This is a genomic window from Lacticaseibacillus sp. YLM2-1 (genome assembly GCF_056583465.1).
Map to the genome: position 1 here is coordinate 1,614,155 of NZ_CM152617.1, position 230,686 is coordinate 1,844,840.

The 230,686-nt window shown below is 46.7% G+C and carries 227 protein-coding genes, 3 tRNA genes, 3 pseudogenes, 1 riboswitch and 1 other annotated feature (2 of these 235 cut by a window edge); of the genes and pseudogenes, 47 read left to right on the plus strand and 186 right to left on the minus strand.

From position 1 onward, the window contains the following. The 13 genes from nusA to AC07KQ_RS07885 all read right to left on the minus strand — a co-directional run. Positions 1–524, minus strand: partial view of a transcription termination factor NusA gene (nusA, locus tag AC07KQ_RS07825; protein WP_003565788.1) — the 5' portion only. It extends 730 nt beyond the left edge of the window; the window shows 524 of its 1,254 coding nt (coding positions 1–524); its start codon is at positions 522–524; the stop codon falls past the left edge of the window. A gap of 16 nt (positions 525–540) precedes the next feature. Beyond that, positions 541–1,020: a ribosome maturation factor RimP gene (gene rimP / locus AC07KQ_RS07830; RefSeq protein WP_003565790.1), complete on the minus strand. Its 480-nt coding sequence runs from the start codon at positions 1,018–1,020 to the stop codon at positions 541–543. A gap of 254 nt (positions 1,021–1,274) precedes the next feature. After that, on the minus strand, positions 1,275–5,609 hold the full coding sequence (locus AC07KQ_RS07835; protein ID WP_016388466.1) for a PolC-type DNA polymerase III: 4,335 nt from the start codon (positions 5,607–5,609) through the stop codon (positions 1,275–1,277). Between the two features lie 66 nt (positions 5,610–5,675). Beyond that, positions 5,676–7,403, minus strand: coding sequence for a proline--tRNA ligase (locus AC07KQ_RS07840; protein ID WP_016384518.1), 1,728 nt, complete (start codon positions 7,401–7,403; stop codon positions 5,676–5,678). Positions 7,404–7,427: 24 nt separating this feature from the next. Beyond that, on the minus strand, positions 7,428–8,669 hold the full coding sequence (gene rseP, locus AC07KQ_RS07845; protein WP_016388467.1) for an RIP metalloprotease RseP: 1,242 nt from the start codon (positions 8,667–8,669) through the stop codon (positions 7,428–7,430). Positions 8,670–8,685: 16 nt separating this feature from the next. Continuing rightward, on the minus strand, positions 8,686–9,474 hold the full coding sequence (locus AC07KQ_RS07850) for a phosphatidate cytidylyltransferase (RefSeq protein ID WP_003565800.1): 789 nt from the start codon (positions 9,472–9,474) through the stop codon (positions 8,686–8,688). Between the two features lie 35 nt (positions 9,475–9,509). Then, positions 9,510–10,262 (minus strand): isoprenyl transferase, encoded by a 753-nt coding sequence (locus tag AC07KQ_RS07855; RefSeq protein WP_016388468.1) that lies wholly within the window; start codon positions 10,260–10,262, stop codon positions 9,510–9,512. A gap of 552 nt (positions 10,263–10,814) precedes the next feature. Then, complete coding sequence (gene frr, locus AC07KQ_RS07860) at positions 10,815–11,372, minus strand: ribosome recycling factor (protein ID WP_003565804.1); 558 nt, start codon at positions 11,370–11,372, stop codon at positions 10,815–10,817. Further along, positions 11,372–12,091, minus strand: a complete 720-nt coding sequence (gene pyrH, locus AC07KQ_RS07865) for a UMP kinase (protein ID WP_003565806.1) — start codon at positions 12,089–12,091, stop codon at positions 11,372–11,374. Before pyrH ends, frr begins: the two co-directional genes overlap by 1 nt. 236 nt (positions 12,092–12,327) lie before the next feature. After that, complete coding sequence (tsf, locus tag AC07KQ_RS07870) at positions 12,328–13,209, minus strand: translation elongation factor Ts (protein WP_003565808.1); 882 nt, start codon at positions 13,207–13,209, stop codon at positions 12,328–12,330. An 84-nt stretch (positions 13,210–13,293) separates the two neighbouring features. Then, a complete protein-coding gene (rpsB, locus tag AC07KQ_RS07875) occupies positions 13,294–14,082 on the minus strand; it encodes a 30S ribosomal protein S2 (protein ID WP_003565810.1) in 789 nt (262 codons plus the stop codon). A 395-nt stretch (positions 14,083–14,477) separates the two neighbouring features. Then, positions 14,478–14,747, minus strand: a complete 270-nt coding sequence (locus tag AC07KQ_RS07880; protein WP_003565812.1) for a GIY-YIG nuclease family protein — start codon at positions 14,745–14,747, stop codon at positions 14,478–14,480. Beyond that, complete coding sequence (locus tag AC07KQ_RS07885; protein ID WP_011674542.1) at positions 14,737–15,471, minus strand: tRNA1(Val) (adenine(37)-N6)-methyltransferase; 735 nt, start codon at positions 15,469–15,471, stop codon at positions 14,737–14,739. The genes AC07KQ_RS07880 and AC07KQ_RS07885 overlap by 11 nt, the downstream gene beginning before the upstream one ends. Positions 15,472–15,552: 81 nt before the next feature. Here AC07KQ_RS07885 and AC07KQ_RS07890 point away from each other — a divergent pair, with 81 nt between their 5' ends. The 3 genes from AC07KQ_RS07890 to AC07KQ_RS07900 are packed head-to-tail and all read left to right on the plus strand — an operon-like array spanning position 15,553 to position 18,476. Then, positions 15,553–16,203: a lysophospholipid acyltransferase family protein gene (locus AC07KQ_RS07890; protein ID WP_016388322.1), complete on the plus strand. Its 651-nt coding sequence runs from the start codon at positions 15,553–15,555 to the stop codon at positions 16,201–16,203. 56 nt (positions 16,204–16,259) lie between these two features. Continuing rightward, on the plus strand, positions 16,260–17,654 hold the full coding sequence (locus AC07KQ_RS07895) for an amino acid permease (RefSeq protein WP_003570435.1): 1,395 nt from the start codon (positions 16,260–16,262) through the stop codon (positions 17,652–17,654). Between the two features lie 30 nt (positions 17,655–17,684). After that, positions 17,685–18,476 carry a DUF1003 domain-containing protein gene (locus tag AC07KQ_RS07900; protein WP_480156535.1) on the plus strand — a complete coding sequence of 264 codons (792 nt, stop codon included), beginning with the start codon at positions 17,685–17,687 and terminating at the stop codon, positions 18,474–18,476. Positions 18,477–18,573: 97 nt separating this feature from the next. Here AC07KQ_RS07900 and AC07KQ_RS07905 read toward each other — a convergent pair whose 3' ends face one another. From AC07KQ_RS07905 to AC07KQ_RS07960, 12 genes are all read right to left on the minus strand, one after another. After that, positions 18,574–20,367, minus strand: coding sequence for an ABC transporter ATP-binding protein (locus AC07KQ_RS07905; protein ID WP_003590981.1), 1,794 nt, complete (start codon positions 20,365–20,367; stop codon positions 18,574–18,576). Further along, positions 20,357–22,114, minus strand: coding sequence for an ABC transporter ATP-binding protein (locus tag AC07KQ_RS07910; RefSeq protein WP_016388323.1), 1,758 nt, complete (start codon positions 22,112–22,114; stop codon positions 20,357–20,359). Before AC07KQ_RS07910 ends, AC07KQ_RS07905 begins: the two co-directional genes overlap by 11 nt. Positions 22,115–22,255: 141 nt before the next feature. Further along, a complete protein-coding gene (locus tag AC07KQ_RS07915; RefSeq protein ID WP_003564771.1) occupies positions 22,256–22,477 on the minus strand; it encodes a YneF family protein in 222 nt (73 codons plus the stop codon). A 60-nt stretch (positions 22,478–22,537) separates the two neighbouring features. Next, positions 22,538–22,783 carry a DUF896 domain-containing protein gene (locus tag AC07KQ_RS07920; RefSeq protein WP_003658561.1) on the minus strand — a complete coding sequence of 82 codons (246 nt, stop codon included), beginning with the start codon at positions 22,781–22,783 and terminating at the stop codon, positions 22,538–22,540. A 32-nt stretch (positions 22,784–22,815) separates the two neighbouring features. Then, a complete protein-coding gene (locus AC07KQ_RS07925) occupies positions 22,816–22,992 on the minus strand; it encodes a hypothetical protein (protein ID WP_003564766.1) in 177 nt (58 codons plus the stop codon). A 226-nt stretch (positions 22,993–23,218) separates the two neighbouring features. Further along, complete coding sequence (rplS, locus tag AC07KQ_RS07930; RefSeq protein WP_003564764.1) at positions 23,219–23,566, minus strand: 50S ribosomal protein L19; 348 nt, start codon at positions 23,564–23,566, stop codon at positions 23,219–23,221. 136 nt (positions 23,567–23,702) lie between these two features. Then, complete coding sequence (gene trmD, locus AC07KQ_RS07935; RefSeq protein ID WP_016388324.1) at positions 23,703–24,470, minus strand: tRNA (guanosine(37)-N1)-methyltransferase TrmD; 768 nt, start codon at positions 24,468–24,470, stop codon at positions 23,703–23,705. Further along, a complete protein-coding gene (gene rimM, locus AC07KQ_RS07940; RefSeq protein ID WP_003575298.1) occupies positions 24,460–24,978 on the minus strand; it encodes a ribosome maturation factor RimM in 519 nt (172 codons plus the stop codon). Before rimM ends, trmD begins: the two co-directional genes overlap by 11 nt. Positions 24,979–25,276: 298 nt before the next feature. Continuing rightward, positions 25,277–25,531, minus strand: a complete 255-nt coding sequence (locus AC07KQ_RS07945; RefSeq protein ID WP_003570439.1) for a KH domain-containing protein — start codon at positions 25,529–25,531, stop codon at positions 25,277–25,279. Positions 25,532–25,543: 12 nt separating this feature from the next. Then, positions 25,544–25,819, minus strand: coding sequence for a 30S ribosomal protein S16 (gene rpsP, locus AC07KQ_RS07950; RefSeq protein ID WP_003564756.1), 276 nt, complete (start codon positions 25,817–25,819; stop codon positions 25,544–25,546). A 144-nt stretch (positions 25,820–25,963) separates the two neighbouring features. After that, positions 25,964–27,400, minus strand: a complete 1,437-nt coding sequence (gene ffh, locus AC07KQ_RS07955) for a signal recognition particle protein (protein WP_003564751.1) — start codon at positions 27,398–27,400, stop codon at positions 25,964–25,966. Positions 27,401–27,412: 12 nt separating this feature from the next. Continuing rightward, the gene (locus AC07KQ_RS07960) at positions 27,413–27,754 is read right to left on the minus strand and encodes a putative DNA-binding protein (protein WP_003564749.1); all 342 of its coding nucleotides are present in this window, start codon (positions 27,752–27,754) and stop codon (positions 27,413–27,415) included. A gap of 406 nt (positions 27,755–28,160) precedes the next feature. Between AC07KQ_RS07960 and AC07KQ_RS07965 the strand changes: the two genes are divergently transcribed. Continuing rightward, complete coding sequence (locus AC07KQ_RS07965) at positions 28,161–28,475, plus strand: hypothetical protein (RefSeq protein ID WP_003564747.1); 315 nt, start codon at positions 28,161–28,163, stop codon at positions 28,473–28,475. Positions 28,476–28,542: 67 nt separating this feature from the next. Here AC07KQ_RS07965 and ftsY read toward each other — a convergent pair whose 3' ends face one another. From ftsY to AC07KQ_RS08030, 13 genes are all read right to left on the minus strand, one after another. Next, on the minus strand, positions 28,543–29,538 hold the full coding sequence (ftsY, locus tag AC07KQ_RS07970) for a signal recognition particle-docking protein FtsY (protein ID WP_003590985.1): 996 nt from the start codon (positions 29,536–29,538) through the stop codon (positions 28,543–28,545). Next, positions 29,538–33,092, minus strand: coding sequence for a chromosome segregation protein SMC (gene smc, locus AC07KQ_RS07975; protein WP_016388326.1), 3,555 nt, complete (start codon positions 33,090–33,092; stop codon positions 29,538–29,540). Before smc ends, ftsY begins: the two co-directional genes overlap by 1 nt. 17 nt (positions 33,093–33,109) lie before the next feature. Beyond that, complete coding sequence (gene rnc, locus AC07KQ_RS07980) at positions 33,110–33,805, minus strand: ribonuclease III (protein WP_003575305.1); 696 nt, start codon at positions 33,803–33,805, stop codon at positions 33,110–33,112. A 218-nt stretch (positions 33,806–34,023) separates the two neighbouring features. Beyond that, a complete protein-coding gene (locus AC07KQ_RS07985) occupies positions 34,024–35,814 on the minus strand; it encodes an oligopeptide ABC transporter substrate-binding protein (RefSeq protein WP_480156536.1) in 1,791 nt (596 codons plus the stop codon). Between the two features lie 193 nt (positions 35,815–36,007). Next, complete coding sequence (locus tag AC07KQ_RS07990; protein ID WP_003564735.1) at positions 36,008–36,916, minus strand: ABC transporter permease; 909 nt, start codon at positions 36,914–36,916, stop codon at positions 36,008–36,010. Between the two features lie 16 nt (positions 36,917–36,932). After that, positions 36,933–37,895 carry an oligopeptide ABC transporter permease gene (opp4B, locus tag AC07KQ_RS07995; protein ID WP_003564732.1) on the minus strand — a complete coding sequence of 321 codons (963 nt, stop codon included), beginning with the start codon at positions 37,893–37,895 and terminating at the stop codon, positions 36,933–36,935. Then, entirely contained in the window at positions 37,895–38,848 is a 954-nt protein-coding gene (locus AC07KQ_RS08000; RefSeq protein ID WP_003564730.1) for an ABC transporter ATP-binding protein, read from the minus strand. Before AC07KQ_RS08000 ends, opp4B begins: the two co-directional genes overlap by 1 nt. A 3-nt stretch (positions 38,849–38,851) precedes the next feature. Continuing rightward, on the minus strand, positions 38,852–39,874 hold the full coding sequence (locus tag AC07KQ_RS08005; RefSeq protein WP_003564728.1) for an ABC transporter ATP-binding protein: 1,023 nt from the start codon (positions 39,872–39,874) through the stop codon (positions 38,852–38,854). Positions 39,875–40,309: 435 nt separating this feature from the next. Then, positions 40,310–40,552: an acyl carrier protein gene (acpP, locus tag AC07KQ_RS08010; RefSeq protein ID WP_003564726.1), complete on the minus strand. Its 243-nt coding sequence runs from the start codon at positions 40,550–40,552 to the stop codon at positions 40,310–40,312. A 53-nt stretch (positions 40,553–40,605) separates the two neighbouring features. After that, positions 40,606–41,631, minus strand: a complete 1,026-nt coding sequence (plsX, locus tag AC07KQ_RS08015) for a phosphate acyltransferase PlsX (RefSeq protein WP_016388327.1) — start codon at positions 41,629–41,631, stop codon at positions 40,606–40,608. A 21-nt stretch (positions 41,632–41,652) separates the two neighbouring features. Next, the gene (gene recG, locus AC07KQ_RS08020; protein WP_003575308.1) at positions 41,653–43,692 is read right to left on the minus strand and encodes an ATP-dependent DNA helicase RecG; all 2,040 of its coding nucleotides are present in this window, start codon (positions 43,690–43,692) and stop codon (positions 41,653–41,655) included. Between the two features lie 149 nt (positions 43,693–43,841). Continuing rightward, positions 43,842–45,518 (minus strand): DAK2 domain-containing protein, encoded by a 1,677-nt coding sequence (locus AC07KQ_RS08025; protein ID WP_003564720.1) that lies wholly within the window; start codon positions 45,516–45,518, stop codon positions 43,842–43,844. 59 nt (positions 45,519–45,577) lie between these two features. Continuing rightward, positions 45,578–45,940: an Asp23/Gls24 family envelope stress response protein gene (locus tag AC07KQ_RS08030; RefSeq protein WP_003564719.1), complete on the minus strand. Its 363-nt coding sequence runs from the start codon at positions 45,938–45,940 to the stop codon at positions 45,578–45,580. A 541-nt stretch (positions 45,941–46,481) separates the two neighbouring features. Between AC07KQ_RS08030 and rpmB the strand changes: the two genes are divergently transcribed. After that, positions 46,482–46,667 carry a 50S ribosomal protein L28 gene (gene rpmB / locus AC07KQ_RS08035; protein WP_003564715.1) on the plus strand — a complete coding sequence of 62 codons (186 nt, stop codon included), beginning with the start codon at positions 46,482–46,484 and terminating at the stop codon, positions 46,665–46,667. 319 nt (positions 46,668–46,986) lie between these two features. Here rpmB and AC07KQ_RS08040 read toward each other — a convergent pair whose 3' ends face one another. From AC07KQ_RS08040 to AC07KQ_RS08095, 12 genes are all read right to left on the minus strand, one after another. Beyond that, the gene (locus AC07KQ_RS08040; RefSeq protein ID WP_016374645.1) at positions 46,987–47,655 is read right to left on the minus strand and encodes a thiamine diphosphokinase; all 669 of its coding nucleotides are present in this window, start codon (positions 47,653–47,655) and stop codon (positions 46,987–46,989) included. Next, positions 47,652–48,302: a ribulose-phosphate 3-epimerase gene (rpe, locus tag AC07KQ_RS08045; RefSeq protein ID WP_003564711.1), complete on the minus strand. Its 651-nt coding sequence runs from the start codon at positions 48,300–48,302 to the stop codon at positions 47,652–47,654. The genes AC07KQ_RS08040 and rpe overlap by 4 nt, the downstream gene beginning before the upstream one ends. A 72-nt stretch (positions 48,303–48,374) precedes the next feature. Next, positions 48,375–49,280 (minus strand): ribosome small subunit-dependent GTPase A, encoded by a 906-nt coding sequence (rsgA, locus tag AC07KQ_RS08050; protein ID WP_003575313.1) that lies wholly within the window; start codon positions 49,278–49,280, stop codon positions 48,375–48,377. After that, positions 49,277–51,277 (minus strand): Stk1 family PASTA domain-containing Ser/Thr kinase, encoded by a 2,001-nt coding sequence (gene pknB, locus AC07KQ_RS08055; RefSeq protein ID WP_003579470.1) that lies wholly within the window; start codon positions 51,275–51,277, stop codon positions 49,277–49,279. Before pknB ends, rsgA begins: the two co-directional genes overlap by 4 nt. After that, the gene (locus AC07KQ_RS08060) at positions 51,274–52,017 is read right to left on the minus strand and encodes a Stp1/IreP family PP2C-type Ser/Thr phosphatase (protein WP_003575319.1); all 744 of its coding nucleotides are present in this window, start codon (positions 52,015–52,017) and stop codon (positions 51,274–51,276) included. The genes pknB and AC07KQ_RS08060 overlap by 4 nt, the downstream gene beginning before the upstream one ends. Positions 52,018–52,026: 9 nt before the next feature. Further along, entirely contained in the window at positions 52,027–53,367 is a 1,341-nt protein-coding gene (rsmB, locus tag AC07KQ_RS08065; protein WP_016388332.1) for a 16S rRNA (cytosine(967)-C(5))-methyltransferase RsmB, read from the minus strand. Then, entirely contained in the window at positions 53,354–54,310 is a 957-nt protein-coding gene (gene fmt / locus AC07KQ_RS08070; protein WP_016388333.1) for a methionyl-tRNA formyltransferase, read from the minus strand. The genes rsmB and fmt overlap by 14 nt, the downstream gene beginning before the upstream one ends. A 67-nt stretch (positions 54,311–54,377) precedes the next feature. Then, positions 54,378–56,795, minus strand: a complete 2,418-nt coding sequence (gene priA / locus AC07KQ_RS08075) for a primosomal protein N' (protein ID WP_003598902.1) — start codon at positions 56,793–56,795, stop codon at positions 54,378–54,380. A 4-nt stretch (positions 56,796–56,799) separates the two neighbouring features. Then, positions 56,800–57,999 carry a bifunctional phosphopantothenoylcysteine decarboxylase/phosphopantothenate--cysteine ligase CoaBC gene (coaBC, locus tag AC07KQ_RS08080; protein ID WP_003564695.1) on the minus strand — a complete coding sequence of 400 codons (1,200 nt, stop codon included), beginning with the start codon at positions 57,997–57,999 and terminating at the stop codon, positions 56,800–56,802. Positions 58,000–58,145: 146 nt separating this feature from the next. Then, on the minus strand, positions 58,146–58,394 hold the full coding sequence (rpoZ, locus tag AC07KQ_RS08085; protein WP_003564692.1) for a DNA-directed RNA polymerase subunit omega: 249 nt from the start codon (positions 58,392–58,394) through the stop codon (positions 58,146–58,148). 66 nt (positions 58,395–58,460) lie between these two features. Beyond that, a complete protein-coding gene (gene gmk / locus AC07KQ_RS08090) occupies positions 58,461–59,087 on the minus strand; it encodes a guanylate kinase (RefSeq protein WP_003564691.1) in 627 nt (208 codons plus the stop codon). Positions 59,088–59,153: 66 nt separating this feature from the next. Further along, positions 59,154–59,840, minus strand: coding sequence for a patatin-like phospholipase family protein (locus AC07KQ_RS08095; RefSeq protein ID WP_016388334.1), 687 nt, complete (start codon positions 59,838–59,840; stop codon positions 59,154–59,156). Positions 59,841–59,948: 108 nt separating this feature from the next. Here AC07KQ_RS08095 and AC07KQ_RS08100 point away from each other — a divergent pair, with 108 nt between their 5' ends. Beyond that, positions 59,949–60,251: a hypothetical protein gene (locus AC07KQ_RS08100; RefSeq protein WP_003575333.1), complete on the plus strand. Its 303-nt coding sequence runs from the start codon at positions 59,949–59,951 to the stop codon at positions 60,249–60,251. 304 nt (positions 60,252–60,555) lie between these two features. Here the strand turns inward: AC07KQ_RS08100 and recN are convergent, their stop codons facing one another. From recN to AC07KQ_RS08190, 18 genes are all read right to left on the minus strand, one after another. Beyond that, positions 60,556–62,256 (minus strand): DNA repair protein RecN, encoded by a 1,701-nt coding sequence (gene recN, locus AC07KQ_RS08105; protein WP_003564683.1) that lies wholly within the window; start codon positions 62,254–62,256, stop codon positions 60,556–60,558. A 4-nt stretch (positions 62,257–62,260) separates the two neighbouring features. After that, on the minus strand, positions 62,261–62,713 hold the full coding sequence (locus AC07KQ_RS08110) for an arginine repressor (RefSeq protein ID WP_003570467.1): 453 nt from the start codon (positions 62,711–62,713) through the stop codon (positions 62,261–62,263). Between the two features lie 113 nt (positions 62,714–62,826). Then, positions 62,827–63,657, minus strand: coding sequence for a TlyA family RNA methyltransferase (locus AC07KQ_RS08115; protein ID WP_016388335.1), 831 nt, complete (start codon positions 63,655–63,657; stop codon positions 62,827–62,829). Beyond that, a complete protein-coding gene (locus AC07KQ_RS08120) occupies positions 63,654–64,505 on the minus strand; it encodes a polyprenyl synthetase family protein (RefSeq protein WP_032799997.1) in 852 nt (283 codons plus the stop codon). The genes AC07KQ_RS08115 and AC07KQ_RS08120 overlap by 4 nt, the downstream gene beginning before the upstream one ends. Continuing rightward, positions 64,502–64,729, minus strand: coding sequence for an exodeoxyribonuclease VII small subunit (locus tag AC07KQ_RS08125; protein WP_003564675.1), 228 nt, complete (start codon positions 64,727–64,729; stop codon positions 64,502–64,504). Before AC07KQ_RS08125 ends, AC07KQ_RS08120 begins: the two co-directional genes overlap by 4 nt. Further along, positions 64,722–66,071 (minus strand): exodeoxyribonuclease VII large subunit, encoded by a 1,350-nt coding sequence (xseA, locus tag AC07KQ_RS08130; RefSeq protein WP_016388337.1) that lies wholly within the window; start codon positions 66,069–66,071, stop codon positions 64,722–64,724. Before xseA ends, AC07KQ_RS08125 begins: the two co-directional genes overlap by 8 nt. Continuing rightward, complete coding sequence (gene folD / locus AC07KQ_RS08135; protein ID WP_016383058.1) at positions 66,064–66,915, minus strand: bifunctional methylenetetrahydrofolate dehydrogenase/methenyltetrahydrofolate cyclohydrolase FolD; 852 nt, start codon at positions 66,913–66,915, stop codon at positions 66,064–66,066. The genes xseA and folD overlap by 8 nt, the downstream gene beginning before the upstream one ends. A gap of 125 nt (positions 66,916–67,040) precedes the next feature. Then, positions 67,041–67,448 (minus strand): transcription antitermination factor NusB, encoded by a 408-nt coding sequence (nusB, locus tag AC07KQ_RS08140; protein WP_003579493.1) that lies wholly within the window; start codon positions 67,446–67,448, stop codon positions 67,041–67,043. A 1-nt stretch (position 67,449) separates the two neighbouring features. Beyond that, positions 67,450–67,911 (minus strand): Asp23/Gls24 family envelope stress response protein, encoded by a 462-nt coding sequence (locus AC07KQ_RS08145; RefSeq protein WP_003564665.1) that lies wholly within the window; start codon positions 67,909–67,911, stop codon positions 67,450–67,452. Positions 67,912–67,930: 19 nt separating this feature from the next. After that, entirely contained in the window at positions 67,931–68,494 is a 564-nt protein-coding gene (efp, locus tag AC07KQ_RS08150; protein ID WP_003564662.1) for an elongation factor P, read from the minus strand. A gap of 248 nt (positions 68,495–68,742) precedes the next feature. Next, positions 68,743–69,810 carry a M24 family metallopeptidase gene (locus AC07KQ_RS08155; RefSeq protein ID WP_016388338.1) on the minus strand — a complete coding sequence of 356 codons (1,068 nt, stop codon included), beginning with the start codon at positions 69,808–69,810 and terminating at the stop codon, positions 68,743–68,745. Positions 69,811–69,885: 75 nt separating this feature from the next. Further along, positions 69,886–70,176 (minus strand): 50S ribosomal protein L27, encoded by a 291-nt coding sequence (gene rpmA, locus AC07KQ_RS08160; RefSeq protein WP_003564659.1) that lies wholly within the window; start codon positions 70,174–70,176, stop codon positions 69,886–69,888. A gap of 18 nt (positions 70,177–70,194) precedes the next feature. Further along, positions 70,195–70,545: a ribosomal-processing cysteine protease Prp gene (locus tag AC07KQ_RS08165; RefSeq protein WP_003564644.1), complete on the minus strand. Its 351-nt coding sequence runs from the start codon at positions 70,543–70,545 to the stop codon at positions 70,195–70,197. A gap of 15 nt (positions 70,546–70,560) precedes the next feature. Continuing rightward, positions 70,561–70,872, minus strand: coding sequence for a 50S ribosomal protein L21 (gene rplU, locus AC07KQ_RS08170; protein WP_003564642.1), 312 nt, complete (start codon positions 70,870–70,872; stop codon positions 70,561–70,563). A 30-nt stretch (positions 70,873–70,902) separates the two neighbouring features. Beyond that, positions 70,903–70,972 (minus strand) — a sequence feature (ribosomal protein L21 leader region). Positions 70,973–71,204: 232 nt separating this feature from the next. Next, the gene (locus AC07KQ_RS08175; protein ID WP_003564640.1) at positions 71,205–71,405 is read right to left on the minus strand and encodes a hypothetical protein; all 201 of its coding nucleotides are present in this window, start codon (positions 71,403–71,405) and stop codon (positions 71,205–71,207) included. Positions 71,406–71,777: 372 nt separating this feature from the next. Continuing rightward, on the minus strand, positions 71,778–71,900 hold the full coding sequence (locus AC07KQ_RS08180) for a hypothetical protein (protein WP_003564638.1): 123 nt from the start codon (positions 71,898–71,900) through the stop codon (positions 71,778–71,780). 163 nt (positions 71,901–72,063) lie between these two features. Further along, the gene (locus AC07KQ_RS08185) at positions 72,064–72,423 is read right to left on the minus strand and encodes a hypothetical protein (protein WP_019913722.1); all 360 of its coding nucleotides are present in this window, start codon (positions 72,421–72,423) and stop codon (positions 72,064–72,066) included. 145 nt (positions 72,424–72,568) lie between these two features. Beyond that, positions 72,569–72,642, minus strand: a tRNA-Arg gene (locus tag AC07KQ_RS08190). 157 nt (positions 72,643–72,799) lie between these two features. On the opposite strand from AC07KQ_RS08190, the gene AC07KQ_RS08195 reads away from it, so the two are divergent. Further along, positions 72,800–75,193 (plus strand): Xaa-Pro dipeptidyl-peptidase, encoded by a 2,394-nt coding sequence (locus AC07KQ_RS08195; RefSeq protein ID WP_480156537.1) that lies wholly within the window; start codon positions 72,800–72,802, stop codon positions 75,191–75,193. Positions 75,194–75,344: 151 nt separating this feature from the next. On the opposite strand, the gene glnA is transcribed toward AC07KQ_RS08195, so the two are convergent. Next, positions 75,345–76,685 (minus strand): type I glutamate--ammonia ligase, encoded by a 1,341-nt coding sequence (gene glnA / locus AC07KQ_RS08200; protein ID WP_003564632.1) that lies wholly within the window; start codon positions 76,683–76,685, stop codon positions 75,345–75,347. A gap of 18 nt (positions 76,686–76,703) precedes the next feature. Continuing rightward, complete coding sequence (locus AC07KQ_RS08205; RefSeq protein ID WP_003564630.1) at positions 76,704–77,066, minus strand: MerR family transcriptional regulator; 363 nt, start codon at positions 77,064–77,066, stop codon at positions 76,704–76,706. Positions 77,067–77,416: 350 nt separating this feature from the next. On the opposite strand from AC07KQ_RS08205, the gene AC07KQ_RS08210 reads away from it, so the two are divergent. Then, positions 77,417–79,507, plus strand: coding sequence for an Orn/Lys/Arg family decarboxylase (locus AC07KQ_RS08210; RefSeq protein WP_016387937.1), 2,091 nt, complete (start codon positions 77,417–77,419; stop codon positions 79,505–79,507). Positions 79,508–79,560: 53 nt separating this feature from the next. Here AC07KQ_RS08210 and AC07KQ_RS08215 read toward each other — a convergent pair whose 3' ends face one another. Then, entirely contained in the window at positions 79,561–80,817 is a 1,257-nt protein-coding gene (locus AC07KQ_RS08215) for a methionine gamma-lyase family protein (protein ID WP_016387938.1), read from the minus strand. A gap of 143 nt (positions 80,818–80,960) precedes the next feature. Further along, complete coding sequence (gene miaA, locus AC07KQ_RS08220) at positions 80,961–81,890, minus strand: tRNA (adenosine(37)-N6)-dimethylallyltransferase MiaA (protein WP_016387939.1); 930 nt, start codon at positions 81,888–81,890, stop codon at positions 80,961–80,963. Positions 81,891–81,958: 68 nt separating this feature from the next. Here miaA and AC07KQ_RS08225 point away from each other — a divergent pair, with 68 nt between their 5' ends. Then, a complete protein-coding gene (locus AC07KQ_RS08225; protein ID WP_003564621.1) occupies positions 81,959–82,138 on the plus strand; it encodes a DUF3042 family protein in 180 nt (59 codons plus the stop codon). 102 nt (positions 82,139–82,240) lie between these two features. On the opposite strand, the gene AC07KQ_RS08230 is transcribed toward AC07KQ_RS08225, so the two are convergent. The 5 genes from AC07KQ_RS08230 to AC07KQ_RS08250 all read right to left on the minus strand — a co-directional run bounded on the left by AC07KQ_RS08230 (position 82,241) and on the right by AC07KQ_RS08250 (position 86,880). Then, positions 82,241–82,648 (minus strand): rhodanese-like domain-containing protein, encoded by a 408-nt coding sequence (locus AC07KQ_RS08230; RefSeq protein ID WP_003579508.1) that lies wholly within the window; start codon positions 82,646–82,648, stop codon positions 82,241–82,243. 21 nt (positions 82,649–82,669) lie between these two features. After that, positions 82,670–83,632: an ROK family glucokinase gene (locus tag AC07KQ_RS08235; protein ID WP_003564617.1), complete on the minus strand. Its 963-nt coding sequence runs from the start codon at positions 83,630–83,632 to the stop codon at positions 82,670–82,672. Next, complete coding sequence (locus AC07KQ_RS08240; RefSeq protein ID WP_003579510.1) at positions 83,625–83,879, minus strand: YqgQ family protein; 255 nt, start codon at positions 83,877–83,879, stop codon at positions 83,625–83,627. Before AC07KQ_RS08240 ends, AC07KQ_RS08235 begins: the two co-directional genes overlap by 8 nt. A 1-nt stretch (position 83,880) precedes the next feature. After that, a complete protein-coding gene (locus AC07KQ_RS08245; protein ID WP_003564613.1) occupies positions 83,881–84,564 on the minus strand; it encodes a rhomboid family intramembrane serine protease in 684 nt (227 codons plus the stop codon). Positions 84,565–84,753: 189 nt separating this feature from the next. Then, on the minus strand, positions 84,754–86,880 hold the full coding sequence (locus AC07KQ_RS08250) for a peptidoglycan D,D-transpeptidase FtsI family protein (protein WP_003564611.1): 2,127 nt from the start codon (positions 86,878–86,880) through the stop codon (positions 84,754–84,756). Positions 86,881–87,031: 151 nt separating this feature from the next. Between AC07KQ_RS08250 and AC07KQ_RS08255 the strand changes: the two genes are divergently transcribed. Next, positions 87,032–89,638 (plus strand): YfhO family protein, encoded by a 2,607-nt coding sequence (locus AC07KQ_RS08255; RefSeq protein ID WP_016387940.1) that lies wholly within the window; start codon positions 87,032–87,034, stop codon positions 89,636–89,638. 222 nt (positions 89,639–89,860) lie between these two features. Here AC07KQ_RS08255 and AC07KQ_RS08260 read toward each other — a convergent pair whose 3' ends face one another. From AC07KQ_RS08260 to AC07KQ_RS08315, 12 genes are all read right to left on the minus strand, one after another. After that, the gene (locus AC07KQ_RS08260; protein ID WP_003564606.1) at positions 89,861–90,160 is read right to left on the minus strand and encodes a HesB/YadR/YfhF family protein; all 300 of its coding nucleotides are present in this window, start codon (positions 90,158–90,160) and stop codon (positions 89,861–89,863) included. After that, on the minus strand, positions 90,141–90,806 hold the full coding sequence (locus AC07KQ_RS08265; protein WP_003564604.1) for a response regulator: 666 nt from the start codon (positions 90,804–90,806) through the stop codon (positions 90,141–90,143). The genes AC07KQ_RS08260 and AC07KQ_RS08265 overlap by 20 nt, the downstream gene beginning before the upstream one ends. Beyond that, positions 90,799–91,863 (minus strand): sensor histidine kinase, encoded by a 1,065-nt coding sequence (locus AC07KQ_RS08270; protein WP_003564602.1) that lies wholly within the window; start codon positions 91,861–91,863, stop codon positions 90,799–90,801. The genes AC07KQ_RS08265 and AC07KQ_RS08270 overlap by 8 nt, the downstream gene beginning before the upstream one ends. Next, the gene (liaF, locus tag AC07KQ_RS08275) at positions 91,860–92,564 is read right to left on the minus strand and encodes a cell wall-active antibiotics response protein LiaF (RefSeq protein ID WP_003602556.1); all 705 of its coding nucleotides are present in this window, start codon (positions 92,562–92,564) and stop codon (positions 91,860–91,862) included. Before liaF ends, AC07KQ_RS08270 begins: the two co-directional genes overlap by 4 nt. Before the next feature lie 249 nt (positions 92,565–92,813). Beyond that, positions 92,814–93,284 (minus strand): transcription elongation factor GreA, encoded by a 471-nt coding sequence (gene greA / locus AC07KQ_RS08280; protein WP_003564597.1) that lies wholly within the window; start codon positions 93,282–93,284, stop codon positions 92,814–92,816. A 66-nt stretch (positions 93,285–93,350) separates the two neighbouring features. Next, a complete protein-coding gene (udk, locus tag AC07KQ_RS08285; protein ID WP_003575382.1) occupies positions 93,351–93,989 on the minus strand; it encodes a uridine kinase in 639 nt (212 codons plus the stop codon). A gap of 101 nt (positions 93,990–94,090) precedes the next feature. Continuing rightward, positions 94,091–95,242: an endolytic transglycosylase MltG gene (mltG, locus tag AC07KQ_RS08290; RefSeq protein WP_003564593.1), complete on the minus strand. Its 1,152-nt coding sequence runs from the start codon at positions 95,240–95,242 to the stop codon at positions 94,091–94,093. A gap of 214 nt (positions 95,243–95,456) precedes the next feature. Continuing rightward, entirely contained in the window at positions 95,457–97,868 is a 2,412-nt protein-coding gene (gene pheT, locus AC07KQ_RS08295) for a phenylalanine--tRNA ligase subunit beta (protein ID WP_016387941.1), read from the minus strand. Between the two features lies 1 nt (position 97,869). Continuing rightward, positions 97,870–98,916 (minus strand): phenylalanine--tRNA ligase subunit alpha, encoded by a 1,047-nt coding sequence (gene pheS / locus AC07KQ_RS08300; RefSeq protein WP_003564587.1) that lies wholly within the window; start codon positions 98,914–98,916, stop codon positions 97,870–97,872. A gap of 746 nt (positions 98,917–99,662) precedes the next feature. Then, positions 99,663–100,037 carry a winged helix-turn-helix transcriptional regulator gene (locus AC07KQ_RS08305; RefSeq protein ID WP_003564585.1) on the minus strand — a complete coding sequence of 125 codons (375 nt, stop codon included), beginning with the start codon at positions 100,035–100,037 and terminating at the stop codon, positions 99,663–99,665. A gap of 190 nt (positions 100,038–100,227) precedes the next feature. Continuing rightward, positions 100,228–100,731 (minus strand): HD domain-containing protein, encoded by a 504-nt coding sequence (locus AC07KQ_RS08310; protein ID WP_003564583.1) that lies wholly within the window; start codon positions 100,729–100,731, stop codon positions 100,228–100,230. An 83-nt stretch (positions 100,732–100,814) separates the two neighbouring features. Next, a complete protein-coding gene (locus AC07KQ_RS08315; RefSeq protein ID WP_480156538.1) occupies positions 100,815–101,576 on the minus strand; it encodes a TrmH family RNA methyltransferase in 762 nt (253 codons plus the stop codon). Between the two features lie 199 nt (positions 101,577–101,775). On the opposite strand from AC07KQ_RS08315, the gene AC07KQ_RS08320 reads away from it, so the two are divergent. Both AC07KQ_RS08320 and yidC read left to right on the plus strand, forming a co-directional pair. Beyond that, positions 101,776–102,057: an acylphosphatase gene (locus AC07KQ_RS08320; RefSeq protein WP_003564577.1), complete on the plus strand. Its 282-nt coding sequence runs from the start codon at positions 101,776–101,778 to the stop codon at positions 102,055–102,057. Between the two features lie 58 nt (positions 102,058–102,115). Next, positions 102,116–103,114 carry a membrane protein insertase YidC gene (yidC, locus tag AC07KQ_RS08325; protein ID WP_003588061.1) on the plus strand — a complete coding sequence of 333 codons (999 nt, stop codon included), beginning with the start codon at positions 102,116–102,118 and terminating at the stop codon, positions 103,112–103,114. Positions 103,115–103,321: 207 nt separating this feature from the next. Here the strand turns inward: yidC and AC07KQ_RS08330 are convergent, their stop codons facing one another. The 15 genes from AC07KQ_RS08330 to AC07KQ_RS08400 all read right to left on the minus strand — a co-directional run bounded on the left by AC07KQ_RS08330 (position 103,322) and on the right by AC07KQ_RS08400 (position 115,705). After that, a complete protein-coding gene (locus tag AC07KQ_RS08330; RefSeq protein WP_003575392.1) occupies positions 103,322–104,908 on the minus strand; it encodes a HAMP domain-containing sensor histidine kinase in 1,587 nt (528 codons plus the stop codon). After that, positions 104,908–105,594, minus strand: coding sequence for a response regulator transcription factor (locus AC07KQ_RS08335; protein ID WP_003565833.1), 687 nt, complete (start codon positions 105,592–105,594; stop codon positions 104,908–104,910). The genes AC07KQ_RS08330 and AC07KQ_RS08335 overlap by 1 nt, the downstream gene beginning before the upstream one ends. Before the next feature lie 365 nt (positions 105,595–105,959). Then, on the minus strand, positions 105,960–106,589 hold the full coding sequence (locus AC07KQ_RS08340; RefSeq protein WP_019911775.1) for a hypothetical protein: 630 nt from the start codon (positions 106,587–106,589) through the stop codon (positions 105,960–105,962). After that, the gene (locus tag AC07KQ_RS08345) at positions 106,590–107,096 is read right to left on the minus strand and encodes a Panacea domain-containing protein (RefSeq protein ID WP_019911774.1); all 507 of its coding nucleotides are present in this window, start codon (positions 107,094–107,096) and stop codon (positions 106,590–106,592) included. Between the two features lie 258 nt (positions 107,097–107,354). Then, positions 107,355–108,773 carry an NADP-dependent phosphogluconate dehydrogenase gene (gene gndA / locus AC07KQ_RS08350; RefSeq protein WP_011674572.1) on the minus strand — a complete coding sequence of 473 codons (1,419 nt, stop codon included), beginning with the start codon at positions 108,771–108,773 and terminating at the stop codon, positions 107,355–107,357. Positions 108,774–108,956: 183 nt separating this feature from the next. Beyond that, complete coding sequence (locus tag AC07KQ_RS08355) at positions 108,957–109,205, minus strand: DUF3781 domain-containing protein (RefSeq protein WP_016387944.1); 249 nt, start codon at positions 109,203–109,205, stop codon at positions 108,957–108,959. A 201-nt stretch (positions 109,206–109,406) separates the two neighbouring features. Continuing rightward, positions 109,407–109,955: a YceD family protein gene (locus tag AC07KQ_RS08360; protein ID WP_003575399.1), complete on the minus strand. Its 549-nt coding sequence runs from the start codon at positions 109,953–109,955 to the stop codon at positions 109,407–109,409. Positions 109,956–110,090: 135 nt separating this feature from the next. Beyond that, on the minus strand, positions 110,091–111,227 hold the full coding sequence (locus AC07KQ_RS08365) for a nucleotidyltransferase (RefSeq protein ID WP_016387945.1): 1,137 nt from the start codon (positions 111,225–111,227) through the stop codon (positions 110,091–110,093). A 35-nt stretch (positions 111,228–111,262) separates the two neighbouring features. After that, positions 111,263–112,000 (minus strand): class I SAM-dependent DNA methyltransferase, encoded by a 738-nt coding sequence (locus tag AC07KQ_RS08370; protein ID WP_003575403.1) that lies wholly within the window; start codon positions 111,998–112,000, stop codon positions 111,263–111,265. Beyond that, the gene (rsfS, locus tag AC07KQ_RS08375) at positions 111,997–112,356 is read right to left on the minus strand and encodes a ribosome silencing factor (protein WP_003565844.1); all 360 of its coding nucleotides are present in this window, start codon (positions 112,354–112,356) and stop codon (positions 111,997–111,999) included. Before rsfS ends, AC07KQ_RS08370 begins: the two co-directional genes overlap by 4 nt. Positions 112,357–112,359: 3 nt before the next feature. Then, positions 112,360–112,959, minus strand: a complete 600-nt coding sequence (yqeK, locus tag AC07KQ_RS08380) for a bis(5'-nucleosyl)-tetraphosphatase (symmetrical) YqeK (protein WP_003565845.1) — start codon at positions 112,957–112,959, stop codon at positions 112,360–112,362. Then, a complete protein-coding gene (locus AC07KQ_RS08385; protein WP_003565847.1) occupies positions 112,952–113,602 on the minus strand; it encodes a nicotinate-nucleotide adenylyltransferase in 651 nt (216 codons plus the stop codon). Before AC07KQ_RS08385 ends, yqeK begins: the two co-directional genes overlap by 8 nt. A 10-nt stretch (positions 113,603–113,612) precedes the next feature. Then, positions 113,613–113,924 (minus strand): ribosome assembly RNA-binding protein YhbY, encoded by a 312-nt coding sequence (gene yhbY, locus AC07KQ_RS08390; RefSeq protein ID WP_003565850.1) that lies wholly within the window; start codon positions 113,922–113,924, stop codon positions 113,613–113,615. Positions 113,925–114,063: 139 nt separating this feature from the next. Continuing rightward, entirely contained in the window at positions 114,064–115,188 is a 1,125-nt protein-coding gene (yqeH, locus tag AC07KQ_RS08395) for a ribosome biogenesis GTPase YqeH (RefSeq protein ID WP_003575406.1), read from the minus strand. Next, positions 115,169–115,705, minus strand: a complete 537-nt coding sequence (locus AC07KQ_RS08400; RefSeq protein WP_003565854.1) for a YqeG family HAD IIIA-type phosphatase — start codon at positions 115,703–115,705, stop codon at positions 115,169–115,171. The genes yqeH and AC07KQ_RS08400 overlap by 20 nt, the downstream gene beginning before the upstream one ends. Before the next feature lie 406 nt (positions 115,706–116,111). Between AC07KQ_RS08400 and AC07KQ_RS08405 the strand changes: the two genes are divergently transcribed. The 5 genes from AC07KQ_RS08405 to AC07KQ_RS08425 all read left to right on the plus strand — a co-directional run bounded on the left by AC07KQ_RS08405 (position 116,112) and on the right by AC07KQ_RS08425 (position 120,244). Then, positions 116,112–117,011, plus strand: coding sequence for a VOC family protein (locus tag AC07KQ_RS08405; RefSeq protein ID WP_016386611.1), 900 nt, complete (start codon positions 116,112–116,114; stop codon positions 117,009–117,011). After that, a complete protein-coding gene (locus AC07KQ_RS08410) occupies positions 117,004–117,972 on the plus strand; it encodes a ring-cleaving dioxygenase (RefSeq protein WP_480156539.1) in 969 nt (322 codons plus the stop codon). Before AC07KQ_RS08405 ends, AC07KQ_RS08410 begins: the two co-directional genes overlap by 8 nt. Positions 117,973–117,987: 15 nt before the next feature. Next, positions 117,988–118,629: an alpha/beta hydrolase gene (locus AC07KQ_RS08415; protein ID WP_003565860.1), complete on the plus strand. Its 642-nt coding sequence runs from the start codon at positions 117,988–117,990 to the stop codon at positions 118,627–118,629. Between the two features lie 6 nt (positions 118,630–118,635). Further along, entirely contained in the window at positions 118,636–119,604 is a 969-nt protein-coding gene (locus tag AC07KQ_RS08420; RefSeq protein ID WP_016387947.1) for an NADP-dependent oxidoreductase, read from the plus strand. 76 nt (positions 119,605–119,680) lie between these two features. Continuing rightward, the gene (locus tag AC07KQ_RS08425; RefSeq protein WP_003579557.1) at positions 119,681–120,244 is read left to right on the plus strand and encodes an LOG family protein; all 564 of its coding nucleotides are present in this window, start codon (positions 119,681–119,683) and stop codon (positions 120,242–120,244) included. Between the two features lie 117 nt (positions 120,245–120,361). Here AC07KQ_RS08425 and rplT read toward each other — a convergent pair whose 3' ends face one another. The 5 genes from rplT to AC07KQ_RS08450 all read right to left on the minus strand — a co-directional run bounded on the left by rplT (position 120,362) and on the right by AC07KQ_RS08450 (position 122,824). Then, entirely contained in the window at positions 120,362–120,718 is a 357-nt protein-coding gene (gene rplT, locus AC07KQ_RS08430; RefSeq protein WP_003565866.1) for a 50S ribosomal protein L20, read from the minus strand. A 34-nt stretch (positions 120,719–120,752) separates the two neighbouring features. After that, complete coding sequence (rpmI, locus tag AC07KQ_RS08435) at positions 120,753–120,953, minus strand: 50S ribosomal protein L35 (RefSeq protein WP_003565872.1); 201 nt, start codon at positions 120,951–120,953, stop codon at positions 120,753–120,755. A gap of 79 nt (positions 120,954–121,032) precedes the next feature. Then, a complete protein-coding gene (gene infC / locus AC07KQ_RS08440; RefSeq protein ID WP_014952023.1) occupies positions 121,033–121,548 on the minus strand; it encodes a translation initiation factor IF-3 in 516 nt (171 codons plus the stop codon). Positions 121,549–121,746: 198 nt separating this feature from the next. Continuing rightward, entirely contained in the window at positions 121,747–122,442 is a 696-nt protein-coding gene (locus AC07KQ_RS08445; RefSeq protein ID WP_003570512.1) for an enhanced serine sensitivity protein SseB C-terminal domain-containing protein, read from the minus strand. Next, positions 122,435–122,824, minus strand: coding sequence for a hypothetical protein (locus AC07KQ_RS08450; RefSeq protein WP_003588070.1), 390 nt, complete (start codon positions 122,822–122,824; stop codon positions 122,435–122,437). The genes AC07KQ_RS08445 and AC07KQ_RS08450 overlap by 8 nt, the downstream gene beginning before the upstream one ends. 149 nt (positions 122,825–122,973) lie before the next feature. Here AC07KQ_RS08450 and AC07KQ_RS08455 point away from each other — a divergent pair, with 149 nt between their 5' ends. After that, a complete protein-coding gene (locus AC07KQ_RS08455; protein ID WP_016387948.1) occupies positions 122,974–123,543 on the plus strand; it encodes a histidine phosphatase family protein in 570 nt (189 codons plus the stop codon). Between the two features lie 120 nt (positions 123,544–123,663). On the opposite strand, the gene thrS is transcribed toward AC07KQ_RS08455, so the two are convergent. From thrS to AC07KQ_RS08520, 13 genes are all read right to left on the minus strand, one after another. Then, positions 123,664–125,637: a threonine--tRNA ligase gene (gene thrS / locus AC07KQ_RS08460; protein ID WP_003584690.1), complete on the minus strand. Its 1,974-nt coding sequence runs from the start codon at positions 125,635–125,637 to the stop codon at positions 123,664–123,666. A 54-nt stretch (positions 125,638–125,691) separates the two neighbouring features. Then, positions 125,692–126,072, minus strand: coding sequence for a hypothetical protein (locus AC07KQ_RS08465; protein WP_014566559.1), 381 nt, complete (start codon positions 126,070–126,072; stop codon positions 125,692–125,694). A 93-nt stretch (positions 126,073–126,165) separates the two neighbouring features. Then, positions 126,166–127,101 carry a primosomal protein DnaI gene (gene dnaI, locus AC07KQ_RS08470; protein ID WP_003570519.1) on the minus strand — a complete coding sequence of 312 codons (936 nt, stop codon included), beginning with the start codon at positions 127,099–127,101 and terminating at the stop codon, positions 126,166–126,168. Beyond that, positions 127,101–128,447, minus strand: a complete 1,347-nt coding sequence (locus AC07KQ_RS08475; protein ID WP_016387949.1) for a replication initiation and membrane attachment family protein — start codon at positions 128,445–128,447, stop codon at positions 127,101–127,103. The genes dnaI and AC07KQ_RS08475 overlap by 1 nt, the downstream gene beginning before the upstream one ends. A gap of 79 nt (positions 128,448–128,526) precedes the next feature. Next, a complete protein-coding gene (gene nrdR, locus AC07KQ_RS08480; protein ID WP_003565887.1) occupies positions 128,527–128,994 on the minus strand; it encodes a transcriptional regulator NrdR in 468 nt (155 codons plus the stop codon). A 54-nt stretch (positions 128,995–129,048) separates the two neighbouring features. Further along, a complete protein-coding gene (gene coaE, locus AC07KQ_RS08485; RefSeq protein WP_016372836.1) occupies positions 129,049–129,651 on the minus strand; it encodes a dephospho-CoA kinase in 603 nt (200 codons plus the stop codon). Beyond that, complete coding sequence (gene mutM, locus AC07KQ_RS08490) at positions 129,648–130,496, minus strand: bifunctional DNA-formamidopyrimidine glycosylase/DNA-(apurinic or apyrimidinic site) lyase (protein ID WP_019913638.1); 849 nt, start codon at positions 130,494–130,496, stop codon at positions 129,648–129,650. The genes coaE and mutM overlap by 4 nt, the downstream gene beginning before the upstream one ends. 10 nt (positions 130,497–130,506) lie before the next feature. Next, the gene (gene polA, locus AC07KQ_RS08495) at positions 130,507–133,152 is read right to left on the minus strand and encodes a DNA polymerase I (RefSeq protein WP_016387951.1); all 2,646 of its coding nucleotides are present in this window, start codon (positions 133,150–133,152) and stop codon (positions 130,507–130,509) included. Positions 133,153–133,314: 162 nt separating this feature from the next. Beyond that, positions 133,315–134,025 (minus strand): Bax inhibitor-1/YccA family protein, encoded by a 711-nt coding sequence (locus AC07KQ_RS08500; protein ID WP_003570523.1) that lies wholly within the window; start codon positions 134,023–134,025, stop codon positions 133,315–133,317. 160 nt (positions 134,026–134,185) lie between these two features. Next, positions 134,186–135,496, minus strand: coding sequence for a UDP-N-acetylmuramate--L-alanine ligase (gene murC / locus AC07KQ_RS08505; RefSeq protein ID WP_003575428.1), 1,311 nt, complete (start codon positions 135,494–135,496; stop codon positions 134,186–134,188). Beyond that, positions 135,493–138,003 carry a DNA translocase FtsK gene (locus AC07KQ_RS08510; protein ID WP_016387952.1) on the minus strand — a complete coding sequence of 837 codons (2,511 nt, stop codon included), beginning with the start codon at positions 138,001–138,003 and terminating at the stop codon, positions 135,493–135,495. The genes murC and AC07KQ_RS08510 overlap by 4 nt, the downstream gene beginning before the upstream one ends. 234 nt (positions 138,004–138,237) lie before the next feature. Further along, positions 138,238–138,879 (minus strand): YtpR family tRNA-binding protein, encoded by a 642-nt coding sequence (gene ytpR / locus AC07KQ_RS08515; protein WP_003565901.1) that lies wholly within the window; start codon positions 138,877–138,879, stop codon positions 138,238–138,240. A 15-nt stretch (positions 138,880–138,894) separates the two neighbouring features. Continuing rightward, positions 138,895–139,212: a thioredoxin family protein gene (locus tag AC07KQ_RS08520; RefSeq protein WP_003565903.1), complete on the minus strand. Its 318-nt coding sequence runs from the start codon at positions 139,210–139,212 to the stop codon at positions 138,895–138,897. A gap of 257 nt (positions 139,213–139,469) precedes the next feature. Here AC07KQ_RS08520 and AC07KQ_RS08525 point away from each other — a divergent pair, with 257 nt between their 5' ends. Further along, entirely contained in the window at positions 139,470–139,811 is a 342-nt protein-coding gene (locus tag AC07KQ_RS08525; protein ID WP_016387953.1) for a hypothetical protein, read from the plus strand. Here AC07KQ_RS08525 and trmB read toward each other — a convergent pair. The 4 genes from trmB to AC07KQ_RS08545 form a co-directional block, all read right to left on the minus strand. After that, positions 139,801–140,445 (minus strand): tRNA (guanosine(46)-N7)-methyltransferase TrmB, encoded by a 645-nt coding sequence (trmB, locus tag AC07KQ_RS08530; RefSeq protein WP_003602613.1) that lies wholly within the window; start codon positions 140,443–140,445, stop codon positions 139,801–139,803. The two genes, AC07KQ_RS08525 and trmB, sit on opposite strands and share 11 nt — an antisense overlap. A gap of 128 nt (positions 140,446–140,573) precedes the next feature. Next, positions 140,574–141,347 carry a phosphotransferase family protein gene (locus AC07KQ_RS08535; protein WP_003575439.1) on the minus strand — a complete coding sequence of 258 codons (774 nt, stop codon included), beginning with the start codon at positions 141,345–141,347 and terminating at the stop codon, positions 140,574–140,576. A gap of 265 nt (positions 141,348–141,612) precedes the next feature. After that, entirely contained in the window at positions 141,613–142,827 is a 1,215-nt protein-coding gene (locus tag AC07KQ_RS08540) for an ABC transporter permease (RefSeq protein ID WP_016387954.1), read from the minus strand. Further along, positions 142,827–143,555, minus strand: coding sequence for an ABC transporter ATP-binding protein (locus AC07KQ_RS08545; protein ID WP_003565914.1), 729 nt, complete (start codon positions 143,553–143,555; stop codon positions 142,827–142,829). Before AC07KQ_RS08545 ends, AC07KQ_RS08540 begins: the two co-directional genes overlap by 1 nt. A gap of 96 nt (positions 143,556–143,651) precedes the next feature. Between AC07KQ_RS08545 and AC07KQ_RS08550 the strand changes: the two genes are divergently transcribed. The 3 genes from AC07KQ_RS08550 (at position 143,652) to AC07KQ_RS08560 (ending at position 145,493) form a co-directional block, all read left to right on the plus strand. Further along, positions 143,652–144,086, plus strand: coding sequence for an HIT family protein (locus AC07KQ_RS08550; RefSeq protein WP_003575448.1), 435 nt, complete (start codon positions 143,652–143,654; stop codon positions 144,084–144,086). Beyond that, positions 144,083–144,454, plus strand: a complete 372-nt coding sequence (locus AC07KQ_RS08555) for a YtxH domain-containing protein (protein WP_003565918.1) — start codon at positions 144,083–144,085, stop codon at positions 144,452–144,454. Before AC07KQ_RS08550 ends, AC07KQ_RS08555 begins: the two co-directional genes overlap by 4 nt. A 136-nt stretch (positions 144,455–144,590) precedes the next feature. Beyond that, positions 144,591–145,493 carry a peptidylprolyl isomerase gene (locus AC07KQ_RS08560; RefSeq protein WP_003565921.1) on the plus strand — a complete coding sequence of 301 codons (903 nt, stop codon included), beginning with the start codon at positions 144,591–144,593 and terminating at the stop codon, positions 145,491–145,493. Between the two features lie 195 nt (positions 145,494–145,688). Here AC07KQ_RS08560 and AC07KQ_RS08565 read toward each other — a convergent pair whose 3' ends face one another. From AC07KQ_RS08565 to AC07KQ_RS08575, 3 genes are all read right to left on the minus strand, one after another. Beyond that, positions 145,689–146,657 carry a 3'-5' exoribonuclease YhaM family protein gene (locus AC07KQ_RS08565; RefSeq protein ID WP_019910587.1) on the minus strand — a complete coding sequence of 323 codons (969 nt, stop codon included), beginning with the start codon at positions 146,655–146,657 and terminating at the stop codon, positions 145,689–145,691. A 345-nt stretch (positions 146,658–147,002) separates the two neighbouring features. After that, a complete protein-coding gene (locus AC07KQ_RS08570) occupies positions 147,003–147,347 on the minus strand; it encodes a YlbF family regulator (protein WP_003565926.1) in 345 nt (114 codons plus the stop codon). A gap of 21 nt (positions 147,348–147,368) precedes the next feature. Beyond that, a complete protein-coding gene (locus AC07KQ_RS08575) occupies positions 147,369–149,411 on the minus strand; it encodes a PBP1A family penicillin-binding protein (RefSeq protein WP_003565928.1) in 2,043 nt (680 codons plus the stop codon). A gap of 111 nt (positions 149,412–149,522) precedes the next feature. Between AC07KQ_RS08575 and AC07KQ_RS08580 the strand changes: the two genes are divergently transcribed. Next, complete coding sequence (locus AC07KQ_RS08580) at positions 149,523–150,356, plus strand: RluA family pseudouridine synthase (RefSeq protein WP_003570539.1); 834 nt, start codon at positions 149,523–149,525, stop codon at positions 150,354–150,356. A 133-nt stretch (positions 150,357–150,489) separates the two neighbouring features. Here the strand turns inward: AC07KQ_RS08580 and AC07KQ_RS08585 are convergent, their stop codons facing one another. From AC07KQ_RS08585 to AC07KQ_RS08595, 3 genes are all read right to left on the minus strand, one after another. Beyond that, on the minus strand, positions 150,490–150,945 hold the full coding sequence (locus AC07KQ_RS08585; protein WP_003565933.1) for an arginine repressor: 456 nt from the start codon (positions 150,943–150,945) through the stop codon (positions 150,490–150,492). A 170-nt stretch (positions 150,946–151,115) separates the two neighbouring features. Beyond that, a complete protein-coding gene (gene argS / locus AC07KQ_RS08590) occupies positions 151,116–152,798 on the minus strand; it encodes an arginine--tRNA ligase (protein ID WP_016379566.1) in 1,683 nt (560 codons plus the stop codon). A 220-nt stretch (positions 152,799–153,018) separates the two neighbouring features. Continuing rightward, a tRNA-Gly gene (locus tag AC07KQ_RS08595) sits at positions 153,019–153,089 on the minus strand. Between the two features lie 166 nt (positions 153,090–153,255). On the opposite strand from AC07KQ_RS08595, the gene AC07KQ_RS08600 reads away from it, so the two are divergent. The 4 genes from AC07KQ_RS08600 to AC07KQ_RS08615 all read left to right on the plus strand — a co-directional run bounded on the left by AC07KQ_RS08600 (position 153,256) and on the right by AC07KQ_RS08615 (position 156,917). Continuing rightward, on the plus strand, positions 153,256–153,642 hold the full coding sequence (locus AC07KQ_RS08600) for a hypothetical protein (protein ID WP_003565937.1): 387 nt from the start codon (positions 153,256–153,258) through the stop codon (positions 153,640–153,642). 13 nt (positions 153,643–153,655) lie between these two features. Then, positions 153,656–153,838, plus strand: coding sequence for a hypothetical protein (locus tag AC07KQ_RS08605; RefSeq protein WP_003565939.1), 183 nt, complete (start codon positions 153,656–153,658; stop codon positions 153,836–153,838). 329 nt (positions 153,839–154,167) lie between these two features. Then, the gene (locus AC07KQ_RS08610; protein ID WP_003579616.1) at positions 154,168–155,106 is read left to right on the plus strand and encodes a dihydroorotate oxidase; all 939 of its coding nucleotides are present in this window, start codon (positions 154,168–154,170) and stop codon (positions 155,104–155,106) included. Then, on the plus strand, positions 155,103–156,917 hold the full coding sequence (locus tag AC07KQ_RS08615; RefSeq protein WP_016379563.1) for a glycerophosphoryl diester phosphodiesterase membrane domain-containing protein: 1,815 nt from the start codon (positions 155,103–155,105) through the stop codon (positions 156,915–156,917). Before AC07KQ_RS08610 ends, AC07KQ_RS08615 begins: the two co-directional genes overlap by 4 nt. A gap of 66 nt (positions 156,918–156,983) precedes the next feature. Here AC07KQ_RS08615 and AC07KQ_RS08620 read toward each other — a convergent pair whose 3' ends face one another. The 4 genes from AC07KQ_RS08620 to AC07KQ_RS08635 all read right to left on the minus strand — a co-directional run bounded on the left by AC07KQ_RS08620 (position 156,984) and on the right by AC07KQ_RS08635 (position 159,337). After that, complete coding sequence (locus tag AC07KQ_RS08620) at positions 156,984–157,670, minus strand: adaptor protein MecA (protein WP_003579619.1); 687 nt, start codon at positions 157,668–157,670, stop codon at positions 156,984–156,986. Between the two features lie 118 nt (positions 157,671–157,788). Then, entirely contained in the window at positions 157,789–157,935 is a 147-nt protein-coding gene (locus AC07KQ_RS08625) for a hypothetical protein (RefSeq protein ID WP_016387956.1), read from the minus strand. A 14-nt stretch (positions 157,936–157,949) separates the two neighbouring features. After that, complete coding sequence (gene spxA, locus AC07KQ_RS08630) at positions 157,950–158,348, minus strand: transcriptional regulator SpxA (protein WP_003565949.1); 399 nt, start codon at positions 158,346–158,348, stop codon at positions 157,950–157,952. 251 nt (positions 158,349–158,599) lie between these two features. Further along, positions 158,600–159,337 carry an MBL fold metallo-hydrolase gene (locus AC07KQ_RS08635; RefSeq protein ID WP_003575467.1) on the minus strand — a complete coding sequence of 246 codons (738 nt, stop codon included), beginning with the start codon at positions 159,335–159,337 and terminating at the stop codon, positions 158,600–158,602. Positions 159,338–159,404: 67 nt separating this feature from the next. Here AC07KQ_RS08635 and AC07KQ_RS08640 point away from each other — a divergent pair, with 67 nt between their 5' ends. Beyond that, positions 159,405–159,911 carry a monooxygenase gene (locus AC07KQ_RS08640; protein ID WP_003575469.1) on the plus strand — a complete coding sequence of 169 codons (507 nt, stop codon included), beginning with the start codon at positions 159,405–159,407 and terminating at the stop codon, positions 159,909–159,911. Between the two features lie 140 nt (positions 159,912–160,051). Here the strand turns inward: AC07KQ_RS08640 and AC07KQ_RS08645 are convergent, their stop codons facing one another. Then, on the minus strand, positions 160,052–162,127 hold the full coding sequence (locus AC07KQ_RS08645) for an ABC transporter permease (RefSeq protein ID WP_016387957.1): 2,076 nt from the start codon (positions 162,125–162,127) through the stop codon (positions 160,052–160,054). Then, the gene (locus AC07KQ_RS08650) at positions 162,111–162,881 is read right to left on the minus strand and encodes an ABC transporter ATP-binding protein (protein ID WP_016387958.1); all 771 of its coding nucleotides are present in this window, start codon (positions 162,879–162,881) and stop codon (positions 162,111–162,113) included. Before AC07KQ_RS08650 ends, AC07KQ_RS08645 begins: the two co-directional genes overlap by 17 nt. Before the next feature lie 253 nt (positions 162,882–163,134). Between AC07KQ_RS08650 and AC07KQ_RS08655 the strand changes: the two genes are divergently transcribed. Together AC07KQ_RS08655 and AC07KQ_RS08660 are read left to right on the plus strand one after the other, a co-directional pair. After that, positions 163,135–163,809, plus strand: a complete 675-nt coding sequence (locus AC07KQ_RS08655; protein ID WP_003565958.1) for a response regulator transcription factor — start codon at positions 163,135–163,137, stop codon at positions 163,807–163,809. Positions 163,810–163,820: 11 nt separating this feature from the next. Further along, the gene (locus tag AC07KQ_RS08660; protein ID WP_003579686.1) at positions 163,821–164,921 is read left to right on the plus strand and encodes a sensor histidine kinase; all 1,101 of its coding nucleotides are present in this window, start codon (positions 163,821–163,823) and stop codon (positions 164,919–164,921) included. Positions 164,922–165,069: 148 nt separating this feature from the next. On the opposite strand, the gene nrdG is transcribed toward AC07KQ_RS08660, so the two are convergent. The 3 genes from nrdG to AC07KQ_RS08675 form a co-directional block, all read right to left on the minus strand. Next, entirely contained in the window at positions 165,070–165,648 is a 579-nt protein-coding gene (gene nrdG / locus AC07KQ_RS08665) for an anaerobic ribonucleoside-triphosphate reductase activating protein (RefSeq protein WP_003576044.1), read from the minus strand. A gap of 199 nt (positions 165,649–165,847) precedes the next feature. Continuing rightward, positions 165,848–168,094 (minus strand): heavy metal translocating P-type ATPase, encoded by a 2,247-nt coding sequence (locus AC07KQ_RS08670; RefSeq protein ID WP_016387959.1) that lies wholly within the window; start codon positions 168,092–168,094, stop codon positions 165,848–165,850. After that, a complete protein-coding gene (locus AC07KQ_RS08675) occupies positions 168,087–168,527 on the minus strand; it encodes a CopY/TcrY family copper transport repressor (protein ID WP_003565966.1) in 441 nt (146 codons plus the stop codon). Before AC07KQ_RS08675 ends, AC07KQ_RS08670 begins: the two co-directional genes overlap by 8 nt. Positions 168,528–168,763: 236 nt before the next feature. Between AC07KQ_RS08675 and AC07KQ_RS08680 the strand changes: the two genes are divergently transcribed. After that, positions 168,764–170,008 (plus strand): ISL3 family transposase, encoded by a 1,245-nt coding sequence (locus AC07KQ_RS08680; protein ID WP_003577841.1) that lies wholly within the window; start codon positions 168,764–168,766, stop codon positions 170,006–170,008. A gap of 126 nt (positions 170,009–170,134) precedes the next feature. Here the strand turns inward: AC07KQ_RS08680 and purD are convergent, their stop codons facing one another. The 16 genes from purD to AC07KQ_RS08760 all read right to left on the minus strand — a co-directional run bounded on the left by purD (position 170,135) and on the right by AC07KQ_RS08760 (position 186,719). Then, positions 170,135–171,373, minus strand: a complete 1,239-nt coding sequence (gene purD / locus AC07KQ_RS08685) for a phosphoribosylamine--glycine ligase (RefSeq protein WP_016387960.1) — start codon at positions 171,371–171,373, stop codon at positions 170,135–170,137. Between the two features lie 208 nt (positions 171,374–171,581). Next, positions 171,582–173,105, minus strand: a complete 1,524-nt coding sequence (gene purH, locus AC07KQ_RS08690; protein WP_016387961.1) for a bifunctional phosphoribosylaminoimidazolecarboxamide formyltransferase/IMP cyclohydrolase — start codon at positions 173,103–173,105, stop codon at positions 171,582–171,584. Next, complete coding sequence (purN, locus tag AC07KQ_RS08695) at positions 173,106–173,675, minus strand: phosphoribosylglycinamide formyltransferase (RefSeq protein ID WP_013245826.1); 570 nt, start codon at positions 173,673–173,675, stop codon at positions 173,106–173,108. Next, positions 173,672–174,682, minus strand: a complete 1,011-nt coding sequence (gene purM, locus AC07KQ_RS08700; protein ID WP_480156540.1) for a phosphoribosylformylglycinamidine cyclo-ligase — start codon at positions 174,680–174,682, stop codon at positions 173,672–173,674. Before purM ends, purN begins: the two co-directional genes overlap by 4 nt. After that, positions 174,679–176,133 (minus strand): amidophosphoribosyltransferase, encoded by a 1,455-nt coding sequence (gene purF, locus AC07KQ_RS08705; protein ID WP_003602651.1) that lies wholly within the window; start codon positions 176,131–176,133, stop codon positions 174,679–174,681. Before purF ends, purM begins: the two co-directional genes overlap by 4 nt. Further along, on the minus strand, positions 176,109–178,325 hold the full coding sequence (gene purL, locus AC07KQ_RS08710) for a phosphoribosylformylglycinamidine synthase subunit PurL (RefSeq protein ID WP_480156541.1): 2,217 nt from the start codon (positions 178,323–178,325) through the stop codon (positions 176,109–176,111). Before purL ends, purF begins: the two co-directional genes overlap by 25 nt. Continuing rightward, positions 178,312–178,998 (minus strand): phosphoribosylformylglycinamidine synthase subunit PurQ, encoded by a 687-nt coding sequence (purQ, locus tag AC07KQ_RS08715; RefSeq protein WP_480156542.1) that lies wholly within the window; start codon positions 178,996–178,998, stop codon positions 178,312–178,314. Before purQ ends, purL begins: the two co-directional genes overlap by 14 nt. Continuing rightward, on the minus strand, positions 178,995–179,255 hold the full coding sequence (purS, locus tag AC07KQ_RS08720; RefSeq protein WP_016374077.1) for a phosphoribosylformylglycinamidine synthase subunit PurS: 261 nt from the start codon (positions 179,253–179,255) through the stop codon (positions 178,995–178,997). The genes purQ and purS overlap by 4 nt, the downstream gene beginning before the upstream one ends. Then, positions 179,248–179,976, minus strand: a complete 729-nt coding sequence (gene purC / locus AC07KQ_RS08725; protein WP_016384390.1) for a phosphoribosylaminoimidazolesuccinocarboxamide synthase — start codon at positions 179,974–179,976, stop codon at positions 179,248–179,250. Before purC ends, purS begins: the two co-directional genes overlap by 8 nt. Then, entirely contained in the window at positions 179,970–181,085 is a 1,116-nt protein-coding gene (gene purK / locus AC07KQ_RS08730) for a 5-(carboxyamino)imidazole ribonucleotide synthase (RefSeq protein WP_045624580.1), read from the minus strand. The genes purC and purK overlap by 7 nt, the downstream gene beginning before the upstream one ends. Then, complete coding sequence (gene purE / locus AC07KQ_RS08735; protein ID WP_003565990.1) at positions 181,082–181,567, minus strand: 5-(carboxyamino)imidazole ribonucleotide mutase; 486 nt, start codon at positions 181,565–181,567, stop codon at positions 181,082–181,084. The genes purK and purE overlap by 4 nt, the downstream gene beginning before the upstream one ends. Before the next feature lie 285 nt (positions 181,568–181,852). Further along, on the minus strand, positions 181,853–182,458 hold the full coding sequence (thiT, locus tag AC07KQ_RS08740; RefSeq protein ID WP_003576020.1) for an energy-coupled thiamine transporter ThiT: 606 nt from the start codon (positions 182,456–182,458) through the stop codon (positions 181,853–181,855). Positions 182,459–182,500: 42 nt separating this feature from the next. Next, positions 182,501–182,598: riboswitch (TPP riboswitch) on the minus strand. An 81-nt stretch (positions 182,599–182,679) separates the two neighbouring features. After that, positions 182,680–184,092 carry a sugar porter family MFS transporter gene (locus AC07KQ_RS08745; RefSeq protein WP_003565997.1) on the minus strand — a complete coding sequence of 471 codons (1,413 nt, stop codon included), beginning with the start codon at positions 184,090–184,092 and terminating at the stop codon, positions 182,680–182,682. Positions 184,093–184,390: 298 nt separating this feature from the next. Further along, positions 184,391–186,118 carry a phosphoenolpyruvate--protein phosphotransferase gene (ptsP, locus tag AC07KQ_RS08750; RefSeq protein WP_003565999.1) on the minus strand — a complete coding sequence of 576 codons (1,728 nt, stop codon included), beginning with the start codon at positions 186,116–186,118 and terminating at the stop codon, positions 184,391–184,393. After that, complete coding sequence (locus tag AC07KQ_RS08755; RefSeq protein WP_003566007.1) at positions 186,118–186,384, minus strand: phosphocarrier protein HPr; 267 nt, start codon at positions 186,382–186,384, stop codon at positions 186,118–186,120. The genes ptsP and AC07KQ_RS08755 overlap by 1 nt, the downstream gene beginning before the upstream one ends. A 143-nt stretch (positions 186,385–186,527) precedes the next feature. Beyond that, positions 186,528–186,719 (minus strand): hypothetical protein, encoded by a 192-nt coding sequence (locus tag AC07KQ_RS08760; protein WP_003566008.1) that lies wholly within the window; start codon positions 186,717–186,719, stop codon positions 186,528–186,530. Between the two features lie 219 nt (positions 186,720–186,938). Here AC07KQ_RS08760 and AC07KQ_RS08765 point away from each other — a divergent pair, with 219 nt between their 5' ends. Then, entirely contained in the window at positions 186,939–189,164 is a 2,226-nt protein-coding gene (locus AC07KQ_RS08765; RefSeq protein WP_003566010.1) for an ATP-dependent Clp protease ATP-binding subunit, read from the plus strand. A gap of 120 nt (positions 189,165–189,284) precedes the next feature. Next, entirely contained in the window at positions 189,285–189,578 is a 294-nt protein-coding gene (locus AC07KQ_RS08770) for a DUF1827 family protein (RefSeq protein ID WP_003570563.1), read from the plus strand. 138 nt (positions 189,579–189,716) lie between these two features. Here AC07KQ_RS08770 and AC07KQ_RS08775 read toward each other — a convergent pair whose 3' ends face one another. The 3 genes from AC07KQ_RS08775 to AC07KQ_RS08785 all read right to left on the minus strand — a co-directional run bounded on the left by AC07KQ_RS08775 (position 189,717) and on the right by AC07KQ_RS08785 (position 193,957). Then, entirely contained in the window at positions 189,717–191,291 is a 1,575-nt protein-coding gene (locus tag AC07KQ_RS08775; RefSeq protein WP_480156543.1) for a peptide chain release factor 3, read from the minus strand. 65 nt (positions 191,292–191,356) lie between these two features. Beyond that, positions 191,357–192,703 carry a hemolysin family protein gene (locus AC07KQ_RS08780; RefSeq protein ID WP_480156544.1) on the minus strand — a complete coding sequence of 449 codons (1,347 nt, stop codon included), beginning with the start codon at positions 192,701–192,703 and terminating at the stop codon, positions 191,357–191,359. A gap of 75 nt (positions 192,704–192,778) precedes the next feature. Then, the gene (locus AC07KQ_RS08785) at positions 192,779–193,957 is read right to left on the minus strand and encodes an AI-2E family transporter (protein WP_142500322.1); all 1,179 of its coding nucleotides are present in this window, start codon (positions 193,955–193,957) and stop codon (positions 192,779–192,781) included. A gap of 76 nt (positions 193,958–194,033) precedes the next feature. On the opposite strand from AC07KQ_RS08785, the gene AC07KQ_RS08790 reads away from it, so the two are divergent. After that, entirely contained in the window at positions 194,034–194,468 is a 435-nt protein-coding gene (locus AC07KQ_RS08790; RefSeq protein ID WP_003566021.1) for a GNAT family N-acetyltransferase, read from the plus strand. Positions 194,469–194,606: 138 nt separating this feature from the next. Here the strand turns inward: AC07KQ_RS08790 and AC07KQ_RS08795 are convergent, their stop codons facing one another. The 3 genes from AC07KQ_RS08795 to recX form a co-directional block, all read right to left on the minus strand. Further along, on the minus strand, positions 194,607–195,125 hold the full coding sequence (locus AC07KQ_RS08795; RefSeq protein ID WP_003566023.1) for a hypothetical protein: 519 nt from the start codon (positions 195,123–195,125) through the stop codon (positions 194,607–194,609). Between the two features lie 27 nt (positions 195,126–195,152). Then, complete coding sequence (gene ntdP, locus AC07KQ_RS08800; RefSeq protein ID WP_003566025.1) at positions 195,153–195,689, minus strand: nucleoside tri-diphosphate phosphatase; 537 nt, start codon at positions 195,687–195,689, stop codon at positions 195,153–195,155. A gap of 249 nt (positions 195,690–195,938) precedes the next feature. After that, on the minus strand, positions 195,939–196,733 hold the full coding sequence (recX, locus tag AC07KQ_RS08805) for a recombination regulator RecX (protein WP_173959205.1): 795 nt from the start codon (positions 196,731–196,733) through the stop codon (positions 195,939–195,941). Between the two features lie 73 nt (positions 196,734–196,806). Between recX and AC07KQ_RS08810 the strand changes: the two are divergent. After that, positions 196,807–198,341 (plus strand): annotated as a pseudogene (locus tag AC07KQ_RS08810) (helix-turn-helix domain-containing protein). Here AC07KQ_RS08810 and AC07KQ_RS08815 read toward each other — a convergent pair. Further along, entirely contained in the window at positions 198,335–198,709 is a 375-nt protein-coding gene (locus AC07KQ_RS08815; RefSeq protein WP_003566031.1) for a hypothetical protein, read from the minus strand. The pseudogene AC07KQ_RS08810 and the gene AC07KQ_RS08815 sit on opposite strands and share 7 nt — an antisense overlap. Before the next feature lie 77 nt (positions 198,710–198,786). On the opposite strand from AC07KQ_RS08815, the gene rlmD reads away from it, so the two are divergent. Then, complete coding sequence (rlmD, locus tag AC07KQ_RS08820) at positions 198,787–200,154, plus strand: 23S rRNA (uracil(1939)-C(5))-methyltransferase RlmD (protein ID WP_173959206.1); 1,368 nt, start codon at positions 198,787–198,789, stop codon at positions 200,152–200,154. 284 nt (positions 200,155–200,438) lie between these two features. Then, the gene (locus AC07KQ_RS08825) at positions 200,439–200,912 is read left to right on the plus strand and encodes a nucleoside 2-deoxyribosyltransferase (RefSeq protein ID WP_003566035.1); all 474 of its coding nucleotides are present in this window, start codon (positions 200,439–200,441) and stop codon (positions 200,910–200,912) included. Between the two features lie 83 nt (positions 200,913–200,995). Here AC07KQ_RS08825 and AC07KQ_RS08830 read toward each other — a convergent pair whose 3' ends face one another. Then, positions 200,996–201,733: a GntR family transcriptional regulator gene (locus AC07KQ_RS08830; protein ID WP_003566037.1), complete on the minus strand. Its 738-nt coding sequence runs from the start codon at positions 201,731–201,733 to the stop codon at positions 200,996–200,998. 205 nt (positions 201,734–201,938) lie between these two features. Between AC07KQ_RS08830 and AC07KQ_RS08835 the strand changes: the two genes are divergently transcribed. Further along, positions 201,939–202,955, plus strand: a complete 1,017-nt coding sequence (locus tag AC07KQ_RS08835; protein ID WP_003596308.1) for an IS30 family transposase — start codon at positions 201,939–201,941, stop codon at positions 202,953–202,955. A gap of 113 nt (positions 202,956–203,068) precedes the next feature. Here AC07KQ_RS08835 and AC07KQ_RS08840 read toward each other — a convergent pair whose 3' ends face one another. Together AC07KQ_RS08840 and AC07KQ_RS08845 are read right to left on the minus strand one after the other, a co-directional pair. Beyond that, positions 203,069–204,505 (minus strand): 6-phospho-beta-glucosidase, encoded by a 1,437-nt coding sequence (locus AC07KQ_RS08840; protein ID WP_003566039.1) that lies wholly within the window; start codon positions 204,503–204,505, stop codon positions 203,069–203,071. 52 nt (positions 204,506–204,557) lie between these two features. After that, positions 204,558–205,049, minus strand: a pseudogene (locus tag AC07KQ_RS08845) (PTS transporter subunit EIIC); the annotation flags it as partial. A gap of 60 nt (positions 205,050–205,109) precedes the next feature. Here AC07KQ_RS08845 and AC07KQ_RS08850 point away from each other — a divergent pair. Both AC07KQ_RS08850 and AC07KQ_RS08855 read left to right on the plus strand, forming a co-directional pair. Further along, positions 205,110–205,385, plus strand: coding sequence for a transposase (locus AC07KQ_RS08850; protein ID WP_003566536.1), 276 nt, complete (start codon positions 205,110–205,112; stop codon positions 205,383–205,385). Next, entirely contained in the window at positions 205,382–206,245 is an 864-nt protein-coding gene (locus AC07KQ_RS08855; protein WP_003663214.1) for an IS3 family transposase, read from the plus strand. Before AC07KQ_RS08850 ends, AC07KQ_RS08855 begins: the two co-directional genes overlap by 4 nt. Before the next feature lie 168 nt (positions 206,246–206,413). On the opposite strand, the pseudogene celB reads toward AC07KQ_RS08855, so the two are convergent. The 8 genes and pseudogenes from celB to AC07KQ_RS08895 all read right to left on the minus strand — a co-directional run. Further along, positions 206,414–206,875, minus strand: a pseudogene (gene celB, locus AC07KQ_RS08860) (PTS cellobiose transporter subunit IIC); the annotation flags it as partial. 22 nt (positions 206,876–206,897) lie between these two features. Then, positions 206,898–207,392 carry a hypothetical protein gene (locus AC07KQ_RS08865; RefSeq protein WP_003566043.1) on the minus strand — a complete coding sequence of 165 codons (495 nt, stop codon included), beginning with the start codon at positions 207,390–207,392 and terminating at the stop codon, positions 206,898–206,900. 26 nt (positions 207,393–207,418) lie between these two features. Next, entirely contained in the window at positions 207,419–207,736 is a 318-nt protein-coding gene (locus AC07KQ_RS08870) for a PTS lactose/cellobiose transporter subunit IIA (RefSeq protein ID WP_003566045.1), read from the minus strand. Between the two features lie 9 nt (positions 207,737–207,745). Next, positions 207,746–208,060 (minus strand): PTS sugar transporter subunit IIB, encoded by a 315-nt coding sequence (locus tag AC07KQ_RS08875; protein ID WP_003566047.1) that lies wholly within the window; start codon positions 208,058–208,060, stop codon positions 207,746–207,748. A 319-nt stretch (positions 208,061–208,379) separates the two neighbouring features. After that, the gene (spxB, locus tag AC07KQ_RS08880; RefSeq protein ID WP_480156545.1) at positions 208,380–210,134 is read right to left on the minus strand and encodes a pyruvate oxidase; all 1,755 of its coding nucleotides are present in this window, start codon (positions 210,132–210,134) and stop codon (positions 208,380–208,382) included. Positions 210,135–210,457: 323 nt separating this feature from the next. Further along, positions 210,458–211,624 (minus strand): hydroxymethylglutaryl-CoA synthase, encoded by a 1,167-nt coding sequence (locus AC07KQ_RS08885; RefSeq protein WP_003575996.1) that lies wholly within the window; start codon positions 211,622–211,624, stop codon positions 210,458–210,460. Then, positions 211,608–212,888: a hydroxymethylglutaryl-CoA reductase, degradative gene (locus AC07KQ_RS08890; protein ID WP_016372891.1), complete on the minus strand. Its 1,281-nt coding sequence runs from the start codon at positions 212,886–212,888 to the stop codon at positions 211,608–211,610. The genes AC07KQ_RS08885 and AC07KQ_RS08890 overlap by 17 nt, the downstream gene beginning before the upstream one ends. 11 nt (positions 212,889–212,899) lie before the next feature. Then, positions 212,900–214,081 (minus strand): thiolase family protein, encoded by a 1,182-nt coding sequence (locus AC07KQ_RS08895; protein ID WP_173959207.1) that lies wholly within the window; start codon positions 214,079–214,081, stop codon positions 212,900–212,902. A 344-nt stretch (positions 214,082–214,425) separates the two neighbouring features. Between AC07KQ_RS08895 and AC07KQ_RS08900 the strand changes: the two genes are divergently transcribed. Beyond that, positions 214,426–214,725 carry a hypothetical protein gene (locus tag AC07KQ_RS08900; RefSeq protein ID WP_016384301.1) on the plus strand — a complete coding sequence of 100 codons (300 nt, stop codon included), beginning with the start codon at positions 214,426–214,428 and terminating at the stop codon, positions 214,723–214,725. Here the strand turns inward: AC07KQ_RS08900 and AC07KQ_RS08905 are convergent, their stop codons facing one another. Further along, complete coding sequence (locus AC07KQ_RS08905; RefSeq protein WP_016384300.1) at positions 214,726–215,556, minus strand: TIM barrel protein; 831 nt, start codon at positions 215,554–215,556, stop codon at positions 214,726–214,728. It abuts the gene before it with no gap. Between the two features lie 146 nt (positions 215,557–215,702). Beyond that, on the minus strand, positions 215,703–216,266 hold the full coding sequence (locus tag AC07KQ_RS08910) for a restriction endonuclease (protein WP_016384299.1): 564 nt from the start codon (positions 216,264–216,266) through the stop codon (positions 215,703–215,705). A 112-nt stretch (positions 216,267–216,378) separates the two neighbouring features. Between AC07KQ_RS08910 and AC07KQ_RS08915 the strand changes: the two genes are divergently transcribed. Next, the gene (locus AC07KQ_RS08915) at positions 216,379–217,197 is read left to right on the plus strand and encodes an aldose epimerase family protein (protein WP_003584874.1); all 819 of its coding nucleotides are present in this window, start codon (positions 216,379–216,381) and stop codon (positions 217,195–217,197) included. A gap of 59 nt (positions 217,198–217,256) precedes the next feature. On the opposite strand, the gene AC07KQ_RS08920 is transcribed toward AC07KQ_RS08915, so the two are convergent. Beyond that, on the minus strand, positions 217,257–218,396 hold the full coding sequence (locus AC07KQ_RS08920) for a M20 family metallopeptidase (protein ID WP_173959208.1): 1,140 nt from the start codon (positions 218,394–218,396) through the stop codon (positions 217,257–217,259). A gap of 78 nt (positions 218,397–218,474) precedes the next feature. After that, positions 218,475–219,080: an ECF transporter S component gene (locus AC07KQ_RS08925; protein WP_003566067.1), complete on the minus strand. Its 606-nt coding sequence runs from the start codon at positions 219,078–219,080 to the stop codon at positions 218,475–218,477. Positions 219,081–219,416: 336 nt separating this feature from the next. On the opposite strand from AC07KQ_RS08925, the gene AC07KQ_RS08930 reads away from it, so the two are divergent. The 5 genes from AC07KQ_RS08930 (at position 219,417) to AC07KQ_RS08950 (ending at position 222,872) form a co-directional block, all read left to right on the plus strand. Next, positions 219,417–219,502: transfer RNA gene (locus AC07KQ_RS08930), tRNA-Leu, on the plus strand. 140 nt (positions 219,503–219,642) lie between these two features. Continuing rightward, positions 219,643–220,137, plus strand: a complete 495-nt coding sequence (locus AC07KQ_RS08935) for an N-acetyltransferase family protein (protein ID WP_480156546.1) — start codon at positions 219,643–219,645, stop codon at positions 220,135–220,137. 279 nt (positions 220,138–220,416) lie between these two features. Next, complete coding sequence (locus AC07KQ_RS08940; RefSeq protein ID WP_003566536.1) at positions 220,417–220,692, plus strand: transposase; 276 nt, start codon at positions 220,417–220,419, stop codon at positions 220,690–220,692. Continuing rightward, on the plus strand, positions 220,689–221,552 hold the full coding sequence (locus AC07KQ_RS08945; RefSeq protein ID WP_003663214.1) for an IS3 family transposase: 864 nt from the start codon (positions 220,689–220,691) through the stop codon (positions 221,550–221,552). Before AC07KQ_RS08940 ends, AC07KQ_RS08945 begins: the two co-directional genes overlap by 4 nt. 132 nt (positions 221,553–221,684) lie before the next feature. Beyond that, on the plus strand, positions 221,685–222,872 hold the full coding sequence (locus AC07KQ_RS08950; RefSeq protein WP_480156639.1) for an ISL3 family transposase: 1,188 nt from the start codon (positions 221,685–221,687) through the stop codon (positions 222,870–222,872). Positions 222,873–222,960: 88 nt separating this feature from the next. Here the strand turns inward: AC07KQ_RS08950 and AC07KQ_RS08955 are convergent, their stop codons facing one another. From AC07KQ_RS08955 to AC07KQ_RS08985, 7 genes are all read right to left on the minus strand, one after another. Continuing rightward, positions 222,961–223,413 carry a SprT family protein gene (locus tag AC07KQ_RS08955; protein ID WP_173959209.1) on the minus strand — a complete coding sequence of 151 codons (453 nt, stop codon included), beginning with the start codon at positions 223,411–223,413 and terminating at the stop codon, positions 222,961–222,963. Between the two features lie 141 nt (positions 223,414–223,554). After that, entirely contained in the window at positions 223,555–224,307 is a 753-nt protein-coding gene (locus AC07KQ_RS08960) for an ABC transporter ATP-binding protein (protein WP_173959210.1), read from the minus strand. Continuing rightward, on the minus strand, positions 224,300–225,199 hold the full coding sequence (locus AC07KQ_RS08965) for an ABC transporter permease (RefSeq protein WP_003575502.1): 900 nt from the start codon (positions 225,197–225,199) through the stop codon (positions 224,300–224,302). The genes AC07KQ_RS08960 and AC07KQ_RS08965 overlap by 8 nt, the downstream gene beginning before the upstream one ends. Beyond that, positions 225,196–226,191 carry a tryptophan ABC transporter substrate-binding protein gene (gene trpX / locus AC07KQ_RS08970; protein ID WP_003566076.1) on the minus strand — a complete coding sequence of 332 codons (996 nt, stop codon included), beginning with the start codon at positions 226,189–226,191 and terminating at the stop codon, positions 225,196–225,198. Before trpX ends, AC07KQ_RS08965 begins: the two co-directional genes overlap by 4 nt. A 485-nt stretch (positions 226,192–226,676) precedes the next feature. Then, positions 226,677–227,114 carry a hypothetical protein gene (locus tag AC07KQ_RS08975; RefSeq protein ID WP_071252836.1) on the minus strand — a complete coding sequence of 146 codons (438 nt, stop codon included), beginning with the start codon at positions 227,112–227,114 and terminating at the stop codon, positions 226,677–226,679. Positions 227,115–227,250: 136 nt separating this feature from the next. Further along, a complete protein-coding gene (locus AC07KQ_RS08980) occupies positions 227,251–229,911 on the minus strand; it encodes a cation-translocating P-type ATPase (RefSeq protein WP_173959212.1) in 2,661 nt (886 codons plus the stop codon). Between the two features lie 308 nt (positions 229,912–230,219). After that, positions 230,220–230,686, minus strand: the 3' portion of a protein-coding gene (locus AC07KQ_RS08985; RefSeq protein ID WP_011674604.1) for a serine hydrolase domain-containing protein. Its footprint extends 691 nt past the window's final position; 467 of the gene's 1,158 nt are visible here — the last part of the coding sequence; its start codon lies beyond the right edge, outside the window; its stop codon occupies positions 230,220–230,222.

The window sequence follows — 230,686 nt, forward strand, 5'->3', positions numbered from 1 at the left end:
TGGGCTTCATACTTCTCGTTAGGCATCTGATCTTGACGGCCTAAGACCGCTTCGATTTTACCCAAGTTGACGTAGATGAACCGATTATCTCGGCGCTCAACGACCCCTTGAAGAATCTCATCTTCATACTGTGAATATTCGTCATAAACAATACTGCGCTCAGCTTCACGAACCCGCTGCATAATAACCTGCTTAGCAGTTTGTGCAGCGATACGCCCGAAGTCTTTTGGTGTGACCTCAAATTTGATTTGGTCACCGATTTCATAAGCCTTGTTAATCGCCAGCGCTTCTTTTAAGCTGACTTCCAGCCGTGAATCGAAAACTTCGTCAGTAACTTCCTTCACCGCATAAATGTGAATGTCGCCTTGCTTAGGATCAAATTCGACGTCCACATTTTGCGCTTGGTTGTAATTGCGCTTGTAAGCAGAAACCAAAGCGGCTTCCAAAGCTTCAATCACGACCTCTTTTTTGACACCCTTTTCTTGCTCAAGAGCGTCAAGTGCTTGGATCATTTCCTTTGACATGCTTTTCTTACCTCCACTAGAACTCGATCGCCAACCGCGCTGAAGCGATCAACTGCCGGTCAATGACCTGATCGAACTTGCGGCTCTTATCTTTGACCGTCAATGTCAACTGGTCAGGCAATAGCTCCTTTAAAGTCCCTTCAAAAACCTTCTTGCCGTCCAGTTTCTTGAATAAAGAGACATGGATATAGTCGCCAACTGCTTGTTCATAATCAGTTTCATGTTTCAAGGGCCGTTCTGCACCAGGACTTGAAACCTCAAGGAAATATTGCTGCGGGATTGGATCGGGATCCATGGCATCTAGCTTTTCTGACAAGGCTTCACTAACCATCACACATTCGTCCAGTGTAATGCCGCCTGTCTTGTCAATATACACACGCAGGTACCACCCGCCGCCTTCCTTCACAAACTCGACATCCGTGAGGTAAAAATGATGGTCGTCCAAAATCGGTTTGACCAAAGCGGTCACGGTTTCAACAACCGATTGCGTACTCAAGCCACCGCCTCCTTTACTTTCTCATTCAAGACTAACACTTCTGACGTCTCCAGATGCGAACATGGTGACGTTCGCCAATAAAAAGAGTGAGCATCGCTGCTCACTCACCGCCAGAACCTTACATTACTATTGATACAATACCATAGATTGTTACTACTTGCAAACTAGCAGACCTTTGTGCTAGTAAGCCTGTAAGCCAATTCATCGCATTTTTTCTAAACATTCATGACAGTTTGCATGAAATCGCATTAAGCCTAGAATAAACCGTCAAATAGCGATAATTGGTTTTCGTCTGGCAAGTCATCCAAGACATGGTTTGTTGTCATATAATCAATCAACGTTTTCGAAACCTTACCACGATTAGCCAGATCTTCCTTGGACAGGAATGGTTTTTCTTCACGAGCGGCCACGATTTGCTTGGCAACGTTATCGCCCAGGCCCGGAACAGCACGGAATGGTGCCAGAATCGTGTGATCATCCTGAATCAAGAAATTGTGCGAATCCGACTTCGTGACATCAATCATTTTAATCTTAAAACCGCGTTCGAGACATTCATTGGCGATTTCCAAAACCGTCAACAACTGCTTTTCCTTGGTAGAGGCATCCATGCCTTTATCGGTAATCTCCTTCATGGCCGCTTTGACTGCTTCCTTGCCATGACTCATGGCAGCAAGATCAAAGTCTTCAGCTCGAACCGAGAAATATGCCGTGTAATAGATCAACGGGTAATGGACCTTAAACCAAGCAATTCGTAACGCCATTAAGATATAGGCGGTCGCATGTGCTTTCGGAAACATGTACTTGATCTTTAAGCAGGACTCGATATACCAATCAGGCACGTTCTCGTTTTCACGCATTGCCTTTTGCCAATCATCTGGAATACCGCGACCTTTACGCACATGTTCCATGATGTTAAATGCCATTGAATCTTCCATGCCCCAGTGAATCAAGTCCATCATAATGTTGTCACGACAACCAATGACTTCTTTAAGCGTGACAATGCCTTGCTTAATCAGTTCTTCAGCGTTACCTAACCAAACATCGGTCCCGTGAGACAAACCGGAAATCTGTAACAGTTCGCTGAAAGTGGTTGGCTTGGTTTCCTCAAGCATTCCGCGAACAAAACGCGTCCCAAATTCCGGAATGCCTAGCGTCCCCATTTTCGAGTTAATCTGTTCCGGCGTGACACCCAGACTCTTGGTGCCGGAAAAAAGCGCCATGACGCCAGGATCGTCCGTTGGAATTGATTTTGGCTCAACCCCGGACAAATCTTGCAGCATCCGGATCATCGTCGGGTCATCATGCCCCAGCACGTCCATTTTCAAAATATTGTCATGGATGGAATGGAAATCAAAGTGCGTGGTCATCCAGGCAGCATTTTGATCATCAGCTGGGTACTGAATCGGTGTGAAATCATAAATATCCATGTCAGCGGGCACGATCAAAATACCTGCCGGGTGTTGCCCAGTGGTACGTTTAACCCCCGTGTCACCTTGCGCCAGCCGATCAATCTCGGCACCGCGCAGTTGCTGTCCCGTGTCACGTTCATACGCTTTAACATAACCATACGCCGTTTTGTCTGCAACCGTGCCAATGGTCCCAGCACGGAAACTATGATCCTCACCGAACATGACTTTGATATAGTTATGTGCAATTGGCTGATAGTCACCCGAGAAATTCAGATCAATATCCGGCACTTTATCACCGTGGAAGCCTAAGAAAGTTTCAAACGGAATATCGTGGCCATCTTTATGCAAATCAGCGCCGCATTTAGGGCATTGTTTATCTGGCAAATCAAAACCGGACCCAATTTCGCCATGAGTGAAGAATTCGCTGTATTGACAGTTAGGACAACGATAATGCGGCGGTAGAGGATTAACCTCAGTAATGCCAGCCATCGTTGCGGCTAAACTGGACCCAACTGATCCTCGAGAGCCAACCAAGTATCCGTCTTTATTGGACTTCAAAACCAGCCGTTGCGCGATGTTGTAAATAACAGAGAACCCGTTACCGATGATACTTTTTAGTTCTTTATCGAGTCGCTGCGCCACAATGTCTGGTAAAGGATCGCCATACAATTCATGCGCCGTGGTCATCACGTCATGTTTCAGATTTTCTTCCACCCCAGGTACTTCAGGTGTGTAAAGCTTATCCTTCACCGGCGTAATATCATCGTCAACCCAGTTGGCAATCAAGTTAGAATTATCAACTACCAGCTCGTGGGCCTTCTCTTCCCCAAGCCAACTAAAATCGGTCAGCATCTCACTTGTCGAACGAAAATGCACATCTGGCAAACTGTGGCGATTGAGCGGATTGGCTCCGCCTTGACTATGAATCAGAATCTGTCGATAAATCGCGTCATGTTGATCCAAATAATGGGCGTCGCCTGTCGCTACGACTGGTTTTTCCAGTTCCGATCCAATTTTGATGATTTTTTGAATAATATCTTTTAGATGTGCCTCGCCTTTGATCAAACCAGCCTCGATCAAAGGTTGATAGACAGGTAATGGTTGCACTTCTAGATAATCATAAAATGACGCTTTGGCGCGGGCCTCCGCTTCGCCTTTTTGCATCATTGCTGTGAAAACTTCGCCGCTGGAACAAGCCGAACCGACTAACAAGCCTTCACGCAGTTTTTGCAGCTGACTGCGTGGCACCCGTGGCACCCGATAGAAGTACTTAACATTAGACAACGATACTAATTTGAAAAGGTTTTTCAATCCCGCTTGTGTTTTCGCAAAAACAATCGCGTGACTTGGCCGTGCAGCTTTATAGGCATCCCCCGCCCCAACCCGATCATTCAACTGATTGAGGGTCGTCATGCCATACATCTTGGCCGCTTCTTTTTCCAAAGCATAAAGCAGATAACCAGTTGCCTCGGCATCGGCATTAGCGCGATGATGATGTTCTAGGCTGACTTTGTACTGCTTCGCCAAGGTATCGAGCTTGTGATTCTTCCGTTCTGGATGCAGCATCCGCGACAATTCCAAGGTATCGATGACCGGATTGTCAATATCCGCCAATCCATGCCGCTCGTAACCATTATCCAAAAAGCCAACATCGAAAGTCACATTATGACCCACCATAATGGCACCATCGCAAAACTGCTGAAACAATTTGAAAACGTCGACTTCAGACTTCGATCCATGCACCATGTCATCAGTGATATGTGTCAAATTAATTGTCAGTTCAGAAAGTGGGAAACCCGGATCGATCATTTCTTCGAATTGATCAATCACTTTGCCGTCTTTCATTTTGACGGCAGCCAATTCAATCACTTTGTCGTAAACCGCTGATAAGCCAGTGGTTTCAACGTCAAAAACCACATATTCAGCGCTGGCTAAATCACGCGGCTCATCTGCTCGGTAAGCAACCGGCGTGCCATCATCAACTAAGTTTATCTCGACACCATAAAGCATTTTTAAACCGGCTTTGACAGCGGCTGAATGCGCCTCTGGATAAGCCTGCAAACCTGCATGGTCAGTGACAGCAATCGCCTTATGCCCCCACTCTTTAGCCCGCTTCACATAGTCGCTAATTGGATTCATAGCGTCCATTTGACTCATATTGGTGTGCAGATGTAACTCAACGCGTTTCTCACCTTCAGCATCATCGGTTGGGTCCGGATGGGAGACAGTTTGAATATCCTGTGCATTAATCGTCAGCTCACGGGAATAGTTGTCCTCTTGAACACTGCCTCGCACGCGTAGCCACTGACCTTTTTGAATCCGCGCAAACATGGCTTCATCTTCTGGACCATTGCTGAATTTTTTTGCAATGAAGCTGGAGCTATAATCAGTCACTTTGAAAATTAGTAACTGCCGCTTAGACCGCAGTTCCCGAACCTCAACATCAAAAACATAGCCTTCAACCGTCACTGAACGTTCCTCTTGCGTGATGGTCACCATTTGTTGCGGGGCATCGGTCATTTTCATCTGACGCCCCATTTGAACTGGGCCGTCAGTTTGAACTTGTTTTTGTTTAGCCGCTTGCTGCTTCACTACTTCTGCAGCAGCCTTGGCCATTTTAGCGGTTTCTTCAGCTCTTTGAGCCTGAAAAGCCGCCATCGATTGGGCTGCTTGTTCCTCATCAACTTCGGCTTGCATCCGTAAGCCAGAGAAGCCAACCTGACGATAAGTTTCTTCGAGCTTACCGAGCCCTTGCTGAATCAAGTATTGCCGAATTTGCTCATTTTCGGTTTTGATCACAGCACGATCATTCTCAAGTGTTGGCACTTGTTTTTCACATAACTCGCGAACAATTCCTGTCCCAATTTCGGCATGGGTCACGACGTACTGCCAATATTGAGCTAATAACTCGTCAGTAATGGTTGGCTGGGTTACCACCACCGATAAATCAGTCGCAGCAATCTGTTGAAACACTAACGGCAACTTGGTCGCAATTGCATTGAAAGTCTGAAATGGCAGGATCGCGTCAAACCCCAAAGTGAAATCATAACGCCGAGATTGTTCATGAATGGTCACGTTTTGTACCGTGCCGCTGGTCAACGAAGGATCTTGTCGGACATCTGCCGCCAAGTCGAGTTGATCCAATAATTTTTCAAACATCTCATGTTGGGATAAAGCCAAATTGTGCACCCCTCTTAGATGGCAGGAAACGACCAAAGCAGCTGCTTCAGTCGTCTCCTCAGTCTATCAATTATCTTGTTCTTGCTTATTCAGCTGACCCATCAGAATCTTGATCGAGCTGATCAATTCTTCTTTTTTAACTTCGATTGTCTCGCCGGTTTTACGCAGTTTCAGTTCAACAATCTCGTCAACCGCTTTTTTACCGACCGTGACACGTAATGGTACACCAATCAAATCAGAATCTGCGAACTTAACCCCTGGGCGTTCGTTACGATCATCAACCAAAACGCTGTAACCTGCATCTTCTAGCATTGTTTCAATCGAAGCCGTCAGTGACTTTTGTTCTTCGCGCTTCAGATTAACTGGAATGAGATGAATATCAAACGGGGCAATCGTGGTTGGCCAAACTAGCCCATGTTCATCGGCTTGCTGTTCTGCAATCGCAGAAAGCAAACGGGAAACACCAATCCCATATGAACCCATGATGATCGGTTGACTGCGGCCATTCTCGTCAAGAAAATTAGCTCCCATAGTTTCCGTGTATCGGGTTCCTAATTTGAAGATGTGGCCAATTTCAATCCCACGTGTAAACTTCAGGACACCTTGGCCATCCGGAGAAACTTCACCTTCAGTCACAAATCGAATATCGGCATAGGTTTCCGGGGTAACATCACGATCAAAATTGACGTTAAGCAAATGCGTGTGCGCTTTATTAGCGCCTGCGACAAGATTAGTCAGGTCGCTTAGACTATTGTCTGCAATGATCCGCACGTCTTTATCGACATTTACCGGCCCAATATTACCGACTTCTGCGTGCATCACGGTCTTCACTTGTTCAGGTGTCGCCATATCAAGAAAGTCAGCATTCAACAAATTCTTTAACTTAGTCGGGTTGACTTCATAGTCACCACGAACCAAGGCCAATACCGGTGCGCCATCAGCCATGAAAAGGACAGCCTTGATCAATTTCTTTTCTGGTACCTTCAAGAATTCAGCGACTTCAGCGATCGTTTTGGCATCCTTAGTATCAACAGGTTCGAGCGCTGCCTGTTCTTCGACCCCTTGTTTTGGCAACGCCATGCTGGTTGCCATTTCAAGGTTCGCTGCATAGTCAGAACTATCTGAATAAACAATCGTATCTTCACCAATATCAGCAATCGCGGAAAATTCTTTTGAATCCTTACCACCCATGGCACCGCCGTCACCGATGATCGACCGATAGCGCAAGCCTAACCGATCAAAGATATTGGTATAAGCATGTTCCATCTGCCGATAAATGGTATCCAAATCCTGGTCATTACTAGTAAAGGAATAAGCATCTTGCATGATGAATTCCCGACCACGTAAAACACCATAACGCGGACGATCTTCATCACGAAACTTATCCTGAATTTGATACAACACCAATGGCATCCGCTTGTAGGATTTTAATTCATTACGGACCAAATCGGTGAAGGTTTCTTCGTGCGTCGGGCCTAAGATCATTTTCCGGTCCTGACGATTCTTCAATTTAAATAAATTAGGACCGTAAGTTTCATAACGTCCGGATTCTTCCCATAATTCAGCTGGCAAGAGGACAGGCATTTTCATTTTAACAGCATCGATTTTGGTCATTTCATCGTCAATAATGGCTTCAATCCGTGCTAAAACGCGTTCCGCAAGTGGTAAATAAGCATAAACGCCTGCTTGAATCTGACGCACAAAGCCAGACCGCAACATCATCTTATGCGACTTGGCCTCCGCTGAGCTCGGTACTTCTTTTTCTGTGGGAATAAACATCCGTGATTGTTTCATGTCAGCCTCCAAAGCTAGAATATTTTAAAAGTAGCGCATGATATCGTTGATTGTGACCGCTAGCATTAATAGAACCATCAGGCCCAAGCCAATCATGGTCACAACGCCTTCCGTTTCCGGTTTTAATGGCTTACGGCGAATAATTTCGATCAGGTTCAAAAGAATTTTACCACCATCAAGCACTGGAATCGGCATCAAATTGGTAATCCCTAAGCCGAGACTCAAGTAACCCATAAAGAAGAGTAATCCTTGAATACCGCCTTTGGCACTTTGACTCGTCATGGTATAAATACCAACCGGGCCAGCCAGTTTATTGAGTGAAAAGCCGCCGGTCACCATGGATTTGAGCACGTCCCAAGTGCGGACAGCCAAATTCCAAGTTTGAGAAAAGCCAAAAGGAATGGCATTTGCTGGGGACTTATCGACGTGTGCTTCAACCCCGATCTTGCCTTCTTTATTCGGCTTGATCACGATGTTCTTGCTTTTACCGTTTTCCTTCACGGTAAATGTCACTGATTTACCGGCATTTTTACTGACAATCTTTGAAAGATCCGTGAATGATGACATTTTTTGACCGTCAATTGTTTGCACCGTCGCATTGGACTTAAGACCAGCTTCTGCGGCTGGATAACCTGGCACAACTGTTCCGATTTGGTTGGTATTGAGCACCTGAACACCAAAAAACAGACCGTAAATAATAAAAGCTAGAATCGCGAGTAAGAAGTTATTCATCGGACCGGCGAAGTTGACCAATAACCGGCGCCAAACCGGGGCGTTTTGAAACTGAACGTCTTCTGGCGCGATCTGAACCTCGGTTCCGTCTTCTTCAATGATCGTCGCATCGTGGTCAACCTGCCAAGTTTGCAAGGCTGTTTCATCCCCGTTTGGATAACCTTCAATCACCAGATCCTTAACTAAATCGACGCGACTCACTTGAACCGGCATTCCGCCGGCCAAAGTCGTTTTGTCACTGGCATTGATCCGGACAACCTTGCCTTGATCGTTAAGAATCAGGCTCAGCATCGTCCCGGGCTTAATCTCGTCCTCCTCATCTTGCCAGCCAGCCATGCGGACGTATCCGCCAAGTGGTAGCAACCGCAGCGTGTAGGTCGTATTGTTCTTGTGCGACGCCCACAGCTTCGGGCCCATACCGATCGAAAATTCCCGGACTAGAATGCCGCTGCGTTTTGCAAAGTAAAAATGGCCAAACTCGTGAACTACCACAAGAATGCAGAAGATAACGATAAAGGCGATGATAGTGGTCATAAAATCTCCTTAATGGTTAGACAATGCCAAACAGATGCAGCATCGGCAAAACCAGCAACAAACTGTCAAAACGGTCGAGAATCCCACCGTGGCCTGGAAGAATCTTGCCGGAATCTTTGACGCCGTAGAAGCGTTTCAAAGCAGATTCGATTAGATCCCCAATCTGACCGATAACGGACAAAAATAGGGCGATCCCCATCATCGGCCAGAAGGTATAGTACTGCGGGAAGAACATCAGATAGATGGCGGCGGTGATCAACGCCAGTGCAATCCCGCCAAGACTGCCTTCGATGGTTTTATTAGGACTGATAGCCGGCCACAACTTATGACGGCCCAACTTACGGCCAATCATATAAGCCCCAGTGTCCGTCAGCCACACAATCAGCAACGCAAACATCAAGGTGTCCAAGCCAGCATCATTACGAACACTAATCAGATAATGAAACCCAGTGCCAATATAAAAGAAGGACAATACTGACACACCAATGTCGTCAAAGGTAGTTTTATTCTTGGTCGTGACGGTCAGGAATAGCAACAGCGCTACCGCAATATATATTAAATCGATTCGTCCAAGAAAAGCAGGCAGCCAGCGGAAAAAACTGTTAGGCAGAACAACCACCAGCACACCAAGAGCAGCGATTAGATAATCAGCCGAAACCAGAATTCGTTTCCGCATGATAAACACTTCTGACAAAGCGATCACTGCTAAAACTGCACCGGCAATATCAATCCAACCGCCACCAGCAATCAAAATCGGTATAAAGATAGCCAAGGCAACGACTGCCGTAATGACCCGTTGTTTCATCGTAATAAATCCTCCATTACCAAAAAATAGCTGTTTTATTTTTTTAACCCGCCAAATCGGCGATCCCGTGCCTGATATTCAGCAATCGCTGCTTCTAGAGCTGCAGGCGAAAAGTCTGGCCAATAATCATCCACGAATACCAACTCACTGTAAGCAATCTGCCAAAGCAAGAAATTTGAAATTCGCAGTTCCCCGCTGGTGCGAATCAATAAGTCCGGATCAGCTAGGTCGCCAAGAAATCCGGTCATCAACGCATTGGCAAAGTGACGGTCATCAATATCATCCGGAGATAACTCGCCTTCCTGTACTTGTTTAGCGAGCTTTTGTGCTGCATGGACAAGCTCGTCACGTCCGCCATAATTCAATGCAAAGTTAAGAATCATGCCGGTATTATTGGCGGTGTCAGCCATGGCTTCTTCGCTTGCTTGACGCGTTTGCGGTGGCAAGTCATCCAGTTCGCCCATCACCTCAACTTTAACATTTTCCTTGATCAAGTCAGGCATGAAGTCATTGAAAAAATCAACCGGCAGGCGCATGAGGTAATTGACCTCTGAACCCGGCCGCTTCCAGTTTTCCGTTGAAAAAGCATACAAGGTCAAAACTTTAACCCCTAAGCGACTGGCAGCTTTGGTGATCGTTTTGACATTTTGCATGCCTTGTTTATGACCGGCAACACGCGGTAAAAAGCGGCGTTTCGCCCACCGGCCATTGCCGTCCATGATGATCGCAATATGAGCGGGAATTCGCGCGGGATCAAGTTTAACTTTAGAAGCCTTGGATGTGGCCAAAATCGGTGCCTCCTCATAACGTCGATGGTGTCCTTGCACCAAATGTCTTTAACGATTGTAGCAGAAAAAGAGGCAGAGCGCGAACTAGCGCGGGTATAAGTGGGGATATTTTATTAGTAACACGGATCTGGACAACGGGTGCCATTAGGGTATAGGAAAAGGGTGAGCCATAATTTCCTCGCAAGACTTGTGACCATTAAATGCTGATTAATCGTCGGAAGGTTCTAGGCATAAAATATGCTTGCCGTGCCAAACTCCGCAATCTCCGGCCAGCTGGGGTGGCGACGCGGAGCTAGAGCGGAGACGGCGCTTCGAGCCCAAAAACCGGTCTCGAAGTCGCCTAACAACATCAGCTCCACAGCCCGTCGCTGTGTTGTTTGCACGGCTGAGCCCCATCTGGCCTACGATTGCTCCGCCTTGGCACTACGGTCTTTAAAATCGCAGTAAATATTTCATGAGAAACCAAAAAGGAACAATTTTTCAAATCGAAAATTGTTCCTTTTTATTGTTTGGCTGAGAATTATGTCCCAGCCTTTTTGTTGGTCGCTGAAATTAAACTTCAGTAATTTCTTTTTCTTTAGCTGCAGCGATTTCATCGATGCGCTTGGTGGCGTCATCAGTAGCCTTTTGCATGTCTTTTTCTAAGCGATGCAAGTCGTCTTCGGTGATGTCGCCGTCTTTTTCTTGGCGCTTGAGTTTGTCGAGACCTTCACGGCGAATGTTGCGGACCGCGATTTTGGCGCTTTCAGAGTATTTGCCGACTTCTTTGGCAATTTCTTTACGCCGTTCGCCGGTTAATTGTGGAATGACCAAACGAATGACATCGCCATCGTTTGCTGGGTTGATGCCTAGATCACTGGCATTAAGCGCGGTTTCGATGTTCTTTAATGAGGACTTGTCATATGGGCTCACTTGCAGAACACGCGGCTCTGGAATCGTAATGGCCGCCATTTGGTTGAGCGGTGTCGGTGCACCATAATATTCCACCGTAATCTGATTCAACAGACTGGCGTTTGCTCGGCCTGCTCGAATATTGCCGAGTTCGCGTTGCAACGATTCTTCAGTTTTACCCATATTTACTTTTGCTTGATCAATGATTTGATTTGCCATTAGCTTCTCCCTTCGATTGTTGTGCCAATCTTCTGGCCTTCAACCACGCGTTTGATGTTGCCTGGCTCATTGAGGTTAAAGACGACCAAATCGATGTCGTTGTCCATGGACAAGGTGCTGGCTGTTGAGTCCATGACTTTGAGATCCTTATTGATAATGTCCATGTGGGTCAGACTTTCGTACTTCACTGCATGCGTATCCTTATTCGGATCAGCAGAGTAAACCCCATCAACATTGTTTTTCGCCATCAGAATGACATCAGCGCCAATTTCTGCGGCGCGTAAGGCAGCGGTTGTGTCCGTGCTAAAGTACGGATTCCCGGTACCACCAGCAAAAATAACCACGCGACCTTTTTCTAGGTGACGGATTGCCTTGCGCCGAATATATGGTTCAGCAATTTGCCGCATTTCAATGGATGTTTGAACGCGAGTCGGAACGCCTTGACTTTCCAAGTTGTCCTGCAATGCTAATGCATTCATGACCGTTGCCAACATGCCCATGTAATCGGCCTGCGCACGTTCCATTCCCATTTCGGCGCCTGTTTCGCCGCGCCAGATGTTGCCGCCGCCACAAACAATGGCAATTTGAACCCCAAGTTCGTGCACTTCTTTAATTTGCTTTGCGATCGTCGCAATGACCGGTGGCTTGATGCCGAAGCCAGCCTCACCTGCCAGCGCTTCACCGCTGATTTTTAATACGATCCGGTTATATTTGACCATGTATCCTATACCTCCGTTGGTTGCTGGCACTATTTTACCATAGTCGCAGGGTTTCTGCGGAAAGAAGCTGATTTGAAATTAAGAATTGCGGACCGTTATTTTCCCTCACCACGGATCAGGGTACCCCAAAAACACGCAGTCACACGGTGTATAGCGCGGAAAAGGAACGGACGTTTTTAATTTTTCAAGATAAGTAAAAAGGGACGCTGCCGAGTTGACAGTGTCCCTTCAAGCAATTAACCCTTAATCTGATCCATCACTTCATCAGCAAAGTTTTCTTGTTTCTTTTCAATACCTTCGCCGACTTCATAACGAACGAAGCCCTTCACCTTGCCGCCTTTTGCAGCAACATACTTAGCAACGGTTTGGTCAGGATCCTTGACGAATTCTTGGTCCACAAGGGAAATTTCGCCGAGCCATTTGTTAACACGGCCTTCAACGATACGTGGCACGATCTTTTCTGGCTTGCCTTCGTTTTTGGTTTCTTCTGTAAAGATATCGGTTTGATGCTTCAATTCTTCTGCCGGTACCTTGGTCCGATCCAAATATTCAGGATTGATGGCAGCAACATGCATCGCGACATCTTTGGCAGTGTCGTCATCTGCGCCTTCGATAACGGTCAAGGCTGCGATTTGGCCACCATTGTGCAGATACTTGCCAAAGTGTTCGTTGTCTGTCTTTTCAACAACTTGGAAACGACGCAGGCTGATCTTTTCGCCGATAACTGTGGTTAAGGCAATTGCACCTTCGTCAACTGTCTGGCCATCACTCATCTTGGTTGCCTTAGCAGCTTCAAGGTCGGCTGGCTTATTAGCCGCAATCGCTGCAGCAACATTATTAACATAGTCCTTGAACTGATCATTTGAAGCAACAAAGTCTGTTTCGGAGTTAACTTCGATAATTGCAGCGGTATTACCGTTAACCGCAATTTCGGCTAAACCTTCAGCGGCAATATTGCCGCTCTTTTTAGCAGCCTTGGCCAAGCCCTTTTCACGCAAAACATCAATAGCTTTGTCCATATCGCCATCAGCCGCAACCAATGCCTTTTTAGCATCCATCATGCCGACTTGTGTCCGATCGCGTAATTCCTTAACTTGTGCAGCAGTAATTTGAGCCATGGATCTGATCCTCCTTGATTTAAAAAAGGCTGCCTGCAGATCTTGCAGTATGCGAAACCCTCAGACAGCCTATTGTTTAATTAATTATTTTGCACTTTTGTTGTCGCCTTCAACGGCTTCCACAATATCTTCCATGGAATCAGCCTTTTTGTCGGCAGCTACTTGTTGTTCCTGAGCGTCGTCTTGATCTTCACCCTGATTGCCTTCAATGATAGCATCTGCCATCTTAGAAGTAATCAGACGAACGGCACGGATAGCATCGTCGTTAGAAGGAATGATCACGTCAATGTCGTCAGGGTCGGTGTTAGTATCAACCATCGCAACGATCGGAATGTTCAGTTTTTGTGCTTCCTGAACAGCAATCTTTTCCTTGCGTGGGTCAACGATGAACAACACGTCTGGAATGCGAGGCATGTCTTCGATACCGCCCAAGAACTTCTCAAGCTTATCTTGTTGCTTCTTAAGAAGAGAAACTTCCTTCTTAGGAAGAACATCAAAGGTGCCATCTGTGGCCATCTTCTTGATATCCTTGAGACGCTTGATCCGAGTCTGGATCGTGTTCCAGTTAGTCAAAGTACCACCCAACCAACGATGGTTGACATAGTATTGACCGGCACGAGTTGCTTCTTCAGCAATTGCGTCCTGTGCCTGTTTCTTGGTCCCAACGAACAAGAAGACACCACCGTTTTGAGCTTCTTCTTTAACAAAATTGTAAGCGTCGTCGATCATCTTAACGGTCTTTTGCAGATCGATGATGTAGATGCCATTACGTTCCGTAAAGATATACGGCTTCATCTTAGGGTTCCAACGACGGGTCTGATGACCAAAATGTACACCAGCTTCAAGAAGCTGTTTCATGCTTAATACTGCCATGCGTTTGTTCCTCCATTATGGTTTTATTCCTCTTGACGACGTCTCCTCGCAGGTGGACTTCAATCGAAGCACCCCACTCACGATCAATCGTCAATGTGGTTTGTGCATATCGCACTTAGAAGATTATACAGACTTTTCTTTACTTTGACAAGAGCGTGAACCACCCCGGTTTCTGGGGTGGTGATCGCGTTTCGGAGCGTGATCAGGTTTCTGCGCCTGAGAACGCGTTTTTGAAGCAACCGCAAGAAGGTAGTCTTTGCTTCAGTTCTATTCTTGGTGGGTAGTCTCCGGTAGTCCGAGCTGGCTCCGCAAACTCTCTGCTTTCTATTCTAGAACCTGAGCACCAGTTGACCATTGCATCATTCGTTAAATCATTTAATTGACATCAATCCTGTTTACCGCCAATCAACCTGATGATCTTCCAAAAAGACTTCCTTACGATGCCGGCTCTGATGTTTGAAATGCCATTCTGCTGATAAAGCATCGTGCTTGTCAGCGAAGGCTTCGTGGTACAACAAGCGAACCGGAAGTCGTTGGGCGGTGTATTTAGCGCCTTTACCGGCATTATGCGTGGCCACACGCGCTTTGACATCATCGGTGAAGCCGCCATAAAAACTGCCATCTGCGCATAACAGCACGTAAAAGTAATACGTTTTAGTCGCCATTCAGCAACCTCCTCACCGATGACGAGTATGTGCCATCCGCTTCGTGAACAATCAATGGTGGCATAATTCGAATCCCGTTTGGTCGCCCGGCTTTGATGGCTTCGATTAATACCATATTCGCCTCGCGATCTTCCCGGGGATGAATAAACTGCAACCGTTTCGGCGCCAAGCCGACCACTGTCAAAGTCGTCAGCAGTTCGGCCAGTCGTTCAGGTCGATGAACATAAAAAGCTTTGCCTTGATATTTCAGTAAATCGGCACTGACGCGCGCAACCGTTGCGAAGTCAGTCGTTAATTCGTGCCGAGCCAAGGCTAAATGATCATTTGGATTAGTGATACTTTGCGAACTCACTTTAAAATAAGGTGGATTGCAGGTGACGATGTCGACTGAATCTTTGGCAACCATTTGGGTGGCATCAGCTAAATCACCGACTTGAACAGTCACATTTTGAAGTTGATTCAGCGCCACACTTCGCTTCGCCATATCAGCTAGTCGCGGCTGTAACTCAACCATGGTCACCTGCTGGTCCGTGTCCCTTGCCAAAAAAAGTCCGACAGCACCGTTCCCGGCGGCCAGATCGACCACCCGGCTGTGCCGCTTGACCTGGGCGAAGTTGGCCAAAAGAACCGCATCCAGTGAGAATGAAAAAACGGCTGAACTCTGAATGATTTTAATGTTGCGACTGGCCAGAACATCAACCCGTTCACCTGGTAATAATGACATCACGAACACCTTTTTCCTCCGAAGTGCGCTATACAATGGTATAATTTACCACAAAGTTTATCCATGAAGGAAGAATAAGCCATGTTTTATAGTTTTCTGCGTTATATCATTGCCGGTTTAATCTGGCTCATCAATGGCCACGCCCAAACTCAGAACAAACAGCAGCTACCTGAAGGGCCGTTTGTTTTGGTTGCGCCGCACCGTACGTGGCTCGATCCCGTTTTTCTAGCACTGGCTTCGTGGCCGCATCATTTTTCATTTATGGCCAAAAGTGTATTGTTCAAGAATCCTTTAATGCGTTGGCTGTTAGTCAAAGTGGGCGCCTTTCCAGTTGATCGGGCCCATCCCGGTCCTAGCGCGATTAAAGTACCGGTTCGTGCGTTAAAAGACGAACACAAAGCGCTCATGATTTTCCCAACTGGCTCTCGCTATTCAGCTGATATGAAGGGCGGCGCGATTCTCATTGCAAAACTAGCCAAAGCCCCCATCGTCCCAGCTGTTTATCAAGGACCTGGTTCTTTTTGGTCATTATTTAAACGTAAGCCTGCGATTGTGCGCTTCGGTGCACCTGTTGAACCGCCTAAAGGTAAGCTGACCGACGAAGCCCTTGCCGCTTTTAGTGACAAGCTGCAGGAAAACTTTAACGCGCTCGATTACGCGATCAATCCAGAGTACAAGTATGTGCCTGACAAGAAGAAATATCTGGAAGAAAAAGAACACGGAGAAGTTTAAGGTTCGCTAGTCGAACCTTTTTCCTTTTTATTCAATACAGAAAGTGAGCTTGATTCATGAATCTTTGGAAACAGATGACCCGAAAACCTGATGTTCAGGCCGCACTCAATGCTGATCATTTACTGACACGCAGTTTAACAACGCGTGACCTGATCGCGTTAGGTATTGGTGCCGTCATAGGTACGGGAATCTTTATTCTTCCCGGAACAGTAGCGGCGACTACCAGCGGACCAGCGATCACGATTGCTTTTATTTTGGCTGCCATCGTCTGCTCGCTAGCGGCTATGTGTTATGCCGAATTCGCATCGGCTCTGCCAGTTGCCGGCTCGGCTTATGCTTACGGCAATCTCGTGTTTGGTCAAGTCTTTGGATGGATTATTGGCTGGGCACTTATTTTGGAATATATGCTGGCAGTTGCCGCGGTTTCAACCAGTTTTTCTGCGTATTTCGCTAGTCTTCTACAAGGCTTTCACATCACCTTGCCAGCAGCTATTGCCGGTCCGTTTTCGCCGAGTCACGGTACTTATGTGAATCTAATTGCGGTCATTGTTGTTCTTATCATTGGTGTTATGTTGTCACGCGGTATGCAATCCTCCATGGCGATTAATCGTTTAATGGTATTAGTTAAGTTACTCATTATTGCCATTTTTATTGTCGTTGGCTTTTTTTACGTTCAGCCAGCTAACTGGCATCCATATTTGCCATTTGGTGCAAAAGGTGTACTTGCCGGTGCTGCGATGGTTTTCTTTGCCTATCTTGGCTTTGACGCCGTGTCTGCTTCAGCACCAGAGGTCAAAAATCCGCAACATACGCTACCACGCGGCATCATCGGCACTTTAGTCATTGCCACCATTTTGTATGTGTTAGTCGCGATTGTTTTGACTGGCATGGTACCATTCACCAAATTAGATGTGGCCGATCCAGTTGCTTTTGCCTTGAGCGCCGTGCATCTGCGTAGCGTTGGCGGTATCATTTCGGTAGGCGCCTTGGCTGGCATGTTCACCATGATGGTCACCATGATCTACAGCTCATCAAGGTTGATTTATGCGATCGGCCGTGACGGACTGTTACCCCGTTGGTTTGGTCACGTTAAAGGCCATCTGCCTGAAAATGCGTTGTGGACTGTTGTTTTGATCATTGCGATCATGGGCGGCCTTGTGCCACTCACGCAACTAGTCAACCTCGTCAATATCGGCACCTTAATTGCTTTTGCCTTCGTCTCAATTGGCATCATCCCCTTGCGCCGACATCAAGCCTTTAACAACGAAGGTTTCAAAGTTCCTGGGTATCCAGTGACGCCGATTATTTCTTTTCTGTTTTGTCTGCTATTGATGACTCAGTTAAGTGTCGAAACTTGGATTATGAGTCTGATCTGGTTTGCCTTCGGACTTGTCATCTACTTCAGCTATGGCATCCGCCATGGTCATGTTGCCGAGAAAAGAATTGAATGAATCTGCTGAATTAAGAAAGGAAAATAAGTCTTGATCAATCCTCAAACTGCAACCTGCTTGGTGGACGGTAAAGTCTATGCGATTAGCGATGGCCTTTTCTTAAGCGACTTGGAGCCTAAGTTGGCCAATATCATCAGAAACGACTATCCGAAGGCGACTAAGAACAGTTTCATCTGCAATCCTCACCTTCTGACTTATCGGCTAGAACGCATGCGGCGCCAACAACGGCAAGATGCGCGTGCGCATGATAAAATCAATCGAAAAATGTCGCAGGCTTTGGTCAAAGACAACTTTCAGCTGACCAATGTTTACGACAACATGGAAGCGACGATTACTTTTGGCGAGCGAATTGCCGATGCCGTTGCTAAATATGCCGGATCTTGGCCATTCATTATCATTTTTTCTGGTTTTATGATTGTGTGGATGATCCTGAATACGGTTGGCATTTTCGGGGCGAAATTCGATCCATTTCCTTTCATTTTGCTTAACTTATTTCTGAGCATGATCGCTGCTTTGCAAGCACCACTCATTATGATGAGCCAAAATCGAGCGGCGGAATATGATCGCTTAGAAGCGAAAAATGATTATCATGTCAATCTAAAATCAGAAGAAGAAATCCGACTGTTACACTCAAAGTTGAATCACATTATTTCAGATGACAACCCCAACTTATTTGAGAGCCAACGACTCACCGTTGAGGTTCTGGGTGAAATGGTTAATCAACTCACTGAAACCCGCCAGCAACTTGAATTGTTAAAGGCAACGCAGGATCAGGCCAATAAGGATATAGCCATTGATCAAAAAAACAAAACCAATGAGTAATCATGTCAATTCGATTTATATTGAAAAAGATCCCCGGTACCGTATGCAAGCGTAATTGCCTGTACATGGTACTGGGGATCTTTTTAATGATTTGCATTTATTCGGCATGATCGCCAATTTGCAGATGATACATTTCATAGTATCGGCCACGCTTGGCTAACAATTCGTCATGCGTGCCGCGTTCAACAATTCGACCTGCATTCAAAACTAAAATCAGGTTGGCATCTTGAATCGTTGATAGCCGATGGGCAATTGCAATTGTCGTTCGCCCTTGCCGAATCCGACGCAAGCCTTCTTGAATAACGGACTCTGTTTCCGTATCAATGTTGGCCGTCGCTTCGTCCAGTACGAGAATTTTCGGGTCAGTCACCACTGTGCGGGCAAAGGAAATCAGTTGTCGTTCGCCGCTGGAAAACTCAGTGCCACCTTCAATAACCTTGGCATGATAGGTGCCTGGTAGTTTATCGATAAAGCGATCAGCTTGCACAAACTCAGCCGCCTGTTTCACTTGCTCATCGGTAATACTGTCATTGAACAAGCGAATATTGCTACTGATATCGCCATAGAACATGAATGAATCCTGCAATACTAATCCTAATTTTTTCCGCAATTCTGGCATGGGATAGTCGCGAATGTCCACGTCATCAATTAAAATCTGGCCTTCACCAAACTCGTAGAACCGCATCATAACGTTGATAATCGAGCTTTTTCCGGAACCGGTGTGCCCGACCAAGGCCACGGTTTCCCCCGGATTGGCAACGAAGCTGATATCATGCAAAATATCGTGCTTGCCATCATAAGCAAAACTGACGTGCCGGAATTCGATTTTGCCTTGTTGGATCAGCGCATGAGCATCAGGATGCTGCGCTGGCGCATACTCTTGACTGTCGAGAATCCGGAAAATCCGGCTACCCGCAACAACGCCATCCTGCAAAAACGAAAGGTTATCCATCATATTAACCATCGGATTAAAGAAGTTTGCCGTGTAAGTCGTGAACGCATAGATCAGTCCAGCTTCCACGTAACTATGCATCGAAATCAATCCAAAGGCCCATAAAACCGCAATCAACGCAAAGGAATATAACAAGTTAATCACTGATGACAGCAACAAAGAATTGACGCGAATCATCGCCTTACGTGAGTCCAGATATTCCTCATTCGTCGCTTCGAATTCTTGACTAATGCGATTTTCCTGGCGAAACTGCTGAATGATGCCGATGCCTTCAATAGATTCGTTCAGTTGGGTATTCAACTCTGACAGTTTTTCACGCATGTGCCGATAAACCTTGGAACTGTAAGTGCTGTAATACCAGACCACTATGAGCAAAATGGGCAGAAAGGCAGCGACCATCAAGGCTATCTTTGGATTGGCCGCAAACATGATGGCAAAGCTGCTAATAACTGAGAATAACCCGACGATAACAGCTAAAATGACGTTCCAGAAATCGGAAAATGTCATTGTGTCATTGGTGACACGCGAAACAATCGAACCAGCTGGCGTTTGATCAAAATACCGCATACCTAACGTGTGCAGTTTGGCAAACAGCTGACGGCGAGCATCTTCTAAGCCGCGTTCTGCGCCCATGTTGAATAAAAATGTTTGAAAAAATTGGAAAACAGCTTTAACGAGCGTGCCAAATGCATAGAGTGCTGCAAACAGCAGCAGAATCTGAACCGTTGCACTTTGATTGGCCAAATAACGATCCATGAACTGTTGGAGAATGAATGGTAGCAAAACGTTCATGCCTGCAAGCAACGCAGCCGCCACAATGGCGCCAACGAACTGTCGCTTATACGGCTTAGTGTACCCCATCAGCCGCTTCATAATTTTGAGTTGTTGTCGAATCGGAATACTTTTCGACCAGGCACTCTCATACCCCTTACTTGCCAAGTGATTCACCTTCTTCCGCTGCTTCCATTTCTTGTTTTGCCCACATTTCGGCATACCAGCCATGCTTGGTAATTAATTGTTCATGAGTCCCGCGCTCAATCACCTGACCATTTTCAAGGACGAGAATCTCATCCGCATGCATCACTGAGCTGAGACGATGAGCAGCAATGATTGTCGTCTTATGGGCACGATCCTGCTTCATGTTGGCTAAAATTTCTTCTTCGGTTTTAGCATCCACTGCAGACAAGGCATCATCGAGAATCAAGAGTTCAGGCGCGTTGATCACTGCTCGTGCGATAGACAGCCGTTGCTTTTGACCGCCTGACAGACTGACTCCTTTTTCACCCACCAGCGTGTCATAGCCAGCCGCAAACTTTTTAATGTCCTCGTGAACAGCACTTTCTTTAGCCGCTTGCTCAACATCCTGTTGTCCCTTTTCGAACGCTGAAAAGCGAATGTTATCGGCAACTGTTGTCGAGAATAAGAAGTTGTCCTGTGGCACATAACCGATCGAATCTAACAAGGCGTCCAGTGAATAATCTTTGATATTATGGCCGCCAAAATCAATCACGCCATCGTAGTTATCAAACTCGCGTAAAAGCAACTTAAAAATAGTGCTTTTCCCGGCGCCGACCTTGCCGACAATCCCTAGCGTGTGACCTTCAGGCAGCGTAAAATGGACACGGCTTAAAGCGACCTGTTGATCATCCGGATAACTAAATTTATTGATTTGATAACGAATATCGCCATGCGCTGGTGTCGTAATCGCGTCTTTGGCTTCAAGGATCGTCGACTTTTCCTGCAACAGTTCATCGACCCGATCATAACTGGCATTCCCACGTTCTAGAATGTTAAACAATCGGCCAATCGCAAACATCGGCCACACTAATGCTGACACATACGTCACAAAGGAAACCAGTTGGCCAATCGTGATTTGTCCATGAACGACCTGCCAGCCGCCATAGATGATCGTGATGACATAGGTTAAGCCCATGATCAGACTTGTTGTTGGATCAAATAAGGCATCGATCATATTCACGCGCCGATTAATTTGCACGGTATGGTCGACAATTTGATTAAAATCTGCCGTATCTTCGGCTTCCTGGCCAAATGTTTTAATGACTTTAATGCCGCTGACACTTTCCTGCGTTTTATCATTCAAACGTGAAAAAGCCGCCTGCGATTCAGAAAAAGCCGCATGCAAGCGGGTGCCTAGTTTTCGTGCCATCACCGCCAACAATGGCATTGGCAAAATGGCAACAATCGTCAACCGCCAGTCAACGACCAACACCATCGCAATGATGGTGGTGCCGCCAGTAATCATGGAGTCGAACAAGGTTAAAATACCGGCCCCGGCAACGTTTTGCACCGCGTTCAGGTCATTGGTCGCATGTGCCATCAAATCCCCAGTACGGTGTTTTTGATAAAACGTGGCGTCCATTTTCATAAAGTGCCAAAATAGCCGCGTACGTAACGTTCGTTCAAGCTTCGCAGCGCCACCCCAGATCGCATTACGCCAGCCAAACCGGAATAAATACTGGGCAACCCCAGAAAACAGCAATAACCCCAGCATCCACGCCAAGTGACTGCTAGTTAACCGAGATTTGCTCATCGCATCAACGAGATCCCCAATAACTTTTGGCGGAATCAAATTCACCAAGGCCACAAGCAGCAAAAAAGTAACGCCGAGCAAATACCGGCGCCATTCTTGTTTAAAATACCAACCTAATTTTCTAAAGATTCCCACGACACTGCTCCTTAACCCTTTTGCTCATGGTTTCCCCATCAGCATCTCAAAATAATTAACGTTCTCTCATCATAGCACAAACGCACTGGGACACGAAAGCGCGATGACAAAGTGATTCCTGTCATCGCGCTTTCTTAGCAATTACTTAGCGTTACGTTGGGCTTGTTTCATTTGCGCCATCATCTGGTTCAGTTTCTTAGCAGATGGTTTTTGACCCATCTGCATCATCATCGTGCGCAGCATTTCTTCGTTCACAGGCGGATTATCCTGAAAATACTTCTTCATGTAAGCCCGTGCCCCGAAGAAACCGCCTGCCAAGCCGACCAGTAAGGCAATGATCCCCACAAGTACTGTGATTAACAATGTGCGGCCTCCTTCAAGTTTCATTCTTCATTGTACTAAAGCAGGTTGACGTTGAAAAGACTAATCTTTTCGCCAACCGTGTTCACGTTGAATCTTCTGAACTTTTTTGCTAGTGAGCTCCTTGCCTTTTTTATCAAAGACCTGCGTATGCTCGATTTGATCTCGCAATCCGGCACGAAAGTCCTTTAAATAAGCCTCGCGCAATTGTTGACGCTCGATTTTCTCTTCGGGTGTCAAACCAACACTGCGATCTTTTTTAGCTAATTCATTGATACGATCCAGTCGTTCTTTTGGTTGTTCTGCCATCATGCTACCTCCTACAATTTCAGTGGCGTGCATCAGTTGAGTTGCACTGCGGCGTAACGATAATTCGCCGCCTCATGCTTAGGATAAGGCGCATTCTTTAACATCGCAACATATTCTGCGGCTCGTCGTTCTGACGAGAAGGCTTTCAACAACTCAGTCGGTGCCGACTGATCCGCATAGTAGACGATGTAGACAAGCTGATCATCCATCAGCCTTCACCTCGAGTCTGTGGGTGCTTCTTTTTTGCGTGTACGAGTTTTCCATCCTACTCATGCTTCGCTATAACGCGCTTGCCAGCCCAGAAACCTGCATGTAAGGACATCAGTTGCAATGACTAAAAGCCGGCCATCACGACCGAGACCACTTACACACCGTTTTCTAAGCGGGCTGGCTCACGCTCAAAAAAAAAGACCGTTTGCCGGCCTTTTTCCAGTATTAACGACGCTTTTCGCGGATACGAGCTGCTTTCCCACGTAATGCGCGCAGGTAGTAGAGCTTTGCCCGACGAACTTGGCCGTGACGGGTAACTTCGATCTTTTCAACACGTGGTGAATGTAACGGGAATGTCCGTTCCACACCAACGCCGTTTGAGATCTTACGTACTGTATAAGTAGCGGAAATGCCAACACCGTGACGCTTGATAACAACGCCTTCGAAGAGCTGGATACGTTCGCGTTCGCCTTCAACAATCTTGGCATGGACACGGACGTTATCACCAGGACGGAAGTCTGGAATGTCATCGCGTAACTGTTTCTTGGTAATTTCTTGAATCAATGGGTTCATGGGTATTTCTCCTTTGCCGACATTCATAATCATCCCGACCAGCGGAATGTCGTTGATGTGTGACGTATCACAGTTAATAAGTTTACCATGACTGGTTGGACGTGTAAAGGTGAAAATCTTTACGGTATGCTAACGTTCAGGATTGATTCTTCAATCTTGCTTCTGCCGCCTTAGTAGCTTCTTCTGTTTTAACTTCTCGCAAGAGTTTTTGAGCAGTTTGATCGAGGGTAATGGTTTTCAAAAGATCTGGACGGCGAAGATAGGTGCGGCGAAGGCTTTCCTTTTGGCGCCAGCGAGCGATGAGTTGGTGATTGCCATTTTGGAGGACTTCAGGCACTTTCATCCCCCGGTATTCTGGAGGCCGGGTGTATTGCGGATACTCGAGGAGACCGTTCTCGAAGCTATCGGTGTGGGCACTTTCATCATTGCCGAGAACGCCTGGCAGGAGACGGACAATAGCGTCAATCATGACCATAGCAGGGAGTTCACCACCAGTGAGAACGTAATCGCCTAATGAATATTCATCGGTGACAAGCGTGCGGATGCGTTCATCATAGCCTTCGTAGTGGCCACAGATGAAGACGAGATGATCTTCTTGCGATAACTCTCGAGCGGCTTGATGGTTGAACTTCTTACCAGCCGGGTCCATTAAAATGACTCGCTTTGGACTGGGGTGACGTTCGTTGATGCCATCCATCGCCTCAAATAGCGGTTCTGGTTTCAACAACATGCCTGCACCGCCACCATATGGCGTGTCATCAACATGATGATGCTTGTCATGACTATAGCTGCGATAATCCACCACATCAAAATTAAGTAGCTCGCGTTCAATCGCCTTGCCGATCATGCTTTCGCGCAACGGCTCAAACATATTCGGAAAAAGACTTAAAACATCAATCTGCATCGTCAATCAACCCTTCCGGCACGATCACATGCGCCACTTTCTGATCTAAGTCGATGGACTGGACAACGGATTTTAGGAAAGGCAGTAAAATATCGCTTTTACCGCTACGAGGAATAACCCACACGTCATTGGGACCCGGGCTTAAGATTTCATTGACTTTGCCGAGCGTCTGACCTTGTTCATCAATAACCGTTAAGCCGATAATGTCTTTGTAATAGTAACTTCCCTCGTCCAGCGGTTGTAACGCTGTCTCGGTAACTTGTAGTTTCTTGCCTTTAAATGGCAGGACTTGATTAATATCGGTGTAATCCTTAAAGGTCAGCAAGGTGAGCCCCTTGTGTTCTCGCACGGATTGAATCGTTAAGGCAGTTTTTGGTGATGTTGCCACATAAACAGTGTTACCAACCTTAAAACGATCGGCCGGGAAATCGGTCGTGACAAGGACGCGTACTTCGCCACGAATACCGTGCGTGTTCACAATGGTGCCGATGTCATAATAATCAGGCATGTTCTTCCTCCTCTAAACGCGCTCACAGTCGCAGAAACCTCCACATAAGGACCTTGAACCTAAATAGCTAAAGCCCAGCCATTTAGGCTTGAGGCCACTTATGTTCCGGTTTCTAATCGCTCCTGTTCGCGCTCTTCTCAAACGCGTTCGCTGGCCCAGAAACCTCCGCATAAGGACCTTGAACTTAAATGCCAAAACCCAGCCATTTAGGTTCAAGGCCACTTATGCTCCGCTTTCTAACCGGGCCAGCGAACGCTCTTTCAAAATAAAAAGACCGACGCGGTATGCGTCAGTCTTTTTATTCTGCATGCGATGCATCCAAAATATTGAGCCGCACCCGCTTGTTGTACGGGCTTTTGACACTATATACAATGGTTCGGATCGCTTGCGCAACCCGACCTTGTTTGCCGATCACGCGGCCGACATCTTCAGGTGCCACAGCCAAATCAAAGGCCATGTAATCACCTGTTTCATGCGCAGTCACCTTGACGGCTTCTGGTTGTGTAACCAACGGGGTGACGATTGCTTGAATCAAGCTGCCGATATCCACCATTGATAACCGCCTTTATTTCTTGGCAAAGCGCGCTTCGTGATACTTCTGCATGATGCCCTTGCTACCAAGCAAGTTACGTACAGTATCTGAAGGTTGTGCGCCTTTTTGAAGCCAGTTCAAAATATCTTCTTCATTTAATTTCAAATCGACTGGATTAGTCAACGGGTTGTAATAGCCCACGGCTTCGATGAAACGACCGTCACGCGGGGAGCGTGAGTCTGCTACAACGATCCGGTAGAAAGGCTTACGCTTTGAACCCATCCGCTTTAAACGAATTTTAACTGCCACTAAGTCCACCTCCTGCTCATTTATCAACCTTGATAGCATAGCAAAAATATTTTAAGCTGTAAAGCCTTTTTTCTTTACACAGGTAAAATGTGTCGTTTGGCAACGGTCTTGTTCCTAATTGGCTGGTCAGGAAAAAATTGATTTTTAGGAATGGAAACGCTTGGCATTTTTCAGCCGACGTTTCTTGTTCTTCTTTTGTTTACGGACCATTGAGTTCATCGCCATTTTGCCAAGTTTGCCAGAAACGCCGCCGCCCATGAGACCGTCGAGGCCCTTCATGTTACCTTTGCTCATCTGGTTCATCATTTGCTTGCTTTGATTAAACTGCTTAATCATCCGATTGACTTCAACCACTGGCCGGCCAGAACCTGCAGCCAACCGCCGCCGTCGACTTGGATTGAGGAGATCTGGATCTTCGCGTTCTTGCGGTGTCATCGAGTAAACTATCGCCTTCATGTGGGCAATGTCTTTCGGATCCATTTTGACATTGGCCAAGGCTTTGTTGTTCGCCATTCCTGGGATCATTTTCATGATATCTTCCAGCGGACCCATTTTGCTAATCTGATCCATTTGATCCAGAAAATCATTGAAGTCAAAAGAATTCTCGCGAATTTTTTCAGCCATTTCCATGGCTTGTTTTTCATCGTAATTCTTCTGTGCCTTGTCAATCAAGGTGAGCATGTCACCCATGCCCAGAATTCGGTTGGCCATGCGATCAGGATAGAAGACATCCAGCGCATCCATCTTTTCACCTTGACCAATGAACTTGATCGGCTTGCCAGTGACGGCACGAATGGACAGTGCGGCACCGCCACGGGTGTCGCCGTCTAGCTTGGTTAAGACAACGCCAGTGATGTCCAGCTGCTCATTGAAGCCTTTAGCAACATCAACCGCGGCTTGCCCAGTCATGGCATCAACGACAAGCAAAATGTCGTTAGGATGGGCTAGTTCCTTGATGTTTTTCAGCTCGTTCATGAGCTTTTCGTCAATCTGCAGTCGGCCGGCAGTATCGATCAGTACATAATCATTCTTATTTTCTTTGGCAGTCGCCAACCCTTGGCGAACAATTTCGACCGGATCAACGTCGGTTCCCATTTCGAAAACTGGCACGTTGAGCTGTTTGCCGATAGTCTGCAACTGATCAATCGCTGCTGGCCGGTAAACGTCAGCAGCGATCAATAATGGCCGCGCACTGTCATTGTCCATCAGATACTTGGACAACTTACCGACAGTTGTGGTTTTCCCGGCCCCTTGCAAACCAGCCATCATGATGACAGTCGGAATATGTGGTGCCTTGTTCAGTGGCACTGCCGCCTCGCCCATCGTCTTGACCAACTCGTCATTGACGATTTTAATGATCTGCTGTGATGGGGTTAAACTTTCAAGCACTTCAGCGCCAAGCGCCTTGGTGCGGACGTTTTTAATAAATGTTTTGACAACATCAAAATTGACGTCGGCTTCCAACAAAGCCAAGCGAATTTCGCGCATTGCATCGCGAATATCGCTTTCACTGACCTTACCCTTACGCCGCAGTCCGCTGAAAGCCTTCTGCAGTCGTTCTGATAATCCTTCAAATGCCATAATTTCCCCCTGCTATTTCGCGGTTTGATCCGCGACTCGTTCTAATAAGGTACTTAATGCCTTGTCGTCTGGATAATGTGTACGCGCATAACTCACTAACGTATCAACAGCTTCATTTTGCGCTTGATAGTTGGCGAAAAGATGCAACTTCTTTTCATACTCTTCCAAGCTAGCCTCGGTACGTCGAATGTTGTCATACACGGCCTGACGCGAGACGTTAAACTCGGTTGCAATCTCGCCGAGTGAGTAATCATCACCGTAATATAATGCCAGATAGGCATGCTGTTTGTCCGTCAATAACGGCCCGTAAAACTCAAACAGCGAGTTCATGCGATAATTTTTTTCGATTTCCATCATGTCATTCCTTTAATCCCATGATTGCCGGCAACTCAGTTTCCCCGGCCGCTTGAACATGGTCCTTGTATAAGGATACCGGTATCGCTGAAAATGGTCAATTACTTAAAAAATTAGGTTGATGGCCACGGAGCTAAATACTAGCGTAGAAAACCAGCTTCGACTATCGGTGGATAACAGCCAAGAAATAGGGTCGAAGAAAAGATTGCTTTCTTGCAATTGCTTCAAAAACACATTTGCATCCGTAGAAACCTGTACATAAGGACCTTGAAGCTAAATGGCCAAAATCCAGCCATTTAGCTTCAAGGCCACTTATGCTCCGGTTTCTAACCGCGCCTGTTCGCGCTCTTCCAGTTTCCCCTAGTTTCGTGGTACACTGAACATGTGAAAAATTGGAGGGAAGAATATGGTCTCAACCTTTATTTACTGGGCCGTGTTTGCCGCTCTCGCTGCTTGGGGACTGTGGAGTTTGGTCTTCTCATGTGTTTACCTGAGCAACCATGAAAACGGCAATTTGTGGTTCTTTGCTATCATTAACGCGATTCTTGGCCTTCTAGGCTGGTTATTCGCTTGGATCATGAGTAATACGGCATGGCAACAATACTGGTTTGCAAGTAAGGTGCAGCCATCTGCATGGTTCACCTACCTGCTCATCGGTTACCTTGTCTTGATTGTCCTACAGGTCATCCTTGGCCGGGAGAAGAAAGTACAAGCGGCTTAATGTCATAAAAAAAGCGTCGTACTGGTTTTTCGCCAGCACGGCGCTTTTTCGTTATTCCTCATTTTAATTAAGCTTCGACCTTAATCAAACCCTTAAATAGTCCGGCCACAAATTTAGTTGGATCAAAAGCTTGTAAGTCGTCCATCTTTTCACCAAGGCCGACAAGTTTGACCGGTACATGCAGTTCATTGCGGATTGCCAACACAATTCCGCCTTTCCCTGAACCGTCAAGTTTTGTCAAAACAATTCCAGTGATTTTAGTTGTTTGATTAAACTCCTTAGCCTGATTAAGTGCATTTTGACCGGTTGTCGCATCCAGAACCAGCAAGACTTCCTGTGGTGCATCCGGCAATTCGCGAACAATGACCCGCTTGATTTTGTTAAGCTCATTCATCAAGTTGACCTTATTTTGCAATCGGCCAGCTGTATCAACAAGCACAACATCAAATTGCTCATCCTTGGCGCGTTTGACGCCATCAAAAACCACCGCGGCCGGATCGCCGCCTTCTTTCGTGGCAACGACAGGTACATCAACCCGGCGACCCCATTCCTGCAATTGCTGGATGGCGCCAGCACGAAATGTATCGGCAGCAACTAGCAGAACCCGCTTGCCTTCTTCCTTTAGCTGGTGGGCAAGCTTGCCGACCGTTGTTGTCTTACCAGCACCGTTGACGCCGACAAACAGGAACACACTTGGCCCTGATTCAGCAAAATGTAGGGCATTGTCTTCATCCTTACCAGCATCGCCATACATATCCACCAGCTTCTCCACAATCACACGGGAAACGGCCTTAGGGTCTTTGGCATTTTTAAGCTTAACTTCTTCACGCAGGTCGTCACTAAGCTTAACTGCCGTTTCAAAGCCGACATCAGACTCAATCAGCATCTCTTCAAGATTGTCAAAAAAGTCTTCGTCGACACTACGAAAATTAGCAAACAGTGCATTGAGTTTTTCACCAAAACTACTGCGGCTTTTTTCTAGGCCCTCATCATATTTATTTTCTTCAGGCGTTTCCGGTTCATCACCGGTAAACGCCTTTTTGATCGCATCAAAAAGTCCCATTAATTGATCGCTTCTTTCTGTGATTGATCCAGACTAACAGCCATAATTCGGCTAACACCTGATTCTTGCATCGTGACACCATACAATACATTCGCTGCAACCATCGTGCCATGCCGGTGAGTGATGACAATAAATTGTGTGGCGCTAGCATAATGCCGTAAGAATTCACCAAATCGATTGACATTAACATCATCTAACGAAGCTTCAACTTCATCGAGGATGGAGAATGGTACCGGACGCACTTTTAAAATTGCAAATAACAGAACAATCGCCGTTAGCGCCCGTTCGCCACCGGATAGAAGGGAAAGCCGAGTCAGTTTTTTGCCAGGCGGCTGAGCGGAAATCTCGATCCCTGTTGCGAGCAAATCATCCGGATTCGTAAGGCTCAAATGTGCATGACCGCCACCAAACATTTGCGGGAAAATTGCTTCAAAAGCACTATTGGTCTGATCAAACATATCCTTAAATCTTGTTTTGACCGTTTCATCCAATTCGTGCATCGTTTCTTCTAACTGCTGCTTAGCCTCTAGAAGATCATCTTGCTGCTTGGTGAGAAATTCGTAGCGTTCATTGACTTCCTTAAACTGATCAATTGCGTTGAGGTTCACCGGTCCCAACTCATCAATGCCACGCTTTAAAAGCTTGAGTTTACTTTTCAATTCAGGAATTGGCGCGTGATCGGCTGTCACTGCTTCCTTAGCGGCCTCGTAAGTCAACTGATAATCCTCAGCTAAAGTATTCAACCGAGCATCCAAACCTAGTTTAACTCGATTCAAAGCAACCGCTTGCTGCTCAGAAGTTGCCATAGCTTGGTGTTGTTGCTCATAAGTGGTCGTAATACGCGCCGATATTTGACTCAGCTTACCACGATTTTCCGCCTTTTGTTGTGTTAATTTGGTTTGATCCGCTTTGAGCTGCTTTAATTCAGTTTGCAAATTCGCGATCGTAGCGGTACGACTGGCCTTTTCTGCAGCAGTTTCTTCGGCCGTCGCAGTAATGTGCTCAATTCGTTGTTGCAAATCGGTCGCTTGGACTTGCGCATCGCGTGCTTGCGTCTGCCATTGCCGTTGCTGGTCATTCAAGGTCTGCAAATCATTGGTTGTGACTGCTAGCTTGGTCTTCAACGCATTAACCGTTGCTGCATGCTGGGTGCTGGATGCCGTTGCCGCCGCAACAGCCGCCTTAGCATTTTCAATAGTTGCTTGTGCTTCAGCAATATCTTGAACCAATTTTTTACCTTGGTGCTGCAACTCAGTTAATTTGGCACTAAGATCTGCCTGCGCCGTATCTGCTTGTTGCGCCGCTGCCAGCTGACGTTGCGCCTGACGCAAGGTTTCCGCTTGGGCTGTGTGCTGACTCGTAATTGTTGTCAACTTTGCGGTTAATGACTGTGCCTGTTGGGAAGCCGTTTGCCAAGCTGCCTGGGCCACGTTTTCTTTTTTCGTCAAAGCAGTCAAATCAGCTTGCTTTGCCTTTAATGTTTCGACAAGCGTTTGCAGTTGGACCTTTAAATGCCGGGCCTCTTGACTGCGAGCAAGCGGCGATGCTTGGCGTCCCTGCTTGACTTGGCCCCCAGTCAACGAACCCCCCGGATTTAAAATGTCGCCAGCTGTTGTGACAATTCGATAACGATGGTGGGTGGTATTGGCAATCACGATGGCATGTGGCAAGGTATCCACCATCAAAACGCTGCCGAGTAAGTTCGCCATGACGTGTGCCAAATCTGCAGGATATTGGGCTAATTGCAACCCAGTGCCTAAAAAGCCTTCAGCACCTTCAACCAACTGTAGAACCGCACTGGGCAGCTCTCTCGGCCGCATAACGGCAGCCGGCAGGAAAGTCGCCCTACCTGCTCGTTGTTGCTTGAGCAGGCTAATGGCACGTTGTGCAGCCGCTTCGTCACGGGTCACAATGGCCTGTAAGTTGCTACCCAAGGCTAAGTCAAACGCCTGTTGATAGGTAGTTGGAACCTCAAGTAATTCTGCGACCGCACCAATCACTCCGGGAAGTTGATCCTTATGCTTTAAAACCACCCGAACCCCATTGTAAAAGCCAGCATAATCATCATTCAGTTCGGATAACGTTTCATATCGCGCCCGACTGCGCTGATAGGTGGCCAGCTCGTCTTGATAAGCTTGCTGTTGGGCCGCCCGTTGTTGCTGCAATTGATCACGATCAGTTTTGGCCTGCTCAACGGCTGTTTGCTGTTCATCAACCTCTGCTTGCAACTGTTGCTGCTGCGTCAATAATGCAGTGACCTTGGCTTCCTGATCCTGTGCATGTTTACTCAGTTCGTAAATCCGACGATCATGCGCAGCATTTTGGCTGGCGGCTAACTGTTGATCTTTTTGTAAAGCAGCCTGAGCATTTTTGTTATCGGCCTGTGATTTTAACAGATCAATATAATGATTCTGGGCTACTTCCACTTGTTGATTCAGTTTGGCTGGATCCTGGTTTGCCTGTTTCTGCTGGGCTAATTCTTGCTTAATTGCTTGCTCTTTTTCGGCGGCAGCAGTTGTTTTTGTCTTAAGTTCCTTCAGTCGCTGATTTGCTTCTGTTAACGCTTGTTGAGCACGCGCCAGTCGTTCCTTTAAATCAGCCAACGTGGTTTCAGCATTAGCAGAACGTTCACTAGATAGGTTGGCTTCTCCGCTAAGATTCTCAAGCTTCATCGACCGGCTCAAGACCTGGTCATTCAACTGATTAAGTTGGTTCTCAAACTGTCGATCTACGGCACTTAACCGCTCCGACTGATCTTCCAAATCTTTAACCTTCGCCGTCAAAGCGGCGATGGTTTCCTTGGTGACCTTAGCCTCACCTTGGGTTTTCTCCTGTTCAGTCGCTAGTTGTTCGATCTCTAAGGCTAATAAAGTTTGATGAATCTGATGATACTCGCCGGATTGTTGTTGATAGTCCTTCGCCAACGAAGCCTGCTCACGTAATGGTTCCACCTGATGCTTCAATTCCACGATAATATCGTTGATCCGCGCCAGATTATCATCGTTATTGGCGAGTTCTCGTTCTGCCTTGGTTTTCTGTTGTTTATATTTATAAACGCCAGCGGCTTCTTCAATAATGCCCCGGCGTTCTTCTGGTTTACTATTAAATATGGCTTCAACCCGCCCTTGGGAAATGAACGAAAAGCTTTCACGCCCTAAGCCGGAATCCATGAACAAATCCACGATATCTTTCAGCCGAACATCTTGACCATTTAATAAAAATTCAGATGTCCCATCTCGATAAAGTCGCCGAGTGACAGAAACTTCATCAGGTTGATTTTTCAGATAACCATCATGATTATCAAAAGTCATCGTGACAGATGCACGATTAAGCGCTGGTCGCGTATCAGTGCCTGCAAAAATCACATCGCCCATCCGTTCGCCGCGCAGGCTTTTAGCACTTTGTTCGCCTAAGGCCCAGCGGATGGCCTCAGTGATATTACTTTTGCCACTGCCATTAGGTCCGACAATCCCAGTTAAACCCGACACAAAATCAATCTCAGTTTTGTCTGCAAATGATTTGAAGCCATTAATGATTAAACGCTTTAATTGCATGATGACCCCAATTCTACTTACCGTTTCAAGCTTGCTAATGCAGCTTTTGCAGCAGCTTGCTCAGCCGCTTTCTTATTCTTGCCAAAACCGGTACCCAAAACCCGGCCATCGACTTCGACATCAACGTGGAACTGCCGCTCATGGGCTGGTCCCTGCTCATCTAATAAGTGATAAACAATCGCCACATCACCATTTTGCTGCAAAACTTCCTGTAAAGCCGTTTTGTGGTCTTGATCGGCTGAAAACTCTCCCGCATCAATTTTCGGGAAAATAATCTGCTGAGCAAACCGAATGTTGGCATCGCGTCCTTGATCAAGGTATAAGGCGCCATTGAAGGCCTCAAATAAATCTTCTAACAACGTTAAGCGTTTCCGCGCCCCAGCCTTTTCCTCACCTTTACCAAGTTTAATATACCGGTCGAAATGCGCTTCTTTTGAAAAAGCCGAGAAGGCCGCTGTCTGAACAGCCGCTGCCCGAATTCGGGTGAGATCGCCTTCGGGTTTGTCGGGAAACTTGCGATACAAATAATCTGAAACTGTCAATTCCAAGACAGCATCGCCTAAAAATTCCAATCGTTCATTGTCTTTTAAACCTAATTCTTTATGTTCATTCACATATGAGGAATGCGTAAACGCCTCATCCAAAAGACTGAGATCATGAAACTCGATCCCATAACGTTGACGCAATTCACTCACAAACTCTGAGGCAACCATTAAAAATCCTCCTCGAAAATGCATGCATGAGCTCGTGAACGGCCTGGGTCATAAGTTTAGAAGTACCTATCAGGCGCTGGCTATCACTTCTAAGCAGCTGACACGCCGTTGCTAAACCGGACGCATTCACGCGCTCTTTTTTTATTACCTTCTAATTATACAAGAGCGCACAAAAAAAGACACCTGCGATTGCAGGTGTCTCTTCGAATCAGACGTGATTAATCTTTAGCTGTCGTATTACTTGTAACAGCGATCTTAGCCCAATTCAAGTTCTGTGATGATGCATAGTCGACACTCGCGTTCTTCACACGCTTGTTAACTGGGAAAATCTGTTGACGATACAGCATTGGGATGACAAAGGCCTCATCATTAGCATATTCTTGCCACTTCTTGAAGGCATTGTCACGATAGCTTTGACTCATCGCCTTTTGACCATCAATATCGTTTAACAGTTGCGTGTTTTTAGCTGAAGCAAAACGCGTGTAGTTAAACGGTGCCTTCTGAGAATAAAGATCCATTGGTGACGGATCGGATGACAGCTGCCATGCAGCTTGATAAACATCAATACTCTTATCATCCTTTTGAACCTTATCATAGAAGGAATTGAATTCCATCAGTCGACCTGTGGTTAACTTGACACGCAAGCCAATCTTCTTCCATTGCTGGATGTAATCTTGCGCAATTGGTTGAGCAGTTGAGCCGCCAGCCATGGTAGCAAAATTAATGGTTAGCTTCTTGCCATCTGGATCTGTCCGGTAACCATCTTTGCCCTTCTTGTAGCCTGCCTTGTCCAGTAAGCTATTAGCCTTCTTAATATTAAGGTTATAACCATCAATATTAGCATGAGCTTTACCAAATACAGGAGGAATTAATGTTGTTGCACGTGAACGAGTGCCGTTGTAGAACTTGGAAGCAACTTCATCGTTGTTAAGTGCATAACCCATTGCCTGACGCAAACTCTTGTTAGCCATCTTGGCTTTCGGATTATAAACGTTTTCGCTCTTACTGTCGTCCCACTTGCCAAGTTTGAAGCCAATGTAAGTATAAATCAAACCTTGGCGGCCGAGATTTTCATACCCCTTGACACTCTTCCAATCGTTCCAAGTATCAGTGCCCATTTCATAAACAAGGTCGTATTTATGATTCTTCAAGGCTGAAGTACTGGATGCTGAAGATACATTTTCAAAGGTAATCTTATCCAGCTTTGGCGTACCGTTCCAGTAATACTTGTTTGGCGTATATTGAACGCTTTGGCCAGCAACAATCTTGCTCATCTGATAAGGTCCAAAGAAGAGTGGCTTCTTGCGAATCTTATCGCTAGATTCCAGCTTATCAAAAGCAACATCATGCAGATAATGATATGGTGCAGCACTTTCCAAGAAGTAACCATTACCTGACGTATTGAAGGAAGGCTTCATTTCTTTAAAATGAATAACCAAAGTATTACCATTATCGCCCTTAGGCATTGTCAACCCAGAAATCGAGTCAGCCTTGCCTTCGTGATATTCGGTCAACCCTTCAATATTTTGCAAAGATTCAGTATAACGCTGACTCTTTGAAGCCTTATTCGCAATGATCTCGTATGCATAAACTAAGTCACGTGCAACAACCGGCTGGCCATCAGACCACTTAACATTTGGCTTAACCGTCACCGTGATTGTTTTGGCATTGTTATCCTGCTTCAATGTGGCCGCACCTGAGTTATTGAACTTGAAGGTGCTGTTAAAGCCAAAAAGACTTTCAGCAGCCGGGTACATATAGTCATTATCGTAGGCATCTGTATACAACTCTTCGTTGAAAACCCCCTTAAATGGTGAGTCGTCAACGACACCGACGTTAAGATTACCACCCTTAATCGCCTTCTTGGTGTTGTTATAAGAGATCGGTAACTTCACAGCCTTATTGGACGTGCTTGAGCTGGAGTTTGAACTCTTGCTACCACAGGCTACCAAGGTGATTGATAAGGCGGTAGCGAGTGTGATCATTCCGAGCACAGAACGCTTTTTCATACTTCTTCCCCCTTCCGCGTCGTCATCGCAATATGTAAACGAAGCAACGCTTCATGTGAGTTAAATGATAGCATAATTAGAACAAAAAAACCAATATTTGGGCACAATTTTTACTTTTTTTCTTCAAAAAAGGAGAGACACTTCGATTTCTCTAAGTGTCTCTCCAGTAATTTTCAGAAAATAAGCGTCAAACTCACCCGCGACGTTGTCGTGAATCAGCCGCACGCCGTAATGCCTGACCAACAAAGTTGATCGACAGGGACAGCGTCAATAAGACCAACACGGCTGGGAACCAAACCCACCAACGATCAAAGATTAAATCTGGGTTTGAAGCAAAACCGATAAGCGTCCCTAGACTAGGTGTTTCCATCGGTAAGCCAAAGCCCAAAAATGACAGTGCTGTTTCAATCCCAATAGAACTTGCGATAGTCAAGGTCAAATCAGTGATGATTAATGAACTGATATTTGGCAAGACGCCGGCGAACATGATCTTGAAGTTAGACGTCCCTGATGTTTTCGATGCCATCACATACTCGCTGCGTGCTTCAGAAAGGACGAGCGAGCGCATCAGTCGAGTAGTCGTCATCCAGTAAAAGGCAGCCATAATCAAAATGATTGTGATGACATTGTACTGTGGAATAACTGTTACCAACACGATGATGACCAGCAATGATGGAATGATCATCCAGAAATCAACCAGTCGCATGATCACGGCATCAATCCAACCACCAAAGTAACCAGAAACCGTACCTAGCACGACTCCCACAAATTCAATGATCAACGCAACAGAAATCCCAATTGTAATTGAATTTCGAGCTGCGAAAAACAGATATTTGAACATGTCGCGGCCGCCTTCGTCAGTACCAAGAATATAGCCACCTGTACCTGGTGCCATGTAACGATCCATGATATTAACCTCTGTTGCACCACCGACATTGAACATCATTGAGCCAATGAATGCAGCGAGGATGATGAACACTGCTAGGATTAACGAGACGACAGCAACTTTATCTTTGCGAAATTCATTCAAAATCACCTTGAAGTTAGAAGGTGATTGTTCAACTTTGGTGGTTGCTGCCACCTCATTTGCATTATTTTGCATAAGTTTTCCCCACCTTCTACTCGATCCGGATCCGCGGATCCACGATACTCATGATGATATCTGACAGCAAATTCCCTAACAACGTCAGGAAACCAAATAGCAACACCAGAGAGATGACAACTGGATAGTCACGACTGGTCATAGAAGAAACAAACAGTTGGCCCATTCCGGGATAACTGAACACTGTTTCCAGAATAACCGATCCACCCAGTAACATGGTAATTTGGTTCCCCATAAACGCTGCAATCGGCAATAAGGAGTTACGCAAAATATGTTTGTTGAAGATGACGCGATCCGGAACCCCTTTTGAACGGGCAGTCCGGACAAAATCTTGTCTCGTATTATCAATAACACCAGTTCGCAAATACTGAATCGTGCTTGGTGTGGTGATAATCCCAGCAACCAAAGCTGGCAGAATCATGTGATAAATACGGTCCCAGACATACCCTAACGTGCCCGGATTATAAGTGGATGACACACTACCACCGGTTGGGAACCACTGCAGGAAGAACCCGAAGAAAATTAAACCCAATAGATAAAAGACGAATGGCGGTACCGCCATCAAAATGAAAGAGCCAACCGAGATAGCTGAATCCCGCTTGGTGCCTTCGTAACGGCCGGCAATAACTCCGGCTGGAATAGCGATAACGTACAGAATAACCGTTGACATTAAGGCCAACCAGAAAGTGTTCACGGCGCGTTCGCCAATCAGACCGGTAACAGAACGTTTATAAACAAAGCTCTGGCCCAAATCACCGTGGAACATATTGCCAACCCATTTGAAGTACTGAATATACCAAGGATCATTCAAACCATATTGCTGGCGTAATGCTGCCATCTGCGCAGCACTTTGACCTTGCGAGAAATTACCAGTCAATGGATCCCCGGGCATCATCTTTGATAGCATGAAAACCAGGACGCTTAACAAGATCAATTGCGGGATCATGATTAAGACCCGTCGCAGAATTGTTTTCCACATTAATCATGCACTCCCTTCATCGTTGAATCTGGCAGCGCAACAAAATGTGTGTCGGAAATCTTCTGGAGATCCAAAACGCGGCCTTCTTTAGAATAATATTTTGATTCTTCTTCTTTAAAAACACGTTCGACTTCACGACGATGCTCTTTATTCTTCTTCCGATCATCAGGGTTGATGTCAGGAATCGCAGAAAGCAGTCGCTGTGTGTAGATGTGCTGTGGATGGTTATAGATATCTTCACGTGAGCCGATTTCAACAAAGCGGCCGCGATGCATGATCGCCATGTTCTTACACATGTGCTTCACAACACCTAAGTCATGGGAAATAAACAGATAAGAAATATTGTATTCCTCTTGAATCCGCTTCATGAAGTTCAGCACCTGCGCCTGAACCGACAAGTCCAACGCAGAGACTGGTTCATCAGCGATAATGAGCTTCGGGTTTGTTGCCATAGCACGAGCAACCCCGATTCGCTGACGTTGGCCGCCGGAAAACTCATGCGGATACTTGTACAAAGCATCGCTTGGCATGCCAACAATATCGAGTAGTTCTTGGACGCGCCGACGTTCTTCATCCCCAGTAAGATTCTGAAAATTGCGAATTGGTTCAGCAATAATATCCTCAATTCGCTTTCGTGGATTCAAACTAGATAAAGAGTCCTGAAAAATCATTTGAACGTCTTTGTTGTACTGCATATGTTTCCGCACACTGCGTTTGGTAATATCCTGCCCTTGATACATAATCGAGCCGGACGTGACCGGTTCCAAACCCACGATTGCTTTGCCTGTGGTGGATTTCCCTGAACCGGATTCGCCAATTAACCCATATGTTTCACCTTGTTCAATATCAAAGTCGATCCCATCGACTGCCAAAACATGGTCCGTCACTCGATTAAAAAACCCCGAGCGAATCGGATAATGAATTTTTAGATTTCTAACCTCAATCATTGCCATAATTTACTCACCTTTTTCAGCTGCTTGTTCGTCATCCGGGAAATAGAAGTCCTTGTAGCAGGTACACTGAACAAAGTGATCAGGGCCAACTTCGTGCATGATCGGATGCTCTTCATGGGCTGATGCAGGAATCCAAGGAATCCGAGCCGCAAACCGACAACCTTCTATCTGCATATTCTTCAATGATGGCACAACGCCTTGAATGACATGTAATTCGTCGTCATCTGAATCTGTCTGTGGCATGGAGCGAAGTAAACTGCGCGTGTATGGGTGCGTTGGATGCTTGAAAACATCCATTACCGAACCACTTTCAACAATTTGGCCCGCATACATAACTGCCACACGATCGGCCGTTTCAGCAACAACACCAAGATCATGCGTAATTAAAATAATGCCAGAATGCATTTCCCGTTGGATATCTTCCAACAGATCCAGGATTTGGGCCTGAATCGTCACATCCAAAGCAGTTGTTGGTTCGTCAGCGATGATAATCGGTGGTTTGCAGGCAATCGCAATGGCAATCACAATCCGCTGCCGCATACCGCCTGACAATTCGTGCGGATATGAACGTGCCGTTCGCTCAGGATTGGGAATACCAACTTGGTTCAGTAATTCCAAGACGCGACTTTCACGCTCTTCTTTGTTCATCTTAGTGTGATAGACCAGTGTTTCTTCAATCTGCTCACCAATCCGCATCAATGGGTTCAAAGCAGCCAATGGATCTTGAAAGATCATGCCAATGTCTTTACCACGAATTCGGTCAAAAAGGGCCTCATTCAAGCCAACAAGATTAAGATTGTTGTACAAAATATCGCCAGTGACCTTCGTATTGCGCGGATCATGAAGGCCGATAATACTGGTTGCCAAAGTACTTTTACCAGAACCCGATTCGCCAACAATAGCTAAGATCTCATCTTTTCGTAACGTGATGCTGACATCATCGACCGCATCATAATAGTCGTCTCCGAGTCTGAATCCCGTGTGCAGATGTTGCACATCCAGCAGCAAATCTTCAGGTTTATCCAAGCGAACTCCTCCTTTGCGTCCTCGACGCAAGATTAAAACAAGATGAGATTTTTGAAATAATTGTCTCTAAGTATAAAGAAATTATAGCGGTTATGCAAGCGAAAAATGCGTTCTAAAGCTGTTTTGCCATGTCAAAAGCGAAAATTTGATGGCATCATTTTGGGCCCTGGTCGCCGAAATTTAGCGAACTGTGGGCGCTCAATGAGTTCGTAGCGGCGAATATTTCGAAAAGAATAATCTTTTGATGTGTCGACCGTTGCAACTTCTTATCTGTGGCCAACATCTTCGGTTCGCTGAAAGACAAACGCTATCCCCAAGGCCTTACCCGTCAGCGTCTCAGGGACAGTGTCCAAGTGCGTTTCAAGGTCTACTACACAATGGTTTCTAACCAAGCAAACTCTTAAAAAAAGCCGTCCATCTCTGGTCGGCTTTTTGTCACTTCTGATGGGCGTTGATGTAATCAACGGCATCTTGAACTGTTTTGATGTTTTCGGCGTCGTCATCGGGGATTTCTGCTCCGAAGGCATCTTCTAACTCTAAAACAAATTCAACGATGTCAATTGAATCCGCATCAAGATCCTTTTGAAAGTTAAGTGTCGGGCTGATTTTATCGGGACTTAGTTGAAAATGGTCCTGAATTAGGCCGGCAATTTTTTGATAAATTTCGTCTTCACTCATGTTGCTCCTCCATTCATCTGCCAATTTAGTGTACTTGTTTGCCACTGGAATGTCTACGCTTTCTCAGCGGTTTTCGCTTCGCCAACTTCTGGATGGGCATCAAAATAATCGGCAACTTTCGCAACGGTGCCATTTTGAACCATTTTGGCGGTTTGCAGCAAAGTATAATAAACGGTCTCTGCATCTGCTGCACCATGAGCCTTGATTAAAGGTGCCTTGAGGCCCAGCAAGACCGCGCCGCCGTATGACGAAATATCAAAGGTTGAGGCCATCGCCTTGAGATTACCCTTCAGGAACAAACCGCCTAATTTGCCGGAAAGGCCACCTTCATAGATGGCCCCCTTCAGCATGTGCATGACCGTCCGCACAGTGCCTTCAATTGCCTTGAGCGTTGCATTACCGGTGAAACCGTCCGTCACCACAACATCGGCAGGACCGTTTAGGATATCACTAGACTCAACGTTACCAACAAAATTAATCCCCGGAGCCGCAGCTAATAAATCATGAGCCTCTTGATGCATTTTGTCGCCTTTGTTGGCTTCAGTGCCATTGTTCAGTAAACCAACTCGGGGGTTTTCAACGCCGCGAACATCTTTAGCATAGTAACTGCCCATGATGGCATATTGTAACAGATGATACGGTCGATTTTCAGCGTTGGCACCGACGTCCAGCATCACAAAGCCTTTGCCGTCAACTGTCGGCAAGGTTGGTAACAAACCAGGGCGTTCAATGGCACGAATGCGGCCGATAATAAACAAGCCTGCCGCCAACAAAGCTCCAGTTGAGCCGAGTGAAACCATCGCGTCTGCCTCGCCTTGTTTAACGGCTTGAGCGGCTAAGACCATGGAAGCCTGTTTTTTGCGGCGGATAGCACGAACGGGTTCATCGTCGCTGTTAATTTTTTCCGGAGTATGAATGATTGTTAACCGTTCATCATGATGAATAAGCGGTTTAATTTTTGCTTCATCCCCGTACAAAAGAAATGTCAATTCTTTGTTGGCATCTCTAGCTTTTTCGACCCCGGCAATGACAACTTCTGGGGCGTTGTCGCCACCCATGGCATCAATCGCAATTTTCATTCAATTCGTTCCTTTCAAGTTTTAATCCAAACTACCGAGCATCTGCCGGCTTTCCGCCAAGTAAGCGGCAAGCGGCTGATGGTCAGACTGCAGCAAATGTGGATCGGTTTTAAAAATCTGGGCCACAATCTTTTGCGCAGCTTCTAGGGTTGGAAAATCGCCCACTGGATCAGCGACTTTGAACTCTGGTAAACCAGATTGCTTATCTCCAAAAATATCACCTGAACCGCGCATTTCCAAATCTTTTTGGGCAAGTAAGAACCCGTCGTTGGTCTTGGTCATAATTTCCATGCGGGCAATTCCTTGCTCATTTTTGGGATCAGCGATAAGCAGACACTGTGCTGCTTTTTGCCCACGTCCGACACGCCCGCGCAACTGATGCAGTTGAGAAAGTCCAAAGCGATCAGCATCAAAAATTGCCATGACAGTGGCATTAGGCACGTCCACACCAACTTCAACGACGGTGGTCGAAACCAGAACCGCGATCTTCCCATCGCTAAAAGCACGCATAATCTGATCCTTCTCATCCGGCTTCATCTGTCCATGCAATAACGCAACAGGGCCAAGATTGCCGACCGCTTTTTGCATATCAACAAAAAGCTGCTCGGCATTTTGCAAATCAATTTTTTCGGATTCGGCAATCAAAGGGGTGATCGCAAACACCTGACTGCCTGACTGCACCTGTTCACGAATGATTCGATAAACTTGGTCAATCTGATTTTTGCGCAGCCACGTGGTCGCGATCGGCTTGCGACCCGCAGGTAATTCATCAATCGTGGAGACATCCATTTCCCCATAGGCTGTAATGGCCAGTGTTCGGGGAATAGGCGTCGCTGTCATTGACAACAAATCCGGCTTTTGTCCTTTTTCTTGAAGGATCTTGCGCTGATTAACCCCAAATCGATGCTGTTCATCAATAACAACCAGACCGAGCGCATGAAAGTCGACCCCTTTTTGAATCAACGCGTGCGTGCCGATGATGAGATTCAGGCGGCCATCACGCAACTCACTTAGGAGCTCGCGCCGCTTTTTGGTTGACGTCGAGCCAGTCAACAAACCTAATTTGACTGGAAAATCTTTGAATAACTTTGTCAATTTGGCAAAATGCTGCTCAGCTAACACTTCAGTCGGCACCATTAAAGCCGCCTGAAAACCAGCGGTCACCGCCGCATACAGAACAATGGCGGCAACAACCGTTTTACCGCTCCCAACATCGCCTTGTAGCAGTCGATTCATATGATTTGGCCGCCGCATATCGGCACAAATTTCGTTTACCACGCGTTTTTGAGCATTCGTGAGCGCAAACGGCAATGTCGCTATTAGCGCGCGCAAGGCCTGATTGTCATAAGGAATCGCCAACCCGTTGCTGCTGTTGGCATTCAGTTGTTTTAACGCCTGAATTTGCAATTGGAAAAGGAAAAACTCCCGGAAAACCCCAGTACGGCGAGCCGCCTTTGCTTCTGCCGGCGTATCAGGAAAATGCATGCCATGAACCAACTGAGCATCACTCATTAAGCGATAATGCTCGCGAATGCTGGCAGGTACCAAATCGTTGATATTTTGCTGATCGCGTTCCCAGGCAGCTTTGATCAAGTCGAGTAACGTCCCCATGCGGACATTTTTGTTGACGGTGTAAATCGCCGCCATCGACGGTTGATCCTGCGACTGTGTCGCGAGAATTTTCATGCCGGTCAGACTACGACGCTTGGCATCCCATTTTCCAAAGATTGCTGCTTCATCACCCATCTGAAAACGATCTTTTAACCATGGTTGATTAAAAAACGTCACCAGAATCACGCTACGTTCAATTTGGAGCTTCACGTTAACGCGACTACGATGCGGCCCAAATCGACTAATAACCGGATCCGTCACAACGATCCCCTTGACCGTCAATTTTTCCTGATCGGCTGCCTCGGCAAGATCCTTCACTTTCAAATCATCGTAGCGGTAAGGAAAATAAAATAGGAGATCTCTAATGGTGTGAATACCAAGGCTTGCCAGCCCAGCTTCACGTTTCGGACCAACACCAGGTAGAACAGTCACGGGATCAGTCAAAGCCATCAAGGCACCTCCTTTTTCAGAATATAGCAAACCACTAATGAGTGTGTTACTGACCATCTGGCCTAATGACGCCAATCGCACGCTTTTATATAAATTTCGCAAAAAGGTGCCCCGCATGCGGGACACCTGTACGCAATAGCTGTTTAAGCCTACTCAACTGAGACGAAATAAGGATAAACCGGTTGATCACCTTGATGGATTTCAAATTCCAAATCCGGATATTGCTTACCGACAGCATCGGCAATCGCCTTTGCTTCCGTTTGATTAGCATCCGCACCCACGATGATGGTCACAATTTCACTATCGTCATTGATCATTTTATCAATCATCGCAATCCCTGCTGCTTCGCGATCCTTATCAGTCACTGTGATCGTACCGTCGATAATCCCCATCCAGTCGTGATCTTTGATCGCCAAACCGTTGATCGTCGTATCACGGATGGCTCGGGTGATTGACCCGCTGATCACATTCGGTAGTTGGGCAGTCATTTCACTTTGATTAGTGGCTAGATCTGCATCAGGACTGTACCCTAGCATCGCGGTCATTCCTTGGTTGATCGTCTTACTTTTGACCACTGCAACTTCAACGTCAGTCGCCGCTTTTGCCGCTGCTTCCGCGGCCATGAAGATATTGCCATTGTTAGGCAAGACGATCACGTGCTTGGCATGCGCTGCTTTAACCGCATCCAAAATATCGTTTGTGCTTGGATTCATGGTCTGACCGCCATTGAGCACATGCGTCACGCCAAGACTCTTGAAGAGTTCTCCGAGTCCTTGACCAGCCGCAATCGCAACGACACCCATTTCAGCTAACGGCTTTTGGGCCACTTGTTGATCCAATGCGCCTTCACGTTCAATAATGCTTTCCTGTTGCAAGCGCATGTTATCAACTTTGATTTTCATCAATGAACCAAATTGCTGACCATAACGGAAAACAGTCCCCGGATGCTCAGTATGAACGTGCACCTTGACCACCTCTTCATCAGAAATAACCAAGGTCGAGTCACCGAGTGTATTCAAATAGTTACGGAACGGTTCGTAGTCAAAATGTTTGAGGTTTTGGCCATCACCAAGTTCGACCATCATTTCGGTACAGTAACCGTATACGATATCGGCTGGATCAAGCTGTACTTGAGCGCTTTGATGATGCACAGCATTAATCATTTCGTTCATTTCTTCGTCAGTGACGTCATGAACATCTGAACTAATTTTCCCAGACAAGCCTTCTTGGAAACCCTCGTAAATAAAAACAAGTCCTTGTCCACCAGAATCAACCACGCCGACTTCTTTCAAGACGGCCAAAAGATCAGGCGTTTTGGCTAAGGCACGTTTAGCACCTTTCACAACTGCCTGCATAACAACTAAAGCATCATCAGAGCCATTAGCCGCTTTTAAGCCAGCTTTAGCCGCTTCACGGGCGACTGTCAGGATCGTGCCTTCAACCGGCTTCATGACGGCTTTATAGGCCGTCTCGACGCCATGTGCAAACGCATCGGCTAGGTCCTGAGCCGTCAGACTTTTCTTATGCGCCACGCTTTTTGCAAAGCCACGGAAAAGTTGCGAGCTAATGACGCCAGAATTGCCTCGTGCGCCCATCAGCAAACCTTTGCCAAGATGCTTGGCTAAGTCACCAACTGACTCATCATTAGACTCCAACACCGCTTTTGCGCCAGTTTGAAAAGTCAGGTTCATATTAGTGCCAGTATCACCATCCGGAACTGGAAAAACGTTTAATGAATTCACAAAATCAGCATTTTTATTGATGCGATGTGCGGCTACCCGGATCATATCCTGGAATTTAGTCGCGGTAATTTCGGTTACTGCCACGGAACATCCTCCTCGAAGAACTTCAATATGTCACACCGTTAACAACCGGTGCGTGTACGTCAGTCGCCTAATACCTTGACGCCTTGGACGATGACGGTCACTTCATCAGTCGTGACCCCCAACATCGTTTCGAGGTTGTATTTTACTTTGTCTTGGACATTTCGGCAAACTTCTGAAATTTTAGTGCCATAACTGACGATAATGTTGACTTCGATTTTCACGCCATTATCTGTCTGACGAACGACAACACCGCGCGAATAATTTTCGCGTTTCAAAATGTCATTGAGATTATCGCGAATCTGATTACGGCTAGCCATGCCGACGATACCATAGATGGACGTCGCCGCACCGCCAACCACCGTCGCAATGACACTGTTGGAAATGTCGATGATTCCGTATTTGGTTTTGATTTTGACCGCCATGCTGTTTCCTCCTAAGCCATTCGCGATGATTTTCACATCGCGTACAATTCTACCAGCTAGTTTAGCATAGCTAAGCGATGACTGCGAGCAGAGCGTGAATCAGCCCGCTTAGAAACCGAAGTGTAAGCGCCCTTGGTTGTGATGGCCGGTTTTTGGCCATTGCATCCAAGGTCCTTACACGTAGGTTTCTGGGCTGATGAACGCGTTTAAATCAAGAGCGTGAATCAGCCCGCTTAGAAACCGAAGTGTAAGCGGCCTTGGTTGTGATGGCCGGTTTTTGGCCATTGCGCCCAAGACCGCTTACACGTCAGTTTCTGGTCTTGTCGCTACCTTTATGAGACAATTGTTAACAGTAACATTTTTCAAAGAATATCGGACTAGTTGTACTTACCCACCCAATTTTCTTAGACTCTGATCACGCGTTTATTTTGACCTGTCAAGTAATTTTACTTTGCAAAAATTCTTGCATTAACCGCGGGCCTATGATAAGTTAGTTGAGTGAAAAATTCGAGGGTGACCTTGAAAAAAAGGAGGTCATATTGTGGCTAAAGATATTATTACTGGTCGTCATACCACGTTTGGCAACAAGCGTTCTCACGCTTTGAATTCAAGCCGGCGCCAATGGAAAGCCAACCTGCACAAGGTTCGTATCCTTGTCGATGGTAAACCAAAGCGGGTATGGGTTTCTGCACGTGCCCTTAAATCAGGTAAACTGACCCGGGTTTGATCCCATAACATTTAAAAAGGTCCTGACAATGAATGTGATGCATCCTTCATTGTCAGGACCTTTTTTTGTTGAGCGCGAGCAGGAGCGATTAGAAACCGGAGCGTACGCGGATTTTAAGCGGTTGACCTAATATCACTCATACAATCTGTGATTCGTTGGACGCCAACTAATTTGGGAAAGCCTTGGGCTAAAATTTCCTTGCCATGCCAAACGCCGCAATCTCCGGCCAGTTGGGACTGGTACGCACTGTTTCAGGATCTTGAGATGCTGACTTCTCAGATCGGTAGTTCATTAAAGCAAATCAGGAAGAAAACAATGCCTAATTATCCAATTTTTGCCCGCGCCGATCACGACTATAAATAATTGCCACCTGACCAGTCGTCCAACTCACGGTGAAGGGCTGCTTGCCAAGAAACTCATTGGAAGCCCACGCATAAGGATAGCCCGCTTGCCATGGTTTTAATGGATATTTCGCTCCGACAATGGTCAAATCGGCAACTGGGGTGAGATTGACAACTGCAACGTACCGATAACCTGGCAGCGGCTTAATTTCATGCTCACCAGGGCTGTAATAATCAACCCAATTTTGCACATCAAACAAATGAAGGCGCTCAATATCTGCTAAAAAGCGCGGTTGAAGCGGTAAGAAAAGATTAGACAAAAAATGATCTAGTCGTCCGCCAGTCCCGCCAACCAAGGTGACGTCGCCGGATGAAGATGCCTGAAGTGCCGCTTTAACAGCCAACTCTGTATCCGTGTCATCTTTTTCAGAAGGCACCTGTTGCAGCTTCTGGACATGTCCACGAACTAGCCGCAATTCTTCAAGCGTTAAGGAATCAAAGTCGCCCACTGCCAGTTCAGGATGAATCCCTGCACGTACGAGTCGCAATGTGCCGCGATCAACGCCGATCCATACACCGGGCAATTGTTCCCAAGCGGCTGGCAAGCATGCCTGTGGACCGCCTGCCATGATGTTGACGTGCGTCATTTAACAGCCTCACGCAAGCTATTCATCGCGTCACCGACATTTTTGGACCCAAAAACATACGAACCTGCAACAAAAATATCTGTCCCGGCATCAGCTGCCGCCTTCACGGTTTGATTGTTGATACCGCCATCGACTTCAATGTCAAAATGCAGTTTCCGAGCTTTACGCAGCTGATATAATCGATCAACCTTGTCCACCATCGGCGTCAAAAATTTTTGACCACCAAAACCGGGATTAACCGTCATAACCAGCACTTGATCAACCAACGGGAGAACTTCTTCAAGACTGCTCAATGGTGTGCCCGGATTGATCACAACCCCAGCGCGAACACCTTTCTCGATCACATGCTGCAAAACGCCATAAAGATGATCCGTGGCTTCTTCGTGAACCAAAATCGTATCCGCCCCAGCTTCAGCAAAATCTGCCACCCAAGCCGCTGGGTCACTGACCATCAAGTGAACCTCCAATGGCAGACTGGTAACCGGACGTAACGCTTGGACGACCAGCGGACCGAAAGTCAGATTTGATACAAAATGACCGTCCATAACATCAACATGCAGTAAATCAGCACCGGCTTTTTCAACTTTTTCGACATCCCGCGCAAGATGAGCAAAATCAGCACTTAAAATCGATGGGGCAATTTTCATAACGATCTCCTCCATATATTGCGTTCATCCGGCCATTAATCAGCTTGACGTCCGCATTTTGTCTAATCTAAGTTACTTCTTCTTGTAAACTGGGCGCTTGCCGCTTAACTCTTCACGAAACTGTAAGTAGTTATCATAACGGCTTTGCATGATATCGCCAGCCGCCAGTGCCGCCTTAACGGCACAATGTGGCTCGCTAACGTGCTGACAGCCGCGGAATTTGCAATTGGGTGCTAACGCCACAAACTCAGGAAAACGGTCACGCAAATCATCTAAGGTGACGTCCAGTAAACCAAGCGATGAAAAACCAGGTGTATCAGCAACTAAGCCACCGTGAATCGGATAAAGATCAGTGGTGCGGGTCGTGTGCCGGCCACGATTTAACGCATGACTAATGGCCGCTGTTGCCAAGTCCAATCCTGGCACAAGATGATTCAACAAAGTAGACTTACCAGCACCGGTTTGTCCAGTGAAAATGGTCAATTTATCGGCAAAGCTCGCTTGTACTTGCGCGAGGATTGTCGGATCAAAGGGCTTGTCAGGTGCAAAAACCGGATAGCCTATTTTTGTATAGCCGGCTAAGTCTTGACGAATCTTCGTTAATCGCTGAGGCTTTGTTAAATCGGTCTTGGTCAGATAAATCTCCGCGTGAATATCGTGACCCTCAAGATAAACCAGAAAACGATCCAATAGGTTCTTAGAAAAGTCCGGCTCCACGGCGGAAGTGATCAAAACGGCTTGATCAACGTTGGCAACCGGTGGGCGCACCAACGCATTATGACGCGGTAATACCTTCAGCAAATAGCCTTCATCATCCCCTTCTCCCGGTTGAAAAGCAGCAAAGTCGCCCACCAGCGGCGTAATTTTGTCGTTGCGCAAACTGCCGCGCCCGCGAGTTCGGTAAGTTGTCCCATTCACAGCGATGTCGTAATACCCGCTGATCTGTTTAATAATTCTTCCAGTTAAGTTTTCACTCATTGAGTAATATTATCTCCCTGTGAAATAACAGTGCCGTCCCGAACAATCCGGTAGCTACCTGGGTATTTCGCGCTAACTTGCAATGTGATGGTGACTTGATCGTCTGCCGTGATATTAAAGGAACTATACACAGTATTAATGTTATGTGTCTTATCTGCGATGAAGACTTGAATACCGTTGGGTGCGGGCGCAGCACTACTACTGCTACTAGTGCTGCCACTGCTATTGCTGGCACTTGCGGTACTCGAACTGGCCGGTGCTTGATAGGGAATTGAAATTGTTTTCGACCAGGTTTTGGTCTCTTCAGGATCTGGGCCTTGAGAGACCGAAACATTGACTGTGTCGCCTGGTTTAACCTGTGTCCCAGCAGCTGGCGTTTGACTGATTACCATGCCTGTATCGACGGTATCAGAGTGCGCTTGAGAAATCACAATCTTAAGTCCGACTTCATTGGCGTAATCTCGCAAACTTTTTTCGGTATAACCCGTCAAATCACGAAGCGCAAAAGTATTTGGCTTGATCGCAACGGAAACACCAAATGTGATCGTCGTTTTGTCCGCAATGACCTTTTTGCCTGCTTTAATGCTTTGTGACACGATCTTGCCTGACGGTTCGTCATTGGTGCTGACCTGTTTTTCTTTGACGGTTACGCCGCGTTTTTGCAAGTCTGACTTCACGTCTGTGTAATCTTGCCCAACATAATTCTCTAGCGTAAATTGCGGCTGACCGCGGCTTAAAATCAGCTTGACCGTCGAGCCTTCCTTAACACTCACCTGCCGTTTTGGATCTGAATCGATCACCAAATCCTTGCTAACTTTCGTGGAATAAGTGTACTTGTATGACCCAACTTTTAAGCCTGCGCTGGTCAAGGCAGTTTTTGCCTGGGTTGTGGTCATGCCCCGTAGATCGGGGACGTCCACATCCCTTTTCTGATTGGCAAAAACTGCGCCGATACCAATCATCAGCAGCATGGCGACAAGTATCCCGATGCCAATAATCCACCAACGGCGACTTTTTTTCTTAGGTCGTGCTTTCGGACTTGGCTGACTCGCTGGACTGTCAGCATCTCCTCCTTCGTCATGCGGCGGTTTGGGACCGTTGGGGATGACTGGCATGATTCGTGTCTCATCCAGATCATCTTTAGGAACCACATACTTTGCTTCATGTGCTCGTGCCGGACTCAACGCTGTCTTGAGGTCGCTAGCCATGGCATCCGCACTGGTATAGCGATTAGCCGGATTTTTGGCTGTAGCCTTAAAAACAACATTCTCCAGTGCCTGCGGGATATGCGGATCAAACGCGCGCACCGACGGAATTTCTTCTTGAAAATGCTTTAACGCAATCGTAACTGCCGAATCACCTTCGAAAGGTACAGAACCAGTCAGCATTTCAAAAAGAATAATGCCTAACGCATAAATATCACTTTGACGGGTTGGCATACTGCCGCGCGCCTGTTCCGGTGATAGATAGTGCACCGACCCCAATAATGAGTTGGTCATCGTCATCGAATTCTCCGATAACGCGACTGCAATCCCAAAATCGGTGATCTTAGCATTGCCATCCGGATCAATCAAAATATTCTGCGGTTTCAAATCACGGTGAATGATATTGTGATCATGCGCCGTCTGAACGGCAGAAAGGATCTGTTCCATCATGTCGACCACGCGCTGATATGGAATGGGGAAATGCTCGACAATGTAGTGCTTTAAATCAGAGCCTTTGACATACTCCATGACCAGAAATTGCTGACCTTGACTTTCACCAACGTCATAAATCGACACAATATTTGGATGAACCAGCTCACTGGTCGCCATGGCTTCTCGTTGAAAGCGGCGAACTGTATCGGGGTCATTTTGCAAATCAAGCCGGAGAACCTTAACCGCCACATCGCGATCAAGAATCAGGTCGCGTGCCAAATAGACGTTGGCCATACCGCCTTCGCCTAATGTTTTGATAAGCTTGTAGCGCTCATTTAAAATCGTCCCCGGCTCAATCATTGCGGCTCCCTCCGATCCTGATGAATGATCAAGGCACTGATGTTGTCAGGTCCGCCAGCAGCATTTGCTTTGAGGATCAATTCTTGAGCCTTGCTGCCAATCGGCATGTCCTGACGCAACACTGCCGCGATATCTTCATTGTCAACCATGTTGGTGAGGCCATCAGAACACAACAACAAATAGTCGTCATATTCCATATCGTAAATCGTCACATCAGCATCAACATCACTGCTGACACCAAGCGAGCGCGTGATCACGTTACGCTGCGGAAAGCGTTTGGCTTCATCAGGGGTTAGTTCCCCATGTTTGACCAACTCATTGACCAAACTATGATCCTCAGTAATTTGAACTAAATGGCCATTGCGATAGAGGTAGCCACGTGAATCACCAATATTTGCCACCACGAATCGTGTACCGCTGATAATCACAGCCACAACCGTTGTGCCCATCCCAGAAAGATCTGTATATTGTTTCGCTTTTTGCAAAATCACATCATTTTCCTGCTGCAACTCAAAAATGAGCCAACGGACGATGGACTCAATCTCGGCAGTATCTGTTTTCTCAAAAGCATAACCTAAATGCGATACTGCCATTTCACTAGCAACATCACCACCACGATGGCCGCCCATGCCATCCGCCACCAAGGCCAACGTCGCTTCGGATTGATTTTTAAAAATACCGACATAGTCTTGATTATTTGGTCGCCGACGACCAATATCAGTGCGATAAGCGAACTCCATACATACCCCTCATTTGCGACGAATCAAACTGGCAATGAAAAATCCGTCCGTATCATAATCATCTGGAAACAGTTGCAACGCTGGTGCGTTATGCGCCTTGTGCAATGGCTTCAACGTTGGTACTGAAACTTGCTCGAACTCAGGATGAGCCGCCAAAAATTGTGCAACCACATCTTGATTCTCTTCTTTCACCATTGTACATGTACTATACGTCAGGCGGCCACCGATTTTTAAGGTTGGTGCCACACTATTTAAGATTGCTAGCTGAATTTGTTGCAAATGCGCCGGATCTTCAGGCGTTTTTGTGTACTTGATTTCCGGTTTACGTCGAATTAAACCTAATCCGGAACAAGGGGCATCCACCAAAATTTTGTCAAAAGAATTGGCAGGAAATGTTGTCGCAACCTTACGTGCATCCAGCACCTGTGCATGAATGCGGTCCGTCAAGCCCAAGCGTTTAGCGTTTCTATTGATCAAACGCACTTTGTTGGCGTGCAAATCAAGTGCCGTCACCTGTCCGCCTTGCTTCGGATCAAGATACTGGGCAATGTGGGTGGTCTTACCACCAGGAGCGGCACAAGCATCCAAAACAGCATCCCCAGGCTGGATATCTAAACTTGGGGCCACCAGCATCGAACTTTCATCTTGCATCGTATACTCACCTTTGACAAATGCGGATGTCCCTGCTAAGTGGCCACCAGGTGCAATAAGACCAACTGGTGTTAAAGGACTTTCCTTCAAATCCGGGAATTCCGGCTGTAGCGAGGCAAGTAAGGCAGCGGCAGTGATTTTCGTCGTGTTGACGCGCAGTGAAGCATGCGCCGGGGCATTGATGACATTCAAAATGGCACGGGTTTTCGGTTCACCCAGTTGTGCCGTCAATTTTTCAACAAGCCACACCGGCGTACTGCTTTCGATGGACAATCGCTTCACAGGATCAGCGATTGCGGCTGGGTCAGGAAAACCTGTTCGCTGAGCATTTCGCAAAACCCCAGTCACAAATTTGGCGATTCCTTGATGTCCAAGCTTCTTGGCAATTTCTGTACTATCAAAAAAAACCGCGCGTGCTGGTACTTTATCAAGATACTGCAGTTGATAAACGGCTGTATCAAGCAAACACCGAATCCAATTGTCGAGTTTCCGGCCTTTGATGAAAGGTGCCAGATAAAAATCCAACGTCAGCTGATGCTGGATCACACCATAGACGATGTTTGTCAGCAAGCCAGCATCACGCGGCGTCAACTTGTGACTATTAATCACGTGATCCAATGTCAGATTTGAATAGCCACCTTGCCCAGTGACTCGCGACAGGGTTTCAACAGCTAATAAACGCGGATTATTCGGGGTCATCAGTAATCACCTGCTGTCCTGAGACCAATTGTTGGCCCGGTCCATTCAAAAAGTCGGCAATTGATTGTTTAGCCTTGCCAGCCGGCTGTAGTTCATCCACTTGGAAAGTGGTTTGTTGGCCGGCAACCATCACCAAACGATGCTTATCCCGTTCAACAATACTGCCAGCAGGAAGCGTTGATCCTGCTGATAGCGGCGTAATCGCCCACAACTTCGTCCGTTGACCATTTAAATAAACATACCCGCCGACATCGGGACGCAACGCCCGAATCCATTGATCAAGGGCCTTGGCTGGCAGATGAATATTAAGATGCTCTTGCTCTTTGGTAATGGTCGGCGAAAAGGTCACTTTATCTGGATCTTGAGGGGTCCGGGTGGCCGTGCCAGCAATGATCCTCGGCAACGTTTCTAGTAACAAATCGCGACCGAGCAATGACAATTTGGCAAAAACGGTTCCCGTATCATCAGCACGCGTCAATGGCAGTTTTGCCTGCGCAAACATATCACCAGCATCCATTTTCTTCACCATTTCGATAATCGTGACGCCAGTTTCTGAATCGCCATTCATAATGCTGTACTGAATCGGCGCGCCACCGCGATATTTTGGCAGCAGCGAACCGTGCACATTCACAGCGATAATTTTGGCTGCTTCTAAAAATTTTGTTGGTAAAAATTGGCCATATGCCGCCGTGACAATCAAGTCTGGTGCCATGGCGATGGCTTGCGCCAGCTCTGGGCTGCCACTCAATTTTTCCGGTTGCAAAACCGGGATATCATGTTTCTGCGCCGCCTGTTTAACTGGGCTAGCCGCCAGCCGCTGCTTGCGGCCAACTTTACGATCGGGTTGCGTCATCACGGCAAGAATGTCGTAATGCTGGGCAATCAGTCCTTCAAGAATCGGGACAGCAAATTCGGGTGTACCTAAAAAAATTACTGAAGTCATTTTTTCCTCCAAACGATGAGTTGCTGGTAGGTTGGTGCCTATTTTGCCATGGAACAGGTTAAGACGTTTAAACAAATGCCAACGGTTCTGGATCAATCGCGACTAAAAAGCCGTGACGACTGCTTTGCTGGGTCTCTTCCAAAATATGCTGCAGGGTTGCCGCTAACGCCGGCTCGTGTTTATATTTTAGAACGATTTGGTAAATATAGCGATTTTTCAAACGAGCAATCGGTCCTGGTGTCGGACCAAGCATGATGACCTGATCGGATAGATGCTCACGTAATTCTTTTGCCAAAGAAAAGATAGCCTTAGCCGCCTGTGTTTCATCAACATGGCTCACAGCGATTTTCGTTGAATAAAAATATGGCGGATAATTGCCGCGATGCCGAATGGCCATCTCTTGCCGGAAAAAGCCTTCGTAGTCCTGCCGTTTGGCGTATTGAATGGCATAATGATCTGGATTGAAGGTCTGAACGAAGACTTCACCGGGTTTGTCCGCCCGACCAGCCCGGCCACTCACCTGTGTGAGCAACTGAAAGGTCTTCTCACTCGCCCGAAAATCCGGCAAGCCGAGCGCTGTGTCCGCATTAATGACACCAACTAAAGTCACATCGGGAAAATCCAGTCCCTTTGCGATCATTTGCGTACCCAGTAAGATATCGGCCTGATGGTCACCAAACGCATCTAAGATCCGCGCATGGCCACCTTTGCGCCGAGTGGTATCAACATCCATTCGCAAGATTCGGGCATCTGGCAGCAGCTGCTGCAACTGCGCCTCGACCTTTTGGGTGCCAGTACCGTAATAGCGAATTTTATCAGAGCCGCAGTTTGGGCAACGATGTGGAATCGGTTCCTCATGGCCGCAATAATGACATTTCAAGGTGTGTGTGTCCATGTGCAGCGTCAGACTAATGTCACAGTTCGGACATTTTGCCACATAGCCGCAATCGCGACACATCACAAAACTTGAATAACCGCGCCGATTCAAGAGCAACACACTTTGTTCCTGTCGCTGTAGTCGAATTCTCAAGGCGTCAAGCAGCGGGCCCGAAAAGTCCTCTTGCGCGCCGTGCGCAAAGGCTTCCCGCATATCAACAATATGCACTGGCGGTAATGGTTGATCGTTAATCCGATGCGGCAGCCGCAGCAGTGTATAAACGCCCTTTTCCGCTCGAGCGCGCGACTCCAATGAAGGTGTTGCTGAGCCCAACACAACCGGTGCATGGTGAATCTGTGCCCGTTTTAACAAAACGTCACGGGCGTGATAGCGTGGCGCCGAATCTTGTTTGTAGCTGGTCTCGTGCTCTTCATCCATGATGAAAACGCCGATGTTTTTTAACGGCGCAAATGCTGCCGATCGTGCGCCGACAACGACCTGAGCCTCGCCGCGCGCAATTCGGCGCCATTCATCATACTTTTCGCCATCAGACAAGCCAGAGTGCATCACGGCAACATGCGTCCCAAAACGGCCTTTTACGCGATTGACCATTTGCGGCGTCAACGCAATTTCCGGCACAAGCATCAAGGCTGTCTGTCCCGCGGCTAAAACCCGTGCAATCACCTGCAAATAGACTTCTGTTTTGCCAGAGCCGGTGACCCCTTCTAACAAAAATGTTTTAGGATCCCTTTCGGCAACGGCAGCGTTAATTTGCGTCACAATCGTCTGTTGTTCTGGCGTGAGCGGCAACGGCTTCGTCAACGGTTGATGCTGCAGTTCCGGATAAGGATCGCGGTATGTCTCGTGGCCTTCAAGCTTCAGCCAGCCTTTTTCGACTGCCTGATTAATCACCGGCTTTGTCAGGCCATATTGATGTTCAACGGTCATCAAAGCAGGATGCTGATTGTTAGCAGCCCATTCACCAATTAAAGTTAACAGTTTAAGTTGCTTGGCGGCGTTTTTACGCACGTGTTCACGCTCGGCAGCCGCTTGCTCCGGTGATAATTGCGGGATCAAGTAAAAGATTTTTTTAACCCGAGCACGATCCTTTTTTAAATATGAAATAGCAACTTTACCTGCTTGCGCCAATTTCATCACTGCAACTTGCTGTTCAGCGTTCAGGCTACCGATCGCCAGACTGTCAGCCGTCCCAAAGTATTTTTGTTGCTCATCAGCCGACAGCTTAACCGGTTCAGCAACTTTTACCGCATCGATTTTCAACATAGTTGGCAACATCGTCTGCATGCACGCAATCCAAAAAGAATACGTTGTTTGCGCCAACCACTTCGATAGCTTTAATAATTCGTGGTCCAAAACGGGGGCCGGATCAAGGACATCTAGCAAGGGTTTCAATTGACCGTCATAGTCGCTTTGGTCGGAGACTGACACGACCATGCCGCTTACTTTTCGCGCGCCTTTGCCAAACTGGACCCAGACCCGCATTCCCGCCTGCAAAGCGCCTTCTAAGCGCGCAGGTACAAGATAATCAAACGGTCGATCTGTTTGCATCGTGGGCACATCCACGATCACCTTGGCAACAATTGCCAAGCGCTCACCCCTTTTGTTTTGCTAACATCGTTGCAAGTTGCTCAATCAAAGCAGCGGCGACTTTTGGCTTGGGCATTTCCGGCAAGGTCACGGGTGCCTGCTCGGGCCGCAATAACGTCACAGCATTCGTATCAGTGTTGAATCCGTGAGTCGCATCAACGTGATTGGCCACAATCATATCAGCATTTTTCTTAGTTAATTTAAGTTGCGCATTTTTCAAAAGATCATTGGTCTCAGCCGCAAACCCAATCAATATCTGATGCGTTTTTTTACGGCCAAGTGATGCCAAAATGTCCGGATTTTGAACCAAATTCAGCGTCAGTCCAGAAGTCGCATCAGTCTTCTTTAACTTGTGATCACTGACGGTTGGCAACCGATAATCAGCAACTGCCGCTGCCATGATAACCGCGTCTGCCTCGGTAAATTCGGCATCAATTGTGTCTGCCATGGATTGGGCACTTTCGACTTGTTTGACTGTCACACCGGGAACAACTGGTAACTGTCGCGTTGTGACCAGCGTCACTTCGGCACCAGCTCCGGCCGCGGCATTGGCAATCGCCGTGCCCATCTTACCTGAAGAGTCGTTTGTAAGGTAGCGGACAGGATCAAGTCGTTCTTTGGTTCCGCCAGCAGAAACGATGATACGGCGACCACGTAACCGTGGGTCATCTAAGCTTTCGATGAATAAGGCAATCCGTTCCGGCTCAGGCATTCTCCCGATACCGGCATAGCCTTCCGCTAACAAGCCAGTTTCAGGTGGAAGCACGAGATAGTCTTGTTCAGTCATCAAACTAGCAATATTCTTTTGCGTCTGCGGATTTTGCCACATCTGGTCGTTCATGGCCGGGACCAACAACTTTGGTGCCTGCATTGCCAGCAGTGTCGTCGTCACAACATTATCAGCAAGGCCGTTCGCCAGTTTAGCCAACGTATTGGCCGTTGCCGGTACCACAACACCAAGATCCGCCCAATGTGCCAATGCCACATGGGCAACATGTTCAGGATGATCAAATTCATGCCCGTCTGTCAATACAGCCGCCTTGCTGACGATAGCCAACGTCTCCGGCGTGACAAATCGTTCCGCACTTTTGGTCATCGCAACCCGTACATCATGGCCTGCTTTGATTAAGGCTCGGACCAGTAATGGCACTTTATAAGCGGCAATCCCGCCAGTGACAAACAAGGCAATATGTTGCTTCTTCATGTCGACTCCTTTCGCACTTCAAGCTAGGACCATTATACCAAACGCACACTAAAAAGAGGCAGGAGCACTTTTAAGCGCCACTGCCTCCTGTATTGCCAGCCGTCTTTAAACGCCATTGTCATCAGACAGCCAGAACGATCAATCGCTTATTCCTGATCCTTGCGATCCAATTTTTCTGCATCACGCTCAAGCATTTTAGACTTAGGATCAATGATGACATCGCCAGCCGCAATTTCTTCAAGCGCTTTGCCAACACTTTTATCAGACTTATAATCTGACAACATCTTCAAATCACCAGATTCTAATTCATGGGCACGTTTTGCCGCCAATACGGCTAGCGAATAACGGGACGGCACCTTTTCCAATAGTTTATCAATCGAAGGATAAATAATCATGAGATGAAACTCCTTTTTCTAATAGATGGGCATGAGCCCCGCGCTATGCGAGCCAGCCACAGACAACTATCTTGCCAAATCTGCACTTGCTAACATGCCCTTGTAACGATCAATGACGCGTGGCACCCGCAAGTGCTCGCTTTCAATAATGCGTTCGATGCGCTTAACTGCTAAGTCAACTTTATCATTCACCACGGCATAATCATAATTTTCCATCATGGTGATCTCCGAAGCTGCTTTGCGAATCCGTTTATCAATGGTCACATCATCATCCGTGCCGCGTCCTTTCAACCGGTGGCGCAACTCGCTAAGATCTGGTGGTGTCAAGAAGATGAAGACACCGTTTGGACATTTTTTGCGAACCTGCATGGCACCGTTAACCTCGATCTCCAGTAGAACATCGCGGCCGGCATCCAAAGTTTCGTTCACATATTTTAACGGTGTGCCGTAGTAATTCTCAACATATTTCGCATACTCCAGCATACCACCTGTCGCAATTTCGTGCTCAAACTGGGCTTTCGTCCTAAAGTAATAATCGACACCATCAACCTCACCAGGCCGCATTTGCCGTGTCGTCATTGAAATTGAATATTGAAAATCTCGATAATTACCATCCAGCATTGCTTGCCGAACCGTTCCCTTACCGACACCACTGGGTCCGGACAAAACAATTAGCATTCCCCGCTCGTGCATGTGTGAACCTCTTTCGTTAAGTATTACTGAACATTTTGCACTTTTTCGAGGCTGATTTCAACTGCATCACCGGTGAAATGGTGAAAAGTGCGCCCGTTTGAGGGCAATCTGAGCATCACGGCGCCCCAAAGCAATCATATTAGCGATGGCTTCAGGCCGAAAATTAAACAATCCAGGCAGCCGCTCACTGGGTTGAAGATAGAGATCGCCATGATCAGAGCCAATGCGGCCAATTCCTTCGCCGCTAATCGCGATGACATAATCAGCACCAATTTGCCGCGCAATGTCAACAGGCAAGTCATTAACAACCCCGCCATCAACATAACTCACCCCGGCCCGCTCAACTGGCGAAAAAACGCCTGGCATGGCGCTTGAAGCAAGCAACCACTCCCGCGCCTCAGGTGCAGTCAACACATCCAGTCGGGTCACATGTGCTTGAAAATCCGGGACACTGGTTGTCACTGCTAACACCGCCCGCGAATCGAGTTTGGGGGCTTGCAGCATTCGATCTAATACTGGCACAAAATGACGCCGCAAAAAGATCGGTCCATTCACTTTTGCTTCGGAAAAATGCTGCCACCATTGTGGTACTTGCTCGGGCAGCATACGGGCGGTTCCGGCAGCATTGATGGCGCCAATTGACGACCCAATCACAAATGTCGGACGTAATCGCGGCCCCAATACGGCCCACACGCCGGCTTGGTATGCGCCGTGAGCAGCACCGCCGCCAAAAACAACTGCTATTGTTGCCATCGCTTGTTCCCCCCAAACGGCTTGATCCACTGATTTAAAAAAACTAGTTGCAACTTTGAACACTTGTTCGTATAATGAAATTACAAACAAATGTTCGGAGGCTTGATCATGGAAAACAAATCATCTGCACTGCAAACCGTTACCCGTCATCTCGTCGCATCTTATCGTGAATTCTTCGATTTGGCGGCACCAACTGCAAAAATGCCTTCCCATCAGCTTGATCTTTTCCTTGATCAGGCCATGCATCGCCAGTATCAAGTGGCGCTGTTCTTTGATCAAGATCGGCCGCCATTTATCGGTCGCATTACTCGGCCATTGGGTGAGAAACGGTATCTGGTCAAAGCATACCATAGTAACGTCTATCGGATCATCACCGAAGCGGAGGTATCCTACATTAAACGATTTAAATGATCGGTGTTGGCCGGTTGCGCAGTGTCGCGCGCTACCATCATGCCATTCATCGCAGGCTGTTGATCATCGAATCCGAATTTTTGGGCTTGCATGAATGGCATTTAATTCAGATGGGATTCATCACCACCAACTAAAACGACGTTAAGGTTTCTTTCTAGCTGCTATATAAAGACGCCTGATTTTCCTAAATATGGAAAATCAGGCGTCTTTCGTTTGGCATAGATCACTTATTGGAAACTAAAACTGATACCGTCAAAGCAAAGAAACCATTGACCAAATGTACTGTCGTAGACAATTCAGTCACTTAACCCATGCGTCCGTGTTTGAATTCGTCTGCCATTTTCAACAATTCTTCCGCATGTTCAACTGTTAGCTTGGTGATTTTCTCCCCAGCTAGCATTCGCGCAATCTCATCAACGCGGGCCTGATCGGTTAATTTCAGAACTTGCGTCGTAGTGCGGCCATTATGAACCGCCTTACTGATGACATATTCATGATCAGCCATCGCCGCCACCTGAGGCAAATGGGTGATGCACAACACCTGCGAAGACTTAGCAATCAAGCTAATCTTATTGGCAATCGCCTGCGCGACTCGACCGGAAACGCCGGTATCGACCTCATCAAAAATGATAGCCGTCACACCTTCTGTTTTCGCAAAAATCGTCTTCATCGCTAACATCAACCGCGACAATTCACCGCCAGAGGCAATTTTAGCTAACGGTTTAGCTGACTCACCAGGATTTGTTTGAATATAAAATTCAACCTCATCCAGTCCATCAGCCCGAAAATCCTTTGCCTTAGCAAAATGCACCGAAAAAACTGTTTTTTCCATATACAATGATGCTAACTGCTCGTGAATCGCTTTCGTCAATTGCTTAGCGGCGGCATGGCGGCGTTTTGACAAAGCCGTTCCCAGCTTCTGCAACTGATTCTGGGATGCCTTCAATGTCGTATCAAGATCTTCAACAGAAGTTTCTGCTTGTTCCATTTGGTTCAATTCAGTCGCGGCCCGCTTGCCATAGGCAATCACTTCATCAAGTGATTCCCCATATTTGCGCTTTAACTGATTAAATAAATCAAGCCGCTTTTCGACTTCATCCAGCCGACCTTCGTCAAATTCCTGATCATCCAATTCCTTCGACAAGTCATTTTGGACATCTTGCAAGCTGTAATAGGCGCTTTGCAAATTGTCAGCAATGGCAGCAAAATTCGGATCAAGATCAGCAATACTTTGCATACTCGACATGGCCTGACCGATTTGATCAAGCGCATTCACTTCTTCATCACTCAATAAAGCATAGCTCTCCTGCAATGCTGAATTAATCTTTTGAAAATTAGCAAGCCTTTCACGTTCTGCAGTAAGATCCGTATCTTCATGCGGCTGCAGATTGGCACTTTGAATCTCACCCACCTGAAATTTCAACATATCCAAGCGTTGTGCCCATTCCTGCTCGTTCGCCTGTTTTTGCTTCACGGCGCGCAAAGTCCGCTGGTAATCGTGATAAACATCGGCGTATTGTTGCCGCAATTTCAGCAAGTCATCGCCGGCAAACGAATCCAGTAACCCTAGATGCGTTTCTGGATGCATGAGCTGTTGGTGTTCATTTTGCCCGTGAATATCAACCAGCGTTTCGCCGATCGCCTTCAAGGTCGTTGTATTGACCAGATGCCCGTTCACACGACAAACATTACGGCCAGTGCGAAAAATCTCGCGCTGCAACAGTACGGTGTCATTTTGATCTGGATCCATGACCCCATATGCTTGCAGCTTAGCCTCTGTTGCCGGATTTTCTTGCGCATCAAAGAGACCTTCTAAACTGGCCTTAGTGGTGCCGGTACGAATAAAATCGACTGAGCCGCGGCCACCTGCCAACAAGCCAACTGCATCGATAATGATCGACTTACCGGCACCTGTTTCACCTGTCAAAGCGGTCATACCGGGCTGAAAACTCAGCGCCAGATGATCAATGATGGCGAAATCATGAATCGCTAACTCTTGTAACATCGCTTCACCCCACCATTGCTTCAAGTTCAGCCAACACTGCCGTTGCATATTTTGCAGACCGGCAGATGATCAAAATAGACGCATCCCCGCTGATGGTCGCAAAAATACGCTGATCATCCAGTTGTTCAATTAAAGTCTCAACTGCTGCCGCTGTCCCAGGCAATAAGGCCAAATGAATAAAATTATCCATGGCCTCACCCCACTTCATCGCGGTGATGAGCGTTCGCCGCAATTTATCAGTGGCTGGCAATTGTTTTTCTGCCGGCATACTGTAACGATAATGGCCTTCACCAGCAGGCACTTTGATCAACTGCATGTCCTTAATATCACGCGAAATGGTTGCTTGCGTGACCGGAATATGCAGCTCATTCAATCGCGCAACCAAGTCTTCCTGACGTTCGATTGGTTCATCTTGAATCAATCGTTGAATGGTTGCCTGTCGTTCGCGCTTGCGCATGTGCTCACCTCTGTCATAGATGGCTTTGTTCGATCAAAACTAGTCAAACAAAAGCTTTACCACTAGCATAGCGCACGAACTAGACAGATACCAAGTTTTTGCATAAATATTCATTATGGCCGATGTAAATCACCATAAGCGGCAGTCAAAGTTTCTTCAATATCGACATCAGGCGCCATTTTCCCAGGCGTTTGCGCACTATTTTGCAGATGAATTAAAAATTCAATATTACCTTCGCCGCCTTTGATCGGACTGTAATCCAATCCCAAGACATCGTATCCAGCCTCAAGTGCGAAATCAACGATCATTTTCAGCACGTCTCGGTGGACCTGCGGATCGCGAACAATCCCGTGTTTGCCAACATTAGCAGGCCCCGCCTCAAATTGCGGCTTAATGAGGGCAACCGCATGACCACCGGGAATCAGAATTGCTTTTAACGGCGGCAAAATAAGCTTTAATGAAATAAAGCTGACATCCGTCATGGCAAACTCAACTGGACCATCAGTGAAGTCTTCCGGCTTACTATACCGAAAGTTAACCCGCTCCATTACTTTGACCCGAGGATCTTCACGCAGTTTCCACGCCAATTGATTATAGCCAACGTCTAACGCATAACTCATCTTGGCGCCGTTTTGTAAGGCAACGTCTGTGAAGCCGCCGGTCGAGGCCCCGATATCCAAAACGGTTTTGTCCTTCAAGTCAATATTGAAGACTTTCAAGGCTTTCGCTAACTTCAACCCACCGCGACTGACATAAGGCATTTTTTTGCCTTTCACATGCAAAATAGCATCGCCATCAATTTTTACGCCTGGTTTGTCGAGTCGCTGATTGTTCTGATCATAGACTTCGCCAGCCATCACTGATCGCTTTGCTTGCTCACGAGATTCAAATAAACCTTGTTCAACTAGCAAAACATCAACGCGTTCTTTTTTGATTTTTGTCATGCTTTCAACACCGCCAAAATCTCAGCCAATGGCGCCGCGTCAACTGTCAATTCGTTTAACGCCGTCTCTGCTTTTGCAATTTCTACCTGCAAAGCTTGGATAGCACCGTCCAACCCCAATAACTCGGGAAAAGTGTTCTTATGCTCAATGACATCTTTGTCAGCCGTTTTTCCGAGTTCAGCCGTTGTTTTGGTCACATCGTTAATATCATCTTTAATTTGAAATCCTAAGCCAAAAGCGGCCGAAAAATCAGCCAGTGCTGTTTGGTCAGTCTCCGGAATGGTCACAAACAGCCCGCCCATCGCGATTGCAGCTTGGATCAAGGCCCCAGTCTTAGCTTCATGCATGCGTTTCAAAGTTTCGAGATGGTATTGCTCGTTTTCACCGTCCATATCGAGCACTTGGCCACCAACCATACCGTTGCTGCCAGCGGCTTCGGCTAGAATCTGCACACATGCGGCGCCGTTTTCAGGATACTCGCGGCTCAAGATGGCAAACGCATCGGTCAATAAGGCGTCCCCAGCCAAAATCGCTAAGGCTTCGCCAAACTGCTTATGATTGGTCGGCTTCCCGCGGCGCAGATCATCGTCGTCCATTGCCGGCAGATCATCGTGAATCAATGAATAAGTATGCACATATTCCAAAGCAGCAGCAGCCGGCAGTGCATCAGCAATCACACCGTCATACATCGCCACGACACTCAACAACAACAATGGTCGCAGGCGCTTGCCACCTGCCTCTACGGAATAAACCATTGCCGCTCGCAAATGCGGGTTAGCAACAGCAGCTAATTGCTCGTCCAACGTCTGTTCAACGGCTGTGCGCCATCCTGCTAACATAGGGCTCATTGCTGATCATCCTTTGGCGAAAATGGTTGCGTCGTCCCATCGTCACTGACCATTTCGGTAACGGTTTTTTCTGCAGTTTTTAATGTTTTCTCAAGGTCCTGACTCAATTTAACACCGGCTTTAAATTGATCTAATGCCTTTTCCAGCGGTACATCGCCTTGCTCAAGCTGATTCACGATGTTTTCCAATTGTGCAAGTTTCTCTTCAAAAGTAGGTTCAGCCATGTGTTTTCTCCTTTGTGGTGACGTGTGCGCCGACTTGTCCATCAGCCACGTGAATATGAATATCTTGATCTAGTTCGTAGTCACTTAGACTTTTCAGCATCTGACCTTGTTCATCGGTCACGTAAGCAAATCCGCGGCCCAAGATTTTTAACGGACTTAGGTGATCAAGGCCACTCACGGCACTAGCAAATGCCTGACGCTTAGTTTTCACCAAACCGCGCATCGCTTGATCCAAGCGATGACGATCCCCAGTCACTTGCCGCTGCAAATTGACCAATCGGATAAACAGTTGCCGGCCATCCAATTGGGAAGTTGCCATTGCCAAACGATGATCAGCCTCGCGCAGGCGATTATGCATACTCTGTTGTAGCCGTTGTTGAAATTGATCGACTCGCTGAACGTATTGATCATAAAGTCGATCCGGTTGCGTCAACACAACACTTTGTGCAGAACGCTGCACTCGAATCGCGGCATTTTTGAGCCGATTATGCATGGCATTGACCAGTCGCACCCGATCTTCAGAAATTCGATTAAGCGCATCAATCAATGTCACGGGCGTTACAATTTCCGCCGCAGCAGTTGGCGTTGCCGCCCGTCGATCGGCAATAAAATCGGTAATGGTTGTATCGGTTTCATGCCCCACTGAGCTGACAACCGGCATCGGCATGTCGACCAATGCGCGCGCAACTTTTTCCTCGTTAAAAGGCCAAAGATCTTCAATTGAACCACCACCGCGGCCAATGATCACAGCATCGAATCTACCTATTGTTTTAATCTGGTTTAATCGTTTCACCAGTGAATCGGCGGCTTGATCGCCTTGGACAACTGCCGGGAACAGCGTTAATTGCAAAATCGGATAGCGGCGTGCGACCGTCGTCATGATATCTTGAATGACGGCACCACTTGGGCTGGTCACAACTGCCACCCGTTTGGGAAAGAGTGGCAGTGGTCGTTGGTTGCGGTCAAATAGCCCTTCAGCCGCCAACTTTTTCTTCAGTTGCTCAAAAGCTTGATAAAGCGCACCCACACCATCTGGTTCGAGATGTTCGACAATTAAACGATATTCGCCGCTGGGTTCATATAAACTGACTCGCCCAACAACTAGGACTTTCATACCTTCCTCAAGGTCAAATTGAACCTTGCTGAAGGCATTACGAAACATCAGCGCACCGATTTTAGCGTGATCGTCTTTGAGTGAGAAATACTGATTACCTACACGTTTGCGATAATTGGAAATTTCACCCGTCAGATAGACTTTGGCAAGGTAAGGGTCCGCATCAAATTTGCGTTTGAGATATTGAGTGAGTGCCGTGACGCTTAAATATTGACTGGCATCAACCATTTGCTCGCCTCTTAGCCAAGGTCACTGTCTGGGCCATGAGCGAAGCAATTGTCATTGGCCCCACACCACCTGGTACTGGCGTGATGGCGCTGGCAATCGGCGCCACCGCGGCTTCGTCAACATCCCCAAGCAGCTTACCGTCAGCTCCACGCGAAATACCAACGTCAATGACCACTGCACCTGGTTTCACCGCATCGGCACCAATAAAATGCGGCACCCCAACAGCAACCACCAAAATATCAGCTTCTTTTGCCAGCTGTTTAAGATCACGGGTTTTACTATGCGCAATTGTGACGGTGGCATCGTGATTGACCATTAAACCAGCCAGCGGCCGACCGACAATGTTTGAACGGCCAATGATCACAACCCGTTTGCCCGCAACATCAATATCATAAGCATCCAACAATGCCATGATGCCATAAGGCGTGGACGCCACAACAGTTGGTTCATTGGCCCATAACCGCCCTACACTAACCGGACTAAACCCGTCAACATCTTTATCAGGATCAATAGCATCAATAACCGCCTGTTCATCAAGTCCTGCTGGTAACGGCAACTGAACCAAAATAGCATCAATATCCGGATCATGATTCAACTCGGCAACCTTCGCCAGCAAGTCAGCCTGCGTTGTCGCTTCAGGCATCCGAAACATTAAAGAACGCACGCCAATATCTTCTGCACGGCGCTGTTTATTACGTACATAAACCTCACTGGCCGGATTTGATCCCACCAAAACAACTGCCAATGTCGGCGTCACATCCTGTTGTGCCAATTCAGCAATGGTTTGCTTAAGGTCTGCCAGTATTTTCTTTGAAACTGCTCTGCCATCTAGTCGGGTTGCCAAGAGCTTCACTCCTCATTTTATCGGCGCTTGTTGCGCGCAATCGTCACTTATCAATATGCGAACATAGTACGACCAAAGCAAGATAAATCAAAACCGGTCAAAGCAAATACCTTTGACCGGTTGACTTATGCTTGCGGCGTTGCTTGGATGAAGTTCGCCAAAATGCCATTCACAAACTTGGCTGATTGATCATCGCTGTAACGCTTTGCCAAATTGATGGCCTCATTAATCGCCGCAGCTTCCGGCATCGCTTCTTCATAACGAATTTCGTATAGACCTAATCGCAGGATGATTAAATCCGGCTTCGTCAAGCGACTAAGGGTCCAGCCTTTTTTTAATTGCGGCGTCAAGGCAGCATCCAAATCAGCCTGTTTACTCAAAACGCCCTCAACCAGCGTGGTTAAATAAGCCGGTACCTCGGTATCTTGAGGTAAAACTTCGGCATACACCGCATCTTTATCAGCTTCCGGATTGGTTGCCAAGGCAAACAGCGCCTGAAAAGCAGCCTCACGGATCGCATGTCGTGATTCCATCTTATTCGTCATCCTTGCCGCTAGCGCTTTCTGCATCGTCAGTGTCGGTATCATCGTCGTTGAACAGATTATCAGGGTCAACTTTTTCAGCTTTTTCTGGAATGATGCCAACAACGTGGACATTAACCTCGCTGAGCGTCAAATCTGTCATGAACAAAAGCTGTTCCCGTAACCGTTCCTGCATCGTCAGTGCCACTTTAGGAACCGAGACGCCATAGTCTAGATACACATAAACGTCAGCGGCAATCTGATCATCCGTCACCGTCACACTGACGCCTTTGCCATGATTAGCCCGGCCGAACCAGGCGTTAATTGAAGCACCCAGTGAGCCGCGCATTTGATAAACACCATCTACTTGACTAGCCGCGATGCCCAAGATGACTTCCAAAACTTCAGGAACAATCTCAATAGTCCCCTGTGCATCGGTGCGATTCGCTAATATGATATTTGTTTCTTCAGCCATCGTGAGAACCTCCTAAGCCCTAGTTGTTGGCGCGTGAAATGTAGGTGCCATCATCAGTATTGATCGTTAAAACATCGTCAACATTGATGAAAAACGGTACCTGCACGACCAACCCTGTTTCCATCGTTGCTGGTTTAGAACCACCGCTACTTGTGTTGCCACGAATGCCAGGTTCGGTTTCTTTAACCACTAAATCAACAGTCTTTGGCAACTCAATTCCAAGCGTTTCATTACCATGCATGATAATTTTGACATTCATATTTTCTTTCAAATAATTCAATTGATCGCGGATCTCGTCGCCGGGAAGCGTCAATTGGTCATAAGTATCGGTATCCATGAAGACATAATTGTCCCCATCGGCATACAAGTATTGCATATTCTTGCTGTCAATTTGCGCCTTTTCAACTTTTTCAGTTGAGCGGAACGTTTTTTCTTGAACGGCACCTGTACGCAGGTTCTTAAGGGTTGAACGCACGAAAGCAGAACCCTTACCTGGCTTAACATGCTGAAACTCGACAATTCGCCAAAGGTCACCGTCGACCTCAATCGTCAAACCATTTTTAAAATCATTAACAGATATCATGAACTTCCTCCATACATTCAGTCGTAAACTAAACCTATTCTAGCAAGCACTGCGAATGCTTGCAACAGCAGAGCGTGAGCAGGCGCGTTTAGAAACCGGAGCATAAGCGGCCTCAAGCCTAAATGGTCGGGTTTTGGCCATTTAGGCTTGAGGTTCTTATGTGTAGGTTTCTGCACCTGCGAACGCGTTTTAGCCAAAAATCAATAAGCTAACCGATTTGACTCACAAGTCAGCTTCTGGCACGTAACTTACAGCACCAACAACTCACTAGGTGCTGGTTGACTCAAGCTTTGACTACCCGCAGCAGTCACTAATAAATCGTCCTCAATCCGAACGCCGCCAAGATCCGGTACATAAATACCAGGCTCATCCGTGACAACATTGCCCTTAGCAGCCGGCACGTCTAGATACGGTCCCCAAGCGCCGGGTCCTTCATGAATTGACAAACCGATGCCATGGCCTGTTCCGTGGCCAAAGTACTTCCCATAACCAGCATCATTGATTGTGTTGTGAGCTAAGTCATTGATGACTCGGCCAAGAACACCTGGTTTTAAAGCTTTTTGCACTTTTTGATTCGTTTGATAGACAATTTGATAAATGGTCTTCAACCTAGGATCTGGTTCGCCCACCGCAAACGTGCGGGTTAAATCAGACATGTATCCGTGGTAGATACACCCCCAGTCAAGCGTGACAATATCGCCTTTTTCAATTTTCTTCTCTGTTGCCGCACCATGGGGCATCGCTGAGCGCGTCCCGGAAGCGACAATCGTTTCAAAAGAAACATTGCTGGCGCCAAGTCCGCGCATGAAGAAATCTAAGTCATTGGCGACATCAATTTCACGCATGCCTGGTTTGATCGTAGCAATGACATGTTGATAGCCCTTTTCGGCAATAGCGATAGCTTGTGTGATTAACGCCAATTCATTGGCATCCTTGATCTCGCGTTGCGTTTCGACAAAGTCACGGGTTGGTACTAAAGTTCCTTGTGTGAGCAAATCAAATGCTTCATAATCGGCATAATTTAAGTGAACTGCTTCAAAACCGATTCTAGTCAGTTGCAAGCGATTGGCCAGCTTGCCAACGGCCTTAAACATGCTGTCCTGATGCAAAATCATTTCGGCATTATGTACTTGCTGCTTAAACTGTTCGGTAAATCGCGAATCAGTCACAAAATAAGCCTTTTGCGGGGTTACAAGCAAGGTGCTTTCTTCACCTGTAAAGCCGGTCAAATAAGTCACGTTCTTCGCATCGGTAACAAAAAAGCCATCCAGTTTTTTATCCTGAATTCGCGCCTGCAATGCTGTCATTCGATCCATCCAAATCGCTCCTTTACTGACTCATGCTTTGTTTTCTCTGAAAAAAAGACGCCCCGTTACCGGGACGTCTAGTCTTTATTCAGCAGCTGCTGCCGGATAAACTGAAACCTTCTTCTTGTCACGGCCGAAGCGTTCAAATTTTACAACGCCGTCAGCAGTCGCGAACAAGGTATCATCGCCGCCGCGACCAACGTTTTCGCCAGGGTGAATCTTGGTACCGCGCTGACGATACAAGATATTGCCTGCCTTAACGAATTGGCCATCGGCACGCTTGCTGCCCAAACGCCGGCCAGCAGAATTACGACCGTTGGATGTTGAGCCGCCACCTTTATGGTGAGAGAAGAATTGCAGATTCATCTTTAACATAACGTACACCTCCGAGGATTAATTTTGTTCAAGTTGTTTAGTAGTAATCGTCAAACGATCAGGATATTGGTCTTGGATGCTCTGTAATTCGAGCAATAAATTTTCCAACAGAATCTGACTGATGTGTAGCTGTTCGCCGGTAATGGCGGTTTTAATTGCCATCTGGAGATGCCCACCATGGACTTCATCCGCAATGACATCAGGTTCAAACCCTGCTAAGCCTTCAATGCCGTTAACGGCACCAATGCTCACCGCAGAAACAGCGGCACATACAATATCCTTACCGGTTTTACCGGCATCGGCATGACCCGTCAACGAGAAGCTGACGATATCACCATGTTCATCTCGATGAAAAATTGCCTTGATCATAACTATGCTGACCTCTTAAGCGTTGATCGCGTCAATAACGACCTTCGTGTATGGTTGACGGTGACCCTTCTTTTGATGAGAGTGCTTCTTAGGCTTGTACTTGTAAGTAACAACCTTTTTCTCGCGCCCTTGTTTTTCGACCTTGCCAGTTACGGTCGCGCCTTTGACGGTTGGTGTGCCAATCTTGGCGTCACCTTCGCCTGCAACCATGATGACTTCATCAAAAGTAACTTGTTTGCCTTCGTCAGCGTCGAGTTTTTCGACATAGATGGCTTCGCCAACCTCTGCCTTGTATTGCTTGCCGCCGGTTTTGATAATTGCGTACACTGTGTGCACCTCCTGTTTTGCCTTTCGGCTTTTCCCCTGAAGACTCGCCAAGTTGGGTGCTTACGCTTAAAAACCCAACATTGTGCGGTTGCATAGGAGGGGTGCCAAATACAACGGACTAATATTACCAGAGACGACGTCAAGTTGCAAGACAAACAACAAGCGCGTAGATTGGTGCGTTTAGAAACCGGTATGTCACAAGCCGTGCTGCTTTTTAAACATGCCACCTTCAAGACTCTCATATGGATGTTTCTGGGCTAGCGAACGCGTTTCAACCAAAAGTTGAAAGCCACGGCACCGCCTTCAGTAATCACGTTTTAATCTAGAAACCATCAACTGTGCCTTTTTCGAAAAAGCCAGACACCAGCAATGACTGCCAGCATGTAAAGGATGTATATCATCGTAAAGATGGTCATCCAACCACCAAGTGCGGCATTAATTAACAGTAAACTAATGACTAGAATAGCATCCACAATCCAATTGACCGGTTGAGCCAATTGTGTGGTCACAACGATCAGCAAAGCACCGGTCACGAGAAGAATTAAAAGGTTAAGTAATATAATGATAAGCTGTCACCTCCTTGAAGAATTATATACGAGCCATCTTCTTTCAACAAGAAATCGTTTAATTGAGCAAAACGGCAAAAGAAAAAGGCTCAGAAAAGATCTCCGAGCCTGCCCCTGCCAAGGACCTTTAATATACCATAGATGCGCGCAATTATTTTACTGAACTTTTGAATTTTGGAGGCCGCATTGTTGCCAAAAGCCCCTTTAGCTATCACTTAAAACACCATTGCTGAAAAGAAATGGTTTGTTCTCGGAAAAGCTTCCAAGTATTTTGACTCGTAAGCCTTTGAAACGACGGCACAAAAAAAGCCGCTGATTGTTCAGTTCAGCAGCCTTCAGTTACTTCTTCAATTGTTGTAACGCTTTTTCGATCGTGTTGCCTTTTCCAATGTGTTTAGCATTGCTTGAGTCAATAGCGATAAATTCTTGCGTCTTCATGTTGAGTTGGATTCGATATGACATCGTAATCCCTCCATTCTTTAAAAAATAGTTTGAATGGTCTCAGGTAGCGATGAAGGTTATACTACTCACTTTTTGTTAGTATGTCAAGCATTAAAAAACACAACGATTGCTAACTGACTTGCTTTTGACGGGATAAATCAAGCTAGCAACGCTCAAACCGGCTTTAACTAATCTGATTTAAAAGCAATTTAGCCTTGGTCATGGCCTCGTCGTACGTGCCATCGGTCTTGGCCGGTAACTTTTTGACTTGATCAAGCAATTCGCGACCTTGAATGACTAATGCTTCAATATCAGCATTTGTATCACTCAAAAAAGAAACAATTAAGTAGATGTTTAAGGCTTTGATGGCATCCTGATCGCCTACCATTGCCTCTGCACCTAACTTTTTAATGGCCGTTTTCAAATTTCGGACTTTTCTTTGTTCCTCTTTACGCTTGTGATAATAAGGTAAAAACAAGGCAACACAAACGGCAAGAAATTCAGATATACCCGCAACCCACTCTGAAATTGGACCCATTTCCATCAATAAACACCTTCATTGTCGTGACTCATGTCAACATTTCGAACTAACAACTCGTAGGAATAAAAAAAGCCTGATGCATTGTTCTCCTGCTTAGTCACGGATAGCCCGTTGTCGCAGCAATGCTTCATGGCAGTTGTAAGTTTTATGTACCAGCCGGGATTCGAACCCGGGACAAACGGTTTAGAAGACCGTTGCTCTATCCAACTGAGCTACTGGTACAAATCGTTATTAAGTATACGAGAAGCGCGACAGGCCGTCAACGGGTTCTATGAGGAAGATCATCCGATACGCAAGTTAGACGGATATAGTTGAAAGCAGTCAATGAGACCGCTACACTGAATTTATCACAATTTTCTCATAAAGGAAGACAATGCTGATGAAATTAAATCAATTTGCCCGTTTGACACCTGACTTCAAGGTGCAAGTAGCGGAGCTTAAGCAGATTGGCCTGCAAGCCGATCCTGATGACACTTTTAGTCAAAGTGCGACCGACCTTTTCAATGCTTTTTTTCCAGAGGCTTATACTTTAGCCGCAAAGGAAGATAAGCTCGCCCAAGTAGCAGTCAACATGGACCAAACACTAGCAGCATGGTTGGCGAAAAAGCCATCCAAAATGACGCGCCGTGACTTTTATAATGTGGCGCTACAACTACTTGGCTTCGAAGCTTTCACTGACTTTGACCTGAATGATCCATTTAAAATGATGACTGCAACCAAGTTACCAAGCCTCGATCACGATCTAACGAGCACCGCTGATTTGCTCAAGGCTGTTTATCTATTGTTAAATACGCGAACCAAGCATTTGGTTAGTTATTTGGATGATCTAGCTAATCGCGGTTTTTTAAAAGACTTCCAGAAAAAACAGAAAAAACCGATCCACCTTCTTTTTAACGGCAAAGTCCAACAAGTTTTTGATGCGCGGCAGGCGGTTCGTGAAGTTGTTTGGATCGAATCGGATATGGATACCGATCACGATGGCCAACGCGACTTGCTCGAAGCGACTATTTACCGCCCGAAAGCCACAGATCAAGGGCTTAAAGTGCCCGTGTTATTTACTGCAAATCCGTATTTTCATGGAACCAACGATGTGACTGCAGTGACGCACGTGCCGGAAACGACCTTAGCTGTTAAAACACACGGAGCCTCGAAAGCTGAAGTTACGGCAAATCCTGAAGAGCCTGCCAACTTGCCTCATCATCCAGTTAATGGCGAGGCGACACAGGCCGAAGCTTATGCCGAAGAAAACAGTATGTATGCCTTTAACGATTATTTTCTCGCCCGTGGCTTTGCTGTGGTTTATTCGGCAGGTGTTGGCACTCGCTATTCCGACGGCTTCCGGACAACCGGTGGCCCAGAAGAAACCGATGGTGCTGTTGCTGTCATCGAGTGGTTAACCGGTAAACGCCGCGCTTTTACGAACCGAACAGATGGTATTACCATAAAAGCTTGGTGGTCAACCGGTCTTGTCGCTATGACCGGCAAATCCTACCTGGCTACCTTAGCCATGGCGGCGGCCACAACTGGGGTTGACGGTCTCAAGACAATTGTTGCCGACGCTGGCATTTCCAGCTGGTATGACTACTACCGTGAAAATGGTCTCGTAGTGGCCCCTGGTGGTTTCCAAGGTGAAGATGCGGATGTTCTGGCTGTGGATACCTTCTCCCGGCAAAAGTCTGGCGGCGACCTGATTAACATCAAACAAGCTTGGGAAAAGCATCTTGCTACGATCACTCACGATCAGGATCGAACAACTGGCGCTTACAACACATGGTGGGATGCGCGCAACTACCGGAAAAACGCTAACAAGGTCAAGGCAGATGTGGTGTTGATCCATGGTCTTAATGATTGGAACGTAAAACCTACAAACGCCATCAAGTTTTGGGAGGCCATCGCAGACCTGCCAATTCAAAAGAAACTGGTTTTGCATCAAGGCCAGCACGTTTACGTCCACAATGTTCGCTCATTAGATTTTCTAGATATGATGAATTTGTGGCTCACACATGAATTGCTTGGTGAGGCGAATGGCGCCGAAGATGTTTTACCAAATGTTGTTGTGCAAGATAATGTTGCTGTTCAGACTTGGTCGGCCTATCAGAATTTTGCCAGCCCAGCAGCAGAGCATGTGACCAACACTCGCAATCTAAAAACGGATTTCGAGGCGGCCACTGATCAATTTACCGATCACGCAACAGCAACTTTTAATGCCCAGCATGATACCAGTGCCAGTTTCGAGACTGCCATCATCACCCCTAACAGTGCTTATGCCAATAGCCGCTTGTGGCTCACGCAGCCGCCACTTGAGCGCGACCAAACACTGGAAGGCATTCCGCACTTAGAGCTAACGCTGGCCATTGATGCCCCAACAGGTATTCTCAGTGTTCGCCTCATTGATTTAGGAATGGCCAAGCGATTCGGTGAAACCGCGGCAACGGTAGCCTTAAACGGTCTTCAACTTGGTTTTGATTATAAAACAACAGACGTTCTCGAATTCAAACCAACGGCTAAACCGACACCAAGCAAGTTGATCTCGCTTGGCCATATCAACCTGCAAAACCCAAAAAATGCTTACGAAGTGCAAAGGATTACGCCCGGCCAACCGTTCCATATCAGTTTGGATCTCCAACCCACCCATTATCATCTGCCAGCTGGTCGTCAACTCGCTTTGGTCATTCATGGGGCAGATATGGCCCAAACTATTCGCCCGATCAAAACAACTCATTATCAAATTGATTTGGCTAATAGCAGCATCACCCTCCCTTACCGCATTTAACTTAATAAGATGCTCACCAGTTTTTTCATGCATAATGCATCAAAAAAGGAGATATCAAGCGCCGAGTCGGCCTGACATCTCCTTTTTTCTTACTTAACTGTTCAATCAACTTGCTTCAACGGTGACAGCAACAGCTTTTGGGTTGTCTGGTTTAGTAAAGCTCCAGATATTGTTGCCGTTCCCATTCAGAAACCTGCTGACGATAAGCGGACCATTCGAGGTTCTTTGAGTCCATGAAACTTTGATACAAATGTTTACCCAGGGCAGCCTTGACCACATCATCAGCCGCTAATGCCTTCAAAGCATTGTGCAAAGTTGATGGGAGGTCTTGAATATGATTTGCTTTCCGTTCATCGTCTTGCATCCGATAAATGTTGCGATCAACGGCTTCTTCCGGCTTCAATTTCTTAGTCACACCATCTAAACCGGCTTGGAGAATCCCGGCGATGGCTAAGTATGGATTAGCGGTTGGATCAACTGACCGCAGTTCCAGTCGCGTGGACAATCCACGAGATTGTGGCACACGAATCAACGGTGACCGGTTCTTGCCTGACCAAGCAACATAAACTGGCGCTTCAAAACCAGGAACCAAACGCTTGTAGGAGTTCACAGTTGGGTTATTAATAGCGGTTAAAGCATAAGCGTGACGCAGAACCCCGGCGAGAAAATGCATGGCAGTTTCGCTCAACTGGTCATCCGTATTGGCATCGAAGAAAGCATTGCCCTTGTCATGGAAAAGACTCATGTTGATATGCATCCCACTACCGTTAATACCGTGGAGTGGTTTTGGCATGAAGGTTGCATAAAGCCCATGCTTGCGGGCAATCGTTTTAACCACAAGTTTAAAGGTTTGAATGTTGTCAGCAGCCTCTAAGGCATCAGCATACTTGAAGTCAATTTCATGCTGGCCTGGCGCAACTTCATGGTGAGAAGCTTCGACTTCAAAGCCCATTTTTTCGAGTTCAAGGACGATATCACGCCGACAGTTTTCGCCTAAATCTAATGGTGCAAAATCAAAGTAGGAGCCCTTGTCGTTCAACTGAGTCGTCGGATTGCCATTTTCATCCATCTTAAACAGGAAGAATTCTGGTTCTGGTCCAATATTAAATGAAGTAAAACCAGCCTCCTTCATTTCGTTCACGACCCGAATCAAGTTATTCCGTGGATCACCAGCAAAGGGACTGCCATCAGGACGATGAACGGAGCAGATCAAACGCGCAATCTTACCGTGATCGTTTTCCCAAGGGAACAATAACCATGTGTCGAGATCCGGAAACAGTAGCATATCGCTTTCTTCGATCCGGACAAAGCCATCAATCGAGGAGCCATCAAAGGTGATCTTGTTATTGAGAACCTTCTCCAATTGAGAAATTGGGACCTCAACGTTCTTAACGATTCCGTTAATGTCAGTGAACATCAGGCGCAGGAACAAAACATTTTCATCCTTAACAGTCTGACGAATCTCATCAGCGGTAATTGTTTTTCTTGCCATATACGTGAACTCCTATCTTTAGTGTGATTGGCGGAAGCCTATGGCTGGACCGGGATCGGGACTCTGGTTCAGTCGACTCTGGTTTAACAACTCGTCTCGCAGTACTTGCCGCACTTCGGCATCGCTGTCTTCATGATGTCGGGGATGCTTGAGTCGCTTTACGTCGGCAAGCGTGAAACCGTCTGCCATTTGACTGCGAATCTCAAGCAATTCATTAACATTATTCAGCGAGTATGTCCGATGATTACCAGCGTTTCGTGCAGGTTGAACCAACCCTTGCGCTTCATAATAACGAATCTGGCGCGCGGTTAAATCAGTCAATAACATGACTGTACCAATCGGCAGAACCGATCGCGTTCTCAGATCAGCGATCTCAGCCATAGGCATCCTCCTTTACAACAATGTCAGGTTATCAAACCATATAAGGCGTGTCAACGGCAGATGTAAGCTTTTCTGACATTCAAATAAAAAGATACCCTTTTTTTGTTTTCAAAATGAAGATGCCATAGACCAATAAATAAAAAGACGGTCATCATCTCTGGTAAGGCGCAACCGTTTCCAACCGCTATGTCGCTATCATCCCACCACCAATCACATCATCACACTGCCGGCTCAGACTGTTGGCACGAATAGAAGGCATCGAAGACACAGTCTTTGAAGTCACTCTAAAAATTTTCCGTTTAACATTATGTTAAAATCAACTGAATCTATTTTGAAAGGAACTCGCAGGCATGCACTTATATATCGGCTACTCAGAAAAAGTAGCAGCAAGGATACTGCCCACCAATTGGCGTTGTTTAACTGCGGCACCATTAGCTGCCTTTGGCGCAGCAATCATCGATGCTTCTGACACTGCAACGCTCACTCAGCTTGTGGCCAGCCAATTACCCTTACCAACTTTTATCATCGGCCAGATACCAATCAGTCACACTGGTCAGCTGACAGTCACCAACATCGATACACTTAATACCGCAACGATGGCTCAGATTACTGCTGCTGCACAAGCTTATGAGCAAACCATGGTACCAGCATTCATTCGCGACTTACTGGACTATGCGAAGGCGGACCCAACCAGCTTTGCGACTCCTGGCCACCACAGCGGTCACTACGACGACTTAGCACCAGCAGGTTACTTACTTCATCAGGCTTACGGCCCATCTTTCTTCGCTAGCGATACCAGCGATGTCGTCACTTCTTTGGGCGATATGTTAACACATGGGGGCACCCCGCTAGCTGCCGAAGAAGCGACCGCGCAGTTATATCATGCCGATGAAACTTATTTTGTGACCAACGGCACGACTGGATCGAATAACATTGTGGCCAGTGCATTGCTCACGCCAGGCGATTTGGTTTTATTCGATCGGAATAACCACAAATCTTTTTATAACGCGGCACTCGTTCAAAATGATGCCCGCCCGGTTTATTTGGATACACTTCGAACGAAACGTGGTTTGATTGGTCCGATCGATTTACAGAATCTAACCCATGAAAGTCTGCGACAAATGGCGGTAGCGGTGGCTCCCGAAAAGGCACATCAATCGCGGCCATTTCGACTGACAATTCTTGAACTAGAAACCTTTGATGGCATTGTGCCAAATGTCCGTCAGTTAATCGATCTTTTTGGGCCTTTAACCGACTACATTGTTTTCGATGCTGCCTGGGGTGGTTATGAGCCGTTTATTCCAGCAATGACGCCCATGGATCCCCTGCAGGTACCGCTTGGGCCGACTGACCCTGGTATCATCGTCACCCAAAGTGTCCACAAACAGCAATCCGGGTTTGGCCAGGCATCACAGATTCATAAAAAAGATGCCCATATTAAGGGACAAGCGCGATATGTCGGTCACGAACAGTTCAACCACGCGTACTTAAAACATGTTACGACCAGCTACAATTATCCGCTTTACGCGTCATTAGTCGCCAACACTGCCATTAATCAAGGCGCTCGCGGACAAAAAATCTGGCAAGATGCCATTCGAGCAGCACTCGGCTTTCGCCGCTCGCTCAACGATTCGCGACTCTTTTCTGCTTACGAACCGCCTGAGTTGACAACTTTGCCTGCTGATCAGGCCATTCAGACTGCTGAGGCTTGGTCCATGACGCCACAAGCTGCATGGCATCAACTCGCAGGCCTTCAACCTGATCAAGCATTTCTTGATCCAGGTAAAGTGACCGTGCTATTACCCGACACAGCCGCATTTGGCATCAGCGGTTGGTTAGTAGATCGTTATTTACTTGACCACGGCATTATTCCGGAAAAGGCCGACCTAAATAGCCTGCTTTTTTTAGTGACGCCGGGAACCGCTCGAACAGACTGGCAACGATTGCGCCAAGTGTTAGCGCAGTTTGAAGCCGATTATTTTGCAAATAAAACCGTTGCTGAAAGTTTGCCAAAATTAGTCGCTGAAACTGGCGAGGCGTATGCACATCAAACATTACGCGAACTAAGTCAGACCATGTCGGACTTTTTCCGAGAAGCGCACCTAACTGAGCAACAACGTGACTTGTTTACCAACACCAACGCCATCCCCACTGCCATGACCCCGCAAGCCGCCGATCGTTATTTTGTTCGCGGTCAAATTGACACCATCCCTCTGGAGCAAGCCACGGGCCGTATCGCAGTCGACGGCGCGCTGCCCTATCCGCCCGGAATCTTTGTGGTTGTCCCTGGCGAACGCTGGCGACCGGAAGCGATCAGTTACTTTCAAACACTTTTTGAAGGTATACGGCACTTCCCCGGCTTTACCCCAGAAATCCAAGGCGTTATCGCTCGTGCAGGTGGTCAGCCATATGTTCATGTTGTTCATGAACAACTTTCATAGCCGTCAAAAAAAGCGATCAATTAGCTTGATCGCGTTTTTTTGCTTATCCTATTCTAGTTATCAAAGAAAGTGGACTGCGCAGCTCCCATGGTCGCCAATTTAATATGCGCATAGGTTAACCCGCCTTGCAGGTATAACGTATACGGCGGGCGCAACGGGCCATCACCGGAAAATTCAATCGTAGAGCCAGCGACAAATGTGCCGCCTGCCATAATGACTTGATCCTCATAACCGGCCATTTTTTCCGGAATCGGCGTCACAAAGCTGTCAACTGGCGAGTTTGCTTGAACAGCCTTAGCAAATTTCACCATGTCATCGGCATTGCCGAAGTTGACTGTTTGAATCAAATCGGTTCGCGGTGCATCCCAAGCTGGTGAGACGTCCAGCCCCAGTTTAGCAAACAAGGCTGCTTCGAAAATGGCGCCTTTAATAGCATTCCCTGTGGTTTGCGGCGAAATGAAGAAGCCTTGATACATGTCAGCCAACGCATCGACTGTGGCCCCTTCAGCCCCGCCAAGACCCGGTACCGTGAACCGATAACTGATGCGGTCAATCAGATCCTTTTTACCGACAATATAACCGCCAGTTTTGGCCATGCCACCGCCTGCGTTTTTAAACAACGAGCCGGCCATGACATCAGCACCGACTTCCAGTGGTTCCTTGGTTTCCGAGAACTCGCCATAGGCATTATCGACAAAAATCCAGACGTTCGGCAAAACACTGCGAACAACTTTGATCATCGCAGCGATCTGATCAACGGTGAAAGAATCGCGGGTTGCATAACCGCGAGATCGCTGAATGGCAACCACTTTGGTCTTATCGTTCAACCGCGCTTTGACAGCATCATCGTCAACCGCCCCGTTTGGCAGCAGGTCAACATAATCAACACCAATGCCATATTCTTGCGGCGCGCCAATCCCGTTGCCAGCTAAGCCTAGTACTTCCTGCAGGGTATCGTACGGCTTACCGGTGATGTACACAATATCGTCACCTGGCCGAACCAACCCTAATAAGGCAACGCCAATTGCATGCGTACCAGAAACAAATTGCGGCCGCACCAGTGCATCTTCGCCGCCCAAAACATCGGCGTAGATGGCCTCCAAGACATCGCGGCCTTCATCATTATGACCATAACCGGTTGATCCGGTTAGATAACTTTCTGCCACATGATGGTTTTGAAAACTTGTTAAAACCTTATTCTGATTCTCCAAGATACGCGCATCAATTTTTGCCAGTTGTGGCGCGATCTGTGCGTCAACTTCTTTAACCATTGTCTGTAATTTTGGATCAAACTTATCCATCCAACTCATGATACTTTTCTCCTTTAAATGAGCGCGAACAGGCGCGTTTAGAAATCGGCGCATAGATGAGCGTTAACCAGATTTGCTCGAAGCTGAACCTAGCCAATCTGGTTGACGGCCCTCATATCCAAATTGATACGACTGTATTCGCGTTAACGTTGTTTAAGCCAATGTTGCACCAACGTAACAATGGCATTTTTGTCTTCCGGATGCGCGACCAGATCAAACCAATGGGTCGGCATCTGATTGCGAAAATAGGTCAGCTGCCGTTTAGCAAAATGCCGGGAATGTTGCTTAATCAGTGCAACACAATTCGCCAATTCAGCCTGACTGTGAAGATATGGCACTAGCTCTTTGTAGCCGATAGCCTGCATGGCCTGTGCATCTGCTGGCACGGTTTTTAATAGCTGCTCAACTTCAGCGAGTAACCCGGCCTGCATCATCGCATCCACCCGTGCATTAATTCGATCATACAAAACGGCTCGGTCCGTGGTTAAGCCAATGACCAAGGTCGAGAACAACGGCTCTGGTTGTGGCTGGTCAGAAAAGCGCCGTCCGGTTAATTCACCGACTTCTAAGGCACGAATCACCCGCCGCGTATTGGCCGGCGCAATTTGTTGCGCAGCATCTGGGTCGCGCTGTGCCAATTGCTGCCACAACCATGATTGACCGTTTGTTGCTAGCGCCACCTGCCAGCGCTGCCGAATAGCTGTCGGCGGCGCCTTCCCGCCTAAAGGCAGATTTAAGCGCAAACTATTAAGATAAAAACCGGTACCGCCTACCAAAATCGGTAATTGTTGCCGATCAGCCACCGTATCAATCATGGCCGTCGCTGCCTTTTTAAACTTGGCGACCGAGTATGCGACGGTAGGGTCAGCGATATCCAATAAATGGTGTGGCACCCCTTGCATCTCTTCTGGCGTGATTTTCGCCGTTCCAATGTCCATGTGGCGATAAATCTGATAGGCGTCGCCGTTAATCACTTCACCGTGTAGCTGCTGGGCTAAATAAACGCCGAGGTCACTTTTTCCGACAGCTGTCGGTCCGACAATCATGACAATCCGTTTGGCTGGTTTATCCATTTCATTAAGCTCCGATAGTATAGTATAATAAAAACAGTATCATAGATCATTAATCAGGGGGGATTTTCATGAAACATAAATTTGCTCGTGGCTTTTTTGTTGGCACGCTGATGACCCTTGGCGCAATTGCCGGTAGCGTTTTTGCCTTTAAGAAAAACTATATCGAACCTGTGGAAACTAAGGTCGATGAAATTAACGATAACCGGCGTAAAGCTAACCGTAAACGTTTCTCAGCTCATCAAGGTTAAGCAACACCAGCTGTTAATAGCGGTATGTTCATAATGAGCGCCGCTATCAGCAAAAAAGCAATCGACAAGTTCGATTGCTTTTTTCTTGCGCTTATGTAGCGGCTAATAGTTAGTCGGGCTCTTTTTTGTTTTGCCTGACCAGTTATCATAGCCGCCTTTTAGCCAACTGATTTTTTCGAAACCATTCTTGCGTAAACGCCGAGCAGCACGCAAGGAGAGCACGCCAGTTTTGTCATAGAGATAAACAGGCAGATCTTGACGCATTTCACCCATCCGTTCACGCAACTGCGTATAAGGAATATCGCGGGCACCGAGAATATGGCCCGCTTTGAATTCGTTACGCTCGCGTAAGTCAATAATCTGTGCTTTACGCATGGTGTGTTCAAAGTCATCCGGCGTGATCTCGCCGCCGATAGCCTTAAACCGTGATTTTTGATAGTAACTCCACAACCAGTTGAAACCCCAATAAATCAGAAATAATCCAACAAAAATTAACAGATAAGTTAACACGTGTATGACTCCTTCTTCCGCTTACTTAAGTGCAAGGCTGGCAGCTCCGATAACGCCAGCAGTGTTACCTAGCGTTGCCAGACGCAGACTTGTTGTTTCCCGAACATTCGGGAACGTATTTTCCTTGAAATACTTATCAACTCGCTTCAGCAAAAAGTCACCTGCTGCTGAAACGCCGCCACCAATGACGATGAATTTCGGATTCAGCAGATTGCCGACATTTGCCAATGCCAAGCCAAGAAAGTAGCTAACCCGGTCAACAATCATCAACGCAAGTTTGTCGCCGGTTTTGGCAAGATCAAAAACAATTTTGCTAGAAATCTCATCGCCATCATCTAACGTCTGCTTCAGTTTGGAGTCGCCAGCGAATTCTTCAGCCATATCCCGGGCCACCCGGACAACGCCAGTCGCACTGGCTACAGTTTCGAGACAACCGCGTTTGCCGCAAGTACAGAGATAACCATTGACCGGATCAACAGTTACGTGTCCGAGTTCGCCTGCTGAGCCTGCAACACCATGCAATAAGTTACCATCGGCAATAATGCCGCCGCCAACGCCTGTGCCAAGCGTTACGAAAGTTACATTGGCGTCATTTTCGCCAGCGCCTTTCCAACGTTCGCCCAAGGCAGCAACATTGGCGTCGTTATCAATACTAAAGGGAATCCCAGTACCAGCCTCAATATCCTTCTTAGCCTGCTGCAATGTTTTCCAATTCAAGTTGTAAGCGCCAATTACCGTGCCTGCTTCAATATCAACTGAACCAGGTGAGCCCATACCGATACCGACAAAATCATTCGGTGTCATGTTGTAGAGTTTGAGATGTTCGTTGATCGAATCAATGATATCCGGCAAGATGTGACTGCCTTCATCCAAAATATTAGTATCGATACTCCAGCGCTGTTGAATCTCACCATCAGTGGTTAAGATCGCGAATTTAACCGTTGTGCCGCCCAAATCGACACCAATTAATTTTTTGTCATTCATCTTTGTCATTCCTCCGTTTTTCGGCGGGCAGTGGCAGCTCATGATTTAAAGGATGTGCCTCTTCTTGCGCGTGTGCATGCCGCAGCACGACTTTTGCATTCAGGTAAACCTTGTCATCAATGAGCTGCGCTTTGTGCAGCCGATCTAATTCAAGTGCAGCCAGTTCGATATCCCACTCACGCTTTCCAACATGAATGAACGTACCAAACCCCTTTAATAATTGCAGAACATCATAGTAAGTTTTCATACTAGCCTGCGTTAAATCCTAAGAAAAGCAACGCGCCCAGTCCGAAGAGCAAGGTGACAGCTGAAGCAATCCGCCGCGGTGTCCCCATGCGACCAAGTGCCGGAGCACCCAACATGCCTGCTGCAAGAAAGCCACCAAGCAAACCGCCAATGTGACCAAAAATGTCAATGCCGCTGGAAAACAGATTAAACAGTAAGTTCAAGCCAACCAACAGTAAGAATTGGCGCGCCAACTGACGAATCACTGGATTTTCTTTGAAGCTGTCGCCGAGCATCAAGCAGGCACCGAGCAAACCGAAAATTGCTGTACTGGCACCTGCTGCAAGTGTGTTAGGACTAAAGGCAAAACTCGCGACATTACCGGCAAAACCCGAAATAAAGTACAACAGAAAGAATCGCCAATGGCCAAATAGTTGTTCCGTCATTTGTCCCAAATAATACAATGAGAAACCGTTAACCAGAATGTGCATTAAGCCGATGTGGACAAATACTGGTGTCATCAATCGCCACCACTGACCATACAAAATCAAAGGATTCAGCCGCGCGCCGTAGAAAACCAACACGCTATTATTGGTACTGCCACCAGAGAAAGTCTCCAAAAGGAAGACCAAAATGGTAACCGCTAAAATAGCATTGGTCACATAAGCTGAATTTTGCAACCGAGAGCGCCAGTTTGAATAATTCATAGTTTCCTTTCTAACCCATCTGCCAAGCAGACAGGAACTGCTTGCCGTATGCCGAGCCTGCCGCACCAATCCGCTAAAAAAACAACAGGTCCGCCTGTTGTTTTTCGCACCGTCAGAAGCGTTGGCCAAACACTTGGCGGCCATGTTCTTGTAGTAGTTTAGCATTTTTTGCACACGCTGCCAACACGATCAGCCGTTAACTGTCTTCTGATGAATCGAATAATCCTTATCTTCTTTGATGTTGTTCATCTGATAGAAGTCAGTAAACATTTCTTTGGCAATCTGCAGTTGATAAGGCGTGGTGGTTTCAGCCTTCAGATTCGGAATAATCACTGCAATCGCAATCTTTGGATCCTTCGCTGGTGCATACCCAACGAAACTTTCCGTGATGGTTTCAGTGAGCGCTGAATCTTTGGACTCACGGGCAAACCCTTGAGCAGTCCCGGTTTTCCCGGCAACGCCCGGATTCAAGGTATTCAGCGAAGTCGCTGTAGTCCAACCGTTTGTGCCATGCACAACCTGCCACATTCCTTGCTTAACTAGGTTAATCTGATCTTGCGTATTGTCGATTTTTGAAGTAACGGAAGGCTGAGTTGAGGTTAACACCGGACCGCTACTGCCATCGCTCAGTGTTTGGCTAATACTGTTCACTAAGAATGGTTTCATCCGATAACCGTTGTTGGCAATGGCGCTGATATACTGCAGCATCTGAATAAGGGTGTAGTTATCATAGTTCCCGTAAGACAAATCCAACGCCGAACCGACAAGCAAATTGCCTGATGAATCATGCGTATTGCCTTCTAACCCTGCAATCTCACCGGGCAAGTCAATCCCAGTTTTGAGACCTAATCCGAATTGGTTAAAGTAGCCGCGCATTTTGCTAAAAATATCCGAATTCAATTTCAGATAATTATTTGGCGAGTACGCATAGTGGCCTTCTTTCATGGCCAGCCACATCATGTAAATGTTACTGGAAACTTCCAGCGCAGAGGCTGCATCCAATGAACTGAAGGTACCGACCGGGTAAACAGATTTCTTGACTGGTGTACCAGGCAAGTAAATCGGTGTATCAGCTTGAGTATTAGAATTGACGGTAATCACGCCATCTTGCAAGGCGCCTAGCACCGTGGCACCCTTAACCGCTGACCCAACAACAAATGCGCGGTTGATAACGCCAAGTGCATCATCTTCAACCTTATGTGTCTGAACATCCTGATGCTGACCCGCCATGGCAAGGATACGACCCGTATTTGGATCCATCGCAACCGCGTAAGCACCGTCTGACAAGCTGCCCGCACCAGCAGATCGAATTGAACTGAAGGTGTCACTCAAAGACTTTTCGACTTTCTTCTGATAATCCGAATCGATCGTCAGATTCAAATTGGCGCCTTGTTGCCCCTTGAACTTGGAAACAGATTGAATAATCTGGTTGTTATTCCCGATTTCAACCTGCGTTTGACTCTTGGAACCCTTCAGAACATTTTCATATGCCTTTTCAAGGTAACTGGTGCCGACCCGGTCATTCCGAGCATAGCCATTTGCCAAATATGCCTGTAGTTGGTCAGCTGGCAACCCTGACTTTTCGTTGGAAACTTGTCCAATGATTGACGTCATAGAGTCACCGTTCGGATAAGATCGCTCCCAGTCAGTCCCAAGGTTCACCCCAGGCATTTGCGTCAAGCGCTCACCGACAACCGCGACTTCATGTGCCGTCACGTCTTGATTCTTAAGGTAGACAGTCGATAGCTGAGTGGCGCCATTCATAATTTTGTAAAGGCCGGCTGCTTCTTTTTGAGTCGCCGTAAAGGTTGGCATGTGTTGACGCACGTAAGCGACCTCATACTTGTACAATTCGTCAGCTTTGTCTGTCGGCAGATCTTGAATTTTCTTTGGCAGTTTGGAAACAATCTGTTTTGAAACTTTCGTTGGTGCCAAATAGTAGTCAATATAATCGCGCTTGGTAAGATTGTCTTCAGGCTTGTCAATAAGCTTGGCAAGCTGATTAGCAATGTCATACATCTGCTGCGATTTAGCCCCAACACTCTTAGTGTAAGTGATGGCATTATTCGCCTTATTCGTCACTAGAGCACGGCCCTTGCTATCAAAAATAAGCCCACGAGGCACATTGCCGGTGACCACTGTTTTGTTGGTGCGATCGACTTCAGCAGCCAACCGCGGGCCATTTAAAATCTGCAAATAAGCCAGCTGTGCAACTAAGGCTGCCAGCAGGAGAAACGCAATGAAAAATAATAAATTTAAGCGAAACGGAATTTGACTCTTGTTCCGTTTGGGTTGCGGTGTACGAATGTACTTCACCTAAAATTGCTCCTTCAGAATTTCTATCTTATAAAGTGTAGCAAAGAACCAGTCAAAACGCCATGACACGTGTCTTATGATATGCTTGAAATACGGAAGACGACACCTAAAATGCCGGAATTAATCTTATTTTAGAAGTTGGTGGACACTTGTGCGACAACGTTGGTTGAAAAATTATCCGCTGATCCTCAGTTTTCTTTTACCGGGACTGCTCGTCGGCCTTTATTTTGCAATCCGTGGCACCTTTCCATTTGGATCAAGCAGTGTGTTGACAGTGGATCTGGGACAGCAATATATCGATTTCTTCGCTTACTTGCGGCAAACCTTGCTCGGCCATCCTGGCCAACTTTTTTACGCCTTCAATAAAGCACTTGGCGGTGACATGTACGGGGTCTTTGCCTACTATTTGCTTAGCCCATTCAACTGGCTAGTTGTGTTGTTTCCAGCAGATATGCTGGATGTCGCTGCCTTCTTAATCACGGTGTTAAAAATCAGCACCATCGGCTTCACCATGGGTTGGTACGCTAAACGTCACGCCATCCACGGCATGATGATTCCGGCGTTTGGGTTAGCCTATGCTTTGAGTGGCTGGCTGTTGGCCAATAGCTTTAATCTGATGTGGCTGGATGCTGCAATGCTACTGCCGCTCATTATTGACAGTGTTGAAATACTATTCAAAGACGGCCGCGTTATGGCCTATATTGGCTGGCTCGCCGCGGCTCTCATCATTAATTTTTATACCGGCTATATGATTGCCTTGTTTTTAATCTTGTATGCCATTTACTGGCTCATTGCCCATACCTCAACATGGCAGCATTTTTGGCGATCTGGACTGCGGTTTATCGGCGCCAGCGGGTTAGCTGGGATGATCAGTGCGGTTGTGCTATTGCCCACCTGGTTTCAACTGTCCCAGTCAAAAGGCACTTACACCGTGGCGACGATACGTTGGCGCTTTGAATATGCGCCAACAAGGTTTTTGAGTAAAATGCTGCCAGGCAGTTTTAACTTTGACCAAATGCCATCCGGTTATCCCAACTATTACATTGGTGCTTTAGGATTTGTACTGGTTGTCCTCTTTTTCCTATCCAAAAGTCATCCTTGGCGCCAAAAATTGGCAGCGGCTGGCGTGACAATTGTGTTAATCCTATCGTGCATGCTAGAACCGCTTGACTTACTGTGGCACGGCTTTCAGTTTCCGGTTTGGTATCCATACCGGTTTACATTTGTATTGTGCTTCTGGTTTTTGAGTCTGGGTATCGCTGTCCTGCCGCATTTACAAATTGGCATTCCTTTGCAATGGTTAGGCGTTCTGCTGCTTGTGTTCGGCGCTATTTACATTGATGTCGCTGCCAACCTCAAACACTTCAGCTTTCTGACCGTGGGCCACTTGCTTTTTGGCGCAGGCTGTCTACTGCTGGCATTTGTCTGGTTTAGTTTGGACAATCGCCGGCCAGTCTGGTTCGGTTTTGCGATCGTGTTAATTGACTTAAGTGGCAGTTTAATCCTGACGCTTAATCAACTAGCCTATTTGAATCACAGTGATTACCACGATTATACCGCCGCCTTGATTCGCGGGACACAGACCATCCAGCAGCATGATCCCGGTTTGTTTCGAGTTGGAAAAACCACCATTCGAACCCGTAATGACCCCATGACGGCCAATTATCTCGGCGCAGACCAATTTAACTCCATGTTAGAGCCGGCTGTCCCCAAATTCTTTGGTCAGTTAGGGCAACCTGAAGACGATGGTTCGGTGGCCTACACAAATGGCACTTTAATTACGGACAGTCTACTAGGCATGAAATATTATCTGACGCCAACCAAACGGGCGGCAAAAAAACTACCAGATGCCGGTCAACGACCAGATCTAAAGTGGTATCGGCCGATCAAAACGACGCCTACTTGGCAAATCCTGCGATCACCTTTTGCCCAAAGTCTGGGCTTTGTAGCCGATACTGATTTGCTCAAACAACCACTCTATAGTGAAACCCCGCTTGCCAATCAGTCCTTAATCCTGCAATCAGCCCTCGGCAAGTCGGGCAATCCTTATTTTACGCCAACAGCATTAGAGGCACCGCAACTCACCGGTGTGCGCCGAGTCTCAACTGGCAACGCACCCACTTATGCTAAGGTTGGTCAGGGTCCCCACGATGTCACTTATCGATTTAAGCCAATACCAGGTAAAATCTATGTGTTAACCCTCGGCAGCCAGTTTGCTGACCATTTAGTGACACTCAATCAAAATGGGCAAACTGTCACCTTGCCAGATAGTTTTAACGATACCATTACGGTCAATGTCACCCCCCGTAGTCCTAAAGCTGAACAAGTTTTGCGGTTTCGCCTGAATAAAAAAGACGCCTGGTTTGAAAATTTTAGCTTATATCAAGCTGACGCCAAGCAAGTTATCCACGATCTTAAAAAACTGCAAACAGGATCTTGGCATGTGATACAACACACGGCTACCACCGTTGAAGCGACGATCAACATTTTGCACGACCACCAAATGCTGCAAACCACGATCCCAACCGCCCCTGGTTGGCACGTGAAAGTTGACAATCGACCTGTCACCGTCAAAAAAAGTTTAGGCATTTTCATGGCCATGCCGCTAAAACCTGGGCAGCACGTGATTACCATGCGTTACGTCCCGCCATTATTAGGGTGGGGTGCTGTGATAACGGTGACTGGCCTATGCTTAACGGCTTGTTGGTATGTCGTTGATAAGCGGCGCTTCTCGCGACACCTTGTTTCGCGACGGTGAGATATCCGAAGTTTTTTGACCAACCATTGCAACTCAAAAGCCAGTATCCGAACGTCTTTGATCGTAGCCAATTGATTGGCCGTTACAATCAAAAGCGCAGGTATACTGGCTTTTTAAACGCGCTAATTCAGACCTGCCCACAAACTTTTTCAAGCATGCCTAATGCCACTATAGCCGAGCCATAAAAGACGCGCTGGGCATTAAAGCTTGCCGAAAGCACGCTTATTCTTCTTTAAATTCATACTTCGGTTCATCCAAGTGCGCATCATAGTCCACTGTCATGGCAAGATTTTCAAAGAACCATGCATCGGTTGGATCAACAAAATAAGTGACGCCGTCTTTTTCTACTGCCATGATTGGCTGGTCAGGATGATCATCACGTGTCATGCCAACACTAAAGCCATCATGAACCTGAGTCTTACCATATGCCTTCCCAAAAAAACGGATACCAGCACCCTTGTCTGGCAAACTTAATTCACGGTGAAACCAACGACTTGCTTCATCAGTGATCGCGAGTTGCAACCCCATCATCTCCTTGATCGTTTTTTACGAGTCCATGTTTAAGTGCATAAATAGCTGCCTGCGTTCGGTCCTCCACATCCAGTTTCGCCAAAATGTTGGACACATGCGTCTTAACGGTTTTTAGCGTGATAAAAAGTTCTGTCGCAATTTCTTGATTCGACTTACCTTGCGCGATCAGTTGCAATACCTCACGTTCACGATTGGTTAACTCATCATACTGTGGTTGCGGATGATTCATGCGATTCATCATTTTAGTCGTGACTTGCGGCTCCAAAACTCGCTCACCTTTAGCTGTTTGCCGAATCGCCTTGGCAATTTCCTCGGCTGTGGCTGTCTTGAGAATGTAACTGGCCGCCCCCGCCTCCATGGCTGGATACACCTTGGCATCATCAATAAAACTCGTCAAAATAATAATTCGTGCTTGCGGCCATGCCTTCAGAATCTCCTTGGTTGCCGTGATCCCGTCTTTCACCGGCATCACGAGATCCATCAAAATAATATCAGGCCGATCTTTAAGTGCCATATCGACACCCTCTTGACCGTTTTCGGCCTGATCAACCACTTCCAAATCAGGTTGGACCCCTATGTAAGTTGCCAACCCCAACCGAACCATTTCGTGATCATCAACAATCAATACTTTAATCATGCGCAACATCCTTTGATAATGGCACCCTGACTTCAACACTGGTTCCCTGTCCGACCACGCTCACCACTTTCGCAGTTCCGCCCATGGCCGCGGCACGTTCCTTGATATTTGCAAGCCCATAATTACCATTACTGCTGGCTTGTTTCGCATCAAATCCGACACCGTCATCGACCATCCGCAACACCACCATATCCTGCAGCTGTTTCAGATAAACTTCAAGGCTCGTTGCCTTGGCGTGTCGTAACGTGTTACTTAAAAGTTCTTGAACAATTCTAAAAAGATTATCTTCGGCCGCTGGATTCAATTTAATATCATCCAACTGCCACGTGATCTCGATTGTAATCTTGGTTTGCAATTCTTTCAACAATTGAATAATCCCTTGTTTCAAAGATTTGCCTTCAAGATTAGTCGGCCGCAAATGCAGCAGCAATGCGCGCATTTCCGCCTGTGCCTCATTGATCACCTTTTGGATCGTATCCAGTTGTTTGCTCAGTTCAGCCTGCGCAGGGTCACGATCAGCCACACTACGCAGCGCAGATAACATCATCATCGCAGCAAATAACTGTTGTGAGACAGAGTCGTGCAGTTCACGAGCAAGCCGATGCCGTTCACCGGTTAAAATGGCTTCTTTTGTTTCACCGGAAAATCGAACCGGCGTGTTGCTATACCGTTCAATCTCACGTTGTAAGCGTATCATTTTTTGCCGCAACTCTTCAAGCAAGGCTGCCGGTTGCTTACCCAAAGCGCCGACTGCCTGCTGCGAGCGACTAAAAATAGGTGCCTGATATTGTCCAGCATTTAATTGTGCCAATCGGCTGTCCAACTGACTGTGCATGACTCGCTGCCGCCACATGACAATAACCGTCGCACCGGTACTGATCAACAAAGCGCCGATTACCAGATAAACCAAAACCGGCGCGGACAGGACGGTGGTCAATAACACCTGCAAAAAATCATGTTCGGTTACTTTAGCTAGCATGAAAACCAAACAGGCCTCGACCAAAAGCGCCCAGACCAGTAATGCCATAAAAAAGCCAACCAGCATCCGTCTTCTCATACAGCCAGCACCTCCAAATCGCCGACACCCACACTCGTAATGATGTGAATGCGGCGCGGTGCATCATCATAGTCCTTTGAATATGCCGTGACACTTTGGCTATGCAGCATCGAATCTTTATTTTCAAAATGCAAGGTACCATAAAAGGCAGCGTGTTCAACCGCAACACCAACGCCAATCGGCACCAGAATTCGCGTTTTGCCAAAACCTTTGCGAATCATGATCACACTATCGCCTTTAGGTAGAAAGGTGTCACCTAAATCAATAATGGTATCGCCAGCTGGCACAACCATATTAATGTCATCCCAATCATAGGTTGGCGAAATCGTATGCCGATCAGTCCACGAGTTAATCGTGCGCTTACCGGCCTTTTCACTGGGCTCCTTGGTCACTGGCGCTACATACTGTTTGCGATCCCAAGCCGAAAACCCCATACCTGGTTTCGTAACGACCATGATTATGAACACACCCGCGATCATTAGAATGAGCCAAATGGCCGGATTGATAAAAATTCCCAAGACTAACAAAATCCCGCCAAAAGCCACATTGAACGAGCGCAACCGATGCCATCGCGCACCGAGGAAAAGAAAAAACACGCCCACTAGGATCGTTGTCAGTGCCATAGGATTCGTGATGATCTGGAAAAACAGCCACAGGGTTAAAGCTAACTCGATGCCTAAAAATAATTGCCAGCGGCGCACGACGATCCCCCCTTGTCTACTTTTTAGCGTATACATTGACTCGATGTCGATTCATTTCAATTAATTATAACGAATTTCGTTGCCTTTGACTTAGGGCGTAAGGCTGAATTTGCAACCCAACATGTGGCTCAGTCGCCGTTTCACTTTTTTAAAGCCACAAAAAACGACAAACGTCTTCTCCTTGATAACCGGAAAAGACATTTGCCGTTGATTGCTTTTGGCGCAAGTTGACAAAGCGTTATGTGCTGATCAGCCTTCAACTTTGGTGATCTTGATCTTCATCTCACCACCAGGGGTACTGATCGTGACCTTATCGCCCACTTTACGGCCAATCAGACCTTGAGCGATCGGGCTTTCGTTGCTAATTTTACCGTTGAAGGCGTCTGCTTCAGCAGCGCCGACGATTTCATATGTTTCTTCATCACCGTCTTCTTCAAACGTGACTTTCTTACCAAGTGATACTTCGTTCTTAGCAACCGCTTTTGAATCAATAATTTCAGCGTAACGAAGCATTGTTTGAATGGTCACGATCCGATTTTCCAAGGTGGATTGTTCATCCTTAGCTGCTTCATATTCAGAGTTCTCTGAAAGATCACCAAAACCGCGAGCAACCTTGATCCGGTCGATAACTTCTGGACGCTTCTTGGTCTTCAATTCCTCCAACTCGTCTTCGAGTTTCTTTTTGCCTTCCGCTGTCATTGGATAGCTTTTGTCTGCCATAAAATTCTTACCTCACTTCTTATTTTCCTTAGTCACTGTATTAAGACCAGCCGCATTTGTCAATGATTACTCTTGCAAACCGCGTTCGGCCAGAATGGCTTTGATCTTAGTAACCAGTAAATCAATGGCGACTTGATTTTGGCCACCTTCAGGCACAATCAAGTCAGCGTAACGCTTCGATGGTTCGACAAACTGATGATACATCGGTTTTACCGTTTTTAAATATTGATTAATAATCGAATCCAGTGAACGCCCACGCGATACCATGTCCCGCTTGATGCGGCGGATGACCCGAATATCATCATCAGTATCGACAAACACCTTAATATCCATCATGTCGCGTAATTCTGCGTCATCAAGAATTAGAATACCTTCAAGAATAATCACATCTTTTGGGGCCAGATGAACGGTTCGGTCAGAGCGATTATGAATCGTGTAATCATACACCGGTTGATCGACAGCTTGCCGATGGATCAACCGATTTAAGTGATCCTTTAACAATGGTGTGTCAAATGCCAAAGGATGGTCATAGTTAATCTTTTTTCGTTCTGAAAACGGCATGTCACTTTTCTTGTAATAAGCATCTTGCGCTAATAAAAGCAATGAGTGCCCCGAAAAATGATCAAAAATCGCTCGACTCACACTTGTCTTGCCGCTGGCAGAACCACCTGTCACGCCAATCACAATCGGTTTTTTCTGCTGCACCTTGAAGCCCTCCTCAAAACTCATCCTTCAGCCCAGAAACAACCGCATAAGGACCCTGGTCACAATGACCAAGGTCCTTATGCGGCCAAAGTCCAATTAGGTTACTTATCTGCCGCTGCATTATCGCTGGCAAACTTAGCCGTATTGGCATCATGTTGTTCCCGTGTTGTCGCGTAAAGTACTTCACCAGTTTTAAGGTTAGCAACAAAGTACAAGTAGTCCTTGTCACGTGCATCAGGGCTGAGAACCGCTGTGATACTTTGCTCACTTGGCGAGTCAAACGGTCCCGGTCCATAGCCGGTGTGGACGTATAAGTTGTACGGTGAATCAACGCTAGTATCCTTGTTAGTCAGATGTGTTTTATGCGTGTTCAATGCATACATAACAGAGATATCCGATTGTAGTGGCATCCCCGCATCAATTCGGTTCAAGAAGACACCAGCTATTTTGCGACGATCATCTTGGGTGACCCCTTCACGCTCAACTAACGATGCAAGCGTCATGACTTCTTGAACGGTGTATTGCTGCTTCTTAATGCTCTTGTAGTAACTCTGCATCACACTGTCTGTCTTGGCAACCATCGCATCCACAAGGTCCTTGACTGTTTCACCAGCGCCAACGTTATAAGTCGCAGGGAAAAGATAGCCTTCCAATCGATAGCGAACTCCTTTTGCATTGGCCGCTGAACTCAGCAATTGCGGATATTTCTTAGCCAATTGATTAAAGAAGGTTTGATCTTTCATCAATGCCAGAAATTTCTTTCCGGTCAGATTTTTGTTACTTTTCGTTAACTTATCCATCGACGTCGCGATTTGTTCGATCGTTGTGCCTTCTTTAACTAGCAATTGGCCCGCAGCAGTGGTGGCACTGCCACCCGCACGCAAGGCTTGAATCACCGTGCTCATATTGGCGCGTTGTGTCAACTTGTACTGGCCCGCCTGAAAGTCGGCGATATTGTGGAATTTCACATAGTAACTAAAAACAGTGGCGCTCTTAATGACATGTTTGGCTTCCAGCTGCGCGGCAATCTGTTTCGTTGACGAACCCGCTGGCACCGTCACACTAATCGACGTCTTGCCATTTGGATCAACCGGCTCAAGCGCTGAACGGACATAGCGGTAGCCCATCAAACCAACGATCACTAGGACCGCCAATACAATCCCAATAACCCAAGCAACGATCTTGTTGGCTACTTTCTTTTCACTAGAACGCTGGCGCCGCTTGTCTTGTCGATCTGATGACCGTCTATCCAAAAATGTTGCCTCCTCTAAGATTAACACGGTCACTGGCACAGAAATCTGCACTTAAGAAGCTCGTCCACAATGGCCAAAGTACCGGCCATCGTGCCCAAGGCTGCCTATGTGACGGTTTCCAAACGTACCTAGTCCCGCTCTACTTAACTATTCTGAACAATAAATCTGAATCAGCAAATATTATACCCAACCAGCGACAAAAATGCGACTGCATCTAGCGAATAGCAGCCCCGATTCCTGTCTGTAACGCCGCCTTCACTTTGTCAAACGCCTGCGTCACTTCGTCTTCAGTCAACGTCTGATCGTCTCGACGATAAGTTAGCGTATACGCCAAACTCTTCTGACCCGCGGCAATGTGATCGCCTGCATAAACATCAAACAACGTCACATCCTGCAAGAAGGCACCGCCGTGTTCATGGAAAATAGCCATGACTTGATCGTTCGTTACTTGCTCGTCAACTTGCAAAGCAATATCACGGGTTACTGCCGGGAACTTCGGTGCGGATTGCGCGATTTTTTCCTGTCGCGGTGCGGCAAATAGCGCATCCAAATCTAATTCAAAAACAAAGGTGGCTGGCAGGTGCTCTGCATGTTCAAAGGCAGGATGCAAGCGCCCCAAAATGCCAACAAGTTGATCGCCGACAAAAATGTTTGCGGCTTGACCAGGATGGAGTTCAGCAACAGCTTGCGTTGCTTCAAAGCGAATCGGATCGGCCAGCGAATAATCACCCAGCAAATGTGTCACAATGCCCTTAGCGTAAAAGAAATCAACGGCTTTCGCAGATTGATGCCAATCTTTTGCGACAACATTGCCAGTGATGGCACCACCCAAATATTCAATTTCGGTTGGCCGCACCTGATCGCCTGTTTTGGTAAAGATCCGGCCTTGTTCATAAATCGCAACATTGGTTTCCTTCCGCGCTTGATTATACTTGATGACATTTAGCAAACCACTAATCATGTTCATCCGCAAAACAGCATGATCGGTCGTCATCGGTGAATCGACTTTGGTTGGGAGCCCAGGTTGCAGCTTGAATTGCTCGGCAGCCTCGGCAGTTGTCAACGCATAGGTGATGACTTGGGTCAGACCCAATCCTTCTAATAGATGACGTGTACGTCGGATCCGTTTTTGTTGCGAGGTGTACTCGCCAATAGTCATGGTTGTCGTTGGTAACGTACTTGGCAAATTGTCAAACCCATAGATTCGCGCAACTTCTTCCACCAAGTCCGCTTTGATATGAATATCCCACCGGCGTGGCGGTACAGCGACGGCAAACAAGCCATCAGATTCGGTCACATCAAAACCGAGTTGTTCAAAAATCTGCGTCACTTGTTGCTGCGTCAAATCGGTACCTAAAACATGGTTGATATGATCAAGCGAAATATCGACGACAACATCTTCTGCAGAAACTGAAGTCGGGCTAACCGTTCCCTTTGCAACCTGGCCCTCGCTTAATTCAGCCATCCAAGCAACTGCAGCATCTAAAGCACGATTGATATCAGCCAAGTTCGTCCCTTTTTCAAATCGGGAAGAGGCTTCAGACCGTAAATTGTACTTAAGGGCTGTTTTACGGACATTGACTGGATTAAAACTAGCAGACTCAATCACAACGGTGGTCGTTTCTGGCGTAATTTCAGAATTCAAGCCGCCCATGACGCCAGCCAAAGCAACTGGTACCTGCCCATTCGTAATCACAATATCTTGATCATCTAATTCATGTTCATTGCCATCCAGCGTGGTCAAAGGTTCGCCATTTTTAGCGCGCCGCACCACAATCTGCTGGCTGCCTAACTTGGCATAGTCAAAAGCGTGCAGCGGTTGCCCATAAGCCAGCATAATAAGATTGGTCACATCAACAATATTATTAATTGGACGGATACCTGCTAACCACAGGCGTTTTTGCAACCACAAAGGACTTTCTTGAACCTTCACATGATCAATGACCCGCAGTTGATAACTCGGAGCGTCTTTGGCATCCTTGACCTCGGCACTCAAAAAATCGCCGACCGGACGATCACCTTCAGTTAATGGCTTTTCTTCAAAATGGGGCTTTTCTGCATAAGTAGCGCCAACTTCCCAGGCTACGCCCCGCATGCCAAGTGCATCAGCGCGATTAGGCGTGATCTCAAAGTCCAAAATGGCGTCATGCATGCCTAACGCAGCTAAGGCATCACTGCCAGGCTCTAATGGCTCGTTAAAGACATAGATACCATTCAAATATGGTTTCGGCACGACGTTTTCACTAAAACCAATTTCCTGTAAGGCACAAATCATGCCAAGGCTTTCTTCACCGCGCATTTTGCCTTTTTTAATTTTAACGTTATCCGCAATGCGCGCGCCTGGCAGCGCCACAATAACAGTTTGACCGGCGGCAACATTTGGCGCGCCGCAGACAATTTGGCGCGGCGTTTCTTCACCGACGTCAACTTGACAAAGATGTAAATGATCAGAGTTCGGATGTGGCGTAGCACTTACCACTTTACCGACGACAATCTTTTTCAAGCCGGCGTCTGGATGCTTCACGCCATCAACTTCAATCCCTGTTCGTGACACTTTATCGGCCAGTTCTTCTGGTGAAACCGGCACGTCAACTAATTCTTTTAACCATTCATATGAGACGTCCATCTTAACCCTCCTGGCTGAATTGCGTTAAGAAGCGCAAGTCGTCTGTGTAGAAACTGCGAATGTCGTCAATCCCGTATTTCAGCATCGCAAACCGATCTGGACCAAGGCCAAAGGCAAAGCCGCCGTATACGTCAGCATCAATGTTCGCTGCCCGTAGCACATTGGGATGCACCATGCCGGCACCTAACACTTCAATCCAACCGGTATATTTGCAAACCGGGCAACCTTTACCGCCGCAACGAAAACAGGAAACATCAACTTCAACGGATGGCTCCGTAAATGGAAAATAACTTGGCCGCAAGCGAATTGTCCGATCTTTACCAAACACGTGTTGGCACATGGCCAACAAGGTTCCCTTTAGATCAGCCATGGTTATATGCTTGTCAATGACGAGTCCTTCCATCTGGTGAAACTGATGGCTATGAGTAGCATCGTCGTCATCACGTCGATAAACCACCCCAGGGCTAATCATTTTCAGCGGTCCTTTGGTAAAGTCGTGCTTTTCCATTGTCCGCGCCTGCATTGGACTTGTCTGCGAGCGCATGAGTAACTCATTGGTAATATAAAAAGTCTCTTGCATATCACGAGCAGGATGATCCTTAGGGATGTTCATCATCTCAAAGTTATAGTGATCTTCTTCAACTTCTGGACCGGTCAAAACTTGGTAACCCATGCCCATAAAAAAGCCTTCAAGATCGTCCATAATCTGCGTGATAATATGTGGTGTGCCAGCCTCAACCGGATCACCAGGCAAGGTCACATCAACGGTCTCTGATGCTAATTTCGCATTGATCACCGCCTGTTCGAGCTGGGCTTTGCGGGCTTCGATCACTGCACTGAGATCGTCGCGAATTTTGTTGGCGAACGCGCCGACTTTTGGCCGTTCTTCAGCGGACAAATCTTTCATGCCGCGCAAAACACCGGTAATCGGGCCCTTCTTGCCCAATAATTGGACGCGAATCTGATTTAATTCATCTAACGACTTAACCTTTTTAATGGTGTCGTTGTTTTGTTGGAACAATTGTTCAAGTTTGGTTTGAAGATCCATGTTCTTCCTCCTTGGTTGCTGACGTGAGGGTTGATACAACTTTCTGATGCATTTGAAGGCATAAAAAAAGTCCCTCTCGAAAAAGGGACGAAGCATCGCGGTACCACCCTTGTTCATGGTCACGAAATAACCATGCACTCAACAAGGTAACGGCTAGGCCGGAGCTTTCTAAGTGTTGCCACTTCAAAAGTCAACTCAGAAAGTGAAGACAAACATTTTGGCGATAGACGTCTTGCAGTCGTATGAACGTCATTCCCTATCTCGTCAGCCTGTTTGGGCTTTCGTCATCGTTTTTACGTCTTTTTAGATAAACTAAGCTTAGCAAATTCAGCGCCAACGTCAAGTGGTGATTCGCGCTAGTTAATAAAAAATGTGGTGTCATCACGCTCCCTATGACTTGTCGTTTGCTAGACTCCGAGTAACCTTTGAAAGGAACTAGACGATGCAGTCCCTAACCTCGGCCGTGCCAAACTCCGCAATCTCCGGCCAGACGGGGCTGGAACGCTGTGACGGCGCTTCGAGCCCGCAAAGCCCGCGGTCTCGAAGTCGCCTAACAACATCAGCGACAAGACCGGTCGCTGTGTTGTTTGCACGGCTGAGCCCCATCTGGCCTACGATTGCTCCGCCTTAGCACTGGAATTTTGAAATCCTGTATCAAATTGTCTATGAGAAACGAAAGACGAATAATTTTCCGCATTTGGAAAACCATTCGTCTGCATTTAATACGTTTGGATTATGCTGAATCCCTACTTCTCGTTAGCGTGGCATTCAGCATCTGTGACCCATGCATCGCCCCATGCGTGTGCGGCGGCCATAACTGAATTGAGGCCGCGGCCTTTGTCAGTTAACGCGTATTCAATCAAAGCTGAGTCTTTGTGGGTCAAGCGATCCACAAGGCCTTCGCCTTCGAGTTCCTTTAAGCGTTCGACCAAGACCCGATCGGAACACCGCGGGATTAATTGCGCAATGTCCTTAAAACGGGAATTGCCATTGTTTAATAAAACTTCCAAAATCAGTCCGTTCCATTTCTTTCCTAAGATCTCAAAAGTATGTTGAAATTTTGGACAAAGAGCGACCTGCTGGCTTTGACAATCGGCTGTACTGGTTACTGTTGCATCCACTCTACTCACCTCATAATTCCCATTCACTTACATTTATATAGTGCTAGAATACCACAATGTAAAAATATTACAAGCCAGTCCTCGAGAAACGTTGAAAAATATGGCAAAACTTTCCAGAAAAAGAACCACGGCATTCATCCGTGGTTCCAATCGTCCTTCACAGCCAAATAGCTGCTAAAACTTTGCGATCCTAATTTAAAGCCTTTAAGTGAGTGTGGATCGGATGCCGGAGCTTGTGCATCCATGGTACAACGACTTCATCCATGGCGGCATAATCATCGACAAGTGAAACAACGAAACTTTCCTTATACTTCGGTAAGCCAACCGTTGCGCCCCACATGTGTTTGACGATAATGTCTTTTTCCATCGGTGACAATTCAGTCAGCTTTTCAGCATTCCGCAAAGCAATCCGTGGATGGATGAAGGCATGAGTCCCCAAGTCAAACTTGGTTTTACGCCAATCGTAGTAAAACAGGTCGTGCAACAAGCCTGCCCGGGCGATCGCACGAACATTCAAGTGCAGCCGTTTCCCAATCAGATAACTCTGGTAAGAAACACTGATCGAGTGTTCCAATCGGTTAGAATAATGATGTTGCGGGTGTTCTGCCAGTCGCTGGACTTCGGGTTTGGCTAAAAGATCCGCCACATACCCAACGTACTCAGCATCCGATTGCCAATCGCGTTTTTTGCTCAAGACATCTGCTCCTTTTGTGGTTTGATGAACACACTTATAGTATAACAGGTTCTAACCAGAAAGGTCACGTTTGTAAGGGATTCTTAATCCCCGACTAAATGAAACATCATGACTGCTGCAGCAACCGCCACATTCAATGATTCAGCTTTGCCCCGGATCGGAATGTAAAGGTTCGTATCGGTATTTTGTAACAAAACTGGATCCATGCCATTGCCTTCATTGCCCACAATTAAGGCAAATCGTTCGCTCGGTTGAATGCTATGATAACTTTTAGCTTTTTCATTTAATTCTGAGCCATAAACCGGGATGCCGCCACGGTGTAAGGCTTTGATAATTGGCATTAATTTAGCGGAGACAATGCGCACATGGAATTGACTGCCTTGCATCGCACGTAATACTTTTGGACCGAACGCATCCGCTGTCCCATTACCGAAGACCACTGTTTGAATCCCAGCTGCATCTGCAGTTCGCACCAAGGTCCCAACGTTACCCGGGTCCTGAATCGCATCCAACAATAAGAACTGACCACTCAATGGCTCTGGCAATTGTTCTGCGCGGCGCGGCATCACAGCAAAAATGCCTTGCGGGGTCTGAGTGTCGCTTAAATGCTCAGAAACGGATTCAGAAATCTGTGTGATTTTGTCATAAAATGGCTTGAGCGCACGATCTTCAACATACTTTTCGGTCGCATAAATATCATAAGGGGTCTGGCCACTGGCAAGTGCCTCTTGGACCAAGTGACGGCCTTCTAATAAGTAGCGGCCAGCATCCTTTTGATGTTTTTTAACCGTGAGTTTATTGGCTGTTTTGATTCTGTCATTCTTAGGTGATGAAATATATTCCATGAAGTTCTCCTTATTTTTAAATGGTACTTTGTTTGCTTGATGCCGTTTGGCGGGTTTTCTTCTTGCAAGACAAAATCCAACTTAAGTCTGTTGTCGTTTCTACTATAAGCCTTATGCTACACTAGTATGGACTGTGGAGAAAGCTAAGATGAGCAAATGCTGCTTGACAGCATCTCCAATTAAGAAAGGAAGTGTCTTTTTGGTCAAACTTGCTAAACAAATCGTCGTCCGCGGACGGGTGCAAGGCGTCGGTTTCCGCTGGGCCACGAAGATGATCGCCGACAATCTTGATATTAGCGGCACGATTGAGAATCGGTCTGATGGCTCTGTCTTTATTCAGGCTGCAGGTGAACCGTTAAACCTTGCCAAATTTGTGGCGAAGGTTAAGGCCGGTCCAAACCCATATGCAAACGTGTCGACCTACGAAGAACAGCCGCTTGAAGACGTGCCAAACTTCCGCGGTTTTCAAGTTACCGGTTGAATCCAACCAGTCCATACAGTATAGTTAAACCCGATTACATTTTGAAGGGAAAACATTCATGCACAAGTCGAAAAAATTTGTCACACTTGGGTTGGTGAGCTTGCTGCCGTTGATTTTAGCAGCATGCGCGCAAACCACTAAAAAAGGCACAACCATGAAGCCGCCGACGGATCCGTTTTTTGGCACTTTTTATAAAGTGATCGGACTGCCACTGCAACATTTGATGGAGTGGATCGCCAGTCTGGTTGGCACTGCCAGCAGTTATGGAATCGCCATCATCGTGATCACCCTACTAGTTCGTCTGATTGTCCTGCCACTGATGCTGCGGCAACAACGAACGATGACGGCTTATCAAGAGAAGCAGAAGATCATCCAGCCACAACTAAAGATCGTTCAAGAGGCTACTAAGCGCGCCAAGACACCTGAACAGCAGATGGCAATGAACGGTTACATGCGGAAAATATACTCAGCCAATGGCACAAGCATGATTCCTTCCATGGGCTGCCTACCAATGCTGATTCAACTGCCAATTTTCTCTGGTTTGTATCAAGCCATCGCTTACTCCCCAGAAATTTCTGAAGCCACTTTTTTTGGCATTCAGTTGGGGCATTCCAATTTTATTGTCACGATTTTAGCAACTCTGCCATACATTGTCGTCAGCTTGATCATGCTGCAAGGCGTACCGCCAGAACAGCGTAAAGCCATGCAGACAACTGCCTTTCTGAATCCGATCATGACATTTGTCTTTTGTATGATGTACAACGCCGGATTAGGCCTCTACTTCGGTGCTGGCGGGATCATTCTGATTATTCAACAAGCGATCGTAACCTATGTTGTTACGCCGAACATCCGGAAGCGAATGGATGCTGAAATGGAAGAAAATCCACCGGTTATCGTTGTTGACGAACATACTTTTGATAACTGGGATACGGCAACTGCTGGTGCCACTGGTGCAGCTGGTACAACAGGTAGCAGCAAACCTGCTGATCCAGACGCCATTGATCATAGCAAATTACGTCGGCGTAACGCTGGTAAGCAACAACGTCCCCGGAAATAATCATCAAGTCATGAAATAGCCCTGATCGCAAAATTAGCGATCAGGGCTATTTCTGTGCGCGACAGATCTGAAGCCAAAAGTATTTGATGTCCCCCTGTTTGTTCGCCTCATACAGTGTGGGTTGCTTGATGACACGCTCATATGAACTCACCCTGCGCTTGAAATCAAAAAACCTCAGACAAATAGCTCGTCTGAGGTATAAAACGATTAAAGATTACTCTTGATATGTGTATCAGTTTTGCCTGCTTCTGCGCGCTTAGTGGTTTCCTGTGCAGCCAGTGCTTGGGCTTTAGCTTCCGTGATGGTTGGTAAATCAATTCGGAAAATGGATCCATGACCTAAAGCGGAGTCAACTTCAATTTGACCGTGATAACTCTCAACTAACTGTTGCGCGATTGATAAACCTAGTCCGTTGCCGCCTTTTTCACGACTACGAGCCTTATCAACTCGATAAAAACGATTAAAGACGCGTCGACGATCCGCTTCGGCAATACCTTCACCAAAGTCTTGCACCGCAACGGCGACACCGGAAACGCTGTTTTCAGCCATTGATACGTGAATCTCCTTGCGATCAGTGGAATATTTGACCGCATTGTCCAATAAAATAATCATGACCTGTTCCAAATGATTGCGATACATGCGCACAAACGTTTTCTGTTCCAAGTCGTCATCTAATGTAAACGTGAATTCCGGATGAATCATCCGAAAATCACCAACGACTTGTTGCACAGTCTGGTGCACATCAACAACCGCATTTGGAAATTGGATATCCACTTGATCAGCGCGAGTAAGATCTAGCATTTCTTGAATCAGACTCTTCATGCGAGTCACTTCCTGCAATGAGGCCGTTAAAGATTCCGCCAAAACTTCCGGATCATCTTTTCCCCAGCGATTTAAAAGCTGCAAATGCCCTTCGAGAATCGCCACAGGGGTGCGCAATTCGTGGGAAACATCCTGAACAAACTCACCTTGCTGATCAATGTAGCGTTGAATCCGATCCAACATACCATTAAATTCCAGCACTAAATCGCCAAGCTCGTCGTTGCGCTTCAAGGCTGGTATTCGAACCGTACTCTGTGGTTCCTCATTGACAACATCAATAGCATTCGTAATAAGCTTAATCGGCTTGAGAAAGCGCGTCGCCAAAGCATAGCCAATGAGAATAGAAATAAGAATAGCCGCAAATGACAGTCCCATAATGAGTAACGTAATCTCATGCATGGTCGCATGAAATGCCGTCAGTTTATCCGTTACCTGCACATAGCCGATCAAATCCGAACTAGTTGCAGAATAAATCGGTGCCGTACCGACCAAGCCATGAAAATCATCAATGTTGGCTTCTTGAACTTCCACGCCATGAACCTTGCCTAATGTAATCGGCGTATCGCGCGATTGAAAAATATTTGTCCGATCAGGTGAAAAAACAGAGACGCTCACATCCGCTTGCGCTAGTTTTTGAATCACGGAATCGGAGAAAATACGATTTTGCGATTCACTTGGCGCTGGAATAGAGGCTTGCCCACTCGGCATTGCACCTTCCAATCGCGGCACGACCTGCGCCATCGTTAAGTCACCACTGACTGGGGAAAGTCGTTGGACGACGGTGTTAAGGGTGTCCGTCACGGTTCGGCGTTCCTGATTCACTAAAATCTGCCGCATCGCGCCATAAAGGATCATTGAAAAGGTCACAAAGGTCACAAAAATCCCGACACCTACTGTTAAGGCCCATTTAACCTTTAACGAGATGCGGGGACTTTTTCTAGTTTGCTCAAGCGTTTGTTTCTTCGGAATCATTACGAACGCATAACATAGCCGGTTCCCCGAACCGTTTGAATATAACTCGGTTCACCCGGTCGATCGATTTTATTACGAATATAACGGACATAGACGTCAACAACATTCGTTTCAACGTCAGAGTTGTAACCCCAAACCTTTGAGAGCAAAACGTCACGAGCCAAAACAACATTGACATTTTCCATAAGCGTCAGCAATAATTCGTACTCACGTTTGGTTAATTCAATAATGTCGTCGCCGCGCCGAACAACGCGATTTTCTTTTTCAATCACTAAATCACGATATTTGATGGTTGTCTGCTTAGCAGTGTTGTTTTCGCCTTCAATGCTGATTCGGCGCAACAAAGCACGCAAGCGCGCGAGTAATTCTTCAATGGCAAATGGCTTCACAATGTAGTCATCAGCGCCATGATCCAAGCCACTGACGCGATCAATGACAGAATCCCGCGCGGTCATCATAATGATCGGTGTATTCTTCACCTGACGAACGCGCCGGCAGACTTCAAGGCCGTTTAATTCTGGCAACATCAAGTCAAGTAAGATGGCATCCCAGTCCTCAGCCAAAGCCGCTTCCAACCCGGTTCGACCGTTAAAATGCACTTCGGTCTCATAGCCCTCATGTTTTAATTCCAGTTCGACAAACCGCGCTAAATTTTTTTCATCTTCAATAATTAATATTTTACTCATCAATGGTCTCCTTATACTTATTCGTCTCTGACGCACTCACAGACTGAACCCATTTGTTTTTTCTCATAAAAACATATGCTACGACAGTTTAGCACAGTTTTCTCATTTTGACTATCAGCCGCGCAACGATGGGGCTCGACGATGATCAAAAAAACTACAAATGGTTTTTCTCATTTTGCAAGTCAAAAAATTCTCATAAAAAAAGAACCAATCTACTTAGCCGTCTGCATGCGTAATAGTTTGGTCCTTTTTTATATTAAGCTTATGCTGACTCATACCGTAAACGGGATGGAAACTTTGAATCTGGACTTTACCACTCTTCACACAGTTTTGGAATCAAGCTTGTACTTAATCAAGTTGATATACTAATCAATAAAGAGTGACTTCTCAATACGGTCATAAAAGTGATCATTGAGTGAGGCTGTGTACGATTTTGAAAATAAAGCTTTGAACATCTGTTGTCCATCATTTCCCGGAAATAAAAGATGGTATGGATCTATGAAATCAACAACTAAAACCGGATGTCCGGCCTCATTAGCTGGCATATAATTTGCTAAGACCCGGAACGACCCTCGATCACGAATACTTTTTTGAAAATCTGAAAGAATAGCGAATTCCTTCAGGGTGTCCTCTCCTGAAGGAATTCGTTCGATGCCAATTGCTTTATCGATAATGCTTCTTGCTCTTCTCCAGTTATCCCTAGACTGATCAATAGTGTAGGACGTCTCGTAGTGACGAGAATCCCCGATCATTTCCATACACGATCGAATTGAAGCATCAATTTTGTCAAAACTTTGAGGCACCGAATTAATAAAAAGTAAGTCTTTGTCAACCACTTTGTTCAAAGCTGAATGAACAATCTTTACATCTGGGTAAACCGATTGTCCAATATCTTTCTTAGGGGAGCTAATTTTCACGGATTTCTTGATTTCAAGCATTTCGGACGGTCTAATAGTACCTCTTAATTTAGGTCGAAACCTCTTTCGCTTAGACATTCAAATCTTACTCTCCTCATCAAAACGAAAAGTATATTCTGCTTTGATCTGAGCTGCATTCATTTTGATACCTGTCTTGCCTTCTTCGTAAACATCTTTCCAAGCGTGGTCTTGATGCGTCCGCTCCACCAGTCCAAAGTCATTTATACCATCGATATCTTCGAGCAAATCATCTACAAACAGCAAGATATCCTTTTCAACCTCATTTGTTGGGTGGAAAGGTTCTCCTTTATCCGAAAACTTTTCTTGTTTTTGTTCCGCATAAATCTGTCTATCAACCGGTCCATATCGCCAAGCTTCAAAATCAGGTTTAAACAACTCTGCCGGATATTCCATCATATCTGAGTCCTCATTTTCGTGACGAGTTAAAGAGCCATATGTGGCACTATAATACGCCCACAATAAATAAAGGCTTTTCTGAACTTTCAGGAGAGTCGGGTTGTCTAGCTTATTGTAAATATGGTTTACTAAAACATCTTTATCAGGAAAAGCAACATCCGTAGCCATTTCATCACCCCAAAGACATCATATCTGATTGTGACTTTTAAGTCACGCGAGAAATTCCAAATCCAGAAAATTCAAACTATTTTTCATATTCTGGTCTGACAACAATCCTACCGCAATCCGGCGGTACCAAAAATGATGTACCGTCAAATGTACCGCATACTGGTAACGAATAATTAGTTCCTAGACCAAAAAAAGCCAACCACATGACGGAAATACCGTCTTTCTGCGGATTGGCTCATATTGAATCTAATAAAAAGCTTAAGCTTCGGTATACCACGAATAATGATAGCTACCGTCGCGATCGGTTCGTTCGTAAGTGTGCGCACCGAAGTAATCACGTTGTGCCTGCGTGAGATTAGCAGGCAAGACGGCTGAACGGTAGGAATCGTAATAACTGATAGCGGCTGAGAAGCCTGGAACTGGTACACCAGCCTTGACAGCAACACCAACTAAGTCGCGGACACTTTCCTGATAATTCTTGGCGATATTCAAGAAGTAGTCATCCAGCAATAAGTTCTGCAAATCGGGCTTCTTGTTATATGCGTCAGTGATGTTTTGCAAGAAACGAGCGCGGATGATGCAGCCAGCGCGCCAGATCTTGGCCAAGTCCCCATATTGCAGCTTCCAATCGTACTTCTCTGAAGCAAAGCGCAATTGTTCGAACCCTTGGGCATACGACATGAGCTTACTGAAGTACAAAGCCTTGCGGATCATTTCAATGGCTTCTTTTTTGTCAACAGAAACATTGGCAACCGGCTTCGGCAATACCTTGCTGGCCTCAACCCGTTCTTGTTTCATGGCACTGATATAACGAGCGTAGACTGATTCAGTAATGACACTCTGCGGTACCCCTAATTCAAGTGCTGACTGGGAGGACCACTTGCCTGTGCCTTTATTGCCGGCACGATCAAGGATCATGTCAACAATCGGTTTGTCACTGCCGAGATCATCCTTGCGAGTCAAAATGTCAGCAGTGATGTCAATCAGGTAAGAATCCAGTTCGCCTTTGTTCCATTCACTGAAAATATCAGCCATTTCTTTGACATCAAGGCCAAGAAGATTGCGCATTAAGTTGTAGCTTTCAGCGATCAGTTCCATATCGCCGTATTCAATGCCATTATGCACCATCTTGACATAGTGGCCTGCGCCGTTTGGTCCGATATACGTGACACAAGGTGCGCCGTCTTCAGCCTTAGCGGAGATGGCTTCCAGAATTGGTGCGACCAGGTCATAGGCTTCTTTTTGGCCGCCTGGCATCAATGAAGGGCCATGCAAAGCGCCTAACTCGCCACCGGAAACACCCATGCCGATAAAGTTAATGCCTGACTTGTCGAGCTCAGCACTGCGGCGCATGGTATCTTCAAAGAAAGTATTACCGCCATCAATCAGCACATCGCCTTTATCCAATAACGGGAGTAGTTCCTTAATAACAGCATCTGTACCAGCGCCAGCCTTAACCATCATGATAATTCGGCGTGGTTTCTCAAGTGATGCGACAAAATCTTCAATTTTGTAACTTGGTACCAACTTTTTATCCGGATGCTCTTCAACAACCGCCTTTGTTTTGCTGCCAGTGCGATTGAAGATAGCAACGGTATTGCCGCGGCTTTCAATATTCAGGGCAAGATTCTTGCCCATAACTGCCATGCCGACAACACCAATTTGTGGTTTATCCATTAACATGGACCTCCTCATTCATTTCGTCATTTACTCCTTTTATGTTAGCAGAAACAGCTTGGGTTTAACAGTCAACAGCTAGGTTAGAAGCGGTCAATTTTTCTTCGCTTATTTTCTTTGAAAAAGAAGACGCCGCCTCAGGCAAACAGACAGAATCTGCTTTGTTTCAACTATTTTAAAATGTTATCCCTCTGTGTGACCTGTTATCACGGTGAAACTGTTAGCATTAATTGTCACGATGATGTGATCAATCTTGACGTACCAATTTTTACCCTTTCGATTCATGATTGCTTCAGGATTCAGAATTTTCTCTTTGCAAAATGCAATGACGTCCCGATCAGTAAGTGAAAGATTGTGTTCAATCCGGATGCGCCCTAGTTTTGTAGTGTGCAATTTGTCTAAGTTTCTCAGTAACTGATTATCAGAAATCATTTTTTATATTCACCGCAGCGAGCTTTACTTTTTGAGCCCGCTCCCTCATCAACTGTTTTTGAGTCATGAACCCAACAAGGCTTTCTCATAAAAATCGTTTTCGCTACTACAAAAGAAAATGGCATCCTCGCAATACAATTACGAAGGTGCCATTTTTCAATGGATCAAATTACATTACCGTGAGCCTGAAGACCTTATTGATCACGCTTGATCGTCATCAGGGAACATTCCCTTTAATTTCGTAAAGGGATTGTCCGCCTGTTTTTCTTTTTTAACAGCTTTATCAAAATCCTCTTCTGCTAAAACTTCCCAATCATCGCCTGAGGGCATATCACCGCTTGCGACTTCTTCTGGTGTCAGGACCTGCATTGGAATGCTCAACAACAGATGGTCCTCAATCGCTGGCAACAGATCCAGTTCAGCATCTTCGAGCGGCATAAGAATTTCGCCGTCCTCATATTGGTCAGCATGACCAGCGTCCGTTAAATAAATTTCGCTGAACGTAAAATCTTGCGGCAGTGTGACCGGCGTCAAACTGCGCGTTGACGGCACAACCAAATCACCCTTTAGGTTGACACTGACCAAAAAGTCACCACGATCATAGACAATATCGCCGCTTACCTGAATGGGACTCACGTCAAGAACCTCGGGATCGCGATCCTGTAAATCCGTTTTAACATCTAACGTGGTGCTAAAATGCAACGGCTCCTGATCGTGTTTTATTAACTCCTGAACGGTCCATTTCAACATGTGGTTTACCTCCTTTAAACGCGTTCTTAGGTGCAGAAACCTGCGTGTAAGGACCTCAGGCGCAATGACCCAAGTTCGGTCATCACACCTGAGGCCGCTTATGCTCCGGTTACTAAGCGCGCCAGTTCGCGCTCTTCACATCAGTGGTCGTCGGCCATAGTTCTGCTCAACGCCACCAATCGTTGTGATTAATCGATCCGCGCGATGGGTCATCGCGAGGACGCCATCCGGTGCAAGCATATCAGCACTGACCTTTGTGAGCAAGGGCCAGTCAAGATCATGCTTGACAATATTGAGATACTGCCGCCCAGTTGGCGTGAACCCTAAAACATGCAACTGCGGGTGTTGCCGTGCCTGATTAACCGCCGTAGCCGTCATATTCAAAGTAATGGCCAACGCTAGCCGTCGCAACCGCGCATAGGTATAGCGTTTCGATTTCACCTGCTTCAAAAAAGCAGTCATGTCTTGCGCGTCATCAATTTTTTGGGTGAAGCGGTACTCTAACCCTTCTGCCATGGTTGCGACCAGCCGCAGTTCATTGAGCTCGGCTGTTTGCAGGCGATATTTCAACCACGGGAAAAATTGTGCCCAACTATACTGTTGTTGCTTAGCATAAAAATCAACAAGCTCAGTAGGCACGATGGCTGCAACCGATTGATCAGCACGTAAATACTCACGCACTGTCGAGGCGCTGGCGATGTTGGCTTGAATGCCTACTTCATCATGACCAATCCCACGACGCGCAAATGGTAACAATGTCATCGGCCTCTTCAACGCTAAATTAGCCTTGGCATAACTCAAGCCCAGCATAAAATTAGGATCAGTTTGGGTGATCCCAGCCGCTTTTGCATAAACAGCGTTGAGTTGCGTGGCGTATGTCTGCGTATAATCGCGAAATCCATCCCCAGTTAACGCTGCTGTCGCCAGTTTTTCAGCTAAATCCGCATAAGCAACTTCAGGATGCTCAGTACCAAAGGCTAGAGTGTTGACACCCATGGCGGCCAACGCGGTCACACCGGCTTCAGCAAACTGGTCAGCGGCCTGAACGGCTCCGGTCACCGGCAACTCAACGACAATGTCTGCACCATGCTGCAAAGCCGCCTGCGCCCGAACCCATTTATCAAAAATAGCCGGCTCCCCGCGTTGTACATAGTTACCAGACATCACGACAACGACAACATCTGCTTGCGCCAGCTTTCGCGCTTGTGCCAAGGCATATGCATGACCCGTATGAAATGGATTAAATTCAGCAATCATCCCAACTGTCTGCATGGCCGCCTCCTAAACTGCAAGATCATCATGGTCATTCATTTTTTCTTCGCATGGAAAAACCAGCGTGTGCTGTCCGCCTGAATTGGCTGACGGCCAAAATCAGCTGTCACTTCAATTTTTTCAAACCCACTTGCGGTTAAGGCATCGAGATAGTCGTTAATCGGATAAGTTCGTTCTTTATGGGTTTCCGTAAGCGGTTTATAGGCATCTAGGCCCTCATCATAAAGAAAGAACGTTAAATCATGCTCAACACTATGCGGCACCTCACCGACGAAACTGTGCCATAAAAAGGCAAAATCATCGGTCTGATAATTGTACATATAACCGGGAAAAATCTGGTCCATTTGATATAGCGAGTGCGCATCGAAAAGAAAGTCTCCGCCCGGCGGCAGCAGAGACGCTACCTGAGTGAAGACTTGCTGAACTTCTTCAAGATTCGCCATATAACAAATGGAGTCGTCAAAACATGTCACGACCGGAACCGGTGGTAAATCACTCAAATCACGCATGTCGCCTTGAATAAGAGTCAGTTGGGCATCGGCTTCCTCAGCCTTTTCTGCCGCCAGCGACAACATTTCGTCCGATAAATCAAAGTCGGTCACCTGATAGCCGGCTTGCGCCAAAAGAACAGCCAAGAAACCCGAACCGCCTGCCAACTCCAAGATAGGCTGACCAGCTGGTGCAACCCGCTTCGTGACATAATCCCGCCACTGCGAATAGAGTGATTGATCCATCAGTTTGTCGTAAACTTCGGCAAACGTTTGATAAATCATGCTTCAACCCACTGATCTACTTCAACCAGCGGCGCTTCCTGCCATAACTTTTCAAGGTTGTAGAATTGGCGTTCTTCTGGCATGAAGACGTGCACGACAACATCGTTCATGTCAATCAGCATCCATTTCGATCCCTTTTGGCCTTCAATGCGACGAATCGTAACGCCGGCTTCTTCTTCTTTATCCTCAATTTCATCGACAATCGCTTGCACTTGTCGATCTGAAGTACCGCTCATAATGACAAAGTAGTCAGCTAATAAACTGACACCGCGCATATCTAGCGCCACAATGTCTTCAGCACGCTTAGAATCACCTGCTTTGACAGCAACTTCCAACATCGTCTTTGAATCAATCATAAATTACTCCTTTGTTAAAAATGCGTTATAAGTTAATAGTGTCTTTGGAAAAACGAGTTTGCGCGCACCAATGAGATAAGTCAAGGTATTCTCCAATTCAATTCGACTAGCTTCTTCCAAGTTCGTTTCCGCTGCCTTACGCGCCTTTGCTTCAACCGGCAAAGATCGCGCCGGTTCGATAAAATCACCAACAAAAATGATTTCATCAAGCTTGGTCATTTCCGGATCACCTGTCGTGTGCCGCGCAATGGCAGTCAATACTTGCTTATCAGTAATGCCGACCTCTGTTTGAATGAAATGAACGCCGACAACACCATGCCAAACCCCGCGGCCATATTGCAACAAGTCCGGATCGAAACCATCTTCAATAATCACGCGTTTATAGGTTTCAACTGGAATCTCTTTACCATAATCGTGCAGTAAACCTGCTAAGCCTGCGCGATCAACGTCTTGATCAAAACGCTTGGCCAATTCAATGGCAGTCGCTTCGACCCGCAAACAATGCTCATAACGCGGTTCATCGAGCCGATTGTGCAGCCGATTTAAAATTTCCTCACGACTTAAGCCATGTGTCAGACTTGCCGGATATTGATGTTCACTCACGATATAATCCCTCTTTTTGAATATAATCAATTACTGAATCAGGTACCAGATACTTCAAACTTCGGCCATTTTCGACCCGATCACGCACATCAGTTGAGCTGATATCAATCAAAGGCGCATCCACCCACAGAATTGGATAACGACTAGCTGGCGTATACCCACGCCGTTTAACACCGACAAATGTCACCAATTTGACAAGTTCGTCAATGTGCGACCACTTTGGCAGATAATCCACCATATCGGCTCCAATAATGAAATAATAATCGGTGTCTGGATGTAACCGGTGCAGCTCCAACATCGTCTCATAAGTGTAGCTGACACCGCCTCGTCGGATTTCAATCCCTTCCAATCCAAAAAGCGGATTGTCCGCGATAGCTAGTTGCACCATATTCACACGATGCCGCGCTGAAATGGCAGTTTTAGTGTCGACATGCGGTGGTTGATTATCGGGCATAAAATAAACTTTTTCTAATCCCAGCTCCGTGCCAGCTGCTTCGGCCATGATTAAATGACCGTTGTGAATCGGATTAAAAGTCCCACCAAATAGGCCAATCTGTTTTCGCCGATGCTGGCCAAGAATCTGCTCGCGCATTTCAACGGAGATCACGGGCTGGGTCAATGTGACACTCTGCGTCTTCTCCATAGTGATCCTCTTAGCGTGCGTTAACTTCCAGGCTAATTTTTCGATGATCTTTCTTTTCAGCCTGCTTATAGACAACAACCGTGTGACCAATGATTTGGGCGATCTCCACACCTTGAATGGCCGCCTGTAAGGTATCGGCTACCTCTTGCGGTGTATCATCGGCAGCCGGCAGTAAACTGATTTTAACTAGTTCCCGCGCTTCGAGGGCATCTTTCACCCCAGCCACAAACGTGTCACCTAAACCGTTCTTACCAACATTGATTAACGGCTTCGTGGTCATCGCCAAACTGCGTAAATACCGTTTCTGTTTCCCTGTTAACATCAATAACGCTCCTCTAACCGTGTCGGCAGGCATAGCTCTTTAAACACAACTGGCTGAGTGCCTCGTTGTGGTCATGGATACTTACCGCCGTATACGTTTTACTTCGACATGATTAATTTTGATACCAAAGATAGTTTTTCTAAATGAACGCACGCCGTAACAAAACATCCACACCTTTTGGCGCATAGCCGGCAACCGTAACACCAGCAGGCACAGTGATCCAGCCTAACCCGGCGAAAACTAAGTCGGCTTTTTCCTTTGGGGTGAATTCAAACCGAACCAATGGCGGAAAGTCTGGCACTTCATCCGGCTGTGGTGGTGACAGTAAACCGCCCACATGCTTCTGATAGAAATCATCCGCATTTTCTAACTTGGTGCGATGCAACGTCAACTGATTATCAGTGTAAATAACGAAACTGTTGCGACCTCCGCGAAGGTAATCAAATCGCGCTAAACCGCCAAGAAAAATAGTTTGGCCTTCATTCAATTGATAGGTTGCTGGCTTGATGACGGAAGTCGGTGAGACTAATTTTAAGTCTTTAGGGCCGACAAAGTGTGCCATCTGATGCCGATGAATGATCCCTGGTGTATCAATCAATGATTGGCCATCATCCAGCGGGATCATAATGCGATCCAACGTTGTTCCCGGAAAACGCGACGTGGTAATCAAATCCTCAACGCCAGTCAATTCTTTTATAATTCGATTGATCAAAGTAGATTTACCAGTATTCGTCACGCCTACCACATAAACGTCTCGATGATCACGATATTTTTCAATGGCATCCAACAGCTCATCAACGCCAAAACCTTTTTTAGCGCTGGCCAGCATCGTGGCTACCGGACGCAACCCTTGTGCCTTTGCCTGCTGCTGTAACCAATTCTTCAATCGATTCGGGTTAAGCGACTTCGGCAACACATCGGCTTTGTTCCCGACAAGAATGACTGGGTTGTCACCCACAAAACGATGCAGTCCAGGGATGACACTGCCATTGAAATCAAAAATATCGATGACGTTGACAATCAACGCATTACTTTCACCGATGGCATTCAATAAGCGTAAAAAATCATCGTCCGTCAACGTCACCGGCGCAATTTCGTTGTAGTGCCGCAACCGAAAACAGCGCTGGCAATAAATCTCGTCATCAGGATCGGCCTTGCTTAAAGTGGCTTTTGGCAAGTATCCCGGCTTTTTGGGATCAGTTGTTTGCAAAATAGCGCCGCAGCCTATGCAACGGCGCTCTGTTTCAGTGTTCGTGGTATCCATGAATATCCTCCTGATAATCCAAATGCCGTTTCTTGGCGAGTGCTTTAAAAACGTAACCTTCAAAGTAACGATTAATTCTGGTGTTCCACGCATCACTTTGAACAAGTGGCTGGGTTAAAACGGTTCGCACACCAGCAAGATTGCCTGCCCAAATATCGGTCAGCAATTGGTCGCCAACCATCACCACTTCAGATCGCTTAAGCCCTAATTGTTTGCGGGCTTTCGTGATACCCACAGGAAGCGGCTTCAAAGCACGAGCAACATATGCCACACCCAGCTTGGCCATTGCCTTGTGGATTCGATTTGCATTGTTATTCGAGACGACCACCACTTTAATCCCGCTATTGCGCAAGTCCGTCAGCCAGCGAGTCAGTGTTTCAGTGCCTTCGGGATGATCCCACGCCATCAACGTATTATCTAGATCCGTCAAGACCGCCTTAATCCCTTGTTGTTTCAAGCTGGCAGGTGTCAAACTGAAAATATTCGTTACCAGCCAAGTCGGCTCAAAAACTGCCACAAATCTTGTCCCCTCTCCGGTTTTCATATCCTTATATTATAGCCGAAAAGCGTGCCGAGCGCGAGTCAGCTTCATTGACAGGCGTGGCGAGCTCCAATCCTATTGATCCAAAGGTGTACGCCTTTGTCCGGGATGGTTCCGCGAGCTCTCTGCTTGCCATTAAAATTAAAGAAGCTAGTTAAGCTACTCTGTTTTCTTCCAACAGCAAAATCCTTCAGCAATTATAAAAATTGCTATTTTTCCAAACAAGCGTCAAGCTTGAATGAAACCGTTATCTTTTTAAAGACGAAATCATCGCCTTATATGTCAAAACAAGGTACGATTAGGTTGATAGCAGCGACTCGCATTCAGCGAATAAGACTGTTATACTTATTTTTAGTAAGTGCATCAAGGAGGAGGCAATGTCATGACCCGTTTGCATCATGTGTCGCTGTTGACCGGTGATGCACCAGCGACAATTCAGTTTTATACAAAGGTTTTAGGTTTACGTCTGGTCAAAAATACCGTCAATCAGGAGAATGTTCATGTTCGACATCTGTTTTTCGGTGATTACCAAGGAACTCCTGGCAGTGTGGTTACCTTTTTTGCGATTGATCGATTGGGGCATCGCTACGATGGGCAAAATCAATTGGGTGGGATTGATCTTGCCATTCCAACTGGGTCATTGGCATTTTGGGAACAGCGTCTGCGGATGGCAGGTTGTGTGGTGACAGCCACGCTGACCAGTTTAACTTTGGTTGATCCGGCTGATACGCCGGTCAGACTGTTGGTGACCGATCAAACGTTACCAACGCAACTTGTCGTGCCAAACGATGTTCCGGGCGAAAACCAGATTACCGGATTAATTAATGTCGATCTCCCAGTGGCCGATCATGAAGCTGAAAAGACCTTCTTTCAAACCATGCTGGGTGTGACCCCCGAAAATAATCAATTCAAGCTTGAGGCCGGTAACACCTTGACCCTTAAGCCTAGCCTCACTGATAGCATCAAACGATTTGGCCGCGGAAGCATGGATCATTTTGCGTTAACCGTTGACCATGAAGAAGCACTGCCGCGACTGGGGACAATTGCCGCACAACATGGCTATGAAGTTGAGGAGTTTGCTGATCGCGGCTGGTTTAAGAGCCTATATGTTCGCGATCCTGCCGATAACCGGATTGAATTTGCCACTACGGAACCCGGCTTTGCGTTAGATGAGCCGCTTGCCCACCTCGGCGAAGGTCTCGGACTGCCGCCGAAGTTCGAGGCACAACGTCAAGCCATTGAAACGTATTTTAAAACCAAAGGAGTGGATTTCCATGATTGAACACACATTATTAGGTATGAACCACGTCACAGCCATGGCCAGCGATCCTCAAGCGATTTTTGACTTCATGAGCAAAACGTTGGGATTGCATCTCATTAAGAAGACAGTTAACCAAGAAGCGTTGGATACGTACCATTTTTATTTCACTGATGATCAAGGTACTGCCGGAACTGACATGACATTCTTCACCTTCCCTAACCAGCCTAAAGGTAAAAAAGGCACGAACATGATCTCCCGCGCAAGTTTTCGTGTGCCTAGTGATGCAGCGTTAGATTATTGGCTCAAGCGGTTTGCTGAAAAAGGAGTTGCTAATGAAGGTATTAGCAATCAATTCGGTACCAAGATTATTAACTTCCATGATCAAGATGATCAACAGTATCAGCTTGTATCCGATGAAAACGATCATGGGGTTGCCGGTGGGACGCCATGGAAACACAATGACGTACCTGAGGAATTCGCGATTACTGGCCTTGGACCAGTGACCGTTACCATTTTCAACTTAGGTCATATGCAATATGTACTGACCGAGATTATGGGTTATAAGCAAATTTCTGAAGATGGCAACTGGTCACTTTACGAGGTTGGCGAAGGCGGTCATGGCGCCCAAGTGATTCTTGAGCATCGAGAAGATCTGCCGATTGCCGAGGAGGGCTTTGGCAACATTCACCACGCGGCTTTCTCGACTGAGAATCGAGAAACCTTAGGTACATGGATTGATCGCATCAAGCAGTATCGTTTCCCGCAATCAGGTTACGTTGACCGCTTCTACTTCAAATCCGAGTATTTCCGCGCGGCACCGCAAATTTTGTTTGAACTTGCAACAACCGGCCCAGGCTTCTTACAGGATGAAACTTATGATGAAGCCGGCATTCACTTAGAGTTGCCACCATTCTTGGAAAGCAAACGCGAAGAAATTGAAAAGCAATTAACCCCAGTCAAAACCGACTGGCGCGGACGTTAATGATTGGAGGTTGCGATGGCAGAAGATAAAGTAAACTACGCATTTGTTAAAGGTGATCCAACTGTCTCACCATTACTATTACTGCATGGCCAAGGCGGCGATGAAAATGACTTACTGCCAATTGGCAAGTACCTCTCGCCAAATAGTCCCATGTTGTCGATTCGCGGTCGCGTGCAAGAACAAGGCATGAACCGCTACTTCAAGCACACGGAAAATGGCGGCTTTGATTTAAACGATCTTGAACAGGAGACCACTTGGCTATTTTCAGTGTTAAATGACCTTTGCCGGAAATTCGACATCGACTATGAGCGATTTATCGTGATCGGCTATTCTAACGGCGCTAACGTTGCTGCACGGGCGCTATTGACGCGAAGTGATACATTCCACACAGGCATTTTCTTCCACCCGATGGCACTTTCGACAGTCGATTCAAAACAAGATCTTAGCGATGTCAAAGTCTGGATGTCACATGGCGATCAAGATCCGATTGTGCCAGCACAAAACTTCAAAGTGCTTGATACGTACCTTGAAGAGCAAGGTGCCGATGTCACGATTTTCCGTCATGGGCAAAGTCACAATTTGAATGAAGAAGAATTGACAAACGCCAAAAGCTGGCTGGCAAAAAGTGGTCGATTAGCTGATTGGCGACGGAGGTGAAAGACTATGCAACGTTTTGGTTTTGAACAGTATGGTGATCCGAGCGTTTTTGAAACCATTGAGGCGCCGATTCCCGAACCAAAAACTGGCCAAGTACAATTGCAGGTTCTTGGCTTTGGCTTGAATCCCTACGATGCTTCACTGCGTCGTGGTGAACAAGCGGCTTTTCGAAAAGTTAAGTTCCCAGTTGTCCCTGGCACAGATGTTCTTGGGCGAATTACCAAACTCGGTGAAGGGGTGACTGACTTTGCTATTGGTGATCTTGTCTTGAATTATCGACCAATTGGCGGTTACAGCGAGTATGTCACCGCCTCAACTTCAAAAATTTACAAAAAACCGACTGCCTTAAGCTTTTTGGACGCTGCTGCACTACCGCAAGTTGGCTTAGCTGCTTTTAACATTTTGCACTATATGCTGTCACTTAAGCCTGGCCAAACTTTGGCAGTCATTGGCGCAAGCGGCGGTGTTGGTGCTATCTTGGTGCAGCTCGCCAAGTTTGAAAAATTAAATGTCACTGCCGTTGCAGGTGCCCAACACCACGACTATTTGCAGCAACTCGGGGCTGATCAGATTTACAGCTATACAGATGATTTACCTGACAGCCGTGCTGATGCTGTGGTCAACGCCGTTTTGGGCGCTGCAGACCACGGTGCCTCGCTAAAGCTTGTCAAAGCTGGCGGTCAATATGTGACGACCGCTTATGCTGACGTTGATGTTAGCAGCAAGCCCGGCACAACCCACCTGCAATTGAACCCATCGAAGGCCTATTCTGTTCATGATGGCTTTGCCTATTTAGTTGATGTCGCCCAAAAATGGGGTCTGCAAGTTCGTGTAGCGCAATCATTTGCTTTTAACGTGGATGGCGTCATTGCTGCGCATGAAATGTTGGAAACACACCACGCCCCGGGCAAGTTGATTGTGATGCAAGATCGTCATGTCACCCATCCGGTTCGTAAAGACATCAATCAACTTTAAACAAAAATTGGGTTAACGCCTTGTCCCGCTTGTTTTCACGCCGTATGATAAACGGGTGAACGAAAGGCGGGACAACATGAAAATTGCAGTTTATTGTGGCGCCAATAGTGGCGCGGATCCAGCATTTCTACAGGCAGCAAGCAAAGTTGGCGCATGGATTGCGGCACGTGGCGATACGCTGATTTATGGCGGCGGTAAACTCGGACTAATGGGCGCAGTTGCGCAAAGTGCCCTTGACCATGGCGGTGACGTCATCGGCATCATGCCGCAAGTGCTCGCTGATCGCGGCTTAGCCATGCCAGCCTTGACGCATTTAGAAGTCGTTGCTGACATGGGAACGCGAAAAGCCAAAATGATCGAGATGGCAGATGCCGACCTTGCCCTTCCCGGCGGTCCTGGCACTTTGGAAGAAATCACCGAAGCAATTTCCTTCTCCCGAATTGGCCTTAACGCAAGCCCAACGATCCTGTTTGATCAAAATGGGTATTACCAACCTTTGAAACAGATGTATCAAACCGCAGTTGACCAAGGTTTCTTTGATCAGGATGCGTTCGATAACGTGTTATTCTCGGATGATCTAACCGCCATCAGTACGTTCATTGCCAACTATCAGCCGTTGGGGGTTCGGCAATATCATTAAAAAACCAGCTCACGTGAGCTGGTTTTCTTAATGTGAACCCATGTTTTTCACTTATATACGCAAAAAGAGCATGTCCGCTCGCCAAAGCGAGTTGTGACATGCTCTTTTAAATTGGCATTAAGCCAAAGCTTTTTTAGCTGTATCAGCCACAGCCTTGAAGCCATCTGGATCGCTAACAGCAAGGTCAGCGAGCATTTTACGGTTCATGTCGACATTTGCAACCTTCAAGCCATGCATTAGCTTGCTGTAGGAAATATCGTTCATGCGTGCCGCGGCGTTGATCCGTGCAATCCAAAGACGACGGAAATCACGCTTCTTAGCGCGACGATCGCGGAAAGCATAACGGTATGACACCATGACTTGGGCATTAGCTGCCTTAAACAGCAAATGCTTGGCACCACGATAGCCCTTAGCGAGCTTCAGTACCTTCTTACGACGCTTACGAGTAACTGTTCCACCTTTAACACGTGGCATTAGAATTCCTCCTCAAATCAAATCCGATAGATTATTATTTCATCTGGCTGAGCATCTGGCGGATCCGCTTCATATCTGAGTGGGATACCAATGCTGACTTACGCAATTGACGGCGTTGTTTCTTGGTCTTGCCGTGGAAACGGTGAGACGTATAAGCATGACCGCGCTTCAGTGCACCTGATGCGGTTTTCTTAAAACGCTTTGCGGAAGCACGGTGGGTCTTGAATTTTGGCATGACTTTTTCCTCCTGTAAACATCAGCGTGTTGCTGGTGAAGTTCACCAGTTTGCGCTTTTTATACGATCTTGCCGAAAACTACTTCTCGGCACGCGGTGCAAGCATCAAGAACATGCTGCGGCCGTCCATCTTAGGATGCGTTTCAACAGCAGCAATTTCCTTAACGGCATCCGCCATCTGCTCAAGGACTTTGCGACCAAGGTCCTTATGCGTGATTGCCCGACCACGGAACCGAACGCTGACTTTAACCTTGTCACCTTTTTCAAGGAACTTGGTGGCGTTCTTGAGTCGAGTATTGAAATCTGCTTCACCGATGGTTGGGCTTAGGCGGATCTCCTTGATGGTGACAGTCTTTTGTTTCTTCCGAGCATCGCGCTCTTTCTTTTGAAGCTCAAACCGGAATTTCCCGTAATCCATAATACGGGCAACCGGTGGCTTGGCATTAGGCGATACTAGGACAACATCTAAATTTGCATCCTCGGCAATGGCCAAGGCGTCACGCGTACTCTTAACGCCGAGCTGTTCACCGGTCTGGGAGATCAATCGAACTTCACGTGCGCGAATACTGTCATTGACTATCAGATCTCTTGCTATGGTTGTTCACCTCCGTGTGAATTTCAGAGAAAAAACAAAAACAGCGTGGCCACAAAGACCCCGCTGTTCATTAAATACCGAACTAATGAGCCTAGCGGTCCAAGGACTTAGGCGAGAAGCGGGAACTTCTGCTTTTTCTCAACGGATATAACTATACAGGAACATTCAGGCGACGTCAAGTTTCAGCTTTTAGCGATTTTACCGCTGATAAAATGGCGCAAACTCACCGCTCACATAGCGTCCTAATTCATTGTCATTAGGACTTACGTGGAATTGGGTCGTTTCTGGTAAATAAGCTTCTGCAAAAGCAACAACGGCGTGTAGGTCTGTTCCTTTATCTGCATCTACGACCAGCAACAGGCTTTGGGTATCATCAGCGCGGATCATGGTGGTCAAATAGGCTGCATGAACAGTTCTCAGCTTCGCCAAGTAGTCGCGCAAGTGCTTAACTAGTGTGGCGGTTTCACGCGACGGTTCACCGATCCGCACAGCCTCACCATTTTTAGCACTATCAGGTTTAGCCACGTAAAACAAGTTGGCGCGTGATAGTAGCATATTTTCGCCGTATGGATTGATGGCGACACCTTGTATATCATGATCTTCGTATAAAAAGTTGGCACAGTCATTGATGGTGGCAACAGCGTATTGATCATGATCTGGGCTTTTACCGAAATTAGCCTGGTCGGTAAAAATTGGTAAGAAGTCCTGTCCTTGATCATCCGTAATCATGACGATTGTCGGATCACCATCTCTCGTTGTCCCAACAGGCAACATGAATTTAGCAGTCTTTAAAGCAGCGTAAAAAGCGGCTTGGGTCTCCTCATTCTGATCAGCCCGTAATAACTGAATCAAATGAATAAGTTGTGGATTTTGAACAATTGGTTCATCAGTCATCATCGTTTTCCCCTTTATCTCGTTTCTGATCGGCACTCACTTTGCCACGAAACCTGCGTAATTTTTTTGGTAGGCCAACCAGCCATGAGAGTAACACAATGCCAACACTGCCGAAAACAGCCACACCTTGAGGTTGAAATTCAATTTTAGCAAACCACCAAGTTGCGATGCCATAAGCACCAACAACAGTTAGCAACATCACAATGCCCATGATCACTAACAGGCCACGGCCGCGATGGGCAATTAACCAGTAACCGCGCTGATTCGGGGTCCGCCATGGCAGCTTCATGTAAGCGAACAAAACCACCAAATACAAAACGGCAGCGAGGATCTTTGTGACCACGAATAAGACGAGCCATGAAGCCCATAATGCGATAAACACCGAGTCACCCTTTCTTTTGACGTGTGTCGTAAATGTGTCCAGTTTATCATACATGCTGAAAACAAATGGCGGATGTGCTAAATTTGGCGAGAACAAACCTGTTCCTAAAGATACTAACAACAAAATTATGAATGAATGGAGAAATCACCATGGCAACAATTGACTTAGTGAGGCATGCTGAACCAGACATCACGATTCATGATGATTTTTTGCGGCCACTGACCAGCGCTGGTCGGCGGCAAACTCAGCAGTTGGTTGACAGTTTGCATCAATATCCGTACACGGCCTTTTTTTCAAGCCCACTCAAACGTGCTGTTGATACGATCACACCGATTGCAGATGATCACGGCTTACCCGTTCAAAAAAACGAACTATTGGTGGAGCGAAAAATGCCTGCATGGCTGCCAAATTTTTCTGACTATGTTAATCAGCAGTGGCAAGATTTAACATTCTTTGAAAAACCTGGTGAATCTATTCATCAAGTTCAAGAACGTTACCTTTCATTTTTATATGGACTGCCAAGTTCGGCATTCGTCGCTGTCGGTAGTCATGGCACGGCGATAAGCAGTCTTGTCGAAGCGGCCATCCCCGGTATCGGCTATCATTTTTTCTCGAAACTTGGTTACGCCGCTGTCACCCGTATCGAAATGCATGCAGGCAATGTGGTTCACCTAGCTGTCTGGGAACCAAAATCAAAGACATTTAAAGTTCTAAAATAGTGTTTCCAAACCTCAAAATAATCCAAAACTGATGGCGCGTTTCGGGATTTTGATCAAAAGAAAAAGGAGCTTTGAGAACAATGTCTCAAAAGTTCCTTCCCCATTTGATTGAAAATGACACTAATCACCTAAAACCTTGGTCGCTTCGCCTGGCTTGGTTTTGCCGTCACGGCTGTAATTCTTCACTTCAGCAACTAAAGCATCGATGAACATGTTGCCTGCTTCTTCTTCGGTGTGTTCATCCCCATAGCGGCGAACCGAAACCGCAGCATCATTCAATTCCTTATCGCCGACAACAACGGTGTATGGAATCTTCTTGGTTTGCGCTTCACGAATCTTGTAGCCCATCTTTTCGTTCCGATCGTCAACTTTAACGCGGAGACCGGCGGCTAACATTTGTTTCTTAATGCGATTGACGTAATCCAGATGCAGATCATTGTTGACTGGAATCAAAACAGCTTGTGTCGGTGCTAGCCAAGTTGGGAAGGCACCCTTGTAGATTTCGGTCAGATAGGCAATGAACCGTTCCATCGTGCCGACAATCCCGCGGTGAATCATGACTGGCCGATGCTCTTCACCGTCTTTACCGACGTAGGTTAGATTAAACCGTTCCGGAAGCATAAAGTCCAGTTGAATGGTTGACATGGTTTCGTCATTGCCAAGTGCGGTCTTCGTTTGGATATCCAACTTTGGACCATAGAAGGCAGCTTCACCTTCGGCTTCGTAATAATCCAGTTTCAAGTCGTCCATGGCACCTTTTAACATGCTTTGGCTACGTGTCCACATTTCGTCATCATCGAAGTATTTTTCGGTGTTCTTAGGGTCACGATATGAAAGCCGGAAACTGTAATCGGTGATATTGAAGTCTTCGTAAACATCCATGATCAAGCGCAGAATCTTTTTGAATTCTTCTTGAACTTGGTCTAAAGCAACAAAAGTATGACCATCGTTCAGCGTCATTTCACGGACACGTTGCAGGCCGGACAGGGCACCTGACTTTTCATAACGGTGCATCATGCCGAGTTCTGCGATCCGCAACGGTAATTCACGATAAGAGCGAATGTGATGGTTATAAATCTGAATATGGCTTGGGCAGTTCATTGGCCGCAATTCCAACATTTCGCCGTCACCCATGTCCATTGGCGGAAACATGTCTTCGCGATAGTGATCCCAATGACCAGACGTCTTATAGAGATCCAAGTTAGCTAAAACAGGTGTGTAGACGTGTTCATACCCATCGGCAATTTCCTTGTCGATGATATAGCGTTCGATAACACGACGAATCGTGGCACCATTTGGCATCCAGTACGGCAAGCCTGCACCAACCTTAGGATCAACGAAGAATAGATCCAAATCACGGCCAATCACCCGATGGTCATGTTCAGCAGCTTCTTGGCGTCGTTTGGCATCATCTTCCAGACCCTTTTCGCTCCAATATGCCGTGCCGTAGATCCGTTGCAGCATCGGGTTGCTGCTCTTGCCTTGCCAGTATGCACCAGCCACTGACAGCAGCTTCAGATGCTTCAAGTCCTTGAGACTTGGTAGCAACACTTTTTCTTCAAAATCAACGAAGTCGCCTAACTTATAGCCTTTGATCGGATCGCCAGCAGCTTCAACCAACTGCTTCTTGAATGGATCATTTTTGAAGGCTTGGAAAGCTTCGGCGCGACTCAACACAACTGGTTCAAGTGCCGCGTTTTCCTTGATAATCGCTTCCATTTTCTTTTGAACGGTTGGCAAATCATCAACACTCACCTGACCGTCAGCACGATCGGTATCGTAGTAAAAGCCGTCTTCCGTTGCTTGACCCTGACCAAAATGAATATCCGGGTATAAGTCTTTCAAAGCAGCGGCCAGTACGAACGCTGCTGTTTGCCGCAAAACGGTCAAACCTTCTGCATCATCCTTGGTCATAATTTGCAATTTACCAGAATGCGCAATCGGTTCGTCATAAGCGATCAAATCGCCATCTAACTTGCCGGCGACAGCCTTCTTTGCCAAGCTATTACTAATACCCTCGGTGATTGCCTTAACTGTGGTGCCATCAGGAAACTGTTTGACGTTACCATCAGGAAATGTAATATCTAATGCCATGAGTAAGACTCCTTTATTGTTTTTTCGAAGAAACCAAAAAATCCCTGACATCTCTTAAGAGACATCAGGGACGATCAGTGATCGCGGTTCCACCCAGTTTGCCAACAGCACCGGCTGTTGGCCACTTAATTGACGCGTAACCTGCGTAACAGGGCCTTGCGGCAATCTCGAGAAGTGGTTCGGATCAGATCTTGCAAGACTTTCAGCCATGGTCTCGCTCTCTATTGAATGATCCTTTGTTGCTTCCGTCTTCGATAGCTTCATTGAAACACATTGCGCAGTCAGGTGCAAGAGGTTTTCTGAAAAAGAGCGCTCTCTGGCGCGTTTAGAAACCGGAACATAAGTGGCCTCAAGCCTAAATGGCCGGGCCTTGGTCATTTTAGGCTTGAGGTCCTTATGTGCAGGTTTCTGCACCAGAGAGCGCGTTTCAGCCACAGCGTGAACTAGCTCCGTCCGCACGGCTACAAGTAATTCTGGAAATAACATCATCCGCCAACGGTTTACAACTGAATAGCGATACTTTGAGCGTCAATCTGCCAATGGATTGCGCCGATTTTCACCGCCGACCTGCACTTCTTTAGCTAAAAAATGAATCCGTTCCATGATGCGCTTGGCTTTGAGCATCTCTGAATTTCCGCGATCTGTGCCGGCAAGTGAGGCAGTTAAATCTTCCATGCTTTTATTCGAGCTAAACAAGGTCGGCATTTTTTCCTGCATGCGATACTGCAAAATGATGCCAAGAACATCGTCGCGAACCCATGGGCTAATGCTTTCAGCACCGATATCATCAAGAATCAGAACTTGCGCGCGTTTGATGCGATCAATCTTCGGCAAGACGGTGTTGTTCCCGATGGCATTTTTCATTTCAACCACAAATGTTGGGACATGAATCAAGGTACTGGCAATCCCGCCTTTTTCGGCAAGATCATTGGCGATGGCGCCAAGCAAATATGTTTTGCCGACTCCAAATGGCCCACTCAAATATAGTCCTTGATGAAAAGCCTTAGGATCGGCAACAACGGCGAGAACGAATTGATTAGCCGCCAACAAAGCATCCATCCGCTCATCAGTCGGATCGTAATTGGTTAAGCTTGCCCCACGAATGTCCTTGGGCATGTTAACCGAGGTGACTAAGGAAGCCTGTTTAGCCTCCTCATCGGCCGCAATTTTGGCATCTGTTGGTTCATACGCGACGTCAATCAAACCGTTAGCTGCCACCAGGGTCGGCTTATACCCCGGTGCCAATGGTAATTCGCCGCGAGCAATTTTGTTTCGTTCGCTGACAAATTCGTAGATCTTCGCGGTTCCGCGATCAATCGCATCATCGGCGAGTTCGCCGGTATGTTGTTTTAGAAAAGCCTGAACTTCAGGGTCCTGCAAGGCTTCTTTGACCATCTTGAAATAACGATCCCGCCACTGTCGAGAATCCATCAACATGGCAATTCGTTTCCGCATATCTTCCATCAGTTCGCGCCTCCTTTATCACCGAGTTCACGCAGTTTCGCCAATTGGGCTGCTAGTTTCTCGCGGTCAGCATCGCTCACCTTTTTCTTTTCAGGCTGGTAACCTTCTTGTGCCCAATCTGGCAACTTCTCCTGCCGCGGACCTTTGGCGCTGCCTTGACGCCGTTTTTGGCCACTGGCCTTCTGCTTTTCAAAGTCACTTATCTGTTTCAAAGCAGCCTCTGGACTGGTCACATTAGCTTTCAGCCAACTATTAGCAATTGCATCAAGCAATGCCTGATTGATACTGTCATTGGTTCGTAAAATATAATCAATCAAAATATTGATCGTCGGCGCATCGAACACATTCCGCTCACTCAGCTGCTGAACGGCACGTAACTCGTTGTTAGCCGGGTACATTCGGACATTTTTTGCCTGCTTGGCCGCGGTTAAGAATTGGCGCGGCGGCATACTTTTGGCTTTTTGCAACAAAGCTTCGTCGGCTGATGCCACTTTTGGCGGCGCCGTCGTGGTCGTCGGCTGCGCATGTGGTTGTGCTCGGGTGTAGCCTTGTTCAGCTAAGCGCCGCAATTGACTCAAATTAATTTTGCCAGTCATGACATCTGTGGCGCGACTAATCAAGCGAGCAAAATCCGGCGGTTGAATCCCGTAAAAACCGGCGATTTGATACAACGCTTCCTGATGCGTGGCGAGTTGCCCCGCTTGAATATTACTATTCGCCAGCATCGCTTTGACTAATGCCCAATCATAGCCGCCGCCTGTGCCAAGCCGTGGCCGCGTAGCTTCTTTTTGCGTCATATCTGATTTAGCTGCCACCACTGCTGGTGGTTCCTTGCTCAAATCATGATCAAACCGAAACACATCGAGAAAACTGGCTGTAATCTCCTGCCATTCAGGTCTGCGCACTGGTTTGAGGCTAAATTGGCCAACCAGCTCATCGTATCTTTTTTCCCCGACTTTGTCGTATAGGAGCAACCCGAGAAGATCGTCCTTGAAAAAGGCATCAGGTGCCACCGGTGCATACAACTCATAAGCGTAGTACCGCCCTAATGAGTCGACTTGCGTATAAGTGCGCAGTAACCCGACCGCCTCCAGTTTGACACGCGCATTGAATAATTGATCAATATCAATATCTAATAAATCCAGCAGCCATAATTGCAGACGTCGATCAGTCACTAGTGCGCGATCTTTAACTTCCTGCCACAGGCTCAGATACAATGCCATCGCAATCGGCCCGATGAGCGGCTGATAGAGTGAAATTGCCACTTTTTCGTCAAAATCACTCAAATGACCGGCTTTTGTTAACACAAACCCTGCCTGTGGACTAAATGTATCAGGACGTTGCATGCACTTTCACCTCTTTTCAGACAACGGACCTGAGACATTTGCCTCAGGTCCGGTTTACCATTTTCAGCTGCGATGATCTTTACTTCTTGGTCTTTTCTTTCTTCATCATGTCCTGCAGTTCCTGCATGAAGACGGACATATCTTTAAACTGTCGATAAACGCTGGCAAAACGGATATAGGCAACGTCATCGACATCGGCTAGTTTAGACATGACAAACTCACCGATCGCCTGACTGGAGACTTCGTTTTCACCAATCGCACGCAACTGATTTTCGACCGAATCGACAATACTTTGCATTTGTTCCATGGTAACAGGCCGTTTTTCAGCGGCCCGAATAAGTCCTTTTAGGATCTTCTCACGATTAAATTCTTCACGTGTACCATTCTTTTTGATCACTAACAGCGGGGTTTGTTCAACCCGTTCAAAGGTTGTAAACCGAAACCCGCAATTTTCGCATTCGCGACGGCGGCGAATCGCACGGCCACCGTCTGTTGGTCGGGAATCGACAACTCGCGAACTATTATGATGGCAATGGGGACATTGCACGACTCCACCCTCTTAATCAAAGTTTGATAGCTTATTATAGCACGCGTAAGCCGCTTATGATAGCCGTTGCAGCCGGTGGATCAAGGCATTGGCTTGGGCAATGGTTGCCTCTTGAGTCCCATTATTATCAATCACAAAATCTGCCAATGCTGCCTTTTGCGCTAACGGCATTTGCGATTGAATTCGAGCCTCCGCATCAGCCTCTGAGAGTCCGTCTCGTGCCATTAAACGCGATAGTTGGATATTGGGATCAACGCTCACAACCGCAACACCGTCAAAGTCATCGGCATAATCGGCCTCATACAACAAAGGAATGTCGCCGACAACGATGGCGGCCCCACCGGCTTTTGCCTGTGCAAGTGCCTGACTGATGGCCTCGCGCAAATAAGGCCGATTGATCTGATTCAAGGCTGCCATTCTGCCTGGCTGGGAAAAAACAATCTCGGCCAGCTTGGCGCGATCTAGGCTGCCATCCGCGCGCAGCACTTCAGGACCGAAAGCTTGAGCAATGCGCGCAAGAACAGGCTGCCCAGGCTCGACGATCTGGCGGGCAATGACATCAGCATCCACCACCGGAAACCCAGCGGCTTTGAAAGTGCGGCTTACCGTCGATTTCCCCGATGCAATGCCACCGGTTAACCCCAAGAGATAAGTCACGCTGGCCGCCTCCTTTGATGTAATGGCTGACAGTGTGGGCAGTAATGGGTTCCGCGCTGACCAACCTTAATTTTGACAATCGTCGTGCCGCAGCGATCGCACGGGGTACCTTCCCGATCATAGACGTGCAAGGCATTTTGAAAAGAACCGCGATTGCCTTCTGCATCAACATACGTATGCGCGCTGGTGCCGCCTGCCGCAATGGCTGCGTTTAATTCTTGGATAATCGCGTCATGCAGTGTTTTGATTTCTTTAGATTTCAAGGTATCAGCTGGCTGCAGCGGATTCAGTTGGCTTAACCACAATACCTCGTCAGCATAAATATTACCCACGCCCGCTACCACGGTTTGATCGAGCAAAACCGACTTGATCGGTTTATGATGGCGTTTCAGGCGCCGGGCAAACTCAGTCTCGTCAAACGTGCTTGGCGTTGGTTCCGGCCCAAGTTTAGCAAGTGCTGTGACCTGATCCTCCTGCCCGGTTTTGATCAGCCGCATCCGCCCAAACTTTCGCAGATCCCGATACCGCAACTGACTACCATCCTGAAATGTGAACGTGACGTGATCATGCTTATCAAAAGGTGTGTTTGCATCTTTGACAACATAGTAACGCCCTTCCATACGCAGATGGCTGATGATCGTTTCACCATTGCTGAGGCGCATCAAAAGATACTTGCCGCGCCGATCAATGGTCGTGATCTCACTGCCGACAATTTCCTTTTGAAAAGTCGCCAACCCATTGATCAGGATTTTCTCCCAGTTAGTGTTGATGGCAGTAATGACTTTATTTTTGACTAACGGCAGAAGCGAGCGGCGAACTGTTTCCACTTCAGGTAATTCAGGCATTGAAATCTCCTTATTTAGCGTCGAACCAAGTTGGTCCATAATGACTTTCAACCTTTAATGGCACATCAAGGTGAACTGCTGAGTCCATGACTTTGGGCACGAGCTCGCTAAGCTGGACAATTTCTTCTTCAGGTGCCTCGAAGATGAGTTCATCGTGAACCTGTAGAAGCATTTTAGCTTGCAAACCGGCCTCATCCAAGGCCTTTTGCATGCGAATCATGGCTACCTTGATAATATCCGCAGCGCTACCCTGAATCGGCGTATTCATAGCGGTCCGCTCGGCAAACTTACGCAGATTGAAGTTGCGTGAGTGAATTTGTGGCAGATAGCGCCGCCGATGGAACAGGGTTTCGACATAGCCGTCTTCACGCGCCTTCTTGACCATCGCATCCATATAATCATGAACCTTAGGATATTGATCAAAATAACCATCAATGAACGCTTTTGCCTGTTTACGGGAAATGCCAATGTTTTGGGATAGACCATAGTCACTAATGCCATACACAATACCGAAGTTAGTTGCCTTGGCTTGCCGCCGCATATCAGGTGTGACTTGATCTGGCGAACTCAGGCCAAAAATCTTCATCGCAGTGTTGGCGTGAATGTCGACGCCATGTTTAAACGCCTCCTGCATATTCTCATCCCCGGAAATATGCGACAACACCCGCAACTCAATTTGGGAATAGTCAGAACTAAAAATTTGCCAACCTTCATGTGACGGTACAAAGGCCTTGCGAATAATCTTACCTTCATCACGAGCAGGAATATTCTGCATGTTAGGATCAACTGAGCTCAATCGGCCAGTTTGCGTCAAAGTCTGCAAATAGCGGGTATGAATCTTATGATCAGGCAATTGCGCCTTCAACAAGCCGACAACATAAGTCGAATTCAATTTTGCCCAGCCGCGATAATCCAAAATGTCCTGCACAATCGGACTTGCCGATTTCAATTCGTTCAACACGTCAACGCTTGTCGAGTAACCGGTCTTCGTTTTCTTGATCACAGGCAGATTCAATTTTTCAAAAAGAATTTCGCCGAGCTGCTTTGGTGAGTTCAAATTGAACTTCACGCCAGCTTCTGCATAGATTTTTTCTTCCAAAATCTTGATGCTTTGTGAGAATTCAGTGCCCATAGCCTTCAGTGTTTTAGCATTTAAGGTAATCCCTTGAATTTCCATTTCTGCCAAAACCCGAGAAAGCGGCATTTCCATATCAGTGAATAAGTCCGTTTGTTCCTGTTTTTCCAAATCACCGGTCAAATCAGGCCGCAATGCGAACAAAGCATCAGACTTGCGAGCAAACTGGCCAAACAGCTTATCGTCTTCTGGCACTTGCCGTTTGGCGCCTTTGCCATAAATATCCTCATCACGCGGCAAGTCATGATAATCGTGATCTTCAGCGATTTTACCCAAATCATTGCTGTTTTCGTCAGGATTAATCAAATAGGACGCCAATAACACGTCAAAAGCGATATCCGGTAATTTAACGCCGAGTCGATTAGCGGCAACGATGTTTCGTTTGCCATCAAAAACTGTCAGATCGCGTTTGGCATCTTCCAGCCACCGTTTAACCGCTGGCAGCGTCAGCAAGGTGACATCGGTACTCACGTAAGTTTCTTCCTTAGTGCCAATAAAGAAACCGATTTGTTCGGCCACGTGATAATTATCCTCGAGCATTTCAATCTCAAAAGTCAGAGGTTCGGTCAGCTTGGTGAGTGCAAGAATCGATTGCTCATCCAGTACGGAAAAATGAACCGCCTGAACAGGTTTAGCGACACTGCCACCGATTTTTTTGAGCAACGAATTCATATTCATTTTTGTATAGAAGTCCCGGAGTTTGTCTAAATCCGGTCCAGCATATGTCACATCCGCTAAGTCCACAGTAAGCGGTGCATCGCGATCGATCGTTGCCAACTGTTTGCTTAAGAAAGCGTTATCTTTATCGTTGATCAAATTCTCTTTAAGCTTGCTCTTTTTCATGTCATCCACATTAGCATAGAGGTTTTCCATGCTTCCGTATTGATTGAGCAATTTCAGAGCTGTTTTTTCACCGACCTTGGTCACCCCAGGATAGTTGTCCGAGGTATCACCCATCAAACCTTTGAGATCAATAATTTGAGCCGGTGTGATGCCAAGCTTTTCTTTGACATGTGCTGGGGTGTAGGCTTCAAGCTCATTGACACCCTTCACTGTCACTTGAACTGTGGTCCGATCGGTCGTCAGCTGCGTCAAATCGCGATCACCAGTGACAATCGTCGTTTCCCAGCCGGCCTCATCCGCACGCTTAGCCATTGTGCCGATAATGTCATCGGCTTCGTAATCCTTTAATTCATAATGCGCGATGCCCATGTCATCCAACAATTCCTTGATATAAGGCAATTGTTCCAGCAATTCGCTCGGTGTCTTGGCGCGACCACTTTTGTAATCAGCATATTTGGCTGTGCGAAAAGTCGTCTTGCCTGCATCAAATGCTACTAAAGCGGCATCTGGTTGGACTGCCTTTAAAACAATCTCGAGCATGTTGTTAAACGCATAAATGGCGTTGGTGTGCAAGCCATCTTGGTTCGTAAAACGGTCTAATTGATTATATAAAGCAAAAAATGCACGAAATGCGACTGAGTTACCATCGACTAATAATAATTTTGTTTTGCTCGCCATAAGTGGGCTTCCTTTTCTACGGCCGCTACTGTCACCGCGACCTGAGTTAGTTGTCATAGTCATTGTACCAAATTCTGCTAACCGGTGACTTGCTGGTCAGGGGAAAACTGGCAGAAAACAAAAAGAGAACTGGCAAATACCAGTTCTCTTGAACATTTTTAGTTAATTATTGTTATTCCCAACACCGAGAATCTGTAGGATTGCGGTGAACAGGTTCAAGAAGTCGAGATAGAGCATTAACGCACCGAGAACCGCTAGCGAGCCTTCCGAAACGGCAGCTTGTCCATCATTGCCAGTGGTGAGATACAGGTTCTTCAGCCGCTGCGTATCCCACGCCGTTAATACAATGAAGATAATCAGGACGCCGTATGAAATCAGCAGTTGCATCCCATTTGAGCCAAGGAACATATTCACAAATGACATGATGATGATCCCAAACAAGGCAACCATCGCGATACTGCCGGCTTTGCTCAAGTCACGCTTGCCAAAATGGCCAACCATCGACATGACCAGAAAGACAACCGCTGTCGTAGCTAAAGCAACGGCAAGGTTAGTACCGTCCGCAACCATGGCAACTGAAGCGAACGTGAAGCCAAAACTAGCGGACATGAGGTAAAACATCACTGTTGCATACCCCGGACTTGCCTGTGCGCGACGCCCTGTCACAAAAAATGACAAAATGATCGGCATAAAAGCCATGATCCAAAAAACAATCGGATGCCCACTCACAAAACTGGTGTACTCAGCTCTGAATGGAAATCCTAACAAATAACTGACGAGCGCCGTCACGACCAGCCCGCTCCCCATCAAGGTATAGATGCGGGAGAAGAACTGTGTCAAGCCGGCCTCGTTTACAACACGGCGTTCTTGCATAGCGTTCATTCCTTTCAAGTAACTCTTTCGAGTATCTGAAGACCATTATAACCGGAATGATGATATTTGTCAGTCAGGCGAAAGACCGATCTTTATTATGAGCAGTTTTCGATCATTTTAGACACAGTTTTCGATGTCCAACAAATCATGATCACACGGTCTATTCTTCAGCCAATAAGGTTTCGTAAGCTTTTTCATACTTTTGAATATCACCGGCCCCCATAAAGACAACCACTGCATTATGATACTGCAGCAAAGGCTTCATGTCTTCCTGATGAATCACTGCAGCGCCTTTGATCTGCGCGGTGATATCTTCGGATCGGATTTTACCAGTTTTCTCACGAGCAGAACTGAAAATCGGGGTTAAGAATGTTTGATCAGCTTGGCTTAGGACCTGAACATATTGTGGTTCGTAGGCCTGCGTGCGGCTGAAGGTATGCGGCTGAAAGACAGCAATAATCGCCTTGTCAGGATACTTTTGACGAGCAGCATCTAAGGTTGCTTTGATTTCATTCGGATGATGAGCATAGTCGTCGACGATGATCATGTCCTTGAGATCCTTTTCGGCAAACCGACGCTTAACGCCACTGAAGTTGCCGAGCTCACGGGCAATCAACTTTGCATCCAGCTTTTCCATGTGAGCGACCGCGACCACAGCCAGTGCATTTAGGACGCTGTGTTCACCAAACAGCGGCACAAAGAAATGACCGATCAGTTGATCGTGGAAGTAAGCATCAAAGCTGCTGCCTTTCGTATCGCGATCAACGTTGCGAGCCTGAAAATCATCACGGTCACTAATCCCATAATAATAAACCGGCACCTTTGCCTTTAGCTTCCGCAGCCAAGGATCATCCCCCCAAGCTACAATTGCTTTTTTAACTTGATTGGCCTCAGTTTCGAAAGCATCGTATACATCTTCAAAACCAGTGTAGTAATCAGGGTGATCAAAATCGATATTGGTCATAATCATGTAGTCAGGATGATAGGCCAGAAAATGCCGGCGATATTCATCAGCTTCAAATACAAAGAATTTGGAGTCGGGAATGCCCTTGCCTGTGCCATCACCGATCAAATAGCTGGTTTTAGCAACGCCGCTTAAGGTATGGGCCAGCAAACCGGTTGTACTGGTCTTTCCGTGCGCACCAGCAACCCCAATACTGGTATAACCTTCAATCAGCTTGCCCAAAAATTCGTGATAACGATAAATCGTGAGTCCCAATTCCTTGGCCCGTTTGATTTCAGGATGATCGTCCGTAAAACTATTGCCAGCAATGACAGTGTAACCCGGTTTCAGGTTAGCCGGATCAAACGGCAGCATCTTAATGCCGGCAGCAGCAAGTCCTTTTTGGGTAAACGTATATTGGGTAATATCACTGCCCAAAACCTGATGCCCTAAATCATGGAGCACCAATGCCAATGCGCTCATACCTGATCCTTTGATACCAATAAAATAATAGGTTGCCTCTGTCATGACGTTTGTTCCTCTTTCTTTGCTTGACTGTAATAAACTTCCCGCGGCTTTGCGCCTTTAGCTGGCGAAACGAGATGCTTCGCTTCAAGCGCATCAATCAAATTAGCCGCGCGGTTGTAACCGATAGAAAAAACCCGTTGAAGCTTTGAAGTCGAGATATGCCGTTCACCAGATAGATAGTCTAGAACTTCAGGCATCAACTCGTCTTCATGTGACACGCTGGCTTCAGCCGATTTGACCAAGCCAGCCGGATCAAAAAGATAACGTGGTCCGCGCCGAGCCTTGACATAATCAACAATCGCATCAATTTCGCGATCCACGAAGGTTCCTTGCAGGCGGATCGGCTGACTAGCGCCATTGCCCAGATACAGCATATCACCACGACCAAGCAGCCGTTCTGCGCCTGCCGTGTCAATAATCGTTCGTGAATCAATTTGGCTGGCGGTCATGAAGGCGATGCGCGTCGGAATATTATTCTTGATGGTACCAGTAATCACATCCACACTTGGCCGTTGAGTGGCGACCAACAAATGAATCCCAGCCGCCCGGGCCTTCGCCGTGATTCGCGCAATGTCATCTTGAATCTCACTGCCCGCAGCTAGCATCAGATCGGCCAACTCGTCAATAATAATCACTAAGTATGGCAGGACTTGTGCGTATTCGTGAAAACGCTCGGCCTTTGCATTAAACTGTTCCAAATTACGGACACCAGCCGCCGCCAACTTCTTATAGCGATCATTCATTGTTGACACGACCCACTTCAAAGCGGCACTGGCAGCTTTGGGATCGGAAATAACTGGCGATACCAGATGTGGCAAGCCATTATAACCGGCAAGCTCCACTGCTTTTGGATCAATCAATAATAACCTCACTTGTTCCGGTGTAGCCTTATAGAGCAAGGATACTAACAGACTGTTGATGAAGACAGACTTCCCCGAACCAGTTGCTCCGGCGATCAAGCCATGTGGCATCCTAGCCAAATTGGTGACCACAGGCTGGCCAAAAAAATCCACACCTAAAGCAATCGTCAATGGCGATTTAGCCTGCTGAAAAGCCGGGGTATCTAGGACTTCGCGTAGCATCACTGGTCGCGGTTTCAGATTTGGTATTTCAATGCCAACCGTATTTTTGCCAGGAATCGGTGCCTCAATCCGAATGTCTTTTGCTGCTAACGCCAATTTCAAGTCATCATTGAGGTTCGTGATTTTATTGACTTTAACACCACTGGCCAGGCGGACTTGAAATTGGGTGACAGTCGGGCCAACAGTGTGAGCGACCACGTGTGCATCCACGTTAAAGGCTTGCAACGTTTTATCCAACCGATCGCTTTGTGCCACAACCCAATCTTCTTGGGCAGCCTGATCAACTTTGACCGGCGAAGCAAGTAGCTTGAGCGGTGGCAGTGTGCTAACGCCCGGTGTTGGCCCTGTAGGTGCGGAACCTGTGTCCTCAGCCGCAGCCATTGATGAAGGTAAAATACCAGTTGACGGTGATTGCGTTAGTGCTGACGTTGAATGGTCGGCATCATTGGCTAATGGTGTTTCAGCCGTCGTTGAAGGTGGCCTTGATGTTTTTGGTGATGTTTGCACCTCTGCCTGAGCTTGCTTTGCCTTTGCCTTCTGGGCAGCTAATTCACGCCGTAACTTTTTGGCCGCATGTTTGCGCCGCAACGCCTCAATTCTCGCTGCCTTGCGACTGTTAGGCGCATGTGGCTTATTGATGACAGACTGTGAGGACGAATCAACAAACGGCTTGTTAACCGATGCTGGAGCCTCCTCTGCCTCATCAGCGGTCACAGCGGTCAGTAATGTCTTTTTTTCGGTCTCCGCTGACTTAGCCTGTGGTTCAACAGCAGATGTTGCCGGTGTCGAAGACGATAATTGGTGCGTGTCGGTTGGTGTTACCGGTTTGGCGGCAACTGACGGTGCGGTTGCTTCTGGCAAAGTCTCATCAAGCGGCTTTTGGTTCTGCGTCCCGGCTTCATCCGATTTTTCTGCTAATAAGGTATCTTCCTGCGGTGCTTTAGAAGCGTTCGCTCGTCTGTTAGCCTCATTTTCATCTTGTTTTTCTATAAATGACGTCGTCGATTTGGCTGTATTCGTATCAGACGGTGTCAGCGAAATATCATGATTGACGGCCATCTTATTTTCGATGCCATGGCCCGCAAAAAGATAAACCGTTTGCGAATCTGGTCGCAAAATCTCAGCAATTTGTGCGTAATCGGTACGATCAATAGGACGCCGATGAGCTGTGCTGTTTGGCGTTGATAGGCGCGATAACTCATCGCGGCCCCGCGGTCGTTGCGGATAATCAAAGGCACGCAAATCGGCCTGAGCCTCCGCGACCTTGCGCGGATCCACATCAGGCTTTGGTTTGTGCGCCAATTGCGGTGGCAACTGATATTGTTCCTCGTGTTGCGCCTGTGTCCAGTCCGAAGTATTCAACTCAGATTGGGGTTCCGGCACTTTATTTTGATGTAGAAATGCCGGGCCATCATAATGCGCCATGATTGAATCCCCTTCTATTCATGTTTCTAGCAGTGCCTCTATTTTAGCATAAGCACCGCAACCAATAATCCTTGATCCCTAAAAATATCACCAGCAATTGGAAAAAGATTCATGTTAAGACCAGTGATTTTGCAATTGGAGGCAAAAGAAAAGACGTAAGCACGAGGCTTACGTCAAATTTTTTCGTTATTCGCGATCAAAACAATTACAACCGGCTGTTCAGATGGGCACAAATTATGATGCTTGAACAGCAACAACGGCCTCGGCTTTTTTAGCATCAAATGGTGTGCCTGCAGGTAAACTATCAGGCATCACCAAGATACCGCGACGTTGTGGCGCGCCAGGAATGCCTAACTCACGGGCACTGCTGATCATGCCGTAAGAGTCAACACCGCGCAACGAGCCCGGCCAGATAATTTTGCCATCTGGCATCATGGCACCTGGCAAAGCAACAACAACCGTTTGGCCGAGTGCTGCATTCGGTGCACCGCAAACGATTTGAACCTGTTCATTACCAATATCAACTTGCGTCACATGAAGATGATCAGCATCAGGATGATCCTTAAAATCAACAATTTTGCCAATCACAAACTTAGGGGTTTCATCAACCGCTAGTTTACCCGGCAGCCCTGCCGTCTGAATAGCCTGATTAAGCTCGGCAATTTGTGTTGCGGTCAACACAAGGCGACCTTGGCCAGTTAACTGACCCAGCCACTGTGTCACGTTGAAAAAGTTGTAGCCAATCACGTTGCCTTTATCATTGAGAATCGCAACAATGTCACCACGTCGCTGAATTGTTTGTGTTGCCGTATCCTGACCTGTGATGGCAAGCAAGGTGTCGCCAAACGCTGGTTGATTATAACTGGTAATGAGCATATAAACCTCCAAAAATTAATGCAAGCCGTTAATGAAATCTTCGACTTGTTGTTTCGTCTTACGATCTTTATTCACAAAACGACCGGTTTCCTTACCATCGTTAAAGGCAATAAAGCTCGGAATGCCAAACACACCCATATCTTGAGCAACTTCTAAATTCTTATCGCGATCAACCGCGATGAATTCATAGTCTGAAAAGTCCTTCTCAATTTCAGGCATAGCTGGTTTGATAAAACGGCAATCCGAGCACCAATCTGCAGAAAAGAACAACATTTTTTTACCTGGTTGCTTGACCTCATTTAAAATTGCTGCATTAGAGCCTAATTCTTTCATAGCCAACATCCTTTCGCTTACTATTTATAAGTAACTATAACAGGAAATCGTCTTAAGATCAATGATGCTCGTGCTGTGTTACATTATACTCAAGGTGATAAAGCTTGAACAGGTCAACAAAAGCCAAGTCACACATCGTCAGATCAGTTAGAGATTAGCAGAAGACGTCAGCAATGTCTCGCCTTTATATCAGTTTTAAAAGAACGTCCGGAATAGGTTGGACAGGTCCGTCTTCATCACTAAAGGGGGTCACAAATTTGGCAATTTTCAAAAAGAAGTCGAATTGGCGTGTCTGGATAGCCGCTGCTGCGGTGACGGCCGGCATGGCCTCGATTGTTTATCGGCGCCTGTATTATCGAACCATTCCTAATCGCATTTTGTCCATCGTCAAGGCCAACTTTACAAATCGCGGAACCATCGAAAATAGCTGGATCAACATGCAGCCAACCGAATGCGGGACTGGCCGTGATCGCTATCGCGTGTATACTGGCGGGTTGACCGTGCGTGAAGGCGACCGCCTCAATCAGTTTGCCTTTGCTGTTGAACCCGATGGTACCTTAAGACAATTAAAACAACTTCACGAACCGATTAATGCTTAAAATGCGCGACAAGTTCGTAGATTCGACCGCCATCAGCGCTGAACTTCTCTTCGTATTCAGTAGGCACGTTATCCGTAACGCGTTTGTCGTGATGTAGGTTCAAGGAAACCAAATCGAACGTCATCCCAAAATGATTCATGCTGACCAAGGAATATTCAAACAACCCTTGATTATCCGTTTTAAACTGCAGCAAAGCATCTGGCTTCATAATGGCTTGATACTGTCGCAAAAAGTCACGATAAGTGAGCCGCCTTTTTTCGTGACGGGTTTTTGGCCACGGATCGGAAAAGTTTAAAAACAAGCCATCAATCTCACCTTCACTAAAATAATCGGTTAAGTCCGCACCATCGCCCAGCACAAGCTGCAAGTTTGGCAATTTTAAGGCAACCTGTTTTTTCAGAATCATTGCTACAGCGGCTTCCTGTAACTCTAAAGCAATAAAGTTTCGATCTGGATGGGTCTTGGCCATTTCGACAATAAATTGACCTTTCCCAGAGCCGACCTCAAGATACAATGGCCGTGATTGGTCAAATCGCGATTGCCAATGACCTTGCATCTTTTCTGGGCGAACCAGAATCATTTCAGGATGAGCCAAGATTAGCGGTTTCGCCCACTGTTTGTTACGTAATCGCATAAAATTTCTCCTTAACTTGAACATTGGCTAGGTCAAAGTACACCGTGACCGCTCAAAAGGCCTGGGACAAAATCACTTTTTGCCTCAGGCCTTTTTTGATGAATGACCTTGCTTGTTTGCAGCACAGCTTACCGACTCGCTTGTAAACATTCGAATTGATGCAAAACTTGCGCAACTTCTTCGAATCGTTGATGCGTGGCTGCTACCTTAATATCATGAAGCAAATGCAGATCACCGTACCAGTACAGTCGACGTTTCAAATCCTCATCAAGTCGTGCGCCGTAAGCATCCAAAAACTGGTGACTTGTGGCTGGACTGCCATAGTGGGCAAGTACATCCGCGAGATCATAAGCCGGATCGCCCAGCGCCACCTGCTCCCAGTCTACTAAATACAACCGACCGCCTGCCTGTAACCAATTCTTGTGGTTCAAATCGCCATGACAAACCGTTTGCACATCCGTGTGCGGTAACCACTGCTTTAAATCGTGCAGAGCCGTTTTGATCTTAGGCTGCGCAGCCACATCGACTGGGAAATCCTGAAGTAGTGCGATTCGTAATTGCTCAGGATCAAGGACTTGACCGCCTACTTGACGTAATAACCGTTTTAACAGACTTGAGTGGTGCACCTGTGCCAACATTTTGGCCACGACTGGCAACATCATTTGTTGCCGCGTTAACGTTTCACCGTCCAGCCACTCTTGAGCGGTTAGCACGTCTCCCGTACTCACCCGCCGCGTCCACAACAGCCGCGGGGTAATGTGTTCAACTGATAGTGCCGCAAGAAACGGCGAGGCATTGCGCTTAAGGAAATATTTTTGATTGGCATAAACCCCAAGAAACGCACTTCCGGTGGATCCACCTGCAGGCTGCAGGGACCACCCGGAATCTAATTCAAACTCCATAGGCACTACTCCTTACTTCTGGCCGCAGGAATGATTCACAACATCAAAAAGACACTCCCAGGCGCTCGTGCGTCCACGCTCAATATTACTAACTTGCGAAATTCACGTCAAGAGCAGAGCGCAAACTGGCCCGCTTAGAAACCGGAACATAAGCGGCCACAAGTGCGATGGCCGCCACTTTGGCCATTGTGCTTGAGGTCCTTATGTGTAGGTTTCTGCGCCTGTGAACACGTTTAGGCAGAGTGCGAACAGGCGCGTCTGTCATTCAACGCATCGCATCATGTACCTTCAACCGAACACGTGCATACCATCGCGTGAAGCCCCAAACAAATGCAGTCCCGCCAACAAATATCGTCAACCCGGCGAGCCACTGCAGTCGGATCAACGCAACCAGTGTGAAAACAACCACTTCAAGCAGCAACAACGTCATCAAAAGCCGTTCAAAGGCCGCCAGTTTTTGATTTGGTGCTACTGGATACAAGTGCGTGAAGACAATTTCATCATATTGGAAGAAGAATGGCAACAGCTGAAAGCCAACCATATACAAGAATAGAATCGCAAAACCAAGCAACAGCCACCACTGAGACAAAACCGCCACGATAATCGCGCCGATCACCAGTAGCCGCAAGTACAACCCAAGATACTCACCGCCACGCAAAAAGCCGCGCAGATACAAGTATGCCCACGTCTCTGTCTTGCTTGGCTTAACCACCTTCAAAAGTGGATCGAGGTACCGGCGACGATGGACGCTATTTGCCAAACCTGGCACATCCGTGAATAGATTATAAAATCGATACAGTCGACCCATGCGATCTGCTTCGAGGTCAATTAAAGCTTCGAAATTCAATAACCCCTCTGCCAACAAGGAACTTCGCAGCCATCTGAAGACCAAATTCAGCGTCAGCGCCACTAACAAGGCCACAGCCGGATGCAAGTAAAAACCTAAAAAAAGAGCTGCGAATGTGATGACAAGCAGTACAAGTCGTGGATGTCGCCAATTGATCGGCAGATGATAGCGCTGAAGCAATTGCAGCCACAAGTCGAGATCTTTGAATAACCACACAGCTAGTAGCAGCGTCACCGTCGCACTGATTGGATCTTGACCCAATTGTGCAAATAATGGCCACATCGCCAAAGCCGCAAAACCTAATAAAGTTGCCGGTAAAATCATGCTGTATCGCCGTGCCTTCAACAAATAGTCACTGAAGGCCTCTGCTTTTGGCAGTAAGAAGACTTGATCGGGCGCCTGCGCCAACGTGGCTAACTGGCCAAGCGCGATTAAAGCCGTAAAAATGACAGCCAGACACAAAGCTAACCACCAAGATGGCTGCAATGTTTTCACTAACAGACTGTAGGCATATAAGGCACCGCCAAAAAGTATTAGCAAGACCAGTACAAAATGGTCATTGAACACCAATCGCAAATATTTTTGCTGTTCTTGAACATGTTGTCGAAGTCGAGTTCGCCATAACGCGACCATTACTGTTCCTCCGTCATTTTCATATAGATGTCATCCAAGCTGCCATCCTGAAGATCAAATTGCTGCTTCAAAGAAGGTAAATCACCAGTTGCTCTGACTTTACCTGCTTTGATCAAAACGAATTCGTCAGCATATTGTTGAGCGGTTGCCAAAATATGGGTTGACATCAAAATAGACGCTCCTTGCTCCTTTTTTGCTGTCACCAAGTCCAACAGATCATGGACGGCCAGTGGATCAAGTCCAGTAAAAGGTTCGTCGATGATAAAAAGCTGTGCATGCGTCATAAACGCCGCCACAATCATGACCTTTTGCTGCATCCCTTTTGAGAATTTTGCTGGAAACCAGTCCAACTTATTGTCGAGTCGGAACATTTTCAGCATATTATCGGCATCTTGCCATGCAACCGTCGCATCAAGATCGTAAGCCATGATGGTCATTTCAAGATGTTCCCGCAACGTCAATTCCGGATAAAGCACCGGTGTCTCAGGCACATACGCGAGGTCAGCTCGAAAACCAGTGGGATCATCGTGCAATGTTTTGCCATCAAGTGAAATCGTCCCGCTTTGTGGGGTCAACAATCCTATAATATGTTTGATGGTCGTTGACTTGCCCGCACCATTCAAACCAATTAACCCGACAATTTTGCCTGCCGGTACGGTAAAGTTGATATCTTTCAAGACCGTTAAATTGCCGTAACCACCGGTCAATCCTTCAATTGTTAAAGTCATCTTACCAGTCCCAATCTGTATAATTTCAGTTAGTGATATGATAGCATGAAATCAAGGTTTCTATTAAAAAAGCGCAAGCAGAAATGAGGCAGCAACATGAATGATTGCATTTTTTGCAAAATTGTCCGTAACGAAATCCCCAATGTTACCGTATATGAAGATGACGTTGTCAAAGCCTTTCTGGATATCACGCAGGTTACACCGGGACATACTTTATTAGTCCCCAAAGTTCACATTCCAGATATTTTCGCTTATGACACTGAACTTGCCGCAGCTGTTTTTGAACGTCTGCCAAAAATTGCCCGCGCCATCAAGGCCAGTGACCCGGCAATTAAAGGTATGAATATTTTGAATAACAACGGCAAGGTCGCCTATCAAAGCGTTTTTCACTCACATATCCATTTGATTCCTCGCTATAGCGATCAAGATGATTTTGGCATGCACTTTGGCGATCACAGTGCACAGTATGACACAGAGAAACTTGAAGCGGTCGCTGACAAAATTCGTACCCAGCTGGAGGCCCAAGCATGAAATTTAAACACGGCTTTTTACTCGGAGCACTGACCGGAACAGTTTATGCGCTGTTGACTGCAAAAAAAACCGGTCCACAACTTCAACAAGAGATCGCGGCCTACTTTGAAGGTTTATCAGACGGGGTTGGTCAGGTGCGTGAGAGTGTTGCTCAGTTCAGTCAATCCCTCACCCATTTATCTGACGAACTCAACAATACTTTGAAACCTGCCATGAAAGATATCACAGATCGGGTCGAGACTTTTGAATTTGAAACGGCCCCGCGCGTTGATGCGATCCAAAAGCATGTTGAAAATATCAATGATGCTGTCAGCAATCTTGATGCTATGCCGACTGCCGATCAGCGTGAACCTTTACCAAAACATTGAAAATTGCTGGCGATGCCCATCAATTAAGTCGTGACGGTTTCGTGAAACTTATGTGAAGATCCGCGTGCGGCAGTAAGTTATGGTATAGTAGACGGCAGTGTTAACCGAAACTTTTAAGATTAGGATGTGTGATTGCATGAAAAAATGGATTCTCGGCGTTGTTGGTTTGTTTGTAGCAGTGACGTTAGCTGGTTGTTCAAGCAGCACGGTTGCAAACATGAAAGGTGCCAAGGTCACCAAAGACGAGTACTATGACGCCATGAAGAAGACCACCACTGGCCAAGCAACATTGCGTAACATGATTGTTTTGAAGGCATTGGAACAACAATACCCGAATAAGGTGTCTGATAAGAAGGTCAACAGTCAGTTCAATACACTGAAGAAACAATATGGTTCTTCATTCGATACAACCCTTGAACAAAATGGGTATACCGAATCAAGTTTTAAGGATCAAATTCGGACAACCTTGTACTCAGAAGTTGCCTTGAAGGCCCTCAAAAAGCCAACAGAAAAACAAATTGCTGCTCAGTGGAAGAAGTATCAACCGAAGATCACCGTGCAACATATCTTGGTCAAGACCGAAGATGAAGCTAAACAAATCATTTCCGACTACCAAAAAGACCCAACCGAAAAGAACTTTGAGGCCCTTGCCAAGAAGAACTCAATCGATACTGGAACAAAAGATAAGGGCGGTAAGTTGACGGCGTTTGACAACACCGATACTAGCTTGGATTCAACCTTCAAGAAAGCAGCCTTTAAGTTAACCAAGGCCGGCGATATCACCACAACACCGGTTAAGACGCAGTATGGCTATCATGTTATCCGCGTTATCTCCGTTGGTAAAAAAGGCACGATGAAGGAACACAAGAAAGATTTGGAAAACCAGCTCTATACAACATGGCAGAGCGACCAAACGGTGATGAACGGTATCATCACCAAAGTGCTTAAGAAGGAAAATGTTTCCATTAAGGATAACGACTTGAAGGATGTTCTTTCAAGCTATCTGAGCACCAGCTCAAGTACCAGTACTTCAAACTAAAAATTAAATCAGTGTTAGCACTTGAAAGCCTCGCAATTAATTTTGCGAGGCTTTTATTTGTGTTGCAAACATGACGCAATGAATGGCAAGTGATTGTTTGTAGGACTCAAAAAAAGGCTGATAAAGATAGGCGCTATCCCATCTTTATCAGCCTTTTGACAACCACATGACTACAACTAAACTGACTGAATTCGCCTAGTGCGGATCCGGAAAAGTTTGACCATTTTTAGGTCGATAGAAGCGACGATTGTCCATACCGAAAAGTCGTTCTGTGAAGGTACCAGGATCAACATGTTGGTAGGCGGTTGTCATCATATTGATTGATGCGTCCAATTCGTCTAAATCATGCAACACTTGCGCTTCAAGCAGCTCTGGCCGCACCGGCGAGCCGTATTCAAGCAATCCGTGATGTGCAAGCACGACATGACGTAGTAAGAGCATATCTTCAGCGTTGATATCAATTTTAAGTTGTTGTGCTGCTAAGACAATCTGCTCGTCAATGAGAACGATGTGACCAATCAAGTTGCCTTCAACCGTGTAATCAGTTGAGATTGGCCCGCTTAACTCAATGGTCTTACCGAGATCATGTAAAATTGCGCCTGCATATAGCAAACTTTTGTTCAAGCTCGAATACTGTTGAACGACACTTTTAGCAAGTCGCAAGATGCTTAGCGTATGAAAAGCGAGACCACCAGCAAAAGCATGGTGATTTGACTTGGCCGCCGGATAACTGAAAAATGCCTTCTTGTGATCATTGATCAGTTTACGGACAATTCGATTCCAGTTAGCATTGGTGATTTCGAAGATGTAACTGTTCAGTTCCTCTTCCATATCACTGGGTGCTTCTGGCGCCCGCTCAACAAAGGATTTAGGATCATTGCCTTCCTCTTGGGTTGCCAACCGCAATGAAAAAATCTTAATTTGCGGATTGCCTTGATATAATTCACGCTTACCCGACAATTGGACGACTTCGCCAGCCTTAAACTGAGCAATGTCATTGTCGCTAGCATCCCAGAACTTACCTGAAATATGTCCTGAATTGTCTTGAAAAATCATCGCAATAAATTTTTTGCCATTCTTTGCGACACGCACTTCAGCTGATTTAATCAGCACAGGAAGCCGAACATCTTCTTCATTATGATAATCGAAAAGCCGTTTTACCAAGGTCGTCACCTTTTCCTTGAATTTTCACACTACTTAAATCATACAGATATCAATGATAAAGTACAAGGAAGGTTGGTGCTTGAGTGTATGAGAAACCATGCTTCATTGTCATACAAATGTTAAGCACATCCAAGGACGAGTCAGCGCTCGAGTAAGAGCTGGCACCTAACCCTTTTTAAAAATAATGGTTGGATACTGCAAAAGAAAATGCACCACCTATGAATTGCCTTTTGCCAGCAAGTTTAGTTCAAACATTGTCGCGACACGCTCAGCCTTCTCTATGCGCATGAATTTCCAAAGAAAAAGGATCTCCGCAATCAACGGAAATCCTTCAATCACCAGTCATTACTTGCCTTGATAGACATCAATAATTGGTTGGGAAATAATTTTGTTCAATTCGTCCATCATCTGAGATAGGCCTTGTTCTTTTGCCATCAAATTTTGGATCGGCTGGATGTCGCGCATCTTGTCGCCAAGTTCTTGCAATGACTTCACTTCATCATCCGTGAAATCTTGTCCCTGCATTGACTTTTGCTGCATCTCATATTGCTTTTGTTGGAATTGTTGGAACAAACCGTAAGCAACGGTGTCCAGCTTCAAGAGATCAAACGCCTTCTTGAGATCCTGAAATTCCTGTGTTGTCTTGATATCTGCCGCCATCTGATTAGCGGTGTCGTAAACATTTGCCATACTTTACCTCACTTTTTGAGCCTATTTAAACCAGCCCTTGATATTATCATACCATTGTCCCACAGTTTGCTTGGCACTGTCTATGCCTTTCTCGATACTATCCTGAATTCCTTGCCATGTTTTGTCGCCACTGGATGGTGTTTGGATGCTAGCCATTTGTGCGGCATCTTTCGTGTCAAACGCGGTTTGTGGCGTATTCGGCATTAGGTTCGTCATTTCGAGTTTAAATAACGGTGCTACCCCAGACGTGCTGGTGCCTTGAAGGAAATGCTGACTGTCGGTTGTCGGGTAACCAATCCAGGTCGCATTTACAATGTCTGGCGTATAACCAATGACCCACTGATCCTTAGTGCCGTAGCCCCAACTACTTGGGACCTCAGTACTGCCAGTTTTCCCGGCGATTGTGTAGCCAGCTGGTTTAGCAGTTTGACCGGTCCCTTCGTTAAACGTTCCGATCATCATGCTCGTCATTTCCTGAGCCACTTTTTTTGATATGATTTGACGCATCGTTGGATGTGAGTTGTCGACCACCGTTTGACCTGACGCATCGACAATTTTGCGAATGAAGTGAGTCGTTGGCAATTTACCGCCATTCGCAAACACCGCATAGGCCCGTGCCATCATCAGCGGTGAAACCCCATTTTTAAGGCCACCAAGTGCAGCAGCAAGATTCTGATCGCTTTCTTTTAGTTGGATGCCAAACCGATCTAAGCTAGTGACCCCTTTTTGTACACCAATCTTATTAAGCAGCCAAACAGCCGGCGCATTGATCGAATCGGCCAACGCTTTATACATCGGGACAGTACCTAAATAGGTGCCGGTTGCATTGGTCGGCGTATAATTATTTTTACCGTAACTAAGTTTCTCGTCCTTCAAGACAGAATCATAATGATAACCATTTTCAAGTGCTGGTGTATAAACCATCAACGGCTTGATCGTGGAACCCGGCGAATTGCGAAGTTGTGTTGCGTAGTTAAACCCTAAGAAGGTATGCTCACCGCGATTACCAACGACCGCCCTGACACCGCCTGTTTTCGGATCAAGCACGATGGAAGCCCCTTGAACCTGCTTACCATCTGCGGCATTTGCCGGAAACGCCCAGTCTTGAGCAAAGCTGTTTTGAAGGTTGCGTTGATAAGTTTGATCCAAATTGGTATAAATTTTATAACCTTTGTTCAAAATATCATCGACACTAATACCTTCACTGCGCGCCTCTTCAATGACGGAGTCAAAATAAGACGGATATTTTTGACTGTTGGCCGTTGAAAAAGTATCGACAACCTGCACTGACTGCGCTTTTGCCGCATTGGCCTGCGCCTGCGTGAGCTTCTTATTGTCCACCATCAATTGCAAAACGACATTGCGGCGCGACAAAGCATTGTCCATGTGATCAGCGGGGTTATAGTAGCTAGGATTCCGTAACATCCCCGCCAGAATTGCCCCTTCACTCGCATCAAGCTGGCTGGCATCTTTGCCAAAATACCGCTTAGCAGCATCTTGAACCCCCCAGACCCCATTGCCAAAATAAGCATTATTGAGGTACATCGCAAGAATGTCTTGTTTGGAGTAAACTTTATTCAACTGGATGGCCATAAATAGTTCTTGGGCCTTGCGCATCACCGTCTGCTTTTGCGTCAGCAAGGTATTCTTCGCCAATTGTTGGGTAATCGTACTACCACCACCCATGATTTGGCCATGGTGGATGACATAATTCAAAGCAGAGCGAAGAATCCCTTTGATTGAAAAACCGCCATTGGTATAAAACGTACGGTCTTCCGTCGAGATAACGGCATTTTGTACTTGCGGACTAATCGCCTTTAACTCGACGTAGGTCCCTTTTTGGCCGTACAGTGTGCCGGCTTCTTCGTTGTTAGCGTCATAAATGACGGTTTTTGTTTGTAAGGTACTCTTGATGTTTTCAACATCGGCGGTTTTGGCTTTATAAGTAAACCAAGCAGAGAACCCGAGCATGACTGTCAGACCAATTAAAATCAGCCAACGAATCACCTGAAACCGGCGGAAAAACCACCGTGTTCCCTGCCAAATTCGTGATAAGAACTGCATTTCCGTCCTCCTAATGTGAATCTTGTTTATTGTAGCATAGGCGACAACCGCCAAAATTTCATCGACATCTTTTTAAGCAAACTTTATGGTCAAATGAATTGAGGAAATCACTTGTTGTTTCAAACTTCTGCACGTGCCACGCTGCCCGCCAGCCTTCGCGATCAACTTCAAGCATGGTTGATACCACGTAAACGGCAACACCAATTGCGCGTTGCCAAAACAATTTTAGTTAATGGTCATTATCGTAATTTTAATGAAAAAGTACAGCCTAGTGATGTTATCACGATGACTTATGATGAACCCACGCCACTTGCCTACGTTCCGGAAACGCCGGCCCTCACAATTCATTATGAAGATGATGATCTACTCATTGTCGATAAGCCGGCTGGTATGAAAACTCACCCAAACTTACCAGGCGAAACCGGTACCTTAATGAACCAGGCAGCCGCTTATCTGGCCCCTTTCCCGGCGTTAATTACCCATCGGCTAGATATGGCGACCAGTGGTTTATTGGTCATCGCGAAGAACCCTTTAACGCAAGCCATCATTAACCGACAGTTGGCTCTTAAAACCATGCATCGGGATTATATAGCGTTAGTACCGCAGGGAATTGCGGCCAGTGGCACCATAACGGCTCCGATTGGGCATGATCCTGATGATCAGCGTAAACGCATGATTAGACCGGACGGGGCATCGGCCATTACTCATTTTCGCCGGATCGCAGAAACGTCAACAACTGCGACGGTTGCGCTCAGACTCGAAACCGGCCGCACCCATCAAATTCGGGTACATTTAGCTAGCATTGGCTATCCAATCCTAGGTGATCCGCTTTATGCCCCTGATCAGACAACCTATCAGCGCATGTATCTGCACGCCTTTCAGGTTCGCTTCACAAAGCCGCTATCAGACACAACGTTGACGGTGACCAGTCCCCTGCCTTTTTGAACAATTTTGAGCCAAAGTAATGGCACATACCATGGCAAGCAGCGGGCCACTAATTTTGTGACAACGAAAAGAGCTGGGTTTGACAAGGTTGACCTTGTTGCCCAGCTCTTTTGCTTGTGATGTTGCCAGATGCTTACGAATTGAAGGCTTGCCGATAAGCCGCTTCAAACCATTTTGCCTGCTTCTCATCCGGGCTAATCACGACAATCGTGTCATGACCAGCGATAGTGCCGACAACTTGCTCAAAACCGATGTCATCAATAATCGCTGCCAATAAATTACCGTTGCTCGGTAACGTTTTGATCACGTTCATGAAATGTACCCGGGTAATCGACAGCCCGACTTCACGAATTGAGCGGCCTAACCGTTCTAACTGGGACTCTGAAGAGCCGCGAAAAATGGTATAACGTAACGTCCCGGTTGCGTCTTGCGATTTGACGATCTTCATCTCGCGAATGTCGCGCGAAATCGTGGCTTGCGTCGCATCAATACCAGCCGCTTTTAATGCTGCCAATAACTCTTCCTGCGTGGCGATTGGCTTTTGATTAATGATTCGTGTTAAGGCCGCTTGGCGTTCACTTTTATTCATCACATGACCTCCACCATTATTGTTGCGCGGGAGTCAGTCCAAGAGACATCGGCGTGTAAGCGGCCTTAGACGTGATGGCCGTACTTTGACCATTGTGACCAAAGTCCTTATGCGTAGGTGTCTGGACTGACGAGCGCGTTATCGTCACTGCCGGTTGCTGACGCGCAAGGTTACATTTCTTCTGGCGCACCGACACCCAACAGTTGCAGCGCATTTGTTAGCACTTGTGTCGTCGCCTTAACCATCGCCAATCGAGCTGGCAGCTCACTGTCCTCAACCAGCACTTTGACATTGGCATAATACTTATTGAAAGCTTTTGCCAAGCGTAGTGCATACTTAGCAATCACAGAAGGTTCATATTCCTTGGCTGCACGCAAGACTATGCTTGGGTAATCGCCAAGGGCGCGCAAAACGTCCCAAGCCGCTGGATCACTTAAAGCCACTTCAGGCGCCGGGTCAATCGCAGCCTTCCGCAAAATGCTATTAGCCCGCGCGTTCGTGTACTGTACATATGGACCGGTTTCACCTTCAAAACGCACGACTTCTTCTAAGTTGAAGTCGAAGTTGTCTAAGCGTTCGTTCTTCAAGTCATGGAAAATGACGGCGCCGACACCGACTTCATGCGCAACTTTATCCGCATTTGGTAAATCGGGATGCTTTTCAGCAATTTGTTGTTTCGCCAGACCGACAGCATCGCGCAAAACATTTTCCAGTAAGATAATGTTGCCTTTACGCGTTGACAACTTCTTGCCATTCGCCGTAATCAGCCCAAATGGAATGTGGTGAATATCATTCGCCCAGTCGTAACCCATTTCTAACAAGACGGCTTTTAACTGCTGGAAGTGTTCGCGTTGTTCATTACCAACAACGTACAGGCTTTGAACAAAATGATAATGTTCTTTCCGGAAAATCGCAGCAGCGAGATCACGCGTCATATACAGCGTTGCGCCATCTGACTTCTTGATCAGCGCTGGATTCAAGTTATACGCACTCAAATCCACAATTTCGGCACCTTGACTAGTTTTCAGCAAATGCTTGTCTTCAAGCCGCTTCACCACATCAGCCATTTTGTCATTATAAAAGGCTTCGCCATTGTAAGAATCAAAGTCAACACCGAGAATTTTGTAAATTCGATTGAACTCAGCCAGTGAAACTGTACGGAACCAGCGCCAAAGCGCAATGGCTTCTTCATCGCCATCTTCCAGCCGCTTAAACCAAGCACGGGCCTCATCGTCCAACTCGGGATTTGCCTCGGCCTTCTCATGAAATTCCACATAGTAATGCAATAGATTTTTGATCGGATCGGCTTTGACAGCGTCCTCGGATCCCCACTTCTTGTACGCCACAATCAGTTTACCAAATTGTGTGCCCCAGTCGCCAAGGTGATTAATTTTAATCGGTGTATACCCGATTTTGCTGAGAATGTTGGCTAAGGCATTGCCAATCACGGTTGAGCGTAAGTGCCCCATGGACATTGGTTTAGCAATGTTCGGGCTGCTCATGTCGATCGGTACATTCCCGCTGCCGATATTAGCATCACCATAATGCTCGCCAGCTTGCGCGATCACTTTCAACACATCGTGGGCAAAACTGATTTTATCCAGATAAAAGTTAACATAGCCACCAACAGCCTTCACTTGTTCAAACGGGGTCACATCAATTTGACCGACCAAATCGCTCGCAATCATCTTTGGTGCGCGATGCATGATCTTCGCCAAGGAAAAGGTTGGAAAAGCATAATCTCCTAAGTCTGATGACTTGGGTGTTTCAATCAAGGACTTGATCGCAGCCGCGTCTAATTGACCGGCAAGTGCTGGTTCAAGTGCCTTAACAACAAGTTCTTTAAAATCCATAACTTCCTCCTAAAATGATGATGCCACGAAAAAAGGACCCATCTCTCCTGTTCGAAGAGACGAGCCCTAGCCCGCGGTACCACTCTGCTTGACAATATGTCCACTCAAAGCACTGATTCTCAAAAGCGCGCCATCAGGTCCGACGTGATCGTTTGCACTATCCGATCTCACTAAGAACCGCCAACTGACCTTATTTCCTCTTTCTCACAGAACCTTATACAGCGGTCGACGAGAATCGAACTCGCGACACCAGCTTGGGAAGCTGGAGTTTTACCACTAAACTACGACCGCAAATCAACGGATATAAGTATATCACGAGGGCTACATTTTGCAAAGGTCATCAAAGGCGACTTTTTCTATGAATTTGATGAGAAAAAATCTTAAAAATGAGTACCGGCAATTTTCTTGTTAATGTTTCTCACCGTGCTATAATATTAGTAAAGAAGGAGTGGTCGAGATGGCAAAAACGGGACGTCACTATTATTTCGTGGCGCGCAACGAGAAAACCAAAACAGGTTATCACATTAGTTTTCCAAATATTCCTAACGCTGAGGCAGTCGGGACAACATACGAAGAGACCGTTTATTATTCATATCGGGTCTTGGCTGACTTCCTGAGCCATCTGCCAAAACAAGAAGCGGAAATTCGTGCGTACACGCTTTCCGATATTCCGGATACGGTTTCCAGCAATGTTTTCTATTCATTGGTGAGCGTCACGCCTGACTTTGATCCGCACAAAATGGAAACACATTTTACCTTGCCACAAACACCGCCTGCCGATATTCGACAAAAAGCAGCTAAACTAGCTGGATTAGTGACGCCAAATGATAACTTGGCTTTGTAACTAGGTATTCAACATGCAAACTTTTCGAATGTTGTTGTTAGTTATTTTTCTTGTTGGCGTTGGGTTAGCTTTGATCGGCCTAGTAAGTTGGTTGATTGCTCTATTGCGACACCGCGAAACAAAACCGATGCGGCGACTGACTTGGCTGAGCGGCGGAGTGGCGCTTGCGGCGCTGATTGTCAACGCGTTTACGTAAACAACTTTGATTTAAGCGATAATTCTTAAGTCATCATTTCAAGAAGAGCACTGCCAGTGATGGGAGTGTTTTTTGTTTGGGATTGCACGGAATGGTCGTGCAATCGAATCGAGAATGACAATTGAACGCTGTTGCTTCAAAAACGCGTTCGCTGACGCAGAAACTGGTGTGTAAGGACCTTGGAAGCAATGACCAAAGCCCGGTCATCACGTCCAAGGCCGCTTACACGCCGGTTTCTAAACGCGTCAGCTCACGCTCTGAGGCGTTGACTGGTTTCTATTGTGTTTCTATGCTTAAATAGGAACAGCAAATAATGAAGGAGTGGGCTTATGACTGACCTGCAAACAAGTATTGGCGACTTTCAATTTGATAATGTGTTCATGAACGCAAGCGGTGTACGCTGCTACACCGAGGAAGACTTAGATGCGTTGGCACAAAGTGATGCTGGAACCTTTGTCACTAAAAGTGCTACCCAAGCAAAACGCCTCGGCAATCCCAGCCCGCGCTATGCTCGACTAGAACTCGGCTCTATCAATTCGATGGGCTTACCTAATGAGGGCCTCGATTACTATCTCAACTACGCCTTGAAGTTTCAGGAAAAGCATCCAGGTCAATGGATTTTTCTGTCAGTTGCCGGCTTGACAATGGAAGAAAATCTCGCCATGGCTCACACTATCGAAGACTCCGATTTTAATGGCTTGGTCGAGTTTAACCTGAGCTGCCCAAATGTTCCGGGTAAACCCCAAACCGGTTACGATTTTGACCGAACCAAGGAAGTGCTTACCAACCTCTTCACGTTCTTTACCAAACCAGCAGGCGTTAAATTGCCACCTTATTTTGACCTCGCGCAATTCGACCAAATGGCTGCCATCTTAAATCAGTTCCCGTTGCAATTTGTGAATTCTATTAACAGTCTCGGCAACGGCCTCATGATCGATCCCGAAACTGACACAGCGTTAATTAAGCCAAAAGGCGGCTTTGGCGGTATTGGCGGCGCCTATGCGAAACCAATCGCACTAGCCAATGTCCGTGCCTTTTCACAACGGCTGGACCCGAAGATTCAGCTTATCGGCACTGGTGGTGTGACCAATGGCCGTGATGCCTATGATCTCATCCTCGCCGGTGCGAGTTTGGTTCAAGTTGGCACCTTGCTTCAAGAAGAAGGACCGGCCGTATTCACCCGCCTGAGCCGTGAACTTCAGGCTGTCATGCAGACCAAGGGATATACCAACCTTAGCGACTTTAAAGGACAATTGAAAACCCAATGACGAACGAAAAAATGAAGGTTTGGGCATACTTTAAACACAACGCTGGCGACTTTAGCCGACATTGGGGCGCGTATATCATGCTCATCAGCGTCACCAATCTATTTATTGGGTTAGCTGTGATCCCGTTTTTTAATTTTGCTGCTCAGCAAACGTTGCGAATTGGTCACGTGCCTTACATTACCTTGACGAACCTCGGGCAAATCCTGACTCATGATCCCGGGGTCGCTGCAGTTCTCACCTTGTTGGGGCTGCTACTACTGTTATTCGTGTACTGGCAGTTCACCTTCTTGATTCTGGGCATTCAAAACATTCATCGGCAAACTCGCTTAAGCTTCTTTCAATTAGCAATCGCGACTTTGAAAAAAACCCGCCGCCTAACACCGACAACCATCGCTGTCTTAATCGCTTACTTTGTTTTAATCTTTCCATTTTCAAGCGTTGTTTTCAAAACAAGCTTGCTGGCCAAATTAACCATTCCCGATTTCATCGTCGATTTTATTTTTGCCCGATGGTATCTCGGCCTACTGGTCATAGCGCTTTACATGATGGGTACCTGGCTCGCCGTCCGCTTGTTGCCATTATTACCTGCTTTAATTTTGAGCGAAACCCCTCCTCGAAAAGCGGTTGCCAAAACTTGGCGGATGACGCGCGGCCAAACTTGGCGCACATTGTTAGCAGTCTTGTTAATCTTCATACCGGTAGCTGTTCTGACCACTTTGCTGACCATTGGCCTATATTTACTTCAGTCATACTTGGACAGTCACTGGGAACATTGGGCCTTACTTGGAGCCACCATCAACCTTGGTGTGTTGCAAGTGGTTATGTTGCTATTAACAGTGTTCTTTACCGTTATGCTTTATCAATTGGGAACCTCGCAGGCAGAGACATTTCAGCTCATTCCCAACCAAGACTTGATTGCCCGAGTCCCAAAACGTCGGCGCAATCTTCTTTTCCGAATTGGCGCCGTTGGCTTAATTGCGTTAGTCATCGGTGGCAGCAGTCTTTTCTACTACGCTTATCTGACTGGTGCACTGGCAAGTCAGCCGTTAACTATCTCACACCGCGGGGTTGATGATGGTAACGGAGTCCAAAATACAATCCCAGCGTTACAAGCCACCGCTAAAGAAAAACCGGATTATGTTGAGATGGATTTGCACGAAACCAAAGACCATCAATTTGTCGTCATGCATGACGAGAACCTGAAAGATCTAACCGGTATCGATGCCAAACCACATCAGCTGACTTTATCAGAGATGACCAAACTGACAGCTCGCGAGAATGGGCACACCGCCAAAGTCGCTAGTTTTGACCAGTATTTGGCGGCTGCGGAACGACTGCATCAAAAGTTATTGATCGAAATTAAGACCACACCTGAAGACAGCCCGCAAATGATGAATCATTTTATTCAACTATACGGGCAACGACTTCTAGCCGATCATGATCAGTTGCATTCGCTCGATTATCAAGTTGTCACAACCATGCGCAAACAAGTGCCAAAGTTGAAAACTTTTTTCATTTTGCCGTATACGCTCGTCTTTCCTGAAACACCAGCTAGTGGTTACACACTTGAAACAACCACGTTAGCCATGCGGGTGATTGACGAAGCGCATAATCGTGATCAAAAAGTCTATGCTTGGACTGTCAATGACAGCGATGATATGGAAAAAGTAGCTTTCATGGATGCGGATGGGATTATCACAGATCAATTGGGTGAATTAAAAACAACACTATATCAAATGAACCACCATCCAAGTTATGCTGATCAGATTTTGCAATATCTGACGAGCTTTTCTGATGATGCTGAAAACTAGCTATCTACAAATAAGGGCATCAAAAAAGGCCATCAACTTTTATTCGTTGATGGTCTTTTTAGTCATTTACTTGAAGTAATACCTAGCTGTTTCTAATGCGCTGGTTTCCATCAAGCGTTTGCCATACTCAGACAGCACCGCTGATGACAACGGTGACCGATCGCCAAATTCCATCGCGACGGCCATTTGATCGTGCGCCTCGTCAGACGAAATCTCATTTGGATAAAAGGTCAGTACCAGATAATAAGCGTTCTTATAACGATAAAGATCACTCTTTCCGCCTTCGAGCCGCAATGTATCTGCTAAACTGATAAAATCTTCAAAGTCCTTTAATTTCAAAACAAGCTCAGTCTGTGGTGCTTTGTCGGCATCAATATAGCCGCCTTCATCAACTGCCTGATGATCTTGTTGATCACTGGCATCAAGTCCTTGCAGTTGCTGACGAATATAATCAGGCACCTGGGTATCCGTACCTTCGTCATCAGTCTGATCGGCTGCGCTATCATCGTTTTTTTGACCACTTTTACTGATCAGCAATTCGAGTCCGGACTGACTCGGCATGACCTGAAACGTCACGGCCTCATTTGTAGCAAACGTATGATCTTTATCGACCTCATCGAGGATACTATAGAAGAAGCTCTCAATCTGTTTATGATTGCCTAACAGATCCAAAACCGTGATCCCACGCTGCGCTAGATCATCGTTGCCTAACATGACCCGGATCGTATTTGCGTTAATCCGTTCCATTTCCATGATTGCTGCACCTCACTTTAGTCACGGAACCCTGGCTTCTGTGAATATCACATTACCACTTACTACATTATAGCAGATTTCGTACGTCAAGGCATTCTACCGCACGTTAGCGTGAGTATCAAGTAAAGCGCGCGGTCTTCAAACTTGGTTCAATCTTCACTCTAGTAACACTTGTTTTATCAACCTGCAGTAACATCGCGTTTGCGCCTTTCATACGCAAAAACCGCACCAAATTAGGCACGGTTTTTGCAAATGATTGGCTCATTAATAATTAGTTTTTTAAAAACCTGCAAGTAGTTGTGCTTGTTGTAGCTCCATTGTTCGGACAGAACGCGGCAAGAAGCGCCGAATTTCATCCTCGTTATAACCAACCTGCAGACGTTTATCGTCCATCATAATCGGGCGACGTAGCAAGCCAGGATACTTGGCAACCAGCTTAATTAACGTACCAGTTGACAAGTCATCAATATTAATACCCAGCTCCTGGAAGATTTTCGAACGTGTTGAAATAATTTCTTCAGTGCCATCTTCGGTCATTCTCAGTAACCGTTTGATTTCATCTACGTTCAATGGATCAGAAAAAATATTACGTTCCTCGAATGGAATTTTATTTTCCTTCAACCAGGCGCGCGCCTTCCGACAAGATGTACAACTTGGGGATGTATATAAAATAACCATTAGCGCTCGCTCCTTTTTCGTGACGAGGTACTTTTCATCTCTACAGGTATAGTATAAGAGATTGGACCGGCGCTAAGCAATCACATTTAGAAAAATAATTTTTTAAAAGCTGAAATTCCATATTAACGAATATTGACTATTGTCCATTTTATCAACAATTATGCTTATTCGTTTGCAATAAATAATACACGTTATAATAACCTCGATTTACACATCTTGTTATCATTTTAAAGTAAGGCTTATCAAGAGTATCAGATTGAGATTGTCAAGTCATCCTCTGCCAATTGAATTGGTATACCCCCAGCAGCAGTCTGTGCTTGCTGTTTCAAGGTGACAAGATCAAGCTGTTGTGGCAAATGTGTCAATAATAAGCGCTTTACTTGAGCGTCTTTGGCTAGTTTTCCCGCTTCTGGTGCTGTGAGATGCCAACGCGGTTGTGGCTGATCTGCTAGAAAATTGGTATCTGCCATCAAAAGATCCGCATCTTTAGAAAACGGTGCCAGTGCCGGGAAATAACGCGTATCACTTGTATTGACAAGTGTTTTACCAGTGACGTCTTCAACGATTCGAACAGCAAACGCTGGCACCGGATGTTGGGTTTCAAGGAAAGTTAACGTTAAAGGGCCGAGATGCAAAGTGCTGTCTGCCGTATAGCCTTTAGCGGTTGTATAAGGGCCAAACGTTAAACTGGCAAAGTTCAACGGGTCTTTTGTATGCCCATATATCGGCAACGGTGACACCTTTTTGTCCCCTTTTCGCAATTGATAATAGTACTGCAAAACACCGACATCCGCGATGTGATCATGATGGTAGTGAGTCAATAAAACTGCATCTAATTTTAATGGATCAAACTGCTGCTCTAGTGAAAGCAAGCCGCCGCTACCTAAATCCATCAATAAATGATAGTCACCACTTTCAATAAGGTAAGTGCTGGTCGCGTGACCCGCATCTGGGTAGCCGCCAAGATAACCTAAAACTGTCAATTTCATCTTGTTTTTCCTTCCTTTCAATGTGAAACCATTCAAAAAGCTTATAATGGATTTGGAGGTGGTCAGAATGTCCACAATACAAACAGTCTTCGGCAGCAAGTCGTTCCTTGTCAAACTGCTAGACGAACGTCATGACCCGCAATTGAAACTGTTGAAACCAGCTGAAGAGGGTTTGGATTACATGATCTATGACCCCAGCGGAAAAGCACACTTTTCCGCGCCCTTGCAATATGAAACCCTTGCGGATTTAGGTACGCCCGCCGACAATGGTTATATTCACTTCATGTACTTTAATTTGAGTAGCGATGACGTGAAAGTTTTCCTTGCCAAAATTAAGGATCTCATTGATAAGCATGATATTTTTCTTGGTCAGACTCAAGTCTTAGTCGCCCAGAAAGTCAAACACCCAGACGACTTTGTGGTCGTATCAGGTTGGCAATCCAGTAACGACTACTACGAGTTTAAGAATACGCCGGCCTTGTCAGCAGTCAAGGAGTTCATTCGTCGCGCGGCCTCCGCAAACGGCTTCCATCAGGCTGGCTATGCGGTGATTGATCCGCATCAGAAAAACTAAATAAGTTACATAGACGGCTTGTTAACGCCTATGAAAAATCCGAAGTCAATCACTTCGGATTTTTTATTGGCGCCTAATGCGCTTTTTAAGAATGCACTCGCTTGTGTAATTATTCAGATAGCCCACGGATAGCGCAGCAGCTAATCAATCGCCCAACGGGAAACAGGTTCATCTACCATGCGGGCAGTAATGTGCACAGTTGCCTCATAAAAAAGCCAATCGATAATTGCATAGATCAAAATCATCAAACCCAAATAACGCGAAGGCGGATTATCAAGATAAGTTGTCAAAACACTAATCATACAAAGCCCAATTGTTGTCCCGAAAAGAAACGGTACCGCAAAGACAACCGCAGCTTGCCGATAAATCGTTAAACGGAGTTGCCTCGGATCCATACCAAGATGTTTTAAAATTTGAAAATGTCGGGCCTCTTGGCGAGCTGCAATCACCTGTTTTAAAAGTAAAATGCTACCCGTAGCCACAACAAAAACGCCGCCGAGCAATAAAATCAGAAAGAACAAAAAGCCATACAAAGTGTTCACAATTCCCTGCTGGAAGGACTGAATTCCCAACGGATTGCGCCAAAAGTTCAAGGTAGTGCTGGCTCGATCTGTCACTCTCAAATCATTGCCATCCCGCTCAGAACTGCCAATATTGACATACTCTTGAAGATTTTGACTATTCTCCAAGTGCTGTAATTGTCGCAACGCAGCGGCGGTTGCTTTGGACTTAGGTAAGCGAGCCATATACAATCGATCAGTCGTTCCTTCAAGCATGTCAAACGTCCGATCACTGACAAGCAACCCCCGGTCAAAAAAATTGTTTCTGCCGGTCGGGAAAAGATTGGTTGTTCGTGTTAACAATAATGACGCATCGCTACCCGGCAATATGATGGCTCGATCAGGATTGCGGCGGGCACCGACTGGTCGGAAACTGGTTCGCGTTGGCAGCATTAGAAGTGCTTCGTTCCCACGAAGTCTAACAGGAGCTAAATAGTGCTGTAAGTGGGCAGCGCGTTGATAATCCCGCATCGCAATCACATTATAAACACCAGGTTGTTTTCGGACCTGATCGGCCTGATCTCTTAGTCGAATTTCGGCATACACAAGTTTCGAAGATAGGATAATTGCTTGAGTTGGTTTGACCTTAGCTTTTGCTAAAATTTTCGTGACATTATCCACGCCTGCCCCTGCTGCAACCACAGTCGTCGGAATCTCGCGCTGAACCAGATCCTGATTATATTGAAACAACATAGCAGAACTGCCAAGCATCGTAATCGTAATCGCACACAGCAATGTTGTTAGCCACAATGAATGCGCGTTCCCTTGAAGTCGTTTAATGATCAAATGTCTTGAGATGGCATGCGCATTGCGCGTCTTCATTTGACTTCGTTGCTGGAACCAAGCCACTATGCCAGGCAGAAACTCCTCAAAAACGAGGAAAAGTCCCAGCAACAAAGCCACTAGCATGAATCCCATTAACAATGGTGGAATCAAACGCCCCTGAGTTCGCGGCAGTATATGCATCAACACGCCACTAACTGGTAACAAATGGACCATCGTAAACAGACTGCCAGCCAACAAAACGACGCCAGCAATGCCAAGGGAAAACCGCCACCATGTTTGCGGTTTGGGAGCGGCCGAGACATCCTGCTGGCGAATAAAATTACGCAATGGGTTTTGAACATAAATGGCATTGATGCTGCCCACTAATAGGTAGACAACGCCCATTAAAATCACGACATCAACCATAGCTGGGAAAGAGAGCATCAAACTAATCGGTGTGTGCAAGGCCATCAATCGAATCAGCACCATGCCCAATAAAGGTGAGATAATCAATCCGAGTATGAGACCCAGAGCCATTCCGAATATACCGATCATTAAACTCTCAATACAGACTAACAATCCTAATTTGGCCCCAGACAAACCAAGCAAACGATATAGCCCAATCTCTCGATCACGACGAGCAATGAGTAAAGTGTTGAAATAAAGCAAAAAACTGATCGCAAAAAGTGCTAAGACCATCATCACAATCATCAATAGAATCGGAACAATATCCAGATCCCCAAGCCGCTTGCTGGCATCGCTCAAAATCGGTTCATTATTCGCAACCGCCCCAATGGCATACATAACGGCACTGATCAATGCTGCCACCAGTACCTGCAAGCCATCCTCGTGACGATGGCGCCGTAAATTTGTCTTAATCAGATGCCACACGGGTATGGCCTCCTCCACTGACAGTTGCTTCCATATCAATAATTCGGTCAAAAAACTGCTGGCGGGACTTACCACGCGTTACTTCAGCAAAAAATGCCCCATCTTTGATGAAGATGATGCGACTTGCGAAGCTCGCGGTGAAGGGATCATGCGTCACCATCAATATCGTGGTTTTTTCTTTTTCGTTTAATTGACGCAGATAGTTTAAAAAATCAGTTGCTGCTAATGAATCGAGGCTGCCAGTCGGTTCATCTGCCAACAAAAGATCGGGTTGGGTGATCACAGCGCGAGCAGCCGCGACGCGTTGTCGTTGTCCCATACTTAACTCCCCCGGAAAAGCCTCCAGAATGGGAGTTAAGTTAAGGTGATTCGCGACTGTCTGTAATCGTTCAGCACGATCAGGCTGAAGATCTTGCTGCAAGGTTAGCGGCAACAAAACATTTTGCGTCACTGTCATATCATCTAATAAGTTGAAGTCTTGAAACACAAAGCCAAGATGATCTCGACGAAAAGCCGCTTGTTGTCGTTCATTAAGGGCCTCAAGATCGTTCCCTGCAATATTGACTTTTCCGGTACTTGGCGTCTCAATCGTTGCTAAAATATTGAGCAATGTTGACTTTCCGGCGCCACTTGGTCCCATAATGCCGACGAACTCACCCGCGTTGACCTGAAAGCTAAGGTCGTTCAAAGCACGAACTCGATCATGCCGTTGTCCAAAAATCTTGCTCAAGTTAGATACTTCAAGAATTGCCATCGCGCACCTCCGCCATTATCATACCAAAAACGTGTTATGCATGTGCTGCCAACTCCCGTTAGACAAAGAATCTCGGGTTTGTTGCTCTTAGTTTACATTTTAAAGTAAATCCTGAAAACTTATTTATTAGAAGATTGCGGATTCCTAAAAGCCGGACAAACCCAGCTCATAAAAACTGGTCTTATTGACCTTGTTCGCGCTTGTGCTTCCTTCCCAAAACTTATACCATTAGAGCAGAAATGGAGTTGGTCACGTGTTTAAAATCATGATCGTAGAGGACGATCAGACGATTAGTGGGCTGATCGCTGATAACTTAAAAAAATGGCAATTTGATCCAGTTGTGGTAACCGATTTTAATGCTGTATTTGATGACTTTTTGCAAGAAAAACCCCATTTAGTCTTATTGGATATTAATCTACCAGTTTTTGACGGCTATTATTGGGTTCAAAAAATCCGTGAAGTATCAAAGGTCCCTGTGATTTTCATTTCCAGTCGTAACACGAATATGGATATGGTCATGGCAATGAATATGGGCGCTGACGACTTTTTGAATAAGCCGTTTGCCATGGAAGTGTTGATCGCCAAAATCAACGCCTTGCTTCGACGAACCTACAATTATGCTGATCAAGGAACCGATGTTTTGGAACACAACGGCTTGATGTTGAACCTCAAAAACGGTATGGCACAAATTGGCGAAAACGAAATTAACCTGTCAAAAAATGAATATAAACTGTTACAAATCTTGATCCGGCAACACGGTCAAATCGTCAGCCGTTCCCGGTTATTAAAGGACTTATGGCAAGACGAGCGATTTGTTGATGACAATACACTTACCGTCAACATTAATCGCCTGCGCAAAAAAATCGAAGAAGCCGGGTTGAAAGATTATATTCAAACCAAGGTTGGACAAGGTTACATCGTTCCTTAGGAGGCTGGCAGATGCGGTTTCGTGATTATTTAAAGGATCATTTAAGCCCGATTGGAGGCTATATTCTTTGTGTTGGTCTGGCGGCCTTGATCATCTGGCTTGACCCGCAGCATCGCGTTAAGGCCATGACGCTTTGGTACGCTGTGTTGTTAGTGACACTATTGGCCAGCGCTTTTTTGATCGCACGGTATTGGCGAGTACGGCGGTTCGCAGCTCGGCTTCAGGAACGGATCGATGCTCAGGAGGCTGCGTTAGATTGGCCCTTGCCTGGCGGTGAATCCGCAACCGAACAACTTGTGACGAAAACGTACAATCAAATTTTGACCCAGCATCGCCAACAAGTAACTGCCCTGCTAGCACAACAGCAAGATCAAAAAGACTTCATTGATTCTTGGGTGCACGAAATCAAAGTACCGCTCGCGGCAGTGACGTTGCTGGCCGAAAGTTTTGAGGGGCAAGTACCTGATGACAAACTGGATAATTTGAATCTGCAATTGGATCAAATCGAATTTTATGTCGAGCAAGTCTTGTATTACTCGCGTCTCGACAGCTTTTCAAAGGATTATTTGCTGCATGAGACATCATTGCGCCCGCTCATCAATGACGTAGTCGCCAACCAGCGGAACGGCTTTATCAATAAACGACTATCTTTCAGACTGAATGGCACCGATCAAATCGTATTGACAGACAACAAGTGGCTTCGCTTTATTCTTGCTCAGCTCATCTCCAATGCGGTCAAATATACGCCAGAAGGAGGCCGTATCACGGCTCTCATTCGTAACACTGGGAAGGAAACGCAACTACAGATTACTGATACCGGTATCGGCATCCCCAAAGATGAGCAACATCGTGTTTTTGAGAAGGGATTCACGGGTAGTAATGGGCGCCTTTCGAATCATAAGTCAACGGGATTAGGATTGTTCTTGGCTGAAAAGTTAGCTGAAAAACTTGGCCATCACTTGTCGTTAACCTCGGTAATCAATCAAGGTACCACGGTCACAATCCATTTTCCTTACGTGAGCTATTATGGTGAGGCCGATCAAACTGTGCACCATCCTGAATCCCACGCGATTGCTTTGCAAACCCAGACTAGGTCACATCCAGACAGCTGACGAATAAGATAGCATCAAGTAGTTGAATCAACCCTAGATCTCAAAATTGAGAGCCACCTATTCAACCAAATCGGCACCAGAGGCAAGCAGCCTCTGGTGCCGATTTTTTAATAGATTATCTTAATGTCTTTCGAATTGCCTGAACGAACTAACGAATCAGATTTTTCCACAACTTGACTTCGCCAGCCGCCATTGTTGCTGGTACGTCAATGATGCGCTGGTTAGCACTGCCACGAAACTGTAAGGTCAGATCCTTTTGCGCCAACAAAAAGCGACCGTCAACCAAAATATCGATCAATTTTAGCAACTCAAGTTTATCGTCTGAATCCTGAATCAATTCATCATACGTATAGCCGCTCCAGCTCCAAATGTCTTTCTCATGCCCGAATTCTTGACGAATTCGTTTGCACAAGCGAATGCAGACTTGCGTGTTGAGGAAAGGCTCGCCGCCTAGCAGCGTCAGACCCTGTACGTAACTTTGACTAAGATCGGTCATGATTTGATCCTCAAGTTCTTGCGTATAAGGTTTACCATAACGAAAATTTTGTGCAACCCGATTGTAGCAACCAGGGCAAGCGAAACGGCAACCGGAGACATATAAACTACACCGAACCCCTTCGCCGTCAACAAAGTTAAACGGTTTGTAATCGGCGATACGTTGCTGTGAAAGCTCACTGGCAAGCCATTCTTTAGGTTTGGGATTTTGGGGTAATTTATTTTCGATCATATGTCTGCCTTCCTTGAGGGTGCGCCAACCCACGTGGTGTCACGCACCCAGCTGTTTAGTCTTGTGAATCCACTTTTTTCATCGTATCACGTTTCACCCCCAAGATGTAGTATCAGTTGTACACAAAATGCCGGCCTGTCATCTATATCTTGACGACAGGCCGGCATTCTCTGATGCTATACTTCATACACGTGACTTATTAAGCGCGCTTTAAGTGCAATGTCATTGCATTCAAAGCCACAACAATCGTTGACAACGACATGATCGCAGCACCGACCGCAGGACTGAGAATGAAGCCAACGGGGGCAAGAATCCCTGCAGCAAGCGGAATCGCCAGAATATTGTAACCAGCACCCCACCAAAGGTTTTGAACCATTTTCCGGTTAGTTGCTTTTGCCAATGACAAGAAGTTGAGAATATCAGCCGGGTCACTATGAACTAAGACAACATCAGCGGTATCAATCGCGACATCCGTCCCAGCTCCAATTGCAACACCGATGTCTGCTTGAGCCAAACTAGGCGCATCGTTGACCCCGTCACCAACCATCATGACAACGCCCTGCTGTTGATAAGCCTTCACTTGCGCAACTTTGTCTTCAGGTTTTAACTCTGCTTGAAATTCTGTCAGACCAAGCTGACTGGCCACTTTCTTAGCAGTTTCATGGTTATCGCCAGTCAGCATCACAGGCGTAATCCCCTGCTGTTTCAACTCGGCAACAAATGCCTTACTGGAAGACTTCAACTGATCGCCTTCAGCCACCATGCCCAAAACGTGCTGACCTTTCAGCAAAAAGGCTAACGAATTTCCGGCAGCAGCCCACTGATCAGCCTGGGTTTTATCGTAGGTCAACTGATGATCCTGTAAATATCGGGCATTCACAATCTCATAATGAATGCCGTCGACTGTGCCTGACAGCCCGACACCCTTCATGACCTGAACATTTTCAGCAGCTGGCACTGTTAGCTTTTGCTCAATTGCTGCCGCTTTAATCCCAGTTGCAAGCGGATGCTCGGAATGACTTTCCAAGGCGGCCATGGTTGCTAGAATTTCTTCCTGACTCTGATCAGCAAAATGCAACGTTGTGGCAACCGTAAACTTGCCTTCAGTCAGCGTCCCTGTCTTATCCATTAGCATGTACTTGGCTCGCTTGGCTGTTTCAAGCGCTTGGCGATTGCGAATCAACAACCCATTCGTGGCGCCAATACTGGTACTTCGAGCAATGACAAGCGGAATCGCCAACCCTAATGCATGTGGACAAGCAATAATGAAGACGGTGACCATCCGTTCAAAAGCGGTGGCCAGGCCGCTTGGCATCCAGAGAATAAACGCCAGAATACCAACAGCTAACGCGGCATAGAACAACCAGCCGGCAACTTTGTCGGCCATGCCCTCGGCCTTACTTTTATTTGCTTGCGCACTTTGTACAAGCTTCATTACTTGGGCTAAATAGCCGCTTTCACCAGTACCTGTCACTTGGATTTCAATGACCCCATCTCCGTTGATGGAACCACCAATAACTTTATCACCGCCTGCCTTACGAACAGCCTTGGCTTCGCCTGTGACAAGCGATTCATTGACACTACTGCTGCCGCTTACGATTTCGCCATCAGCTGGCATTTGTTCACCGGCCAAAACCCGTAATCGCGTGCCAACCTGAACCTCTGACAATGGCATATCCATCACACTGTCGCCATGAACCACATGCGCCTGATTTGGCAATAATGCAGCCAATTTTTCAACCGCATTACCAGCCGCCATCACAGCATTCATTTCAATCCAGTGACCCAGCAACATGATCACAATTAAAGTGGCCAGTTCCCAGAAGAAGTCCATCACCATACCATGTGGCGCGATAAAGTGATTCATGACGAAAGCATAAAGCGAGTAACCGTACGCAACGGTGATCCCCATTGCGATCAAAGTCATCATTGCGGGCTGGCGACTTTGCAACTCTGATTTAGCGCCAGTCAAAAATGGCCAACCGCCATAGAAGAAAAGAAATGACGAAAGAATCAGGACAAGCCAATCAGACCCAGGAAAAACAATTGGCAATTGCAAAACGCCGAGGTGGATATCCATCCCCATGAACTGCGAAAGCAACAACACGGGTATCATGACGATCAAACTCACCCAAAACTTTTGCTTGAGATTTCCCATATGCATCATGTGACCCCCGCCATGATCCATCGAGCCGTGATCCATATGCATGTGATCCATCGCGCCGTGATTCATGTGCATCTGATCCATTGCTGCATGATCCATTGAACCCGGTTCCATCTGCATCTTCGCCATGCCAGCATGCTCTTCTTCAGAGTCGTGATCCATGTGCATGTGGTCCATATCGCCATGGTGACCCATCGCCATATGATCGTGATTCATTTGATCTTTTTTGTCAGTCTGTGATCTTTTCGTATCGTTCATCGCTTTCATTTCATCGTCATTCATGTGCAGCCTCCTTACAACCTTCTGGTAAACAATTACAACTAACTGTTTCCGGCGCATCGTGCTGCTTCGCTAAAAGCGTTTGTTGCAACATCTCAATATCATGTTTCGAAAGAGTGACGTTCGTCATCAAGTGATTGATGGCCGTGCCGATTTTCATTTGACAAAGATGGCTAAATAATTCCGCCACGGCGGCATCCATAGACTCTTGTTCACCCACTGCAGTGTGATAAAGAAATTCACGTCCATTTTTTTCAGTGGTTAAGGCGCCTTTTTTGACTAACCGTCCTAAAAAGGTTTTGGTCGTTGCCACTTTCCAGCCCATTTTTTCAGCAAGAATTGTTGCAAGCGTGCTACTTGTCAGTGGACCAAGTGTCCAAATAATTCGCATAACCTCCCATTCAGACTGGGAAATTTCAACTTTCGGTGTTTCCATCGCTTGCCTCCATTTACATCTGTAATCTATCAACATCTTTAATTTACAACTGTAAACCATAAAAGTCAACCGCAGTTTCTTGAGCGCACAAAAATACGGGTCTACACTTTCTGGTGTTGAGAAATAATCAACACTGAACGTGTAGGCCCTTTTTGGATAACGCAAAAAGACACCTACTCAGTGTCCATGCTATGCTTGTTAGCGTCGAAACCAAAAGCAAGCGAGGTTATGAGTAAATGTCCCAATACGATCCTACACTGTCCGTCCTTGGAATACCAGACCATAATATCAAAGTTGCCTTTGTTCGTCATGAATATCGCGGCAACGGGGTACGTCGCCGCCAGTATCATGTGATTGATGCCGAGCTGACTTACCGGTTAACCCGGTGCCCACTGTGTGGCTTTGAGGCCTTGCACCCTAACGGGTTTTATACGGCCCACGTGCGCGTCCTCAATGGGGTTGAAATGCCGACAGTCATTGACTTGCACAAGCAACGATGGCGCTGTCATAACTGTTACCACACAGTCAGTGCCAAGACGCCACTCGTGCAACCCAACCACACGATCGCCACTCACATGACAGAGCGAATCATGAAGTTAGCGCATGAACGGTTGCCAGTCAAAACCATCGCCCGTATTATCGGAATCTCAGCTTCCTCGGTTCAACGGATCATTGACCAAAATCTCAAACTCCGACCGGCTCGCCGGCTGCCCACGCGACTCTGCTTTGATGAGTTCCGTTCTACTCATGGCATGATGTCGTTTATCTGTCTTGATGCCGATTCACATCGTCTGATTGCCTTGCTTGGTGATCGATTCAACCGCACGATTAAAAACTTCTTCATCGCTCATTATTCACTCGCTGAACGCACTCGGGTCCAGACGGTCACCATGGACATGAATGCAGCTTATCAGACGATTATTCATGAGGTTTTCCCCAAGGCCCAAGTCGTCATTGATCGGTTCCATATCATTCAACTTGCGGCTCGTGCCCTTGATCAGGTACGCGTCCAAGCGCTCAAACAGCTTGATGACAAACACAGCCGTCCTTATAAGATCATGAAGACAAACTGGCGGCTTTTTCATCAAACTGCGCCTGACGCTAAACACAAACAGTTCCTGTTTGGTTTGAATGAATACGTCACGCAACAGGAGGCCATCGATATCGCACTTGATACTGAGCCCAAGCTCAAGCAAACCTACGAGACCTACTTAGCGCTTCATGATGCCTTGATGGTGAAGAAACATCCCACGGAACTGGCAAACCTGTTAGCTACTTACGAGCCAAACGGTACGGCAATGGACATGACGATCGCGACGCTTAAGCGACACAAAGTCGCTGTTCTCGCCGCTGTCACCAGCCCTTATTCCAACGGTCCGATCGAAGGGGTTAACCGCCTCATCAAGTCACTCAAACGATCCTGTTTTGGCTTCAAGAATCAGCTGAACTTCTTCAAACGAATCTACCAAATCACGGCATAACATGACAAAGACGGCTCCCCAAATGGAGAACCGCCTCAAATGATAAATTTATTCTTCAACACCAGTTGACGTAGAGCCAAAAATACCCCGGCTAGCCAGCCGAGGCGCGATTGTATTCATTCACTTTTACAGTGTGTGGAACCCAATATCAGTGCGATAATCCAAAACGCCTTGAATTTTCTCCATGGCTGTTTTTGCCGCTTTAACGGCATCTGGCAAAGACTCCGCCCCAGCTACTACGGAGAAGATTCTACCAGCATGACTTTCCCAGCCGTGGTCACTTTTCGCCACTCCTGCTGGCAGCCAAGTTCCCTCTGGCCAATCTGTCGGCACAATGACGGGAACTGTCTTGAGCTCGCTGCTCGGGTACGCAGGATTAACGGCAACAAAGCAAGCATAGGCCTTATCGCTCAACGTCAAACTAGGTTGGCGGTTTGCTAATAAGTCGCTAATCAGTTGATAAAAATCATTTGTGATTTGCGGCAGCAGGACTTGCGTTTCTGGATCGCCAAAACGCATGTTATATTCCAAAATCTTCGGTCCGTCAGGTGTGAAGATCAGTCCAATGTACATGACCCCTTGACCATCTAAGCCATCAGCCTGCATGCCCTTTAACGTTGCATCCACAAGTTGATGGGCAGCGGTTACTTGATCATCGTTAAATTGCGGTAACGGACTAATCGCCCCCATTCCGCCTGTATTAGGACCACGATCATTGGCAAAACGCCGCTTGTGATCCTGCGAAAGCGGTAGAACGACACGCTTTTCACCATTAAACAAGGCCATGACAGAGGCCTCTTCACCCGCAAGATATTGCTCAAGTAACACGGTTGCGTCTGGATGATCGGCATACATTTTTTCAATCGTTTCATCCAGCGTTTCAGCGTCTTGAGCAATAACGACGCCTTTCCCAGCAGCCAAACCGTCCTTTTTCAAGACCAAAGGCAAGCCCATTGTCGCGGCTTCGGCATGGGCATCAATAGCATTGTGAACTGTCTTGCTGGCGGCAGTCGGCAACTGATGGCGCGCCATAAAATCCTTGGCAAACGTTTTGCTGGCCTCTAACTGGGCAACTTTCTTGGTGACGCCAAAAATCGGTTGATCAGCTGCCTGAAAAGCATCGACAATCCCAGCGGCTAACGGCACTTCGGGACCCACAAAAGTCAGATCAATTTGGTGGGTCTCAGCAAAGTCAATCAACTTGGTAAAGTCATTGTCATCAATGTTGATCGGATCAACTCCCAGCAAGGTCATTGCCGGATTACCTGGCGCCACATAGACATGATCAACTTGCGGAGACTGTTTGAATTTTAAAGCAAGGGCACTTTCCCGGGCGCCGCCGCCAATGATCAAAACCTGTTTCATCGTATCCTCCTAGTGTATTTGCTGGTGGAGAAGCTTTTTAAACGCGTCTGTCTTTTTTCTTAAACACGCCTGTTTTTCTCTTAAACGCGTTCTCAGGCGCAGAAACCTGCACATAAGGGCCTTGAGGTGAACTGGCCAAAACCCAGCCAGTTCACCTCAAGGCCACTTATGCTCCGGTTTCTAAACGCGCCTGTTCACGCTCTTCTTTTTAATGTCTAAAATGACGGACACCAGTTGTCACCATCGCAATACCGTACTGGTTAGCCTTTTCTATAGAATCTTTGTCCCGAATACTGCCGCCTGGTTGGATGATGGCTTTGATATCATGCTTAGCCGCGTAATCAACGCAGTCGTCCATTGGGAAGAAGGCATCACTGGCCATGACGGCGCCAGCAAAGTTGTCGTTTTGTTGGGCCTGGGTGAGGGCTAACTCAACCGAACCAATCCGATTCATTTGTCCTGCCCCAATGCCTAACGTCTGATCAGCTTGGGCGACAACGATCGCATTACTCTTCACGTGTTTGACGACGGTTTGCGCAAAAGCAAGTGCCTTGAGCTGCTCGTCTGTGGGTTTCACCGTTGTCACAACAGTCATATCGGCCGGTGTTTCTGTCTGATTGTCCCGCGTTTGAATCAGTAACCCGCCATAAATTACTGTCGTCTCTGTTCCTAATTCAGCCGGCGTATCAGCTGTATTGATTGTAAGCAGCCGGACGTTTTTCTTTTTGGCCAACACAGCATAAGCATCATCATCAAATGCCGGTGCCATAATGATTTCAAGAAAAAGTTTGTGCATTTTTTCGGCAGTTGCTAGATCTACAGGCCGATTCAAGGCGATGATGCCACCAAAAATCGACATCGGATCAGCAGCATAGGCTTTGTCCCAAGCGCCTTCAATGGTTTTTCCAAGACCAATGCCACAAGGATTCATATGTTTGACAGCCACAACCGCTGGCTCGGAAAATTCACGAAGCATCGCTAACGCAGCATCAGCATCTTTGATGTTGTTATAGGACAGTTCTTTACCGTGCAACTGCTTGGCAGCGGCAAGGCTAGTTGGATTCGGATCAGGTTCAACGTAAAACGCTGCTTGCTGATGGCTATTTTCACCATAGCGCAAATCTTGGCGCTTTGTGTAAGTCGGTGTGAAGTGCTCGGGAAATGGCTCAGGATCAAGATAATGCACAATTTGAGCATCATAAGCCGCTGTAATGGCAAAGACCTTAGCAGCCAGCTTTTGACGCAGATGAGCATCGTCTTGGTCAAGGCCGGTTAAAACAGCCTCGTAATCGGCCGGATCAACGACTGCCCAGACACTGTCGCTATTTTTAGCTGCTGCACGTAAGGCAGAAGGTCCACCGATATCGATTTGTTCGATAGCTTCTGCCCTTGTAACATCTGGGCGTTTGATTGTGGCGGCAAACGGATAGAGATTGACACAAACCAAATCGACCGGTTGAATATCGTGGTTAGCTAATGCCTCCATATGGTCTGGATCATCGCGACGTGCAAGAATGCCAGCATGAATCTTTGGATGCAGTGTCTTCACCCGACCATCGAGCATCTCGGGAAAACCAGTCACCTCTTCAACGCTGGTCACCGCAATACCGGCCGCAGCCAGTTCGCGATGCGTGCCGCCGGTTGAGACTAATTCAAATCCTCGATCAATCAAACCTTTGGCAAAAGAGATCAAACCTGTTTTATCCGAAACACTTAACAATGCACGCTTCACTTAAATCGCTCCTTCTTGAATGAGGTTCTTCACAGTTGCAGGGAAAATTTGATGTTCTTGGCGATGGATCGCCTGCTCAAGCTCGGCTAAGCTCATACCATCAGTGATATTGACTGGCACTTGGGCGATAATCTCGCCGGTGTCAATGCCAGCATCCACAAAATGCACCGTGACGCCGGTGACTTTCACCCCGTAGTCGAAAGCATCCTGAATACCTTGGCGCCCTGGAAAACTAGGTAGTAAAGCTGGATGCAAGTTGATGATTTTTTTAGGGAATGCCCTTAAAAGGGTTGGCCCGATGATACGCATGTAACCGGCCAAAATCAAGGCAGATACTGGCGGTAACTGTTCTAAGATGGCCGTCTCTGCCGCCGTTTTATTAGGATAGCTTTTAAAATCAACTACGATCGTCAAAATGTTGCGCGCGGCAGCCTTTTGAATCACCGGCGCCTGTGATTGATCACAAACCAGTGCGGCGATGCGATAGCCGCTATCTGGTTGATCAGCGGCATTTGCCAACGCCTCAAAGTTGGTGCCATAACCAGATGCAAAAACAGCTAGATCTTTCATCGACGACTCACCTGCCAGTGCAGCTTTTCGACAGGATCTTCGCCAACCGTGCCAATCACTTTACTACTAGGAATCGCGTCTTGAACAAGACTAACCGCTTGTTCTGGCACGACAAGGATCATGCCAATTCCAAGATTGAAGGTACTACGCATCGTTGTTTCACTTAAATGTCCGGCATGTTGCAAACGATCGAACAACTCTGGCCGTTGCCATGCTAGCGGATCAATGTTTGCTACCAAACCGTCAGGGATCACCCGCGGCAAGTTTTCAGTGATGCCGCCGCCGGTAATGTGGGCAGCCGCGTGAATCAATCCTTGCTGCATGAGCGGCAACACCTGCTTCACATAAATCCGAGTTGGCCGCATCAGCGCATTCAGCATTTCCGATCCGTCATCAAGCGATTGACTGCCTAAGTCGGTTTCTGCCAGCAGCTTACGCACCAGTGAATAACCATTGCTATGCACACCTGAACTTGGCAGACCAATCAAAACATCGCCAGCCGCCACTTTTTGCGGCAGGCGTTTTGAAGCGGAAACCAAACCAACTGCGAAACCGGCCAAGTCGTAATGATGTTGTGGGTACATGTCGGGCATTTCCGCTGTTTCGCCACCAATTAATGCCATCTGAGCCTGCTGACACCCATAAGCAATTCCGCGAACAACGGCTTCAGTGCGGTCAACATCCAAATGATCCACCGCCATATAATCAAGGAAAAAAAGTGGCTGGGCGCCTGACGCCAATAAATCGTTCGCAACCATGGCGACTAAATCAATTCCAACAGTTTCATGCGCATCGCATTGCAATGCCAACAGCAACTTGGTGCCAACGCCATCCGTGGCGCTGATCAAGGTTGGCTCCGAAATCTCCGGCAACCGATAAGCCGCGGCAAACCCGCCAACACTAGCTAAAACATTGGCATTCGTTGTTTCTTTTGCCAACGCCGCGATTCGTTTAACAGCTGCTTCGCCAGCTTCAATGTCCACGCCGGCGTCTTTATAATCAGTCATGCACTAACCTCCGCAACATTGACTTTGAGGGATGCCACTTCCTTATCCAAGGCAAAGGCATAATCATCTAACGGTGCTGGATACTGGCCGGTGAAATAAGCGACACACAAACCGCCATTAGGTGCCGTGGCCGATAAGCCGACACTCTCTTCCAGCCCTTGGGTTGAAAGGAATCCAAGCGACTCGACTGCTAAAAGATCCCGCATTTCAGCAACGCTATGATTCGCAGCAAAAAGTTCGCTGGTCGTCTGAAAATCAATCCCGTAAAAACAAGGAAAACGCAACGGTGGGCTGGCAATACGTAAATGAACCTCCGCTGCACCAGCCTCTTTCAACAACTTCACGATTTGTTTGGAAGTCGTTCCACGAACAATCGAATCATCGACTAAAACAATTCGCTTGCCGGCAACAACTGGTTTGATCACACTGAGCTTCATTTTGACGCTTTTTTCCCGCAATGCTTGTGTCGGTTGGATAAAGGTTCGCGCCACATACTGACTTTTCATTAAACCCATCTCATAAGGGATTCCACTGGCCTTCGCGTAACCAATGGCAGCAGACAGCGATGAATTCGGCACGCCGACGACAATATCCGCTTCCGCCGGTTGTTCTTTTGCTAACCGTTCACCCATCCGTACACGGGCCTGATGGACATTAATGCCGTGAATATCCGAATCTGGGCGGGCAAAGTAGATGTATTCCATCGAACAAACGGCTAATTGGGTATTCGTGGTGAAATGATCAATGTGCAAACCAGCATCATCAATTGTGATTAATTCCCCTGGCTGGACATCACGGACGAATTCAGCGCCAACCGCGTCCAAAGCCGCTGTTTCGCTGCACACAATATAGCCGCCATCTGACAACACCCCGACAACCATCGGCCGAAAGCCATGCGGATCAACTGCGGCATATAAACCATGTTCCGTCAGTAAGACAAACGCAAAACCACCATGAACTTCATTTAAAGCGGTCTTCAACTGTGTCAGCCAAGGCTGGCCAACTTGCCGTCGGATTAAATGCATCAAAACTTCCGTATCGGAGGTGGACTGAAAAATTGCGCCTTGATCTTCCAACTGCCGCCGCAAACTGATCGCATTGGTCAGATTGCCATTATGCGCCAAGGCAATGGCTTCATCCGAAAACCGGAAAAGCAACGGCTGAATATTTTCCAGCACGCGTCCCCCTGCTGTCGAGTAGCGCACGTGGCCCAAGGCGGCGCGTCCGATTAATGGCGTCAATTGATCGGTATTCGTGAAAACTTCGCTCAGTAACCCCAACCCATAATGCCGCCGCATCCCGTCTTTGGTCAGCCCAACAATACCGGCGCCTTCTTGACCGCGGTGCTGTAGTGTGTGTAACCCAAGATGCGTGATGCTGGCGGCATTAGGATTACCCCAAACACCGAAAACCCCGCATTCTTCATTTAAGCCTTTTGGTTCATGTGGCATGGGAGCGCCTCCTCGAATGCTGTCTGTAGCTGTTGCAACGATGCAGAAAAATGTTGATTAACGGTTGTGACTTCAAATTCTGGTGCGGCCTGAACTCGACCAATCAATTGGGCCGGACCATGCAATGCTTCAAATGCCGCCTGATTTTCAGGGGCCACGGTGAGCAAGAAGCGGCCTTGCGTCTCGGAAAATCCCCAAGCAGTTGGCAATGTGACGTTAATCTGGGCGCCAAGTTGGGCATCAAACCCCATCTCTGCCAAGGCGACCAACAACCCACCATCGCTTAAATCGTGCGCTGCAGTAATTAGATGCTCGCGAATGGCCTTCAAAACAAAGTGCTGATGCTGCTTTTCAGCCTCTAAATCAAAATCGAACAGCTTGCCAGTGACTTCTCCTGTTTGCAGCTTCTGCAGTTCGCTGCCGTTAAAATCACCATGAGTCTCCCCCACCAGATAAATCAGATCATCTGCTTGCTTGAAAGCCGCCGTGGTGATCGTGCTCAAATCCTCAATCAAACCAACCATGCCAATCATTGGGGTTGGATAGATCGCCTCACCATTCGTTTCGTTATACAGCGACACATTTCCTGAAATAACTGGGGCGTTAAAGGCTTTGGTAGCCGCAATGATTCCCTTCGCCGCCTCAGCCAGTTCGTAGAAGGCCTCAGGCTTAGTCGGGTCGCCAAAATTGAGACAATCGGTGATTCCAAGCGGTTCCGCCCCGCTAGCAACCAAATTGCGCGCAGCTTCAGCCACACTCATTGCCGCACCCACCTGCGGATCAAGATACAAGTAGCGGCCCTTACTATCGGTGGTCATCGCCAGTGCTCGGTGAGTACCGCGAATCCGAATCACGGCTGCATCACTGCCTGGCAAGACGACGGTATTAGTTTGCACCTGCGCATCGTAACGCTTGTACAAAGATGACTTGTCAGCAATCGTCGGCATCGCCATCATGTCCGTCCATATTTGCACCGGATCAGTGATGATAGGGTCAAAATCCGCAGCCGGTTGGACCAGTCGTTTTGGCATTTTCCCTTGTTGATGATAAATCGGCGCATCATCGGTCAACGAACTCACAGGCACATCGCAAACCAATTTGCCATGGTGATAAAGCTGATACTGATGACCAGCAATCACATGACCAACAATCGCCGCATCCAAATCATAATCAGCGAAAACAGCCAAAACTTCTTGCTCAAAGCCGGCCCGAACGCACAGCAGCATCCGTTCCTGAGACTCAGACAACATAATTTCAAACGGCGTCATTTCGGTCTCACGCTGCGGAATCAGGTCGAGATCTAACACCATCCCGCTGTTAGCCTTACCAGCCATCTCCACGCTTGACGATACCAATCCAGCTGCACCCATATCTTGAATACCAACAAGCGCCTCCTGATGATGCCCGGTAATTTCGAGACAAGCATCCATCAACAGCTTTTCCATGAAGGGATCGCCAACTTGAACCGCCGAGCGATCGGCTGCTTCTTCGTCAGAAAAATCCCCAGAAGCAAAGCTCGCACCGTTAATACCATCACGCCCTGTTTTGGCCCCGACATAAATCAAAGCATTGCCAACACCAGCAGCTTTACCTTTTTGAATTTGATCTTTGTCCATGATGCCAACGCACATGGCATTGACCAGCGGATTTCGGGTATAGCTCCCGTCAAAGTTTGTTTCGCCGCCAACTGTCGGAATGCCAATTGCATTGCCATAACCGCCAATCCCCGCGACAATCCGATCAACCAAATGTTGGGTATGTGGCTGTTCAATGTCGCCAAAAGCTAGCGAGTCCAACATCGCAACCGGCTTGGCACCAATTGAGAAAATGTCGCGGATAATGCCGCCCACACCTGTTGCTGCGCCTTCATAAGGTTCAACTGCCGAGGGATGATTATGACTTTCGGCTTTGAAGACCACTGCTTTGCCTTCGCCGATATCAATCACGCCAGCACCTTCACCTGGCCCCATTAACACGCGCTCATTTTTGGTCCAAAATTGGCGTAACACCGGCTTGCTATATTTGTAAGCGCAGTGTTCGCTCCACATACCGCTAGCTAACCCGATCTCGGTATCGTTTGGCTGATGGCCGATTAGTTCTGCAAAACGATCATATTCAGCCTCTGTCAGCCCAAGGTCTAAATAAGGTTTCTGGGTTGCAATAGCCTCGGGGCTCATCTCAACGTGCACCACGTACATCGGCTCCTTCCGTTTGGTTAATCAGCGATTGGAATACGCCCAAGCCATCCGTACCGCCCAGCAGTGCTTCAACAGCCCGTTCCGGATGGGGCATCATGCCTAACACATTACCAGTCTCATTGGTCACACCGGCAATATCGTGCATGCTGCCATTAGGGTTATTTGCATAACGGAAAACCACTTGGCCATTAGTTTCTAGAGCCGCCAACGTTTCCGGATCTGCGTAATAATTGCCTTCACCATGAGCAATCGGTAATGTCAAATGGTCCCCAACTTGGTATTGATTTGAAAACGCCGTCCCAGCATTTTCTACCGTCAATGCAACCGGTTCACAGATGAAGTTCAAGTCGCGATTCCATTGCAAGGCGCCGGGAAGCAAACCGGCTTCGGTCAAAATCTGGAAACCGTTGCAAATGCCAATGACATAGCCGCCAGCCGCAGCAAACTGCTTTAGGGCAGCCATCACTGGTGAAAAGCGTGCAATCGCACCACTGCGTAAGTAATCACCATAGGAAAAACCGCCTGGCACCATCACAACATCATAAGCAGTCAATTCGGTTTGAGTTGGCTTGATCAAGTCACACTCGGCTCCGGCAATGTCACGCACCGCCCATTGCAAATCAAGATCACAGTTCGAGCCCGGAAAAGAAATCACAGCCGCTTTCATGCGTTAACCTCCGCCATCGGTTCTAGCTCAAAGCGATAAGTTTCCATGTTGACGTTAGCCAGTAATTGGTCGCAGATCGTATTGACTTGCTTGCGAACGTCCGCTTCGCTGCCTGCTAACGTTAATTCAAAGTACTTGCCATACAATACATCTTCAACATTGTGATAAGCCATTCGTCCCAAAGCAGTTTTAATGACCTCGGCTTTGGGATCCAGCACGGAAGGTTTGTAGGTTACGTAAATTTTAGCTTTAAACATGAGCAGCTCCTTTTTCTTGCAGGCGTGAAAGGACTTCTTCATAAACCGGGGTCAATGGTCCACGGTTTTGTCGGAAAACATCTTTATCGAGCGATGCCCCGGTTTGTTGATCAACTAAGCGAAAATTATCCGGAGACAATTCATCAGCGAGTACCAAAGTGCCATCCTTGAGCGTGCCGTATTCGAGTTTGAAATCAACTAAGGTGATCCCAATCGCCGCAAACCGTTGCGTCAAATAAGTATTGATGCGATCAGTTAAAGCGCGCACTTGCTTGAGTTGTTCAGGCGTAGCTTCGTGCAAGGCGAAAATTTGGGCTTCATTCATGAACGGGTCGCCAAGTTCATCAGACTTGTAATAGTATTCGTGGATTGGCGGGTCGAGCTTCATCATCGGCTTAACATTGAACTTGGTGACAAAATGACCGGATGCATAATTACGCACAACTACTTCAAGCGGCAACATCGCGGCTTTTTTGACGATCATCGTCGTGCTGTCCGGCGAATCAAGATAATGCGTTGGTATACCGGCAGCTGTCAATTCCTTAAATAGCAACGTCGAAATCGCTCGATTTAATTCGCCTTTGTGCGCGATCTGGGCTTTTTTCTCGCCATTTAATGCTGTGGCTTGATTGGTGTATGCCATCCACAACACATCAGGATCATCGGTTGCATAAACCTGCTTTGCCTTGCCGGTATACAGTAATGTTGTTTTGTTCACCATGCTGCCTCCATTTGTTTAAGTATGTCCAACACATTACGATCATCAGTTACCGTAAGATGACCCATTTTGCGACCGGGGCGAATCTCGGCTTTACCATAATCATGCATGTGCCATTCAGGATGCTGAGGCCATTTCTGCTTGGCAATGGTTAAATCGTCGCCGAGCAGGTTGCGCATAACCGCTGGCTGCTTCAATGTAATCGGCGGTATCGGTAAGCCACAAATACTCAAAATATGTGCATCGAATTGTGAAAAGTTGCATGCCTCAATCGAGTAGTGTCCGGAATTGTGCGGACGCGGAGCCAACTCATTGGCCACCACATTGTCCCCTTCGATAAAGAGCTCAACGCCCAACACACCACGAAGATCCAGGCCAAGCGAAATTTTAGTCGCGAGATCATCAATCTTTTTGGCTAACACCGGCGAAATGTTCGGTGCAGGCGCAAGCGTGAGATGCAAAACATGGTGCTGATGGCGATTCTCAACGATCGGAAAAACCCGCACTTGATCGCGGCCATCACGTGTCATCATAACGGAGACTTCACGATCAAATTGCTGCCGTTTTTCGAGAATGCAAGGACCATGCGTCAAAAGTTCGCGGGCGGCGGGAAAATCATCTGGTGTATTGATATCTTGCTGACCATGGCCATCATAACCGCCAGTGGTCGTCTTCAGGATGCTTGGCAAGCCGATGGTCGCGACTGCTTGTGCCAACTCAGCGGCACGGTTGACAGCGGCAAAAGGCGTCACCGGTACCCCATGTGTCTTTAAAAAAGTCTTTTCCTTGATCCGATCGCGGGTTGTCGCCAAAATGGCGGTGCCTTGAGGAATCCGCGTCTCGCTGCGAACCGCCTCCAACGCGGCTAAGTCAACGTTTTCAAACTCATACGTCAGCACATCTGACGCATCAGCCAGTTGCTTTAAGGCGGCTTGATCGTTATAAGGCGCAGTGATTTGAAAATCCGCTACCTGACCGGCTGGCGAATTGGGTGTCGGCTCTAAAATACCGACGCGATAACCCATCGACTTGGCGCTTTGTGTCAGCATGCGTCCCAACTGACCGCCGCCAATGATGCCAATTGTTGCTGGGGACGTCACTACATCAATCATTGAAGCGCGGCCTCGCTTTCTTTGGCACGCTTAGTTTGAGCATCGCGAAAAGCTTGCAGTCGGTCAGCCAGTTCTGAATCGTTCAGCGCTAAAATAGCGGCAGCGAACAACGCCGCATTGACAGCTCCGGCATCACCGATGGCCATCGTGCCAACCGGGACCCCGCCAGGCATTTGCACGATTGACAGGAGACTATCAACCCCATTTAATGTTCGTGTTTTGATGGGAACCCCGATAACTGGCAGCAATGTATTAGCGGCGAGCATTCCAGGTAAATGAGCAGCGCCGCCTGCACCCGCGATAATTGCACCAAACCCCAGTGCCACTGCCTGTTTACCAAAATCCGCCAGCTCGTCTGGCATCCGATGAGCCGAAATAACCCGCTTCTCATAAGGAATAGCCAATGACGTTAACTGAGCCGTCACTTGCTGCATGGTCGGCCAATCAGAGGTTGACCCCATGACCACTGCTACTTTTTGCATCTCGTTCCCCGCTTTCTTTAAGATGTTTTGAGAATAGCACGTCAGCGCGACAGATTCAATAAAAATGAGAACAATTCTCAATGTTATATTAATAATCGTTCGTGTTTCTCTTTTAAAATCTTAACCAGTCAGCTTTTCAATGTCTGAAATCACATCTGTGTTGCTAATATTCCTTTTGACAACTTATTGCAGTCGCCATCGCCAAAGGCTGCTACTCGCGCACAAAAAAACGCACATCACAGAGCGATGTGCGTTCATCAGATATGCGTTGTTGAAGTCTTAAACTTAGGCAGCCTTAGTTGAAAATGATTTGCCGTCCTTAGCAACAAAGAGTTGCGGGGCAACGGTTAGCAATACACCAACAACAACAATTGTTAAGACGGTGCTGAATAACGCTGATCCGCCATTGACGATCAACGAGTATACCCAGACATTCGTTCCTTTAGGCGCATACGCACCCCAGAAAACAACGCCAGCGATGAAATGGATAAAGTATTTAGCAAATGTGCCGATAATAATACCAGCAAAGGCATAGCCGCTCGCCTTCACTTTTTCACTACCGCGCACTGCCTTTTGGAAAGATGCAAACGTCAACCCCATTAAACCGACCAAGGTAAACGCAATCGGATATTCAAGAATACCTTGTAAAGGATTCAAGACACTGCCACCGCCAATACCACGCAAAATCAGATCCAAAATCCCCCAGACAAAGCCTGCCCATGCTGCAGGAACTAACCCACGCCGCATAGCCAAAACAGCAATTGGAATCAGACCATAATTCAGTTCAATTGCCGAAACACCCGTGGTATGTGGAATATAAGTCAATGCCATCGCAAAAGCTGCAATGATCGCAGTTTCCAAAATGACAACAAGTTGCTTGTGCTGTTGCATAAAAAAAGCCTCCTAGTGAGTCCCCGTTCACAAAGAAGGTCGCTTCCGACCATTCACAAATCCCTACGCTCGCATTAACGAACAGGTTCGAAGGGTCCGGGTTTCCCCGTTCTCAGCCAATGGCTCCCCTTTGTGAAGGTTCATCGAATTGTTGATACACCTTTATGGTATCAAACTTTTTGTAAAGCGCAACTTTTTGGTCTTGAACAAATGGCTTGTCATTAATGATTTAAGCGGGCTTTCTCCTCTCGGTGCAAAGTTTCGAGGGAGCGTCCAGCCGTTTCCGGCACAAAAATCAGAACGAAAAGCAATGAAATCAAATTTGTCCCGATGAAGCAAACGAATGTCCAGAACATGCCTATTTGGGCCAGACCAATCGGGAACAGAACGCCAACACCAAAGTTAGCTAACCACAAGCAGAAGGTTGCAGCGCCCATCCCTATGCCCCGAACCTGTTCAGGGAAGATTTCAGACATCAGCAGCCAAGTCATTGGACTGATAGCGCCTTGGAAGAACGCCAAGAACAGCATCATCATCCCGATTGTTGCAAATGCCCGGAATGGCGAACCCGCTGGTAGTCGACTAGCGAAAGTGACACCAGTAATCGCCACGGTTGAGCCAATCAATCCCACAATCAGCATTGGCCGCCGCGGAACATGCTTCAACAATTGCAACGTCACAATCGTTGCAGCAACGGCAGTAACCCCATTGGCAATGTTGGCGATCAAGGCGCTATCTCGCCCAAAACCCGTCATTTGTAAAATTGAGGTGCCATAATACATCATGACATTGATACCAGCAATTTGCTGAATGACGCCTAGGCCGATGCCAATCAGAACCAGTCGGCGAATCCATTTGGTTTTCAATGCTCGAACACTCGCCTGCTTATGTTTAGCATCTTCGGCAAGATTCTGTTTCAAATGGTCAATCTCTGCTGGCACTTCAGCAGCAGATCGCAACACTTCCAAACTTGAACGTGCTGCTGCCGGCCGTCCTTTCATCATTAACCAACGAGGAGATTCCGGAACAAAATAAGTCCCGATACCTAAGATAATTGCCGGAATGACTGCCAATACAATCATCCAGCGCCAGATACCCGGAACGTTACCAAAAGTGGTTCCTAAAAAGGCATTGAGAACAAAAGCAAGTAACTGGCCAGTCACGACCATCAGCTCATTTTGTGTGACTAACCGTCCACGATGACTCGTTGGGGCAATCTCTGCTAAAAAGCTCGGAACCAGCACAGAGACGCCACCAACGGCTAATCCAAGGATCAGCCGTGCGCCAATCAGCCAGCCAGCACTCGGGGAAAGTGACGAGGCTACCGTTGCCAGAAAAAATAAGCCCGCTAACATGGTGATGAGCCGCCTGCGCCCATAGCGATCACTTAAACGACCGACTAAGATGGCACCAAAAGCAGCACCCAGCGTCAAACTACTGGTGACCCAACCCTGTGATCCAGGGGCAAGTTTCAGTTCCGAAGAAATAAAAGGCAATGCGCCATTGATCACCCCAGTGTCATAGCCAAAAAGCAGGCCACCCATCGTTGAAATCAAAGCTACTAGCCGCAACCGTGTCTTCGCACTCGCAAGGTGACCGGTAAATCGATGATTGTGTGTTTTTGATTGATACATGCAATTCCCCCTACAAGTCCAAATGAACCACCGCTCACAGTGCCATACCATGAATCAGTAACTCAATTTTTAGTTTACATAATAACCTTAACACTTTTCTGAAAAGTCTGCAGTCAGTCACTGTTCAGATGCCGACAAATAGTCGCGCAATTACCTTTTTGCATGGCAAAGTTAAAGTCCCGTTTTCGAGCGGGTTTCAGAAAAATCAATGCTAGCGAGCCCGATCAAAATCAAATTTTGGTCAAAAAAAGAAGCCGTCAACTTATTCAGTCAATAGCCTCTTTCTGATAATGAAAGTTTATTTCTGACCAGTTGTTTTCTTAACCAGATCAGCGTTTTCATCATTAGTGATATTTTGGTTCAAAGCAATTTCGTCCATCTTAGCCATATCAGCTGTCGAAAGCTTCTTCATCAAGCTGCGGACTTTAAGGACAGAAGTTGCGGACATTGAGTATTCGTCAAGACCCATACCAAGCAACAGTGGTACCATGATTGGATCACCAGCAGCTTCGCCACACATACCGGCCCACTTGCCTTCCTTATGTGCCGAATCAATCACATGCTTGATTAGGCGAAGGATGGATGGGTTGTATGGCTGATACAGGTAGGAAACATGCTCGTTCCCACGATCAGCGGCCATAGAGTACTGGATCAAGTCATTTGTACCAATGGAGAAGAAGTCAACATACTTAGCAAACTGATCAGCCAAAACTGCAGCTGCAGGAATTTCGATCATAATGCCAAGTTGGATATCATCAGATACTTTGACGCCATCCTTGACTAACTTATCTTTTTCTTCAGTGAAAATCTGCTTTGCTTGCTTGAATTCAGCAATGGTAGCAATCATAGGGAACATGATCCGCAGATTGCCAAAGGCAGATGCACGCAACAAAGCGCGCAACTGTGTCCGGAAGATATCTTGGCGATCAAGACTGATCCGAATCGCACGATAACCTAAGAATGGGTTCTGTTCTTCAGGAAGCGGCAAATATGGCAGATGTTTATCCCCACCAATATCCATCGTCCGAACAACAACAGGCTTCGGACTCATCGTTTCGACAACCTTCTTGTAGGCCTCGAATTGATCGTCTTCAGTCGGTAATTCAGCAGAATCCATGTACAAGAACTCTGTCCGATACAAACCGATACCTTCAGCACCGTTTGCCAGCACACCATCAAGATCCTTTGGCGTGCCAATGTTGGCAGCAACATCAAAGTGTTTACCATCAGCTGTGATTGATTTGGCCGTCTTCAAAAGAGCCCATTCAGCTTTTTGCTTAGCAAATGCTTCAGCATCCTGCTTGAACTTAGCTACTTCATCATCGGTCGGATCAACAACAACTTCACCAGTTAAGCCATCAACGGAAATAAGATCACCGTTATTAGCCTTCTTGGTAATGTCATCTGTCCCAACAACAGCCGGGATTTCCAACGAACGTGCCATAATCGCACTGTGCGCAGTCCGACCGCCAATATCCGTGACAAATGCTTTGACATACTTCTTATTCAATTGTGCGGTATCCGAAGGGGTCAGGTCATGCGCAACCACAACGACTTCTTCATCAATTAATGCTGGATTTGGCAAATTGCGACCGAGCAAGTGTGCCATGATCCGCTTTGTCACGTCGCGGACATCAGCCGCACGTTCCTGCATATATGGATTGTCGGTCATACCTTCGAATGTCTTAATAAAGAATTCGGAGACTTCTTTCAAAGCCTGCTCAGCATTGACTTTTTCATCCTTGATCTTAGTCTCTACCTGACCAGTAAAGTCAGGATCAGCCAAAATCATCATGTGCGCATCAAAAACCTGAGCCTCTTCTTCGCCAAGCGATTCAGCGGCCTTTGCTCGAATAACCTTTAACTCATCATTACTTTGATCAAGTGACTGCTTCAGGCGATCGATTTCCTTTGAAGGATCATCAACCGTCTTTTTTTGGAATGACAAATCAGGTTGAACCAGTAAATAGGCCTTCGCTGTGGCGATCCCATCACTAGCAGCGATTCCCTTCAAATGTTCAGCCATTATTCAGCCAAGCCTTCCTTTTTCATTGTGTCTGTAATAGCAGCGATAGCATCAGCCTCGTCTGCACCTTCAGCAGAAATGGTAACATCGGCACCTTGGCCAACACCCAAACTCATGACGCCCATGATAGACTTCAAGTTAACGCTCTTACCCTTGTATTCCAAGTTGATATCTGAGTTGAACTTGCTTGCTGCCTGTACCAACAAGGTTGCCGGACGTGCGTGGATCCCGGTTTCTGCAATAATATTAAATTCGCGTTTTTCCATGACTGATCTGCTCCTTCGTATTAACTAGATTTCTAGTTTTTTTCCGAATAGTTTGTGTGCGCATTCGTACCCAAAACAATTCATGTAAACCTTACCATTTTTTGAAGCTTGTCACAAGCGCCACATCAGATTTGGCGCCTATATTAACGAGAATCAACTGATCGATAATGGTATTCAATGACACCATCACGTTTAGCCATTCCCACGATCTCTTCACGATCAGGATAATTCGTCCATGCCGCGCGAAACGCCATGAACGTTTCTGGCGTCACCGTGATTTTGTCCCGCTGACCAGTCTTTAACTCATCTATTAAAGCGACGTAATCCTGAGTCATCTATTTGCCTCACCTCACCTAATAAGAGTAGCATAAAAGCTGGTAAGGAAAAAGCGCAAGTGCTTGCTGTCACTGAAATTTTTGCAACTTTTTAGCACTCTTGGTGGCAGAGTGCTTGCATTCCAGAAATGTGGGTGTATACTATTGCCATAGGTCAAGAAAGGTCAAACCTTTTTTGACTGCACGTGGCACCTAAACAGATAGGAAGGTTGTGACAAAATGCTGTGTGAAAACTGTCATAAGAATCCAGCCACTATTCATCTTTCAACCGTTGTTAATGGCACTCGACAGGAAATTAATCTCTGCCAAAACTGTTATCAATTACTCAAGAACCAAGCAGGAGGAAATATGAGACCAACTGATGCAACCGATCCATTTGGTTTCGGCAGCTTAGATGATATTTTCCGTGCGATGAATCAGGGAATGGATCAACCGCAACAACCAAATGCTCAGACCCCGCCAACTCAGGCAGGCCGTGGCGGCAATGGTAATAACGGCCGCAATGGCAACCGTGGCAAGGGACTGCTGGGACAATTCGGCGTTGATCTGACTGAACAAGCACGGAATGGTCAAATTGATCCGGTCATTGGTCGTGACAAAGAAATTTCACGGGTGATCGAGATCTTAAACCGCCGAACAAAAAATAATCCAGTCCTGATTGGTGAAGCCGGTGTCGGCAAGACTGCTGTTGTTGAGGGCTTGGCATTGAAGATCGCTAATGGCGATGTTCCGTCAAAACTTCAAGATCGGCATGTCATCCGACTCGATGTCGTTTCACTAGTTCAAGGAACTGGCATTCGCGGTCAATTCGAACAACGTATGCAACAATTGATTGACGAACTTAAAAAGAATAAGAACATTATCTTATTTATTGATGAAATCCATGAAATCGTCGGCGCTGGCAATGCTGAAGGCGGTATGGATGCCGGCAATGTTCTGAAACCAGCATTAGCACGTGGCGAGTTGCAGCTCGTTGGTGCCACTACTAGCAATGAATATCGTCAAATTGAAAAAGATTCAGCCCTTGCTCGTCGTCTGCAACCAGTCCTCGTTGAGGAGCCTACTGTAGAAGAGACGATTAAGATTCTAAAAGGCCTGCAGCCGCGGTATCAAGATTTTCATCATGTTAAATATACGGATGCCGCTATTGAAGCAGCTGCAACTTTGAGCAATCGTTACATTCAAGATCGTTTCTTGCCTGACAAAGCGATTGACCTTCTGGATGAATCAGGTTCCCGGAAGAATCTGACCATTGCCACTGTCGATCCAGAAACGATCAAGACCAAGATTGACGACGCCGAGAAGCAAAAGCAAGCTGCTCTTAAGCAGGAGGATTACGAAAAAGCTGCCTTCTATCGTGACCAAGTTACTAAGTTAGAAGATATGGCTAAGAAACAGTCTAATCTGCCTGAAAATGAAATTCCGACTGTCACCGAAAAAGATATGGAACAGATTGTTGAAGAAAAAACCAACATTCCAGTTGGTGAACTGAAGGCGCAGGAGCAAGCACAGCTGAAGAATCTGGCTGGCGACCTTGAAAAGCATGTCATTGGTCAGAATGAAGCAGTTGATAAAGTTGCTCGCGCTATCCGTCGTAACCGGATCGGCTTTAACAAGTCCGGTCGGCCGATTGGGTCCTTCCTATTCGTCGGCCCAACAGGTGTCGGCAAAACTGAACTGGCTAAACAGCTTGCCAAAGAGCTGTTTGGTTCTGAAGACGCCATGATCCGGTTTGATATGTCGGAGTACATGGAGAAATTCAGTGTCTCTAAGCTTATCGGGTCACCGCCAGGCTATGTCGGCTATGAGGAAGCCGGTCAATTAACTGAAAAAGTTCGCCGAAATCCTTATAGCCTCATCTTGTTAGATGAAATTGAAAAAGCCCATCCAGATGTGATGAATATGTTCTTGCAGATCTTGGATGACGGCCGATTGACTGATTCTCAAGGCCGTACCGTTTCCTTCAAGGACACGATCATTATCATGACATCCAATGCTGGCTCAACCGATGCCGAAGCAAACGTTGGTTTTGGCGCAGCTTTAAGCGGTAAGACGCACAGTGTGCTGGATCAGCTTGGTAATTACTTCAAGCCTGAATTCCTGAACCGTTTTGATGACATCGTTGAATTCAAGTCATTGTCTAAAGACGACTTGTTGAAGATTGTGTCACTGATGATTCAAGATACCAACAATAACATCAAGGATCAGGGCTTGACGATTCATGTTACCGATCCGGTTAAGGAAAAGCTGGTTAATCTCGGTTACAATCCTGCCATGGGAGCTCGGCCGCTGCGTCGAGTCATTCAGGAACAGATTGAAGACCGCGTTGCTGACTTCTACCTTGACCATCCAAAGGCTAAGGAACTTGAAGCCCGCATCAGTAATGGTGAGATTACGGTTGGTGAACCTGCCAAGGCTGAAACCACTCAAAAATCTAAAAAGTAATTTGTTTTAAGAAAGCCCTCGAACTTCATTGCGTTCGAGGGCTTTCAATTCACATATTATTATTTTCCGTTAAACTGTTTTATAATAAAAACAGTAGGGAGAGAAATGGAGGGCATGAGCATGCGACTGATTAACGTGACCAACAGTTTCAGAAATCTAGTAAGCCAACAATTGAGTGGTACCGATGCCCGGCTGGTCAAGGTCTTCTCACTTGGCCAAACGACAGTTGTTTATACGGAGGCACCTTCCCATATCGAACTTCTTTTCACCAATGAGCGCCGCAATATTCAGCGTGCGGAAATTGCTTTCACACTCGAACGGCTTTTGCAAAAGGACATTGGCGATGTTTCGCCGATTATGGGTCATCATCTGGCAGAAGTGACTGTTCCCAAGCTTGAGCGGCAAGCAGAGTAACCCGAAGAAGGATAGCGCCATGCTTGCCAATACCAATGAGATTTTTGCACATTGCTAGATTAATAAGCGCACACAAAAAGCGGCTGAGCGATGTCAGCCGCTTTTTGTGTGCCACAATACTCATACCCAAACACCCTATTACATTTTGGCAGTTAATTTAACGTCAGGATACTTGTCTGCAAACCAGCGTTCAGCGTATTGATTCTCAAATAGGAACAACGGGTCGCCGTGGATATCCTGAACCAATAAGTTCCGGGAACTGCTCATCTTTTCATCCAATTGATCTGGATTGATCCAGCGAGCCGTTCGCGAGCCAATCGGGGTCATAATCACTTCTGAATGATATTCATGCAGCATCCGGAATTGGAAAACTTCAAATTGAAGTTGCCCGACTGCTCCTAGAATATAATCATTCGTGTTATAGGTCTTGTAAAGCTGGACTGCCCCTTCCTGGACAAGCTGCTGCATCCCCTTATGAAATGATTTTTGCTTCATCACATTCTTCGGCGTAACGCGAACAAATAATTCAGGGGTGAACTGCGGTAATTTTTCAAATTGAATCGGTTCCTTGCCTTGATAAATGGTATCGCCAATTTGAAAATTACCGGTATCATACAACCCAACAATATCACCGGCAACCGCAGTTGAAACCGTTTCACGGGTGTCAGCCATAAATTCGGTTGAGTTATTCAGTCGCATCGTTTTGCCGGTTCGATGAAGGATGACATCCATCCCCCGTTCAAATTCACCTGAAACAATTCGGACAAAAGCGATGCGATCGCGATGAGCAGGGTTCATGTTTGCCTGAATCTTAAAGACAAATGCGGAAAACTCTGGGTTAGTCGGATTCACTTCCCCGCCTTGTTCTGTTTTCTTCGGTCCCGGTTCGGGTGCATATTGAACGAAGCTATTCAAAAATGTCTCAACGCCAAAGTTAGTCAACGCCGACCCGAAGAACACTGGTGTTTGCTCACCAGCCATGATCTTTTTCAAATTAAACTGGTTGCCCGCGTCATTCAATAATTCGATATCATCTAATGCTTGCGTATAAATCGAATCCTGCGTCAATGGTTGACTTGGATCAAGCTGACCTTGGTCATTCAACGGCAAAAATCGATCATTACCTTCACGCCGATAAAGCTCGATTCGCTGATTCACTCGATCGTAGAGACCCTTGAGTCCCTTACCCATACCAATCGGCCAGTTCATCGCATAGCCTTCGATACCCAGCAAGTCTTCAAGTTCAGCAATCAAATCCAATGGTTCGCGACCATCACGATCCAACTTATTCATGAATGTAAAAATCGGGATACCACGTTGTTTGACAACTTTGAACAGTTTCTTGGTCTGAGCTTCAATCCCCTTTGCCGAGTCGATGACCATGACTGCGGCATCAACCGCCATCAAGGTCCGATAGGTATCTTCAGAAAAATCTTCATGCCCAGGGGTGTCCAGAATATTAATGCGTTTGCCCTGATAATTGAATTGCATCACAGAGCTGGTAACCGAAATACCACGTTTCTTTTCGATTTCCATCCAGTCCGATTTCGCAAAATGTCCGGATTTTCGGCCTTTAACTGTTCCAGCCTCGCGGATCACGCCGCCAAACAATAAAAGCTGTTCCGTAATCGTTGTTTTCCCAGCATCTGGATGTGAAATAATCGCAAATGTGCGGCGTTTTGCGACTTCTTTTGCTAGTTCCTGTGGTTTCATCGTGCTTTCCTTCCAAAATTGACAAAATTTGCTAACAACGTTGCCTATTTACACAGACTGCATCGCTAGCTATCGGCCTCGTGGGAGGCTTCTTCTGGTTCTGGTTCTGATGATAGATGAACATGAACATTGACGAGTCGTGACCCTTCAACTTTGCCGGTCGCCAATAACACACCTGGTGCCAGCTGCATTTTTTCGCTGTGATGCGATGAAGGAATGGCACCGAGTTGCGTCAGAACATAACCCGCAATCGTGTCAACATCCGGTGCATCCAAATCAGTTTTAAACAAATCATTGAAGTCCGAAATCGGCATCCGCCCTGAGACAACGAAATCATGGTCCCCTTGTTTCGTGAACAATTTTTCAACCTGATCCGATTCGTCATCAATTTCACCGACGATTTCCTCAAGCAAGTCTTCAATGGTCACGATGCCGACAACGCCACCATATTCATCCAATAAGATCGCCATTTGTTGTTGCTTCACTTGCATTTCAGTCAACAAATCATCGACTGTAATGGTTTCGGGAACAAAAACCGGCGCGGTCATGACCGATTCGATTTTAACATGATCAAAGCCGACGCGGCGTGCTTCCTTTAGCAGATTCTTGATGTGAACAATGCCAACCACGTGATCTTTGTCTTCTTCATAAACCGGAATTCGTGAATAGATATTGTTCAAAATCGCGTCAATCGCCGTGTGATCAGGTTCTTGCGCATCAACCATAAAAGCATCCGTTCGCGACACCATGACCTCGCGCGCCATCGTATCGGACAACGATATAATTCCCTCAAACATTTGATACTCATCGGGATCAATCGCCCCAGAATTTCGACCGCTTTCGATCATGGAAACCATTTCGTCACGGGTCACGGTTTCCCCTTCATGATTGAATTCCATCGGCGTCAGTTTCATTAACAACTTGGTTGAAGCAGAAAGCAGCCAAACAAACGGACGCATCACTTTGGCTAGCCAACTGATCGGGGTCACACTCATTTTAGCAACCCGCTCTGTCATTTGTAACGCTACCTGTTTGGGATATAATTCGCCAAAAACCAACGAAAAATAAGACAAGATCAGCGTGACTAAGATGACCGCTGCCTCATGCGCAAATGACCAGCCGCCAAAAATTGGTGCAACCCGATCTGCCAGCGTTGTTGCGGCCGAAGCAGACGCAAAGAAACCGGCAAAAGTGATCCCGACTTGGATTGTTGCCAGAAAATTACTCGAATCCTTCATGATGGTCACAAGCTTGGCGGCCTTTCGATCGCCTTTATCCGCCTGCGCCTTCATACGAGTACGGGAACTTGAAACCACGGCAATCTCCGCCGCGGCAAATCCTGCATTGATTAAGGTCAAAATCACAATGAGGATCAATTGTCCCCATATCTGACCGTCTGGGTCACTGCCCATGCAAAAACACAACCTTTCGTAAAAAAAACGGGGAATCATCCCCGCTTCGTTCGATTATTTCAGTATACCAAGTCTTTATTTATTTTTCAATTGTGGATCGGCTTGATCCCTGATCTGATGAGCTTCTCCAGCATTTTCCTCATCACGGTCAGCATCCTCGTCATGCTTATGTTCCTGATGGAAACGATAAAGCTCGTATAAGTATGTCACAACTGTTTTGATGACAGCATATGTCGGTACAGCTAGAATGGTGCCTAACAATCCCCATAGATTGCCTGCAACCATCAGCAAAATAATGATGGTTAAAGGATGGATGTCCAGTGAGCGGCCGATCACATTCGGATAAATAAAATTACCATCTGTCATCTGGATAATGACGACAACGACGACAACGAGTAGCATCTTTGTCCATCCCTCAGTGGCAGCAATTGCCAAAGCTGGTGCAATACCAATATAGGGTCCCAAATACGGAATAATGGTAACGATCCCCGCAATAAAGCCTAAGAGATACGCATACGGCATGCCAATAATCAGATAACCAATAAAAGTAAAAGTGCCAACGAATAAACATTCAATGGCCTGCCCGCCAATATAGTGAGACAGTGTCGAGTTTAAACGCGTAAAAACAGTTGCAACCTCTTCGTGATACCGATGAGGCAACATCTTTTGAATACTTGGCACAAAGTTTTCACCGTCTTTGAGAAAGTAAAATAGCATCACCGGGATTGTAATGATACTGATCATCATGCTGGCTACTGATCCGATAACCGTTGGCAAGCCGGTGGAAAAGCCGCCCAGAACTTTGCTCAACACCTTGCTTGGCGAAATTTGAAGACTGGCAACATATTTGCCAATATTTAGCCGCTGATACCAAGTATAGTGTGACGCCTTACTAATGAATGACCGGACGCCTTTTAAGAAATCCGGAATATTCGTAACAAACTGAGTGACCTGATAGATCAAGTTTGGCAGTACGGCCATGAATACCAGAACCAAGGCACCGATGACCACCAAGAAAATCAATAAAATCGAAATATTGCGACTGATGTGGAACTTCTGCAATAATTTAACAATCGGATTGAAGAGATAGAACAAAAAACCAGCAGATAAAATCGGAATGAGTAGCGTTGAGAAAAAAGTCGCCACAGGTGCAAACAAGAACGAAACCTGCGTCAACCCGATGACCACAAAAATCAAAATCAGAATCTCAACGGACCAAAACATTAATTTTGAATGCCGTAACCTATCAAACATATTCGACCTCCCCAGCAGCATTTTACTAGTGCTATAATAGCAAACAATTTATTAAAACGGAAAGAAGGTTCAACTTTTGGAAGTCAAAACGACAACAACCCTCGATTCACAGATTCATCAAGACAGTGTCCAGATTCGCACCCACGTTTTCGTGGAAGAGCAACATGTGCCACCAGAGCTCGAAGTCGACGCCGATGAAGCAAAGGCGACCTATTTTGTCATTTACGATGCAGGTGTGCCTGTTGCTACGGCGCGCATTCTGCCTGAGGGCGACGCCTACCACGTTCAGCGTGTTGCAGTCGAAAAAGCCTATCGCAAGCATGGCCTTGGTAAGATGGTGTTTGAAGCAATCATGACTTATGCCCGCGCCCAGCAAATTCAAGCGCTACGCTTAGGTGCGCAAGTTCAGGCGATTGGCTTTTACAAAGCCCTCGGTTTTCAATTGACCGATCGCCCTGAATTTCTTGATGCCGGCATCCGCCACCGTGAAATGATACTCAAGCTGGCTTGACAATCATTCAAATTTATCAGCTTCACTTGATTAAACCATGAGTATGTGAGAAAAATGCGATCCCAACACGAAGATATTGGGATCGCATCAATTCAACAAGCAGGTTAATCCCCTGCTTGTTTTTGTTTTTCATGCATCTTACTCATACTCATCCACACCTTTTAACTGATGAGGATCAATATATAGACGATAAGCCACTTGATGAACCGCACCATTTTGAATCAGATAGCTTTCAAGATAATAAGGATGATCTGTTTGCCCGAGTCTTTCTGGCAAAGGATACCCTGCCTTTTCAATGAGTTGCAGACCCTTATTAAAGCTTGTTGCAAGTGGTAATTGTTTCAACAGCACACTTGTAGCTGGCTGCCTGACCTGACCAGCCGTTGCTTCAGGTAGGCGAAACGCTTCATAAGGTTTGGGAACCGCTGCATCAGCCGGTAACAAGCTGCCGATCCAATATAAAAAGGTGTCATATGGCGAAAAGACAACCATCGCCGATCGATTGGGTATCTCGGCTAAATCATCGAGCGTTTTAAACCCAAGTTGCGCCTCAAAGTCTTGCCACGCTGGTTGAAATGTACCAAGCTGATCACTGCTTTCGACGGTATAGGCATGACCCGCAAAAAGTTGAGCAGGTTGTTTTGGAATTTGTTTCATTTTTGCCTCCAAGTTTGACCGGTTGGGCTAGATCCGGTGCGCTAACTGAATGTAACGACGGTACCATAAATCGACATAGGCTTGTGAAAAGGGTCCTTTACCGTGGTTGATCCAATCGACAAGCACCTTCACATTAGCTTTTAAAATCCGATCAGTGGTTGCAGGATACTGCCAAAGTTTGCGATGGGCCTCGTATTCATCCACATCCAGCAGCCGTTTTTCACCATCGGCAAACACCTTGACGTCTAAGTCATAGTCAATATATTTTAAAGCTTCTTGATCCATTGTGTACGGAGTGGCCAGATTGCAGTAATACGACACGCCGCCTTCACGGATCATCGCAATCACATTGAACCAGTAATGCTTATGAAAGAAAATGATCGCCGGTTCCCGCGTCAGCCAACGGCGTCCGTCCGACTCCGTCACCAAGGTGTGATCATTGCACCCGATCAGGGCATCTTCACTGGTTTTCAAGACCATCGTGTCACGCCAGGTGCGATGCAGACTACCGTCATGTTTATAACTTTGAATAGCAAACGAGTCGCCTTCTTTAGGGATCCGCATACAAAACCCGCTTTCTTGGAAATTTCGTTCTTTATTATAGCAGAGCATGGACAGGCGCGCTTAGAAACTAGCAAGCGTGTGAAGCAACCCGATAAAAATCCGGTGTATAAGCCAACCTCATGTGTGATGGCCAGACTTTGTTCATTTGTGCCTGAGGTTGACTTATTGCAGCAGTGAACGCTTTTCAGCAAGAGTCGGTAGCTTACAAGGGCATGCAAAAGGATAGCTTGATCTTTCAAAAAAATACGATCAACTTTCCGCCAAGTCGTCTAGCACTTCATCAATAGCTTCCACATCAAAGCCTTTACGAAACAAAGTTGTTTTAACTTTTTGTTTGCGCTCTCGATCATCATATTTCGCTTTTAGACGCCATTGTTTGGCTGCCTCAAGCTTAAGCAAGTCGCTTTCTGCCTCAGGATCGGGTTGCGGGTCGATGGTTGCGATAGCTGTTTGGATAGTAGTGTCATCGAATCCCTTTTGCATTAAAGCGACTCTGAGACGTTGCAGTTGGTCTTTATAAGCGCGATGCTGGTGGTGCCGAAGATTCTTCTGACCAGCGCGAACAGCCGCATCTAGCCATGCTGTTGTTGGAATAGCAGCTAACTCATTGGCCAACAAGTCTGGCTTGAGGCCTTTTTGTTGTAGCTTATGTTGCAGCGTTCGCGGCCCAAGTTCACCCATTTTCAGATGCTCTTCAATGTAACGATGCGCATAATCTGCATCATCCAAAAAGCCCAGATCGGTCAGACGCGTCAGCACCTTTTGAATCACATCAGCCGGTAAGTCTTCTTTAGCTAGCCGATCACTGACCTCTTTGCTCGTGCGACTTTGGTGGCTAATGTAGGTCAGCCCGATCTCTAGTCCTATCGCGGTGACTTCACTGCTCTTGATTTGGGCAATGGTCTCTGCTGTCAATACCATTCCTTTGGCCAAGCGGTAATCCACCAGCGTGGTTTCACTCACCGGAAATGCGTAAGTCCCGTCAATAAAAATATTATAGCGCCCACGCCTTTTTTGGGCGGTTATCTTTGTAATTTCACTCATGAACCCTTGTCACCTCTCTAATCACGTTGCCATTCTATGTTATACTTTTTATAAATAAATTTGGAGGCTCGTTATGTTTGAAGCCAGTTTCTTTGACCGGCACAGCTTAATTAATTATCAACTATTCCGGGCAATGAAGACCCTACAACAGACGACAATGTCGATCAATACGCTTAGCCGCAATACTGGGCTTTCGTATTCGCAGACTTACACGGCATTTCAGACCGTTTTAGCACAGCTCAACCAAATCTTACCTGACAAAAAGATTGACGAATCAAACTTCGCAGCAGTTTTGCCTGATGTTTCGATTGATCGTTATCGGTTCTCGCTATTAAAAACAGTCTACCATTTGAATTTTTCGATGGGGTTTTCAAGAATCCGCATTCGGACTTTCACGCCTTCAAGCAGCACCATCAAACAAGTATTTCAACGTTGCGGCGCCGAATTTCGCCGTTTCGAGACTACTTAGCTGACAATGGTGTCACGCTAAATAGTACTACTTGGGCCATTGAAGGCGATGAATTGCATATACGCTTAGCCATGTTCACCTTCTTTACATTAGCCTATCGCGGGGCAGGATGGCCATTTTCAACTGCAGAAGAGCGGGAAGCAAAAACACTTCTCAAGGTAATCAACCAAACAAAGCAGGCTTTCTTGGTGTCACCAATCCAACCAATGTCCAAAGAAGCTTTACTGATTCTCGCCATTCAGATGTTACGAATCAACTGTGGGCACGCCCTTTTACCAAACCGGCGAATGCAGCTGTTGTTTGACGGTGAAACTGAATTGCCAGATTTGATTTTTACGCCAGACTACTTTCCCAATTTATCTGCTTCTGAATTAAAAGCAGAAAAACAGTATTACTATTTTTCGCGTATGTATTTTATGACCGTCACTCGGCAACCACATCAAATTGATTATCAGATCATGACCCATTTTCAAAGTAAAGATAACTTAGTGAATCGATTTGTGCGACATCTGGTCACTTCTTTGAATAACCAATTAAAAGAAACCAAAAGTCAGTTAATTGCCGAAAATCAAGTCATGATAGCCAATCTTTATCGATTAAGTTTCACCGAGTATGTGCTGAATGGTCATTTTAGTCAGAGGCTTGATTTTGCTTCGACATTGCATGACGAAGCACGAACAAGCCAATTGACGGCCAAAATTCGCGACTGTTTGAAACGAATTCCCAAAATGGCGCCTGAGTCAATCTACGCAGACTTTACAAGCCAATTTATTAATGGTCTCTATATATTAGTCAATGATAATTATCCTGAACTCAATCGTGACATGCAAATGGTCGTTAACGTTTTGATTGAACATGATTCTTTCGTCAAACGGGATCTCTTAAACTTTTTAAACGATTTAGGCTTTATTCGCGTTGTGCCTCCAACCGAGGCGATCAATCCTGATTTGATCATTACAACGCTGACAAAGCCAAAACGGGTGATCCCTTGCATGGGCCACCCGTTTGATCCAACTGTTCCCTTGATCACTTGGTCCAAGGAACCCAGCGATCAAGACTATTTTCACCTTTTTCAACGCTTAAAACGCCTACAGCGCGAGCAACGAACAGCAGCCGATACGAATCAGACTCGTCAGTGAATCGGTTTTGCCGTGTAGCCGACAAAGTAGACTAGGGCTTCATACCCGGCAAGTCCCAAAATGACCGCTGCAATTAGAATCGTTTGACTGAAGTTGCGATTAAACCAAAGAAAGACTACCATCGCAAACATCACAACAAAATAGGCATTTTGTAGGCTGCGATTGATTTGAATTTCAAATTGGGCATCCGGACTTTGATAGTCAATCGTGTGGATCGCATTAAACCGACCAACTTTATAAGTAATCTTATCGCCGCGTTGCACCTTTAAGTCTAGCGTCTCGCCAACTCGTATCGTATGCGGCGTGTCATTTTGCCACACCGTTGCTGTCATTTTTCTACTCATCGTATTCGAATAATTGATTTTCACATTAAATCCTCCCGATGATTCATTATACTAAACATTCTTAAGCCTCGTCACCATTTCTCAAAGCAAAGGAGCATTTCATGGCAGTCACTGTCAAAATCGGTCAGCGTTTTCCCCTGACCATCAAGCGTCTAGACATTAATGGCGCAGGTATCGGTTATTATCAACGGAAAATTACGTTTGTTACCGGTGCACTACCTCAAGAGGTCGTCGTCGCAGAGGTTACTGGGATTCACGACCGTTATCTTGAGGCCAAAGTTCATAAAATTCGGACGGCTTCACCAAATCGCGTAACCCCGGCAGAACCGCTATTTGGACAAATCGGCGGGGTCGAACTCAATCATCTCGCTTATCCGGCGCAATTGCGATTTAAGCGAGATGTCGTCGCACAATCGCTTGCCAAATTTAAACCAACTGGCTGGACCCATTATGATTTGCGGCCGACGATTGGCATGGCACAACCAACGCACTATCGAAACAAGGCCCAATTTCCTGTTCGGGTCATTGATGGTCACGTACGCGCAGGTCTTTATGCTCCAAACTCACATCATCTCATCCCTTTAACCAAGTTTCTGACCCAAGCACCGCTGACAATGAAAGTCGTGACAACCTTGTGTCAGATTCTCGAACAGCTTCAGATCCCGATCTATAACGAGAAAAAGCGCTCCGGAATTGTCAAAACATTGGTTGTTCGCGAATCATTTGCAACGAAAGAAGTCCAGGTCACGTTCATCACGAACAGTCCAAAATTACCGCACGAAGGCGAATTGCTCAATGCCATCGCCACTCAGCTTCCCATGGTGGTCAGCATCGCCCAGAATATCAATCCTGGCGAAACATCCTTAATTTGGGGCAAAGAAAGTCGCCTACTGGCAGGTCTCCCTTATATCCAAGAAACACTGTTAGGCCGGACTTTTCAACTCTCACCACAAGCATTTCTCCAACTGAACCCAAAACAAACAGAGACACTTTATACATTGGCCGCAAAAGCACTTGATTTAGGGCCGCACGACACCTTAATTGATGCGTACTGTGGGATCGGAACAGTCGGCATCAGTTTAGCAAAAGGCAATCAACCTATTTACGGAATGGACACCATTGCGGAAGGCATTGCCGATGCCAAGGCAAATGCTAAAGCAAATGGCCTCACCAATGCCCATTATTCAGTGGGCAAGGCTGAAGACATTTTTCCAAAATGGGTTCGAGAAGGCATGAAACCAGACGCGGTCATCGTTGACCCGCCACGAGCAGGACTAGAGCGTGCCTTTATCGACGCCCTCCTTGAACTCGATCCACCCAAATTTGTCTACATTTCCTGCAACCCTTCCACCTTGGCCCGTGATCTCGTTTTCCTCACTAAACGCTACAAAGTCGACTGGATTCAAAGCATCGACATGTTTCCACAAACAGCACGATGCGAAGCAGTGGTAAAATTTACAAGAGCGTGAACAGCTGCGTTTAGGAACCGTAACATAAGCGGCCTCAAGCTGTAACCAGCCGGGCTTTGGCTGGTTACGGCTTGAGGTCCTTATGTACAGGTTTCTGCGGCTGTGAACGCGTTTCAAAAAGGGCGTGAACAGCCGCGTTTAGAAGCCGAGCCATAAACGGCCGTTTAGTTTCAAGGTCTGTATGTGTCAGATTTTGCGACTGTGAACGCGTTTCATCAGGCCACCACTTCACGGTACCCCACCTAAACCAACAATCCCGCAAACTACAGACGAGGTCTTAAAAAATGAAAATTTACTTTGCTAACGCCTTGTTCAGTCATGCTGATTTTAATTACAATGCGCAACTCGCTGCCCAAATTCGCCGCGCCTTACCAGATGTTGACATGTATGTGCCTCAAGAAAATGCCGCGATCAACAACAAAGAGGCATACGCCGATTCGAAAATGATTGCCGAAGCCGACACCAAGCGGCTGCTGTCAGCTGACTTGATGATTGCCATTCTCGATGGCCCCGTGATTGATAACGGGGTCGCTAGTGAAATCGGCGTTGCCTATGCTGCTAAGATTCCTATTTTGGGTCTTTACACGGACAGTCGACGGTTAGGCGCCGCCAATCAACAAAAACTCGGTGCTTTGCAACAAGTTGCAGAAAACCAGTTTCACTATCTCAATCTGTATACCACTGGTTTAATTAAACTTAACGGCGCCATTTTAACTGATGAGGATAGCTTGATCGCCAGTATCAAATCCCGTGCTTAAATCCGATTCTAGTGACATGTAAAAAAGCTTGCTAATATGTTAGCAGGCTTTTTTACATGTCACTATCAGCCGAATTAAGAAAATTAATGCATTTTCTTAAGCATAAAAAATTTGGTTTTACGAAAGTCATAAAAGATTTTCGAAAACGCAAATAATTTTCCAGAACTTAGATACGAATCGTCACGAACAACTAAACTTGGACTTCCGTCTGCAATCCCAAAGAATTTGGCTGGTAAGCCAGAAATCATTTCACACTCAATTACAGAGTCAATGAATCCAACTTTCAGACCAGGCTTTTGATCAATAAAAGCAAATAGGGACCCCTTTAATGCACTATTCGGAATGTTGTCCACAATCGATCTTAAATAATACGAGTGTTCTACTAAGAACGGTTGACCGTCTAGTGTTCGTTGCCGCGTCACCGAAATTAATGTCGTCTCATTCGGCAATTTCTGGCTTTCAGGCAAAAAATCTGCCTGATCTAGCGTAATGACTTGTTGATGAATTGCCGTTGTTTTAACAACTCGTCCCTGTCTCGCCATTTCTTCCGTCAACCCAACGTTATTTTGAAGCGATATGGCCCCCTCAACGTGGTGTGGGCGAGCAAAAGTGCCGCTACCATGTGCCTGATAAATGTAGCCCAAATTGGCAAGATCTTTTAAGGCTTGTCGTAACGTGTAACGAGTGACTTGATATTGACGCATCAATTCCGGCTCAGCAGGTAGTTGACCATCTTCATCTTGAATAGCACCTTGTTGAATCGCCTTGATTAATTGATTCTCGAGTGTTTTAATATCATAGCTACTTTCCCGCTGAGACAATTTATTTCCGCCTTTCAACTTTGCTTCCAAGCTCAGTCATTTCATGTTATTATACCGCCATTTACTGTTCCGGACTAGCTCCACGTCTCCAGTAAAAAAAACGCCCCAGTTTACAATTCAAGTGCAACACCCTGACGACTAGACCATAAAGGCCATGAAGACCTATTCTTGTTAGTGCTAGCTAAACAAGAAAGCAGGAATCTTCATGACCCACTCTCAGACTAACACCCACAAGCATTACCAACAACTCAGTTTTAGCGACCGTGCTACAATTCAGGCCCTTCAGGCTGCTGGTGACACCGCGACCGTGATTGCACAGAAGCTTCATCGCAGTAAAGCGACAATCTCACGAGAAATCACGCGTGGATCTGTAACTCAGCTCGACTCGAAGCGTCACTCGCATCAAGTCTATCTTGCGGAAACTGCCCAAGCCATGCACGACCGTAAACGCGATAGAACCGGTCACTACGCCTTTCTTAAGACCGGCCGTGCGTTCTTCAAGGCTCTCGCCAGGGAGCTTACTCGTAAGCCGCGCGTACACAGCGTTGATAGCTTCGTACACTTCTATCGCGACCAGGGCAAGGCTTGCCCTTCAACGACAACTGTCTATCGCTACATCGACGCCGGGCTGCTTGAGCTAGACAACATGACACTTCCCAAGAAGCTCCGACGCCGCATCAAAGGCTATAAGAACGCCCACAAGCGCAAGAATAAGAAGATATACGGCGACTCAATCGAGTTGCGTCCTGCGGCCGTGAATGACCGCACAGGCGTGGGACATTGGGAAGGCGACTTGGTCAAAGGTATTCGCTTAGCTGATGAGCCAGCATTAATGACGCTCACAGAACGGTACAGCCGGACTGAGATCATCGTCAAGATTCCTGACTATCATGCGGGCACCTGCCTTAAAGCCTTGCAGGACACGATCGACGACTACGGGGCCAAGGAATTTGAGAGTATCACTTTTGACAATGGTTCCGAGTTTGCCAAGTTATCAGAGATTGTTGGAACCCAGATTTACTTCGCACATCCGTACTCGCCTTGGGAGCGTGGCACAAACGAGAACGCCAATGGACTGCTTAGGGAATTCTTCCCGAAAGGGAAGTCTCTCAGAGCAATTACCCTGGTTGAAATTCAAGCAGTCCAATCCGCACTGAACCATCGTCCCAGACGTATTCTGAACTATCTTCGCCCATGCGATTACTACCGATGCATGGCGTAACAGCCTAGACCACTATCAAGAATTCGTTATCATCGTTGCACTTGACTTGAAAATTGAGGCAGTAAAAAAAACGCCCTTCGAAAGGCGTTTTTTTGACTACATGCATTTTCATGCTAGGCGAGATCATCCCCGTTACTACGAATCACTTTTTGGAACCAATCAAAAGAGGCTTTTTTGCTTCGTGCAAGTGTGCCTTTACCTTGATCATCTTTATCAACATAAATCACGCCATAACGTTTTTCCATTTGACCGGTTCCCGCCGAAACCAAATCAATAATGCCCCACGGTGTATAACCCATCAGCTTGACACCATCGACCTCAACCGCAAGTCGCATCTGATTAATATGTTGACGTAAATAATCGATTCGATAGTCGTCTTGAATATGGCCATCCTGATTGATCTTATCAAATGCCCCAAAACCGTTTTCGACAATAAATAAGGGTACCTCATATCGATCACTAAACCAGTTGAGTGCATAACGCAACCCGACTGGATCAATCTCCCAACCCCAGTCTGAACGTTGAAGCGTCGAATTCTTAACCTCTCGATTGTGTCCCATGGTAATAAAGTCTGTAGGTTCATCTTGTGAGGCTTCAGTGACATGGGAAGCATAGTAAGAAAATCCAATATAATCGACTTTCCCAGCTAATAAAACATCACGATCTTCAAGTGTGATGTCCAAGTTAAACGCATGTCGATCAAAATAACGATCCAAAAATGCAGGATACTTGCCCTTTACTTGGACATCTGCCAGATAATAATTAGTCTGCATCGTTCGCTCAGCTTTAAACACATCATTTGGATTCGGTGTTGCGGGATAAACAGGACCCATCGCAACCATACAGCCAATTTGAAAATCGGGGTTAATCCGATGCCCAATTTGGACTGCCAAGGCACTTGCAACGGCCTCATAATGAGCGGCTTGAAACATGACTGCTTCTTTATCTTCATCAGGCTTGATCAGTAGCCCAGAATTGGTGAACAGAGACCATTCATTCATCATGCCAACCTGATTATTGATTTCGTTAAAAGTCATCCAATATTTAACTTTGTCTTTGTACCGATCAAACACAACAGTCGCAAATTTGACGAAGAAATCAATCACCTTACGACTACGCCAACCACCATATTTTTTGACAAGGTGATAAGGCATTTCAAAATGTGACAAGGTAATCACTGGTTCAATCTGATGCGATAAAAGATCATCAAACACGTCATCATAAAATTTCAGCCCTGCTTCGTTCGGCTGTTCTTCATCACCATTCGGGAAAATTCTAGTCCAAGCTATGCTTGTCCGAAAACAGTTCAAGCCTAAATCAGCAAAGAGCTGATCATCTTCATGATAGCGATGATAATAATCAATAGCATCATGATTGGGATAATTCTCGCCTGATTGAACACCGTCTGTAATTCTGCGTTTAGTTTCATTATCGCCTGCGGTCATCACATCAGCAATGCTGACCCCTTTACCGCCTGCTTGCCACCCACCTTCGAATTGATGAGCAGCGACTGCGCCGCCCCACAAGAAACCTTTAGGAAATGCTGTCAAAATAATCCTCCTTATTTAGTCCTCGAACCATTTACAATTGGTCTGCCGCTTCTTAAGCCGCCGCCTCCGCTGCACCTTTTGCCTGCTCATCTTTATATAGTTTGCCATCATAGAACTTAATAAATGGGAACCAAATCAGGAAGGCTACAAGCGCACAAACGAAAGCTAAAACAATTGCTCGCCAATCGCCTGCCGTGCCGATGAACCCTGAAAGACCAAGTGGTGTTGGCCATGCCGGCTGTGCAATCATCGGTTTAACCCAATGCATTGAAATTGCGAAGTAAGCCATACTCATGGATGCCATCGGTGCTAAGAAGAATGGAATCGCTGTATATGGATTATAAACAACTGGCATACCGAAAAGAATTGGTTCGTTAATGTTGAAGAAAGCTGGAACAACAGATGCCTTGCCTAATGCACCAAGCTGTGCCGATTTTGCAAAGAAGGCGATAAAAATAACCATTCCAAGCGTAGCGCCTGATCCACCTATAGTCACAAAACAGTTATTAAATTCTCCGGCAAATGGGATGTTTGCCCCCGGCTCCTATGCTGTAATTACGGACAAAAATAGTTTGTGCGATAATTGACAGATGAGGAATATTTTATGACCAATACAGCTATTCGCTACACCCCCGAATTTAAGCAAACCTTGATTGATCTTCATGAAAAAGGACACTCATTCAAAGAACTACATGAAGAATACGGTCCTTCCTTAGACACTATTCGCAAATGGGTTCAGGCGGCCACTGTCATTGCCATTGATCATCAAGGTACTGCTGTGACCAACGAACAGTTCAAGCAACTTCAAAAAGAAAATCGCCGTTTGAGGGAAGAACTCGATATTTTAAAACGAGCGGCGGTGTTGCTGGCAAAGCGTTGATTCATAGCGGCCGAAAGGCCGCTCTTTTTATGATTCAAGATCAATTGAGCCGGGGGCACCGCATCACAGTTATTCTCCGAGCGTTACGGATCCCTTCGAGTACCTACTATGACTGGTTAAGGTGGCATCCTAAGTCACGAAATCGCCGCCGAATTAAGCTTAAAGAGCTGGTTCAGGTTCTTTGGCAACGTCGAAAGTTTTACGGATACGTGCGGATTGCTAAACGTATTCGTAAATTACTTAAATGCCGCTTAAGTGACCGCACGATTTGGAAAGTCATGCGTGAATTGGGGATTCAATCGACAATGTATCGTAAACGCTCTAAAAAGCCTACCACAACCACTGACATGCCACAAAAACCTAATTTAATGCGACACCTAGCTGACTTGTCTGAGGTCGTGACCACCGATATCACCTATATTCAACTGATCAACCAAAACTGGGTTTACCTTGCAACAGCGTATGATCCAAAAGCGAGAAAAGTCTTAGCTTGGCAAGTGGGTCAACAGATGACACAAGACCTCGCGGTCGCACCGATTCAAGCGTTAATTCACCAAGGTTATACTTTTAAGATGGTTCATAGCGATATGGGTAGTCAATATACCAGTCGTTTGTTTGAGACAACCTTGACAGATGCGCACCTGCGTCACTCATATTCTCGCAAAGGCAAACCGGCTGATAACGGGCGGATTGAGGCCTACCATTCGCTATTGAAACGAGAATGGGTCCGGTTGGAGCAGATCAACTATGAATCAATTTTAGACGTCACTGAATCCATTGCTCGTTACAACACCTTCTACAATCATGATCGCGAGACCAACGGTCGCGGTGCTTGCAAAAGAAAGTCAGCAGCTGCATAAGTAACCGTTCAATAGGCGCACAGCCCTGGGGAAAGCACCAGATGTCAGGGCTTGTTTGTCGTACCTATGGCACGTTAAACAAGATTAAACGCTGATAAAAGATCTGATAATGCGTGAATTTAAGTGACAACCATACGCATTCGGCAGAACCGTACAATTTTTGTCCGGGCCATTGACATTCTTGCCGTCCTTGGTGATTTCGGTGACCAAGGTCGCTGTCCCACCTTTAAAGACTAATTCAGGTATACACATAAAAAACGCCATCATAGAAAGTAATGCACCATTTAAAGGATTAATATCAATTTTTTCTTCCTGAGCCTGAATGCGAGTATATTCATAACCAAAAACTAAACAGAAATAAAGTGCTAAAATGCCCATGGTCGCGCCATTAGCAAGCATATACAAATTTGCAACCTTATCAAAAGAACCCTTCCAAATACCGACTAATGCCGGAAAACTTTGGGGGAGAACATTAATAATTAAAAACATTGATCCAACGATGGTAAATGGAATGGATGCCATTCCGGCAGCCATGACTCCGCGAACGATTCTGAACGAGGCAAGTTTTCCCATTGGTCCCATCAAATGATTGTTCATAAATTTAAACAATTTATTATTACTTGAATCCATAGTTTTGTCTCCTTGTTTGAGCTCATTGTATGCTTTGAGCAAATTTATTTATTTGTTGTAAATACCGATCCTGATTTTTTTCAATCAAACGGATACGCACTAAGAGATAAAAACATATGCCTAGACCAATTAACAGAACAGTCGTTGCCAGAGATAAACCCTTTTGTCCTAAAAATGGAAACAGTTTTGTCCCAGATCCAGCGACAATTATGGATAAGCTCAGGAAATTGCTTATTAACTGAACTACATAACCGAACTTAGTAAATGGTAACTTGCTATCTCTTCGCCAGTACTTACTTACTTGTTCAACCGCTACCACTGCATTTATAACGGTCAAACAAAACGGTACCCATTTCATCGCGCCCTGTGTGCCCAAACTAAGAAAAAACCAATATAAATTTGCAAAGAAAAAACCGGCGGTCACGTAACGGATTAATAAATAGCGATTAAAGTACATACTAGTTAAGCTTAATTCTCTCCGACTCTTGTCATATCTTGCTTTATTTTGGTCTGACATGCGTGTCACATTCCTTTCGCTTAGACTTATTTCGTAGCTAACTTTTTATAGAGGTCAACGATTTCCCCTGCTAAGTCTCGAAATGTGATTGCATTCATAACATGATCCTGTCCGTGCACCATCAATAATGATACTGGATGTTTTTTCCCTTGAGCTTCTTCGGTTAACATACCTGTTTGTGCATTATGTGCATCTGACAGAAAGCTGTCTGCCTCTTTCAGTTTTGCTTCTGCGGTAGAAAAATCACCGACTTTTGCAGCTTTAATTGCCTCAAAAGAAGATCCTTTTGCATTTCCTCCGGCCATAATTAGCTGCATGATCACTAGTTGCTCTTGCTCGTTCATCCTGACCTCCTACTGCTCGTCAATCAGCTTAAGAGCCGTTTTTAGAACATTTTCGCCTTTCATTAAGCCGTAATCCTGCATATTGATCACTTGAACTGGGATACTAAGATCCTTTTTGAAATCTCCCTCTAAATAACGCACTTGTGGTCCAAGCATCAGGACATCTGGTTTTTCTGAATCTAACTTGTCATGGGCATCTGAAGCCGAAGTAGCAAAGATTTTTGCTTCAATACCATCTTTGGTCGCTGCATCTTCCATTTTTTTGACTAACATACTGGTTGACATACCTGCTGCACAAACTAACATAATTGTCTTCTTACCCATTAGTTTTTCCTCGCTTTCAAAATTTCAAAGTTATTGTTCACCACAGAATGACTTTTTAATATCAGCATACTCGCTAGCTTAACGAGCCATATCAGAAGTCATTCGAATGACTATTCGTTCGAACGACTTTTATAATACCAAGAAATCGCTTTCTTGTAAACGATTTCTTTAATTTTTTAAAATTTTGTCTCTACGCCTTATCGCAAAAGCCCGGCAACTAATAATGAAGACTTAAAATAGCGGTAAGCAAAAAAAAAGCCTTCCAGCAAGGCATATTAATTGCTGGAAAGCTTTGTAATTTATATTTTAAGTCAACCAGTTAAGCATTTGTTACCGGTTTCTCCGCATCTTCCAGTAACTGTCGGAATGGAATCAGACTTTCTGCATGATATTTCTTCACAAAAGCATCCACAGCAGCAGGATCCTGAGTTTGCTTGTCCAAAACAAGTTGTTCAACCGGAATTGGACGAAGATCAGAAATCTTCACATCAATGACAACCGGACCCTTACGATCTTTTGCCTTAGCAAATGCGGCTTTCAATTCGTCCAGATTGTGCACTTCAAATCCTTGAGCACCTAACGCTTCAGCTGCCTTACCATAATCGGCATCAATTAAATCAACCCCGGAGTGCGGCTGTTGCGTGTCATCCTGTTCAGCTTCAATAAAGCCCAAACTCTCATTCGTCAAAACAACGTTGATGATTGGCATATGATATTTGACCTGTGTCAGAATATCCTGCATGACCATGGCAAATCCACCATCACCAGAAATTGACCAAACTTGCCGATCAGGGAATTCCGCTTGCGCACCAATCGCTGCTGGCAAGGCATAACCCATTGTCGCATACCAGCCAGACGTCGTGAACACTTGATCATCATTGGTCTTCAGATAACGCATCCCATTGATGGTAACATTGCCAACGTCTACTTGGAAAATGGCATCTTTTTCGGCCATCTCATTGATCAATTTGAAGATTGGTTCAACGCGCAGTGGCGTGGAGCCATCATCTTCAAATGAAGTCATCCACTCGCGCCAATTTTCCTTGTTGGCCAGAGCAGCCCGATACCAAGCGCTTTCTGGCAATTGATCAGCCTTTTCGCTCAGTGCCTTGATGAACTTCTTAGCATCGGCCAAAACAGCTAAGTCAACGGTGTGACGACGGCCAAACTTGCTACCGTCAATATCAACCTGAATGTATTTAGCATTTGGTGCTATAAAGTATGGCTGGAATGGGAAATCCGATCCCAAGAACAAGACGGTGTCAGCACCGCGCGCAACTTCAACGCCAGGTTTAGAAGCCACACGACCGGCCGAGCCCATGTTTGCCTTATAATCATCAGGCACGATTCCCTTAGCCAAGGCAGTCGTGATGATCGGAATATGCGTTTTTTCTGAGAAAGCGACGATCTCGTCGCGCGCACCCCGCGCGCCATTTCCAACATACAAGATTGGCTTCTTCGCATCTTTCAAGATATCCCAAGCTGCGGCAACCTGATCCGGGTCTGGGTCAGGCAAAAGCGGCTTCTGGTACAGATTGGCTGATGATACATAATTGTCATCAATCTGGGTCCAACCTAAATCCTTTGGAATAGTCACAACGGCAACCCCGTTATGCTTATAAGCCTGACGAATCGCCTCGTCAACAACATGAGGCAACTGCTCAGCAGTCATGGCTGTACGGTTGTATACAGACACATCAGCAAACATTGGGTTCTCGTTCATTTCTTGGAAATAATTGGTGTTCATGGCAGCAGTTGGTACTTGCCCTACCAATGCCAAAACTGGCACATTATCATACTGTGCGTCATACAACCCATTCAGAAGATGAACAGCACCAGGACCGGCAGAACCAAACGTCGCCCCGATTCGACCCGTTACCTTAGCTTCACCTGCAGCAGCCAATGCGCCTACTTCTTCATGGCGAACCTGAACATAATTAATGGTGTGACGGCGATTGTACAGCGCATTCATGGTACTATCAAAAGAACCGCCCGGTAACCCATAAATATTATGGATACCCCAGTCTTCGAGCACCTTGATCATTGCGTCTGCGGCGTTTATTTTTTCTGTCATGACACTTGCCTCCAATATTATTACTTACATTTTGTAAGTTCTTTACGATTACGAGTATAACAATTTATTGATAACAATGCAAGCCCTTTCATCCGGCTTAAGTAACCTTAACGCCCAAATTGCGACCTTAGCGCATAAAGCGCTTAAACTAGCAAGCGACGGCACCATAACAGTCAAACAAGTGAACTAATACAGCATCACCACGCCATAACATGCTTGGTAAATCTTTTTCACAAATTAACTTAATGATGATCAGGATCATGGATCAAAAAAAAGGACCGTCGAGGGACGGTCCTTTTCATCATCTTATTAGCTGTCAAGCATTACCGCTGCTGATATTGACGTTCTTGACCGATCACACCGGTCAAAACAAACTGACCATGATAATAAGTCGGATCACTACGATAATCTTCTGGATCATAAGGCACCTTATCGCTGAAAACAGCTTCGTATTCAGGAACGGTTAATTCCTGACGATCAGCCAACATTTTAGCGTGATTGGCTGCATGCAGTTGTGCGGCAAAATCCGGTTGCAAGATGCCGCTAAAAAATTCTGCCACGGCCCCGGAGCCATACGAGAATAAACCGATCCGGTCACCCGCTTTCAAGCTAGTATCATTGTCCAACAACGACAGCAGACCCAAATACAAAGAACCGGTATAAATATTGCCAACTCGCCGGCAGTACCGAGTGCTTGCCTCAAAGCGCCGTTGCAGTCGCTCGCCAGTGGCTTCATCTGTGTCCGGCAGAACAAGCTTTAAAGCTTTCTTGCCCATTTTGGTATACGGTAAATGGAATGTCATCGCAGCAAAATCACTTGCTGTGTGATGGCGTTGGGTCTGGTATCGTGACCAAATTGCTTGAAAAAAAGCTAAATATTGTTCCGTTGAATACTTTCCTTGTGCAATTGCTGTGTCTTGATAAACCGGCCGCCAAAAATCGTCAATAGATTCAGACCGATAAACCGAATCGTCTTCAATGGTCATGATGTGCGGCTCTGCTTTGATTAACATGGCAACCGCGCCCGCACCTTGTGTGACTTCTCCTGCTGTTGCCAAACCGTACCGGGCGATATCCGCAGCAATGACTAAAACGGTTTTATCTGGGTGAGCGGCGATGTAGTCACGCGCCATCATTAGTGCGGCAGTACCGCCATAACAAGCTTCCTTTAACTCAACGGCCCGCACCCACTCAGGGAGTGCCAATAAATCATGAATAAACAATGCAGCCGATTTACTGGCATCAACACCACTTTCAGTACCAACCAAGACCATGCCCAAGCTAGCGCGAATCGCTGGCGTCAACAACTTTGTCGCTGCATTCGCACCCATCGTGACAATGTCTTGGCTAGAAGGTGGTACCGCTTGCTCGTCTTGGCCAATGCCAATCGTATATTTGTCCGGATCATCACCTCGAACCTGCGCGAGTTTTACTAAATCAACGTAGAAATCTGGGGTGTCCATAGCGATTGCATCAATCCCGATTTTCATCTTTTGATTGGCCTACTTTCTTGTTTAAACGAATGGTTGTTAAATATTGTTGCGCATGTTTTAAATCCATACTACCTTGACGAAGTGCGTTCACAAGCATCGACAATTCTGTTTCTGTTGCCCCGGCAGCAATGGCGAGGGCATTAGCTTGCAACTTCATGTGACCAGCTTGAATCCCCGGTCCAGCCAATGCTCGCATCGCAGCAAGATTTTGCACCAACCCGAGGGCGGCAATAACTTGCTGCATGATAGCTAAATTCTGATACCCACCGAGCCGTCGGACAACCTGCGCCATTGGTAAAGCACCGATCGCCCCGCCAACCGCCCCCATCGGCAAGGGCAGCTGTAAGTGACCAACTAAATGGCCCTGATCCATATACCAGCGCGATAAAGGCTGATACCTGCCAGACGCACATGCAAATGCACCGATACTTGCTGCGACAGCGCGGGTATCATTGCCAGTAGCCAATACAGCACCAATAATACCGTTAAGAATGCCCTTGTTGTGGGTCACTGCCCGCTCAGCATCGACAAAGGCTAACTCGCTAAGCTGAACAATTTTCTTAGCAATCACATCTCCAGAAACAGCTTTCGTCGCTAAAGAAGCCGGCTCAAGTGAAACCTCAGCCGTCACGAGTTCTGTTGGCGCGTTGGTTAAAATACTGACAAGAACATCACCGTCTACCCAGCTTGTCACCGCCGCTGCGACCGCTTCGGCAACTGTATTCGCATAATTGGCCCCCATTGCCTGTTGCGGATCGAGCGTTAAACGGATTTTCAAGAACTGTGCTCCTAGTGATTCGACCGTTAACTGATCAAGACCACCGCCACGTTGAATCATCGAAGGATGCGCAACCGCAATGACTTTCTGAATATCAGTCTGATGAGCCAAAATCGTTTGCCTTGCTTGCACTAAGTCCGTCAAGTTAGTCAGGACTACTTCAGCGACCACTCGATGCGCCGCTACATGGGTCCTAACGCCCCCGTTTGCAGTCGCAAGCCTGGCCCCATTACTGGCAGCTGCAATCACAGAAGGTTCCTCATCCGCTATAGGCACTTGATGTAGCTGTCCATTGACCAACAAATTGCGAGCAACGCCTAGGGGTAAAGGAAACTCGCCGATGGCATTTTCGATCAGACGCGCTCCTGTGACTTCAGGCAAGCTATGCGTACCAGCTAACAACGCAGCATCCTGTGTTGTTAACCACCCTTCTTGAACCAATTGATCACGGCGTTTTTCCGGAGACAACTCGTAAAATTTCATCACGATCTCCCTCAGACACGCATCGCGATTTGCATGGCGATACCGATGCCACCGCCAACGCACAATGCGGCAATGCCTTGGCGTTGATTACGTTCAGCCAGATCGTACAATAATGAGATTAAAATTCGGGCACCTGAAGCTCCCAATGGATGACCCAACGCTAAGGCGCCACCATTGATATTGAATTGTTCATCCTTTAAACCAAGGTCACGAGCCACAGCAACGCTTTGTGAGGCAAATGCTTCATTCAATTCAATTTGATCAATTGCCGCGATAGAGCCGCCGGTTGCCTGCAGTATTTTATCGATCGCCAGTTTTGGCGCATACCCCATAATTGCCGGATCAATACCCACCTCGGCAAAACCAGTGACCGTCGCTAAATAATGGAGCCCCAGTTGTTCGGCTTTCGATTTTGCCATCAGGATCAAGGCGGCTGCGCCATCATTAATGCCGCTTGCGTTACCTGCTGTAACAGTACCGCCGACTTCAAAAACAGGCGGTAATTGGGCTAATTTAGCCAATGACGTATCGGGCCGAATGGCTGAATCACGATCTACGATGACATCCCCGTGACGGGCAGCAATCGTCACTGGGGCGATCTGACTCTTAAACCGACCCTCAGCTGCGGCGGCCGCGGCGCGTAAATGCGAACGGAGAGCAAACTCATCTTGCTCCTGACGACTGACGTTAAATTGTGTCGCCACATTTTCCGCCGTGATTCCCATTGGCTGCTGACTGAAGGCATCATTTAATCCATCGCGACTCAAACCGTCAACCAGCGTTGTATCGCCAAATTTGTGGCCTGAACGAACCGCTTCGGCGTAATAAGGTACTTGACTCATGCTTTCGGTACCGCCCACAAGCACCGCGTCAGCCTCGCCGAGTTGAATGGCAGCTTGCCCAAGCCGCACTGCCTTCAGGCCTGAGCCACAGACTTCATTGACAGTCATCGCCGTGCTGCTAGTGGCCATACCGCTTTTTAATCCGATTTGTCGGGCAACATTCTGCCCAGAACCAGCCTGCATGACATTACCAAAGATCGCCTGGTTGAGTAACGCTGGGTCAATTCGTGCAGCCTTAATCGCCGCCTGCGCTGCCGCAACCCCTAAATCAACGGCACTGGCGCCAGCCAAATCACCACCCAACTTACCAATCGGCGTCCGTTTGGCACTTAGAATCACAACTTCTTCCATGATGACCTCCTAAAGAGCGTGAACAGCCAACCGGCGCATAATCAAGAACGAGGGCAATGGCCGAGCCATTGTTCTCGTGGTTCTGATGTGCCGGTTTCTGTGGCTATGAACGCGTTTCGACAAGCATATGCTGAGATAAACCGTTTCAGTTTATCACAGTCGTTCAGATGACGCACTGATATAATAAGAGCAGGAGCCAACCCGGTTACACCGACTTTTGGGTTGGCGATCGCCTAAAAATGCTGCTCATCTCCGTTTACTAAATAGATTGTATGCGATTGTTCCCCAAAGCAACAACCATCTTGACCAATCCTTAATGAATCATTTCGAAAGAAGGCTACCTCATGCGTGTCACCGATTTGCTGGCTTTACTAGCCGATCAAAATAAAAACGCCTCGGTGTTACTCGACACAAAGCCGACACCAAGTCGTTTTGACGATTTTAAGTTAACAACCGTTAATGATCAACCGCAACTGATCTTTCAGCCTAATCCTGAGCGCAAAGCCGCATTGCACGTTTGGGAATTGCAACTCTTATTGAACCAACCTGATTTACAGCAACGATTCGTTTATCTAGCTGATGTTGATGAACCGCGTGCGTTATTTGGATTTGTTAAACGGCAAATTGGCTTGCTGCTCAATTGATTACGCTGGATGTTTGGTCGCAGCTAACCGTTTAGCAACGCTTTCCAAATAATGATGACTTTCAATCATTTCCCGACAATCAAACTGATCCTTTAAACCAATTTCATAAATGCGACTCGCATTTTGATTCAACAGTGGCAAGACCCGCGCCCAATCAATCCGTCCGCGGCCAAGCGGTAAACTATCATGCGTTTGCCCCATGGAATCAACAAGATGATAGTGCCGAATCAGCGGCTTCAGATGCGCTAGGCTGGCCATGAGCCGATCATTATCGCCATGTAACACAATAAACGTATGACTGGTATCATAGGCTAAAGGTAAATGCCAGCGCAACAAACGGTCTTCAAAGGTGGGATCACCATATCGGAAAATCGGTGACATGGAATTTTCAAACACGACATGACCCGGTGCTTCCTGAGCAAAAGCAATCATGCGCGCCAAGGCAACGTCTTGTGCTTTGCCCACATCCGTCCAGCCAGCATAATCGCCAGGCGTGTCAACGCGGTATCCGCCGTGAATCAAAGCCGTGGCGTTAGCTTTTTTGGCAAAGTTCATGAGTTTAACCGAACTTGTCATTAAAAAGTCATAGCGTGTAGGATACTTCGTCGGATTCATGGCAAGCTCATTACGCTGGCCGCGAAACCGCATCGGATGATGAAAAACCACCGTTGGCACCTGACTCTGAACTAATGCTGCCATCTGGACAAAATGCGACCATCCAGCTTCGGTAAAATCATTTTCGGTGAGATGAAATTCAAATACATCAGGATGATATTGCAGCCGATCACGAATCTGCCGCTGATCTGTACTAGCCTTTAAGCCTAATAGCATGTACACTTTTCCTCCTTAATTCAAAACCCGCTCATGATTCCAAAAATTGCTCATAAGAACGTTAAGCATCACTGACCAAGGCTCTAGCGGCTTCTGCTACGCTTTCGAAGCGCTTCTACTTGCACTTTCAAATTTCAGTTGTCTTTTTAACTTGGCAACCGGCGCATTAAACGTTTCAACTTTTTACGATCAATCAGCATCACACCCAAGTCGTCGGCCAAGGCGATTGCCGAATCAGAAAATTCGCTATTGGTGATCACCGCTGCTTCGTCGAGCTGGTAAAAATGATGGCCCGCCCAAACTTCCTGCACGGCCTTGTTGCCAACGAAACCGGTGTAACGCTTGCACTGAAAGCCAATCGTTTTACCTTTTTTGCGGGCAATAATGTCAATTCCTTGATCACCTGAAGCCTGCGTCAGTTGAATGTGCTTAAACCCATTGCGCTTCAACAGATACGCGCAAAAAGACTCAAACTTTTCACCCTCCATAATATCGACAGTTTCCATTTTCAAATCACGAAAACGAAAATGATGATGATAAAGCATGATGGCATTGATCACAACAAAAAGACTGATGATCCCAAAACTAGCCGGATCACCATATTGCCGCAGTTGGCGGGGCAGAAAACTGCGGGCCCAAAAGCTGTAAGCGAGTGCCAAAATAAAGAGCCCCCACAACAGCTGATAGGCTTTTTTGAGTAACGTTCTCATGGGTCTACCCCTCTCTTTCCCTTTAAGCCTAGCAGATTCACCGCGTAATTGCATTGAATCTCTGCCAATTTTTCTGTACGCTTAAGAGATTGAGAGAGGAAGCGTTTTCGTCATGCAACTAAGTGCCAAGATCTTTGCCAAAGTCGGTAGCGAACGGATTACCCAGTATTCTTTAGTCAATGACCATCAGATGACGCTACGTTTTTTAACGTTTGGTGCTCGGGTTCAACAGGTTCGCCTGCCAAATGCTGCAGGTGACGATCCTAATCTGCTGCTCGGGTTCGTCACGCTGGAAGACTACTTACACCAACCCGGTTACCTAGGCGCCTTTACCGGCCCTTTACAGGCAGCTGACGCTGAGCTAGCCCCGGGTTCATGGCAAAACTGGAATTGGGCAGTTAAAACCAGTCAAGAAACCGATCTAGCCATCACCTTCACCCTAACATTACCTGAAAATGCTGACGGTCAGCCAGGTCAGCGAGAACTCAGTATTACCCACCGATTGACAAATGACAATTTGTGGCAGATTGACATGCAGGTGGCAACCACTGCCGACTTGAAAATACATCCCCGGCTCAATTTGCCTTGGCTGCTCACTGCCGACCCTGCCCAAACAATGCTTTCAGCCAAGTTGACTGCCGATGAACATGTTACCCCTGTCCCTAAAACTGCCCGCTGTGAGACTGCGCAACGTTATTCCCTTGCAGCCGCCGATTGGCAGTTGGCATATCTAAGCGATGCTTCATTCACGAGAATTGATTCTTACGCTGGTATCAACTCCGAAAACAATTTTAACGGTATTCTCGGCCAACCCAATGTAGCAGTCGGCTTTTCGCCGGAAATGAACCAAGACGCTCTGCCGTGGCTGTTGCCAGCCGGTGCAACTTGGCGGCATCATGCGGAATTTCACTTATCCAGCAACGCAAACTAAAAAGGTTTGACCCCACGGTATCTGTTGTGGGGTCAAACCTTTTTTCCAATCAGTGATGATTAATAGTTCATAAAAACATCCTTGAAGACTTTAACACTGTCAAAGACGTCTTTTAAAGTGACGTATTCATCCGTCTCATGAGACGTTTCATTTCCCGGGCCATAAATAGCTGAATCAAGACCGTCATGATAGAACAACGCCGCATCCGTGATGCCGGTGCGATAGGCCACTTGACCACGATTCAGCCCCGCACGTTGACGGGCTGTCTGTACCAACTGAATCAAATCATTATCAGGTGAAGCCGCAGCTGCGCCTAAAACGGAATCAATTGACAGACTCAACCGAACACCCTTAGGCACTGTCGTTTTAGCTGCTTGTTTCAACGCCGCAATAAACGCATCATTATCCGCAATCATGGTTGTCCGGATGTTACCGCGCAAATATGCGGACTCCGGAATCGAGTTGATCTGATTGCCACCATGGATAATATCAATATTATGCGTGGCATGACCAAGAATGGGGTCCTCTTTTGCCTGCAACGGCGCTGTTGCAGTTAGCGCTGCATTCGCAAATGCAAACAACCCATGAATGGCATTTGCCCCTAAATCTGGCCGAGACGAATGTGCTGCTTTCCCGTGCGCGGTCAATGTGTAATCAATAATACCGCGTTCAGCAGCGTCAACATTGCTATTGCCGGGTTCGGCCACAAGCAGTCCAGTTAAACGATCTCCGTAACCGGCAGCAGACAGTTGGCGTGCGCCGTCATTATCAACTTCTTCACCAACTGTCGCCATCAATTGAATCCCATGATCCAATTTTTCATGGGCAGCTTGCTTGAATGCCACAACCGCTGCAGCCAGTCCAGACTTCATGTCAGTTGCACCACGACCGTACAACTTGCCATCTTCTACATGTGCTGAGAATGGTGGAAACTGCCATTTATTGACGTTCCCAGGGTCAACCACATCCATATGGCCATCCACACCGAGCCAGCGCTGGGCATTAGGATTACCGATCGTCAGCACCAAATTATCACGACCGGGCGCATAACTGATGCGTTCCCGTTTAATCAATCCGGCTTTCAACTCAGGGGCTAAAAAGGTTTCAATCAGGTCTGCTACCTGGCCTTCTTTTGCTGCCACACTTGGTATCTTTACCATGGCACTGAGTAAATCAACGACTTGTTCTTCTTCTGTCAAGATAAGGCCTCCACTTATGATCGTTTGTATGCTGCTTTTGTTTGGCTTCGGACAGCCGCTCAGCACAACATTTAACGCTTATTTCCGTCTGAATCGTAATAATGCATGACCCAAAATTGGCGTCACGATACCGCCCAACAAGGCCTCGGCTACGGCGTTAATCGCCAAAGCCGTCATCAATAACCATCCTAGGTTGGTCGCATCCGCACCCGGCACAATTTGCGCTGCTTTACTGGCAAACATCAACCATGTAAACCCAATGACCAGCAAGGTGTTCGTCAAAGCACCGACAACACCGGCGAAAACCATTTTAACTGTTTGCGCCAACGGTGTTTGTTTTTTCTTGAACAATTGATGAAAAATAAATGCCGCCACCAAACCAACCATGACACGCGGCACGATGGCGATAATCGGATTTCTAAACAGCAGCAGGGTCACTGGATCAGTCGCTGATGTATACGCCCGAATCAGACTGGTTAACCCCCATAATAAGCCAAGGCTGGCACCGCCGCCATAGCCTAATACAATACCACCAATGATGACAGTCAAATGAATCGTTGAAATCGCAGGCCAAGCCGGAAAAATCTGCACATATCCGACCATTGGAATGTAAGCCTGAAGAATAATCAAAGCACCAAGAATACCAATAATCGCAATATTATAAGCTTTTCCGCGTTGCGTCATGCGCTGCTACCTCCAAATTGTCTAAGTTTGATTTTATCAAATTATACACGTTCGAGGAAAGTGATGCTGGGAGGAAGACTTTTACCGGAAACGCTAGGGAAAAGGTTGGCTGTCAAAGAATTCCCGCGATGGCGTTGCACAAAACACGCTCGTAGTTGGAGGAGACTACACATAAAGACCTCATAAATAAATGACTGAAAACCGGTCATTGACTTATCCGCCGGTTTCTAAACGCGTTCGCCACCCCAGAAACCGGAGTGGCGAACGCTCTTGAAAAATAAAGTTTGACTTTAAATCCCTAATTTCCTATAATATTTCTTGTGCTTAATTAGCCATGCGGGCATGGCGGAATTGGTAGACGCGCAAGATTAAGGATCTTGTGAGCATTATTGCTCATGGAAGTTCGAGTCTTCTTGCCCGCATCACAAAAGACCCGACCAACAGGACATCTTGTTGGTCGGGTCTTTTTTGCCACCTTAGATTTTCTAACTACCGGCAAGGCTCTCTAGCAGCTGTTTTAATCAATTATCATGTCACACAAGTCATTGAAAGGAGTTTCTCTATGCTTCGCGAAGCTCAATTTATCGATCTCGGTGCCATTGTTCACCTCTATCAACAACTAACCGCTGAAATGGCGACGATGGCCCCTGAAACTTATCGTCCATTAACTAGCGACAATCGTCAATATTTTGCCGACTACTTGCAAAATGACCTTGCTCGGCTTTTCGTGACCGAAACGGCTGGTACTTTAAGTGGGTTTGCACTTGTCGTTTTGGCTCGCACTGGCGACAATGCGGAATTTGTTCCGCAACATTTTGCCCAGCTGATCGATCTTTATGTGATCCCTGCGCAACGGCATCAGGGATTGGCTAAACAGCTTATGGACGCGGTTACGGCTTTTGCCAAAAGCCATGATGCCACTTTCATTCAGTTAAACGTTTTGAATGCCAATCAGACTGCCAAACAAGTCTATGCCAAAGCTGGGTTTGAACCAGTAAGTCTGATTTTGCAAAAACCGGGTCTACACTTTCTGGTGTTGAGAAATAATCAACACTGAACGTGTAGGCCCTTTTTGGATAACGCAAAAAGACACCTACTCAGTGTCCATGCTATGCTTGTTAGCGTCGAAACCAAAAGCAAGCGAGGTTATGAGTAAATGTCCCAATACGATCCTACACTGTCCGTCCTTGGAATACCAGACCATAATATCAAAGTTGCCTTTGTTCGTCATGAATATCGCGGCAACGGGGTACGTCGCCGCCAGTATCATGGGCTCCTATGCTGTAATTACGGACAAAAATAGTTTGTGCGATAATTGACAGATGAGGAATATTTTATGACCAATACAGCTATTCGCTACACCCCCGAATTTAAGCAAACCTTGATTGATCTTCATGAAAAAGGACACTCATTCAAAGAACTACATGAAGAATACGGTCCTTCCTTAGACACTATTCGCAAATGGGTTCAGGCGGCCACTGTCATTGCCATTGATCATCAAGGTACTGCTGTGACCAACGAACAGTTCAAGCAACTTCAAAAAGAAAATCGCCGTTTGAGGGAAGAACTCGATATTTTAAAACGAGCGGCGGTGTTGCTGGCAAAGCGTTGATTCATAGCGGCCGAAAGGCCGCTCTTTTTATGATTCAAGATCAATTGAGCCGGGGGCACCGCATCACAGTTATTCTCCGAGCGTTACGGATCCCTTCGAGTACCTACTATGACTGGTTAAGGTGGCATCCTAAGTCACGAAATCGCCGCCGAATTAAGCTTAAAGAGCTGGTTCAGGTTCTTTGGCAACGTCGAAAGTTTTACGGATACGTGCGGATTGCTAAACGTATTCGTAAATTACTTAAATGCCGCTTAAGTGACCGCACGATTTGGAAAGTCATGCGTGAATTGGGGATTCAATCGACAATGTATCGTAAACGCTCTAAAAAGCCTACCACAACCACTGACATGCCACAAAAACCTAATTTAATGCGACACCTAGCTGACTTGTCTGAGGTCGTGACCACCGATATCACCTATATTCAACTGATCAACCAAAACTGGGTTTACCTTGCAACAGCGTATGATCCAAAAGCGAGAAAAGTCTTAGCTTGGCAAGTGGGTCAACAGATGACACAAGACCTCGCGGTCGCACCGATTCAAGCGTTAATTCACCAAGGTTATACTTTTAAGATGGTTCATAGCGATATGGGTAGTCAATATACCAGTCGTTTGTTTGAGACAACCTTGACAGATGCGCACCTGCGTCACTCATATTCTCGCAAAGGCAAACCGGCTGATAACGGGCGGATTGAGGCCTACCATTCGCTATTGAAACGAGAATGGGTCCGGTTGGAGCAGATCAACTATGAATCAATTTTAGACGTCACTGAATCCATTGCTCGTTACAACACCTTCTACAATCATGATCGCGAGACCAACGGTCGCGGTGCTTGCAAAAGAAAGTCAGCAGCTGCATAAGTAACCGTTCAATAGGCGCACAGCCCTGGGGAAAGCACCAGATGTCAGGGCTTGTTTGTCGTACCTATGGCACGTTAAACAAGATTAAACGCTGATAAAAGATCTGATAATGCGTGAATTTAAGTGACAACCATACGCATTCGGCAGAACCGTACAATTTTTGTCCGGGCCATTGACATTCTTGCCCATGTGATTGATGCCGAGCTGACTTACCGGTTAACCCGGTGCCCACTGTGTGGCTTTGAGGCCTTGCACCCTAACGGGTTTTATACGGCCCACGTGCGCGTCCTCAATGGGGTTGAAATGCCGACAGTCATTGACTTGCACAAGCAACGATGGCGCTGTCATAACTGTTACCACACAGTCAGTGCCAAGACGCCACTCGTGCAACCCAACCACACGATCGCCACTCACATGACAGAGCGAATCATGAAGTTAGCGCATGAACGGTTGCCAGTCAAAACCATCGCCCGTATTATCGGAATCTCAGCTTCCTCGGTTCAACGGATCATTGACCAAAATCTCAAACTCCGACCGGCTCGCCGGCTGCCCACGCGACTCTGCTTTGATGAGTTCCGTTCTACTCATGGCATGATGTCGTTTATCTGTCTTGATGCCGATTCACATCGTCTGATTGCCTTGCTTGGTGATCGATTCAACCGCACGATTAAAAACTTCTTCATCGCTCATTATTCACTCGCTGAACGCACTCGGGTCCAGACGGTCACCATGGACATGAATGCAGCTTATCAGACGATTATTCATGAGGTTTTCCCCAAGGCCCAAGTCGTCATTGATCGGTTCCATATCATTCAACTTGCGGCTCGTGCCCTTGATCAGGTACGCGTCCAAGCGCTCAAACAGCTTGATGACAAACACAGCCGTCCTTATAAGATCATGAAGACAAACTGGCGGCTTTTTCATCAAACTGCGCCTGACGCTAAACACAAACAGTTCCTGTTTGGTTTGAATGAATACGTCACGCAACAGGAGGCCATCGATATCGCACTTGATACTGAGCCCAAGCTCAAGCAAACCTACGAGACCTACTTAGCGCTTCATGATGCCTTGATGGTGAAGAAACATCCCACGGAACTGGCAAACCTGTTAGCTACTTACGAGCCAAACGGTACGGCAATGGACATGACGATCGCGACGCTTAAGCGACACAAAGTCGCTGTTCTCGCCGCTGTCACCAGCCCTTATTCCAACGGTCCGATCGAAGGGGTTAACCGCCTCATCAAGTCACTCAAACGATCCTGTTTTGGCTTCAAGAATCAGCTGAACTTCTTCAAACGAATCTACCAAATCACGGCATAACATGACAAAGACGGCTCCCCAAATGGAGAACCGCCTCAAATGATAAATTTATTCTTCAACACCAGTTGACGTAGAGCCCAAAAACCGCTTAACTAGCCAACGTCTTTTGCAGGCGCAATTTACCGCGACAGACACCACACGCGTACCGCCGAACATCAATGTGCCGGCGACGAACGAATTGGCGACCGCAATGGGTGCATACATACACGTACTGATGGCCGTTCACTGGCAACGGTGGCGCAAAACGTGACCCGCCAACTGCAGTCAAGAGCTGCTTAAAGTCGTGATCGCGATGCTGATAGTCGCGATGGTGATCATATAGGTGGTAATGCACCAGCTCATGTTTAATAATGCCATCGGTGACACTCGCAGGATAAACCGCAAATAGCTTGGGGTTGAAGTCTAAGTTCATATCAGCCGGATGAAAGCGGCCACCCGTCGTTTTTAGCCGATTATTAAAAACAGCGTGATGGCGAAAAGGTTGATGGAATGCTTTCAACGAAATCGCCTCAACGCGGGCCTGTAATTCTTGATCTGTCATATCTACCTCCGAGCCAATAGTTTACTCCAAGTCACCCGTAGTTGCATCATGACATTTTGGTTACTCAAACTTGGCTAAAAATATCAAAAACGAGTCCTCTGAGAAATGGCTAAATAGCCATCTCAAGGACTCGTTTTTAGTTTAACTGAAAAAGGCCAAAACATCATCACGGCTCATCGCCGCTTTTTTGGCTTGGTCAAAATCAGCCACAATTTTACCAGCATCTAACACAATCAAGCGATTACCATAACGTAAGGCGTCTTCAACCTGGTGAGTGATCATCAAGCAGGTCAGTTGCTGATCGGAGACGATTTCGTTCGTCAGTTGCATGATCGCCTGACTGGTATGCGGATCAAGCGCCGCCGTATGCTCATCTAACAGCAACAGATCCGGTTTCCGCATAGTTGCCATCAATAGGCTGAGTGCTTGCCGTTGGCCGCCAGAGAGCTGCTCAGTCGGCTTGTCGAGGGCATCAGCAAGGCCATTGCCCGTCTTCGCTGCTAAGGTCTTCAGCGCCGCTTTGCTAGCCGTCATGCCGCGTGATCGCAACGTTAGCCGCTGACCGCGGTGACTAGCTAAGAGCAAGTTTTCGGCAACTGTCATTCGTGGTGCTGTCCCCATTTTAGGATCCTGGAAAACTCTGGCAATATGCCGTGCACGTTGCTCAGGTCGTTTGCCATTCAAAGTTTGATTAGCCAGCGTAATGGTGCCACCGCTGACTGGCATATCGCCTGTAATCGCGTTGAATAATGTCGATTTACCAGCCCCGTTGTTGCCCAAAACCGTTACAAATTCACCTTTAGCAACGGTGAGGTTCACGTCCTGAAGCAAAATTTTCACTTCTGTACCAACGGGAATATTCACCGTAACGTTGGTTAAGGTTAGCTCAGCCATGTGCTTGCACCCCTTTCTGCAACACGCGCCGTAATCTCAAGCGATGATCAATTTGTGGCACCATGATCGCGATAGCCAAAACAACCGCTGAGATCAGTTTTAAGTCGTCGGCATTGAACCCCAGTGCAAGCACAACCAGCAAAACGAAGCGATAAAGAATGCTACCGAGAATCACGGCAACCAAACGCTGTGAGAGTGTTAATTCGCCAAATACAACTTCCCCGATGATAATCGCGGCGAGGCCAATGACAATGATCCCAATGCCCATATTGACATCAGCATAGCCATTGTTTTGAGCAAGCAAACCGCCAGCCAAACCGACCAGACCATTACCCACCATCAGACCAAGCACCATCTGATGATCAGGATCAATACCGAGACTGCGCGCCATACTTGGATTGTCTCCTGCCGCAATAAACGCTTGGCCTAACTGAGTATTTAGAAACAGCATTAGCAAGCCAACCACCACAACAGCAACGATAACGCCGATAACCACACTATTGAAGTATGGCGGTAAATCTTTTAAGAACGCTGTCTGGAAAAGATTGGCTTGATGCAACAGCGATAGATTGGCGCGTCCCATAATCCGCAAGTTGATTGAAAACAACCCGGTCATCACCAAAATACCGGCCAACAAAACTGGAATTTTACCTTTCGTGGTCAACAACCCAGTTGCCAATCCAGCAAGCATCCCCGCACCGGTAGCCAACAGCGTTGCGACAATCGGGGAAATGCCATGAGTAATGGCACTCACGGCTACTGCCGCGCCAAATGGAAAGGTACCTTCAACCGTCATATCCGGGAAATCCAATACCCGAAATGTTAAGAATAAGCCAAGTCCGATTAAACCATATAATAAACCTTGACCAATCGCTGATACGCCGATACTCATTTGATCACCGTTCCTTTCGCCTCTGCCGTTTTGATTAACGAGCTAGGTAAGTCGATGCCTAACAGTTTTGCTTGTTTTTCGTTCAAGATCAGTTTACCGGTGGTTTCAAAATGAATCGGCGTCGTTGCTGGCTTTGTCTTTCCACTCAAGATGTCTGCCAGCATCCGGCCAGTTAAAACGCCGAGATGATGTTGGTCAAGACCAATCGTTGCCAATCCGCCTTGTTCAACCATCGTGTCCACTGTTGGAAAAATTGGCACCTTCCGCGTATTAGCCACCGCAACCAAAGTTTGCATCGCACTGGCAACAGTGTTGTCAGTCGGCACAAAAATCGCATCTACTTGACTAACCATTTGTGTGGCCACCTGATTTAAGTCATTTGTTGAACTGATCGCGTACCGCTTAACTGTGAAGCCTTGCTTTGGCCCAAGTTTTTCGACCATTTTAGCCTGTGTTTGAGCGGAATCATCACTCGACGTTGCAATCACACCGAGAGTTTTGGCATTCGGCATAATTTGCCGGATTAATTTCAGCTGCGCGGCAATCGGTGCCTGATCAGATACCCCCGTGATATTGCCACCTGGCCGTTTAACATTCTTCACTAACTTTGCCGCAACTGGATCGGTAATCGCGCCAAGAATGATCGGTGTTTTCTGATTGACATTGGCAAGTGCTTGAGCCGATGGCGTGGCAATCCCAACTGTTGCCGCCGCATGTTCCTCAGTAAAGCGTTCGGACATGGACTTCAGATTGCTTTGATCATTTTCGGCATTTTGAAAATCGATCTTCACATTCTTCCCTGCAACATAGCCCTTCTCCTTCAAGCCATCAATAATCCCCTTGTGAATCGCATCTAATGCGGGATGTGTGGTCAATTGCAGGATACCCACAGTTGGTGTTGCCTGTGTCTGTGGTGTTGTCGTGCCGGTTTGAAAATAGGCAATCCCTAAGAATGCTGCCATAATGAAGATCAACCCTAGCATTCGTTTCATGTTTCCGCCTCCGTTTTAAATTAATTCATGCTGTGCCCGCTTGGACTTAATCAGTTATGATTCATAACGCGCTCGCCAGCCCAGAAACCTGCACATAAGGACCTCAGACAGAAATGGCCAAAGCCCAGCCATTTCTGTCTGAGGCCACTTATGTTCCGGTTTCTAAACGGGCTGGCTCACGCTTACAAAAATTGCCGCGACAGGTGAGGACTCGTCGCGGCAATAAAAAAGTCCGCATAGTCCCACTTTTGGGGTATCTATGCGGACAAATTGAACAGAGGGCCAACATAGACACAACCTGCGCGTCTGGCAGGTTGCGTCTGCAACCTACCTAAAGTTGGCTTTGCCAAGCAGAAAAGGTAAGCAATGCTGTCATGTCGGTTTCCTCCGTCCTAGTTAATTGATTTGTTGTTAGATTAAAGATACGTGAGTAAAGTTCTCATGTCAAGTATAAGCTTAAACTTTTTTTGACAATTTTGACCAGCTTAAGACAACATGACTGAAATTTTTTGGATTTGCTTGGTGAATTTTTGAATTGCCTCGTCCTGAGCTTTTTCAGCTGCGTTGAAAGCTGCCACATCAACTTGCCGATCCGCGTGCAAACTTGCGGTCATCGCCTTACATGCCTCTGTGAAAGCGGCAAAATCATGTACAAGTGTACGATGGGGCCCCAACAATCTGGCTGGCGCCGCGACTTGCTGCAACTTGACAAGCAACGCTTCATAGTTACTTGTCCCCTCGCTAAACACGGTTTGCGTTTGTTGGTAAGCCTCAAGGTCGTAATCGGCCAACTTGTTCTCATCAATCGCCTTGCGCAGCGGTTCAAACAACGGCGCCATTTTCTCTTGGTTGTCTTGTGTGGCTTCAACGACCGCATTAATGGTCGTCCCGTAGTTTGCTAACTTCATTTGTTGTTTATTCATGTGCTTCATCCTTTTCATCGGCTCATTAGCCGGTAATTAACGCATAAAAGCCTTGACTGTCATGACCGTTACAACACGGACATCACGGTCAAGGCTACTCCTATTGTTTTTTGACTGTAAGCAATCTTGTGGTGTCTTATGCGTGTTGCTTGCGTCGAGCACGTTCGAAAACTTTAACGATTTCAACAATGACGATCATCGCCACACCAGCCCCGAGAACCGTGATCCATTGATGCCAATCAAGCGATGTCACATGGAACAGGCCATTGAAACATGGCACTAAAATCGTGACTGCCAACAACACGAAGGAAGCCAGAATCGCCCAGTTAAAGGCCTTATTCCGGAACGCGCCGACCGTGAACAGACTTTGATGGATACTCTTCACGTTGAAGGCATGGAACAGCTGAATCAAGCCCAGCGTAGCATAGGCCATCGTCAAAGCATCGGCGTGAATCGCAGCTGAGCCGCTGTGCACTGGATAGGTAATGGCAATCCAGTAAACGCCAAGCGTCAGCAGACCTTCGAGAATTCCTTGCCAGATAACCGCGGGGCCAACGCCGCCTGAGAAGAAGTTTGACTTCCGACCGCGCGGCTTTTGCTTCATAATACCTGGTTCAGTTGGTTCAACCCCCAGTGCAATCGCCGGGAACGTATCTGTCACTAAGTTAATCCAGAGAATATGCACCGGTGCCAGCAAATCCCAACCTAGCATGGTCATCATGAATAAGGTCAAGACTTCACCAAGGTTGGCCGACAACAGGTACTGAATCGCCTTTTGAATATTGGAAAAGACTTTTCGGCCTTCTTCCACCGCCACAACAATGGTTGCAAAGTTATCATCAGCCAAAACCATATCAGAAGCACCCTTGGAAACTTCGGTCCCAGTGATGCCCATACCGATCCCAATATCCGCAGCTTTCAAAGCAGGCGCATCGTTCACACCGTCGCCGGTCATTGCCACAACCTTGCCTTTTTTCTGCCAAGCATTGACGATCCGTACCTTGTGCTCTGGCGCAACACGGGCGTATACACTGTACTTTGCCACGTTCTTTGCAAACTCATCATCACTTTGCTGATCTAGCTCAGCGCCGGTGATGACAGCATCATCATCGCCCTGGTCAATGATTCCCAACCGAACGGCAATTGCTTCAGCCGTGTCGCGGTGATCGCCGGTGATCATCATCGGGCGAATACCAGCCGCTTTTGCCTCTGCCACCGCAGCTTCCGCTTCTGGCCGTTCGGGATCAATCATGCCGACCAATCCAGCAAAAATCATGTGATTTTCAACCGTATCGGAATCAACTTTTTCCGGTAAAGTATCGATGACCTTATAAGCCATCCCCAGCACACGCAACGCCTGTGTCGCCATGTCTTTATTGGCTTTCAAAATGGCATCGCGTTCACTGTCTGACAACGGCGCCGTATTTTCGCCAGTTGCTAGGTCAGTCACCCGCTTGAGTAATTCATCAGGCGCACCCTTTGTGGCGACTAGCAACTTGCCATCTGCGCGTCGATGAACTGTCGTCATTAATTTTCGTTCAGAGTCAAACGGTACTTCTGCGATCCGCGGTTCGCCAGTGAGTGCTTTGGCAACATCGTAATTCTGGGTTTTCCCATAAGCAACAAGCGCAGTTTCGGTTGGATCGCCTAGTAACTTACCATCGTCTTGCACCTGTGTGTCGTTGGCAAAGTTCATGATGGTCATTAATGGATTGCCGCCATGAATACCAGCACTTGCATCATTAAGCTGACCGTCGTAATAAACTTTTTCAACCGTCATCTTATTTTGAGTAAGCGTTCCAGTTTTATCACTCGCAATGATATCCGTGCTGCCGAGGGTTTCAACAGCAGGCAATTTACGAACCAGTGCATGGCGCTTGGCCATTTTCTGCGTACCCAATGCCAAAATGATGGTGACAATGGCTGGCAGCCCTTCAGGAATGGCCGCCACAGCTAATGAAACGGCTGTCAGGAACATTTCTGGTAAGCTTGCCGCTTGACGCCAGATACCGACTGCAAACACAATCACCGCAATCACCAAAATCATGACCGTCAGCGTTTTACCGAGACTTTTTAGGTTCTCTTGCAACGGCGTGTTGGTTTCTTCTGCCGAATTAATCATCCCGGCAATGCGGCCAACTTCAGTTTGCATTCCTGTAGCGATCACAACACCGACGCCACGGCCGTATGTGATGTTACTGTTCATGAATGCCATGTTAGTGCGATCGCCAATTCCGACATCATCAGCATCCAACGGCGCCGTCGTCTTATCGACCGGCACACTTTCACCTGTTAACGCACTCTCTTCAATTTTAAGGTTGGCACTCTCAACTAGTCGTAAATCTGCTGGTACGACATCTCCAGCTTCAAGTAACACGATGTCCCCTAAAACCAGTTGGCTGCTAGGAATGGTCAGCACCTGATCACCACGACGAACATGGGCGTTAGGGGTCGACATTTCCTTCAGCGCATCAATCGCTTCCTCAGCTTTACTTTCTTGGAAAACGCCGAAAACCGCATTTAATAAGACAACGGCCAAGATGATCCCGGCATCCGCCCACTCACTGAGTAAAAAGCCGGCAATCAAAGCGGCAACCAACAAGACAATAATCATAAAATCCTTGAACTGATCTAAGAAACGGGCTAACATGCCCTTCTTTTCTGCCTGCGCAAGTTCATTTGGCCCATTCTCATTTAACCGTGTTTGTGCCGCTTCTTTCGTTAACCCGGTTAGACTAGTCTGTTCTTGCTTTAAGACTGCCTCACTGCTTAATGCATATGGCGGTTTGTTTGCCAAAGTAGTGCCTCCTTCGTATTTGGGCCGGTAGCCAAAAAGAGACCTATGGACTACCAGCAGTAGATCCATAAGTCTCACTATTTAAGACAACACCAGACATAGCCTTGTTGGTGACGTTGTCGCAGAATACTCTGCTAGTTACTCCCCTATGTTGGTTAAAGTATATCAGGTGCGGGTCATGCTTCGCAAGGCTTACTTGCGAAGAGCGTGAACAGGCCCGGTTTCTGGGCCTGCAAACGCGTTTAATCAGAGCAGAGCGTGCAAGTCCGGTTAGAAACCAGCATAAGTGGCCTTATTAGGCAGGCCATTCAGCCCAACTCACTAAATAGGTGAACCGCTAAGTCATGCAGATTCAGTGCATGCGAATTGTAGTTGCTGAGCAAAATGACGGCATTTTGGCCATCATGACTTATCGCGGTTGAGGCCATTTGACCGGCGACGACACCGTTGGTTGAGTAAAAGTCAGCATGGTTATAAATACCCGCGTTGTAAACACCATCGTTGCGGTTACGCAATGTTTTTAAAGTTGAAAGTGGTAATACTTTCCCTGTATCAATACCACGCAACAGCCGGTATAAGTCACCGGTGGAAGTATAGACATTGCCCGTGCCTAGTTCTCGATTATACCAAACTGCTGGTTCACCAATCGCAGTTTGATAAGGATTAGCAGCCGGGCCAGTGTAAGTGATAGCTCGCTCAGGATCTGTCAGCATTGCGGGTAAAAAGCCTGTGTGCTTCAGGTTGAGCCGATCGAAAATATTGTTTTTGACTTGCT

Bases quoted from the DNA above. Each gene is read 5' to 3' on its own strand.
- mutM (WP_019913638.1), bottom strand. From the start codon at position 130,496: ATGCCTGAATTACCTGAAGTGGAAACAGTTCGCCGCTCGCTTCTGCCG.
- AC07KQ_RS08915 (WP_003584874.1), top strand. From the start codon at position 216,379: ATGCAACTAAGTGCCAAGATCTTTGCCAAAGTCGGTAGCGAACGGATT.
- AC07KQ_RS08850 (WP_003566536.1), top strand. From the start codon at position 205,110: ATGACCAATACAGCTATTCGCTACACCCCCGAATTTAAGCAAACCTTG.
- coaBC (WP_003564695.1), bottom strand. From the start codon at position 57,999: ATGAAGAAGCAACATATTGCCTTGTTTGTCACTGGCGGGATTGCCGCT.
- AC07KQ_RS08235 (WP_003564617.1), bottom strand. From the start codon at position 83,632: ATGAATGACAAAAAATTAATTGGTGTCGATTTGGGCGGCACAACGGTT.
- AC07KQ_RS07895 (WP_003570435.1), top strand. From the start codon at position 16,260: ATGAATCTTTGGAAACAGATGACCCGAAAACCTGATGTTCAGGCCGCA.
- AC07KQ_RS08415 (WP_003565860.1), top strand. From the start codon at position 117,988: ATGGCAGAAGATAAAGTAAACTACGCATTTGTTAAAGGTGATCCAACT.
- AC07KQ_RS08905 (WP_016384300.1), bottom strand. From the start codon at position 215,556: ATGCTATTAGGCTTAAAGGCTAGTACAGATCAGCGGCAGATTCGTGAT.
- AC07KQ_RS08635 (WP_003575467.1), bottom strand. From the start codon at position 159,337: ATGAAATTGACAGTTTTAGGTTATCTTGGCGGCTACCCAGATGCGGGT.
- recX (WP_173959205.1), bottom strand. From the start codon at position 196,733: ATGAGTGAAATTACAAAGATAACCGCCCAAAAAAGGCGTGGGCGCTAT.
- AC07KQ_RS08165 (WP_003564644.1), bottom strand. From the start codon at position 70,545: ATGATCAAGGCAATTTTTCATCGAGATGAACATGGTGATATCGTCAGC.
- AC07KQ_RS08560 (WP_003565921.1), top strand. From the start codon at position 144,591: ATGAAAAAATGGATTCTCGGCGTTGTTGGTTTGTTTGTAGCAGTGACG.
- AC07KQ_RS08205 (WP_003564630.1), bottom strand. From the start codon at position 77,066: ATGGCTGAGATCGCTGATCTGAGAACGCGATCGGTTCTGCCGATTGGT.
- AC07KQ_RS08125 (WP_003564675.1), bottom strand. From the start codon at position 64,729: ATGGCTGAACCTACTTTTGAAGAGAAACTTGCACAATTGGAAAACATC.
- AC07KQ_RS07880 (WP_003565812.1), bottom strand. From the start codon at position 14,747: ATGGCGACTAAAACGTATTACTTTTACGTGCTGTTATGCGCAGATGGC.
- AC07KQ_RS08835 (WP_003596308.1), top strand. From the start codon at position 201,939: ATGACCCACTCTCAGACTAACACCCACAAGCATTACCAACAACTCAGT.
- AC07KQ_RS08405 (WP_016386611.1), top strand. From the start codon at position 116,112: ATGACCCGTTTGCATCATGTGTCGCTGTTGACCGGTGATGCACCAGCG.
- frr (WP_003565804.1), bottom strand. From the start codon at position 11,372: ATGGCAAATCAAATCATTGATCAAGCAAAAGTAAATATGGGTAAAACT.
- murC (WP_003575428.1), bottom strand. From the start codon at position 135,496: ATGACAGAGGCAACCTATTATTTTATTGGTATCAAAGGATCAGGTATG.
- AC07KQ_RS08885 (WP_003575996.1), bottom strand. From the start codon at position 211,624: ATGAAAATCGGGATTGATGCAATCGCTATGGACACCCCAGATTTCTAC.
- AC07KQ_RS08755 (WP_003566007.1), bottom strand. From the start codon at position 186,384: ATGGAAAAACGCGAATTTAATATTATTGCAGAAACCGGGATCCACGCA.
- AC07KQ_RS07890 (WP_016388322.1), top strand. From the start codon at position 15,553: ATGTTTTATAGTTTTCTGCGTTATATCATTGCCGGTTTAATCTGGCTC.
- xseA (WP_016388337.1), bottom strand. From the start codon at position 66,071: ATGGTTGATGCCAGTCAATATTTAAGCGTCACGGCACTCACTCAATAT.
- rsfS (WP_003565844.1), bottom strand. From the start codon at position 112,356: ATGATTGATTCAAAGACGATGTTGGAAGTTGCTGTCAAAGCAGGTGAT.
- yhbY (WP_003565850.1), bottom strand. From the start codon at position 113,924: ATGTTAACAGGGAAACAGAAACGGTATTTACGCAGTTTGGCGATGACC.
- AC07KQ_RS08425 (WP_003579557.1), top strand. From the start codon at position 119,681: ATGAAAATTGCAGTTTATTGTGGCGCCAATAGTGGCGCGGATCCAGCA.
- gndA (WP_011674572.1), bottom strand. From the start codon at position 108,773: ATGGATAAACCACAAATTGGTGTTGTCGGCATGGCAGTTATGGGCAAG.
- AC07KQ_RS08270 (WP_003564602.1), bottom strand. From the start codon at position 91,863: ATGAGAAGACGGATGCTGGTTGGCTTTTTTATGGCATTACTGGTCTGG.
- AC07KQ_RS08520 (WP_003565903.1), bottom strand. From the start codon at position 139,212: ATGAAAGAATTAGGCTCTAATGCAGCAATTTTAAATGAGGTCAAGCAA.
- AC07KQ_RS08765 (WP_003566010.1), top strand. From the start codon at position 186,939: ATGCTGTGTGAAAACTGTCATAAGAATCCAGCCACTATTCATCTTTCA.
- AC07KQ_RS08675 (WP_003565966.1), bottom strand. From the start codon at position 168,527: ATGGAAACACCGAAAGTTGAAATTTCCCAGTCTGAATGGGAGGTTATG.
- AC07KQ_RS08455 (WP_016387948.1), top strand. From the start codon at position 122,974: ATGGCAACAATTGACTTAGTGAGGCATGCTGAACCAGACATCACGATT.
- AC07KQ_RS08640 (WP_003575469.1), top strand. From the start codon at position 159,405: ATGTCCACAATACAAACAGTCTTCGGCAGCAAGTCGTTCCTTGTCAAA.
- rimM (WP_003575298.1), bottom strand. From the start codon at position 24,978: ATGCCTGATTATTATGACATCGGCACCATTGTGAACACGCACGGTATT.
- AC07KQ_RS07965 (WP_003564747.1), top strand. From the start codon at position 28,161: ATGGTCTCAACCTTTATTTACTGGGCCGTGTTTGCCGCTCTCGCTGCT.
- AC07KQ_RS08120 (WP_032799997.1), bottom strand. From the start codon at position 64,505: ATGAGCCCTATGTTAGCAGGATGGCGCACAGCCGTTGAACAGACGTTG.
- AC07KQ_RS08670 (WP_016387959.1), bottom strand. From the start codon at position 168,094: ATGAATGACGATGAAATGAAAGCGATGAACGATACGAAAAGATCACAG.
- AC07KQ_RS08385 (WP_003565847.1), bottom strand. From the start codon at position 113,602: ATGGAGAAGACGCAGAGTGTCACATTGACCCAGCCCGTGATCTCCGTT.
- purQ (WP_480156542.1), bottom strand. From the start codon at position 178,998: ATGAAAGCGGCTGTGATTTCTTTTCCGGGCTCGAACTGTGATCTTGAT.
- thiT (WP_003576020.1), bottom strand. From the start codon at position 182,458: ATGCAACAGCACAAGCAACTTGTTGTCATTTTGGAAACTGCGATCATT.
- recN (WP_003564683.1), bottom strand. From the start codon at position 62,256: ATGTTACAAGAGTTAGCGATTCATGATTTCGCCATCATTGATCATCTG.
- tsf (WP_003565808.1), bottom strand. From the start codon at position 13,209: ATGGCTCAAATTACTGCTGCACAAGTTAAGGAATTACGCGATCGGACA.
- pknB (WP_003579470.1), bottom strand. From the start codon at position 51,277: ATGATTGAGCCGGGGACGATTTTAAATGAGCGCTACAAGCTTATCAAA.
- rplT (WP_003565866.1), bottom strand. From the start codon at position 120,718: ATGCCACGTGTTAAAGGTGGAACAGTTACTCGTAAGCGTCGTAAGAAG.
- AC07KQ_RS07925 (WP_003564766.1), bottom strand. From the start codon at position 22,992: ATGGATGATCAGCTTGTCTACATCGTCTACTATGCGGATCAGTCGGCA.
- ytpR (WP_003565901.1), bottom strand. From the start codon at position 138,879: ATGCTCATTACCAGTTATAATCAACCAGCGTTTGGCGACACCTTGCTT.
- AC07KQ_RS08410 (WP_480156539.1), top strand. From the start codon at position 117,004: ATGATTGAACACACATTATTAGGTATGAACCACGTCACAGCCATGGCC.
- pheS (WP_003564587.1), bottom strand. From the start codon at position 98,916: ATGGATCTTCAAACCAAACTTGAACAATTGTTCCAACAAAACAACGAC.
- polA (WP_016387951.1), bottom strand. From the start codon at position 133,152: ATGGCGAGCAAAACAAAATTATTATTAGTCGATGGTAACTCAGTCGCA.
- rseP (WP_016388467.1), bottom strand. From the start codon at position 8,669: ATGACCACTATCATCGCCTTTATCGTTATCTTCTGCATTCTTGTGGTA.
- ntdP (WP_003566025.1), bottom strand. From the start codon at position 195,689: ATGCGGATCCCTAAAGAAGGCGACTCGTTTGCTATTCAAAGTTATAAA.
- spxB (WP_480156545.1), bottom strand. From the start codon at position 210,134: ATGACAGAAAAAATAAACGCCGCAGACGCAATGATCAAGGTGCTCGAA.
- AC07KQ_RS08785 (WP_142500322.1), bottom strand. From the start codon at position 193,957: ATGTTTGATAGGTTACGGCATTCAAAATTAATGTTTTGGTCCGTTGAG.
- AC07KQ_RS08100 (WP_003575333.1), top strand. From the start codon at position 59,949: ATGGAAAACAAATCATCTGCACTGCAAACCGTTACCCGTCATCTCGTC.
- AC07KQ_RS07885 (WP_011674542.1), bottom strand. From the start codon at position 15,471: ATGTCATTATTACCAGGTGAACGGGTTGATGTTCTGGCCAGTCGCAAC.
- AC07KQ_RS08540 (WP_016387954.1), bottom strand. From the start codon at position 142,827: ATGGTCGCGTTATGGCGAACTCGACTTCGACAACATGTTCAAGAACAG.
- AC07KQ_RS08575 (WP_003565928.1), bottom strand. From the start codon at position 149,411: ATGCAGTTCTTATCACGAATTTGGCAGGGAACACGGTGGTTTTTCCGC.
- AC07KQ_RS07920 (WP_003658561.1), bottom strand. From the start codon at position 22,783: ATGGCAGAACAACCAAAAGAACGACTGGATCGTATCAATGAATTAGCT.
- AC07KQ_RS08420 (WP_016387947.1), top strand. From the start codon at position 118,636: ATGCAACGTTTTGGTTTTGAACAGTATGGTGATCCGAGCGTTTTTGAA.
- fmt (WP_016388333.1), bottom strand. From the start codon at position 54,310: ATGACTTCAGTAATTTTTTTAGGTACACCCGAATTTGCTGTCCCGATT.
- AC07KQ_RS08535 (WP_003575439.1), bottom strand. From the start codon at position 141,347: ATGGAGTTTGAATTAGATTCCGGGTGGTCCCTGCAGCCTGCAGGTGGA.
- AC07KQ_RS08680 (WP_003577841.1), top strand. From the start codon at position 168,764: ATGTCCCAATACGATCCTACACTGTCCGTCCTTGGAATACCAGACCAT.
- opp4B (WP_003564732.1), bottom strand. From the start codon at position 37,895: ATGTGGAAAACAATTCTGCGACGGGTCTTAATCATGATCCCGCAATTG.
- rplS (WP_003564764.1), bottom strand. From the start codon at position 23,566: ATGAACCCATTGATTCAAGAAATTACCAAGAAACAGTTACGCGATGAC.
- nrdG (WP_003576044.1), bottom strand. From the start codon at position 165,648: ATGATCGAAAATAAATTACCCCAAAATCCCAAACCTAAAGAATGGCTT.
- AC07KQ_RS08965 (WP_003575502.1), bottom strand. From the start codon at position 225,199: ATGAGTATCGGCGTATCAGCGATTGGTCAAGGTTTATTATATGGTTTA.
- AC07KQ_RS08145 (WP_003564665.1), bottom strand. From the start codon at position 67,911: ATGGCTGAAGAAACAAATATCATATTAGCGAATCGCACCGATGCACAG.
- rpe (WP_003564711.1), bottom strand. From the start codon at position 48,302: ATGAAAATTGCCCCATCGATTTTAAGTGCTGATTTTGCTCATCTTGCG.
- AC07KQ_RS08900 (WP_016384301.1), top strand. From the start codon at position 214,426: ATGCGTGTCACCGATTTGCTGGCTTTACTAGCCGATCAAAATAAAAAC.
- AC07KQ_RS07840 (WP_016384518.1), bottom strand. From the start codon at position 7,403: ATGAAACAATCACGGATGTTTATTCCCACAGAAAAAGAAGTACCGAGC.
- purF (WP_003602651.1), bottom strand. From the start codon at position 176,133: ATGCCACATGAACCAAAAGGCTTAAATGAAGAATGCGGGGTTTTCGGT.
- rnc (WP_003575305.1), bottom strand. From the start codon at position 33,805: ATGGTTGCCTCAGAGTTTGTGAGTGAATTGCGTCAACGTTATGGGATC.
- AC07KQ_RS08660 (WP_003579686.1), top strand. From the start codon at position 163,821: ATGCGGTTTCGTGATTATTTAAAGGATCATTTAAGCCCGATTGGAGGC.
- ftsY (WP_003590985.1), bottom strand. From the start codon at position 29,538: ATGGGACTTTTTGATGCGATCAAAAAGGCGTTTACCGGTGATGAACCG.
- AC07KQ_RS08875 (WP_003566047.1), bottom strand. From the start codon at position 208,060: ATGGGTAAGAAGACAATTATGTTAGTTTGTGCAGCAGGTATGTCAACC.
- AC07KQ_RS08355 (WP_016387944.1), bottom strand. From the start codon at position 109,205: ATGATTTCTGATAATCAGTTACTGAGAAACTTAGACAAATTGCACACT.
- plsX (WP_016388327.1), bottom strand. From the start codon at position 41,631: ATGAAAATTGCGATTGATGCCATGGGTGGCGACAACGCCCCAGAAGTT.
- ffh (WP_003564751.1), bottom strand. From the start codon at position 27,400: ATGGCATTTGAAGGATTATCAGAACGACTGCAGAAGGCTTTCAGCGGA.
- AC07KQ_RS08895 (WP_173959207.1), bottom strand. From the start codon at position 214,081: ATGGAAGAAGTTGTGATTCTAAGTGCCAAACGGACGCCGATTGGTAAG.
- AC07KQ_RS08650 (WP_016387958.1), bottom strand. From the start codon at position 162,881: ATGGCAATTCTTGAAGTATCTAACTTGAGCAAGATTTTTGGACAACGG.
- AC07KQ_RS08060 (WP_003575319.1), bottom strand. From the start codon at position 52,017: ATGGAGTTCGCTTATCGCACTGATATTGGTCGTCGGCGACCAAATAAT.
- AC07KQ_RS08095 (WP_016388334.1), bottom strand. From the start codon at position 59,840: ATGGCAACAATAGCAGTTGTTTTTGGCGGCGGTGCTGCTCACGGCGCA.
- AC07KQ_RS08315 (WP_480156538.1), bottom strand. From the start codon at position 101,576: ATGGAATATATTTCATCACCTAAGAATGACAGAATCAAAACAGCCAAT.
- rpsB (WP_003565810.1), bottom strand. From the start codon at position 14,082: ATGGCAGTATTAAGCATGAAACAGCTTCTTGAAGCTGGTGTACATTTT.
- AC07KQ_RS08795 (WP_003566023.1), bottom strand. From the start codon at position 195,125: ATGAAACAAATTCCAAAACAACCTGCTCAACTTTTTGCGGGTCATGCC.
- AC07KQ_RS08925 (WP_003566067.1), bottom strand. From the start codon at position 219,080: ATGACGCAACGCGGAAAAGCTTATAATATTGCGATTATTGGTATTCTT.
- AC07KQ_RS08550 (WP_003575448.1), top strand. From the start codon at position 143,652: ATGAATGATTGCATTTTTTGCAAAATTGTCCGTAACGAAATCCCCAAT.
- AC07KQ_RS08975 (WP_071252836.1), bottom strand. From the start codon at position 227,114: ATGAATAAACAACAAATGAAGTTAGCAAACTACGGGACGACCATTAAT.
- yidC (WP_003588061.1), top strand. From the start codon at position 102,116: ATGCACAAGTCGAAAAAATTTGTCACACTTGGGTTGGTGAGCTTGCTG.
- AC07KQ_RS08870 (WP_003566045.1), bottom strand. From the start codon at position 207,736: ATGAACGAGCAAGAGCAACTAGTGATCATGCAGCTAATTATGGCCGGA.
- AC07KQ_RS08240 (WP_003579510.1), bottom strand. From the start codon at position 83,879: ATGAAAACTTACTATGATGTTCTGCAATTATTAAAGGGGTTTGGTACG.
- AC07KQ_RS08040 (WP_016374645.1), bottom strand. From the start codon at position 47,655: ATGACGCACGTCAACATCATGGCAGGCGGTCCACAGGCATGCTTGCCA.
- rpmA (WP_003564659.1), bottom strand. From the start codon at position 70,176: ATGTTAAAGATGAATCTGCAATTCTTCTCTCACCATAAAGGTGGCGGC.
- AC07KQ_RS08605 (WP_003565939.1), top strand. From the start codon at position 153,656: ATGCAAACTTTTCGAATGTTGTTGTTAGTTATTTTTCTTGTTGGCGTT.
- AC07KQ_RS08345 (WP_019911774.1), bottom strand. From the start codon at position 107,096: ATGGCTACGGATGTTGCTTTTCCTGATAAAGATGTTTTAGTAAACCAT.
- yqeH (WP_003575406.1), bottom strand. From the start codon at position 115,188: ATGGATACCACGAACACTGAAACAGAGCGCCGTTGCATAGGCTGCGGC.
- glnA (WP_003564632.1), bottom strand. From the start codon at position 76,685: ATGGCAAGAAAAACAATTACCGCTGATGAGATTCGTCAGACTGTTAAG.
- AC07KQ_RS08940 (WP_003566536.1), top strand. From the start codon at position 220,417: ATGACCAATACAGCTATTCGCTACACCCCCGAATTTAAGCAAACCTTG.
- rlmD (WP_173959206.1), top strand. From the start codon at position 198,787: ATGGCAGTCACTGTCAAAATCGGTCAGCGTTTTCCCCTGACCATCAAG.
- AC07KQ_RS08475 (WP_016387949.1), bottom strand. From the start codon at position 128,447: ATGCAACGTCCTGATACATTTAGTCCACAGGCAGGGTTTGTGTTAACA.
- purN (WP_013245826.1), bottom strand. From the start codon at position 173,675: ATGAAAGATCTAGCTGTTTTTGCATCTGGTTATGGCACCAACTTTGAG.
- trmB (WP_003602613.1), bottom strand. From the start codon at position 140,445: ATGCGATTACGTAACAAACAGTGGGCGAAACCGCTAATCTTGGCTCAT.
- AC07KQ_RS08500 (WP_003570523.1), bottom strand. From the start codon at position 134,025: ATGCAAGAACGCCGTGTTGTAAACGAGGCCGGCTTGACACAGTTCTTC.
- AC07KQ_RS08865 (WP_003566043.1), bottom strand. From the start codon at position 207,392: ATGTCAGACCAAAATAAAGCAAGATATGACAAGAGTCGGAGAGAATTA.
- AC07KQ_RS08825 (WP_003566035.1), top strand. From the start codon at position 200,439: ATGAAAATTTACTTTGCTAACGCCTTGTTCAGTCATGCTGATTTTAAT.
- AC07KQ_RS08195 (WP_480156537.1), top strand. From the start codon at position 72,800: ATGAAATTAAATCAATTTGCCCGTTTGACACCTGACTTCAAGGTGCAA.
- purE (WP_003565990.1), bottom strand. From the start codon at position 181,567: ATGCAAAAAGTAGCAGTGGTCATGGGGTCAACCTCTGATTGGCCGACC.
- greA (WP_003564597.1), bottom strand. From the start codon at position 93,284: ATGGCAGACAAAAGCTATCCAATGACAGCGGAAGGCAAAAAGAAACTC.
- rpoZ (WP_003564692.1), bottom strand. From the start codon at position 58,394: ATGATTATTTATCCTTCGATTGATAAACTATTGGAAAAGGTGCCGTCC.
- AC07KQ_RS08340 (WP_019911775.1), bottom strand. From the start codon at position 106,589: ATGTCTAAGCGAAAGAGGTTTCGACCTAAATTAAGAGGTACTATTAGA.
- AC07KQ_RS08445 (WP_003570512.1), bottom strand. From the start codon at position 122,442: ATGACTGATGAACCAATTGTTCAAAATCCACAACTTATTCATTTGATT.
- AC07KQ_RS08330 (WP_003575392.1), bottom strand. From the start codon at position 104,908: ATGATTCCGAAGAAACAAACGCTTGAGCAAACTAGAAAAAGTCCCCGC.
- AC07KQ_RS08335 (WP_003565833.1), bottom strand. From the start codon at position 105,594: ATGAGTAAAATATTAATTATTGAAGATGAAAAAAATTTAGCGCGGTTT.
- thrS (WP_003584690.1), bottom strand. From the start codon at position 125,637: ATGGCATTAGATATTACATTTCCTGATGGTAACGTCAAACAGTTTCCT.
- AC07KQ_RS08365 (WP_016387945.1), bottom strand. From the start codon at position 111,227: ATGCAGACAGTTGGGATGATTGCTGAATTTAATCCATTTCATACGGGT.
- pheT (WP_016387941.1), bottom strand. From the start codon at position 97,868: ATGGACGTCTCATATGAATGGTTAAAAGAATTAGTTGACGTGCCGGTT.
- AC07KQ_RS08955 (WP_173959209.1), bottom strand. From the start codon at position 223,413: ATGACAGATCAAGAATTACAGGCCCGCGTTGAGGCGATTTCGTTGAAA.
- purD (WP_016387960.1), bottom strand. From the start codon at position 171,373: ATGAAACAGGTTTTGATCATTGGCGGCGGCGCCCGGGAAAGTGCCCTT.
- smc (WP_016388326.1), bottom strand. From the start codon at position 33,092: ATGCAATTAAAGCGTTTAATCATTAATGGCTTCAAATCATTTGCAGAC.
- AC07KQ_RS08760 (WP_003566008.1), bottom strand. From the start codon at position 186,719: ATGACTCAGGATTACGTCGCTTTAATAGATGAGTTAAAGACTGGTCAG.
- AC07KQ_RS08570 (WP_003565926.1), bottom strand. From the start codon at position 147,347: ATGGCAAATGTTTACGACACCGCTAATCAGATGGCGGCAGATATCAAG.
- AC07KQ_RS08545 (WP_003565914.1), bottom strand. From the start codon at position 143,555: ATGACTTTAACAATTGAAGGATTGACCGGTGGTTACGGCAATTTAACG.
- AC07KQ_RS08000 (WP_003564730.1), bottom strand. From the start codon at position 38,848: ATGGCAATGATTGAGGTTAGAAATCTAAAAATTCATTATCCGATTCGC.
- AC07KQ_RS07850 (WP_003565800.1), bottom strand. From the start codon at position 9,474: ATGAAACAACGGGTCATTACGGCAGTCGTTGCCTTGGCTATCTTTATA.
- AC07KQ_RS08370 (WP_003575403.1), bottom strand. From the start codon at position 112,000: ATGATTTATCAAACGTTTGCCGAAGTTTACGACAAACTGATGGATCAA.
- AC07KQ_RS08745 (WP_003565997.1), bottom strand. From the start codon at position 184,092: ATGTATCAATCAAAAACACACAATCATCGATTTACCGGTCACCTTGCG.
- AC07KQ_RS08155 (WP_016388338.1), bottom strand. From the start codon at position 69,810: ATGGATCGAATGACAGCATTGCAGGCGCGAATTCAGGATAAAAAACTG.
- acpP (WP_003564726.1), bottom strand. From the start codon at position 40,552: ATGAGTGAAGACGAAATTTATCAAAAAATTGCCGGCCTAATTCAGGAC.
- pyrH (WP_003565806.1), bottom strand. From the start codon at position 12,091: ATGGTCAAATATAACCGGATCGTATTAAAAATCAGCGGTGAAGCGCTG.
- AC07KQ_RS08770 (WP_003570563.1), top strand. From the start codon at position 189,285: ATGCGACTGATTAACGTGACCAACAGTTTCAGAAATCTAGTAAGCCAA.
- AC07KQ_RS07945 (WP_003570439.1), bottom strand. From the start codon at position 25,531: ATGGTGGATATCGGCAGCTTGATTCAAGCAATCGTCACCCCGTTGGTT.
- AC07KQ_RS08360 (WP_003575399.1), bottom strand. From the start codon at position 109,955: ATGTTGAAATGGACCGTTCAGGAGTTAATAAAACACGATCAGGAGCCG.
- argS (WP_016379566.1), bottom strand. From the start codon at position 152,798: ATGGATTTTAAAGAACTTGTTGTTAAGGCACTTGAACCAGCACTTGCC.
- purC (WP_016384390.1), bottom strand. From the start codon at position 179,976: ATGGTGAACAAAACAACATTACTGTATACCGGCAAGGCAAAGCAGGTT.
- AC07KQ_RS07990 (WP_003564735.1), bottom strand. From the start codon at position 36,916: ATGCAAAATAATGCAAATGAGGTGGCAGCAACCACCAAAGTTGAACAA.
- AC07KQ_RS08615 (WP_016379563.1), top strand. From the start codon at position 155,103: ATGACGAACGAAAAAATGAAGGTTTGGGCATACTTTAAACACAACGCT.
- AC07KQ_RS08960 (WP_173959210.1), bottom strand. From the start codon at position 224,307: ATGGCTGAGCTAACCTTAACCAACGTTACGGTGAATATTCCCGTTGGT.
- AC07KQ_RS08110 (WP_003570467.1), bottom strand. From the start codon at position 62,713: ATGCGCAAGCGCGAACGACAGGCAACCATTCAACGATTGATTCAAGAT.
- AC07KQ_RS08625 (WP_016387956.1), bottom strand. From the start codon at position 157,935: ATGAGCCAATCATTTGCAAAAACCGTGCCTAATTTGGTGCGGTTTTTG.
- AC07KQ_RS08600 (WP_003565937.1), top strand. From the start codon at position 153,256: ATGGCAAAAACGGGACGTCACTATTATTTCGTGGCGCGCAACGAGAAA.
- AC07KQ_RS08180 (WP_003564638.1), bottom strand. From the start codon at position 71,900: ATGTCATATCGAATCCAACTCAACATGAAGACGCAAGAATTTATCGCT.
- AC07KQ_RS08245 (WP_003564613.1), bottom strand. From the start codon at position 84,564: ATGAATTATTCAAACTGGCGCTCTCGGTTGCAAAATTCAGCTTATGTG.
- recG (WP_003575308.1), bottom strand. From the start codon at position 43,692: ATGGCTTTGACTGATCCCGTGACTGTTCTACCTGGTGTTGGTCCGAAA.
- AC07KQ_RS08555 (WP_003565918.1), top strand. From the start codon at position 144,083: ATGAAATTTAAACACGGCTTTTTACTCGGAGCACTGACCGGAACAGTT.
- dnaI (WP_003570519.1), bottom strand. From the start codon at position 127,101: ATGGAAGATATGCGGAAACGAATTGCCATGTTGATGGATTCTCGACAG.
- AC07KQ_RS08225 (WP_003564621.1), top strand. From the start codon at position 81,959: ATGAAACATAAATTTGCTCGTGGCTTTTTTGTTGGCACGCTGATGACC.
- AC07KQ_RS07985 (WP_480156536.1), bottom strand. From the start codon at position 35,814: ATGAAAAAGCGTTCTGTGCTCGGAATGATCACACTCGCTACCGCCTTA.
- AC07KQ_RS08115 (WP_016388335.1), bottom strand. From the start codon at position 63,657: ATGACAAAAATCAAAAAAGAACGCGTTGATGTTTTGCTAGTTGAACAA.
- spxA (WP_003565949.1), bottom strand. From the start codon at position 158,348: ATGGTTATTTTATATACATCCCCAAGTTGTACATCTTGTCGGAAGGCG.
- purM (WP_480156540.1), bottom strand. From the start codon at position 174,682: ATGACTGATTATAAAGACGCCGGCGTGGACATTGAAGCTGGCGAAGCA.
- AC07KQ_RS08585 (WP_003565933.1), bottom strand. From the start codon at position 150,945: ATGAATAAAAGTGAACGCCAAGCGGCCTTAACACGAATCATTAATCAA.
- AC07KQ_RS08775 (WP_480156543.1), bottom strand. From the start codon at position 191,291: ATGAAACCACAGGAACTAGCAAAAGAAGTCGCAAAACGCCGCACATTT.
- AC07KQ_RS08265 (WP_003564604.1), bottom strand. From the start codon at position 90,806: ATGATTAAAGTATTGATTGTTGATGATCACGAAATGGTTCGGTTGGGG.
- gmk (WP_003564691.1), bottom strand. From the start codon at position 59,087: ATGCACGAGCGGGGAATGCTAATTGTTTTGTCCGGACCCAGTGGTGTC.
- AC07KQ_RS08935 (WP_480156546.1), top strand. From the start codon at position 219,643: ATGCTTCGCGAAGCTCAATTTATCGATCTCGGTGCCATTGTTCACCTC.
- nusB (WP_003579493.1), bottom strand. From the start codon at position 67,448: ATGGAATCACGACATGCGATCCGTGAGGCTGCTTTTCAGGCGCTGTTT.
- rsmB (WP_016388332.1), bottom strand. From the start codon at position 53,367: ATGACCCCGAATAATCCGCGTTTATTAGCTGTTGAAACCCTGTCGCGA.
- efp (WP_003564662.1), bottom strand. From the start codon at position 68,494: ATGATATCTGTTAATGATTTTAAAAATGGTTTGACGATTGAGGTCGAC.
- rsgA (WP_003575313.1), bottom strand. From the start codon at position 49,280: ATGAGTGAAAACTTAACTGGAAGAATTATTAAACAGATCAGCGGGTAT.
- rpmI (WP_003565872.1), bottom strand. From the start codon at position 120,953: ATGCCAAAATTCAAGACCCACCGTGCTTCCGCAAAGCGTTTTAAGAAA.
- AC07KQ_RS08030 (WP_003564719.1), bottom strand. From the start codon at position 45,940: ATGGCGGTCAAAATCAAAACCAAATACGGAATCATCGACATTTCCAAC.
- AC07KQ_RS08215 (WP_016387938.1), bottom strand. From the start codon at position 80,817: ATGAGTTGGATGGATAAGTTTGATCCAAAATTACAGACAATGGTTAAA.
- AC07KQ_RS08510 (WP_016387952.1), bottom strand. From the start codon at position 138,003: ATGGCGCATTATGATGGCCCGGCATTTCTACATCAAAATAAAGTGCCG.
- trmD (WP_016388324.1), bottom strand. From the start codon at position 24,470: ATGCAGATTGATGTTTTAAGTCTTTTTCCGAATATGTTTGAGCCGTTG.
- AC07KQ_RS07960 (WP_003564749.1), bottom strand. From the start codon at position 27,754: ATGGAAATCGAAAAAAATTATCGCATGAACTCGCTGTTTGAGTTTTAC.
- AC07KQ_RS08610 (WP_003579616.1), top strand. From the start codon at position 154,168: ATGACTGACCTGCAAACAAGTATTGGCGACTTTCAATTTGATAATGTG.
- ptsP (WP_003565999.1), bottom strand. From the start codon at position 186,118: ATGGCTGAACATTTGAAGGGAATCGCTGCTAGTGATGGGATCGCCACA.
- miaA (WP_016387939.1), bottom strand. From the start codon at position 81,890: ATGGATAAACCAGCCAAACGGATTGTCATGATTGTCGGACCGACAGCT.
- AC07KQ_RS08185 (WP_019913722.1), bottom strand. From the start codon at position 72,423: ATGGAAATGGGTCCAATTTCAGAGTGGGTTGCGGGTATATCTGAATTT.
- purS (WP_016374077.1), bottom strand. From the start codon at position 179,255: ATGTTTAAAGCTAAAATTTACGTAACCTACAAACCTTCCGTGCTGGAT.
- AC07KQ_RS08620 (WP_003579619.1), bottom strand. From the start codon at position 157,670: ATGGAAATGGAACGGATTAACGCAAATACGATCCGGGTCATGTTAGGC.
- AC07KQ_RS08210 (WP_016387937.1), top strand. From the start codon at position 77,417: ATGCACTTATATATCGGCTACTCAGAAAAAGTAGCAGCAAGGATACTG.
- purK (WP_045624580.1), bottom strand. From the start codon at position 181,085: ATGATTGATGTAGTGACGTCCCCAGCAACAATTGGCATCATTGGCGGC.
- AC07KQ_RS08910 (WP_016384299.1), bottom strand. From the start codon at position 216,266: ATGAGAACGTTACTCAAAAAAGCCTATCAGCTGTTGTGGGGGCTCTTT.
- AC07KQ_RS08890 (WP_016372891.1), bottom strand. From the start codon at position 212,888: ATGAAATTTTACGAGTTGTCTCCGGAAAAACGCCGTGATCAATTGGTT.
- trpX (WP_003566076.1), bottom strand. From the start codon at position 226,191: ATGAAACGAATGCTAGGGTTGATCTTCATTATGGCAGCATTCTTAGGG.
- AC07KQ_RS08780 (WP_480156544.1), bottom strand. From the start codon at position 192,703: ATGGGCAGTGACCCAGACGGTCAGATATGGGGACAATTGATCCTCATT.